The following is a 230686-nucleotide window of genomic DNA, read 5'->3' as shown; positions in this document are numbered from 1 at the left end:
GATACTCTATTTAACACGATACAGTTAGCTTACAATACCAGACTTTATAAGCGAGAATCTCTTATAATACTTGATGAAATACAATTATTCCCACAAGCGCGGCAAGCAATAAAAACTCTACTTGAAGACGCTCGCTATGATTACATTGAAACAGGATCGCTTGCTTCTATTACAAAGAAGAGCAAGGATATTCTAATACCTTCAGAAGAGTACACATTAGAAGTACTGCCACTTGATTATGAAGAATACTTATCAGCGAACGGCAACGACCTGATTTTCCCCACTATCAAAAATCACTTTGAATCACTCAAACCTATGGGCAGTATGCACCAGAGCATAATGAAGTCTTTCAGAGAATACATGCTGGTTGGTGGAATGCCACAAGCTGTTCAAGCATACGTTGATACAAAAGATTTTGCGAAGGTTGATTTTGCTAAACAGCAAATAATCAATCTTTATAAGCAAGATATGCAAGATCAGGAAGAAGAGAACCCTAGTTACGTAACTAATTTTTTCGATAGAATTCCTGCAGAGCTTTCCAAACACGACAAGCGTTACGTGCTATCCCACGTAGACTCCAACGCGCGTATTAAAGAGTATAGGAATCCAATACGTTGGCTAGAAGAAGCAATGATAATAAATATTGCAAACAGCGTTGAAGACCCAAGTGTAGCTTTGAATCTATCTACTATCAACCCTTCCTTCAAATGTTACATGATGGACACAGGACTTTTAACTTCATTAGCATACAAAGATAGACCTTACTTAGAAAATGAACTTTATAAGGCAATCCTGCTAGACAAATTACACATTAATGAAGGAATGATAATAGAAAATATTGTCTCACAGTGTTTAAAAGCAAATGGACACAACGCGTATTTTTACAAAAAAACAAGTACCGATACCAAAAAAACAGTAATGGAAATAGATTTTCTCTTACGAAAAAATAACAAGATTATTCCAGTAGAAGTTAAATCTGGCAGTAGCAAAAGTGTAAAGTCAATTACAAACTTTATGGAGACTTTTAGTAAAACCAGTAGAGAAGGAATCGTGCTTCACCACGGAGAAATTAAACGAGAAGGCAAACTGCTTTACCTACCGTACTACATAGCTTCTGTGTTGTAAAAACAAAGCGTCGCATGCAGAATAACAACGCATGTGACGCTTTTTACATAATTGACATTTTAAATTTTATATATGCACTTTTACATGCACTAATCTTGCTTTACTTCTGGGCGATTAGGCTCTGCCCACAAAGTGTGGAATACGCCTGGCTCGTCAATACGACCGTAAGTGTGAGCGCCAAAGAAATCGCGCTGAGCTTGAATAAGCGATGCTGGCAAACGCTTAGAACGCAAGCCATCGTAGTATGCAAGCAAGCTGGAGAACGCTGGAACAGGAACACCGTGCTCCACTGCGCGCGCAATAACACGACGCCAAGCAGCCTGAGACTTTTCAATAGCATCCTTAAAGTAAGGAGCAAAAAGCAGAGAAACGCTTGCCTCACCGGACTCAAAAGCCTCAGAAACGCGGTTCAAGAACTGAGCGCGAATAATGCAACCACCACGCCAAATGCGAGCAACAGCAGCCTGGTCAATCTTCCAATCATGTTCAATAGCCGCGGCTGCAATCTCATCGAAGCCCTGAGCATAAGAAACAATCTTAGAAGCGTACAAAGCTTGGCGAATATCCTCAATAAATGCCTCGCGCTCAGCATCGTTCAAATCAAAATGCATATCTGGACCAGTCAAACCTTGGTTTTCTGCAGCTTCTCGCAAAGCAACCTGGCTTGAAAGTCCGCGAGCAAACACAGCTTCCGCAATACCAGTTACAGGGATTCCAAGCGAAAGCGCAGATTGCACAGTCCAAGTACCAGTGCCCTTCATACCAGCGTGATCCACCATCATTTCAACCAAAGGCTTACCAGTCTTAGCGTCTTTCTGACGCAAAACATCAGCCGTAATCTCAATCAAATAAGAATCAAGCTCACCCTTGTTCCACTCGCTGAACACGTCCGCAATTTCGTCGGACTTCATTCCCAAACCGCGAAGCATTAAATCATAGCTTTCTGCAATAAGCTGCATATCCGAGTACTCGATGCCATTGTGAACCATCTTCACAAAGTGGCCAGCACCATCGGTGCCGATATGAGTTACGCAAGGCTCACCTTCTGCAACAGCCGCAATCGACTTTAAGATAGGACCAAGAGTCTTCCAAGATTCCTCCGTGCCACCTGGCATCATCGAAGGGCCGCGCAAAGCTCCTTCTTCGCCACCAGAAACACCGCAACCAACATAATGAAGTCCACGCGCGCGAATGTCACGCTCTCGGCGAATCGTGTCTTCAAAGTAGGAGTTTCCGCCGTCAACGATAATATCTCCCGGTTCCATAGCGTTTGCAAGTTCTTCAATAACAGCATCTGTAGGAGCACCAGCTTTTACCATAATGATTGCTGTGCGTGGACGCTTAAGCGAAGCCACAAATTCTTCAACGGTTTTTGCAGGCACAAAAGCACCTTCACTGCCATGCTCATTCATCAAAGTTTCAGTGCGCGAATAATGACGATTATAAACAGCAACTGTATTGCCGTGATGCGCAAGATTTCGCGCTAAATTCGATCCCATTGCAGCCAAGCCAACAACGCCAATATTTGCTCTAGCTTGAGTTTCCGCCATTTTGCACCTCTATCTTTTAATATTTATAACAGTAATATTTATAACCGTTTTATTATTTTATGATTGTTTTATCTTTTAACACTTAACAAATCAAAACACACTTTTTTAAGTTTATCGACCTATATGCACAAGATAAAGCACATATTTAAAGATCACACAAGAATCGCGATTTTGTGATAAAGATTACATTTTTACTTTTATTCAAACCTATTTAAAAAGTCTTAGATGCCGCTTAAATCTTATAGACACGCGTGCTGGCTCAAATTTGGAGACACTAGATATAGTGATTAGCTATACAACACGCCACTACAAATAGTGTTAAGTGGTAGTAGACTGTTAAATCGTGCCAAAAAGCACGAAATAAAGCAAAAAACTTAAACACCACATAACGAAGGGAGACGAACCGTGACTATTACAGTTTTCACCAAGCCACATTGCCCACAGTGCGATGCCACAAAGCGTCAATTCACTAAGCTCGGCGTGAATTTTGAAACAGTAGACTTAACTCAAAGCCCTTCTACTTTAGACCAGTTGCGCGCAGCAGGATACCGTCAGGCGCCAGTTGTGATTACACCAGATTCATCTTGGAGCGGATACCGTCCAGACCTGATTGCGCAAATCGCAAGTCAACTAGAAGACGAAAATCTAAACGAAAACAATTAAAGCAATCAACAATCAAAATAATCAAAGCAATTAAAGCAATTAAGAAGCATAAAATGTGTGATCAAGAAAATATGTCACAAACAAGCGAGCCAGAAGCGCGCGCGCAAGGCGAATCAATCGGAGCTGTAGTCTATTTTTCTTCCGTCTCCGAAAACACACTACGATTCGTGAAAAATTGCGACTTTCCAAGCAATAATGTGAACGTTTATCGCATACCGCTTCGACCAAAAGAGCCAGAACTAAACGTACGCGAACCATATGTTTTGATTGTTCCAACTTACGGCGGTGGAAACATTAAGAAAGCGATACCGATTCAAGTGCGCAAATTCTTAAACAATCGCGAAAATCGTTCGTTTATTCGCGGCGTAATATCTTCTGGAAATACGAATTTTGGTGACGCATATTGCGCTGCAGGCGGTCAAATTGCAGGAAAATGCGCAATTCCAAATATGTACTCGTTTGAGCTCACGGGAACTGCGGAAGATATTGAAAAAGTAGCGCAGGGAATACCAAGATTTTTAAGGCAATTAAAAGAAGCAGATAAATAAAGATAAACAAACAAAGACAAACAAAATCAACCAGCGTTTGAAAAGCAAAACTAACGCACAAAGAAAGGAATAAAACCCATGAATAGCACGGATCCGATGAGCGAATCTACTTCGCTTAATCTTGATCACACTGACGACGCCAGCATTGCTAGCAGCACAGCCGATCGCATTCGCAACAGCCGCGACTACCACGTTCTTAACGCTATGCTCGGTCTTTTCGACCCAGAAAAAGGCATTCAGTTTGATAAAGATCAGGAAGCAGAGAAGCTTTACGTTTCGGGTTACGTGCAAGAGCACAGCATGAAGTTTGCTTCCACTCGCGAGCGCTTGAATTATTTAATTGACAACTATTACTACAACGGCAACGTTTTCCACAAATATAGCGACGAGTTTCTAGATAAGTTCTATGAGCACGCAGAAGCCGCTCACCACACTTTCGGCACATTCTTGGGCGCTTTTAAGTTCTACACTTCTTACGCTTTGAAGACTTTTGATGGCAAGCAGTATTTGGAAAACTTCGCTCAGCGCGCAGCTGCTGTTGCTTTGGAGCTTGCAGATGGCAGCGAAAAAGCAGCACTCAACTATTTGGACGAGATGCTTGCAGGCCGTTTCCAGCCAGCCACCCCAACGTTCTTGAATCTTGGCAAAGCTCAGCGCGGTGAAGCTGTGAGCTGCTTCCTTGTGCGTTTGGAAGACAATATGGAATCTATTGCGCGCGGAATTAATTCTGCTTTGCAGCTTTCTAAGCGAGGCGGCGGCGTAGCTCTTCTGCTTACGAATTTGCGCGAACTTGGTGCTCCTATTAAGCGCATCGAGAATCAGTCGAGTGGCGTTGTGCCTGTTATGAAGCTTTTGGAAGATTCGTTCTCATACGCTAATCAGCTTGGCGCGCGTCAGGGTGCTGGTGCTGTGTATATTAGCGCTCACCACCCAGATATTATGCGTTTCCTCGATACTAAGCGAGAGAACGCGGATGAGAAGATTCGTATTAAGTCGCTTTCTTTGGGCGTTGTGATTCCAGATATTACTTTTGAGCTTGCTAAGCGTAAGGAAAAAATGGCTTTGTTTAGCCCTTACGACGTTGAGCGAGAATATGGCAAGCCTTTTGCAGATATCTCCGTTACCGAACATTATGATGAGATGGTTGCAAATCCTCGTATTCACAAGAAGTACATCGACGCTCGCGAATTCTTTATGACACTTGCAGAGATTCAGTTTGAGTCTGGATACCCTTACATTTTGTTTGAGGATACTGTAAATCGCACGAATCCTATTGAGGGTCGCATTACTATGAGCAACTTGTGCTCAGAGATTTTGCAAACTCAGGAAGCAAGTACGTATAACGCCGACTTGTCTTATAGTCACGTTGGCCGCGATATTTCTTGCAATCTTGGCTCTCTTAATATCGCTAAGGCTATGGATGGTGACTTAGGTGCAAGCGTTGATTTGGCTGTGCGCGCGCTCACGTCTGTTTCGGAGCATACTTCGATTGATTCCGTGCCTTCGATTCGTCGCGGAAACGCGGAAGGCCACGCTATTGGCTTGGGTCAAATGAATTTGCATGGTTTCCTTGCTCGCGAGCACATGCAGTACGGAAGCGAAGAAGCTCTTGACTTTACAGACATGTACTTTATGACGGTTGCCTACCACGCCTATAAGGCTTCTCACGCTTTGGCTGTGGAGCGCGGCCACGCTTTTGCAAGCTTTAAGACGAGCGCTTACGCTAAGCCTGCAGGCAAAGGAAACTACTTCGATAAGTACACCGATGGCAGCCGTTCTCTTGAGCCTAGAACTCAAAAGGTTCGCGATTTGTTTGCCCGTTTTAACGTTGCAATTCCAACCGCAAACGACTGGGCGACTTTGCGCGATGAGATTTTGCGCGACGGCATTTACAACGAGTATTTGCAAGCTGTTCCTCCAACTGGCTCAATCTCGTACATCAACCATTCCACAAGTTCAATCCACCCGATTGCTTCTCGCATTGAGATTCGCAAAGAGGGCAAAGTTGGCCGCGTCTACTACCCTGCTGCATACATGACGAACGACAATATGCAGTACTTTAAGGATGCATACGAGATTGGCTGGAAGGCAATTATTGATACTTACGCTGAAGCAACTCAGCATGTGGATCAAGGATTGTCGCTTACTTTGTTCTTCCCAGACACTACGACTACTCGCGATTTGAACAAAGCTCAGATTTACGCGTGGCGTAAGGGCATTAAGACTCTTTACTACATTCGTATTCGCCAGAAGGCTTTGGAAGGTACGGAAATCGAGGGTTGCGTAAGCTGCACGCTGTAAACCTTATGGTTGTAAATCTTTCGCAAATTAAATCAAAAACTTAAAAATTTTATAAAACGTAAACACAGAATCAGGAGTAATTATGACAGAACTCAGCCCAACCGAGCTTAGAAGTAGCCTCGATAAGCCTTTCGGCACGAACCGCGTAATCGCAGATGACGCTATGATGGCAGCTTCCATCACTCCAGCTCAGTATCGCTATCATCACGGTTCGCGCGTGCGCCCAGTTAATTGGAACAATATTGTTGACGACAAGGATTTGGACGTTTGGAATCGTCTTATTGCTAACTTCTGGCTTCCAGAAAAAGTTCCGCTGAGCAATGATATTCCTTCTTGGCGCTCCCTCACCGATCTTGAGCGCAAGACCACTACTCGCGTTTTTACAGGCTTGACTTTACTTGATACCAGCCAAGCAACTATTGGTGAGCTTTGCCAGATTGAGCACGCTCGCACGGAGCACGAGCAGGCTATTTACACGAATATTGCTTTTATGCAGTCGATTCACGCTCGCTCCTACTCCTCTATTTTCTCTACTCTTTGCTCTAGCGAAGAGATTGACGAAGCTTACCGTTGGGCTGTTGGCAACGACGTTTTGCAGCAGCGTGTTACAACCGTGCTTTGCGAGTACGAGAGCGAAGATCCGCTTAAGCGCAAGATTGCAGCGACTATGCTTTCTTCGTTGCTTCTTTACGCGGGATTCTATCTTCCACTTTACTTTGCTTCTCGCGGCAAGATGATGAACACTGCAGATATGATTCGCTTGATTTTACGCGATAAAGCGATTCACGGCTACTATTCTGGCTACAAATTCCAGCGCGGATTGGAGCTTAGAAGCGAGAACGATAAGAAGAATCTTGAAAAGTTCACTATGAACTTGCTTGATACTTTGTACGATTTGGAAGTTGAGTATTCTGGTCAGATTTACGAAGGATTTGACTTCCACGATGACGTTTTTGATTTCGTGCGTTATAACGCTAACAAAGCTTTGATGAACCTTGGCTACCCTGCTAAGTACAGCGAAGAAGAAACCCACGTAAGCCCAGAAATTCTCGCAGCTCTTTCTCCTGCAGCCGACGAAAATCATGACTTCTTCTCTGGCTCTGGTTCCAGCTACATTATGGGCAAGTCTGTTGAAACCGATGACGACGATTGGGACTTCTAATCGCTAGTCGCTAACCACTAGTCGCTTTACTAATTAATTAGGTTGCTTATGTACTTTCATAAGCAACCTTTTTTATTTAATTATTTAAGAATATTTCCGTTTTGGAACTATTTTTAAATATCCGCGTACTTACTGAGTTATCGTGGCAGTTTTTGCTAATTTTGCAATTTTTGCCATGATAACTTGTTAAAAAATATGACGTCTGCAATTCTTGTTGCTTTTACACTACAAAAAAGATAAAATATTAGTATGAAAGCAACAGAAGTGAGGCTATTATGTCAAACAAAGAGATGCTCCTTGACTATTTAGATAACCATCATGGAATAATTACATACAAAGATTGTAAAACATTAAATATTCCAACTATATATTTAACTCGTTTGAAAAACGAAGGTGTTCTTAATCGAATTGAAAGGGGAATTTTTCTCTCTTCCAATGGTGATTATGACGAATATTACTTCTTTCAATATCGTTATCCACAAGCTGTATTCTCTTATGTTTCAGCTCTTTATCTTCAAGGTTTTACAGATGAAATTCCACAACATTTTGAAGTAAGCGTTCCTAGAGGATATCGTTTTAATAATCCACCATCAAATTTAACTATTCATTGGGTCTCAAAATTGTATAGCAAATTAGGCATTACTACAACGATTACCACAATGGGGAATAAAGTACGTGTTTATGATTTTGAACGCATTATTTGTGATTTTATAATAAACAGAAACAGTATTGATTCTGAACTCTTTGTTAAAACTCTTCAAGCTTACAGTAGGTATAACGGGAAAGATCTTATAAAGCTTCATGAGTATGCAACAAAAATGAATACATCCAATAAAGTCAAGCAAACACTGGAAGTGCTACTGTGAATAAGGCAAAATTAACAGCATTGTGTCATAAAATGTCCGCAAAGACTGGTTTAACATTTAATTCTGTTATGATTTATTATTTTCTTGAAGTTATTTTGAAAAAATTAAGTCAAAGTAATTATTCAGATCACTATGTTTTCAAAGGTGGATTCCTTCTGTCAAACATAATAGGTATCAATTCGCGCAGTACGGTAGATATTGACTTTCAGTTTCATAAAATGGAGCTTTCAAAAGAAAAAGTTAAAAAACAACTAACAGAAGTTTTTGCAAATTCAAAAGATGATATAAGTTTTTCCATTCAGTCTATTACAGCCATTAAAGAAAGCGATGATTATGGAGGATATCGCGCAACAATTTTGTGCGAGTTGGAAAATATTAAACAAGTTGTTCATTTGGATATTGCTACTGGCGATGTTGTTACACCACAGCCAATAAATTACTACTATAAAGCTATTTTTACCGATGAAACATTCCCAATTATTGCATATAACGTTGAAAGCATATTAGCAGAAAAGCTTCAGACTATTTATTCACGCAATTTTTTAAATAGTCGTAGTAAAGATTTTTATGATATTTTCATTCTTTTAAAATTAAAAAAGGATGATATTGATTTTTCGCAATTAGAGATAGCTTGCCAGAGAACTTTCTTATATCGTGAAACAGAACTAGATTTTAATAAGATAATTAAGCTTCTAGAATCCTTCAAAACTGATTATACGCAAAATCAACAGTGGCAAAATTATTCGAAAAAATATAGTTATACAAAAGGAATAACATTTTCAAACGTACTTGATGAGACTATAAACTTACTGAACATTCTTAGTGCTAAGCAAAATGACTAAATTTGTATACATTGGCGACAAGACGGCAATTTTGGCGACATAAAAATGTCGCTTTGTGCCATATCTCTCATGTTTGTTCTTGACAAACCCATACAGCAACTTTAATATTTTTAATAAAAGTTTAATTTAATTAAAGTTTTATAGGTTGAAGAAAGGGGGGATATGGATCATATTCCAAGATGGATGGCTAATCTCACAGACGAAGACATGTCGTTTATAAAGAACTTTGTATTATCGTCTGGATCGTTAAAAGAAATGTCGCAAATGTATCAAGTCTCTTACCCAACGATGAGAATCAGGCTTAACAGGCTCATTGAAAAACTGCGTATAAGCGACAATGAACCAGAAGACCCGTTCGTTCTTTTAGTAAAGAGTCTTGCTATTGACGATAAATACGATGTTGACACAGCTCGAACACTCATAAACGAATATAGAAAAAGAAAGGATGAATCATGAGCTATGCATTATTTGGTCCGATAATTGACATTCTTATCGCACTTGCTATATGTGCTTTGGTGTTCTTTATTGCAAGAAGTCTTATTCGATATGCGCATTCTCTTAAGAAGGACGATAAGTCATCTAAGCAGTCTGCAGAAGATAAAAGAATTGCGTTACAGGACTTATAAAACACAAAACCGAGTTATCGTGGCAATTTTTGCGAATTTTGCAATTTCTGCCATGATAACCCGAAATTTAACGAAGAGAAGAGAAGCAATGCAACTACCGAGCTAGCGCCTCAATATGCAACACACGATCACATCGCTGAGCAATCAAAGGATCATGTGTCACTACAAGCAATGTCTTGTTATATTCTTTATTCATCGCTTGCAATTGCGCAAACACTTTATCAGCAAGATCTCTATCAAGTGAACCCGTCGGTTCATCTGCCAAAATCAACGAGCCAGGTTTCAGCATTGCGCGAGCAATCGCAACTCGCTGCTGTTCACCACCAGAAAGTACAGCAATACGGTCATTTTTAGCATACTCAATATTGAGTTCAGCAAGAACTGCATCAATCATTTGGTGTTTAACAGACTTTGACTCTTTATTATATGCCATCGCAATCCACAAATTATCAAATACGGTTCGATTATTGAGCAATGCAAACGATTGAAATAAATAGCTAATATGATAACGACGTAACTTAGTAGCAGCAACAGAATTAATGGCTGGAAGTTCTTTGCCAGCAATCTTTATTTCACCTTTATCATAGGTTTCAAGCATGCCGAGAATGTTTAGAATAGTGGATTTTCCAGAGCCGGAAGCCCCCATGATTGCTAACGATTCTCCTTGTTGCACACTAAAACTAAGATTATGTAAAACCGGTCGATTCCCATATGATTTATAAAGATTGCGTACACTTATTAAAGGTTCAATACCATTGTTTTGCATTATCAACTACTCCTTTACCATAGAAGTAATGTGTTTATTACTCAAATAATATGTTTGTATCGTTAATAATATGAGTTCAATAATTGCCGAAATCAGCACATATATCATGCCAGAACGAGTCCGTTCAATCGAAGCAATAATAAAAAGTACTCCTTGAACGAGTCCCACAAGCAAGAATGGCATAGAGAATATGCGTAATAGCGAAAAACCAAGCAATCGTTTCACTGCAATACTTTCTTGATAGCATGCTGCAAACATAGCAATAATCGCTATAAGCAATATCAACATAAGCAGGGTAATAAGCAGAATTACGCTACCGAACAATTGCAACGTCTGCATAATCGTCTTTTGGTAGCCTGCAATGCATTCTCCTACTTGTAAGAATTGAAGATGATTATCATCAAGATGATACCGTGCAGTATAAGCGTCGCTCAGATATCGAGCTGCTGCTTGATCATTCAATTTAATGTAGCTATTGTCAAGGCCGCCAGCAAGTAATGATTCACTTTCAGATGCATTTAAATTATCGCTCGTCGCATAAAAAATAATAGGATCTTTTACCATAACTTTATGATGAATATCCGTAGACCAGTTAAACCACTCGCGAGAAGGATGATACGTGCGGAATGCGAATTGTGGATGCGCAGTAAACTTGGTCGAAACATCAGTAGACGTTAGGTTGTCTGACTCTTGAAGCCACCGCCTCATCGAAGTCTGCTCTTGAGGATTATACGTGTCGGGAATGAAGTAAATGCGCACACCCTGACGAGCAAGGTTTTTGACCTCGTTATCTACAGTAAACCCTTGATCTTGCAAGTACTTAGGAGATGCCACAAACGACCAGAATGGCTTAGAAGGCACATGCTTGTATACGCTACCATTGCGCCAATCTTGTAGTATATCTGTATCAAAGAAGCTTGTGTAAATAAGCCTTACTCCTGGCTTATCCTCAATAGAACGATACCATGCAAAAGCATCTTTGGAATACTGCGTCGATTGACCAGATACCGAAGCACCGTCTTGCCCTACGAGGTGGTGATACATAATTCTCTGGTTTAATACAGGATGCCACATACGAGCAACTTCCACACTTTTCGCCAACTCGCCTATTGGCCCATCTATGCTATGCACGCCTTCTAATACGCATGTTGATGCAATAGCATAAACGAGTGCAAGAGCAATAAGCATACCGCGTTTGGTGATACGATTACGAATTGCATCTACTGGTTTCACAGAAATAATCATCAAAATAACTAATGCACTGAGAAGCAACACAACTGCAATAACTGGCAACGCTATAATCAGCGCCTGCATTAACAATTGAATATTCCATATAAATCCGTGAGTAAATAAACTCATCACGATACAAACAAGAGGATATACGGCGAGTGCTGAAACAAGTATCGGCATAAGATGACGCAAAGCAAACGATGAACGCGACCAACCCAGCAACAAGTAGCTTCCCAATGTTCTATACGAAAGATACCCATCAGCGATTATCGTAATGCCAAGAAGCAACACTGTTACAATGCAGACAATAATAAAAGTAAGTTGATTAAAACTATTGGATCGTGCTATTCCAGATTTTCCACGTTGAAAATCTTGGTAGGTTGTACCAGCGATGCGAGCAGCTTGAGTAACTAATGCATGGTAGTCTCGATTGGAAAGTCCCACAATCCTGTAATCACCAAGCTTTGTTTTACTATTGTTGACGAGGGCATCTAATTGACGAACAACTAAACGCGAACCCTCAATGGAAATAGTGGGCAGATCAGCAAGCATATCTGCTTTTGCCATATCAAGTCCAAGCGTTTTGCTACTTTCGCTGTGCAATAATTGCGTAAAGGCATGCGATGTCAGAATCGGCGTTCCGAGATATGACAAGGTAATAAGGTCTTCTTTACCTCGAGGATTGCCAAATATGCCAAGCTCAAAACCATCTACACCGGCGTCACTCGCTGCCAAGCGCATATCATTACGAACCACAAAAGCATTATGCTGAGCAACAGTATTCTTGAGTAATGCATAAATTTGATCAGCTTTGTCTTCTGTCACACCGCGTAATGAAAAAAGGCGACTCGTTTGTGGATATATAGCAATACAATCACCCAAGGAGTCGTTCATTTTTGTCAAACCTAACAGCGATGCAAATAATGCAAGCAGAAGAACAAGTGCGCATGACAATGAACGCAACAATCGAGACATCGCATCCCCTATGATAAGTTATTCATACATACAGATTATTTGCAATCCCAATATGCAGTAGCACATGGCACCAATGCCATGGAAACTGCTAGTACTACTGTCGATGCAATACGTGAAATTTTCTTCATCGTAAACCTCCAACTTATTTGTCGGGGGGGGGGCAATGTGCCTCCCACCAACATGATAGATTTACTTGTTTGTTGTGTCAACAAGAAATGTTAAGGATGCGTTTTAATCGAGTATTTGGACGAAGCTTTGCACAGCAAACGCAAATAAGAAGTTAATCTGCGATGCAGAATGGTGTTTCGTTGCTATTTTATAAGAGTTATCGTGGCAAAAATTGCAAATCTAGCAAAATCTGCCACGATAACGCGTGATTTCGGCTGCGCGATATGGTCGTAACTATTGTCGCGTAATCAGTTAAAAAACATTGTTTGTGCGTCAACAAAGTTGATGCTTGTTTTAGCATGACGAGGATTGTAAGAAGTTGGATACTTTGTAAACAGCATAAATATTTTCTTATAATCGCTATTTTTTGCATTCTCAACTAAAGTTGCGCGCTGCAACAACTTGCTCACCGATTCGGCTTCGTTAAGATTATTACGCCACTTACATTCTGCAATAAGAAGCTGCTTGTTAATATCGTCTTCTGCAACAATATCAATATCGGTTTGCTCACGAGCAATAGGATCAGAACCCCACCATTTACCTAACTTAGTTGGTAAAAAGTCCATTCCTCCAACTTTGCATTGGCGCACAATCCACTGTTCGCACATTTTCTCAAACTGTTGACCTACAAAAGTACTAAACGCTTCATGCTCGCCGCCAAGAATGCTACTTGCGGCAGCGTGTGAAAGTCCGCGTTCGATCAATCCTTTATTAGGCGCTACAAACCTATACCAATACGCAAAAAATGGGTCACAAATCTGCCATAATCCTTTTTTGCAATGAAGTGGATTCATACCGAATGGAATATTTCTTTCAATTAACCCAAGGCCTTCTAATGTTTTCAAATACACGTTCACTGATGTAGCTGGCAATCCAATACGATCCGATATCAAAGTCGGAGTATGGCATCCCGTTGCAAGAGCATTTAGCACACTATTGTATGTTGACGGATCGCGCAATTCCTGACGCATAAGCATGTCTGGTTCAGCGTACAAAATTCCCGAAATGTTAAAACATAATTGCTCAAGATTTTCCGCAAACGAAGACTTATTATCTAACTGTTCAATATAGTATGGCGTTCCTCCAAGAGATGCAAAATAGTTGATTTTATCTTCCCAAGTAGCATTATTTGGCATAAGCTCAGATGCTTCAAAAAGATTAAATGGTTGTAAGCGAATCTGTGCGGTACGTCTTCCGTAAAGTGGACTCTTTTTGCCAAGCACTTCACTTTCCATGAATCCTTCGTTACTGCCGCACAAAATAAGAGTCATGTTTGTGTTCTTAAATTTATGATCTATTGCGACTTGGAATGTTGACGCTAAGGATTTATCTGCTTGAGCTGCGTATGGAAATTCGTCGAAAACTAGAATAAGTGGAGATTGAGAAGCGCTTTGATTTGCGTTGTTAGATTGTTGTGCAACAAAATCTAAAGCGTTGTTCCAATTATTAAACGATCCTGTAGTTGATGGAAGATTGAAGAAATCATACACAACGCGCGAGAAATCACGTAAATTCTCAATATTAGTTTGTTCGCGAGCAGTAAAAAGTATTGCGCGCTTATTTTTACAAAATTGTGAAATAAGCGAAGTTTTTCCTATTCGTCTTCGGCCATAAACTATTGCCATCTGGAACGAGTGTTTGCTGTTTTCATACAGTTTTTCCAGTACTTGTAACTCGTCTTGTCTGCCAACAAAAACCATATTCCACCTGCCGATACGCCAATAATTGCAATATTTTTCAGCGCATCTTATGGCTGCTGAATCTGCGCTCAAGTTATTATAATCGCGATTATTATAATCATAATTATAATAATCTAAATTATATTATTTTGCAATATATTCAACGCAACCGCACGTTATCGTGGCAAAAATTGCAAAAATCACAAAAACTGCCACGATAACTCCATAAGTACGCCTCTATTTAAAAATAGCTTCAAAATGTAAATGTTCTTAAATATTGATTGTTGAGAACATGCAAACTGCTAATAGTAAAAGTTTTCTAAAAGCACTATCGTTAAAAATAGGTACGCCTATTTGTGTAGATAAAATCTACACGTTAGTATGTTGATAATTTACAAAACAAGAATCACAAGGAGGTGCTTATTATGACTAATCCTTTGCGCGGTATACGAGAAGAAGATATCGTCAAGTATTTTAAAGATCACAATCTTTCAGTTGATAAGACGTATGTATTTACAATGAAATACGACCCTTGGTGGAAAGATTTAATCAAACTATTTTTGTTACCTAAATTATTCTATGTAGCGCAAGGCGTTAATGCGCGTATTGTTGCTGCCACTAATAATGAGTTTATTGTTGTTAATCCGAATGCCATTTTAGGCTCGGGTAATCTAGCTAAATTAGACGATAAGCATCTTCGTTGCATTCCGTGGAATCAACTCACTAATTTTGAAGTTATAAATAAGCCAACAACTCAAATAATTCGCTTTACTGCGAATGGTAAAACCGAAGAATGGAGTGTGCCAACGGAAAGTGCTAGCGTATGGCACTTTAATGTGTACAATCTTGATAATTTGAGAAAAACAATACAATCGCACATCTCTTGATAAGTGGATTCCAAAACAAGATACCATATATTGTATGAACACTACTTACGCAATTGTTGATAATGACACGCTTGTATTGCGATATATGCAACTTCTTCTGAAAAGTCGTTTGCCTGAAAACTTTGTTTGTGCATGGATGTGTTCTTCTGCAAAACAAGCTATTCATCGTTGCGTTACAGAAAATACTCCTGACGTACTTTTAGTAGATATGTCAATGAGAGAAATGAGTGGTGTTGATGTAATTAAAGCAATTCGCGAGCGCAATAGCAATATTGTTTTAATTGGCATTACTTCCTACATGCTAGATGAATACGTATTGCAAGTTGCTAAGTCTGGTGGTCAAGCGCTAGTGCATAAAGACAATTTAGCAGACGTAGTTGCAGCCATCCAATCGCGCGCAACAAGCTACGGTTGCCCAGAATTGCCACAATATATTGACTATTTTCACACTCCGCAAGAATCATTTAATATGATTTCTCAACTTCCGAAGACTTCAGTTTTATCTCCTCAAGAATCGGAAATTATGCGCTTGTGCAAACAGGGATCTTCTACGAAAGAGATTGCAGATCAGCTTAATGTGAAAGTTTCAACAGTAAACACGCATTTACGGCGTATTTATGGAAAACTTCAAGTCCGAAGTCGTATGCAGGCGCTTGCTGCGCTCGCAAAATATTCGCATGACATATAACGTGTAAGAAATTAACGTGTAAAAGTAGGTAGTTATGAAATTATTAACGCGTATGATCAATTTTTTGCCGCATGATGCCTGGCAGAAAATTGGAATTGGTGTAATCATAAGTTGTACTTTGATTCTTGAAATTTGTTCCTATAATAATCTTCATTACTACGCTAATTGGCATGCCATTACGGTTGAAATAGTATGGATTGTAATCTGCTTATGTATTGCAATCTGGCCTCGTAAAGCATCTTTTATTGTGCTTATTTGGATGCCGTTGGTAATTATTGCACCAAATATCAACTATTCATCTATGATGCTTACCATATTGATTTGTTTGGCAATTGCTGTAATTACTCAACCTTGGTACACCGTGCTTTCTTCTTGCGGAGTATCTTCATGGTTCTTTATTATCTGCGATTTTCAAAACGCTTATGTGTTAGCGTGGTGGCTTCTTATCACTCTTATTTCTAGCGCAATCGTAAAATACTATATTTCTACTATTCACCAACAACAGGAACAGTTATTTTCGCAGCGTTACAACGTTTTTCAAAAATATGCCACTATTGCCGCAATTCGCATGCACGATGAAGTAACTAATGAGCTTTCCAGCATTATGATGATGGCTCAACAATCTATTGAACCTCAAACGACTCATGACCAAGAGCATGAAAATTCGCGAGAGATTCTTCAACGTGCTACTACAGCTGTTCATAGAGCACGTAATATCATTTCTCTTCTTGACAATGCTACAACTGCAAGCACTGGCGATGTTATGCAATCGACTACATGTTATAAAGATTTTTGTACAGGATTACGCGTTTTATTTGATGGTGAGCAAAAGTCATTTGAGAAGCTTGGCTATATTGGTTCCATTGACTTTAGTAGTGATTTAGCTGCTGAAGATTCGAGATCAGCGCATTTGCCTTTTGAAGAATGTGCTCAAATTGAGTATATTTGCCGAGAACTGCTTGCGAACGTAAAAAAGCATGCTGCAAAGCCTAAAGAATACGCCATGAATGTAATGCTTAATGACCATGAATGTCATATTACGTGTATAAATAGTGCGCAACGAGGTATTCTTGCTAACTTGCAATTAGGATATGGACTGCGTTTTCATAAGATACTTGCGGAACGAGTTGGCGGAACTTTTAAAGTTATTGAAGATGGCGATTCGTGGATTATTAATGTACACGTTCCGCTTCATGTAGAGAAATAGCCATTGTGCAAGATACTTATTGTGCTTTCTCTTACGCGTTAATCGAGTATTTGGACGCTTTTTAATCGAGTATTTGGACATATTTCAATCGAGTATTTGGACGTGTCTGCTGCATGGCAGATGCAAGTAGGCGGTTAATTCGCAATGCAGAATGCTGTTTCGTTGCTATGTTATACACGTTATCGTGGCAGAAATTGCAAAAATCACAAAAACTGCCACGATAGCGCATGATTTGAGTGATGCTAGTTTAGCGGAATAACAACATTGACCAGCCAAGTGTCGTCATCTTTTTGCGCGCTTAAAGATCCACCTAAACGTTCCACAGATTTTTTATGAAACAGTAGCCCTTTGCCAAAAACAAGTCTTTCGCCAAACTTATTCAACGTCGAAATCGAATTCATGCACATTATTTTGCATTCGCGCTCATCAACAGTAACGTTCATAGAAAAATCAACGCTAGTATTGCAATGCTTACGAATATTAGTAAGCAACTCGCTGCACATGCGAATAGCACATTGAGCTTTTTCAGTACTAACAGTTGCAGATGCAGTAAAATCACCACTCCCCGAACTTTTATCAACCACTGTTATCGAGCCATAATACCCAAGCTGCTCGCAAATCTTACGTTCAGCCTGTAAGCGCGCGCGAATATTGCATAAAAAATCAGCCAAAGTCATGCAATTATTACCATTAGAACCATAAATAAACTGCGTGCCAGCAATACTAGCAATATTTGAATCTAAAGAATCATCATACTTATGCTCAGCTTGCTCAAGTAGATTAATAACAAGTCGCGTTTTAGAAAGCGCATTACGAGAATGCTCAACAATCTGCTCTAATGACTCTTTTGTATGCTCACCGCTCTCGGCATACAAAGCATCAGTCGCAAGCAATGTAATATCCGTAATCTCATTGTTCACATCGTCATGCAATTGCAACGCAACAGACGCAATATAAGACTGGAACTCACTGCGCACAATATCCATTTTTGCGCGATTATTTTCTTCCAACATGTTCAAATACTTGCGCAAAGCGTAACCGCAAATCATGGAAATAAGAATAAAACAAGGAAAAGTAAGCGGAATGTACGCCATTTTTGCAAAGTACATAATATTCAGCGAAACTATGTACGCACAAAGCAAATACTTCCACGAATCGTAAAAGCCTGCAACAAACATGCTAGCGATCAATGAAAAAAGAAAGCAAGTTGCATTTACGCCTGGTACTGCTAACGTTACGCAATATAAAATCGGAGTTACGAGGGATATTTGACGCGAAAAAGCAATCAAAAGAAATATTACGAACATCCAAACGTATTGGCACACAGATTGCTGCGGGTTATGCCACAAACCAGCTGTATTGCAAGATTGCACATCCATTGACACTACAAGAATCGCCAATATTATGAATAAAGTTCGCTGAATTTTCCAGCTTTTAACCAACTCAATAACGCGCGAAAATGTTTTCATTAACATGCGCTATCCGTTTCTTGCAAAAGATTCGGATGATTCTGCGGCGAATCATTAAAATATTGCATATTGCTAGCTTGCTCACGATTTTGCATTGCAGCAAATGCGGATATTGCTTGCACGCGGTTAGAAACGTGCAATTTTTTGTAAATCCTATGAATATGCGTGTTAATAGTGTTTGGCATAAGACCAAGTTGAGCCGCAATCTGATTTGTTGTGTAGCCTTTAGCAAGCAGATCCATGATTTTTAGTTCTTGAGGCGGCAAAACGCTACGCGACCTTGATTTAGAAAGCCTAATAAAAGATTCTTGCGGAGTAGCAAAATCGTAAGCAGCGTCTTTAATGCAACGGCAGCCATACACGTGCTGATTATCGCAATATTGCAAAGCTTCTGCTAGTCCTTTGAAATTGTCTTTAGCAACCATTGCTTGCCCACCAACTTGCGCAACCATAGAAGCGTAGGACCTACAATCGTACGAAGTCATGCCAATTAAAACAATATTGCTGTTTTGTTCACGAATTGCGCGTATTACCTCTACTCCAGACATGTCTTTCATTGACATATCTATCAAAATATAATCCGGAGTTGTTTTTGTTACTTGGCAATATTTCAAAGCTTGCACGCCTGATTTTACGCACCATTTGCACACGTACTCGCTTGGCAAAAGCTTGCTGAGCACGTTTCGCATAACCGCTAAAACTAATGGGTCGTTATCTACTATTGCATACGTTTTTGGCATAATGGCTTTCTTGCAATCACACGCTACTTTTCTTATATTCTACTTTATAAACGCGCGCAAAGTAGGGCAAATTGTGTAGTAATAAATGATTACAAGTAATGCATGTAAATCAAATTTGGTTATAATAAGTAACAATATGTGACTTTTGGTTGCGTTGAAATTCATATTCAATAATGATTGCAGCAGGATTATATGACAAAACGATTAGTAGTATTGCACTCCGCAGAAGTAGCTGCGATGGCGCTCGCCTCAACAGCTGCTTTTATGCGTAGCTTTGACTTTTTCGTTTTGTGGCTTGTACCAGGACTTCTTTCTGTTGCATTGTATTCTTATGCATATTTTTTCTTGCGAAAAAGCGTTATTAAAGAAAAAAATGCGTATATCGCAAATAATATATCTAAGATTGATGGCGCAGGCGCTAACAGAACAAGTAATGATGTTGAGAATATAGAAAACAACAAAGATTACATAATTACTCTTGAGCAAGAACGCAAAAAAGTCGAATCACAAAATAAGCAAATACGTAGCAATTATCTAAATAATTTAACAAATATTATTACATGCTTTATTTGTGGGCTTATTCACGTTCCTTGGATTTATTACTACGGAATTGCAAATGGCGTTGTAACATTGGTGATTCTGTGGCGAGTAATAAAGCGCCCACAAGGTCACCCTATTGATGAAAGCGATTTTTAAAGATTTAAGACTTTAAGGATTTAGACTTTAAGGATTTAAGCTTATTGTTGATCTTCCATTGAAAGATTTAATCCTTTTGCGGCATTGCGAAAATCTTCTATATGATCGCCATAGCCGTCTGCAATAATAGCATCCTCTTTTACAACAAAAGAGCCATTTTCTAGCACAATATATTTTGTAAAGAATTCTTCTAATTGCTTAGCTAATTCATCAATTTCATATTGTGAAAGCTCTTCGCTACTATTTTCCGCAAGGTTATCTTCCTGCTTTTGAATTTGATTAATGCTATTTTCGCAAACTTTTCCTATTTTGTTTACGTTATCTTCTGGCTGCCAAGAGTTTATGCCAAAATCACTCATGCTTACACTACCCATATCTGCGCTACTCATGTTTGTATCTCCTTGTATCTGTAACGTATTTGCGCAACATATTTGTGCGTTGCTTTAAGTCTAATTACAAACATTTTCCGCGCAATATTGAGTACTGAGTTTTGAGTACATCATATTGCTCGAGGGATTGCAATATTTATACTAGAAATACAAAACGCATACGAACGATAAGAAATGTGCGCGAATTAGCTACAATGCTCACAAATAAAACAGCAAATTAGAAAGAAGGCAACTCATGAGCAAGGACTCTATAAAACTTATTAAAAAAACGCTTATTTGGATTCTTAAGTGGGCAATATTTACAGCAGTCGAATTCATTCTTTTGTACGTTGCGATTATTTCTTATGATCATGATTTTGCACAGTTCATGCACGAATACAGTGATGCCATTATTCCACTTATGGCAGGAATCGGAGCTATGGCAGCAACGATGATTCGCAACGAAGGCACTATTCTTGAAGTCATGGAGTAAGGTGATTATGGCGCTAAAACGCAATATTGCAAACAATAAACAATTTATGATATAATCTTACTACGCCGTGACTGCGCCATATTGTAGGTTTGAGGTTAATCTTCAACACGGCGTCTATTTTTATTATTTCAATTTTCAATAATACGGCTGCCACTAGGTACAGCCACTACTCCAAATCCTTCCGCTTTACCTTGACTATTTCTACGAACGTTATTTCTTATCATATTATAAAAAGTTGAATCTCTTTTAGAACATTTTCTATAAACTGCTCCTGCAACTAAATCTGCAAACTGCACACCTACACTGTGATGAGAAGCTGCTATAAATAATCCTTCAATTAGATTGTTATAATCAGCTCGATGTGAGTCATGATTATTGAGTAGATCAAAATGGAAATCATCAAGTTGCTTATTTTGTTTACTATTACGAGCATCAATAACTATCATTCCATAAACTTTTGTACCAGCATTTTTACTTAAATCTTGAAGATAATACTGAAAACGTTCACATATTTTTTCAAACGCAGTGTGATACATATTTTCAGCATTGCCATCTTTATATTTATCGTAATACTCCTTAGTGTTCACTACAGCAGCAATAATTTTAAAATCTTCATTTTCCGAAATCAGCTTAAACAGATTCTCACGCAATTCATTCAATTCATTAACACTCAAATTAGAAAGAGGCGTGGTCTTGTTGCTTAATGGATGATTAATGAAATAACGCCACTTAACTTCCCCCTCAATCCCATATTTCTTTTTTAATCCATGCAGATTACTTTGTAATGATTTCCATTGCGATTCTGGAATGACTAATCCGCCCAAAACAAAATAAGGATTTTGCTCTACAGCATCACGTTTAGGAGCGGTTCCACTCTCGTCCAAAAAAAGAATTTGCATGAGAATATTTTATATGAAATATTCAACATTCTACAGTTATAAACACAGCACAGCTACTATTGCACTATTAATTAGATTATGCAAATATTTATAAACTATTGTATTTAATACAAATACGAGTATACTTTTACCTTCTACAGGTATAGTGTAGAAACTGTATTAATACGATGCATTAACTAGCGCCCAACTTCAGCGGACAATATGGAGCTAACAATGAGAAGAAATAATAAATATAAAGGCATGCGCATACTTACTGCTTCAACTATCATTGCAGCAATGTCGCTACTTTCTGTATATCCAATAAGTGCATTAGCTATTACCCCCCCCCATCAACAGAAGTGACCGTAACTAACCCAGCTCCAAAAACACAACTTGTTGTAGATGGCACAAACGGATCAGACACAAACGATGGATCTGAAAGTAAGCCATTAAAAACTATTCAAAAAGCTCTTGAAAAAACTGCACAAAAACCTGCAAATATTACCATTAAAGGCAATTTTTCACTTAATACACCTGTAGAAATTCCACAAGACATTACACTTTCTATCGATAAATCCGGCGCCACAATAACAGGCTCAAATAATACCAACGATGGAATCACGCTGAAATCTGGTTCCACACTTCGCGGTGACGGCGAATTGAAAATGACTGCATTTAAGGTAGCTCTTACAGCGGAAAAAGGCTCTCTTATTACAGATGGCACATACACTTTCAAAGATAACGCAGTAGAAGACAGTCACGGAATTTACCTTGCGGGAACAGTAAAAGGCACAAGCAAAGATAAATTAAAAATTACTGCTGATGACAAATGTAATACAGGTTTTTATGCTGATGGTATTACTTTCGAAAATGCTACTATTAACGTTAAATCACAAATTCGCACATGGTTTGACGCATATGATTTAACTTTGAAAAATTCTTCACTTACTGTAGCAGGCTTCGGAATGTCATACTATGTAAACAAATTAAACATGGACAATTCGGAGTTTGTGATTAATAAAATTGGTTGGAGACACTCAACTGGTTTAACAATTCAAGGCGACTCAACTGTTACCAATAATTCACGAATTGTTGCTAATGCAGGATCTACTGCAGGCATTTCCGTTGGAATATCAAATGGAAAATTAGCCGTTACCAACTCTACTCTTGAATTTAATAATGGTGGCGCTGGCGGGTTAAATGTAAATAGCGGAAAAGTAATTCTCACCAATTCTACAATCAAAGGTGATGGAAAAAATAGTGGAGCGCTTTTTGGAGCTCAAAACAGTGGATCTATTGAACTTAAGGGAGACTGCTTAATAGATAGTCCAGCAAGTAAAAATGCAGACGGTGGAGCTGGAACAGGAAATAACTATGTTGTGACTGGAGGCTCACACATGGTTACATATGCTCCTGGATATCACAGCAACAAGGGAAGCACTGTTCCTGTAAACGGTGAAGAAAACGGTAACGAAAAGCTAAGTCTCTTTACTCTTGCTGATAGTTCTGTGAATGAGATAAAACCAATTAACAAAAAAGGAAATACCTACATATACTCAGTTAATAAAGCTTCTAAAGATAACGAAAAGCACGTATGGGTTCCAGCAGCAAAAGTGACATTTGAGCTCAATGATACAAAAGCTGAGGATTCTAAAAAAGCTAAAGGAGCTATATTCTCTGACTCTTCAACTAAAGCAAAAGAATCCCTTGCTATACGCGGTTACGCATTAAACTTTGCAAAAACAGTGGCAGGAGGAAGTACTGAAGTACCAGCAAATCCAATTGCTCCTGGATATAAGTTCCTCGGGTGGTTCTGCAAAAACGCTCAGCATAGCGAGCAAAAATTTACTGAAAAAATGATAATTAAAAGCGACACAACAGTGTACGCAAAGTGGGAAAAAGATTCCTCATCTTATGCTGTTCGCTACCATAATTGTGCTCAAGATGATGCAACATACCTTGTTAGTGAAACTAATTCAAAACGCACTAGCAAAGTTCTTTCATTCGGAGAAGTTATTAAGAATAATGCAAAATTTGCCCGCAAAGGAATGGTCTTCAAGGGTTGGACCACAGAGAAAAACGGTAAAGGAAAGACCGTAAAAGAAGGTAGCAATATTTCTATATTAAAGGGTAAAAACTTAATTGACTTATATGCGAATTGGGAAGAAAAAGAATTTACAGTAAAATTCTCTGCAAATGGCGGAACTTTCTCCGATAGCAGTATCTTTAAGACAAATAAAAAAGTATTTGAGATTAAAAAAGATAAGCGCGGCGGAGAAGTTGCCGTTGTGAAGAAAACAGCAAAATTTAGTGAAAACAAGACGCTAATCAATCTTATGAAAAGCTTGGATGATAATGTCAATATAGACACTCCTGGCATTAGCGGCAAAGCAGCTTCTGATTCAGACACAAATTATACGAAACTTGCTACGCGCAAATACTATAATTTAATAAATGAGAAAAAAGAAAACTCATTCTTTGGGTATGTGTATAGCACAGATTATTACTACTGGTTCAAAGACAAGAATGGAACTGAAAAAGCTAGTATTGATGACAATTTACGAGTGAACGATGATCTTACCTTCTACCTTAAGTGGAAGATTAATCCAAACGTTGAACAAATACAACAGGAGGATATTAATCTTCCTGCAGATTTATTAACTGGCGATAACACAGCAACTACAGCGTATAAAGTTACTCCAGGACAAACTATTGATTTCACTGGCACAATCACAGCTTCAGTAGTAAAAGAACAAATGAAGACGATAGAAAATACTTTTAAAACAGTGAAAAAGGAGAATTATAGCAATATTACTCTCAGCGATATGACATCTTCGTTCATGGCAACATTTACCATTCCAGACGGTTTAACGCTGCCTGACAATATCACAAAAGATACACTTAAGCTCGATGGGTTCTCAGATACTTTTGCTATCCAGGATGTGCAAGTTAAAGACAAGACTGTAACAGTCACTATTAATTTGAAATCTGGCATTACGACGTATGCAGCATTGCAGACAGCAGTACAAACAAATCTTGGCGACGCAATGAAAATCACTATTACAGGAATAAAGATAAACCAAGATTTCTCCGGAAAAGCTACAATTGTTGGAACAGTGACAGGCTACTTCCACGCAGCTGCAACGTTTAATGGAAAAACGAAATTATTTGACTTTACTTGGAATGGCTCACAGACAAACGACGGGAAGAACTCTGACGCAACAGCAAGTGCTAATGATATTTCTCTCACCGTAGAATATGATCCACAAACTCCTCCAACGCCACCTACGCCACCTACACCACCAACGCCTGTTCCTGAACCAACGCCTGTTCCTGAACCAACGCCTGTTCCTGAACCAACACCTGTTCCAGAACCGACACCGTGGCCAAAGCATAAGCCGACTCCAGAAAAAACACAAAACCCTACGACACTACCAAAAGAAAATCCAAATAATAAAATCGTAGAAAAACGCAAAAATGGGAATAACCAACTTCCAAAAACAGGAAGCTCGATATTACTAACTGCTTTTTCTGCAATTTTAACGTTTGGACTTGCTGGAGTCATAGCACAATTAAAGCGCATAAAAATAAATAAGTAATAATTTCATAAGAAAAACAAACAAAATAGGGGCTAGTATTGCAAATAACTGCACTACTAGCCCCTATTAATTACATGCAAATATTCAACAATATAATCACGATTATTATAATCACGATTATATTAATAAAGTAAGGTGGTTCAAGATTATTGCGCGGATGCGATTGAAGCCTCTTGGCGAGCAACGTCAAGCGCTTTGTTGAAGGCATCACTAGTCCAACTTGCTCCAGCAACAACCGAAATATGCAAATCTTTTAACGGTTTTCCAACGATTTTTCCTGGAATAGCCTCACTAAAAGCGCTCATGTGTTTTTTGGAGATTGGCGTAAACGGATGAGACGTTATTTGCACACTGCTAATATTTCCATTTGTAACGCTTAAATTCACATCAATGCTATCTTCTGCAACTGGCCCATACTTAGCTTTGATTTTGTAATCGCCATCTTTGTAATTGCCAGTGTCTGTTTTAGGAGAATTTTGCTGATTCTGCTGATTTTGCTGATTCTGCGAATCCTCACTTTGCGCGGAAGCATGCGATTGTTTAGCGCCAGAATCATAAGATTTCGAAGCATTGCCACTATCGTTTTCGCTTTGACCAGAGTTTCCTGCAAACTCATCGTTCATCGGCACAGCACTCGGCTCGCCGCAAGATGCAAGAAGCGCACTTGAGCTAGCTAAAACCGCAATCGCAGCAACCGTTTTTGCAATTTTTTTAGACTTCAAATCATCACGCAAATTGTTGCAGTGTGAAACATTGTGAAACATATTGTCTAAAATCATAAGTCATCGCCTTTAAATCTTAAATTAAAACTATACGCAACTAATCATTTAAATTCGCTAATTTAGGCGACTTAGTAGGCTCATGATTTTGCAAAGATTGCGCAACGCTTTCATCAACATGTGCACTCGTAAACGCAGGCTTGCCACCAATCGCCTCGTACTCTTTGCGCGCAACCTCATTATTCCAACGCTCCCCAACAAGCACACCGTGGTTGAGCATAATTTCACGATCCGCGCATTGAGCAACCAAAGAATCGTGCGTTACAACAATAATCGTAGTGCCCTGGGAATGAAGCTGCTTAAACAAGTCGAGTACAATCTGCTCATTCTTTTCGTCCAAATTACCAGTCGGCTCGTCCGCAAGAAGTAACTTCGGGCAGTTAATAAGAGCACGCGCAACGCACACGCGCTGCTGCTCACCGCCAGAAAGCTGGCTTGGTAAATGATGCGCACGGTCCTTTAATCCCACGCGTTCCAAGGCTTCCATTGCTTGCGATTCATCTACAACTGAATGATAGTATTGCGCAACCATCACGTTTTCTACGGCTGTTAAATGTGGCACAAGATAAAACTTTTGAAACACAAGACCGATTACGTTTTTGCGAACGTCTGCAAGCTGGCCCGCGTTCAAATCCTCGAGTTTGCGGCCTTGCAAAGCAACAGAGCCTTTAGACGGCGAATCCATGCACCCAATAATGTTCATTAGCGTAGTTTTGCCAGAGCCGCTCGAGCCAACAATCGAAAGCCACTCGCCTTGCGGCACAGTAAGCGACAAATCGTCAACAGCGCGAAGAGAGCCGTAAATCTTGGAAACGTGGTCCAAAGTCAACAGCATTTCTGGCTTGGAATCTGTATTTTCCTGCCTATTTTCTACATTCTCTGCCATATTAAATCCTTAAAAATCCTTAACTAAACATTCTAAAAACATTCTAAAATCACTCCAAAAACACTATAAAAGCTATTCTTCTCGAAGCACAATCGCAGGGTCGATTTTTGAAGCGCGCAAAACAGGCGGCAACGCAGCAACGCAAGACGCTGCAACGCTAAACACAATAGAAAACGCCACCAGCCACCAATTCACGCTCAAATCTCTAGAAAACACCATTGACGCAAGCAAGCGCGCAAAACCATACCCTACTGCTGTACCAGCGATTCCGCCAATAAAGCCATAAAGCCCAGATTCCGCAGTGAATTCAATGCCAATGCTCTTAGCACTCGCACCCAAAGCTTTGCGCAAGCCAATCTCATTTCGGCGCTGCTGCACAATCGAAGAAATCGTAGTACTTACGCCAACCATCATCAACGCAAGAACAACCAGCGAAACAATCCAAAATAGGCTGCGAAGCATAGCAATAATTCCAGTATCTGCCGCTGTAACTTTAGTAACTTGTTGCGCACGAACACGCATAGAAGTCATATCGTTAATGCTGCGCACAACAGCATCTACGCTCGGCGCAGAAGACGAGTAAGCAATCACGTCCGCACCGCGCTTAACGCCTGTAAGCGCGCGCAAATCCGCGTTAGTTGCGTAAAGCATGGAATCTTCGGCGTCTCCCGTGTCTAGAATGCCGCAAACGCGGAAAGTTGTGCCGTGAGTATCCATAATATCTGTGGAAACTCTGCCTTCAACAAGCTTATTTTGAGAGGACTTTTCCGTTTGATTATCTGCTTGATTATCTTGCGACTTATCTTGCGACTTTTGCGCAGGCTTATGCGAATCCGAGGAATTATCGCCAGCGCGATACGCGATTGCAATGCGCGAACCAATCTTCAAGCCCATAGCAAGAGACACATCTCGCCCAACCATAACGTTTCCACTGCTAGGCCAAGCGCCGTCCACATTCCAATGCTTGTTAAGCGACTTAACAGCAGAAACATCTACTCCAGCAAGCACGTACGGAGCTGCATTAATGCGCACATTTTCGTAACGGTACGTAGCAGATCGCATAGCGCCTTTTGCAAGAACCATGTCGTTAGTGTGCAAAACCATTGCGCGATCAATGCCATTTTTCCACTCGCCTGCAATAGGCGTCACAATAATATTCGCTCCATATGCGCGCATTTCGTCACTCATTTGTTGAGGAACAACAATGCAAATTGCAGCCAAACAAAACAGCGTAGCAGCACCAACAAGAGTGGCAACTACTGCCATAAGCGCACGCGACTTTCGGCGAAAAACCGCGCCAAAAAGCATAGTTGCAAACATTGCGCTATTAGAAGTCATACCCGAACCAGATTTAACGCCCATGAAGCACCTCCGCAGGACGCACATGCAAAATAGAGCGAATAGAAGAGCCAGCGGCAGCAAGAACAGTAATCGCAAGAAGCACAAACACCAGCACAAACACCATTGGTCGAAGCGAAATCGCAGAACCAAACACGCCAAATCCAATCACTTGCGCAACTCCAAAGCCTGCAATCATGCCAATAAGCGCACCAACGCACGCAATAACCGCTGTTTCCATAAGCATTAGCCTCGCAACAGCGCCATCGCGCGCACCCAGCGCCTTGAGCAGCGCAAGCTCCCCCGAGCGCTCCGAAATCGCAGCCGCCATAAGATTTGCAACCGCAACAGCCGCCGCAACCAAGCTAAGCGCCGTCATAAGCACCATCACAGCGCGCGTCTTGTTAAGCACGCTGCCTTGCATAGCCGAAACTTGCCGCACTTGCTTTGCAACAGCTCCTGGAATCACTTCTTCAATCTGGTAAGTAATCGAGCTTGGGTAAGCCGTGCAATACCAAGTCTCCCACTCTTCTTGGCTAAGAGCCGCTGGATTCTTAGCTGCTTTACGCGCTAAATCGTTTTCTGGCGTAGTCAATGCTTTAACTTCAATCGCCTCAACCATATTTGGCTTATTTGCAAGGCTTTGAGCTTCGCTAGAATCCGCGTAAATCGCGTTATTGTCGCTATCTCCAGAATCGTAGATGCCAACAATTTTAAGTGACATTTGTCTGCCAGAGCGTGTTAGTTTTATTCGCTGACCAACTTTTAGATTATGACTTTTAGCAAGATTTGTGCCAACAGCGGCTTCACGCTTAAAATCTCGTGGGAATCTGCCTTCAATCATCTTCCACCAAGACCGCATTCCTTGCACACCAACAACTGTTGTCTCTCCAGAAGCGAGCGCAAGCTTGCGATTAAACCAAGTGCCAACAATCGGAACTACTGAATTAGCAGATTTATTGGAATTAGCGGAATTAGTAGATTCAGAAGAATTAGTAGATTCAGCGGAAGAATTTGCTTTAAGATTTGCGTAAATCGTTAGTTTTGGCGCAAAATTTGTTATGTTAAAAGCCCAAAAAATCATTTTGATTTTTGCAGCATCCGATTCCTTCAAAAAAGCGGTAGATTCTTGACTTTCCGCATCAGCCAAAGTTTGCGAAGATTGAGAAGATTGCGAATTACTATAAGCCGACTTTGTGCGAGAAGCATACAAGTCGTTCACAACAGCATTCGACTTAGGCTGAACAATAATATTGGATCCGTAAGAGCTAAGCTCCGCGTTAATTTTGTCTCCAACGTCGTAAACAACACTAAGCATTGCCACGCTTACACACGCACTCAAGCACACAACAATCGCTATAAGAACTCGCTTTTTAATCTGCCTTGCAAGAGATCGCGCAACCATTCGAATCATAAACATTTGCAAGCACTCCTACTTAAAGTGCGAGCTAAGCACATCTAAATCGGCTGTGTGAATGGTAATTTTGCCGCCACCAGCCTTGTACGGGAATGGAATCGGGTTGCATCCGCCCTTAAACCCAATAGTCGCCAAGTTTATTGCAACATCGCATTTTCGGCATATTATCTTGCCATCTTTTTCGTAGTAACCTGCATCGCCGCAATTTTCGCAAGCATCCAAGCCCACGCCATACGCTCCACCATTTTTCTTGATGATTATAAAGCGCATAACAGTGCCATCTTTAGCTTTGTATTGGAATCGATGCAAGTGGCCATCGCTAATTTGAACAAAGTTGATTGTTGCTACGCCATCGTGCAACTCATACGGTTCTGGAGGCGTAAGAGTTGGTTTAATATTCATAAGAGATACGCCAGCAGTAAGAGTAAGTATCACTACGATTGCAGCCAAAAGAGCTGCAAGCGCGGACCTTCTAGACTTGCGCTTAAACGCTCGCTTTGCGCGGATTTGTGCAGGATTTTCTCCAACTACAGGCGTCTTAAAACCAATTACAATAGACACAAATGCAGGAATCAAAAACACGCAGATTTGCGCCATAATCATAAGCGGAGCATTGTTTATAAGCCAAACAAGAATGCTGAACGAAAAATCGTCTATATACAGCAAAATACTTCCTTGCATAATTTGCAACAAAGACGTTAAATGCTGAATTAGCAAGATTATCATGCTTAGAATAATTGCGATTTTAAAGGCGATTTTACTGGAGGTTGTGCGCAAAGACCTAACCATAAGACTTATGCAAATCGCAGCAGCCGCGCCAAGAATAAATCCTAGTGCGCGAAGAAGCATATCGGAAGTAAACGGAGGCGTGCTGGAGTCAACGAAAATCGTAAGCTGCAAAATCACGTCTGGGAGCGCGTAAAACACTGTAAACGCTAGGCATAGCGCACTAATTGCATTGCTTATGTGCAAGGGCCGCGGATTTTTGCGCCATTTTGCAACCGTTTTTCCGGATGCAGCAACACAAGCGATTGTTGCAATATCTAACGGAACGGCAATGCAAAGCGCTGGAAGATTCACAAAATTGCGCTGATTAATCACCACGCTTGCGCGCAAGAATGCAAAAACAAGCGCCGCAACTGTTCCAAAAATCAAGCCGAAAAGTCGCCAGCGGGAGCTGATTGGCTTATCTCGCCCCTCGCCAACGCTTAGAGTTGCGCTTAATCCCATTGTAAGCAGCGCAAGAGGGAGCAGCCCTGGAAGTACCGTAACGAACAGCCTGAGCATGTCTCCCTCCTTTACTGTTTACATATTATTTTTGTTTTTTTATTTACTTATTTTTGTTTTTTGATTATGCATTATGCATTATTTATTTGTTGTTTTTATTCACAAACTACCACTGGCAAAACTACCACTGACGTGGAGTGTACTTCCAATCGTCGAATGTAGCAGTAATTGGCTCAGTCCAGAATCGGCCAGTCACGCCCGTAGCAGGATCTACGTGAAGCATCCAGCCCTTCTTTTCTGGCGATTCAACAGAAAGCACCAACTTGTAGTTTCCAGCCTTATCGAGCTTAACATTTGCGCCGTAGTGTGGGCCATCGGAAGCGTTCATTTGCATAAACGTACCCTTTACAACAGCGTCGCCGCTAGCTTTATCAATAATTTGATAATTTACAGTCAAATCTGGAATAAACTCGCCCTTACCGTAGCCAAGCTTTGTGCCTTCCTTGTTTGCGTGAATATCAGCCTCAAGGTGGAAGCTTGCCTCGCTTGCCTTTAAGCCCATGCCTGCTGGAACCATATCGACTGGCTGGAAGTACACGGCGCCAATCGTAAGTGGGCCAATGTTCTGGTCTTGGTTAGGTCCAACTGGAACCTCTTCAAAGCCCTTGTCTCCGCCCTTGTCGTCAGCCTTCTGCTCGGATGCTTGTGGCTTTGACGCAGACTTTGCTGCGTTTCCATTTGCACCGCAACCCGTAAGAGTTAGCATTCCTGCGAGCGCCAAGGCTGCGATTGCAATCATCTTTTTGTTCTTCATATCTAACCTTTTCTGTTAGTTAATTATTTGTTTATTATTGCTTGATTTTTAGTTTTGATTTTTAGTTTTGACTTATCCGCGAACGGTTGCTGGCGACTTGTGTGTGCGCAAAATAGACACGCATAGCAGTGCAATAACCACGATTGCAGCTACAACTTGTGCTGAAATCGTTTCAACGTACGGATAGAATCCAAGCCAATCGTTAGTTGGCAAGCCTTGAATATAAACTCCAGCGATTGCGTCACCCTCTATAAGCGCGTGTACGCCGCCGCCAGCAAAAATCACCACTAGGATGCACATTAGAGCGCTGGTTCCTGTAAAGAATGGGCGAATTGGTATGCGAACGGATGCAAAGCGAATTAGCAGGAAGATTACAACCAAAACAGCGGCTGCAGCCACAAATCCGCCCCAGATCATGGAGTCTGCTCCACTTGATACGGCAAAAATCGCTTGGTAGAAGATTACAGTTTCTGCACCTTCACGAAACACTGCTAGGAAGCTTAACAGTGCTAGAGAAATCAGGCTTCCTTTAGAAACTGCTGCCGTCGTTTGGTTGCGAATATACTCGTTCCAAGCTTGCACAGAAGACCTTGAAATCATCCAATTGCTTGTATACAGCAGCATAAGCATTGCAAACAGTGCTACAACGCCTTCAGTGATTTCTTGCTGCGGGCCAGAGCCGTTAAACAACAATCCAAATAGCGCAGCAACAATAAGCGAAGCTATGATTCCAGCAACAAGCCCCATGTAAATGTACTTAACCATGTGCTTGTGCCCAGATTTAATCAAATATGCAATTATTGCGGCGACAACCAGCAGCGCTTCTAATCCTTCACGTAGCAAAATTATAAAAGCCTGTCCAAAGGAGCTCGTTATAAATTGCATGAACGGATTGGAGTTAGACGTCGCTCCTCCGTCTAGTTTTGCCGCATCTTCAACAAGCATTGATTTAAGATCGGTCACGAACTTTTTTGTTTGCTCAAATGTTTTGCCATTGTTCATAGCCTGTCTGCACTCTTTGAACTGGTATTCAACAGTGCTTACTCTGCTTCCGCTTATTGCGTTCATCACATTCTTCTCAAAACCGAGCTTTTCGTAATATTGGTAATAGGCTTCGTTCACTAAATCAACAGCTTTGGCAACTTCTTGCTTGTTTCCTTTTGCTGCTTTGTACGTTGATGCAGATTTATCTAGTATAACGTTCATTTCTCGCGCTACTTGGCTCCAAGTTCTGCCGTTTCGCCCAAGATTTTTCTTTTTTGCTGCGTCGAGCTTTTTACGCTCTTTTGCGATTTGCGCGCGCAACTTGGCTGCATAAACATTCGGCTTATCTAGACTTGCGTTTGCGTCTAATTGAGATGCACTTTGCGCAACGTCTGCTTCTAGCGCAGATGCCACTTCACTAATCCGTGCGCTTTGATTTTGTTGATATACCAAAGTTTGCAGTTGCTGGAACTGGTCACTTTGCGACTGCACTTTATCTTGCCCAATTGTGTCTCGAACAACGGTTATGAAATTGGATGCTACGTATACTGAGTTGTATGCAGCTTGGAATCTGGTTGCAGCTCCTGCCATATTTGCACTATTGTATTCGTTTTTACCTTGTTCTATTTGGCTTGTAACTGCTGAAGAAACATCTGACCAACTGTTGTAGGTTTTGTCAGCGTCAGTTGCGTAGGCTATGGTTGGCTCGCCAACTAATCCTACTAATCCGACTACTCCCATTGCGCAACTTATTAAAATGCATATTGACAACAAAAATGCCGATGCGCTCGCAACTTTCTGGCGCGCTTTTGCACACTCGCGCATAATGTCTCCATATCTCCTTTGGCTCTATCCCCCCATTGAGCGCACACAATTTTTTCTATTTTCGTTTAGTTTTAATCGTTCAAATTTTTTGGCGGCTTTTGCACGGTTTTTATTCCCGTTTTTATTCTGTTTAAAGTCGCTTCGCAAGTAACCCCATGAACATAATATCGATATATCAGGTAGATTGATATAGTTCGGCGCAAAAAAACTCGCAAATATTACAAAATGATATTGATAATGATAATTATCTTTGAGCAATCAGCATTAGTCAGCAAAAAAGCGCGCTGGGAAGGCGGCCGTTTTGCGAAGCACATGATTTGGCTGCATTACAGCAAACTCAGCGCCAACATTTTGCACGATTTTTTGCAAATAGTTTTCTTGCGATACAAACAACGCACTTGCAATCGCGTCGGCATAAGCCGTTGGAAAATCGCAAGTTTTGCTAGGCGCATACGCCCAACTTGCACATAAATCGCAAGCAGGAATGCCGTCAAGCGCATTAATTAAGTGAGTCGCAATTAAATTAGACTCAAAGCCATTTGCGTCTTTTACTTTCCAACGCCTTCTTGCACTAGACGAAGCACACAGCGCCCCGCTTGCGATTGACGCCACTCCAACTGCTTTAGTTGTGTCAAAAGGATTTTCCAGAGCCACTTTTATTTGACTATTCTCTTTGCTAAAGCAAGCGCGCATATCGCCACCAGCGTTTACCAAAAAATCAAAATCCGCATGAAGCTCCTCACCAAGCTCCTCTTTAATAATCTGCGTTACAAGATCCACAAAATAGCCTTTTCCAGCTGCACCAAAATCAAGCTGCACTGGCTGATTTGTGCAAAGCGTTGTGCCGCCGCTATCTCGCGAAATATCTGCCCACGTAACTGGCAAAGCGCTGCGGTAATCAGCCCAGCTGTCACTATCATCACTCGCGCTAGCTGCCGACTCTGGAACGAATTGCACAGAATTATCGTATCCAAGTGCAAGCAAATCCGCGCCAATACAAGCGTCGAAAGCTCCGCGAGTGGCAGCGTAAAACTCGCTATAAAGAGCAAAAAGCGGCTGCACCCACGTTGGAAACTCAAACTCGCCGCCATGCTCCACACGAGCCATGCGCGAAACAAGCGAATCTGCACGAAAGCGCGAAAGCACCGATTCGTACTCGTCAACAAAAGCGCGAATCCGCTGCTCAACTCGCTGCGCAATCGGCACGCTGCTAGAGATAATAGTCCCCGTTCCAAGCGCGCGCTCAATCGCCATTACATTCCTAAACATCGCTTTCCTCACTCCCAATACCAAACACTCTATCAATCATCAAAAACCGCAACAATATCCCCCCAAAAGCCACAAAATAGCAAAATGTCGTCATAGTTTACAGAAAGCCATGTTCTATACCGACATTTTGGCAAAATGAAGGTATAGCGTGCAAAAAATACTCATCTATACCTACATTTTTGCAAAAACGCGCTATAGAAACATAGGCAGCATCTGCAACATCACACCGCTTGTTTCGGCGTAGACAACGCAGCAGTGGCATGCACGCATAAAGAAAAGGGTCTTCGAGATTAAAGCGTAGCGCGAGAAGTCACCTAGATTCGCTGAGCCGCTCAAACGTAAAGTCCAGTGGACTTTACGTGCAGCGAAGACGTGAGCGCGCTGTAACGCGCGAGCGATTTCCCCGCGTTTGTTTACGTATTTGACGATCTTGGGAACAAACGCAGGATAAAAGAAACAAAAGCATGAACACTTTCCCGAGATTGTTCCCTTTTTGACACATTTGGTAAACAAAAGCAGGAACACTTTCCCGCGTTTGTTTACGTATTTGGCGATTTTGGGAACAAATGCGGGATAAAAGAAACGAAAATACTACATAAAACACACAAAACATAAAAAGGGTTTGTTAGAAGTAATCTAACAAACCCTTAAAACCAGAAGGAAGAATCCCGTCCCTAGCGGGAAACAACCAACCAGCAACAAGCATCAAGCACAATCAAACAGCAACCCAAACTCCATATGGTAAGAAAAGGAAATTTTCGGCAAACCACACGAAACCCAAGCCACTATTTGAAAGCTTGTGATACGCGTGAAGAAAAAACAACACGCGTATCACACGCTCAACGCAAACCTTTTAACTTAGTGACGCATCTTGCGAACAGCAGCACCCATACCAGCAAGCATAGAAGCAGCCAAAGCAGTCAAAGCAACACCAACACCAGCATTACCAAGCTTCTCGCCAGCCTTACCATGACCATTGCCACCCTTGGCGCCCATACCAGCAAGCTCACCCTTAGCAGCAGCGGCCTTATTACCAGCGGCAGCAGCAGGAGCAGCCTGAGCCTTAGCCTCAGCCTTAGCTTCAACCTTCTTAGCCTCAGCCTTAGCAGCAGCAGGAGCAGCAGGGAAATCAGTAGAAACTGGGTTCAAAGTGTTAGGATCAGCAAAGCCCTTAACAGCAGAAGCCTCAACCTCAACAGCCTTATTATAAGCAGAACGATAATTCACAAGAGCAGCATTATAAGCAGCAGCAGCAAGCAAAGCCTTACCACTCTTCTCGCCGAAATCCTTCTCAGCATTGGCATACTCATGAGTCCTATAAGCATTAGCCTTAGACTGAGCAGCCTTCAAATCAATAACAGCAGCCTTGTAAGCATCAGTATCAGTCTTACCAGCCACACGAAGAGCCTCTTCACGATCAGCAGCAGACTTCACCTGAGCATCAAAAGCAGCCATCTGAGTCTTAGCAGCCTCAAAACCAGCCTTAGACTTAACAAACTTCTCCTGAGCATCCTTATTAGTAGCATCAGCCTCAGCCAACACAACCTGAGTACGCATCAACTCAGCAGAAGCAGCAGACTTAGTTGGATCAGCAGTCTGAACAGGTGGATTGACAGGAGTATTCTTATCATCCTTCTTAGGAGTTACTTTCTTGCCCTCAAGCTTAGCTAAAGCAGCTTTAGCCTCAGTCAAGGTTGCTTTAGCTTCTTCTAAAGTAACCTTGACACTAAAGACAGCAGACTTAATACCACTAACTTTAGTGTTAACGGCGTCATAATCCGCAAAATCTGTACTACTGTTAAGGTCTTCTTTTGCCTTTTTCAAAGCTTCTTGCAAAGCCTTATCAGCAGCATCCTTAGCCTCATCAATCTTCTTTTTTTGATTTGCGGAATAATTATCCTTTGTATCAGCTGCAGTAGTCTTATCCTGCTCAGCCTTAGCCTTGTCAGCATCATCCTTAGCAGCCTTAACATTAGCTAAAACGACTTCAGCATTATTAGCAGCTTCTTGAGCTTCTTCAAGAGCGACAGTATCTTTAGTTACCTCACGCTCAGCCTTTACTACCTTATCCTTTGCTTCCTTGAGTTTAGCAGGATCAACCTTAGTATCAGCAGTTTTAGCATCAGTACCCTCAGCAGCGAATGCTGGGGTTGCCATTGCGAAGCCGGCAAGCAAAGTAGCGCCAGCAGCGAAAGCGGCGATAGCCTTCTTATTCATCATTTTAATTTCCTTTCTTCTTCTCCTCTGCGTTAGTGGCGCAGAGAAAAATTTGCTCCACAATCCACAACACGTGAATAGTGGTTTAAACACCAGCCAAAACTAGGAGCAGCTGGCGTTTGCTTATTAACATACCCCCCCCCCGTTTAAAAAAGTCAAGAGGCAACCACACAAAACAAACAGAAAAAAATAATGTTACACACAAACTAATCCACGATAAAAACTATTTTCACAATAATATTTGTGGATTAACACTAATAAAACCGTAAAAACACATTGTTTCAAGGTTTTTAAAGAATTTTCCCAGACTTTTCTCAGGAAACTACTCAGGCAAGAACACTAACACTATAAAACCATTGAAAAATCAACATTCCACACAACCCACACACGCAACACGCCGACACCACACCAACAACCACACCCAATTAACTTCCCGCGTTTGTTCCCTTTTTGACCCATTTGGTAAACAAAAGCAGGAACACTTCCACGCGTTTGTTTACGTATTTGGCAATTTTGGAAACAAAAGCGGGATAAAAGAAACAAAAGCGGGAACACTTGCCCGAGATTGTTTACGTATTTCGCGATTTTGGGAACAAACGCGGGATAAAAGAAACAAAAACAGGATAAAAGAAACAAAAAAGCAGGAGCCGCGATAAATAATCGCAAACTCCTGCTTATCGAGCGTACCTTATTACAAAAGTCAGCCTTAGATTAACTTAGATCACATTAAATCACTTTAGCGTTAGGCAACACATTGCCGTCTTTATCAACGTTACAACTGTGCTCAACAGCAATAGTAATATTGTCTGAGTCAACAGAAAAGAATCCGTCAGTCACCTTAAAAACATGACGAACGCCCTTCAAATCGTCAACCTTCACAAAACCGTGATCAATCAACGCAAGCACAGCCTCATGCCCAGGAAGAACACCCATTGTGCCATTCACAGAAGGAATAACCACAAACTTGGCATCGCCTTCCCAAACAGGATGCCTGGCTGCAACCACACTAACGTGCAGCGTTTTCACTTGCTTTTCTGCCATAATCACGCACCAAACTCTTGCTTCATATCGTGCCAACGACGCTCAAGATCGTCGATACCACCAATGCCAGAGAACGCCTGCTCAGGAATCTCATCGTAAGTACCATTGCAAATTCGCGTAAACGCCTCAATGGTCTCATCAGCTGGAACATAAGAACCTGGACGACCAGTGAACTTTTCAGCCACATAGAAGTTCTGACCAAGGAACTGTTCAATCTTACGAGCACGGCTCACAGTGGTCTTATCTTCCTCACCAAGCTCATCAATACCAATCAAAGCAATGATGTCCTGAAGCTCCTTATTACGCTGCAAAATAGCCTTCACACGATTAGCACAATCATAGTGAGCCTGACCAACATAACGCGGATCAAGAATTCGCGAAGTAGAAGTCAAAGGATCCACAGCTGGGTAAATACCCTTAGCCGCAATATCACGCGAAAGCTCAGTAGTAGCGTCCAAGTGCGTAAATGTTGTTGCAGGTGCAGGATCGGTGTAATCATCTGCAGGCACGTAAATAGCCTGAAGCGACGTAATAGAATGACCGCGCGTAGAAGTAATACGCTCCTGCAACGCACCCATTTCATCCGCCAAGTTTGGCTGATAACCAACTGCAGAAGGCATACGACCAAGCAAAGTGGAAACCTCAGAACCTGCCTGAGTAAAGCGGAAGATGTTGTCGATAAACAGCAACACGTCCTGATTCTGAACATCACGGAAATACTCAGCCATAGTCAAAGCAGTAAGAGGCACGCGAAGACGAGTCCCAGGAGGCTCATCCATCTGACCAAAGACAAGCGCTGTTTTCTCCAAAACGCCAGCCTCAGCCATTTCGCCAATCAAATCGTTACCCTCACGAGTACGTTCGCCAACGCCAGCAAACACAGACACACCACCGTGATTCTGTGCAACGCGCTGAATCATCTCCTGAATCAACACGGTTTTACCAACGCCTGCGCCGCCGAACAGACCAATCTTTCCGCCCTGAACATAAGGCGTAAGCAAATCGATAACCTTAATACCAGTTTCAAACATTTGAGTCTTGGACTCAAGCTGATCGAAAGCAGGTGGGTTGCGGTGAATTGGCCACCTTTCAGTAACCTCAATGTTCTCGCCTGGCTTAGCGTTCAAAATGTTACCAGTTACGTCAAAAACATGACCCTTAGTAATATCGCCAACAGGCACAGAAATTGGTCCACCAGTGTCTCTAACTAAAGCGCCACGGACCAAGCCGTCCGTAGGCTTTAAAGCCACTGCACGCACAGTGGAATCACCAAGATGCTGCTCAACTTCCAATGTGATCTCGTGAACAGTATCTCCCTCCGTATTTCCAACGGTGTTGATATCCACTTTGAGAGCATTGTAAATATCTGGCAGATAGCCGACTGGGAATTCAACGTCAATCACGGAACCCTGAACACGGGTTACGCGACCAGCCGTTGGATCGGCTTCCTTTGCATCTTCTGGAGGTGCTGTGGTCTGATCTTCAGCCATATGCTCCTATTCCTCCTCATTATTCAGCGCATCAGCGCTGCCGATAATCTCGGTAAGTTCTTGTGTGATGGAAGCCTGGCGAGAAGCATTAAGCTTTCTTGTCAAATCCTCCACCAAATTGCGGGCGTTATCTGTAGCCGTATGCATAGCATTCTGTCTACTAGCTGTTTCGGAAGCAGCAGAAGTAAGCAAACATTCGTGTATACGCGATTGAATATACTTTGGCAAAACCGCATCCAACACTTCACCTGGACTTGGCTCAAAGCAATATTCCACAGCGTCCGGATTGCTGCGGCTAACAGCTTCTTCTCGAGCCGAAACCGCACCCGTAGACGAAAGCGAAGCCGAAGGGCCAGAAGCTGCCTCGTAATCTGGACGATGCATAGCAAACTCTTCGCCGTCCTTTAAAGGAACCAGCTCAACTGGAAGCATGCGCAGCGTACGAACCTTCTGCCTCACCATGTTTATAAACTCGGTGAATACAATGTAAAGCTCCGAAACTCCTCCATCTTCTTCTGGAGTCATATACGCATCCATTAAAGTATCGGAAATTCGCTCCGCAATAGTCACATCAGGATGATCAGTAGACCCTTCCCAAGTGCCTGCAACATCGCGATTACGATACTTGTAATAGGTTGCGCCACGGCGACCATACACGTACAGCTCAGCGTGCTTTCCTTCCGCATCCAACTTTGCGAGCAACGCCTCGGTTTCTCGAATAATCGAAGACGTAAACGCGCCAGCCATGCCACGGTCTGAAGTTAACGCCAACACGGCTACGCGATTACCCGAACGCTCTTTACCAAAAATAGGATGCTTAATATTCGCTTCATGATGAGCTACCAACGCCTGCACGGCATCGAAAATTGCGTCGCTATAAGGCTTAGCATTTAGAGCGATATCACGCGCTTTTGCTATATGAGAAGACGCAATCATTTCCTGAGCCTTAAAGATTTTACCTAAAGACTGTGTGGAAATAATTCTCGATTTCAATGCAAGTTGGGAGGACATACGCTACTTCCCCTCAGATTCACGATTATCCGACTTCGGCTTTGCAACAAGCTGCTCTTTTTCAACTGGAGCAGGGTTTTCAGCTGGAGGCAGAGAATCCTTAACAATCAAAGGCTTACCTGCAGAAGTCTTAAACATCCTACGGAAGTCCTCAATTGCAGCATCAAGCTTCGATTCTGTTTCTTTAGTGAAATCTTCAGTATCGCGAATCACTTGCAAAATGTCGGTTCCCTTATCGAGATAATCCAACATCTCACGTTCAAAGCGAAGCACGTCTTTTACAGGAATATCGTCTAGCTTTCCATGAGTGCCTGCCCACACAGAAACAACTTCTTGCTCCATAGAATGAGGCGAGAACTGCTTCTGCTTAAGTAACTCGGTTAAACGAGCGCCACGAGTGAGCTGAGCCTTGGAAGCTGCATCCAAATCGGAAGCGAACATTGCAAAGGATTCCAAAGACTTGTATCGAGCCAAAGAAATCTTAAGCATGCCAGAGACCTTCTTCAAAGCCTTAGCCTGAGCAGCACCACCAACACGAGACACGGAAATACCAACATCGACTGCTGGACGCTGGCCTGCGTTGAACAAATCGGACTGCAAGAAGATCTGACCATCAGTGATAGAAATCACGTTAGTTGGAATGTATGCAGAAACGTCATTTGCCTTGGTTTCAATGATTGGCAAGCCAGTCATTGAGCCGCCGCCCATATCGTCAGAAAGTTTTGCGCATCTTTCTAGCAGACGAGAGTGAAGATAGAACACATCGCCTGGATACGCTTCACGCCCAGGTGGGCGACGAAGAAGCAAAGAAATCGAACGATATGCTTCTGCTTGCTTAGACAAGTCGTCGAAAACAATCAAAACGTGCTTGCCGTTGTACATCCAATGCTGACCGATTGCAGAACCAGTATAAGGTGCAATGTACTTAAAACCTGCAGAATCCGAAGCTGGGCTTGCAACGATTGTTGTGTACTTCATAGCGCCTGCTTCTTCGAGGCTTTGACGTACAGATGCGATTGTTGAACCCTTTTGTCCGATTGCTACGTAAATGCAACGGACTTGCTTCTTTGGATCTCCACTTTCCCAGTTTGTGCGCTGGTTAATAATCGTATCGATTGCGATTGCTGTTTTACCAGTTTGACGGTCGCCAATAATCAACTGACGCTGACCGCGGCCAATTGGCGTCATTGCGTCAATTGCCTTTAAACCAGTAGACAAAGGCTCGTCCACAGGGTGACGATGGATCACGTCTGGAGCCTGGGCTTCAAGAATACGACGCTCCTTGCACTCGATTGCACCTAGACCGTCGATTGGATTACCCAATGGGTCTACAGTACGACCAAGATAGGCGTCTCCCACTGGCACCGATAACACTTCGCCAGTGCGGTAAACTTCCTGCCCTTCTTCAATGCCCGTAAAATCGCCTAGAATAACCACGCCGATTTCGTGAGCATCAAGGTTAAACGCTAAGCCAAGGGTGTCGTTTTCGAAGGTGAGCAGCTCGTTTGCCATGCAGCCAGATAATCCAGCTACGTGTGCAATGCCGTCACCAGCCGTAACAACATAACCAACTTCTTGCGTTGGCATGTCTGCCGGCTTATACGAGTCAACGAACCCGTCAAGTGCCTTGCGTATAAGGGCGGGATCAATAGATAGTTCCGCCATAATTCTCCTTATTTAACTTATTTCACTGCCTGTGTCCAAGCACCATTTCGCGCAGAACGCTGCAACTGCTTAAGCTGCATCAACATTGTGCGGTCTGTTACTTGATCGCCAATACGTATACGCATTCCACCAAGCACGTTTGGATCCACAATTGGGTTTATGTAGGCACGATGACCCAACTTGTTGCTGTAAATCTCAATCAAACGCTTGATTTGCTTATCCGTAAGAGGCTGAGCGGTTGTAACCGTAACCAAAGTTTCGCCTGCTTCGCGCTCAAAACCAGACCATGCGCCTCCAAAGCTGCCCGTTTTACCGCTTTCGGCGCCGCCATGCCAAGTACCTACAAGATAGTGCATAATGCGCAGCACAACAGGATGCGCCTTACCTCCAATAAGCTCGTCAATCAGTCGTGACTTATCTTCCGAAGACCTATTTGGATCGGTAATAGCGTCAGAAAGCTCTGGATACTTTTCCAATGTATCCATCATTGTCGAAAGCTCATCAGATATGCGCTGAGCTTCGTCATGAGCATCTGAAATGGCTTGCGCAAGCGAAGAGCGTGATAAGTTTTCGCTTACTCGCGATGCCTTTTCTGGCATCCTTACCTCCTCATTCATGCAAAACTTAAGTAGTAATTAAGCAATACTAAAAAATCGTTTTAGCTACTCTTTTAACTACTTGTTTTGACCCGAACTCTTAACGTCTCCCACTTCATCAATAACATGATCAATGATTTTGGAGCCTACGGTATCGTCATCTAGCTTAGACGCAAGAATCTTTCCAGCTAATGCTGCAGCGAGTACCGATACCTCTCCTTGGAGGCTAGTCATGGCGTGCTTATGCTGAGCCTCAATGGAATGCTGAGCTTCGCTAATGATTTTCGCAGCGTCCTTTTCGGCACGCTGTCTTGCTTCATCAACAATCTTGGAAGCTTGTGCGCGAGCCTGTTCGCGAGTTTTTGCGGCATCTGCTTGAGCTTGTGCAAGTTCTTCTTCCATCTGGCTCTTTAACTCATCAGCTTCACGCTGCGCGTTTGCTGCTTTAGCCATTCCGCCTTCGATTTTTTCTGCACGCTCATCGAGAATTGCCTGGAATTTAGGCATAACGAACTTGTAGAAAAACACTGCAAGAATTACCAAAACAACTAACGACCACACTACGTCGTAAGGCTCAGGCAAGAACAATGCCAAACCATTACTCTCAGATGAATGTGCCATGGCTTGTCCTTTCTATTCTTTCAACACTTTTATATTTGTGCTGGAACGAGTTGTTTCGTTCGGTTCATTTTCCCATAATGTAGGCAACGAATCCGAGCAAGCCCAGAACCTCGATGAATGCCAAGCCAACGAACATGAACAGCTGAATACGGTTTCCGACTTCTGGCTGACGTGCAGTGGACTCCATAGCTTTAGCAACAACGATTGCCATGCCAAGTGCAGGAGAGATTGTTGCCACAGCAAAGCCAAGAATGCTCAGGTTACCGATCAGTCCTGCTAGAGCGATGATGTTATTCATTGGTTTCCTTTCTGTTAAAACAGTAACCAGTATAAACCCATAAGATGTGTAAAATCTGAGAGTTAAGCTAATGCACTATGCAACAGCAACAGCAGATTTTTCTTCTTCCTCTGGGTAACTTTCCGAAATGTAGACGGATGCAAGCACGGTAAAGATAAATGCCTGCAATCCTGCTACCATAATTTCGAATAGGGTAAACAGAATGCCACCAAGCAGCCATAATGCACCGCCGAAGGCAAGGAGTTTATTGCTGGAATCCACCACAAAGAAGTTGGTGAATACTAAGCAAGTGGCCACCAGCAAATGGCCAGCAATCATATTCGCAAACAAACGGATTGTAAGCGAAAGTGGTCGCACAATTATTAATTCTATGAGCTGCAATGGCGAAAGAATAAAGTAAATCGGCCATGGCACGCCCGCTGGGAATAATGCTTCACGGAAGAATCGCAAAAAACCTTTTTCGCGTATGCCAGCAATAAGATATTGGCATACAACCCATAAAGCAAATACAAGCGGACCAGTAATGGTTGCGGTTGCAGCCATATTCAATCCTGGAATCACAGAACAAAGATTAAAGAAGAAAATTGTTATGAACAATGTAGACATCATTGGCACGTAACGCTTGCCACGTTCTTCGCCAATCATCTCGTACACAATGTTGTATCGTACAAAGTCCATTAGGATTTCTAGCACGCTTTGGAATCTACCTGGAACAACCTTTGCACGAGCAGCACCAATTCCAAAAACGATCATAACGATCACTGCCATAAGCACACGCACTAAAATAATGCGGTTCATTGCAAATGGTGTGCCTTGGAACAAAATCTCCGGAGGTAAAAACTCATCAATCTTAGGCAACTCTGGACTTTCTGAAGCTAGCAATACTGCCGAATTCACAGTGCCAGCTAAGACTCCGATAGCTCCACTCATCAGCTCCTCCTTATAAGGCGTCGTTTATATCGCTACTCACGTCTGGTTAATACCAATCCATCAAAAGCTAAGTTGTATAAACAGCAAATCCTGAAAATCTATTCGTTGGCGTGCGTACGAAACGAAAATACATCTCTAAAAAGCTGATTCTACTCTTGGTTCGTACATTTAAGTCATATCGTTGATTAATAACGAGTTTTGCACTTATAACAGAATTAGCAAGTCTATAGCCAATTGTTTATTGTACTCCACTTCTGTTTAGAATTAAACTATTTTTAGATTTATTTGTTGTATTTATTTTGCACAAAAATTACACAAATCTTCGGTTGCTGGCGACTAACAACACAAAAAGCAAATAGAAACACGCCGAGAACTTGACAAATCACAATTTGCACCTATCGTAGATAGAGCTGCTAAAAGTAGCCGACGCGGGGTGGAGCAGCTCGGTAGCTCGCTGGGCTCATAACCCAGAGGTCCATGGTTCAAATCCATGCCCCGCTACTAGAAAGCCAAGAATCGCATATTTCTCACGAATGCGAATCTTGGCTTTTCTTTTACTTTTTATCCATCAGGTGCAATCATCCATAATCAATAAAGGAGAATTGCTAAGCGACGACGCGCACGGTTCAAACGCTCATCTCCAGCTGGAAGCATCGCAAAATACTCAAGCATACGTTCTTTGATCACATCTGCACTATCACGATGACCAGCAAGAAAATCAAGAAGCCTACTAAAAGCATCTTCAATATGACCATCAATCATATCTACATCTGCTACAGCAAGCTGAGCGGAAGCATCACTAGGATTATCACCAGCAGCCTTACGAACTGCATCAACATTTGTATTAGTATTCCTGCCAAGAAGCAATGCTTTAGCGCGTTCGCGAGATGCCAAAGAATCATTCGGGTTAGCCTGCAATACTTTTTCATACTCACTTGCTGCTAAAGCATAATCGCCATTCATAGCCGCCTCATGAGCAATTTTATGTTCTGGCGGAACGTCAGAAGAGTCGCCAGCAACCGCAGAATCATCACCTACACCAACACCTGACGCATCCATAGAATCACCTGCAGAATCACCTGAATCAACATAAGGAGCCATCCCAGCTACACCAGATTTTTCCGCAACTTTAACCAGCTGAGGCAGAATATCATTACAAATCTGCTGCAACTCATCTGCACTAGGCAATCCCTGACAAATAGGCATTGGCCTGCCTCCAACCAATCCATATACAGCTGGAAGCTGCTGTGCACGTAAAGCTTGAGCAATTGATGGGCTTTCATCCGCATCAATACGAGCAAGTTGCATTCTGCCATCTAACGCAGTAATAGAATCCGCAAGTTTTTGTGCTAAATCGTAAGAAGTTTCATCGCTTTTTTGCCATACAAGCAAAATAATTGGAAAACTTACAGAGGTCTGAACCATCGCCTGAAAAGTTTGTTCATTAACATCAATCACATATCCCCCAGCAGGCGGCATCTTAGACTGAGGTTTTCCTGACTTTTCAGCCGCTTCTCGTTTTGCAAGAGCTTCTGCTTTGCGCTTTACACCTTCCAAGTCCACTGCTCCAGCCAGAGAGAATCCGCCTGGGTTCATACCCATCGATTGTGAATCAACCATAATTTCCTCTTTTGCTTATACTGCTTACATTTCTTATATTGCTTATACAACTGCTTACAGGGCTTCTACCTTTATAGGCTGACGCTCCGCTCCCACAGGAACAATCTGCGCATTAGAGCCAGCTGGTGGAACAACCATTGCTACGACATTTACGTAAGTTACACGCATTGTAGAAGTAGCTTTAGCATTTCCAAACAGAGCTTTCTCCTCGTCAGACGCTGGTCTTGATTCTCGACCTTCTCCAGCTCTCCTAGTCCACACGGAGTCAATACGCGCAACCACTAAATCACTACCATCGCTCGCGCGCATAACGCTAATCTGATTTGGAACTGAAGCAAAAACCTGTTCCTGAGAACCTTTGTTTCGCTCCATTCCTGCTTGAACAGTCTTAGATAATTCTGCTAATTTTGCGCGCAAATAATCACTAGCAAAACTCTTTGCAAATTTACTAGATTCTCCTTGCTGCAGAACATCAGCATAAGCCGCTGCTGCCGCATGAGGAGTCATAACAAGACCAGAATCATTTGCTTTACCCATTGAAGCGCCGATTGAAGAAACAGGGAATTTTGGCAGACGCACACCAGGGAACAGTCTTGCAACTGCCCACAATTTGTAGTTTGAGCGTGCCCTATCCTGACGGATCACCAACAATCGCTTAGACTGCTGGTCTTTTGTTGTAGTAGTAATCGTCATCAAATCACGAGGCCAGTTTGCATTCGTAGGCACAATAGTCTGAGCAACTTCACGAGGAATTGTTGTTTTTGGATCCAATTTTCCTGTTTTAGCCGCAATAGCAAGCTCACTAGTTCGCACAAGCATTGCAGGACCACTCATATAGCCATCAAGATTACTAGAATTCTTCTCTTCATTCGCGCGCTCTAGAGACCTCAAAACTCTTAAACGTATATCTTTTTCTCTAATAGACGTTACGTTTGGAAGCTCCTTTGTGCTATGCCCCTCAGCGGCTTTAGGAACTTGACCATCGCAAGCGCTAAGAGCAAAACACATAATTAGCGTCATTATTGTAGCGAATGTAAATCTTACATAATATTTGATTTTATGCGCATAAAACATAGTCATACTTACTTTCCACACTCACTTTTGCTCATTTCCACGCGCATTATTTTTACGCTTACGATTCTGGTTATAGTTTGAATTCGTGTTGCCACCAGCGTTTCTGTTATTTGCATTATTTTCGCCGCTATTTCTATTACGATTATCTAATTCGCTAGATCGACGATTTTTGCCATATTTTTGCCCGCGCTGATTATTCTGACCATTCTTGCGCTGGTCGCGATGATTATTTGAATCACGATGATTTCCTTGATCTCGCGACTTGCTGCGATTATTTGACTTTTCATTGCTTGAGTCGCCAGCAACCGCGGATTTACTACGATTATCTCTATATTTGCGATTCTCTACATCTCTGCTACTAGAAGGATTATCTTGATTGTCATGCGAATCGCGATTTCTTCTACCATATCTACTATTGCGATTGCCGCAATTGTTATGACTCGACTTTCTAGAATTATTATTGCTACTATTTCCAGAATGTTCCTTTGAAGATTGCTTTTTATTAGAATCATCATTCAAAGAATCTTTGGAATCACGGATAGCATCATCGTCATCTTTAAAAGAATCAGAGGAAGATTTATCATAAGAAACATCAGAAACTTCTAAAACAGTAGACGAATCGCTATTATCTTTGGAAACATCCGAGAATGATTCGCTAGCAAAACGAGCAAAATAAGACTGCAAATCTTCTTTAGAAATCACAGCAGTTTCATCCAAAGATGGAGTTGGAGAAGAATTTAAACCAGACTTTACGTTTACAGACAAATCCACGGTTGCTTGCGACTTTGCAACACGAGTTTTTGAATGAGCACCATGACGAGCATGAGAAGCTGAAGAACCTTTATGCCTTGACTTTTTATCTTTAGCAAAACTGCCAAAAATACTAGCCATTGTGCCAGCAAAAGCATCTGAGAATTTAACTTCTTCGTCTCTGGAGACACTTTCTACAGTAATAAGACCACTTCTACTAGCCACCAAACGCTTATTACGCCTACGATGTGGAGCCATAGCGAACACAGAAGCAGAAAGGACACAAAGCAGAGCAAACAGTGCTCCAACAAAATACAAAGGAGTTGCAAAATCTGGAAGATTGTGTCTACGCCAACGAAACTCTACGAATGCTTCAGGAGAATTTTTACCTAAGTCAATAATCAGCACGCGTCGAGAAATCCTTGCACGCAATGCGGATGAAACTTTTTGATGATTCGACTGGCTATTTTCTTGATTTTCTTGATTTGCTTGATTTACAGCATTGCCACTGCTCAAATCTCCAGGAACAATGTTCTCAGATTGTTCAAAATCTTCCGCGTTAACAAACAATTTAGCCAAACCCATTTGGCAAGTCGCATTAGTCCACAAATCTGAATCTTTAAAATCTACATCTTTAGAAGCCTTAGAATCAGAGTTATTCGCGGAATCTACAGAATTTTTGTTATTCAGATCTGACTTTGCAGAATCATCCGCCTTCATAGGGACAGTAGAAAGATTCTCCCAATCTTGCAAACCAGTTATTCTCTGTACAGAGTAGCCACGAGTCCACCCACGAACATCTTTAGCCAAACCAACTGCTACACAAATCGGCTTACGAGTATTAAGAGCCGCAACACTAATTTTTACGCGGTAATCCACAAGATTTAAAACACCTGGATCCGTAACAATGTATCTTGAACCATACACGTTTGTATGAGCCGAAACAATAGAGTTTGGCTTCCAAACTGTGGCATTAAGAACACCAAGAACAATACTAAGCACAGCAAGCAACCCAAAAATAGGTGCCACGATTCCTCGCATAAACTTAGCTCGTTTTGTAGGTCGTTGCATCAAACCTCTTTCTGCATCCTAATCAGCAATAAATCATGCATTATGCTTGTAATCAGAGCATGAATTCTTTTTGATATTCGCCTTAATAATCGTCATATCGTATTTGCTCCTATCTATTCTACAATCTTTCATAATCTTTTATAATTAATTGATTGTTATATTTATTAATCTTTTACAATTCTTCGTAATATTTAAATATATTTTGCTACTGAATAATTAAAATCAGACTCAAGCGATAGTCTTAAACCTATGAGAAAAACCAGATTATACACAATCAAATCTTTTGCAATACGCGCAATTAGCACAATTAGCGCTGCAGCCTTGTGTTTTACAATGGCATCTTGCAGCGGGAATAGCACGAATGATAACGGAATGGCAGACCCAGCCGCAAATGCTGCTGGAATGCAAGTTTTAGGCGGCGTTAAGGCTAGTGGAACTTTAGGCAAACAACCAAAGGTCGATATAACTACTCCTATAGACGTAAAGCCAAATTCTTACGCCATTTTGCAAAACGGAAACGGTGCTAAAATCCAAGAAAATAGTCGCGTATGCGCTAATGGCATCGTGTACAATGCTAAAAACGGCAAAGAGCTTATGAACACATGGAAGCAAGGCAAACCAGATTGCTCAATCGTTGTTAAAAAAGGCGTTACGAGTAAACCTTATTATGCACTGTTTAAGGGAAGAAAAATTAATTCCACGATTGCATTTGGTGTGCCTGCAAATCCGCAAACTAAGCAAGATGCGTACGTAATGGTGTTAACTCTTGTTTCTTCAATGAAATCTCTTGAACGCGCAACAGGCAATAAAGTTAAGGATATCCCTGAAAATCTGCCGAAAGTAACTCTGAGTAAATCTGGAGAACCATCGTTAGATAAGAATAACTACGTACCAGATGGAAAGTTGGTTTCTCAAACTTTGATTGAAGGAACTGGCAAAGAGGTGACCAAAGAAAGCACTGTAACCGCTCATTACACTGGATGGACTACCGATAAAGACGGCAAATTGCATCAATTTGATTCGTCATGGAAGCGCGGCACGCCTGCAGACTTCTCTCTTGCAGGTCAAGTGATTCCAGGATGGACTAAAGGCTTAGCTGGAAAGAAAGTCGGATCTCAAGTTCTTTTGGTAATTCCTCCAGAAGATGGATATGGCAAAGAAGATAAGAAGGATGCACAAGGAAATGTAACAATTCCTGCAAATTCAACGCTTTACTTTGTTGTAGATATTCTCTATGCTTCCTGATCTATTAATCTCTTAATGATTAATTCTCTTGGTGATTAATTCTCTTAGTGATTAATTACCAATCAAATCATGCCGCGCTTGAATAAATCTTGCGCGGCATTTTTATACGTAAATTTACGTAAATTTCGTAATAAATTACAGATAAAGCAAAAAATCGCTAAGCTAAAACAGGCGAAGATCGTTAGACTCAACACCGCGCATTTCATCGTAATCGAGGATTAAGCAAGTAAAGCCACGATCCTCAGCCAAAACTCGCGCTTGCGGGCTAATAGTCTGCGCAGCAAAAATACCTCGAACTGGTTTAAGCAACGGGTCTCGATTCAACAACTCACAGTAACGAGTAAGCTGCTCAACACCATCAATACCACCGTGTCGCTTAATCTCAATAGCAACATGAACACCGTTTGAGTCCTGCGCCATAATATCCACGGGGCCAATAGCAGTAGGATATTCTCGGCGAACCAATGTGGCACCATCGCCAATACGCTCAATTTGCTCAGCCAAGTAGCGCTGCAAATGATCTTCTACGCCATCTTTAACAAGACCTGGGTCTGTGCCTAAATCGTACGAAGAATCGCTATAGACGTGTTGCAGAACAATGCGAAGCAGATCATTACCCTTTTTTGCAGCAATTTTTAAAACAGTTCCGTCGCTAAAAACGCGCGAAAAGTCGAAAGCATCCGCGCTACAAGCGCCGACAGCACCATCTGAAGAAACAGAACTCGAATCGTCGTCTTCACAAGAACAATCGTTATCCTTAGAAACATTTCCATCAATAACGCGCATAGTACAAGGAGCAACCATCCAATTAAGTGGCTTATAGGACCCTAACTCTGAAAAAATCAGTACACTACCATCAGCCTTAATAAGCAACACGCGCTTAGCCGATGGAAGACTTGCATTAAGCCTACCCGTATATTCTGCACTACAATCCGCAACAATAATTCGCACACAAAAAGCGTAACATAAATAGTGTAGCTATCTACCCAGAGCTACCTACCCAGAGCCGCCGCTAAATCGCGATTCTGCCAGCGCTGGTGCAGCGCGCAATAGCCTCCAAAAAGCAAGAGCCAAATAATGCCGCCAATTGCCGATCCGCGAGTGTCTTCGCTAATAAACAGCGTTATGTACACAAACACAAAGAATGCAATCGTTAGCGAATTAAGCAGCTTATAATGCGGCATAACAAAACCATCTGGCATAAAATCAGCAGAAGCGCGGTACTTTCTGTGCGTAACCATAATCAAAATGTAAATCATGATTATTACTGCCGAAGACGCAGAAGCAAACACAATAAACGCGCCATGCACTCCAGGAATTGAGTTAATAATCGGAGAGAACAGGATTAGTGCAGCAGAAAAAATGATTGCTCGTGCAGGAACTTTAGTGCGCGAAACTTTGCGCAAATGTGAAAGAACAGGAGAGTTAGATTCTAGCGCAATTTGATACATATGCCTTCCTGCAGAATAAAGCAGCGAATTAAGCGCAGAAGATGCTGCCGTAATAACCACAAAGAACACAAGCGCTGAAGCCCAATGAAGCCCCGCATATTGGAAAACCATTATAAACGGAGACATATAAACGCCTTTAGAATCGGTAGCTTTAAATTGTTGCCAAGGAACAATTAGCATGATTGAAGCAAGCGCTCCAACGTAGAAAATCAAGATTCGCATAATAATCTCGTTGATTGCCTTTGGCAAAACTTGGCGAGGATTCTTAGTTTCCGAAACTGTAACGCCTACAAACTCAATAAGCTGGTAAGCATAAAACACCATCTGGAAACTCATTAAGAAAGCCAACCAACCATTTGGCATAAGCGAGAAGTTGTTGAAAATATTGTCAAAGCCTGCGTGGCCTGCAGGATTTGCAACGCCGCTAATCTGTGTTGCAGGGTAATGGTAGCCAATAATAACCATAACTGCAGCAGTTGCGATAAGAGCCACAATCAACGTGATTTTAATCATTGAGAACCAAAACTCTGTTTCGCCAAATAGCTTAACAGCAACCAGATTTATGCACACTAAAGCAGCCAAAAACGCTATTTCTATAAGCCATTTCCAACTACTTACGTCTATGCCAAAAGTTTGGAAAAATGTAACGCAATACGTGCTTACAGCCGTAATCTCACTCATGCCAATAAGCACAAGCACTATCCAATACGACCATCCTGCAAAATTGCCCCAGCCTTTGCCCAAGTATTTAGTAATGAAACTAATAAATGTATGCTGGTTTGGATCCTTGTACATAAGTTCGCCAATGCCGCGCATAAGCAAAAACATGATTAAGCCAACAATTATGTACACAAGCATAATGCTTGGACCCGTAAGACTAATGGATTTGCCAGAACCTAAGAATAGTCCCGTGCCGATTGTTCCGCCTATAGCAATGAATTGCACGTGTCTTTTTGTAAGGCTGCGCTCCATCTTGTTAGTGTGACCATTGTTAGTTTGGCCAATATCACTCATTGCTATAACTCCATTCTTTTAGGCGTGAGCTTTCAATTTTATAAGAACCCGTAAATATTTGAATTTCATTATTCAACTTTATTCAACACTTTTAAGCGAACTAACAGGGTCAATGCGGTCCAACGCGGGATTAGTTGACCATTGAACAATTAAAGCAAAGATCAGCGTTGCAAAGCCAGCAATGGCATAGCTTAATGGAGATACTTCAACCTCAAAATACAGAGAAGGCATGCGCAAAGCATTTGTTAACAAGCCTGCAACCAATCTTCCAAGAGGCAAACCAACAAGAATACCAATTACAGTAAGAGTAAGCATCTCCTTATGCACGTAAGCATGAACTTCTCTACGATAAAAGCCAAGAACCTTTAAAGTTGCCATCTCTCGCGCACGTTCCGAAATATTAGTGCTTGCCAATGTAAACAGCACAGCTAACGCCAAACCTGCTGCAAGAGTTACTATAAGCGCAACCACAGCATTCATTAAATCAAAGCTAAACGAATGTTTCATGCGCGTAATGTTCATAACAGCTAACACGCCATCCCTATCTGCCACATGGTCTGCGTAACGCATTCTTGCATCATCGTCTCCACGAAGACGCATAATTAGCGCATTATTCTTAACATTTTTCCCATTTTTAAAACCGAATATTCTTTCATAGCAGCTAGAAGTCATATAGATATTTGAACCAATAAGATTACGCACGATTGCACGCAACTTCACTTTTGCGCGCTTAAAACTGGAGTTTGTTATTGTAATATAGTTTCCGCTCGCAATTCCCAACGACGATGCTGCACTCTGTGAAAGAAGCGGACCATCATCATTAAGTGAAATATTTTGCAAATTATTGTTAACATCTTGTAGACGAACCATATTAGACAAAGCTGCGGCATCTTTAACAACTACGATTTGTACACTTTCAGAATCTTCAACGGTTTTATTATGCGAATTGTTATTGGAATTGCTATTAGATTTACCATTATCTGCATCGCTTTTTGCGATTTCTCCAGAGCTAATGTAGGCAGGCAAAATGGTATCAACAAGATTGCTGGATTTATCTTTTTGCACGCTTTTCTTCATATTTTGAAATGCATCTGGAGTGGAAATAGAAATCATATCGTAGCGGTAAATGCCGTCATATTGGCGGATTCCAAGAGTTGCTACAGTATCGTTTAATGCTAAAGCACACACGATTAATGCAGTGCAACCAGCTACACCGCCAATTGTCATAAATAGTCTGCCTTTAAAACGAGCCAGATTCCTTATAGATACTTTGTTGAGGAAACTTAGACGATTCCAGATAAAGGGTAAATGTTCAAGAAGCACGCGAGCGCCAGCTTTTGGAGATTTTGGACGCAATAATGCCGATGGTACTTGCCTTGTCTCCCTCCAGCTTACGATTATTGTGCATATTGCAACTGGTATTACAAACGCGAGTACACAAATCGAACCATAAAGCCAATCGTATCGTAAAACAACTCCTGGAACTGTGTACAATCCGCGCAAAATCTTAAGTAGTAAAGATGGAATTGCTAAGAATCCTAGAATATCGCCGATTCCGCCGCCTACTAGACAGGCGAAAATCGCAAAGAAAGCGTGCCTTGTTATTGCTGCGCAACGTCCATAACCTAAGCTTAAGTACGTTCCAATTAGTCCTCGTTCTTCTTCTACCATTCTTGCCATGGCTGTTAGGCTCATCATCATTGCCACTACAAGAAAAAGCACTGGGAAAGCGTATCCAAGAGATTGAATCGATGCAACATCAGAACGCAAGCGAGTATAGCTTCCGTTTGATATGCGAGCAAAAATATGCCATCTTGCTTGAGGAACATGCTTTTGCACTTCTGGCTTAATTTTTGCGTAAATTTGTGCGCGAGCCTTAGCTAAAACCGAGTCGGGAGCGTTTTTAAGCATTGGCATATTGGCTATAGTTTGATCTACTTGTTGATTAGTCTGGTCTTTTATAACTTGATTTGTGCGCGCCTCTTGACAATCACTCTGCACACTGTCTTTAATCTGGTTTGAAGCATTTGCCACAATTGCGCGATACTTTTGCGAAAAATCGTTAACGCGTCGAGCCTCATTTAGGCGCACATATATAGCTGTGTATGGAAGATTATTTGTGCTTTCGCTAATCGCATAGGTAAAAATAGGGTAGCGTGATATTACGGAATTGCGGAAAGCTTTTGATTGATACCCGTTTGGATTATCCAAATCGTTTACGTCTAACACACTTCCTGTGATTAGAAGCTTATATTTTTGATTTTGAATCGGTTGATTAGACGAATTAGGCTGATTAGTGACTTGTTGCATACTCAAAAACAGTGTGCTACCAATTCGCAATCCGCTATCGTGCAAAAATCGTTCAGTTACCACAGCTTGACGATTGTTTGTTGGCATATTGCCACGCATCAAATGCAGACGATTCAGTTTTTTAACATTGTGATTATATTGCACAACGTTCATTGCATAAGACAAATTAGCATTATTCGAAGGATGAGCAGTAGCTTTAAACGACTTTCCCGCCTCTGCTTCACTAACAAATGGCAATTTTTTGATTGCTTTAACATCTTTGTCAGTCAAACCAAGCGTAGAAACAATTTGTAGGTCGTAAGCTTTGAGTTTAGAGTAAGTGTCATCTGCCCCAAGGAGCATATCGTTGCATCCTGCATAAATGCCAGTCATAACAGCAACGCCAAGCATTGCTATAACTGCTAGTATGCAAAAACGACGCCATTCGTGAAACCACATTCTAATAGCACTAATAAAAACCATTGGCAAAATAGAGCGTGAGTGCTTATTACGAATCGCATATTTACGCTTGATTTTCTTAGATTTTACAGTTTCGCTACTCACTACAAACCACCACTCTACAAATCACCATTCAATATCTGCAATTGCCGTAGGATTTTCTTGTACTGTTTCGCTCACGACTTTTCCAGAATGGAATCTCACAACTTTATGAGCCATAGGAGCAATAGCAGCATTATGAGTAATAATAAGAACCGTCATTCCTTCTTTTTGGCAAATATCTTGCAATAATTGCAAAACAGATTTTCCAGTTTCATAATCTAGCGCACCCGTAGGCTCATCGCATAAAAGCAACTTAGGCTTTTTAGCAAGTGCGCGCGCAATAGAAACTCGCTGCTGTTCGCCTCCAGAAAGTTGCGCTGGGAAATTATTAAGTCTTTTTTCCAAACCTACGTCAATAAGTGTTTGAGCTGGATCAAAATGATCTGAGCAAATTTGTGAAGCAAGCTCCACGTTTTCTAACGCCGTCAAGTTTGGAACAAGATTATAGAATTGAAAAACAAAACCAATATCTTCTCTTCGATACTTTACAAGCCCACGACCATTTAGCTTTGTAATATTTAAATCACCAACAGTTACGCTACCGCTTGTTGCCGTATCCATACCGCCTAAAATATTCAATGCTGTAGTTTTACCTGCACCCGAAGCCCCTAGTATTACGGTAAGCTTACCGCGTTCGGCTGTAAAACTAGCATCATCTAAAGCGCGCACAACACTTGATCCAGATGGATACTCTTTTACAACATGATCAAAAGTTATGTATGCCACAATACACCTTGCTTACTTACTACCTAATGACGCTTTTTCTATTAACTTCTTAATTTATTAGATTAATATTTAATACTCTTCATTGGAATAGAGATACACCACGACGTGCTGTACAATACGCGTTGCCAAGCCAAGTATGCCTTGAATTTGGCCATACAGCTCCAAGACGAGGAGCACCTTGACTCATCCAAATACTCGGCACTCTTCCATCGGAACTTTTAGACCCAAGAAGATTAAAACCATTTTTTATTTCAAGCCAATCTGGATGCTGAGTAACAACCGCCAATCCTTCTTCTAAAGTCAAAGGAAGACGCTCGTCTGAATCTATAAGTTTTCTGGCAACATCTGGCTCACGATTCAAATACGATGTACCTGTATGAGGGTCTAATGCCAAGTAAAACGGACCTTCTGGAGGCTCAAAACCATCTTGTGGCAGGAAACTAGCTATATCTCTAGGCGGCATTGTTGTAAAACCAGCCATACGATCAATACTCGTCCTAGAAATTAAGGATTCTGGCGAAACTAGCTCACGAGTAGGCACAAGAAGAATATTAGTACCCAAATCGCTTTGATCAAGAGCGCGAATAAGCGGCAAAGCTAAAGCACGAAACGATGCAGCACTCATATCTGCAACATCTGGGTAGCCAAGAGCAACAATACGATCAAGCTGCTTTTGTATTTCTTGCGAAGCTATAGACATAATTACATTTTACGTAAAATTTTTTATAATAGCGAATTCGCGCAGGTCTAATCAATCTACAAAGTGTCGTTTTTTAGCTACGATTTCCGCCAATTGCACAGCATTAAGAGCAGCACCCTTACGAAGATTGTCATTTGTAATAAACATTGCCAATCCACGCTTTCCATCAACCGCTTGATCTTGGCGAATACGCCCAACATAGCTCGCGGATTTTCCTGCAGCAAGCTGAGGAGTAGGAATATCATCTAACGCAACGCCAGCGGCCGATTTTAGCACTTCGCGAGCCATATCTGGAGTTACATCGCACTCAAATTCGGCATTAATGCTCATTCCGTGACCTGTAAAAACGCCTACGCGCACGCATGTGCAACTTGCTGCGAGCTTTGGCAGATGCAGAATCTTACGACTTTCGTTGCGAAGCTTTTGCTCCTCGTCTGTTTCTTGCGACCCATCCTCAACAATCGCACCAATAAATGGCACAACGTTGAATGCGATTGTGCGCGCAACTTTTGTTGGTTGCGGAAAATCAATAGCATCTCCATCAAACACAAGCTTATCCGCGCCCTGATCTAAGGCAGCTTGCGCTTCGTTCATAAGCTGCAACGCTCCGGCTCTGCCAGCTCCAGAAACCGCTTGATAAGAAGATACAATAAGTCGCTTTAAGCAAAAAGCATCAGAAAGCGGCTTTAAAACAGGCATGCACGCCATTGTTGTGCAATTAGGGTTGGCAACAATCCCACGCGGAATATCATTTAAATCTTCTGGATTTACTTCTGCAACTACAAGAGGCACATCGTTATGCATACGCCATTGAGAAGAATTATCTATTACTATTGCACCCGCATCCGCAAATCGCGGTGCCCACACTTTGGACGTTCCGCCGCCTGCGGAGAAAATCGCAATGTCAATTCCACTTAAATCTGCTTTTTCTACATCTTCTACAACAACATCTTTGCTGCGATATTTCAAAGCAGTTCCAGCGGAGTGTGCGGAAGCCAAAAATCGCAAGTTTTTAATTGGAAAATCACGCTCGTCTAATACGCGGCGCATAACCATTCCAACTTGGCCAGTGGCGCCTAAAACCGCAAGGTTTACGCCTTTGTTGCTTATAATTGCCATTTTGTCTCCCTTATTTTGCGTGTTTTTGCGATTTTCTTTGATTTTTGCGATTATTTAAGCGTGATTTTTGCGTAATTTTTTCGCGCGATTAGCGTCCGCTTCCTCCATAAACAACAGCTTCGACTTTGCTTGCGTCTAATCCGTAGGCTGTGTGAAGCGCACGAACCGCTTCGTCAAGCTGTTTTACTGGGACAATCGCTGCAATACGAATTTCTGATGTAGAAATCATAAGAATATTAATACCGTGATCGCTTAGCGCTGTAAAGAAGGTTGCTGCGAGACCAGAATAGGTTTTCATTCCAACGCCAACAACTGCGACTTTGCCAACAGAAGGGTCCACATCCATAGACGTAAATTGCAATTCGCCGCGCGCGCTCTGCAATACCTTGCACACAGCGTCTAGGGACGAGCTTGGTGCCGTAAGCGATATGTCAGCCGTTTCGGTGGATGCGCTTGCCTGAGCAATCATGTCTATGTTAACGTCTGCAGCAGCAAGAGTTGTAAACACTTTTGCGGCATTTCCAGGCTTATCGGGAACGCCTCGAAGAGTAATCATAGATTCGCTTCTATCGTGTGCAACGCCAGAAATCACAGGGGTCTCTGGGCCTAAGTCTGGGAATAAATCGCCCATTGTGGAGCGAATGTCTACATTTGCTATTTTATTTGCCATTTTTGCCGCCTTATGTCTATTGCTTATGCGTTCTGTCTGTTGTTATGCTTGTGTCTTCTTTAATAAATAATTAGCTTAAATTCGGCAAGCTCTTTGGATTTACTCCACTCGGCACAATTAAGGTTCCGTTTCTGTGCGAAAACGAGCTGCGAACATGAAGAGGCATACTGAATCTTTGTGCGTATTCAACGCATCTCAAAGCTAACACTCGAGATCCGCAAGATGACATCTCAAGCATTGAATCATAATCGATAACAGGAATTCGCTTTGCGGTTGGAACAATTCGAGGATCTGCCGTAAATACGCCATCAACATCTGTGTAAATCTCGCAAACATCTGCTCCAAGAGCAACAGCAAGCGCCACTGCCGAAGTGTCTGATCCGCCTCTACCAAGCGTTGTGTCGTCACCAATCTCGCTGATTCCTTGGAATCCTGCAACAATAGCAACACTGCCTTTTTTAAGCGCATGCTGAACACGATCTGGCTTAACAGCGCGAATATGAGCTGCTCCAAATTGCGCGTCTGTCATAAATCCAGCTTGAGAACCAGTAAAAGAGTATGCGTGCGAGCCTTGAGCATGAATAGCCATTGCTAGAAGACTCATGGAAATACGCTCTCCTGCAGTCATAAGCATATCCATCTCTCTAGCAGGAGGATGCGCATTTACACTCATTGCTTGGTCAATCAAGTCGTCTGTGGTATCTCCCATAGCGGAAACGACAACAGCAACATCGTTACCAGCAGCTTTTGTATCAAGAATCCTTTTGGCTACACGCTGAATTGCGTCCGTATCTTCTACGGACGATCCACCGTATTTCTGCACTATAAGAGCCACTGTAACCCCTTATGTTCAGCCGTCACTATTATCTAAAGCACGCTAATGCAATAAGAATTAATCCAAATAAGACTAATCTAAAATTAGACTACCAACTGTGCTCTATTTATTTTTAGTTTTAGAGATATTATGAGTGGCGTATATACAACAAGCGGTTGCTTGCGACTTATCAAACGCGTTTGCTTATGAATTCACAAATCTTCTATACTTCTTGTCTTCCTGCAAATGCGCGACCAAGAGTTATCTCGTCTGCATACTCTAAGTCTCCACCAACTGGCAATCCGCTTGCAAGTCGCGTAATACTTATGTCAAGCGGCTCAAGCAAACGTGCTAAATAAGTTACTGTAGCTTCTCCTTCAATATTTGGGTCAAGCGCTAAAATGACTTCTTTTACTTGCGCGTCTTTTAAGCGCTCAAGTAGTTGCGTTATTTTTAAGTCTGCAGGTCCAATGTTTGCCATTGGATTAATGGCACCGCCCAAAACGTGGTAAACGCCAGCATATTCGTGAGTTCTCTCAATGCTCATAATGTCTTTTGGCTCTTCTACAACGCATATTTTTGTGTGATCTCTTCGCGGATCTTGGCAAATAACACAAGGACTTTGCTCGCAAACATTTCCGCAAATTTCACAAAATCGCACATTCTCGCGCAAGTCACTGATTGCGTCAATTAAATCCTGCGTTTGTACATCAGATGATGAAAGTATGTAGAATGCAATTCGCTGCGCGCCTTTTGGTCCTATTCCTGGAAGCTTAGAGAACGCATCAATAACTCTGCCTATTGCACCGTCATACGATGACACGTTATGCACTTTTACTTACTCCTCTTGCTTTCGCTTATGCAATCCTGCATTTTTAGGATTTTTTGGATCACTTGCAGCGAATTCTTTTACAGATTTCACCTCAAACATCTTCTCTAAATCATCTATGCTCAAATTGGTTGCAGACTCTAACGATTCGTCCTGCATTGAACATTCGTCTTCTTGAGCGCCGTTTACACCATCAGAGATTCGTGCTTTTGACTCATTATCTACCTGTGATTCTGAATTTGCGCGCTGAAGATTTTGCTGGCTTATCTTCGACTTTTGACCCCATTGCTGCGCGTTAGATGCAGCGTTATTTGCGTTTTCTGAATCGTTTACTACTTCAGCATTAAAATCTGCATTCTGTAATGCAGCAATCGCATCTCCCATTGGAGCAGATCCCATACCTGCCCATGCGTCATCTTTCTCAATATCTAAATCTAAAGCACTTTCTGAAATTGCAGAACCAGATAAGTCGCTAGCCTCCGCACCAGCACTTGAATCGTCACTAGAGCCAGCATCATCGCTACTGGAATTAGAATTATTTGAATTTGAATCAGAACTTTTCTCGATTATTTTTCCGAATCCTTTTACGATTCCAGCCTTTCGCATAAGCAAGTCTCGCTTAACTTGTGCTAGTCGTTGCGGAGTCATTCTTGCAACAGACTCCACTTTTTCGCCGTTTGCAGCTACTAAATCTGGCGCTATTGCAACGTTTTTTCCAAATGCGTCTTTTACTTTGTTCATAATCACAACTGGCACTTTTTTACCATCGTAAGGTTCTGTTGTGCAAATCGCGAGCGCAAAAGCATGTTGGCTTATAGGCTGGTCAAAAGTTAATACAAGCCTTCTTTTTGCTGCATTTCCATCGTCTAATCTAACTTTTGGAACGCGATCTCTCTCTACGTATTCACGAACATCGTCTGGCAGATTTTTAACCAGATTATCCCAAGTTTCGTCCACGTCAAGCTCTTGTGTTGTCTGTTTTTCAACAGTTGCAGTTGACCAATTCGCTTGCGTGTTATTGTTGATTTCAGATTTATCATCAAGAATTACCGAAGGATTTTCAGCAATTTTTACTGGATTAACAGGATTAACAGGATTAACTGGATTTACAGCAGAATTTGAACCAATAAAATGCCTTGCAGAAGATGCGGGATGCGAGGAGGACTTTGAAAGAGATTGATTATTGGCTTTAGAAAATGGTTCCTGCGCAGTAGTACCAGATTGCATATCAGCAAGAAGTCTAGCCATAAGAATCTCAAGATTCATTCTAGGAGAAACCGCATTTGCCATTCCAGCAAAAGCATTATTGACGATTTCTGCCATTTTGGACAAGCTTCGCAAAGTTAGCTGACTTGATTGCCGCTGCAAATCTTGCATGTCTTCTGGCGATAAATCGCCTAACAAGTTTTTAGCACAATTTGGACCAGCAGAAACCAAAAGCAACAAATCACGCAATCGTCCGAGAAGATCTTCCACAAACTTACGAGTGTCAAATCCTCCGACTACCACTTTTTGTACAACTTCATATAATTTTGCACCGTCTTTTTCAATAAGAGCATCAATAACATCTGCAATAAGATTAGAAGGCGTAAAACCAAGCAAAGCAACTGCTGAATCTAACGAGATAACACCATTATCTGAACCAATCATAAGCTGATCTAAAACAGATAATGTGTCTCGCATGGATCCGCCGCCAGCGCGCATAGCAAGCCGCAAAACGCCCTTTTGCGCTTGAATACCTTCCTTTTTGCAAATGTCTTGCAAATACGGTCCCATTACTTCTGGAGGAACAAGTCTAAACGGATAATGGTGGGTTCTAGAACGTATAGTTCCAATCACCTTATCTGGTTCAGTAGTGGCAAAAATAAACATAACATGCTCAGGTGGCTCTTCCACAATCTTCAGCAAAGCATTGAATCCTTGCGGAGTTACCATGTGCGCTTCATCAAGAATAAAAATCTTATATCGATCGCGCGCTGGAGCGAAACCTGCACGTTCGCGTAATTCTCTAGCATCGTCAACACCATTGTGGCTTGCAGCATCTATTTCTACAACGTCTATTGAACCTGATCCGCCTGTTGCAAGATCTTTACAGCTTTGGCATTTTCCGCATGGTTTAGAAGTAGGACCTTCTTTGCAGTTAATACAACGAGCAAGAATACGCGCAGAGCTTGTTTTTCCACAACCGCGTGGACCCGAAAATAGGTAGGCGTGCGTTATTTTGCCTTGATCTAGCGCTCTCATAAGAGGAACGGTAACTTGATTCTGTCCTATCACTCCTTCAAACGTGTCTGGACGATACCTTCGATACAATGCAAGTGCCATAACTATAACCTACCGTCACCTGAATATTAGCTCAACTCTACTTGAGCAAAGTTTCTGTTCTATTCTAAACATTTAGACATTAACATGCTAATCGCCTATTAACATGCTACATTATGACCAATCGCACGAATATTTGATATTTTCCATACACTTATTAGTCACAATCTATTAAACCAGCTCTAGCCGTTACATTTATCTTATTAACCATAGGAAGTCGTAAAGGCACACTTAGACTGATTAATACATCATCATCTTTTTCAACACAAGATTCTATTTTCCCATTATTTGCCTTTGCTGTGCGCTCTGCAACTTGACATGCATCATCTTGCATATTTCTCATAGCAACTGCACCTGATATAGCCGATGCGTTTGCAAGAGCGTAAGCTCGGTGTTTTTGCACCAAAATTGACCCTAAAGTTGCACAAACAACAAGCATAGAGCAGATTGCTATTACCAATCCTATGCCTAACATAGTTCCAGAACCACAATCTGCTCTACGCAAATGTTTAAAACTGTAATATTGCGTATTTAAAATGCTTAATCGCTTACATAGTTTTTGACTCATATTAAAACCTGGCTAATGCGAGCTTCCACAGACAATGGCAATACTTTTAAAGGGTCTGGCACAACTGGGCAGCTTACAACAATATCTGCCATATTCCCAACATATTTGACTTTTACAGAACTATTAACTCCAGATACTTTAGATACTATATTTTGCGCATCTTTAGAATTGTGGTGCGAAGCAACATAGTATGCTACTTGACCTGCTGCATCATGGCAATTCATTGTATTTACTACTGATTTACCAACAAAAAATAACGTTAAAGCAAGTACCACAACTGCAGGAAGAATAATCGCAAATTCTGCGGTAACAGCCCCAGAATCTTTTGAATTATTTATCTTATGACAATTATTCTTAGTCGTTCTCTTATCTAAAATGTTCAAAAATACATGATTCTCCATTTTGTCTCGTTTCTTTTCGCATTAGTTAAAATCCCACAACAAATCACATAAACATCACGGTCAAAAAACTTTATAAATATTTCATATCACGTTTTTTAAAGTATGTTTTAAGTTTCACGCAATGTTTCACAGTTTTACAAATGATTATTTACTTAAAGCTAACTAACATGTAGAGCTTTTGTAACAAGATCACTGATAGCTGTACGAACAGCATCTGATTTGGCAATAGCAATAAGCGCTGTAGCAAAAGCCGTGGCAGCTATAAGAACAACAGCATATTCTGCCGTAACAGCCCCATCATCACACTGCTTTAAATCTTTGCTCAAACGATTCTGCACGCTATTACATGCTTGTTCAGCTTTAATTAATCCTTCATTCATTCGCATTGAACACATGCAATACCATGTTGACAATGCAGCAGTAATTGATCTCATAATCACTCACCGTTACCTTTCTTTTTGTTATTTTTATTGTTATTTTTCTTTTATTTATGTACCCAATATTGGGATACAAATTTTTTATTTTTTAGATTGCGATTAATACATAAATGCAGATACTGTCGGCAAAATTCCTACGAAAATAAACGCTGGCAGAAAACATAACCCAACAGGCAGAAGCAGACGAACAGAAAGCCTAGAGCTTTCTTTCCTTGCCACGTTTCGCATAGATTGCTCATAATTTTGTAAAATCGCTATGAGTACAGGAACTGGAGAACTTCCACAACTCCATGACTCTCTAAGTGACTTTCTAAGCCACATACTTAACACAAAAGATGCAGATGGATTTTTATCTTTTTTATCGAAGCACACATAAGGAGCACTCCAAGCTTCTATCCAAGTATCTCCAGAAAGTAGTGCTTTAGAAACATTCCTTAGCCAAATCCCTTTTCCTCCAGGAATAGATGATCCCACAGCGTCAAGTGCTCTAGTAATTGCGACTCCGCTTTTTAAAGCAACTATCATCATTTGCAAACCCAAAATTGGATCTATATCTTCAACTTTGTTACACCTAAAATCGTAATTGTTTCTCATAGAAATCGCAGGTTTACAAGCGCGCTCATAGCACGGATTAAGAATCATCTGTCTAGTAAAAAATTTGCATAACGTAACTATATAAGCTACTAAAATAATCCAAACGATAATTGCCTTAAACATTTTCCACGATCCTTAATAACCATTAACTCATTAATCGACATTAGAAACAGCACTCAGCATTGCTTTTTTAGATGACTTCATGATCCATGTAACCCATAAAAGACCGATTACATAAAACAATAAGCCAATACCTAAGAGTGCGTATCCTCTAGAACTTGTAAAAATCATCAATATTGGATTTACACCCAACAATTGTCCAGTAAGAAGAGCCAAAAATGGTAGAGCAGTTAGCAATCTAATAGTTGCTTTAGGCATTGCAAAAACTTCTGAGCTTAAATCATTAACCCTCTTATTGGAATGATAAGAGTCAGAAACAGCTTGAACGCAATCAGTCATAGAGCATCCTATAGAACTGCTCAATTCGTATACAGACATAAGCGATTGCGCAACCTTGCGCATGTCTTTTCTAACTTTACTTCTTTGGCGAGCGCTAAGATTTTTAATCCTATTAGAACAGCGAGAATCAATCCATTTAAACACCGATTCAATGTTTATAACTTGGAAATAGCTTTCGCTGTTATTGCTGTTGTAATTGTTATTGCCATTATCGGTCTCTTCAATAAGTCCATTGCGATTCTCATTATTGCTGTCTCCTCTTATAATCGATTCAAAAGAAGCACCAGAACGCAAAGAAGCCACAAGAGCAGCTAGTGATTCTTCAATACCCATTTTCAAAATCCTTTACTGTCTTTATCAATTACAGAAACAACCCTGTATCCAACGGTAAATGCCATTTAATGGCAAAATTTTTCCAAGCAGACGTTGCCTCTATCTGAGCAGAAAAATTACTATCCTTAGAATTAACGCAATTTTTCAATCTTAAAATTGGCACACCTTCTAACGCGCCAGAATCCGTAGAACGCAATACTCCAAGTTCTTTTACGATTCGCATACCATTTACTCTTTCTACATGTATAACAACATCAAAAGCATCAGCGGCAAGAGCACATAGTGCGGAAGGCTCCAGTCCTGCAAGAAGCCCTAAAGACATTAATCTGGCTGGCACCTTTTGGACTTTATCAGCATGCAAAGTTGTCATTCCACCTTTATGACCACATGTAAAAACGCGTAATAAATCAGCTATTTCTTGACCTCTGCACTCACCTAAAATAATTCTGTCTGGTCTCATCCTCAAAGTTGCCTTTACAAGATCTGACAAGCCAACGCTGCCTACTCCTTCAACGTTTGCTTCTCTTGTCGCTAAAGACACATGATCCTTAGATAATGAACCTAATTCTCTTGTTTCTTCAACAGTCACTATTCTGTCTTTTTCATCACAAGAAGCTAAAAGAGACTTCATTAACGTTGTTTTACCAGAGCCAGTGCTTCCCGTAATCAAAATATTCGCACGTTGAGTTACCAATAAATAAAGTATTCTAGATAATTCAATAGGAAACATTCCTCTACTACTTAACTCTGTTAAACAATAGCGTTTTAAAGCGGGAAAACGAATCGAAATAGCAGCACCACTTAAAACTATTGGAGCAATAAGAGCGTGTATTCGCACTCCTACTGGGCTAGAAGCATCTGCAATCGGGCATGAATCATCTAATCTTTTGCCTAATTGTGCACAAAGCCAAACTGCATATTCTCGCAAAATCATAGGATTATCAAATGGAATTCTTGGATTGTACTCTTGCAACCCAAAACCTTTATCTACCCAAACGTGACCTGTGTCTGTAACAACAATATCTGTTGTTTGAGGATCATCTGCAAGCTCTTGCAGAATGCCAAAATCAATATCTTCTAAAACCATGCTTACCCCTTGATATTTTTGAGAATCTTTCAGATTCATATGATTGTGAATTTGATTGTTTATATTGTTGTTCAGATTGTTTTCCAGATATTTTCAAAGAGGAATTAGAGGAGTCTCCAAGCAACCATGTTGTTATTTTTTCTATTGGAATTTTGGCGGATTTTGGAATATCTCTTATACCGTAACCAGATATTATGTCTTCGTACATTTTAGGATCGTGACCAATTGGGCCTTCTACATCGCAAAGCAAATAATCACAAGCTTCATTAACATTTACAGGGCAAAACCTTTTAGAAAGACCACGCGGATTTAATCCTGCGACAATAGAAGTTTGTTTTCTAGAGTAATCTTTATGGTCAGATTCTAGGCTTCGCCAATATGCACGCAATCTGGCAAGACCAAGAACACTAAGCTCTGCAGCAAATATGGTTGGAACTTGCGCCAAAGTTGGAAGATTCTTTAAAAGCCTTCTTGCTGAAAAACCAGATCCAATATCAACAATTACTACATCACAAGCGTTGGAAAGACCTCTAATAGCAGCTTCAATAACCCATGGCTTAGGCTCTTCACCTTTCCAAGGAGCGTAAGCCAAAATATCAACGTTATTCCAGTGCAGAAGTTCACAACGCAGTACATATCCGTCTAATCGTCCTAAAGGAGCTTGAACCTCTTGCAATCTTCTACCCTCGTCCTGCTCCAATCCCAACAAAACATCTAATCCGCCGTTAGAAATATCTGCGTCGATTAGTGCAACAACATATTTTTTACTAGATATATGACTTGCCAGAAGAGCAAGAGTAGTGCTTAAACCAACTCCATCATTTGCCGATGAACCGATTACAACATTTTTTGGAAAAGGCTTTAGCGAATAGTTCAAGCTACCAATATTTTCTTGAACACTATGATTATCTAATGCATCAAAATCGCTATGAACTGAAGTAGAAGATACACCAGTCGCGTAATCTACATGATTTGCGTAATCTGCATTATCCACATGATTCGCATGATTCAAAGATGCGATAACAGTCGAATCTTCCAACTTATTACTATCAGATGTACTTTTGCGCATACTTTTTATCGCACTCGCCTGAGGCGGGTACGTTTCTATAATGCGCGGAACGCAAGAAGGAGCATCGTAATTATCAATAGTCATATTGTCCATGTGGCTATTGAATCGCATACTAAACCATTAGGCAATACTATTTAAACAATGTGGTTAAAGGATCAATAAACGTTGCAATTCCGCCAAAAAGTTATCCACATTGCTGTTTTTGTTGGCTGTTTTTGGTGTACTAACGTACGAGTTTTGGATTGGAAGCCATATATCTTTCAAGAAGTTCGCCATAGATTGGTTTAGTGCGCAAAATATCGGATACAAGAAGCGCAATAAAAGCAGACGCAGCAACTGGAAGAGTGTGAATCATTGTTCCTGACATTTCTACAGTGAGCAAAATCGAAGTTAGAGGAGCTTTTACAGAAGCCGAAAGCGTGCCAGCCATAACGCACACTGTAAAAATAGGCATTAGCTTTGCGTCAATGCCAAGAAATGGAACGCTTATTATTGCGCGAGAAGCAACGCCGCCTGCAAGAGCGCCAACAGCAAGAATTGGCATAAAAATTCCGCCAGGCGCGCCACATCCAAAGCTCGTAGAAGTAAATAGCATTTTTGCAATAAACAGAAGGCACAAAAGCGCTATGCTTACTTTGCCATATTCAGATAGCTTAACAAGATTAGAGCCTCCACCTAGAACATCCGGCAAATACAAGCCAACAGGGATTGCGATTAAACATGCTACAGATACAGGAGCCCATTTTGGCAAATACTTATACAATGTTTGCAATCCAAGTAAGGATCTGTTCATTAGAGAGCCAATAAGTCCTGCAAAAATGCCAAGTGGAATCAACCAAAAATGAAGCGCCATTGGCAAGTCTGGAATTCTTCCAAAGTCTAAAACAGGTCGAAGCCCAAAGCATGTTTGAGACACAAAATCAGCGCAAATAGATGCAGCAGCAGCTCCCATAAGAACCGTAGAAGACAATCCGTGTTGAACTTCTTCCATAGCAAACATAAGTCCAGAAAGTGGAGCGCTAAATGCTGCGGATAAGCCAGCTGCAGCTCCAGCAGTTACAACATAATGCTCTTGAGTATCGTTCTTATCGCCTTTTCTAAAAATACGAGACATCATTTGAGCGCCGCAAGCTCCGATTTGAATCGAAGGACCCTCTCTACCAAGAGACAAGCCAAATAACGACCCCAACAATCCACCTACAAATCGAACAGGCAAAATAGTATTCCAACACATTTTTAGCCCGCGCTGAACATATCCAACAACTTGTGGAATGCCGCTTCCAGACGCCATACTTTCTTTGCGACTCATCCAGCCAATAAAAAGCCCAGCAGCAATTGCAAAAACCACGCAAGGCACAATCCAAAGCATGTTTTGCAATATTTGCGCATACATCCATCGCGCAAAATCAGTTCCATACTCAATTCCAAGTCTATAAGTTGCTACAAGCGCGCCAGAGACAAGACCAACAACTACTCCAGCAAGAACCATCTTCCATCTAAGATGCTTAAGCGTTTTAAGAACGCGATCAGAAAAGTCGCGCAAAAAATCGCGTATAAAACCGCCTACGTTCTTTAAAGTCACAATAAACCTATTCTTAAATCAAATCGCAAACAAATACATCAAGCATTTTAACATTTTTAATAACACAATAAATATAAATTAATAAAATACGTCAATTAATAAAATTCAAAACTTAAGACTTTAGAAGCATAAATATTACAAATGACGGTCCAGCGTATGCAATAAATGCGCACAAGAATGGCACTATTAGTTCGCTAATAAAAAGCCATAGTCCAAGCTTGATTTTCTTTAGCTTAAACAGGCTTACGACTTCTAAGATTGCTGTTGAAAACGTTGAAAATCCGCCTAAAAATCCCAATGCGCACGTGTAAATAATAGTCGAAGCAAAAGTTAAATCGTATATAATCGAAGAACTTAAAAATACAACTAAGCCCATTATAAAAGACGCAAAAGCGTTGATTAGCAAAGTCGCGATTGGAAAATCATGGTTATAAACGCGCCCGATTGCGTCAGATATTGCACAACGAAGAACAGCACCAAGTCCAGCGAAAACAACAGGCAGCCAAAAAAGAACATATGCGTAAGACATCATTTTGCACCGCCCCTGTTAGCGTCTATTTTATTGATGATGTTTGCATCACCAGCATTTTTTACGCTGCCATTGCCTTTAAAAGCAAAAATTTTATCTCCAATTAGACTCCCAACAAGCACTGCTAAAACGCCAAGAACCATAGACAACGCCATAATGGCAATTACTTCTACAATGTTCATTGCAGTAAATGCGGAATGCGCGCCCTCAAAAGCAAAAGTAGACATTGTTGAAAGTCCACCGCAAAATCCCGTGCAAAAACCGTATTTTATTAAGTCTTTGTTCTTGCTGCGCAATCTTTGTGCAACAAGCGAACTCACTAAAGCAAGAATAAAACATGCCAAGATGTTAGACAAAAGAGTTGCAAAAGTAAAGCGGCTAAAAAGCATAGAATATCCCGAGTCCCAATGCATGCCGTACGTAAAACCACCTATTTCACTACGCACAAAAGCGCCAAGCAATCCACCAATAAACACAACAAAATATGTTTTTGCACCAAGTGATTTATGCTTGCGCGCGTTATGTGAATTAGGGAGATTACTGCTTGGAATACTCATAGTTTTTAGCCGCCTTAAATCGCTATTTAAATAGCCACTAGTCAATCAGCGAATGAACGCCAATAATGTGGTCGCGCTGAGGACCAGTACCAATTGCCGAAATACGGCACTTGGAAAGTTCTTCTAAGCGCTTTACGTAGCTTTGAGTATTTGCTGGCAATTCTTCAAACTTGTGAATTTGAGAAATATCCTCACTCCAACCTGGAAGCATCTCGTAAACTGGCTTAGCGCTAGCAAACAGAGACTGATCTACTGGCATTTCGTTCACTCTCTCAACGCTTCCGTCAGCCAAAGTTACATCGTAAGCTACGCAAACTGGAATTTCTTTTAAGCCAGTCAAAACATCTAACTTGGTAAGAACAATATCAGTTAAGCCATTTACGCGAGTAGCATAGCGACTTACAACGGAATCAAACCATCCGCATCTGCGAGGGCGGCCAGTAGTTACACCATATTCGTGACCCTGCTCGCGCAGCCAATCGCCACTTTCATCCAAAAGTTCCGTAGGGAATGGACCTTCACCAACACGAGTGATATAGGCTTTAGCAACTCCAATTACTCGCGTAATACGAGTTGGACCAACGCCAGTTCCCGTGCAAGCGCCTCCTGCAGTAGGATTTGAGGATGTTACAAATGGGTAAGTTCCATGATCGACATCCAGCATAGTTGCCTGACCGCCTTCAAAAAGCACGGTTTTGCCATTTTCCATAGCCTGATTCAGTATAAGCGAAGTATCTGCAACATAAGGCTTCAAACGCTTTCCAAGCTCCACAAGCTGTGCTGTAACATCATCAATATCTATTGGATGCTGGTTGTAAAGTTTAACTAACATTTGATTCTTTTGATGCAAGCTAGCTTCAACCTTATCCCTCAAATGTTCTGCATTAAACAAGTCATGAACACGAATACCAACGCGATTAATCTTATCTGCATAAGTCGGGCCAATTCCGCGACCTGTTGTACCAATCTTGTGCTTGCCTAGGAACCTCTCCGTAACCTTGTCAATTACGCGATGATAAGGCGTAATCACATGCGCAGACTCACTCACTTTCAAACGAGAGCAATCAACACCTCTAGACTCGAGTGCGTCAATCTCCTCAAACAGAACCTCTGGGTCTACAACAACACCATTACCAATAACAGGAGTTACATTAGGGCTGATTATACCGCTAGGAAGCAAATGCAAAGCGTAAGACTCGTTTCCAACCACAACAGTATGTCCAGCGTTATTACCGCCATTAAATCTTGCGACAATATCTACCTTAGAACCAATTAAATCAGTCGCTTTGCCTTTACCTTCGTCACCCCATTGAGCGCCAATAAGCACAATTCCAGGCATGCAACACCTCCATTTTTTGGGCTAACGCTGCCCAAACAAGCACAATTTCTACTTGTCCAGACTAGCGCGACGCCAATACCGAATTTAAATTTGCGACTTGATGAACTTATAAGGCTTTACCAGCAGAGCCAAGCTGCACACAGGCTTCAACAACACGCTGAGCCATTGCTTTTTCTGCCTCTTTGCCCCAAGATCGTGGATCATAAAGCTTCTTTGCTCCCACTTCTCCATCGATTTTCAGAACAGAATCATAGTTTCGGAACATGTGATCTGCTATTGCTCGAGTAAACGCATATTGCGTGTCTGTATCAATGTTCATTTTCACTACACCATAGCTTACAGCTTGCGCAATTTCTTCGGGAGTAGATCCAGAACCTCCATGGAACACAAGCAAGAATGGTTTTGTTGGCACACCAAACTTGCGATTACATAAATCAAGCTTGTACTTGTTGTATACAGCGCTTTGAATGTTGTCTAGCAACTGTGGTCGCAGTTTAACAACACCAGGCTTGTACGAACCATGCACATTACCGAACGTAAAAGCAGCCATATATCTTCCGCGCTCCGCCAAACCTAATCGCTCAACTACTCGCATAGCGTCCTGCGGCGTTGAGTATAGTTTTTCATCAATGTCTGCTCTATGACCGTCTTCTTCGCCTCCCACAGCCCCAATTTCAATCTCTAACACCGTATGAGCCTTCGCCGACGCCTCAAGCAATTCTTCCGCAACGTCTAAATTGTGTTCAAGCTTAACTGTGGATCCATCCCACATATGCGATTGAAATATCGGCTCTTTGCCGTGCGCAACTTGATCTGCCTCATAAGCTAAAAGTGGCTTAATCCAATCATCTAAATAGCTTTCTGCACAATGATCCGTATGTAAGGCAACGGTAATATTTGGATATTGCGCTGCTACTTGATGCGCGAATTGAGCAAACGCTAGCGAACCGACAACGCGATTATTTACGCACTGTCCCGAAAAATACGCGGAGCCACCAACGGATACTTGAATAATTCCGTCGCTTTGCGCTTCTGCAAATCCTTGAAGTGCAGCGTTTAAGGTCTGCGTGCTAGTAACATTAATTGCAGGATATGCGTATCCGCCTTTGCTTGCAGAATCAAGCATTTGCGCGTAACGTTCAACAGTTGCGATAGTCATATTTTTATTATGACTCTAAGCGCGCATATTTTTTAGATTTTATTAGATTTAACTATACTTGTGTCTATTTTTGACTATTTCTGGCTATTTTTGATTTCTTGATGGCGCTTTTTTGCGGCAGCTACAACAAAATGTAAATATTCGAGCGCAATTTCTTCTTTTAATCCAGATTTTTCAGCAATTTTTTTAAGTCGATCTGCTTGGCGATTTTCTCTAGATTTATCTTCCGCAGCAAGATTTGCGCGCGCTTTTATTTCTCCGACTTTTTCTGTGACTTTAAAGCGCTCTGCTAGAAGTGAAACAACTGCATTGTCAATATTGTCGATCGATTGACGCAACGCAAAAATCTCGTTCATTGAATCGTTGCGATCATTGCAACTAGGTTCAATCGAATGATTGCGCGCGTCAACCGATTCTTTAGGAAATTCACACATATTACTTCTAGTCGAAATAAGTCTGCAAAACCATAGTTGTTTCTGTGCTAACTGGCACAATTCTGTGAATTGTGTTAATTAGCTCTTCTAGCTTGCTAGGAGTTGCAACGCGAACTACGAGCATAAAACTTGGGCTTCCAGTAATCGAATAGCAGGCTTCAATACCTTCAATATCTTTCAACTTGGCTGGAACAGATGCTTCTTGCTCAAAGTCAAGAGGTGTTACAGCAACAAATGCGCTTACTGGCAAGCCTCTGCGCTCATAGTCAATCAATGCACGGTAACCAGTGATAATTCCTCTTCGCTCAAGCTTTTGTACTCTAGATTGCACGGCAGAAACCGATAATCCAGATGCTTTAGCCAGTCTGGTTAATGTTGCACGACCATCGTGTTCAAGAATATCTACGATAATCGCATCTGTAGAATCTATAGGAGCAACTGTGCTCACATTGGCGTTCAAGCCAGAAGGAATATTATTTTCAATCTTATGAGAGTTTCCTGTCATACGACCTCCATCCTCATATAGCGCATCTTTCTGAATACTTTCGTGGATTTCAGATTGCGCTACCCTGCAGTCTATTCAATCGTATCGTATTTTTTAACGAAAAAGAACAAAATTATATAAAAAATCACGGTTTTTCACATTAAATATCAAATGTTTATGAGAATAAACTTTTGACAATTAATTATAATTATTTAATTTTTATTATTTGCATACGCATTATCAATAGTAAAAATTACCAAGAATAGTGTATTTTATAGGAAATTAATTATATATAAACGTATATTTTTTTTGTTTTAAAACACAAAATAAGTTTGTAATAAAAACAGTATTAAAAAATAAACAATAAAAATTACCCCTCGATTGATCAAACCAAGGGGTAATTTAAAGTGTATTTTTTAAAGTTATATTTATAAAATTACACGAGCATAACCTACTTAAGCAGCGGTTGCTGGCGACCCGCCATTTGTAGAATTATTCGCTTGCTGCACAATCGCCGCGAGAAAATCGCGATTTGACGCAGTTTTCTTTAAGCGTGGCACCAAAGTCTGATAAGCCTGCTCTGGCTCAAGACCGCCAAATAGTCGCCTCAAGCGATAAATAATAGGCAATTCTTGAGCAGGAGTAATCAACTCTTCGCGGCGCGTGCCAGAAGAATTAATATCCACGGCTGGGAACAAACGCTTATCTGCCAAATCACGACTCAAGCGAAGCTCCATGTTTCCAGTGCCCTTAAACTCTTCGAAAATAACTTCATCCATCTTTGAACCAGTTTCCACCAAAGCGGAAGAAATAATAGTCAAAGAACCGCCATTTTCAATGTTTCGCGCGGCACCAAAGAACTTCTTAGGTGGGTAAAGCGCCTGAGCATCTACACCACCCGAAAGAATACGACCAGATGCAGGAGCAGCAATATTGTATGCGCGAGCAAGACGAGTCATAGAATCAAGAAGAACAACAACGTCTTGACCAAGCTCTACAAGTCTCTTAGCACGCTCAATCGCAAGCTCCGCAACAGTAGTGTGGTCTGATGCTGGACGGTCAAATGTAGAAGAAATAACCTCACCCTGAACAGTGCGCTCCATGTCGGTAACTTCTTCTGGACGCTCGTCTACAAGAACAACCATCAAATGCACTTCTGGATTATTAACAGCAATCGCGTTAGCAATATTTTGCAAAGTGATTGTTTTACCAGCCTTAGGAGGCGAAACAATCAAACCACGCTGACCCTTACCAATAGGAGCCACAAGGTCAATGATTCTGCCAAGCATACGATTTGGCGTAGTCTCCTGCTTTAAGCGCTCTTGCGGATACAAAGGCGTGAGCTTAGCGAATTGCGGACGATTCTGAGCATCTTCTACGCTCATGCCATTAATGCTGTCAACGCTTTGCAAAGGAACAAACTTTTGGCGCTGATTCCTACGATCACCTTCACGAGGAGCACGAATAGAGCCTTGAACCGCGTCTCCCTTGCGCAAACCATACTTTTTGATTTGGCTCATAGAAACGTAAACATCATTTGGACCAGGCAAATATCCAGAAGTGCGCACAAACGCATAAGATTCAAGCACATCTACAATACCAGCAACTGGAACAAGCTCTTCTTTTGGTTCCTCTCTACGAGAAACTGATTCACGAGACTCGTGGTCTTCACGAATATCATTGCGATCAGAACGATCATTCCTCGTAGGACGATCTTCACGCTCTAAATGATCAGAGCGATCCGAGCGGGAATCGTAATCATCCCTATCGCGTCCACGACCACGCATGCGGCGTTGATATCTATCATTCCTATCTGAATGCGTATCATAATCGTCATCGCCATTAGAACGCGAAGCTCCGCGTTGCCTGCGAGATTCAGAATCACGATTTGCGTTAGAATCAGAAGACTTTTCACTTGGCAAAGTAGCAAGAATCTGATCTAAATCATCTTCCGCATCATTTGCATCATCCGAATCATTTCCGCGATAATTATCTTTAAAATCAGACTGACGACGACGCTGAGATTGATTATCACGCGTAAACTCACGACGACGCCTAGACTTACCGCTTCTATTTGAATCTTCGGATTCATCAGATTCAGAAGATTCAACAGAATCAGGCAAGCCGAGATTTTCTAACAAATCCTCATCGGCAGACTTGCGAGCAGACTCACCACTATCGTCACCAAAATTGCGACGCGACCTAAAAGATGAAGATGAATCGTATTTAGAATCATCCCCATCATTAAGCGACGAACGACTATCCCTAACAATGCTTTTAGGAACATGTACGCTAACTCCTGCTGGCGCATCCCCACCATTTCGCGCAGCGGTAAGCGTAGCAATCAAATCTGGCTTGCGCATTGTAGACGTACCGCGCAGACCCATTTGCTTCGCAAGATCCTTAAGCTCAGAAAGCTTCATATCATCAAGATTTTGGCTTGTTGCCACAGTTATACCTTTCCCTGACCCCAAGAAACAAACTACTTGGAGCTTTACATGGAAGATTTCGGAAAAATCCGTTGTGAATACAACGATAAGCACATAACAATGTGACTTAATCGCTGATAAATGTATGCTACTACACTCATGCGACTCACAACAACACGGCGTGGCAAAAAGAAAAAGCGTTACTTCTTTTCGTGATATGACTTTTCTGTATTAACAGACCAAACATTATCTTTAGACTGTTTTCCACTGTTAATATTAGACACTGCTTCAATAGCAGTAGCCATAGAATGATCCTGATTATTGTAACGATGCTGACCATTTCTACCAACACAATACAAATTACCAAAACCATCCAAATACTTAACAAGCTCAGGCATCTGAGCATAAGTATCGAAGTAAGCCGGATAAGCCTTTGGAACACGCTCACGATGAGCATCCAAAACATCATCTTCGCCATCAATAACCTGCATGCGAGTAAGCTCATCAATCGCAGATTTACGAGCCTCTTCGTCGCTCATATTCCAGAAATCATCGCCCTCATTGCAGAAGTATTCAAGACCAATCCACACAGTGTTGTCAACATCCTTAACAAGATATGGGCTCCAGTTGTTAAAGATTTGCAAACGACCAACTTTGTATCCTGGATCCTGCACATAAATCCAGCAGTCAGGCACAATAGGAGGATTACCTAACGTTGGAATATCAGTCGTATTACGCAAACGCATACGCTTAACAAGAAGTCCCACGGTTACAAAATCACGGTAAGGCAAGCCTTTAGCAACTCGTTGTAATTCGGATGGAACCTGCACGGACTCATTTCCTTCAGCGCCATGCTCAATAGCTGCAACCAAATCTTTTATTGGCATAGAAGAAATAAACTGATCCGCATGAAGCTCTTGCTGCAAACCATCTTGATTTTCAACGACAACACTAGAAATTTTACCGTCGCACTGTTTAATCGCCACAACTTTTGCATCTGTTAAAACAGTAGCGCCATTTTCGCGGCAACGGCGTTCAACAGTCTCCCAAAGCTGACCAGGGCCAAGCTTAGGGTACCAGAATTCTTCAATCAGCGAAGTTTCAACTTCCTTCTGATCCGCCTTACTCTTAGGCATAAGTTTTGAAACAGCGTTCTTCAAAACTTCAACAATGCTCAAACCCTTAACTCGCTGAGCACCCCAATCTGCAGAAATCTGACTTGGATGCCTACCCCAAAGCTTCTCGGTATAGCCCTCGAAGAACATTGAATAAAGCTTCTTACCGAAACGGTTAATATAAAAGTTCTCAAGATTAGTTTCTGGCAACTTGTGAATCATAGACCAAAGGTAGCTAAAACCAACCTTCATAGTAAGAACAAAGCCCATAGAGCGCAAAGTAGACGCAGAAAGAGAGATAGGGTAGTCGAAGAAATGATGATTCCAGAAGATTCTAGAAACGCGATGACGCTTAAGCATAACCTCATCTTCGACTTCAGGATCCGGACCGCCATCCTCTAAATCATGATGTCTGCCCAGTTTTTTGTCGTCGTAAGAAGGAGCGCCTTGGAGCGGCAGCATATCTCGCCACCATTGCATAATGCGATCATCTTTAGAGAAGAATCGGTGACCACCAATATCCATACGGTTTCCGTTGTATTTTACAGTGCGAGAAATTCCGCCAAACTCTTTAGATGCCTCAAGAACAGTTACATCGTAACGATTACTTCCACCATCTTTTACAAGCTCCCACGCAGCCGTCAACCCTGCCGGACCGCCACCAATAATCACTACAGATTGTTTCTGGGATTGTGTATCAGTCAATTTTCCTCCATACCTAAAAGACGCTTTATAAAGTCAAAATCGCAAAATTGCAAGCACGTATCTATATTAAAATCTAAACATAAGCTTTACTAGCATACTCTTATCATGCGATAGATTCTGGAATATCGATATCTGTTTTCTGCACTTCTTCCACATTTACGTCTTTAAACGTAACAATACGAACGTTTTTCACAAACCGCGAAGGGCGATACACGTCCCACACCCAAGCGTCTGTTAACTGCACGTCAAAATACACATCTTGACCTGCAGAACGCACGTTAAAATCCACCTTGTTTGCCAAATAGAATCGTCGCTCAGTTTCTACAACGTACGTAAAAAGCTTAATAACGTCACGATACTCCTTGTACAACGCAAGCTCGGCGTCAGTTTCGTAATTGTCGAGATCTTCAGCGCTCATCGCTTCCCTTCCGCATTATTGCCATTAGTGTTACGCTTACGACCGCGTCCTATAATACGCCACCATGCACGTTTAGAAGAATCTTCTTTGACTGTAGCCGCATTATACGGCCATGATTCGTCGGAATTATCTTTGCTAACAGGTATTGCAATTGAATGCTCATGTGCACTTAACGCTTCACAAACACCAGGATTATCTTCAATAACGTGCAGACCAAAAGCGTCTAGAGAACGAATGGCATCATACTCATCCCCGAGAGTGTCCATAACAACAAAATCTTGATATTTTTGATTTTGCGAATCCCACAAAGCATCTCTAGCTGTTCCAGTTTTTACAAAGCCAAGAGACTGATAAACAGAAAGAGAACGCGTATTCGCTGCTGGAACACCAACCCAAATCCTATGCAATGCTAAACCAACTGTGTCTGGAGCAAAACCATACGTCATAACTCTAGGCATTGCATCTCTGGAATACCCGCGTCCCCTATAGTCGCGTCCTAGAATCACCTGAATTCTAGCGGATTTAGACCAACCATCAATGTCAATCAAGAAAATCATTCCAATAATATCGCCATTGGTATTTTTAGCGTCATCAATAAAATCTGGCACAATCGACCATGCGATTGTCGGGCGCGATTGCGCATCTCCAATAGCTCCAGCATAATCAGACATACTTTTATCATTATTGCCCAAAGACCACTGCACAGAACGCTCAACCCACGCATGAACCATAGCACGTTCAGATTGTGAATCCTTGCCAGTTATAACAGCCGCACCATCAAAAGCATGTAATGAATCCATCCTCGCTAAATCTTCGATGGTTGCTTGCCTAAGACGAGCCATCTCGCCACGTATTGACGGAATTACAATACTTTCTGGTAGCTCTCGAGAGTTTGTAGAGTCAGCATTGACTTCCTGCATATTCACCTGTTTCCTGTACCTAATTGACCTTGCGTTACAAAAAGTTCTACAAAAAGCATAAGCAAAATACAAATGCGTAAGCAACTACAATATAAGATTACACTTTTTGCACTCTACACAATGCTATAAAACACAAGGTTAAAACGCAAAGCATAAAATGCAAAAAGTGCATCTATAAACTATTCTTTTCTAGCTAAATTTTAATCTAACTAAAATTTAAATCAGCCTTTAATCTTTGCCATCACAATCTTAGTAACAGCCTTAGCATCAGCCTGACCTTTAGTCGCACGCATAACAGCGCCAATAATTGCACCCATCGGCTTCATATTTCCAGCCTTAAGCTTTTCTGCAACTTCAGGATCAGCAGCAAGAGCAGCGTCAACAGCAGCTTCCAAAGCGCCGTCGTCGTTCATAACCTTGAATCCATGCTTCTTAACAACTTCATCAGGCTTACCCTCGCCAGCCAAAACGCATGCAACAGTTTGCTTAGCGAGCTTATCGTTAAGATTGCCGTCTGCAATTAGCTTTTCAACTTGCGCCACATCTTGCGGAGTAATAGGCAATTCTTCCAAAGTCACGCCACGAGTGTTTGCTTCGCGAGCAAGCTCACCAAGCCACCACTTCTTAGCACCTGCCGCACTTGCGCCAGCCTTAACGGTTTCTTCAACCAAATCAAGAGCATCCGCGTTCAAAATATCACGCATTTCAAGATCGCTAATACCCCATTCGCTTTGCAAACGGTTACGGCGCTCGCGAGGCATTTCCGGCATTTCTGCCTTCATGCGCTCAATATGCTCTTTAGTGATGTGAAGCATAACCAAATCAGGATCTGGGAAGTAGCGATAATCGTCAGCGTCGGACTTTACGCGGCCGCCAGCAGTAGTCTGAGTTGCCTCATCCCAGTGACGAGTTTCCTGCAAAATCTCGCCGCCTTCGCTCAAAATAGCAGCCTGACGACGAATCTCATATTGGAGCGTCTTTTCAATACCGCGGAATGTGTTCACATTCTTAGTCTCGGAACGCGTACCAAATGGATCGGTTGGCTTTCTGCGGAGCGAAACGTTCACGTCAGCACGCATATTGCCCTGCTCCATACGAGCATGGGAAATGTTAAGCGCGCGAACAATATCGCGAATAGCGCGCATGTATGCGCCAGCAATTTCTGGAGCGCGGCTGCCAGCACCTTCGATCGGCTTAGTTACAATCTCGATTAAAGGCACGCCTGCGCGATTGTAATCAACCAAAGAATGATTTGCGCCTTCAATACGACCGTCAGCGCCGCCAACGTGAGTATTCTTACCAGCATCATCCTCAATGTGAGCACGCTCAATCGGAACGCGGAATACAGTGCCATCTTCAAGCTCAACATCCAAGTAGCCATTGCCATTAGTAGGCTTATCGTACTGGGAAATCTGATAATCGCGAGGCATATCTGGATAGAAGTAGTTCTTACGAGCGAACTGGCTCCACTCAGCAATCTCGCAATGCAACGCCAAACCGAGCTTAATAGCGTAATCAACTGCAGTCTTGTTTACAACTGGCAAAGAGCCTGGCAAACCAAGGCTTACAGGAGTTAGCTGAGTATTTGGCTCGCCACCAAAAGATACTTCTGCTGGGCAGAACAGCTTTGTGCGCGTGCTCAACTCAACGTGAGTTTCCAAGCCGAAAACTGGGTCAAACTGCTCCACAGCATCGGCATATTTCATAAGTTTTTCAGCCATGAGAATCCTTCTTATTTAAGCTTTATTTCACTTTACTTAGCCAATGAATCGAGCCAGCCAGCTTTAAGCGACTTCCAGATTGGGCCGCTCCACTTTTCTTCGAGCGCTGCTTCCAACGCTGCTGCAGGCTTGTACATCTTTTCATCATGGCATTGCGGAGCAATAATCTGAATACCAACAGGCAAACCATCGTCACTTAAGCCAGCTGGGAGGCTCAAAGCTGGAACGCCAGCCATGTTTGCAGGAATCGTAGCAATATCGTTCATGTACATAGAAAGTGGATCGTTCATCTTCTCGCCAAACTTAAATGCCGTTGTAGGGCTTGTTGGGGAAACAAGAACATCTACCTTATTAAACGCTTCTTCAAAATCGCGAATAATAAGCGTACGAACCTTTTGTGCAGAACCATACCACGCATCGTAGTAGCCAGCGGAAAGTGCGTAAGTGCCGAGAATAATACGACGCTTTACTTCGTCACCAAAGCCAGCTTCGCGAGTTGCGGCCATCATGTTTGCTGCAGTTTGAGGCTTGTCTGCTGGTGGCATTACGCGCAAACCGTAGCGCATGCCGTCGTAGCGAGCCAAATTAGAGCTAACTTCAGAAGGCATAATAATGTAGTAAGCAGCCAAAGAATAAGGGAAATGAGGGCAGGAAACTTCTGTTACTTCTGCGCCCATATCCTTAAGCAATTGCACAGCTTCATTAAAGCGTGCTTCAACGCCTGGCTGGAATCCGTCGCCACTAAGCTCCTTAACTAAACCAACCTTCAAGCCCTTCAAATCGCGGCGAGCGCCCTCGCGCGCAGCCTGAGCCATTGGAGGAACAGGAGCTGGAATAGAAGTAGAATCGCGCCTATCGTTGCCGCCAATAATTTCCTGCAAAAGCGCAGAGTCAAGAACGGTACGAGAAACAGGTCCAATCTGATCCAAGGAGCTTGCCATAGCGATTGCACCAAAACGGCTAACACCGCCATAAGTTGGCTTTGCGCCGACTGTACCAGTTAAAGCGCCTGGCTGACGAATGGAGCCGCCAGTATCTGTACCCAAAGCAATAGGAGCCTCGAATGCAGCAACTGCAGCTGCAGAACCGCCGCCAGAACCACCAGGAACGCGCTCAGTATCCCAAGGATTGCAAGTAGTTTGATAGGCAGAATGCTCGGTAGATGAACCTTGAGCAAACTCATCTAGATTAGTCTTGCCAAGAATTGGCATGCCAGCTGCCTTGAGCTTTTCAATAACAGTAGCATCGTAAGGTGGAACCCAGCCTTCGAGAATCTTAGAAGCTGCAGTAGTTGGAATGCCCTTAGTAACAATCATGTCTTTAATGGCAATTGGAACGCCTGCGAGTTCAGGCAATCCTTCAGTCTCACCCTTAGCGTTCTTAGCATCAAAAGCATCTGCCTGCTCAAGAGCAATATCTGCAGAAACGTGCAAGAATGCTTTAATTTCTGGTTCGACTGCTTCGATTACTGCCAAGTGAGCTTCAACAAGCTCGCGGCTAGAAACTTCTTTAGCTTTTACAGCCTTTGCCATATCGGCAGCAGAAAGCTTTACTAAATCTTGAGTATTAGTCATGTTTTATTCCTCCCCCAAAATTCGAGGCGCTACAAACATGCCAGACTCACTTCTAGGAGCACCAGAAAGAGCTTCTTCTTGAGTCAATGGCGTAGCAGGCTCGTCTGGTCGCAAATACGCTTCAAGAGGTACTGGATTTGCAGTAGGTGGCACATCTTCGCCAGCAACTTCCTGCACTTTATTAATAGATTCTGCAATGACGTTTAATTCGCCTTGCAAGCGACTGATTTCTTCGTCGCTTAAAGCAATCTGGGATAGAACGCCCAGATGCTCAATTTCTTCGCGTGTGAATGTAGGCATAACCTCAACTATATGTGTGATGCGTGACCTTCTTATAGAAGAAAAAAGCAATATTGATAAAAGATTTACACACGTTACTGTAGAAATATTTTCCCAATTTTAGAACATGATTGTCGATCCATATTTTCTAGGGAAAATTATGTGTAATATTAAAAAAATTTTATTAGTGAGACAATAAGCGAAATAACAATTATTATCACATACAGTTTTCATAAAATTAACGAGTATAAAATATGTGAAAACGAGGGTCTATGCATGTCAACACGCCATGAAATGGAAATAATTCAATAAAAGAATGTTGGCATTCCAACCTTCTTCATACGTTTATTTGCAGAATAAAAAAATTTGTTTTATTTCACTATCCCAGAAATAAAAAAGCATGTAATAATTAAATGCTATGAGATATTAAGCTAATGCAGCGAAGCATTCCATGCATAGAAGCAAATAAGTTACGGTATCTCATAAAAAATAACATAAAATATAAAATTGAAGGACACATATGAATAACACAAAGTTCTACCGTAATGCAGCAATGTTGTTGCTTGCAGGCGCAACTATTATTCCACAATGCTTAGCAGCACCAGCAATGGCCGCTCCTGCAGCTAAGGATTCTGAGCCAACCGCATCTTGCGCAGCCAAGAAGGATTCTCTGAATAATTATTTGTGGGATTTGCAATACGATAAAACAAACATTCTCGCCCGTCATGGCGAAACCATTGACAACAAGTTCTCCAGCGACAGCTTCGACAAAGGCGGCGAATTCGTCGTCGTCGAGCACCAAAAGAAGAACATCACCAATACAACTTCAAATTTGTCGGTTACTTCCGCCAATAATGACCGCGTATACCCAGGTGCGCTGTTCCGCGCTGACCAGAATTTGATGGACAATATGCCAAGCCTGATTTCCGCGAACCGCGCTCCAATCACATTGAGCGTTGATTTGCCAGGCTTCCACGGCGGTGAAAGTGCTGTAACTGTTCAGCGCCCAACTAAGAGCTCTGTAACTTCCGCAGTGAATAGCTTAGTTTCTAAGTGGAATGCACAGTATGCTGCAAGCCATCATGTGGCAGCTCGCATGCAGTACGATTCTGCAAGCGCACAAAGCATGAACCAGCTTAAGGCTAAGTTCGGTGCTGATTTCGCCAAGATTGGCGTACCACTGAAGATTGATTTCGATGCTGTGCACAAGGGCGAAAAGCAAACGCAGATTGTAAACTTCAAGCAAACTTACTACACCGTAAGTGTTGATGCACCAGACAGCCCAGCTGACTTCTTCGCACCATGCACTACACCAGAAAACTTGAAGAACCGCGGAGTAGACAGCAAGCGTCCACCAGTATATGTGTCCAATGTGGCCTACGGCCGTTCAATGTACGTAAAGTTCGACACCCGCAGCAAGAGCACCGATTTCCAGGCTGCTGTTGAAGCTGCAATCAAGGGTGTTGAAATCAAGCCAAACACCGAGTTCCATCGCATTTTGCAGAACACTTCTGTAACTGCTGTGATTCTCGGCGGCAGCGCTAACGGTGCAGCCAAGGTTGTTACCGGCAACATCGATACGTTGAAGGCTTTGATTCAGGAAGGCGCCAACTTAAGCACCTCCAGCCCAGCAGTTCCAATTGCTTACACCACTTCCTTCGTCAAGGATAACGAAGTAGCAACTTTGCAAACCAATAGCGATTACGTTGAAACCAAGGTTTCTTCTTACCGCAACGGCTACTTGACTTTGGATCACCGTGGAGCTTACGTAGCTCGTTACTACATCTACTGGGATGAGTATGGCACCGAAATTGACGGCACCCCTTACGTGCGTTCTCGCGCTTGGGAAGGCAACGGCAAGTATCGCACCGCTCACTTCAACACAACTATTCAGTTCAAGGGCAATGTGCGCAATCTCCGCATCAAGCTTGTTGAGAAGACCGGCTTGGCTTGGGAACCATGGCGTACAGTGTATGACCGTTCCGATTTGCCACTGGTTCGCCAGCGCACAATCAAGAACTGGGGTACAACCTTGTGGCCACGAGTTGCTGAGACTGTGAAGAACGACTGATACTTATCACAATTTCAAAAAATAACTTAATAAAGATAATTTAATAAATAATAAATTAAATATAAGTGAATACAAAAAGGGCTTTATCTTGTAGTCAAATCTTATGAGTCTACAGAGTAAAGCCCTTATTGTTTTTGCAAAATTATTTGCAGAATATTATTTGCAAAATATTTTAATATTTTAGATATCGCGCTAAATATCGCGATGCTTTTCAACAACGTGGCCAATTGCATACATGACTACGCCCCAAGCGAGAACCACCAAGCCTGATTGCCACCATGTGAAAATATATGCATTTGGTGGAAGCTGTGCACCCGAGTTAGGGGAGCTGCCCAAGAATTTCTCCACCGCTGCGGCTGGCAAAATCTGAATAAGTATTGAATTCCACTTCGCGAAATTGCTCGCAAACATAATAATGCTAACAACACTAGGCAAAATCATCACGGCTCCAATAACGCACATAATTCCGCCAGCAGTTGACTTGCAAATCATGCCAAAACCGTACGCCATTGCTGCTACAACAACCATAATTGCAGGAGAGCCAAGGAACAGCGTAAGAGGCAATTTCCACGCGTTGCTTCCAGATAATCCAGAAGTGCTATCTCCTATAAAGGCTAATTCTGCAGCGCCTAGCGAAACTGCCATTGCAATAAGTTGGGCTACAAAAACGTAGATTGCAACCGAAATAAACTTAGTCGTAAAGAACATACCCCTTCGAGGTACGGCAGTAAGAGAAGCCTGAATTGAAGTCGTAGAATGTTCCGCGGTTACAGCGAGCACTGCAAAAATCGACAAAACAATCAAAGATACAGAAGCAAAACTAATAACTAAGTGGAAAATGCTATCTTGAGATGCAATAAGGCTGCCTTTATTGCTCGGCCCAACAGTAATTGCAGCGCTTGATCTACCTTGATTTGCTCCATTCTTAATGTCAACTTTAGACATTGCTTTTTGCACAATCGCGATAATAAAGCTAAAGATTACTGGCAAAACAATAGCTAATGCCATGCACCACCAGGTGGATGAAAGTCCGCGCAACTTAACAATCTCAGATTTAAGCGTGTGCATGAATGTAAGGCGTAAGTGCTGAGCGTTCATGCTGCGGCCTGTTTTGTACGCGTTGGATTGGCGTGCGTTGGACTCAGAAGATTGCACTTGTTGATTTGCTACTTGCTCACTCATTTTGCACTCTCCTTATTGTTAGATTGCTCTGCATGCTGCTTGCTGTCTGGCTTTAAATCGCTGCTAGGAACAGTCTTAGTAACGTACTGCTCCTGGCCATGCGTAAGAGCCAAATATGCTTCCTCAAGTGATGCGTGCTCTTGATTTAGCTGATATACCAAAATTTGATTATCCGCAATTTCGCGAGCAAGCTGATTAAGCTCACATCCTGTTATTCTAAAAAGCTCGCCTTCTTGAACGTCTTGAGGAGTGCGAGTATCTTGCAAAATCTTGCATTCAGGATTGTTTTGAGCAAGCACAGACTTTAGTTTTTCGCCTTCTGGAGTTACAAGTCGCACAGCGTGCTGAGAATGTGCGTCAACAAAATCTTGTACTGTTGTGCGCTCCAAAATTTCGCCATGAGCAATAATCACAAGGTTATCTGCAGTAAGCGCAACTTCGCTCATTAAGTGCGAACTAAGTAGTATTGCTCGGCCTTCGCTCGCGTAATACTTGCATAATTCGCGAACCCACTTAACGCCTTCTGGATCCAAACCGTTAATTGGCTCATCCAAAATAAGATTGTGCGGATCCGCTAAAAGTGCTGCAGCAATCGAAAGACGCTGACTCATACCGAGCGAGAAAGATCCTGCTTTGCGGGTTTTAACACTTGATAATCCAGTAATATCAATCACTTCGTCAACGCGCTTTTTTGATATTCCGTGAGTTAAAGCCAGCGAATACAAGTGATTGTATGCCGTTCGGCCTCTGTGAGCAGACTTTGCGTCAAGAACTGCGCCAACTTCTGTCATTGGGGATGCGATTTTTGTGTATTCTTTTCCGTCAATAAGAGAAGTGCCGCTATTGGCATGAATAAGATTTAATGCGCAACGCATAGTAGTAGATTTACCAGCGCCATTAGGTCCTAAAAAGCCAGTGACTTTGCCGTCTTCTGCGACGAAAGAAACGTCGTTAAGCGCTGTTTTTGCGCCAAAACGCTTTGTAATATGTTGGAATTCTAACATAAATTAACAATATCACAAATAAAAAAAAATACACATTAAATGTAAGCGTTTATGAGTACAGGCTGCTGCGTTTTGTAATGCGATTGTTTATTTGTGATTGTTTGTTTATATTCGCTTGTTTGTAGCTTGTATCAGCAATTTGGTGATGCATGTTGCGCAATCCACGCGTGCATGGAAACAGCCGCAGCAGCTCCTGCGTTTAGCGAGCGAACAGAGCCGAATTGCGAAATATAAACAACGTCATCCGCCATCTCTAGTGCTTTTTTAGAAAGACCTGGACCTTCCGCACCAAAAAGCATAAGGCAACGTTTAGGGAACTTGTAGTTTTCCATAGCAACAGCGCCTGGAATAATATCAAGCGCTATAACGCGCGCGTTTTTAGCGTCTTGTTCCTTAATATTTGCGATTTTTTCGGCCTTTATATTGCCTTCTGCTTGTGATTTAAGCAAAAGTTGATGCGCTTCTTCTGCTTCCTGTGCTATATTTTCGCGCCAATTAGTTACTAGAGTTTCAATAGTTGGGCAGCACTCAACGTATTGGTAAAGCTCAGTCATTAACGAGCCTTTACGATTCCATTTATGAGGCCCTACGATATACACTTTTTTCGCAGTAAACGCGTTTGCAGTGCGGACCATAGAGCCTATGTTGAAATCGTGAGTCCAATTTTCTACAGCTACTTCAAACTCATGACGGCCTTTAGAATCGAGATCCGCTTTTATGGCTTCTACTTTCCAGTACCGGTAACGGTCTAAAACGTTGCGCTGGTCGCCTTCGTCTAGTAATTCAGTGCTAAACCGCGCATCGTAATTTGGCGATTCTGGATTATCTGGACGAGGCTCACCTGGATGCTCGTCTTCCCATGGGCCAACTCCTATAGGTCGGAATTCTGGCTCATCGGAAGCTTTTGCAGCCAAAGTAATTGGATTCGGTTCGTGCATGTGTGAGTTTTGCTCCGTTTAATACTTTTGCTTAGTATTGGTAGCTAGTAATTGCAACTAATCTTGGCAGCCGTCAGTTGCGCAATCGCCTGTGCAACCTGACTTGCAATGACCACCGCAGCAGTTATCTTCACAGCATGGCTCAGTGCAACCATCGTTAGCACAATCACCCGTGCACTCTACTTTGCAATGGCCACCGCAGCAGTTGTCCTCGCAGCATGGCTCAGTGCAACCATCGTTAGCACAATCTCCCGTGCATTTAACCTCGCAATGACCGCCACAGCAGTTGTCGTTGCAGCAATCTTCGTGTTCTGCATCTGCGCGTAATTCTTCTTCACCGAAAGCTTGAACAAATGCCATTTTAGTACTCTCCTCACTTATTGGATTTACTAATTGAAGATGCCTTGTGCCTTGTTCGTCGGCGTCAACACCACCAATTAATGCAACTATAGCAAGAATTTGCGCGCCTTGCTGATTAACAATGCCAAAATCAAGACTTAATTCATTTCCGTGTCGTAAAGTCACAAGCGAAGAAGTTTGAACATACGATTTTTCAGAAAGCCAAGAATCAAGCAACAATACTCGCTTGCCTTTAACTGACGGACCTTTTGTTGCAGGAAAAACAAAATCCATAACAAAGCCGTCAAGCGCAATTCCTTTACGTTCTGCAGCATGAATAAGCGCAAAAACCATTGGCACTGCAGCAGCAGTTAACGCACCAACTGCGTCAACATCGCGTTCTAACGAATACCCAGCTTTCTCAATTGCGTCAAAAAGAATATCGCCAACTAGCTTAGAGCCGCGCTGAGCAAATGTAACAGAAAACAGTTCGCTAAATGGTTTCGCACTCATATCTGCACAAAGCATGCGTTTAAGCTCAGCGCGTTCCTCTTGTAATTCTGCCATTTTTGCACTCCTTAGCGTTTAGAGTTGTTCAATTTTTGATGCTTTAATGTTTTTATGCTTAACGATCTTCTACTGATACTTCCGGAGCGCTCAGCTCTTTAACATCAGCTTTATCAGAATCTATAAGATCTATTGAAGCAATAACTTTACTTTGATCTAACTTCTGAAGTTTACGCGCTGTTACCAACACTCGCGACTCAAGCGAGGAAGCAAACTTATTGTAAGCTGCAACTGTTCTTGCCAAAGATACGCCAAGTTTTGAAGCATTTTCTCCAAGTACCGCAAAGCGATCGTACAATTCTCTAGATAAATCGAAAAGTTCTTTCGCATCATCTGTAAGACTTTGCTGCTGCCATGCGTACGCAACAGACTTAAGCACAGCCCACAAAGTAACTGGGGAAGTGAGTGCTACTTTTTGCGCAAAGGCATCATCCATAAGCGTTGGATCCGCTTCAAGAGCCGCCTGAAGCAACGCTTCGTTTGGAATAAATGCAACTACAAAGTCTGGTGCTGTTTCAAAAGCCTGCCAATACGCTTTAGCTCCTAATACTCTAACATGCTCTCGCAAAGCCTTAGCGTGCGCTTTTAGGAGCTCGCTCCTTCTAGCTAATTCTTCGTCACTTGCGTTATCTGGGATTTCGCAAGCACGCTGATAATCCGCATATGGAACTTTTGCATCAACTGGAATTGTTTTGCCTCCTGGCAGATGCACAACCATATCTGGCCTCTGCTGTTCGCCATTTACTCCAGTTACAACAACCTGCGTATCAAAATCAACGTGCTCAAGCAAACCTGCAGATTCCACAATATTCTTTAGCTGAGCCTCGCCCCAAGCTCCGCGAACCTTGTTATTTCGCAATGCTGCAGAAAGCGAACTTGTTTCGCGGTCAAGCCTTGTTTGCTGCTCGCTTAAGCCTTTAAGCTGAGTGCTCAGCACACCCATTTCTTGCTTGCGTCCTTCTTCAATCTGCGAAACTTTATTCTTCAATGCTTCAAGATTGTCTTTTACAGGAGCAAGCGCTTCCAAGACTTTACCTTGCTCTTTCAAAGTTTTTTCACGATTTAACCGTTCGCGTTCTTCTCGCTCTGCGCGCAATTGTTCTTCGCGATTCACTCGCAATTGCTCTGCTTGCTGCGCTTTTAACAACTCAGACTCAACAAATTTCAATCGCTCAGCAAGCTGCTCTGATTGTGTGCGATATCGTATAGCCTGATTGCCATTTTCTTGCGCTTGAGCGCGCGCTTGTTCATACTGCGAGCGCAATTCGTTAAATTCGCGTTGACTTATGCCATTAGCGCCTTGCGTTCCAGAGTTGTGCTTAACAATAGCCAGCACAACAATGGCGGTTATTACAACAGCAACCACCATTAAAACAAACATCACAATATTATCGAACATACGTTCTATTAAACACTATTGATTCGACTTTTGAAACATAATTAAACACGTCTTTTAAGCACGTTCAAAATAAAGCAATCCACGTCCACACGTGCCACTCCACAGGCAAACTGCAATTACAGTAAGCACAACAACGACATATAACAATATGGATTGTCCAGGAATTACAGGCAAAGTTCCAGAAGGATACCATCGCAAAATCAATCCAATTTTACTTTGCAAACCTTGTGTGGCAATGTTCATCACCGCTAAAAAGACACCAAATGCAAGGCCGTAAAACCTTCCAAAACAGGCTAATCCAATCATTATGAGCACAATATCAATCCAAGCATTACCTAAAATCATCTGCAATGTACTCAATAACTGCAAGTCAATTATACGAACAATTAACACTGAAGCGCCGAATGAAACAAACAAACACAATAAAGCAGCACTCAATGCATATATTCGCAGCCTTTTCATCACGAAACGTTCCCACGATACCATAATCGGAGCAAGGCAAACGAATGCCGCGGTAATAAGCCCAACTACAATAACTTCATACAGAGGAACAACAAAATTAACAACACTACTACCAGATTGACATTGGAACGTTATACCTTCTACCGCATTATGCACATTAGCAGAATCTGGCAAACAAATATAACCAACATAAACTGGCAACTGCGTTACAAATGATCTGAATATAACAAGCATTAAAGAGGGAAGGACTACGGACAATAAAATTGCAACGATTGCAACAATATAATGCCTACCTTCAAGCCAAGCGCGAAAATTATTTTTCATGCTTATCACCAAGTTCCGATAAGACTTGTTGTGGTGTTATGAGGCATTGATTAAGTTCTTTAACATGATTTTTTACAAATTGTTTCAGCTTAGCATCATCAGCATTATTAATACTCATAGCCACTTTATCGTTTGCTTCACCTGGAATAAATCCATATGACCCATACACATCATTACTTATACGAGAAGGAAGCTGAGCAAGCAAAAATGCTGTAACAGAAGCGTTTGAATCAAGATTCTTTTTTACATATACTTCTTTCATAGCACTTGATGCACATTTTGCAGGCACAAATCTTTGTAACACTTCTTGAGCGATACCAGTCATATCACCATATTTCTCAGAACGCCTAACAAATGTATCTGTTTGTTGTTGAATAACAGTAGCTTTAAGATTACGTAACTTTATTAAACCACTATTAGTAAGATTCCAAGATTTTTCAGTATTTGTTGGAGTAAACGCATTCCCCAGTACAAGCACAATTCCTTTGCCTTGCGAATCTCTCTGATTCTTAGGAAACCAAGAAGCAACAGTTTTCAAATGTTTAACAGCACGAAGTTTACGAATATAAGCTTCTTCAGGATGTACACAAACAGAAAAAGCAGTATCTTTAAACGTCGTACACTGAGGCACAAAAGGTCCAGAGCGAATCCAAGGTTTTGGACCCCACATAGCTATACAACAAGCACATACTATTGGCATAATTAAAGAAATACTTATTGCTTTTATGCACCAATAAGATCCCTTTTGCCAAAAATATCTAATATGCGCGCAACAAAGAATGCATGAAACGATAACAACACACACAAAGAATATGCGCAAAGTCACCAACCATGGGTTCATACGCAAACCAGGCTCAGCACCAATACCAGCATCCGACACTGGAAGTATTGCGTATAAACTACTACCCCAATATCTAGGAAAAATATCTCCTTGAGGTATGGTGCCATTACGCATTATAATGACGCCATAAATACAGCACCAAATTATTGCAAAAGATAATAAAGCTGAGAATACAATTGCCCAACGATTGCCAATAATTACTCCTAAAGTAAAACCAATTGCAAAAAATGCACTTGGCGTCACGCCTCCACATAATAGTGGAAAATACGGAAAATTTGTAATATTTACATCACTCTGAATTACTGTTGGCAATATACTTACGCAATATAACAAACTGCACAGTATAGCGCCTTTTAGTATAGGAATAGCGTAACGACTGGCTGATTTTCCTGCACACCACGCAGAATTGACCAAACATCTAGGCGAGCAAGCTTTACATGAACACCATGCGCCAAAAATGCAAGCAACAATATCAGACAAACAATGCATCCACGTGACATCAATTCTTAACCAAAGCGCATAATTATTATTATGCGCTAAAAAATTTGCCACACCCAAAAAAATAGGATATGCAATCAAAAATAAGCTAAAAATACAACTGCTTATTAGAGATAATGGGGACATAATATGTGAAACAATTGTGCACTTCTTATGACTTTTTGCAAAAAATCCGAATTCAGTTAAAAAGTTAGAATATTGACGCATATTTAATCACATCCCTACTCACTACCACATTAACAAAATAAGAAACTATACATATCCAGTTACTGCTATTACTAATTTTTATGAAATTTAGATAGCAAATGTCTATACCCTGATTCCCATGGAGTTACCATAAGATCTTCACGATTAGCATATTGAAGAAGATTATCCATTTTCCCATCAAGCAATATAATTCCTTCATTAAGAACTATAACCCGATCCGCCATTACTGCTAAATCTTCTACTAAATGTGTACTGACAATAACAGTATGCTTTTGCGAATAAGACTTAAGAAAATTACGAATATCAATACGCTGCTCAGGATCTAAACCAACAGTAGGCTCATCAAGTATTAGTACTGCAGGCTGACTAGCAATCACACAAGCAATACCAGCACGCTGACGCTGACCTCCTGATATTTTAGCAACGATGCGATGTGCTTGTTTTTCCAAGCCAACCTGTTTGAGAGCATTCCAAGCAGCTTGATACGCAGCGCTCCACGATAGACCTCGCGCCCATGCGGCATATTGGACATTTTTTAACACACTCGATGCATTCATAAGTTCAAATGATTGTGGCAAATAACCAATATTTGACCGAGCTTTAGCCCTTTCCGCACGATCAGTTACGTCAAAACCATGAACAAAAAGTTTTCCACTAGAGGGAGCATAAATCGTCGCTATAACGTTAAGCAGAGTAGTTTTCCCAGCACCATTTGGCCCCAAAAGACCACATATGCCAAAAGATAAATCTATAGAAAGATTATGCAAAATTTGTTTTTTCCCATACGAAAAATTCACATTAACAAGTTGCACATCTAATCCCGTATATGATTCTTGCATATCTCACCACTTAATAACTAGACTACTTACCTACAACTTCGTATATTTTCTCTGTCTATTCCAACTACAGAACCACTCATCTGAGCATAAGCTGACATTGGAATAGCATAAGCAATAGTAGCAAGCGCAACTATTGCAAATCCTTTCTTTGCGAACATATTCGTATCTCCATTTTCAATCTGCTTCATAACGTATTCAGCCTTGAATAAGTACATATATTTTATGATAATTCAATAAAAAAAAAAAATAGATTTTTATAAAAACCAATTAAAATTTTAAAAGATACGCATATCCGATAATGCCAATTATCAGCAATAACTCGAAAAATTAAGTGGGAATTCCACCTTTTTATTACAAGTTAATTCTACAAATATTTTTTATTCAGATACAAAAATAGCGCGCTGTCTACTGGAAAATAATCCAATAAACAGCACGCTTTGTTCGATTTGACTACATTATTTGACTACATTAAAGAATGCAGGCACTACGCAATCTTTAGGGTCACATGGTCGCTAGTATTCTCACAATCCGCAACTAGGCGAGCACCATCATGCACCTTTCCAGAAAGCAGCAATCGCGCAAGCTGATCGCCAATTTCTGTCTGAACCAATCTGCGCAACGGACGAGCACCATAAACTGGATCGTAGCCATGCTCTGCAAGCCAAGCGCGAGCAGAGTCACTCACATCCAAGCTAATACGGCGATCACTCAAGCGTGCAGCCACTTGACGAACTTGAATATCCACAATTACACCAAGCTCTTCGCGGCTCAACGGATGGAACATAACAAGCTCATCCAAACGGTTAATGAACTCTGGCTTAAACTCAGCGTGAACAGCATTCATAACAGCTTTACGCTTAGCAGCATCGTCCAAGCCTTCTTGCACAAGGAATTGCGAACCCAAGTTTGATGTCATAATCAAAATCGTATTCGTAAAATCAACCGTTCTACCCTGTCCGTCAGTCAAACGACCATCATCCAAAACCTGCAACAAAACGTCGAATACTTCTGGATGCGCCTTCTCAACTTCGTCAAAAAGCACTACAGAATACGGACGCCTACGCACAGCTTCAGTAAGCTGACCGCCTTCCTCATAGCCAATGTAACCAGGAGCAGCACCGATTAGACGCGAAACGGAAGCCTTTTCCATGTACTCGCTCATATCAATGCGAACCATTGCACGCTCATCGTCAAACAAAAAGTCAGCAAGAGCCTTCGCAAGCTCCGTCTTGCCAACGCCAGTCGGCCCCAAGAATAGGAACGAACCTGTCGGGCGATTCGGATCTGCAATTCCAGCGCGGCTTCTGCGCACAGCATCCGCTATAGCCTGAATTGCTTCGCTTTGACCAACCACGCGCTTAGAAAGCTCCTTTTCCATGTTGAGCAGCTTCTCATTTTCGCCTTGCATCAAGCGACCAACAGGAATGCCCGTCCATTCGCTAACGACTCCAGCAATAGAATCAGCATCAACCTGGTCTGGAACCATCGGCTCTTTCGCTTCACTCTTAGCATTAGCAGCCTCGGATTCTGCTTCTTCCAAAGCTTTTTGAATGCTTGGGATTTCGCCATACAAAATACGGCTTGCTTGCTCCAAATTGCCTTCACGCGTGAATTTGTCGGCTTCTACGCGCTTAGCATCGAGTTGCGCTCGCAAATCACCAACCTTGTTGTGGCCAGCCTTTTCCGCATCCCAACGCGCCTTCAAACCAGCAAGCTTTTCGCGCGAGTTAGCTAATTCTTCTTGCAACTTTTCTAAGCGTTCTTTAGCAGCAGCATCTTCCGCTTTCTTTAATTGCATTTCTTCCATTTCAAGACGCGTAACTTTGCGCTGCAATTCGTCGATCTCTTCTGGCTGAGAATCAAGCTCCATACGCAAGTGAGCTGCCGCTTCATCCACCAAATCAATCGCCTTATCTGGAAGCTGTCTGCCAGTAATATAGCGGTTTGAAAGCGTTGCTGCAGCTACGATTGCATCGTCACTAATCGTCACCTTGTGGTGCGCTTCGTAACGTTGCTTAAGTCCGCGCAAAATCGTCACCGTATCTTCAACAGATGGCTCGCCAACGAATACTTGCTGGAATCTGCGCTCAAGAGCGGAATCCTTTTCAATATGCTCACGATACTCGTTAAGCGTAGTTGCGCCAACCAAGCGCAGCTCACCTCGCGCAAGCATTGGCTTAAGCATATTGCCAGCATCCATTGAACCTTCTGCAGATCCTGCGCCAACAACAGTGTGAATTTCGTCAATAAACGTAATAATTTGACCGTCCGATTGCTGGATTTCCTTCAACACTGCCTTTAAGCGTTCCTCAAATTCGCCGCGATACTTCGAACCTGCAACCATCGAAGCCAAATCGAGACTGATAAGACGCTTGTTTTGCAATGTCGTAGGCACATCCCCTGCAACAATTCGTTGAGCCAATCCTTCTACAACTGCCGTTTTACCAACGCCCGGCTCGCCAATTAGCACAGGATTGTTCTTCGTGCGTCGAGAAAGAATTTGAATCACGCGACGAATTTCCTGATCGCGCCCAATCACAGGGTCAAGCTTTCCCTCGCGAGCGCGCGCAGTCATATCAACCGAATATTTTTCAAGCGCTTTGTAGTTGCCTTCTGCATCTGGGCTGGTAACTTTCGCACCTCCACGCACAGTTGGCACAGCTTTTCGCAACGCATCTGCAGAAACATTGTGCTTTTTGAAAATATCCGCGACAGCATTCGGCGCGCTTGCAACTATGCCGATAAGCATGTGCTCCGTGGAAACGTATTCGTCTCCCATTGAGCGCATTTCTTTTTCTGACTGGCTTAGCGCGGCCAAAAGTTGACGACTTGCGTCTGGCTTAGTCGTAGTAGAGCCAGTAGATGAAGGCAATGCCACTAATGCATTGCGAATTTCAGAACCGATTTGTTGTGCGTCCGCCCCCGCCTGAGCAATAAGCGCACGCACAACGCCTTGTTCTTGGCGAAGTAAAGCATCTGCCAAATGTAACGTATCTACTTGCGCATTGCCAGCTGCCGCCGCGCTTTGCACAGCATCACTTAATGCATCTTGCGCTAAGGTCGTAAATTTTTGTTCCATATTTACCCCCATTTGCACCGCTATCTAGCGGATTTTAGGTGATTTGCGTGCACTTTTTGCGATTGCACTCAAACCACATTCTGTCAATTTCTAAAACTTGAGTCTACTACACTCAAGTTTTGTTTTCAAGATGTTTGTGGCGTTTTCTTATACAACGGTTGCTTGCGACTTTTCCATATCAAATTCATCAATTGCAAAGTCGTCAGTCAAATATCAAAAAATAAATAAATATCAAAAATAAATAAGTATTAAATATGTCGTAATCTTAAAAATATGAGAATTGCACGTTTTTCCTATAATGAAGTTCCTCAATATGCGTTTGTTCAAAAAGACGAAGCAGACGGCAAGGATTATTTAGTAGCGCTGGAAGGTCATCCATTAAGCCCTCAGGGAGTTAAGCCAACAGGCAAGCGCTACGAGTTAGATGCCGATGGCGTGCGCCTGCTTGCGCCAGTGATTCCTTCAAAAGTCTACGGATTGGCAAAAAACTACGATACGCGTTCTGCTGAAGAGCGCGCATCTTCTGCTGCGGCCGCGTCGCATACTGCTGCAGATATGGTGATTTTTACAAAGCCGAGCACATCTGTAATTGGCCCAGACGATCCGATTGTTATTCCTGCTTTTTCGAACGATATGAATTTTGAGCCAGAAGTGGCTGTTGTTATGGGCAAAATCGCCAAAAATGTATCGGTAGATAAGGCAATGGACTATGTTTTTGGCTTTACTTGCGTAAATGACGTAACTTTGCGCGATTGCGCAGGTAGCGACCCAATGTTTACGCGCGCAAAGGGCTTTGACACTTCTTGCCCACTAGGCCCATGGATTACAACTGAGCTAAATTGGCGAGATGCGCATATCTCATTTACGCTTAATGGAAAAGATGTGCCAGAGGCGAGCGGCACCACAGCGCGATTGATCCACAGTATTCCAGAGCAAATCGCTGCGATTTCAAGCTTCTCAACACTTCTTCCAGGAGATGTGATTTTGACAGGAACGCCGTATCCAGCAGGAACTTTGCACGCTGGCGACGAAGCGATTGTACATGTAGATGGTATTGGTTCGCTGCGCAATGTGATTATGCATGCGTAACGGCAATAAAAGTAAAAGATAAAAATCAGAAGCTAGACAAAACTTAATACTACACAAATGCGCGCGGGCCAAAGATTGCCGAACCGATTCGAACCATCGTAGAACCTTCGGCAATCGCCCACGCAAAATCGCCAGACATTCCCATCGAAAGCTCTAATTTTGCAGAGTTTCCATCATGATCTTGCGCGAGTTGTTCACTTACGCAATCTCTAATTTCTCGCAATTTTGCGAAACCACTTCTCACTATTTTTTCATCATCCACGCGCGCTCCAAGCGTCATGAACCCGCACAAATTAAGTGATGACAAGCTAGATATAGCGAGTGCTTCGTCAATCGCACGTTCTGGCACGCACCCAGATTTCGTAGCTTCTCCCGAAACGTTCACTTCCAACATAACGTCTGTGCAAAGTCCCAAATTTTGCGCGCGAGCAGATATTTTTTGCGCAAGATCAATGCCGTCAACCGACTGAATACCATTTGCAAGCGGCAAGACTTTGTTTATTTTATTGCTTTGCAGCTGACCTATTAAGTATAGCGGGATTTCGCCGTTTACACCAACGCTTAAGCCTTCTTTAGCAGCCTCCACGCGTAAAATTTCTGCTTTTGCAACAATTTCTTGCGGACGATTTTCCCCAATTACTCGCACTCCAGCTTTAAGCGCTGCCATGATTTCGCCAACATCTCGCGTTTTAGTTGCGGCAAGTAGTGTAACAGATCCAGCTTTGCGACCATAATGCGATTCGGCTTGAGCAATGGCATCTTGCACGCTGTGCACGCCGTCGGCAATTTGACACGCACGAACACAATCGACCTCAGTATTCGCTAAATCTTTTTGCGTCATATATGCCATTTATTGCCCCAATCTATCATTCTAAATACATAGTTTAGTCGAGGAAGGGCACGGATTTGTCTGCTAGGTTTGTGCGAACAGAATCCCACGGCGTTTCGTCGCTTTTAAATAACGCGAGCGCATCGTTTGCACTCATATCTGCTGGGCGAGTTTGCTCAGGATTCTTGTATCCCAAAAGATACATGCAGTAACCAATCATGCGCTCAGCGCTCCAACCAGATTCACGAAGCGCACCAACATCTAGCGAGTGCTTACTTTTTGCGAGTCGCTCGCCTTGAGCGTTATCAATTAGCGGCAAGTGCGCAAATTGCGGACGCACGTAATGCACACCGTGATCCGCAAAGAATCCCGACTTTTCCAGCAGCTCACCAATCCAAATTTGAAGCGCTGCCGAACGCAGCAAATCGCGTCCGCGCACAATATCATTTACTCCCGAAAGCACATCGTCAACAACAACCGCAAGCTGGTAGGAAAAGACGCCATCCGCGCGGCGAATCACCATATCTCCCAAATCGCGATTAATGTTAAAAGATTGCTCGCCAAAAATCGCATCTTCAAAATCAATATTTGCTTGCGGCGAATCAGCCGACGGTACCGCAAGTCGCAAAGAATGTTGCTGATTATTTTGCAAACGCTTTTCGATTTGCGCCAATCCTTCCGCGTTTTTGCGAAGATTTCTGCACGTACCCGGGTAGCGTATGAAACCATCTCCTTCTTGCGGAGCTGCAATTGCGCGAATATCGGAACGCGAGCAAAAACAAGGGTAGATTAATGAATTTCCGTCACTATCTTGCAAAGATTCTAGCGTCTCAAGAGCTTCTTGGTAGATAGCATTGCGATTATGCTGATAAGTCGGCTCACCAATCCAATCAAGACCAGCCCAATGCAAATCGTCAATCACTCGCGCGCTGGCATCCTTCGGCATTCGCGCAATATCGAGATCTTCCAAACGCAAAAGCATGTTGCCGCCTTGCGATTTTGCAGAAAGCCAAGCAGCCAACATTGCTACCATATTGCCAATATGCATACGCCCAGAAGGAGTCGGTGCGAAACGTCCAATAGCAATAGTTGACTTCGAAAACATTATTCCGTCTTTCTTAATACCTTTTTTAATAAGCACAAGCTTGCAAAATAAAAAGCGCGTAACGCATTCATACTAGCATCACGCGCTTCTTACAACCGTAATCAACCGCAATCAATAACAGTTAAAAGCAAATGTTTTACGCAAATAACGACTTAAACATAAGTACGCCCAAAATTGCGCCAGCAGTAGGAGCAACCACTGGAATCCACGCCTCACCCCAGCGAGAAGAACCCTTGTGTGGAATTGGCAAAATGGCGTGTAGCAAACGTGGCATAAGGTCTCGAGCAGGATTCAAAGCAGGACCAGTCGGACCACCCATAGAAGTCACCAATCCCCAAACAACAAAGCCGACTACGATTGAAGCGCCAGCCAAATTCTTCTCTCCCCAAGGAGAAGTAAGGCAGCAAAGCGCAGCCAAAACAAGCACGAGCGTACCAAAGAATTCATTTAGGAAGTAGTTAAGCTTGTTATTGTAAGCGTCCGTAGTGCAGAACGTACCAAGAATAGCCTCTGGCTCTTCGGTTTCGTTGTAATGTGGCAAATAAGTTACGTACACAATAAGCTGACCGACCAATGCGCCCAAAAGCTGAGCCACAATATAAGGTGCAACATTTTGCCAAGGGAACATTCCGCAAACAGCTTGTGCAATTGTCATAGCAGGATTTATGTGCGCACCAGAAATTCCGCCAAACATGAGCACTGGGAACATAACGCCAAAACCATAGCCCATAGCAATATTTAGCCAACCTGCGTGATGACCTTTAGTGTTTTTAAGTTCAACATTGGCAACAGCTCCATTGCCAAAAATCATAAGAATGGCAGTTCCAATAAACTCGGCTGCCAACATTACTGTAAATGAATGTTGCATGGTCCTTCGATCCTTCTTAATTGTTTTGCTGCTTTTGCTTTTGTACTACATCTCATTTTCAAAGAAGCTAAGAAAATGAATCCAGCAATTATTATTCCAACAATTATTCTTTGATAGTTTCCCCTATGAACACGACACTGCGAGTAAATATCAAATAGCCATATATCAAAAGAGGCCCGCCACACTGGCGAGCCTCTTACTTACAAAAACAATCTTCAGCGGTTCTATCTGCACAACATCCTCGTTGCAACGGTAAAGTCTCAAATATCCGTCCAACGTAAATTGGAATCTAACATCCATACATTTTCTGTGGTCTACCGCTCTTTTAATTTGTTCTTGTGATTCTTATTATTACTGTTTTTTGTTCTTTAGTAAAGTACAAAACCATCTTTGTTCACATATTGTAATTAGTGTTCATTCGCACACAAAAAATAGATAGTTTTGCATCATTTTGTGAATATGCAATGGTTGTCATGTTCAGATGCGTTCACATATTGCAATCATCGGCGTGTCGAGCCGCATAGCTGCCGACACTCAGTCGCGCACTTCCCTTACAACGCATACAATTACAGAGTATGGTACAAATTTTTGACGCTCCCTCAAAGGCGATTCTGCGCGGTCAAATTGCAGAGCACATCGCCGAAGACGAAAAGGCAGAAAAGCGTGAAGCTCGTGAGGGCGAGCTACCGTTGCCAAAAGATCGCTTCTTTGACCGAGAATTAAGCTGGTTAAAGTTCAATCGTCGCGTGCTTGAGTTAGCGCAAAATACTGATTTACCACTTCTCGAACGTGCTAATTTTGCAGCTATTTTTGCCTCCAACCTAGACGAGTTCTTTATGGTTCGAGTTGCAGGCTTAAAGCGCCGAATTGACTCAGGAATCGCAGTAACCGCGGCAAGTGGGCTAAGCCCACGTCAACAATTGCGCGCAATTAGCGAGGTTACACATCGTCGTCAAGATGAGCATGCGCATTACGTAATCGACCATATTTTGCCAGAGCTTGCTAAGCAGCGCATTGTTATGCTCAGTTGGGACAAGCTTACGCAATCCGAAAAAGATAGACTTTCGGACTATTATCGCAAGCAGGTTTTCCCAGTATTAACGCCACTTGCAGTGGATCCTGCACACCCGTTCCCATATATTTCTGGCAAGTCTATTAACTTGGCTGTTATTGTAGAAAATCCGAATTCTGGAAAGTCGCATTTTGCTCGCGTAAAGATTCCAGATAATTTGAATCGTCTTGTTCCAGTTGATGATTTAACAGATGAAGAAGGTCGCGAAGAGCGCTACGGATTCATTACTATGGAAAAGTTGATTGCAGCACATTTGGAATCGCTTTTCCCAGGCATGATTATTAAGGAAGCTCGCTCATTCCGCGTTACACGTAACGAGGATATTGACGTTGAGGAAGACGATGCAGAAAACTTGCTTAACGCTATGGAAAAGGAGCTTTTGCGTCGTCGTTTTGGGCCGCCTATTCGTCTTGAGATTTCCGACGAAGCTAGCCCATTCCTTTCGCAGCTTCTCGCTAATCAATTGCGCGTAAACCCTGAGGAAGTCTATCGTTTGCCTTCGCCACTAGATATGACGGTTCTTTTTGAATTACAGGCACTCGATCGTCCAGATTTGAAGTATCGTCCGTTTATTCCTACTACGAATCGTCAGATTGCAGAAGTTGAAACTAGCCATGCGCAGGATATTTTCGCGTCGATTCGCGAGCACGATATTTTGTTGCATCACCCTTACGATTCGTTCTCTACGTCTGTTCAGGCGTTCTTGGCGCAGGCGGCGGCAGATCCAAAGGTGCTTGCAATTAAGCAAACTTTGTATCGCACGTCTAGCAATTCGCCAATTATCGACGCTCTTGTAGATGCGGCACATGCAGGTAAGCAGGTACTTGCGTTGGTTGAGATTAAAGCGCGATTCGACGAAGACGCCAACATTGCTTGGGCGCGCAAGCTTGAGCGCGCAGGCGTTCACGTTGTTTACGGCATTGTTGGATTGAAGACGCATTGCAAGCTTTCGCTTGTGGTTCGCCAAGAAGCCGAGGGATTGCGCCGCTATTGCCACGTTGGAACTGGCAACTACAATCCTAAGACGGCTCGACTTTATACAGATTTGGGATTGCTTACTTGCGATCCTGTAGTTGGTCAAGATTTGACTCGCTTGTTCAATCAGCTTTCAGGTTATGCTCCAAAGTCAAGCTTCCATCGCTTGCTTGTGGCTCCTCGCACAGTTCGAACTGGCATTATTGAGCGAATTCGCAGGGAAGAGGCAGCGGCTCTTGCTGGTAAAGAAGCGTGGATTAAGATTAAAGTCAATTCTGTTGTTGACGAAAAGACGATTGACGCTTTGTACCGCGCTGCTCAAGCTGGCGTAAAGATTGACATTGTTGAGCGTGGAATTTGCTCGTTAAAGCCTGGCATTGAAGGATTGAGCGAGAATATTCGCGTTCGTTCTATTCTTGGCAGATTCCTTGAGCACAGCCGAATCTACGCTTTTGCTAATTCTTGCGGGCCGCAAATTGGCGATGGTCCTGCAAGCGGACCTGAAGTTTGGATTGGCTCTGCAGATTTGATGCACCGCAATCTTGATAGACGCGTTGAAACACTGGTTCGCATAAGTGCTCCAGACCAAGTTGAAGCGTTGATTCAATACATTGACTTGCAAATGGCTGATTCAACAGTTTCTTGGTGGATGGATGGAGACGGCACATACACGCTACATTCTCGCGATTCCGAAGGTCGTCCTCTAGTCGATAGTCAGGAATATCTAATTCACACTCACACACGCAAACCTCGAGGTGTGAACTGATTGCGAGTAACTAATAAACGATAGGCAAAGAGCCAGATTCAGCAATATGATTCTGGCTCTTGTTGTATTTATTGCTCCTTTTAATCTGACTAAATCTCAAGCATTCCAGCAGCCAAATCGTCATAGCACTTTGCCAGTTTTAGTAGTTCTTGGGATTGTACAGCAAAAATATATGACTTACTCAAAACACGTGCATCACAATTATTACTGTGCACAAAATATAAAACATTATGGAACAACTAAAAGTTGCGGAAGAAAACCGCTAAAATAATGAATATGAGTGTAGTAACGACGCGATACGTTGAGGCTGCTGGCGGAATTATTTATCGCAAGCGAAATACAATAGACAGCTCAAACACAAGTGACTTGAAAAAGACAAGCAATCAAGCGAGCATGATAAGCGATGACGACTTTGAGCTTTGCCTTGTTTACCGACCAAAATATGACGATTGGAGCTGGCCAAAAGGCAAGAATGAAGACAATGAGTCGCATCGCCATACAGCTGTGCGCGAAGTTGGGGAAGAAACAGGCTACGCAGTCACACTCGGACCTCACATTGCCCAAATAGAATATCCGCTTGAAAACGAAGGCAAAAAATCAATCTCAAAAAGCGGTGCGAAAAACAGTTCACAAAACAACAATAAAACAGAAGTAGTTAAGCGAATTCACTACTGGATGATGCGCAAAATAGACGAAAATTCTGCAATGAGGCGACTACCAGCATTTGGCCCAATAAAACCAGCAAAACCTACTGAAATTGGCAATGTTATATGGCTTACTCCTTCTAAAGCTCGCAAAAAACTCACACACGATAGCGATAGAAAAGTTTTAGATGCTTTTCTTGAAAAGCTACACGCTGGTCAAACTGAATATAAAACATTAATACTAGTACGACATGGAAAAGCTGAATCCCGTAAATCATGGCAAGGCAGCGAAGCAACTCGTCCAATCACTCCTCTTGGATCTGCAGCATCCTACGCTCTAGGTCGTGAGCTTGCTTGCTATGCTCCAAATCGAATTGTTTCGTCACCTTGGAAACGTTGCGTAGAAACTGTTGCAACTTTTGCACACGATTCTTCTCTTCCTATAGAACAGATTGCGGAACTTACTGAAGATCATCATGAGAATAAACCAAAATCTACATTATCTGTTCTTATAAGTGAAATACAAAATCTTGATTGCAACGTAAAAAACACACAAAACGCACAAAATACAGAAGAAAACATTAACAATTCAACAGTTATGTGTTTGCACCGCCCTATTATCGGCACTTTCTTTGACTATTTGCGAGGAATCACAAAACCGCGGGCGCATAAACGTATACTTAGCCAAAAATCTCCATACATGCCTACTGGTAGCGCAATAGTTTTGCATATTAGCAATACTTCTAAAGGCGCTCGCATTATTGATATTGAAAAGGTGTTACCAATTGTCTACTAGCCTTAATTCACAATCGAGTTCTATTCATTCGAGCAGATCTGCTTTTATGCCAAGTCCAATAGGCGCAAGTCGCCCAAGCCGACCTGCACAAATGGATCCTGCAATGCTCGCACAAATTGAAGGCGGCACAGATCCACAAATTGTAAACGAAATCAGCCACACTTCAGCAGCAGTTCTGCTTAACCGCGTGCATAAAACACAATCTCCAGAGATTGTGGAACGCGTACTGAATTTGGTTGAGAATGAGGGCATTGAGGTCATCGCAGACTTGTGGAGTCAAGCGCAACCTGATTCGCTTCCTGGAATGCTTTTTAGGCTATATTTGCTTCGGGAGTCTTTGCGTAAACAGCGAGAAGCATATGCGGAGTATTGGAATCTTGGAGAACCTTCTACAACTAGCGCTTCCGCAATTACTGGAATTGACGAAGCTCCTACAGGAGAAGATATTGCGCGACTCGCGGATTCTATTCTTTCTGGTGCTTTTACTGGCGATTTTGCTGTTGCTCTATATCGAGCTTCTGCGTTTACTGCGATTATTTCGCGCGGAATGCGTTCTTATGCGAAAAAATTAACACAGAAGATGAACGATTCCAAAAGAGATGATTCACAGCTTCTTGCTCGCATTTTGCACAAATCTGCAAACGTGCATGCACTTTCCTTATGCTTCGCTAATGGAGCTAAATTGTGGAGACTTGGAAAACTCGATTAGTTTGTTTGTTATCACACTGCGTTTATTTGTTATACAATAATGCGGCGCGCTGAAATCTAAAAGCATGTATACTCAGGAAGTGACGCTGGCTTGTGTTTAAGCCCCGGGCTCCATTTTTTGCCGCTGCGAGCGGCGTTTGCGCCGACAGGCGCTTTCGCAAGTCAGCGTTTTTAAGAATGTTTTATATTCTCCAGCAATTCACAAAATTCAACCTTCATTAACACTTGTTTATATTTTTTCTAAATAGTCACGGCACGCCGATAGCTTAACATGCCGCGCTTGCACTAATCTAGAAGGTATGGATCTTCATGTTTTACATCATCCGCTGGTGGACCACAAGCTCACCGTTTTGCGTGATAAGAATACACCTTCTAACATTTTCCGCGAGTTAGTTTCCGAATTGGTAACTCTCGAAGCATATGAAGCAACCCGCAATTTGGAAGTTAGCGATCGCGAGATTGAGACTCCTATTTGCAAGATGACCGGCAAGCATTTGAACCGTCCACGCCCAATGGTTGTGCCAGTTTTGCGCGCAGGCTTGGGTATGCTTGACGGCATGACTCGCCTTCTTCCAACCGCTGAGGTTGGATTCCTTGGTATGAAGCGCGACGAGCAGACGCTCGATATTGTCACTTATGCCAACCGTTTGCCAGAAGATTTGACTGGCCGTCAGTGCTTCTTGCTGGACCCAATGCTTGCTACTGGTGGCACTCTTATTGCCGCTACGCACTACTTGGCAGAGCGCGGCGCTAAAGATGTTACTGCTATTAACATTTTGGCAGCGCCAGAAGGCTTGGAGCGCATTGAGAAGGAGATTGATCCTTCTATTGACTTTAAGGTTGTTGTTTGCGCTGTTGATGAGCATTTGAACGACAAAGCTTATATCGTTCCTGGTCTTGGCGACGCTGGCGATCGCTTGTATGGTTTAATTGACTAATAGTTACTAACCAAATAAAACGAAAACTAGAATATAGAAGCTAGAATCAAAAACTACAAAATAGCCTGCTGATTTGCAACACTTTGCAAGTTCAGCAGGCTTTTGTATTCAGGCTTTGTATTTAGATCTGACAAGTTTTAGAATTTGCAAGTTTTACCGCGGACGAGTTACAGCAACTTCGCGAGCGCGATCTGCTAATTCGTCTAATTTCGCAAGCTCCGCGCGCTGAGCATCAGTTTGTTTTGGCTCAAATTCTCCATAACGATTCTGCGCAGCTGTACGAATTAAAAAGTCAGCCAAACGCGGATTTTTCGGCAAAACTGAGCCGTGCATATAAGTGCCGATAACGTTGTATTTGCGCGCGCCTTCAGTGTGGTCTTCACCATTATTACCACAATTTTCACCATCAACCGAGCCGAGTGGCTGCGTGCCACTCTCCAAGCTTGTGCGTCCAGAATGGTTCTCGTAGCCCACAATATCGCCAAAATCGCGGCTATGCTCAACAAGGTTTCCAATCATGCGCACGTCTTGACCAACCGTATGCTCGCCGAGTATGCCAATGCCTTTAAGCTTTTGACCTTCAACAGTCTCAAAGTATTCTCCAAAAAGCTGGTATAGTCCACAAATCATTAACATTGGAACACCATCTTTTGCAAGCTCACGAATTGCGTCTGCGCGCGCAAATAAATCATCCGTAACCCTACTTTGACCATGATCTTGACCGCCGCCACCAAGAATCATATCTACTTGCTTTGGCCAATCATCGCCAACGTTGTACTCGTGCAACACGGGCTTGTAACCATACAATTCCGCTCTGCGCATAATCGTAAGCACATTGCCATAGTCACCGTAAATATTCATGTCTTTCGGGTACAGCGACACAATATCTAATACACGATTTTCGGCTTTATTAGTAGCATTCGCTTGACTAATATAATTAACATCACTCATATCATTCATGATGACTACTTTCTTGCTACTTTCCAACTCCAACGTCTTTAACACTTGCGATTTGCCCCAACGTAGATCGCACGCGAAGCATAGCAGTGTATGTGCAATATATGCGCTTAGCATTTTTAGCATCACTACTAAAATCACCATTTACAAAGGTTTTAACATCTTCTTCTAAATCAGTGTTCACATTTCTAGAGGCAACTTTGTCGTATTGTAAACGCAAAGCCATATCCCACGCGCGCGTGCCAGAAACACAAGTGACTCCAGTGCCACTAAAGCATGTAAAATCAACGTCCCACAGCCAGCTCATGTCTCGCCCATCCGCGTATTCGTCACAAATCGCAATCATTGTGTCATGATTTGCAGGCTTATCCGAAGCGAGCGCAAGTCTAAATCCAATAGGATTTTTCACTAGAACAAGCTCCACAGGAGCACCGTTAACTTCGATTACTTCGCCTCGACCAAATGCTGGCGTTACGCGAGAAATAGCTTCCATAAGCGCATCGTCGTCGAATTTTGCGAGTGTTGCATCTTTTTTAGCAGCATCTGCCAAAATAGCGCGCACAATCGTAGACGCAGCAGCTGCGTTAAAAACGTTATACACGCCTCGCAACTTAACGCTAGTAGTTTTTCTATGCCCATCAATCAAAAAATCGGCTTTATTATCTGCAACTTTTGCCAAAACAACATCTGCATGCGGAAGGTTACGCGAATCGCCATTAAAATCGCCGCCCAAATCACTATGCAAATCACTATGCAAATCGTCGTCAGTTGGAAACATGCTTCTTAGCGATTCATCCAAACCGAAATATTTTACCTTACAAGACGGCAAAACATCTTTAGAAAGCGCAGAAATTCGCGGATCTTCGCGATTTAACACAACTACTCGCTTAGTTGCGTGCGCAACATTGCTCAACAATTTAGCTGTAGTGTCAATCTCACCAAATCTATCTAACTGATCTCGCATAACGTTTAAAAGCAGAGAATATTGCGGCTTTATTTGATTTACAAAATGCACCGCGTAAGCTTCATCAAGCTCTAAAACAGCTATATCCGCATCTAACTTTGTGCCAAAAACAGGCATTTCTTGCACCAATGCTGCTACAACTCCGCGTGTGAAATTCGATCCCGTAGGATTTGTAAACACGCGCAATCCAGCATCTCTAAGCATAGACGCAACCATGCGAGTTGTAGTTGTTTTACCGTTAGTTCCAGAAATTAACACAACTCCGTAAGGCAAACTCCCCAGCGTTCTAGCCAAAAACCCAGGGTCTAGTGTTTCTACAACTTTGCCTGGTAAAGCACTTCCTCCGTGGTTTGTCGCGCGCGAAATCATCCTAACCAGTTTTCCTACAGCTGGCATTATGAATCCAAAACAACAGCGTTTTACCACTTTATTTTTGGCGATCATCAATCCCCCTATTAACTTCTACTGCTGATATGCCTGAGACTGATGCGAATCATAACCTTGAGCATCATTGCCTTGCGAATATGATTGCGGCTGGTATCCTTGCGGCATATCTTTAAACTTAGATGTTGCTCCAAGAAAAGCTAGATTAAACGTTTCTGTAGGACCATTACGATGCTTTGCCATAATAATGTCTGCTTCTCCTGGGCGATCTTCTTTGTTGTAAAAATCAGGTCTATGCACAAGAAACACAACGTCAGCATCCTGTTCAATAGATCCCGATTCACGCAAATCCGAAAGCTGAGGCTTTTTATCGTTTCGCATTTCTGGTCCGCGGTTTAGCTGGCTTAGAGCAACAACTGGCACTTCTAGCTCTTTTGCGAGCAGCTTTAATGCACGCGAAAACTCCGAGACCTCTTGCTGTCTAGATTCAACTTTCTTTCCAGAAGTCATAAGTTGCAAATAGTCGATTACAACTAGCTTTAGATCGTTCGTTTGCTTTAGTCGTCTGCATTTTGCGCGAATTTCCATAAGACTCATATTTGGGCTATCGTCTATAAAAAGCGGAGCGTCTTTCATCTTTGACCAAAACGCATTTAGCTTAGTCCACCTATCTGTTGTAATGTCTTCCGAAGTTCCGCGATGCATTGCAGTCATTGGAATATCTGTTTCGGCTGCGATTATTCTTTGAGCAAGCTCCAACTTGTTCATTTCTAGCGAGAACACGATTGTTGTCATATTGTGATGCAACGCTGCAGAACGCGCAAAGTCGATTCCAAGAGTTGACTTTCCCATTGCAGGCCTACCAGCTACGACTACCATTTGCCCTGGTTGCAAGCCTTGCGTCATATCGTCAATATCTCTAAATCCTGTTGGAACGCCTTTTTCAATCTCGTTACTTTGCAACTTGTCTAACTGCTCTAGAGCATCTTGCACAACAGGACCAATAGCGGAATAATCCTGGTGAACTTTGCCAGAACTCATCTCATAAACTTCGGATTGTGCAAGATTTACAACGTCTTCCGCTTGATCTCCCGTAGCAGAATACCCCATTTGCGCAATCTTTGTTCCAGCGGCAATCACGTTTCGCAAAATTGCATTTTTGTGCACAATATCCGCATAATATAGCGCGTTTGCGGCTGTAGGAACGCATGCTACAAGGCTATGCAAGTAGTCTGCTCCACCAATTTTCTCCAAGTTTTCGTCTTTTAGAAGCTCGTTTGCGACTAAAACAACGTCTACTGGTTGTGAGCCAGAAAACAGGCTTATAATCGCGTCGTAAATCGTTTGATGCTTTGGAACGTAAAAGTCTGCTGTTTCTAGGATTTGCGAGACTTCGCCAATAGCATCCTTGCTCATTAGCATTCCGCCTAAAACAGCCATTTCCGCATCTTCATCGTGAGGCGGAACCTTGTCAAACAAGCTAACATTAGCGTTAGCGTTGTTTAATCGGTTTGAGTCATTTCGATTTGACTGCCACATATCATTATCTGCCATAAAATCGAGTATAAACGTCTGCACGGAGCACACCAACAAAAGTTGATATAAATCAACACAAGTAGCAAGTTGCATATTTTACATATTTGTATACCTCACATATTTGTATACCTCACATATTCACATACTTACATACTTGCAGACTTCATCCAATCATCTGTTTTAACCCTATGCGAATTTCCTAAAGCTCTTCCACCAATGTATACAAGGTTTAGCGCCACCCACAATGACACAGTTCTAATTATGTCAGTAGAGCAGAAAGCTATATTTACTAAGCACATTGCACTAATCGCAACAAGGTACACAATAGCTGTAATCGAGCACGATTTGGCCAAATACTTGTGATCTCCAGCTCCTATTAGCACTCCGTCTAAAGCCCACATAAATCCAGATAGAGGCAAGAAAATTCCAAGAATCGTCATTCCTATTGAAACTAAAAGTTGTATTTCTACGTTTGGGCTAAACAGTGGGGATAGTAGCCATCCTGCAAGCATCATTAATAATCCAACAACTACACTACTCAATGCGCCTACTTGTGCGCATATCTTTGTGATTACATTAGCGCGATTTAATAATCCAGCTCCAAGCGCGGAAGCGACTATTGTTTGAGCTGCAATTCCTATAGCATCTAATATGTTCATAACAAAATTCCAGCAAGAATTTGCAACTTGGTATGCGGCTAAAGTGTTTGTTCCAAGTCGCGCAGCCGCTGCAACAGTTGCCACCATGCATGCACGCAACGCCAATGTGCGTATAAACAGTGGAATTCCACTTCCAGCGCTTTTAAGTATGCTATGCGCTTGCGGCATAAGTCTTGCTTTTTCGCGCGCTGCCCAAAAAATCGCTGGCAACGTTAAAACAATTCCCATATACCATTGCGCTATCATTGTTGCTATTCCAGAACCAAAAATTCCAAGGTTCATTCCGAACACAAATAGAATATCTAAAATAGCGTTTAGCACAGCTCCACTTACTGCAGCAAAAAGTGTGATTTTTACTTTGCTAAGTCCTCTGAATATGCCATTTGCCGCGTAAATTAGCAGCATTGCAGGCAATCCTGGCATAACAGTTTGAGTGTAAATAATCGCATTTTTTAGCGTTTCGCCGCTTGCTCCAAAACTTTGACATAATGGATGAGCAAACACCATTAAAACAAGAGTTAAAATAACACCTAGCCCAAGAGCCAGCCATAGACCGTCCATTCCAACGCTTAGCCCTTGACGATTTTTCCCAGCACCCAATAGTCTCGCGACTTGGCTTGTGGTGTTGTACGCCAAAAACAGGCATAGTCCCGTTGTTGTTAAAAGCACAGTTGATCCTATTGAAAGCCCTGCTAGCTGCGTTTTACCTAAATGACCTACTATTGCGGTGTCTATTAAAACAAACGCTGGCTCTGCGATAAGCTGGCCAAATGTAGGAATAGCTAGAGAAAATATATGCTTCAGTAAATCTTTTTTGTTTATAGTAGATTCTTTATCTTCTTGACTATTGGTAACTGTGTTGCTCTTAGCTATTGTCATAATGCACTATTGTACTGTCGAAAAAATTTATACGATTAAGTATTTAATAAAACTATTATTTTTATTACTTTTATTATTTTTTATTACTTATTACATTACTTTTCTAAATCTGATGTTCGGAAGCTTGCGACTTTTCCTTTTCCATTTCGCTATCATAAATATTTGCCAATTGCAAATCAAAATTATTTTTGGAAAAGTTATCCGCAGGATATCCACAATGTTATCCCCCATTTGTGTATAACTTTTTGATATACGCACAGCAACACGCCTAAAATGTGGATAACTCAAAGTTTTTATCCACATCGCTTAGCTCGTGTGTGTCATAATCTTGAGATATTCACACCAATGTGGGATTACTTTACACAAACTTTGATATTTTATTGCTTTTTTTGAGATTTCTTAGAATTACTTCTAGATTTATCCGACTTATTTTCCACAGAACTAGAATCAGCTTCTTCTGAATTTTCTGACTCTTCTCCATCTTTTTCAGTTTCAATCTTCTCTTCGCCCAATTCAACTTCGTCTTGCGATTGAGCAGAAACATTGTCATCAGAATGAGCTGAATTGTCGCCAGCAACCGCTGAATCACTATCTGAATCTACAGAATCACCATCTGCATCTACAACTGATTCATCAACAGAAATAGCTACTGGAGTAAGAACTGCAACTTGGGTTTTCCCTTCTTCAGAATCAGCAACTTCTACAACAGCTCCAGCTCTAGCTTGAGCAATACTCGAAAAGTCGTATGCGCGCTCACCCTGATCTGCCAAATCAACACCCTTACGCTCCTTAGCTTCCGATATTCTCCAACCAAAAAGCTTCTCTAAACCAAATGCAACTAAAGCAGTAACTGCACCGGAATAAAGCACGGTGATTACAAGTAGACAAATCTGAGCTATAAGCTGATGCCAGTCACCAACGCAAAACAGTCCGCTACCATCAGCAAACAATCCCACTGCAAAAATACCAATAAGAGCAGCAATGCCGTTCACACTCACAACGTGAAGCGCTCCATCATAACGCGCAAAAGTCTTAGAATGCGTTGCAAGGCATGTAGCAACACCAACAATAACACCTAATACCATTGCCCATAAAGGCGCAATCACATCTGCAGCGGCAGCGCTAGCAGCCAAACCCGCCATAATTCCAGACGCGGCACCAACAGCAGTAAAACAGCCTGAACGCAAGCGCTCTGTAACACCCCAAGCAAGCATAGAAGCAGATGCTGTAATAGTGGACGAAACCCAAGCATATCCAGCAACTCCAGGAAGACCTACAGAAGATCCAATCATTAAGCCAAGCCAGCCAAACCAAATAATAAAAATTCCTAGAACAACAAACGGAACATTATGCGGATGGCGTTTTAGAACATTTACAGAATTATCCGCAACATCACTAACAGCTTCAACAGAACCACTAGAATCTTCTGCCTTAGAAGATGACGAACCCGTATTAGTTTCTAATTTACTAAATCTCGCAACGTCAGCCCACAATGCACGAACCAAATTCCCCTTATGCTCAGAATTGTTACTACTGTTACTACTCTTATCTTGAACAGCAGAGGATTTGGTATGAAGCACAAATCGCTTTAATGGGAAGTGCGCATGGCCACCAATAATTAGCACGATTGCAAGCGCAGAAACTGCTGCAGTCAGGTGCAGCAACGATCCTCCAGCAAAATCATGTACTTGAATTCCTAGAGCTTGTGATATTGCGCCATTAGGAGAAAGCAATCCTCCTCCGCAAACCATATGCGCTAGAGGAGCAAATACTAAAGTGACCCACACCGCCACAAATATAAGCCAAATTGCGTATTTTACGCGCCCAGCCAACGCGCCAGTAATAAGAGCAACTGCTACAACAGCGCACGCTAATCTAAAAGCCGCTGGAATACCTCCGCCAGACAAGCCTGTGTTCGCGTCCATAGAAGTAAAAATTCCATGATCTGCAACCATTGAATCACGTAGTAGCAAACCACTCACAGGATCGCCCACAACGCCGCCAATCATGTCTTTTCCAGCGAAAGCCATTGACCATCCCCATAGCGTCCAAACTATGGTTGTTACCGCAATCGCTCCAGCGGAAAGCATCATCATGTTGACCATAGATGTTGCTCGTTCGCGACCGCCATAAAATAGAGCAATCCCTGGCGTAATTATAAACACTAAAGCAGCGGCCAATAATGCCCATTGCGGATCCATTGCGGTCATCTTTCACCTCACAATACACAACCCTCGGCGGTTATGCTTTCAATATTCTATTTTATATGTTCTTTTATATTCTACTCAACTGGCGCTGCGTGATTAATAACTAATTACTATAGATTAATCCAATATTCCATCCACAAAACTTTCTGGATCGAATGGAGCTAGATCGTCTGGACCTTCTCCCAATCCGACAAGTTTTACAGGAACACCTAGCTCTTTTTGAACAGAAACCACGATGCCGCCTTTCGCAGAACCGTCTAGCTTAGTTAAAACCACACCTGTAATTCCAATTGCCTCAGCAAAAACTTTTGCCTGAACCATGCCATTTTGACCAGTTGTAGCATCAAGAACCAAAAGGACTTCATCTACAGGAACAGTTTTTTCAATAACTCGGCGAATTTTGCCAAGCTCGTCCATAAGATTTGCCTTATTTTGCAGCCTTCCAGCCGTATCTACGATCAAAACATCTGAATTGGATTCCATTGCTTTGGTAGCACCGTCAAACGCTACAGAAGCTGGATCTGCACCGTCTTTTTCGGATCGAACGATTTTAACACCTACAGCATTTGCCCAAGTTTCAAGCTGATCGGCAGCTGCAGCGCGGAAAGTATCTGCTGCAGCTAATATTACCGAGCGATTTTTCGAAACCATCAATCTAGCAAGTTTCCCAGCAGTGGTGGTTTTTCCAGTGCCATTTACACCAACCATCATGATTACACTTGGCTTATGTGCTTTAGAAGAATCCGCATTTAGGCTTCTATCTGTTTTGGCACCAACAATATCCAGCAATTTTGCACGAAGTATTTCACGTACATCTTGTGCACTTGCTGTTCCAGAAATCCTAGCATCTTTTCTAAGTGATTCAACCAATTCATCACTTGCCTGTGCTCCAACATCTGCCATTAAAAGCGTATCTTCTACATCTTGCCAATCTTCTTCTGAAAGATTATCTTTGCTCAATATGCTGAACAGAGCACGACCAAAAGGATTCGCACTATTAGCAAGTTTAGAGCGCAATCTTGTAACTCGAGAGGCAACGTTTTCAGGCGCAGATGGTTCAACATTGCTATCACTTTTTACCACGCTAGGCAGTGGATTATCTTTGCTAGTAGGTATTAAAGGACCTCGCGACTTGCCGATAATTCTCAGCACAACTGCCGCAGCCACTAAAAGCACTGCTAAAATAACTGTGCCAACAGCGGACCATATAATCAAATCTAAATCCATAACTATATTCATATAATAAAGACTATGAAATTAAAGGGACAGTTGATTAGATTGCAACAAAGACTGTTGCTAAAGTAAGCAAAAATCACGTAAATATTAGCATTTTAATACAATACTTTTGTAAGTTAATTTTGTAATCAAAAATTGAATTGGGGTATTACGTATGGAAAACTCGCCATTGATTGATGTTTATGGAGCAGATTGGTGCGGCGATTGCATCAGAGCTAAAGCTGCGCTTAATAAGTTTAATGTTGCTTTTACTTGGCATAACATTGAATCTGAAGAAGGCGCCGAACAAAAGGCTATTGATATTAGTGGGCAGAAGCATATTCCTGTCGTTACTTTTAGCGATGGAAGTTTTATGGTTGAGCCGACTGCAACTCAGATTAAAGAAAAACTTGAAGAATTAGGACAGATCAATTTGTGATTTTTGCCTGCAATTTTGCAGCAACTTGCCACAAAACACACGCTACATGTAGCCATAAGTTGGATTAGTCTACAAAATGTAGTATACTTGGCATTTGTTGCCCCTTTAGCTCAATTGGCAGAGCAGAGTCCTTTTAAGTCTTGGGTTGTGGGTTCGAGTCCCACAGGGGGCACTGTAGCATATCAGAATGGCTTTATTTCAACGTTTTCAGCAAGTCGCAAACAGTGACGACACACCAAGCGACACACCTGAACTACTATGTTTAAGCGTATTTAAGCGATTAAACTGCTCTTAAAACCGTGTGCAACACGCTAAAAAGAACCTACTTCTATTATACCATTTTCACAATTTGAAAAATAGTTATAAAAAATTACCCCCCGCATGGAGCGAGGGGTAATTACTAATTTTCAACTTGTATTCTCAATCAGAGAATACTTTGAGTATACTGCACGCTACTTATTTTCGGTAGGCGTGACGTCTGTTGGCTTGCCGCGTCCATCCAACTCAGCAATAGCCTCGGCTGCCGCGTTCGCCGCATGTTTGCCATTATTTATAGCATCATCTTCCTGCCCACCAAGGTAAGTTTTTATACAATCAACCACAGATAAGATAACTCTCACGATTCGTGAGTTAGCAATCTGCAAGTTGAACGCGGAAACGTTCTCAACGAAGCTAACGATATCTGTAATGACAATGTAGCAGCACGCAATCAGCACAAGTGGAACATGTGTGCCGAGATTGACTTTGGCTTGCGCGTAATCAAGCAGAATACAAAGCGCGACAATTAGCACATATGCGAACTTATGGAACAATCCATCACGCATCTTACTGCTAGCCACGCTATGAGTATAGACTGCTTTCGTAAATCCGCTGATAAAATCGAGCAGAACTACTGCACCTGCGAGTTCTAGGAAAAAGAGTTCAACATCATTCATATTTTTTCTCCTTATTGTCTTTTTATTCTGGTTGGTTGTCTTTTGTCACCCATGTGCCGCTAAGGTGTGTGGTACAGTCGCGCGCATCTCCGTCGTAATAGATTGAGCCGTCTGGTTGTACTAGCAATGCTGCGCGTCCTCCAGTGAGTGTGATCGCTGCAAGTGAGGTAGGTCTGAAGCCTTCTGGTATATACTCGTTCGCCTTTGCCCATTGCGCGTCTCCAGCGCTCATGCCTCCGCAACCATTTACGGTCACAATATTCCCGACTCGCACAACAGTCATTCTGATATCCTGCTGCACGCTCCATGGAATGTGCACGTAAACAGTGCTAATGTCTTCGTCGTGTGTGATTTCAGATATGGCTGGCATTGGCTGCTCTTCTTGTGACTGCTGCCTATCGCTTTTTGCGTATGATTCCCATGCGGCGCGGTCTCCGTAGAACTTATCAAGGTCAAGATTGCCACCGTAGTTTGGCAATGCTCCAGCACTAGAGTATTGGCGTATTGCGCAACTATAAGCGTCTTCATTCCAAGGCGAATCTTGGTATCCAGTGTGATTATTATTCGCGTATTGTGCTATCCACAAGCCGCAATTTGTTGCTTTGCTAACGACTGCGAGTCTCTCATAGTCTCGCTGACCACCGTAAAGAAGAGTTCTCACGCCTGTAAGGTTGTAGACTGTTTGAGCGCACTGTTGCAAGTATGCCGTATCACCATAAGCACTATTGTTGCCGCTTTCAAAATCTAGTGCGAGCACGGCGCGACCAACATAGTCTTTTACAGTATTTACAAAGTATTCTGCTTCGGCTTGCCAGTTGCCGCCACTAATATAGTGGTAGATTCCCAACAGTTTGCCGCTGTTTAGCGTCGCGTCGGCTTGTTCGCGGAAACACGGATTTGTATACCATGTGCCTTCCGTGGCTTTAACGATGACAAAATCAGCTGGTACTGCGGCAATATTAATGCCGCGCTGATACCACGATATGTCAATGCCGTTTAATGCCATATTCTTCCTCCTTATATTAAAAAAGCCACGCTGTCTGCGTGGCTAAAAAATTGAGTTGTTCGGAATTCCCGAACATCTAATCGTGAGTTAATCGTGCGAAAAATTTTATTAAACGTTGATTTTCCGCGGTTTCTACTTTGATTAATCGTGAGCTAATCGTGCGTATCATACTTTTTGCGTTTTAACCTTATTGGACTCTTACCGTACTTTTACTGAACTTTCTGAAATTAGTACCTTAATTAGTACCCAAAGTACCCAAAACACTATTGAAAGTACCTTTTTGTTTTCCTATTTATCCTATGCTGTCCTAAAGTGTCTTATTTTTCGCTTTGAGCTGCTTATAATAAGCGTCCATGCTTTGAATTGTTCTCCAAGCGTTATAGTGCTTAAGAGTGCCGCGCCAAGAGTGATACATTGCGCTGATTTGCTTCCAGCTGATTTCACCACGGTCTGCAAGCCGCGTCAATGCACGCAAATGCCGTCTCATGCGCTTAATCGTCTTTGGTATCGGACGCGTTATTATCCGTCCAGTTTCTGTGTAATACCATTTTTTCTTAAGCCACGTAAAGCCATGGTGTAGTGACGTAATATATGTTTTTATCGGATTAAGTGTTAAGCCTAGTTCTGTGCTCATTTTTTTAATCTGTTCGAGCGTTGAGCGTAGCTTAAGCAGATCCGAGTCAATAACATATAAGTCGTCCATGTATCTTCCAGTTGCTTCGCAACCTGAGCATTCTTCTATCCAATGGTCTATGCGTGACACGTATCCCACTGCTAATTGCTGGTTTGTTTCCGCGCCTAAACCTAAGCCACTATCACATTCCGCGTCCATGAGCTGCTCTAGCCATGGCATTATGCGCTTATCTTGTATGCGCTCAGAGGCTTGCTGTAAGACTTTCTCACGAGGAATTGACGCAAAATAATTCGAGTAATCACACAACAGTATCCAGCCTTGCGAGCCGTGCTTCCTGTAGTGTCGTGCCAACTGTTTGCGTAGTAGTTTTATCGCATACATTTCACCTCTACCGCGCTGATTTGCGCTATTGCCGTGAGTATACGAGCGCGTATAGCAAGGTATTAAAACGTTTCTTGCAATACTTTTCTGTATTACTTTCTCCCAGAAAGCGCTAGATTGAATATGCCGCACTTTACCGCGCTCCATTATCGTGAAACACTTGCGCCGCCCTGTTATTTTACCGTCATTGGTCATAAGCTTGTGAGCGCGCAAAGTATTAAGCATCGCACTGTTCATATACTGTTGCACACTATTCTTCCATTTGATTGTTTTGCACGCCTCATAAGCCGCGTCAGTGAGCGACTGCAAACTGCTAGTATTTTCAAACGTTGCCGTCCTGGTTTGTGCTGCACGATTGCGTTGCCTTTTAATTTGCCTGCGCTTGTATCGTGCTTCAACGCGCTTAATACTCATGTGTGATCCTTTATATAAAAGTAGAGTTGGTGTCTGATGCTGCTTCTAAAGCCCAACGCGATACGCTATCGGGGTGCAAGACGACTTCCATAGCAGCTTGAGATAACAGCATGAAACGCGCACGGAAAGCGAGTCTGCGCGCCATGCACTTTTTGGCGTCCGATGCACCTCATCAGGCACTTTTTTACGCCTAGAGGCGATGGGAATTAAACCCCTTCTGCATTGCATTGCGTTCGCACTTGGTGTGTTACTAGGTCTAGCGTTATGCGGAATCACGGGAGCGCGCCGCCCGAATTGTTGTAATTGTAGTAGTTGTTCGAGCCGTCATTGTTGACCACAGGCACGTTCGACGAGTCGTCAGCGTACGTAACAGTGGATTAATTCCCAAAGAATTTTATTTTTGTTTTACTATTTTAGCGTGGCTTAATTGTGATGCTAGCATTGTGCGCTCTTTCTCTAGTAAGTCGAGCAGCGGTTGTAACGCTGCCATACCGCGCTTAACTGTTCCTAGTTGTAAAAGCATCTGCAAGTCGTGCACTAGGTCAACGCACGATGCGCCTGCTTCTATTAAATGCTTTTTACGCTCCATTAATCGCATTTCATCGGATGGATACCATGCGTAAGCGTGCTCAGCCTCACGCTCCAAACTTTCAGCGTGACCTGTTATATCTTTCCCGAATAGAAAGCGTAGCGACTTTGGCAGCACGGTTTCGCGTTTGATTAGTTTTAGTGTTTCGATGCGGATCTTGCTGGCGGTTACTACATACCCTGTGAGGGTTTCTGTTCTTTGTCTTGCATAGACTTGACTCATCTTAAAATCTTTCTGTAGATATGGTTTGAGGCCGCACAGAGGCGGCCTCAAGATTAATAGATGCGCATAGCTTTCATCTATGCGATGCAGAAGCACGGGAGCGCGCCGCCCGAACCGTAGTAATTGTAGTAGTTGTCCGAGCCGTCATTGCTGACCACAGGCACGTACGGCGAGTCGTCAGCGTACGTGCTGCGCAACCAATACCATTGATTAGAACGTATACGACTACTATTATCTGAGAAGCATGCCCACTTCGAATAATAGCTAGAAGACTCTTTAGAATAGTGTTTTTCTCCGAATGCTTCAATCTCAGACGGTGGAAAAACATGCTCATTAACAAAGCTTCGTCCTCCGTCAGAATTCGTACAAGGCAAGCTCATATTAAGCACGTAAGACTTCAATGACGACGGCATAGCATTATAAAAATCGTTAAGCTTACTCTCTAAATCAGAGTGTGGATATCTATTACTATAATTCGTCGAAAACTTCAGAGTGCCTGGCAATAGCTTATCAGGCACAAGCAAAGCCTCGTTTCGCCCGTAGTGATTAAACTCGGAAACGGTCCAACGGTAAGTCGTGCCATTTACCGTTTCGTCAAAGTAGTCGCCAGCGTTTACCATGTAGCGCTTACCGTCACGGATAGCGCGCGCGATAATCTCCGCGCCCGACGAATAATCCTCAAACGGTTTCCAGCCAGGGAGCGGCTCAAAGCTAGGAGAAAGCTGCTTCGGCGACGTATGCGCGCTAAACCACTCACGCGCCTCGCTAGGATTCAAGCCAGCTTGCAAAGTAAGAGGCACATCCAAACTCACGCCACTATCATCAGTCGCACGAAAATGAATAACCGTTTTAGTAGTCTTAGCAAACTTCTCATCAGGCGTTATAACACGCAAACCGTGATTAGGCTGTTTCTCAAGCCTCACGCGCGAATCATCACAAGACACGTCGTAAAGCTCCACACGGCTCAAATCCATTATTGGCGTAATACGCAAGTCCACACTTTGATTTTTTGCAAGAGTTAGCGAGCTAGCAGACGCTGTAAGAGACTTAAGCTTAATATCACCATTACCGCCGCTGCCGCCGTAGAAAATAGGTTGTATCACCGTCATTGCTTGACCTCCTGCTCGAGAACAGTAAACTTCAAATCGATTGGCTTCTTAACAATTATTCTCAAATCTCCTTTAATGCTTGGATCGTCATCAGAATCCAAGAAAATAGGAGATGCTTCAGCATACAATTTCACTTCATTCTGAGATTTTGGTTTTAAAGAGATAGTCCGCACGCGATGCGTACCAACGATTGAGTCAGAAATTGGAATATTTGCTATGTTCTCTTTAAACTCATCAGCTGTAACAGTAAGAGTATAAATCTGTGATTTTGTAGAAATAGTAATACCGTCCATTGGATTGTTTTGACTAATAAATTCAACACCAGCGCCCGCGCGCAAGTATTTACCTTCACGGCACGCTGTTAACGCATTATCCATTGACGCTATCTTATTTCTATTATTGTCAGCTTGCTCAACAGCAGAGTTAGCTGTACTCTGAGCCTGTTGTGCCGCATTAGCAGCATCATTCGCCTTACTCTGAGCCGCTTCAGCCGTATTCTTAACTGTCGTTACACTAGGCACACTAATACTCACGCCGTCCATCGGATTCTGCGTCATCTGCGTGATTTGCACATTCTCACCAGCACGCATATACAAGCCTTTACGCGACGCTGCTAAGATATCATATATTGACACTATTTTGTTTCTATTAGCGTCGATTTGCTCAATGGCGCTGTTAGCTGTGCTTTGAGCGCGCTCAGCCGCGTTGGCTGCATCGTTGGCTTTACTCGTAGCTTGCTCAGCAGTAGTGCGCGCCGCATCAGCCGTAGAGTTAGCCGTACCAGCCACGCTTTTAGCATCAGCTGCCGTCTGTTCAACAGCCTTCAAACGCGTTTCACTCTCTTGCAAAGCCTGCTGTACTTTGCCAGCCGCCTCAGTAGCCTGTTGTGCCGCACTATTAGCCGCGCCAGTCGCACTATTAGCCTTGCCAGCCGCCTCACCAGCAGCAGACGCTTGCGCATTAGCCGTACGAGTCGCCTCCAATGCAGCCTCTTTAGTCTGCTTCAACTCATCAACCGCGCCAACCACTCGCTTAGCAGTCTCACCAGCATCCTTCACTTGGTCAAGCACGCTCTGAGCTTGAGCAACAGCCGTAGCAGACTCCTGAGCAGTATGCAACGCCTGATTAGCCGCTTCTACAGCTTGTTCGCTAGTCTGCTTTGCCTGCGCAACCTCACCACTAACATTCCTATAAGCCTGTGCTGCCTCATTACATTTTTGAGCAGCACTATTCGCGTCAAACCCAGCACGCTGAGCCTTAACAACTTCTTCTTTCAGTGCTGCTAAGTCTGTCTCGGTTTGCTTGTTGGCAGCCTCAGTTTTCTCACGAACCAAATCCGCCGCTTGCGCCGCACTATTAGCTTTACCAGTCGCTTCACCAGCTGCTTGGATAGCCTGTTGTGCCGTCTGTATTGCGCTATTCGTTTTGCCTGCCGCCTCGGTAGCCGCCTGAGCCGCACTATTAGCGGTTTGTGCCGCGTCAGACGCTTGTTGCGCGTTCGACTTTAGATCCGCGATAGTACGCTCAGCTGCTTGTGCAGTGTCCGTAGCCTGTTGTGCCGCCTGAGATGCTTTACTCTTAGCCTCGTCTACGCTTTGAGCTGCCTCAGTAGCCTGTTGTGCCGCACTATTCGCTTTACTCGTAGCCTCACTTACACTACTAGCAGCCTCAGTAGCCTTACCAGCCGCCGTATTAGCGTCAGCAGCCGCCTGCTCACACTTATGAATCACGCCATCAAACGTGGTCTTAGCATTGTTAGCAGCATCAACAGCCGCCGACACTCTACCAGCAACCGCATTAGCATTATCAGCAGCCTGTTGAGCCTTACCAGCAGCGTCAGTAGCAGCTTGCGTCGCCGTATTAGTGCCACTCACAGCCTGTTCAGCACGCTGCACAGCCTCATCAGCCTTGTGAGCTGTCGCCTCACTCTTCGACACAAGTTGAGAAAACTCGGTCGTCAACGCCGCAACTTTAGCAGTCTGTTCACGAGCCGCATTAGCAGCATCAACCAAATCCGCGTGCGTCAACACCGACTCTGGGCTACCGTAATCAACAACAGGACGCTCCACAATAGCAGTAAAGTTGCGAGAACACACAATACTATCGCCACGCTTTACTTCAAAGCCAAGCGTCACAGTACCCGAGTGAGCACAAGCAGCAACAGGAACAGCAACCTGCCATACGCGTCCATCAGGACTATCCGTCGCCGCCATTTTTACGCGACCACCAATCAGAACGCCAATCTGCCAATTGTACGTGAGATAAACCTCAAGATTTGAATCATTATCAGGCACGCCATTATCCAACAATTGCACGCGAATAATACGACCGTTTGCGTCACCACCATGCAATCGCACATCAGGGATAAAAGCGTTCGCATAATCAAGTTGGATAACGCTCCGCGTAGCATTCTGAAAATCACTCATGTTTTTCACCCTTACTATTAGCAGCCGCCTCAAGCTCCTGCACTCTTTGAGCAAGAACCCTAGTACGCGCTTGCAAACGCGCATTATCTAAACTCAGATTCGCAATCATCAATTGCAAATTCTCAATAGTGATATCATTCTCGGATTGCATAAAGCACCCCTCCTAATAAAAAAGCCGAGCATTATGCTCAGCAAACAATAAAACAAAAACTTCAAATACTATGCCCAAGAATCGTCAACCACAAAACCCTGCGCAAAACCAAAGCGAACAGGAACAACGCCCCCGACTGTTCCAGTATTCTGATCCCAACTCGTTGGCAGATAATAAGTCTGCACAGCCATATTCACTCCACCGCCGCTAATCATGCAAGATTTATCGATGACGGCTTCAGTGAGACTTCGATGAGATAGGCTTAAATTACCAAGAATTGTGAACCCTGGCGCGTGCGCTACGCCTGTTCCGTCATTACTGAGAATCATACGTGCTTGCCCACCACACCACCAGCTAAGAGTCGTATGCCAGTCGTCAGCCTCAAAAGCCATAGTTGGCTCACCCCAGTAGCCAGCGCGATAGCCAATATGACCAAAACTGTTACCTGCAGACGTGGAAAAATGAATGCCATCAGTCATCAAAGCCATGTGCTCGTTGTAAATCATGCCATTATTAATCGTCATGCCACCAATTTCACCACGTGCCACGTGAATATTTGAATTTGTTAAATCCCACCAGTTAGAGTTCGCGTAATCCTGAATGCGCCCAGCACGAATAAGATTCGCATCCAAATTACCAGTCTTAATCATGTCCGCACTAAGATAGCCAGTGCGCATATAAGATGCGTTTAAATAAACGTGTCCGCCGCTCAAATAAATACCCTGCGTTTCACCGCCGTTCGTGAGTTTGTTGAAAATCGACTCTTGAGTCAACGACGCATTCATTTTTGAAATCACGCCGCCCGCACTATCGTCAACAATCTGCTTAACAGTTTTGCCGCCAATCCTAGCTGTTGATTGCAAGCTGAACTCACCAGTGTCGAGATTCCAAAAATTCTTACCAACGGCATCACTTAGAACGCCAGTGTAGATACGGTTCGCGTAAATACCAGACCCATCAGCAAGATTTTTCCAATCCCAATCACCATTAGGTTTCAAAGAATCAGCAACACGCCAGAATCCGCCACCAAGCTGAATAGCCTTAGTTGGATGCTCATCTTCTGGCTTATCGTAAATAAGAATACCTTCGTCAGGTGTAAGATAAGTATATCCTCCACGAGCATTGAGCAGCTCGTTCATACGATTAATTAAATCGTGAACATAAATATTTCCACAGTCTGCAGCCGTATTCCAGTCAGACGACCTCGCAATAAGCTCATCAAGTTTTTGCTGTTGTGCCGCCCTACGCTGCGTATAGGTTTCTTGGATCGTACCAAGAGTTATTCGAGTAGAATCCACAGACTCTAATAAATCTTCCTCGATTTTCAGCACACGACCTTCAACGCGAATAGGAGGCGTGAACGTAGTATCAACAATTTGAACTACATCTCCAACTCCAACAGCGTCTGGGCTAAATCCTGCTCTACCAAGAGAAACAACATCAGCTTCATAAGATATTTGCGGTTTGCTCAGCTTCTCTAAGCGTTTTTTACCAAGCGACAATAATGTGTTTGGGTCTTCAATATCGTCAAATACGACTTCTGACTCTAGAGGCAAGATACCACCAAGCCCATCAGGGATTCCCCAATTGCTGGTTGCTGCTTCATCTTCCACATACGGCAAATCATTGTTTATTTCAGCAATGCCTATACGTGCTTCAGAATCCCCCGCTCCCATTGTTTTTTTGCGCAACTCAGCGAGCGCCTTATCTGCAGCTTTACGAGCCTTTTCTTCTTTTCGCGCCTGTTCTCTCGCTAATTTGCGGTCAAGCGCGAGCGCGCGTTTTTGTTCTCTAGCTAAGCGCCTTTCTTCAGCTTCACGCTGCCGTTCTGCTTTTTTGAGTGCGACGAGTCTTTTATGTTCTGCTATTCGTTTTTGTCTAGCAGCGCGTTTTGCTAGTCTTTGTTCTCGTTTTTTTTGTGCAATAAGTTTTCTTGCTGCTTTGCGTGCGGCAGCTTGTTGTCTTCTTGCTTCGGCTGCTGCTTTGCGTGCGGCGGCGTTTGTTGTTTTTTGTTTGTGTACACGCGTTCTTGTTCTTTTATTAGTTTCAGGCGATGGCGTGTATGGTGTGTATGGCGTTACACCCCCCCAGCCGACATATTCATCACTCATTGTTCACCTCGCTTTGATTTAAGGTTATGTTGGTGCCAACTGTTTTTATGGTGCTTGCTGCATCATTAGATCCGTCTGCTGCTTTATCAGGGGTTGAATGGGAAATTGTTTTCCCCCATACATATAGGCGTGTTACTACTTGAGCGGCGTCGATTGTTCTTTTAATGCTTTTTAAGTCGCGCGCATACTCGAATCTTTTACTTGGGTCTTTTGCGCCGCGATGTTCTATAAGGTTTACGCATCGACTGACGACGTGATTGTCGTCAAGGGTTACGCTGGTTTCTAGTTCAAGCCCGCATTTTTTGCATAGTGCTTGAATGGCTTTGAGTACTGTTGTGTGGTAGAAAGCGTAGTCAGAGCGTTGTTCTAGAGTGCCGTTTTCTACTCGCCCAGTATTCCATCTAGTAGTTTCTAGTAAAGCTGATAGGCGCCCTTGTGCGTTAGTGTCCACTCCTCGTAGATCTTCAATATAAACATCGTTTAGCTCAGCTATGCTGTTTACGCATTGAAAAGTCGTGAAAGGCACTTCGTCTGCTCTAGATGCTTGAACGGCTTGGACTAAATATTCGGCGCCTAATCCTTGAGAATCTGTGAATACGATTCTATCGCCTTTGTTAATACCGTCATCGCTACAAGTTATGTCTAGTGTGTCTACGCCGTCTACTCCTCTAGTTCTTTTAGCGTGAGTGACGCATTTTAATATTCCTAGTAAAGAATCGTCGTGTCCTACATGAAAAAATCTCATTTTCATTCTCCATACATGTATAAAGGTGTAAAAGACATTGTTCCCGTAGCTCCTGTGACGCTAACGTGATTTAAGCCTGTGGAAAGTGGGAAAAAATCGCTTTGTAATGAGGGAACTATAATGTTCCCGTTTAGTTTGACGACTCGTGTTTGTGGAGCCATGTCTATAATTAGATGACCTCCGTCAACTAAACCTGTGAAAGAAAGCATCTTAATAGATTCTGTTGTTGCAATAAGGACACTTGTGTCAGATACTCGTAAATCGAATTTTGCCCAGCATGGTCTATCCCCTTCCACAGTAAAGTCTGTTTCCCCGCCAACAGCAATAACTTTTGTATCCCCATAGGCTAGAGGCGCTGCGATCATCACAAGGTCAAAACTGTATTTTGCCGTATTGCCATAAACGTAGATTGGTTTCCAGTTTTTGAATTGGATAAATCCCTGCCAGCAAGGTTCGTACGCAAACTGTACTGTAGAAATGCTCCCAGTAAGCGCTGCAAGCTTGCGTTGTAGGCTAGAGATATCCTCTACATACCCTATGGTGCATAAAGATATTGTGACTGTACGCTCTTTCAAAGGAGCATTACCGTCTTCATCTCTAAGAGTCGTATCAACAAGCATTGTGCTGCCTGGCACTCGTTGGAATTTGGTGATTGCTTCAGGAGCACTAACCCTCATACCAGGGTGAGTCATTAGAATACCTAATTCGTCGATAGGAATACCATTGATTTTTAAAATATTTTCATAACTCATTTTTCACCTTCCAAGCTCACTAAGCCTGTTAAGCTCTCGAGAAATCGGAGACGCGAGCATTCCTGCCATAGTTTCGCGCCCATTTGCGTCCAACTTGAGTTTTATGCCGTCGTCAAAAACACCTCGAATCGCATTAGCGACCGTCTGAGAATCCCCGCTATTACCAATATGCTCATTAAGCACACGAATATCAGAACGCAAACCCTCAACTGTTTTAACAAGCATCACGTCGCCACTACTAGAACTCATCGGTTGCATCGATTGCGCGCCACTATAATTGAGCCTGTCAAGCATACTTACGCCTAGACGCTGCACAGCTGCCGCTGTCATAACATACTCGCCGTTAGAAAGCATCGCTGGGATACTGTCAGATGTGCCTGTGCCAGCACCGTATACGACGCCACCGTGCGCACGATGCACTCGAGCGTTAATGTTCACGCTTGCGCGATTAATAGCATTGATCGCACTCCAAACGCTTGACGCGTCAGCATAAAAATGCACAGTCTTATTACTTACTCTAGCGGACTGAACCTCATTATATTTTTGCTGAAAAGCATTTTTATTGCCTTTAATAACGACCGTCTTATCTGGGATTTTAGACGTGTTAACATCACTAATAGCCTTCTTCGCAAAGCGAGGATTACCTTTAATGACGACTGTCTTATCTGGGATTTTAGACGTGTTAACATCACTAATAGCCTTCTTCGCAAAGCGAGGATTACCTTTAATGACGACTGTCTTATCTGGGATTTTAGCAGCTTTCGCACCAGCAATCATAGTGTCAAAATTGCGTTTATCTCCTTTAATGACGACTGTTTTATCTGGGATTTTAATTTTTTTAACCCCATTAATGCCTGTTTGAATCTGTTTAAGATCAGGCTTTACTCTAGCTTTAATATCAGGTAGTTTCATTTTTTTAACAGCCGCGTATACAGTTTGTAACTGTTTCTTATCGACTACAATCTGCATTTTTTTACTATCAAGCTTCGTCTTAGTTATTTGCTTAATAGCTTCTAACGCTTGCTTATTGTCGCCACTAATTTGGAATTTGCCGCCCTTAAGCTCTTTAACGGCAAGATTTTGCTTCTTAAACACTTCACTAAAATCATCTTTAGCTGTGATTTTAGATTCAACATTAGAGGATTTGACTTCGTCAATTAAGCTCTTAAGAGAATCCCTTGTGAGTCCCCAACTTTTAGCTAATTTTTCCGCCTGCTCTTTACTAAGCCCCATTTTTGAAGCAATATCAATAAAAGCTGAGCTGCCCTTTTCAAACAAGCCTGTAATAGTGTTAAGACTGTCTCCGTTCGATGCCATAGCTTCAGCGGTTGTAAAGCACTGTTTTGCCAATCTGGACAACGCGTCCATATTTTTATCAGCTGCTTCAGTATTATCCATCCAATGTCTTCCCGATTCAGCTGCTGCCTTGCCCGCATCGCGAATAGCTTTATCCAAATCGGTAATACTGTGTTGAGCGTTCATAGTGAAGCCATAATACTTCTCAATCGCTTCAACATTATTATTTAACGCTTGTGCTTGAGCATTAATAGCATCTTTGCTGGCTCCGAATTTTGCAGCAAGAATATCCTCAACTTTAGCGACTTTAAGGACTTCACCACTGTTTTTTGCAGCAGCGTCCGCGCCCCTCATAAGCGCATCAGTGTGTTGAGATGCTGCAATCACATTAGCTTTACGCTGAGCCTGTTCCTCCTTAAGAGCAGCATCAGCGTCCTTAATGCTTTTCTTAGCCTGCTCATACCCCTCTTTAAGCACACTGATAGAGTTTCTAGCTACAATATGATCCGCCGCTGCGTTTTGCCAAGTTTTATTCAAAGCCTTATTAAATGATGCGATGGACGTCTTGCCGCCTCTAACAGCGCCAATGAACGTATCCATACTCACGCCGCAATTTTTAAGCGCATCAGTAAAGCTCATGGTGCCTTTTGTAAACCAGCTGACACCATCATTACCTTTTCTTAATTCGTCAGCAAGCCTACGATACACGTCGCCACTATCACGTGCTGTATCTTTTAGAGCATCAGTCTGTCTTTTTGCCGCGTCCGCCTTAGCTTGCCATGAAGCAAACCCAATAGCAGCTACAGCCAACGATGCTGCCAGCACACCTGTTGCTACAGCACTTAAACCCAGCACACTTGCCCTAAATTCACTAATCCCTGCTTTAGTGCCAACTATTCTGTACCAAATATTAGAGAATGCTTCAGTTGCTGTTTTAGACAAATTCCTAAAAGCCAACTCAAGCCCCATGCCAAGCTTTGTAGTTCTTAGCATTGTGAACAATGTTTTGATTTTGCCGCCAATAAAATCAAAGCTTTTAGCAATAAGCCCATTGTAACGTTTGCTTTTAAGATACAAGTCATATATTCCTGCACCTAAGCCAGTTAATGCCGTAATAGCAACAATTGCTTGCTGCACTCCAGACGGTAGTGACGCAAAAGCATTTACTAAGTCTGTAACAGCACCAACCATGCTGCTAATAATGCCTTTCCCGCCGCTACCAATCTTAATAAGCATCGCGTCCCACGCGTTGCCAAGACGTGTTACTTGTCCTTTAAGGTTATCCATTTGAGTTGCAGCGACGCGCCCTGCGAACCCCTGCTGGTTAACCATCTTCGTGTACTTTTCAACAGCTTTTGCCCCTCCCTCATATAAGGTGTTAGCTGTTGTTAATGCTGCGTTAGAAAAAATACGACCCATAGCAGCATTACGTTCTGCTTGTGTCATTTTGCCGAGTTTATCGTGCAATTGTTGAGCAACGCTGGCAAGCCCAACAAATTTTCCATTAGAATCATAAATCTGCAAGCCCAAGGCTTTCACCGCGCCCTGCGCTCTTATAGACGGTGCAACAAGATTCTGAAGCATAGCATTAAACTTCGTACCAGCATCAGAACCAACCAAGCCCTTAGATGCAAACAGTGTGAGCGCACCAACAGTCTCCTCAACACTCATTCCGAGAATATGAGCGTTAACACCAACGTTCTTCAACGCCTCGCCCATATCTTGTACGCCGCCCTGTGCCATGTTCGCGCCAGCCGCAAGTAAATCGGCAACATGAGAAGCTTTTTCTCCACTCAGCCCAAACTGATTCAAGGCAGACGCTGTAAGTTCGGCTGCGTTAGCCGCGTCCATCTCACCTGCGGCAGCCAAGTCAAGAGCGCCCTTCAAGCCGCCGCCAATAATATCTTTAACACTGACGCCAGCTTTACCAAGCTCGTTAATAGCGTTTGCAGCTTGAGTTGCAGAAAACATTCCACTACGACCAGCTTCAAGAGCAGCTGTTTCAAGTTTCTTTAACTCGCCAGCATTCTCAGTAACGTTCGCTCGAACAGCTGCCATTGATTGGTCAAACTCAGCAAAACGCCGCACAGCGTCTACTCCAATTGCTGTCGCAACAGCCCCAGCACCAATAGCAAGAGCATTCAAAACGCGCTTAGTTTTCTGCCCAGCAGAGCCAGCGCTTTTTATAAAACTGTCAAATTTGCCAGTTAAATGCGATGCCGTCTGAAGCTTTGCTGAGTAGTCAGCAATATCAGCGGTCATGCGAATAGTAATATTTTCGTTTTGCGCCATTTACTCCTCCTCAACCCCATATGGCACCAACTTTGCTGTCTGAGAACGCGTGGTACCTGGACGGTCATCTTTCAAATACTTTTCCATCGCTTGCTCACGCATCGCGCTTATAAAACATGTTTCGATTTTCGCGCGTGCAAACGTGTCATTTACTTTCAAATAGTCATGGCAGAAACTAGATGGCATGCCACACAATGGGCAAAGAGTTGCGTTCTCATATTCTTCTAACGCAATCATCCACGCGCGCTCTGTTTCGTCCCATTCGATTGGATCTTCATCTGTTGGCCGCCAGCCACAAAATCGCTTATAAGAAATCCCCAGCCTGCGTGCTATTTTCAGCTGTTCTACCAAGCTGGGGAAATATTCTAAATAAGCTGCGTTAATTCTTTTGGGAACGCGGTAGTAGGCTCGTTGAGATTTTGAATTGTTGTAATAATGTCTGTAATTTGCGAGTCTGCAAGCTCTGGCAGTAATTGTTTTACATCATCATTGCTTACGCTTCGTTTGCTCATCTTGTATTGTGCTTTAACGATCATTGCGGGAAAAGCATCTAAAGCCGCTTCTTTGACGTTAGTTGTTGGGGCATCTTCGCCTTCCTTAGTTTCTGTATTCTTGAGAACGAATTCGCTCCACTTAGAGTGGTTTAAACCTTGCAAAGTTATAGTGATTACGCTACGGTCTGCGACTTCTTTTGTCTTGTGAATTTCTTCTAGTACTTCATCTGCTGAGCGTCCGTCGCGAATGGCATTCGTCTCATCTTGTTGCATGAGAACGAGTTCTTGTGTGAGCATGAGTGTTTTCTGCAATGCTACAAGGTCGGTTACGATATCAACAGTTAATTGTGGTCGAGTGTATTTAATAGGCATAATAAAACTCCAAATAATAGGGGGAAGGGGTATGTTGTGGCGTTAAAGAGTAAAGGCGTGTGCGAGGAAAGGAACAAAAGCTCGCACACGCTTCCCCTATATTTCTCACCAGCCGCCACAAGACTAGCAAGAAAGAATCATTACTGTTGTGGAGAACTCGACACTACAGCAGAAGATGTAGTAGTCACACCAGCAGCCGCTACGACAACGCTTTCCTCATCAGAAGAAGAAGGATCAGCAGCAAAATTAATCAAACTCATCTGTCGATTATCTTTAAACGCTGTCTTCAAACCAATAGTCGCTGGGAATACGCTAACAACATCACCAGCAGCAAACTCTTCAGACGCCTTCTTGCCGCGCCTGCGCACAAAGAAACCACGAGCACCTTTGGTTAGCGCTTTAATAGCTTCGTTGTACTGTGTTGCGTCTTTAGTGTTCGTATTATCGATGACGTGCAGTTTACCGTTCTCGTACTTTTCCATGCCGTTAATCTTTCCTGCTACCGCATAGGCTTCGCGTTCATCGTTAAAAGTCTCCTGCGAGTGGTCAAGATTAAAAGCGTCGTGAGAACCTAAGTAAATACTTAAATCGATGTTTCCATCTTTTTCCAATTCAGCCACGGTCGGCTTGTGAATATCCGCAATGCCGTTTGTTGCTGGCACCCAAATAGTACGATGCAAGCCAGCCGCGAGATGTGTTGGGACTTTAGCAATTTCAACTGTCATAATGTCTCCTAAATATTAAATGCGAACCGCCATTCGACGACTCGCACAACATAATTCATGTTTTGTTTGAGATTCTTCATATCTCCTGGGTATGAGCCAGAATCCCTATAGACGCTCATGCCTTCAATGTTTTGCAATTTTGCCGTTTCAACCATATCTATGAGTTTTTCAGCGAGTAGATCGACGCTTAGTTGTGACGCGTTGACAATGCGAGCCTGTATGAGTGCGTATCGCAATCGTGTTTCGCCAGCCTCACAATGGAACCTGTTTTGTGGTTTTACTGTGAAAATAACCCATGGAGGGAGCGTTGTTTTAGAGAGCGGTGCTTGCCCATCTTCGTAACGTTTCCACCCATCAGGTAGTTTTATGATGTTTAAAGCCTCTTTTCGAGCTTCGAGGAAAGTTGTCATATCTCAATACCAACCTTTCTCATTTCTTCAAGCATCGTGTCAAACTCAGGCTGTGCATACTCGTAGAATTTGTGAGTGCCGCCACCATACATAGATCCAAAAAAAGCAAAGTTAATAATGCTACCTGGACTACCTTTTAGAGGCGCTACAGTAGCTGTAACTGTGTGAAACTTTTTCTCAATCTCATATGCGATAGGTGTTCTGCGAAAATACCAGTAGTGCGACTTTGCTAAATCAGCTTTAACAGCTTTTTTAACATTAAGAGCCGCGTGAGTAACGATTTTTTCAACCTGCTCATCTTTCATACGAGCTGTTTCATTTAGCGTGTTTAAAAACCGTGTAAGCTCAGAAGATTCAAGACGAAACATTAGCTTCCCCTGTCTCCACTGTCTCAATATTCGCGTTTAATACCCAGCGTTGCGCCGAGGTAAACGTTTTAGAGCTAGTATTTAACGCCAGCTTAAACACGCGATTCTCGAGATTTTTGTTAACACTGTGAAGAACCTCTACAATGTCGCCTGGCTCAAGCCCTTTGGTGCGCATAGGGAAATGAACCCCCAATGTGGAGGAAAGCAAAGGAGAACCATAGCTTACCTTATCGCTTAGTCTCACACCGTTTGCAGTATTAGCACTATTTGCACCGTTAGAATCGTAAGCCTGCAACTTGCATTTGCCTTCATATATTTTCATATATGACGGTTTTTGCAATGCAGTTTGCTCATCTAGCGTGTAGCCTGTTATCCGCTTCACCAGAACCGTGTCAACCATAAGCTGTTCTGCTGCCTGTTGAGCGCGACGAACAATATTAAAAATACTCATATTATCCTCACCGCCAACCCAGTAGAACCAAACCGCGAGCGCAACATTTTGCATGTTGCTTCAGGTAGTTGCATGACGTCTATAAGAGCGTTTTCACCTTGCGTGTAACCGACTTGATAGTCGTCAATTCGCTCGTAAGATATGCCAGCGTGCGTTTGAAGCCCACCGTTTTCTGTTTGCGCTAATCCTGCCGCAACCATTGAACAGCAAAGACGCTTAATGTCTTCTGGAACGTTCGTGAACCCAGCTGTGAATGTTATTTGCACGGTAGTTGGCTCATTAGGAGACGCCCAATCTTTGTCACGATATAAAGCATCTCCAATTAGTTTCCAACTATTGTCAAGTACTCCATCAACTAGAACAGATTCAACGCTAATGACGGGGCGAAACGGTAAAGGCTGGCGCTTACGATCTACACCTTGCAAAACCACCGTATGTGTGCCTCGTATGATAGGGGAACCAGCAGCTGCTGTAATGCTGCTGCTGGCAACCTCTAATAGTGCTTCAGCTTCCGCCTCACGCCCGTCAACCTGCACTTTGAAACGGCGGCAATCATCTATCGTCGCCAAGCTCATAATCAGGCAGTCCTAGAAACAGAACCAGTAGTAGTGAGTTCGCATGTTGCAAGAGCTTCAGGACGAATCACCTTAGAGCCGTATACAAGCAAGCCCTTAACAATGTCGCTAAAGCCTTCCTCTTTACGCGCTGGCTCAATCTTAGAGAGTTGCTGCGCGAAAGTAGTAGCAATAGTAGAACCTGCGAGCATAGTATGCTTCGTATCAGTATTGCCTGGCATAAGATTAGTTTGATACACGGTGAAACCGTTCACATTACCAACGAAACCATTATGCAATGTTGCCGACTCAACAGCAGTATTCTTAACGAAACGGTCGTCCAAAAGCAGCATTCCGTAAACATCTGGGTCAACCACAAGGAACCTACCTGTGGTTGGAATATTCTGCTTACTCAAACGTACACCGAGAGAAACAATGCTTTCATACACGTCCTCAGGCTTAGTGTAAGTCTTCTTCAAAGCCTTACCAGCGGCGGCGGTAACCATAAGTCCGCCAACATACTTATCGACTTCGGCTGCAAGATTATAGGCGGCGCGCTCCTGGAATTTACCTCGCAAATCTTTACGAGATTGAACAGTATCCAAGTCGTCTACTTCAAAAGCAAACGCCTTAGATTGGTCAATCTTCAACACGCCAGCGTCAATATCAGTAACAGGCTGAATCGTTAGCTTGCCGTACTTTGTATAATCCTGAATCTGAATATCACCAATACCTGTGATATGTACAGTATCGCCATATGCGCGAATTTCTCCCTCGTAATCATGATTTGCAAGGTTTGCAAACACGAGAGAGTTTTTAAGAGTGTCAAGAATATTGGCACTCCATATTTCTGGGATAAAATTAGTAATAGCCATATTTTCTCCTTAAGTAATTATTTGCCTTCTAGAATGTTGTTGAGCCTGCCTTCCGCGTCGGCTTTTGCAATCTCGCTTGATGTCATGCCTTTAAGCTGCTCGCGCGTAAGTTGCTGAACAGTCTGATTGCGAGCGCCGCTAGGAGGCGTGCTTACGACACCAGTGTTTTGTTGGCGTTTCGCCAAATATGGACGCTCTTTAACAAGCGCGCCCAAAGCGTTGTTGATTTCCTCAGAATTGGTTTCGCCATCGTCGGAAACGGTGAATTTCGATAGGTCAAGGAAAATTGTTGCATCAGATGGATTCTCTAATACGCTGGCGGCAGCTGCGCGAATCTCGCTTTTAAGAACACGCTGATTAGCATTAGCGATAGCTTGTTGTTGGATTTTTGCGAGTTCTTCAGCTTTCTGGTATTCAGCCTCACGCCCCTGCAATTTCGCATACTCTTCTTCCATGCTTTTGTATTTATCGTTTTGCTTCAGCGCCTCTTTGAGCTTGCGCTCAAGATCACGATTCACATGCTGCTGTGCTCTGTATTTCTCATTAGCTTCTTCTTGAGAAAGCAACTGTGGTGCTTGCTGTAAATCCTCATCTTGTTGAGAATTGTTATCATTATTGTTTACACCATCTTGCATGGTTTTCTCCTTTCGTTGACTTTTCGTCACCTATAACCCATGCCGTTTGACATGGAATCAGAAATCTTTCCATACGCTTTACGTAAACCTTTTTCAGCTTGTGCAACGCGCGCTAAATCTTCGCTTTTAACAGCTTCTTGATAAATCTGCTCAGCACGCCTAACGGCTGGGTTTAATGACCACAAGCCGCCGACGTTCTTCCTATGCTCATACCTAAACTCACGAGGCAGAATATAACCGTTATCCTTAAGCCGTTGCACAGCCTCTTTACGACTCCCAGACGCCCAACACTCATCAACAGTTAGTCTCCTAAAAGGCTTGCGCGACTTGTCTTTAGCAGACGGCAAAGTGAACCCTTTATCTTTCAGCTGTAATGCAAAATAAGAACGGCTAGACTTGGTAATGCGCGTGCTATCAAGCCTGCTATTCACAATCTGACCAATATCAGCACCAGCACGAATGCTTCTTGCGCCAACTATTCCAAAAGTTTTATTCTGCTCAGACTCGCTCATTCTGTTAAACAGTTCAATCGGAGATGGAGCAATATCCATAACAGATCCAACGTCGTCCAGATTGACAGGCAAGTGGTAACAGTGACAATTCATATGACGCTCAAAACCAGTGTTATAACGGTAGATTTTTCCGCTCAGCACTATGCACCATTTACAAGCATCAGCATTACAGCAACGAATAAACCCCATATGCTTGCGTGTGGCAATATCAGCTTGCTGCGCTTGTCTAATCACATCTGCTAGATTCGTAGCAACACTAGAGCTAAACAATCCGCCAACACGGTCTAACGCTTCGTCTGCACTAATCCCCTCTTTTATAAATTCAAGAGCACGAATAGCGGGACGGTCAATCCACTCATCTAACGCCACGCCGCCCGCACTGTATCCCGAAAAACTGCGCGCATTAATAAGCCCATCAGGTGCTGAATATTGCCCAATTTCAGCCATAACGTCAACATTTGCGTCCAATCCAGCGTTAACAGCTTGCTCTTGAACATCGCTTAATATGTCGGTTAGAGGTTGTTTAATGTGCGCCCATGAGCCACGAATGTTGTTCTTATCCACACGACTCCATGCGTGACGCGCTGCACGTACTGCAACAGTCTCACGAGCAGCCACGCGTCTATGGAACGTGTCCACTGCTTGAAGATTACGCGTCATGCTTCAACTGCCCTGCAATCTTCTCAAGAGTCGGATCACTCATCTCCTTCTCGCGCATAGCAAGAACACGCTCAATATCACGAGGACTCAAGCCAGCATATTCAGCAACATATTCAAACGGGAATCCAGCTTGACGCATCTTAATAAGCCCGTCCATCATTTGAGCTTCACTGCGATACTGAGGATTAGCAAACTTCACCGTACTATTACGCACAAGCAAAGCAGCACTACTATCACCTTCAGTAAGCATCGCAAGCCAACACAGCTGCTTCACGCCAGCGCGCAAATAAGAGATACGATCAAGAATCTTATTCACTAAGCCAGCCTCGGCAACCTCATAGCCAGTCGCTGGCACTTCAGTAGACGTAAGCAAATAGTGTGACGGTGTGCGAGTCTCAGCTGCAATATGCTCAACAGCCTTCTTGATAACAGGCAAAAATGCGTCCAATTTTGCTGGCTGCCACTCTGCAATCTTCACATCGCTACCAGTAATCTGATAGATTCTTTCAGTCGCCTGCTTGTCGAGATTGGCTGGCTGAGTGCCCACAAGATTGCCATTAGTGTCGTAAACATTTTCTTCAAGCCGCTCCCCGCCAAGGATTACACGAGCTGGCAGAGAAGCAAAATCAAGAGCATTAAGTAGGTAAGCCCAAAGAACGTTCACAGTGTCCTGCATGGCTTCAACCTGCTCAATATCAGATATTGGAGAACGGTCAAGCATGCACTGATTGCGAAACTCAACCATCGGAACTGCGCCAAGCGGATTAGGTTGAATCGTAGACTCATCTATCGCCCAATTTTCCACACCAGTAGAACCAAACGATTTGTCAGCATTCTTCCGAACAAGCACATAACAGTCAGGAAAATACAGTACGCCAGTGTCAGAGCCTTCACCGCCAAGAGTTAAGCCAACAGTAGGCGCGCCTGTGCGTGGGTCAAACTCCATGGCGCAAGAATCAGGATTCTCAAAAGTAATACGCGCGTGACCGTCAGGCATTTGAGTAACCAACCCATATGATCGGCGCGCAACCATCATCATAAGAGCAGCCTCACTAAGCCCCCTATCAGCATCAGAATCCTGCCACACACGATGCAAAGAATCAGGCGCAACACTACTATCAGGCGTAATAAAACCCTGAAAATGGATTCTTTCTACAGGCGCTTGAGCCACAGTAGAACACCAATTATCAGAAAACGAGCTAAAGCGATTCTCCATATACTTCTTAAACTCTTTGCTAGTAAATGGCAGCTTTCCGCGTCGCCCTCGAAAATACTCAACATGCTTCGTAATATCCGCTTGACGTCCAATAACCTGCATTAACAGCCTACGAAGCACCACGTTCGCATCATCAACACTAATCATCACCTAAGCCTCCTCGCGTTCGATGGAGAATAAATAAGATTCCTCTTTTCTTCACCCCAACCGTCCATACGCGCATCACATGCCGCCTCATGCGCAAGAATCGTAGCCACAGCCGCATCAATCTTTCTATCCTGCTGAGGCTTGCCAAGACCGTATCTTTCAGCCGTCTTAGGAATACGCCGCGCGTTCACAATATGCGCGTTAGTAATAGGGCAACCATCATGCGTAATACGATGCGTACTCAAATCTTCCTCAAAACGACGCAACGCCTTATAAACAGCCGTAATACGGTTGCTGCCGTTCATAACCCACGGCACAAAAACACGCTCACCATATGCGCGCGCCCAAGCGTCAATCTGCGACTCCCAGCTCATCTCATCTTTAAAACCCGGGTCACAGTAAATACGCACAAACTTATACTTGTGCGCAAGTTCGTCCATAGCGGCAATAACCTCACCTCGAGGAATACGACCACCCCACTCTTTAGGATTCCAAATCGTAGGACGCTGATCGTACCCATAGCGAGGCGTGAAAATAAAACCACTCAAAGTCTCGAGCTTAAAACACGTAAAATCATCATTTTCTGAACCATCAAAGCCGCCACACACGCTAGTGCCAGCTGGCGGATTCTCAAGCCATAACTCATGTTTTTTACTCAATCTTGATACCCTCCATAAGCCTCAGCCCACTGCGATTCTTCAATCCAAGCTCCAGCACCCTGCACAAGACGATTACCAAAAAAGCGTTCAGCCTGCGAAGGGTCTGTTTTAAGCAAGCTAGCCGCCTCAGCCTCGATACTATCCAAATCAACCCAAGGCGACCCCTTATACACGTACTCAAGAATCTTGCGTCGTTCGCTACGCTTCAAAAAAGACATTAAAGAACCATCTTCACGCCTCAACTCAGGCGCTAAATCAGGATTACGGTAAAACACAAAAACGTCAGGGTCGCCGCTTTCCACAATCTGCTGAGCATAACTATTCTCAGTAGGGTCATAAGCGTTAGTCCACGCATGAGTCCTGCCTCCCATACCAGCAGCACCACGACGCTGAGTCTGAGCAACCTGCACCATGCCATTAGAAGACGTATACAAGCCAGCCTCGTCTTGCTCTGCATCAGTAATAGGGTTACCCAAACGGCTGCGAGCAGAAGACGTCACAATATCGATACGGTCGAGGTCGGCAGCATCGCTCACATCGCTATCGCCGTTAAGCACGCGAATAAAACCCTCACGAACTCTTAAACGCTCTTTTAAAGATCCAAGCAAAACCATAGCTTTCAAAGGACGATACATGTTAAGTACCTGGTCTTCGCTGTTTGCGGTCAGCTGAATAAGCGGCGACGGCTGAGGTCTACCCATAGGTTCCCCTGGCAAATACGCATACTCAAATCCACAAGAGCAGCCCCAATCAGAGCAACGGTAAACATCGCCTTTTTTTGCCCAACCATTAAAAACAGTAGGTCCTACAGCTTCAGCAGCAACAAACGCCGCCGCACACGGTCCTTTGCCAGTCTTCTGAGGCGCCACACACAATGTTTGACGATATGTAAACGCCTGATTTAAAACCATAGGATTATCAGTCGTAACCTCTTCAGGAGGCACAAACTTAGCATCCTCACGAATGCGCCAACGGTTAGCAGCAAGCCAAAACTGCCAGTCAGCAAGCACAAACGGCTTGCCACGATTAAAACCATCAGGTTGCTTACAATGCGCTTGAATCCACGCATCAATAACATCGGCAAGAGTCGGAAAGTCAACATGCCAATTATCAGAACTAAGCATCATCACCACCACGCATACGTCGAGGCAAAACACGAACACCGTCAATCACGCTCAAATCGCGAGCAGAATCAACAACAGTATCGCGGCGAATACTCCAACCAAAACCAGCCATAGCAGCCTCGCTCAAACCAATACGATCAGCAAAACGAGGCAACAAGCCACGGTCAGCTGCCGACGCTCCAGCCTGCTCACAAATCACAAGCTGCCGAGCATACAAAGCAATCTCAAAAAACATGTAAGAATACTCAGGCATACTCCAAGCCTCAGCCTGCGGCAAACTCCATAAATGCCGCCAAACAGTCTTCTCACGGCTAGCAAAACGCTTTTCGCCATTAGAATCCCTAACCCCCTCAGTATCAACAACACGAAACGGAGGCAAAGGGAACTTAGGTATTTCACCAGCAAACCCATCAGCCGAAAGTACTAAAGCTTTAACACCTTTTCGCAAACTATTGCGCGAATGCGGATCAGGCGCGGGACCACTACGAACCCTAGCTCCACCACGTCCAGAACCCATAAAACCTCCAAAAATGCTAACGTTTTCAATGTTTTTAGCGCATTCGCGACACTCGCGGATTTTTCAAAAAATAGATAGGCTCAATTATTTGCAAAAAATCCAAAATCGTTGGTATTTCGCCGTTTTCCCCAAATCTTTTGAACCCAGCGCAACAAAAAGAGAGTTAGGCAGCGCCTCCGTAAGTCGATACCATATACCCCTATCCCCCATGCTTTTTTCAGGGTCTTTAGGGCTGTTTTTTGCAAACGTTTGCAGGGGTTATATCCGCCGCATTTTTAGAGTGCTTACTGATGCTGCTGTAGGATGGCGCCAGCAGGGCGCGTGCGTGCGGTTTTGATGTCGTGGCATCTTTTGCATAAAGCACGCATAAAACGCGTGTCATTGGGATTTTTGCCTTCAGCGATAAGCTCGAAACGCTCAAGCGGATAATGATCTGCAATTGTGGCTTTTTGCGTGCATAATCCTTTATGTGCTTTGCATCCTTCGCACTGACAGTAAGGATGGAGTGCTAGGAGCTTAGCTCTTGCTTTCCTGTGTGCGATGCTTTTATATGGGGTGCGGTCGGTGGTGTGCCTGATGCGCTTGAGACACTCTTTGCACGCACGGTCTTTGGCGGGTATGAGGGTGGGACAGCCTGGGGTGGGACACGGCTTGAGCATGAGGGGGGCTTTCTATATATACGTATATATATGGTGCGCGCTATGCGCTTGTGGTGCGTACGCTTTTGCTTTTATGCGCGCGCGGTTTTGCTTTTTGCATACGCTTTTATATGTGGAGGTGCTGCACTGGGTGGAGTCATGGGGGGTTCTATAGGTATATGAAAAGGGGGCGGCTTTGGCTGCCGTCCCCTTTTGTTAAGTCTTTTTTGTCTTTATATATACTTATCGCTTTGCTCTATGCTATCATGTGGCGGTTTTAAGCCCGACACGCCGAGGTTGACAAAGGTGCGGCACGTGGTAGTATAGAAAATGTCAAAAAAACGAGCGAAAGCTCAAACAAGGAGTTAAAAATGGTTTTAATGATTCAGGCGCAAGATTTCTGCGCAATTCTTTTCGCAATGAACATTGCTTATTTTGTATCTGATGTTTTCAAGGTGGATTGGAGCGATTGGCGTAAGGCTTTGCGTGGCGTTGTTTCTCTTTTCTGCGCGCGTTATTTGCCGATGATGGTGCTTCTGGCTGTGGCTTTTGTCAACTGCCCTGTTGTGTGCTAGGAGGCGCGAGATGAAAAGCATTGAAGAATATTGCTACGATTTAGAAGACCTTTTGGGAGGCGGTTTTAAGCCCGACGAGGATAGCTTAAAATGGGTGGCTATTAGCGTGAGTGCATACACGGAAAGGCTAGCGACCGCTCTTAAGCTTTCAAAAAATTCAGACAATCCGCAAATTCGCACGATTTGGCAAAAACTGCTGTTTCTTTCTCAATGGGTCGAACGTCGCCCCGAGCGTGCAGCCGATGATAAAACTAGAAGTGCGATCCTTTATACGGTTGCGCAAGTGTATCAGGCGATGGAATGGGGGCTTATATAAAAAGAAAGACCGTGACGCGTCATTGTCAAGAAGGACGACAAGGATAACTCGCCCTTTGCGCCACGGCTTTACTAGCCTATCATGCGACACGCCGAGGTTGACAAAGGTGCGGCACGTGGTAGTATAGAAAATGTCAAGAAAACGAGCGAAAGCTCAAACAAGGAGTTAAAAATGAATAGATACGAATACGCTTATATTATGAAAGACCGTCTTGCAAGGACTTTATGGCTTGGCGCCCCTCCAATGAAAACGTGCCTACCTCTTGCGTGGAGTGATGAGCATAACGGCTTTGGCTATAAGATGCTAGGCGAGGCGCGCAGAGTCACGGATTGGCTGCCTGTAGATGTTCCGCCTGAGTATATCAGGTGTAGTGGCGGTGAGCATTGGCTCGCTACTGAGGACAACGTTAGTTTTAATGGTTATCACCAATTACTCAGAGAGCAAGTGTGCAACGCGTGGGCTGCTATCATGCCTCAGCTTGCGCTAGCGACATGCGCAGAATTACGCGACACAATCGCAGCACATGGCTTATATCGTCGCAGCTTTTTTGTAAAGCCTGGCTGCCTTACTTTAGATAATGGCGTTGTTTTACAAAAAGGCGAAAGATTAGACGAAGAAAAAGCAGCGCTCGCAGCTGTAGAGGCTTTTTATAAGAAGCTGCAAGATAAAGGCGATAGTCTTTTTTCCAATGAAGAAGAAGACGAGGAAGAGCTGGCAGCGGAAGCTAAGGCGCTTTTCTAGCATAAAAGTAAAGTAAAAAGGAGCATAAAATGAACGCAAAAATGGTTACTTTGGATGACCTAAGGGATTTAGAAACCGCCGCCGACGAAAAGGCTTTCTATAAGATTATCGATGACACTATCGCACGCCGCGGCACGACGCTTTACAATGAAAGCGACGGACTTTATATTGAATATATTGACTACACTGCACCGTGGCTAAGTAATGAAGATTTAGCCGAGTTTTTAAGCATCGATATTAGCGAGTACTCCAGCAGCGAGGATTGCGACGCTTTGCAAGATATGCTATCTCACGCATACCAGATGCACGAGGACGAAGTGGACGCGCGCATTCTCTGGCTTGCTCGCGATGAGATTATCGACGCGGCGCGTGAAGTTTTTGAAGAGTCCCACTCTTACACAACCGAAGACGACACGGAGCATTTACACTATATCAAGCCTTCTACTAAAGAGGAGATGGAGGCGAATGGCGTTAACACTAGCAAGCCGGCGCGCATTAAGCTTAGCGAAGCGATTAAAAGCTTAGCAGTGCAGCGCGTAGGCGTTGATAGCTTTAATACCCCTACGGAGGCTTTAGACGCTATAAGGCTAGTAGGCAAGTATACGGAAGAAGAAGTGTACAACGCGGCGCAGCGTACTAGAGATGAGGAAGCCATTGGGTTTATGGAGTATATAGACGCGCACGCGCTCAATCTTTACACTACAGACTGGGGCGATGAATTGCGGCGGATCGTATTTGAATTACTTGAATCTTTCGAGTGCACGTGTGATTTTGAGGACATACACCGCGGTAAAGAAAAGCTAAGCGACCTTATAAAGCTACTGAAAAGTGATGATTTTGAGCGCATATATAGCAAAGATGACCTCGCTACAGATTACATCGATATAAACGCGGCAATTGTACTAGGTGGCGCAATTGATAGTTTTATTGATTGGATGCAAGAGCAAGAGCAAGACGATAGCGGCTTGCAAAGTCTTAAAACACGCCTTGATGAAAATAGCGCGCTCGCATTTGATAAGACTTTCCGCACAAGCTTAGCTGAAGAGCTACAAAAACTTTTAAAATAGCAAAAATAGCATAAATGCCGCATGTGTAGACGTGTGGCATTTTAGCGTATCAAAAGAAAGGGCAAAAATGCGGATTAATGCGGCCTATAAGGAAGCTTTGAAAAAGATTTTAGAGACGGGCGACATGTCGCGCGTAAGACAAGAAGAAAGAGAGTATTACAACGACACAAAAGAGATTGCTTTTTGGATACTGCCTATAGGTAAAGAGCGCACCGATACCGTCGTAAAGGGGGTATATGAGGACGACTTCTCATGCTTTGCGAAAAAAGCAGAAAAAAAGCATGAGCTAGTAGTGCAAGTGACCGACGCTATCAAAGAGTTTTTATCTCTTGCTGAGGAGACTCAAGAGTATGACGAAGTGTCGGGCGATGCTATGCTTGCGCTCGTAGAGTGGCAAAAAGCATACAAAGAGTGTGCAGACGCGCAAAGAGAGTGTAGCGTTCTTGCCGGTAGTGATAAGGATTTTCAAGCCGCGCGCAAAATCGCGCAAAGCAGCGTAGCAGATGATGGCGTGCGGCGGTCTGCTAGGGCAAAAATGAGGATCATTAAAAAGCGCATCGTAGAAGAGAATCGCAAGGTTTTTGAGCGCTGCTATAAGGCACAAGAGGAGCTAGAGAAAGCACGCAAGGAGATACAAGCACGAGTAGAGACGGACCCACTAGAGTACCAGGAGCCAATGAAAGATGATGAGTGATTACGATTTTAGAGCTAAGAAGGATGCGCCAATGTATCTGATGGCGCGCGACGTGGCTATTTTGCTGGATTTGAAAAAAAGCGCGGTATTACGGTATTTGACGACGGCGCGGCGGCATTATAAGGACGGGTGCGTTAAGCCTTTTGACCTGCCGCTCCCTGACGCTCTGGCTGGGTTTAATCTTCGCGCGCCGCTCTGGCGTTACGATACTATCCGCGATTGGGCGGCGCGCCGTCCATATGCGCCCGTATTCTTGCCAGTGTCTGAGGCTGAAGGCTTGGCGCTGCTCCGTGAGTATAGCGAAGATGCGAAGGATTAGGGGGCTTTATGGCTTGCCTCAATGTTGTTGTTAGTGAGAATCTTCTCGATAAGCGTATGTTTTTGCAAACGTTTTCAGTTATTGATAATGATTCTCATTAACAATAGGGCGGATGTGGGTTTTCGCAATCGTTTCATAATTTATTAAAAAATTTTTAAAATTTTCCCCCAAAATTTTTTAAAATTTTGCAAATTTTTAAATTTTTCCCGATTTTCGCCGAGGCTTACGCTAAGCTATCCTTCTTCTCTGTTCTTATGGTTTAAGACTGTTCACGCTCCCTTGATGAGAATAGTTTATTACAAGCCTTGAAAGCGTTTATAATAAATGGCTTCACTTGTTTCGCATGAAGATTATGTGATACTAACCCAAACAACAACAGTCAATCGCTTTACAGTAAGAGTTGTTGGCAAAACTGTTTGCGCTCGCGGATACCGTGAGTATTAATTGTGTGCGTATGGGATTATTGCAAAAATAGGTTTAGCATGTCGGCGATGTCGGTGACGTGCTGTCACAAGCATAAAATCCAATAATAACAACGTGTCGGCGCGTCGGCGGCGTCGGTTTACATATTAGAGTGTTAGGCTCTGTTGAAAGTATTCGAGGATTCCTCGGATAGTTTCGGACGATTTCGGACGATTTCGGACGGATTAATAATTTACTCTTGGACCGTTTTTGTTGGACTGTTCTAATTAATATTATGCTGTGCCTTGTTTTATGATCCTATAACACATGTATGTTTGTGTAACAATGTTGCGCGCGAATATGCTAAATGCGTGAAGGCTTGTATATATGACCGGGGTTTTTTTCAACTTTTTTCGGACTCGTTTCCAGACCCCCCCTATTGTTTTTAAGCCTGTTTTTAGCGTCCGCTACCATATCCGCTACGATACTACTGCAACCACACTTGCTGCACGTGTAGGTCTTATCCCACGTGTGCGCTGATGCTGGCGCATTACATTTCGGACATACCCCTATAGGGTGTTTGATTTCGTCGGGGGTAGTGAGCGTATCATAATCACGTTCTATCGCCTGCCATTCTCGCAAGTCGATTACTGCGGCTGGCAGCTGCGGAACACGCTTCACATTCTCTCCTAGTATGCGCAATGCTGGCACAAGAGGTAAGCTCGCGTAACGCGCATTAATCTGCCCTAAAACTACACAACATTGTGCATGAATACGGTCAATCAATTTTAACGCGCGAGTATTCAATGGCATTGGCGGCACACCACGTGACGGCGTGTGCCCTAGGTGCGTGAGCCTCACCTGCTTGTAAGCAATTTGACGCACGATAGTAACCTGCGCTGGTAGTGCACGGATTATTTTCGCATAAGTGTGGCGGCATTCACGGCATAACCTGCGTTCGCTACTATCGTGCATTCTTTTCCTTTACTATTTTTTCTTGTCTTCGATTGGATTATTGTTTTCGTCGAGGCGTAGGATACGTTGTCCCAGTTCACTGTGTGGCTTGCAATGGAGCAAGTCGTAGATCCAAGCAACAAATCCAAATATCACCATTGCGATGAATAGTATTATGCTGATTACCATTATTGTGCCCATCATGAGTTGTTCCTTTCTCTTGGCATATTCTCGCTCTTCTTATTGTACTCTTTCGGCTGGTTTGCGGTGCATGTCTGCCATCTGCTTTAGCGCGTGCGATGTTCTGCACCATGGATTATCGAGTGCTTTCTCGTAGTTATTGCCGTAGATTAAGCACGGTGGAATGCTTATGTATTCGTCTGTTGTTTCATTGTGCAGGACGGTTGGATTGCCTTGGTCTATTTGGTTGGCTTCCATAAAGGCTTTTAACCCAGCTTCATACGGTTTCATTCTGCAGCATCAATCATATTTTCAAGTTCGGCGATAACTTCATGCACGTATCCGTTTCGGATAAACCAGTGCCAGAATTCACACGCGCGCGCATGGTTTTTATTTTCTAATAAAAATAATCTGCGGCTAATAGCATCTCGAGTTCTGGGATCGTCCACCATTATCTTGCATTCAATGCCGTTGTAGTATGCGTCTTTTGCGCACACTAACGCTTTCTTTAAATCGTCAACGCCGCCTTTTTTCTGCCAGCGGAAAACGTACTGTATGACTTGTGCCCAGTCTCCTGAGTAGTAGCGGCTAATGTCGAAACATTCAAAGTGCGTTTCGCCATCATCGTATTTGTAGTAGTCTGGTGTGCTCATGATTTTCCCCTATTTCGTGTGGTTTGGTTCTTCCAGTGGCATTCGCGCCGTGCAATACCCGTAGTCGTCTGTCAAGTATTTGCGGATCAGCTCATCGTAAGCATCTAAGTATTGGATTGCGTCGTCTGGTACGTGTGGCGATATTTCACAGTATGCTTGGCTCATGCGTTCTCGCACGCGCTCAATCGTCTTATCTTTCTGACTCACATTTACTGCCATTATTTCTCCAAAATGTTGATTGTCTTCCACTTGCTGTCTAACACGGTTCGCCATGCGCTTGTGGTGCGTACGCTTTCCATGATGCGCTCCCCCGAGTCTTGCAACCGCCATGTGACCACTTGCGCGTGCGTATTGGTTACGCCTTGCAAGTAGTCGTGTACGATTTCGCCGTTGGCGCGTATTGCGATTACGCTTGCGCCGTCTAAATCGTTTGGGTGTGTGTATCCTAGCGCACGCAAGACTCGTGTTAGATCTACTTGTGGTTGCTGAATATTTGTCTTTTCCATTCTTCTGATACTGTCGTGTTTTTAATTATTGCTTTTATATGCTGCTCTGTTAGCCCTGTTTGCTTACATATGTAGCTGATTGGTATGTTGTCCGCATACCATTTGCGGATTAGATCTATTGCTTTTTTATTTACCATGGTTGTACCGCTTTTGGTTGTTTGCAGCCTGTTAGAGTGTTCATGTATTGGGCTAGGTTGTGGTGGGGTGGGATTTTTTTGACGTTGATTTTTTGATTTGTGTAAATTGTGATTGACTTGTAGTGTGGTGATAGGGAGAATCCGTATGAGATTATTGTGAGGTATGCGGTATCAAAGTGTTTTCCTTTGATTATGGATCCTGTGTATTGGGTTTTTCTCATTTCTTGTTCTCCTTGTTTTCGTGTGCTTCTTCATACCAACGGTTTGCGTCGTAAATCATGCTTTTGAGCACGTATAAGGGCATTGTCACGTATTGCTGCCCGACGGTTTGGAGTGTGCTAATTCCTGTGCCGTGTTTTTTGTGTATTACTGCGTAGTAGAAAGCATTATCGTTGTGTGCTTCAGCTTCCGCCTCACGCATGTATTCTGCTAGTCGCATACGCGCCTCATTTTTGCATTCGAGTACCATGCGATGTCCGCAAAACGTGACGCCGCTGATGTCTCCACGGTCGCACGTACCGTTCAAGGCGCGGCGTTCGATAGTGTCATCGCATAGCTTGTCTTTTAAGTATTCGACGATTGCGCTTTCAAACGCCGTGCCTTTCTGTTTTTGCCTGCTCATTGTTTAGTCCTTGAGTTTAATCACAATGCGTTTTTCGCCGTCCTTCAGTGGCGTATCGTCTGGGGGTATTCTTATTTCTTTTAGTGTTTGGAACTCGCAAATTTTTCGTAGTATTTCTGCCATTTCATTCTCATCTTCTTTATTGTTTTCAGTATTGGGTTCGTCGCTTGGCGCTTCTTTATTTTCTGCGGCGGGTGGGTTTGTTGCGAGTGATGCTAGCTTAAGGTATGCGTCGGTTGACACTGTTAAAGAAAGCTTAATGTTGCTACCGTCTGGTGCAGCGTCTACTTGGTATATGAGGTTTTCTGGGTCGCCTTTGTGCGCGTCTTCCTCGAGTATTTCTAACGCTTTCTCAGTAAATATTTTGTCCAGGGAAAGTTTTTCTGGGATTGGTCGTTCTTGAATTGTAGCGCCGTCATTGCTTTTTGCGATTGCTTTTATACGCTTGTAGTCTTCTTTTGAAACGTAAGCGGTGTAGTCAATTTTGTATGCGACGTTGTATGGTGAGCGAATTTTTGTTAGGGTGAGTCGTGGATTGTCTGCTGGCTCTAGGCTGGTTTTTAGTACGTCCAGTACTTTGTCAGCGTTAATGGCATCGATGTAGCATTCGTTTACTTTCATTTTGTGTTCTCCTTTTTGTTTGGCATGAATTTTGCTTCGACTAGGTATTCGCTCATGCATGGTGTTAATCGTGCGTCGTAATGTCCTCCGCGTGGTTTGCGGAAGGCTACGAGTCCTCCGTGTCGGATTTTTGATGCGAGGGGTGCGGCTGTTGAGCGTGGCACTGTTGCGATCTGTATCCACTTGTTTGGGGTTTTGCGGCATTGTTTTGCTAATGTCACATAGTTGTCGTGGGAGCGTTTGGTGCGCGGGCTGTCTATGACCGGGTCGTATGGTCTCAGTACGCCTGTGCCTAACGTAAATGCGGTTGTATCTACTGCCATGAGTGGCTCTGGTAGTTTTCCTGTGAAGAGCGCGATTATGCGCTGTCTGAGTGTGAGTTTCATTTTGCGTCTCCTAGAATTCTGGGTCGGGTTCAGCGTCTGGGTTCCCCCACTCGTCGGCTTGTGGCTGAGTATTCCATGGGTCGGATTGCGCGGCAGCCTGTGGTTGCGCGTATGATGTGAATCCTTGTTGTGGCGCTTGCGTGGGTTGCACTGACGCCATTTGAGGGGTGGCGCCTACAAAGCCTGTGCTTGTGCTGATTTTTGTGACTTGGCATGTGGCATATTTGAGGCTTGCTCCGATTTCATCAACGTCCATTTCCACTACTGTGTGTTTTACGCCAGCTTGGTCTTCGTAAGAGCGTTGTCTTAGTGTTCCTGTTGCGATTACTCTCATGCCTTTTGCGAGGCTTGAGGCGACGTGCGCGGCGAGGTCTCGCCATGCTTGGCATCGCATAAATAACGCGGCGCCGTCTACCCACTGATTCTGGTTTTTGTTATATACGCGTGGCGTTGATGCGATTGCAAAGTTAGCGACTTGTGCGCCCGACTGCAGCGTGCGTAATTCTGGGTCGTCTGTTAGGTTGCCCACGATTGTGATGGTTGTTTCTCCAGCCATTATTGTTCCTTTACTTGTTGTTGTGCTGCTTCTTGGGTACGTTTTGTGCTTTGTTCGCGTATCCAATCGCGCGCTTGGTTCATTAATGTTTGCGGATTGTTGAGGATTGCTTCAGCGAGAGCATAAGTCATTCTTGGTTCTGATGCTGGCAGAACTCGTTCATGTATGAAAAGTTTTATTAATTCTTTGGTTACTATTCCAGCGTTTTTCAAGATTTTTTTAATTTCATCTCTCTGCTCTGTTGTCGCCGAACGCGACAATGGCGGCTGCGATTGTGGCTCGTTGACTACTTCCGCTTCGATGATTTCGACGTTTTGCTTAGGCTTTACGGTTTTTGTAGAGTCTACTGTTTTGTTTTGTGTAGATTCTACGGTTTCTTCTACTTTTGCCTCTACGTCGTCAAAGTCGCTCATTTCGTCTGGCGTGTAGTCGATGCCGCATAATGCTTCGCTGCAAGCGTCGCGCGCGCAATCTGTGATAGCGCGCTTTTTTAGCATTGTTGCTGGCTGCTTAATATAGTTACTGTTGTTTAACAGTCCCATGCGCTGTGCCCACGCTCTGTCGCGTTTTGATACAAACGGGCGGTCTGGGTCGTCGCGCCTAATGATTGTGCATGTAGCAGATTCTTTGCCAGGGGTTTCGTTTACTTCGATTCGTAGCTTGTGCCCTGCTTTGCGTACTTGTGCGGCTATAAGGCTTGCGCTCATTGTTGGCTTGCCTTTTATTACGTTGATTTCGCTTAGGCTTTGTATAGGCGAGATCCCCACACTTTGCCCTAGTGTTACTGCTACGAAGATGTCGGCGGGCTTATTGCGATAGGCTTCTGGCACTAGCGTAGATTCTGCGTATAGGTTTGCTATATCTTTTTGTTCGCTGATGGTTAGTTCACCACTCATCTTCTTCGCTGCTTTCTTCGATTTGTGAGTTTACATTGTCTGCTATTTGTTTAAGCGTCATGCTGTTGTTGGCAAAGTCTGAGTTGAGTTTGACTGTAACACTATCTTCCTTACCTCCGCTGAGTGTGACACAATCTGGCACGTCTCCATGATGCGCTTCTATTAGCGCGTCGATAAACTTTGTGTCGCACGCTTCAATGCGTGGCTTTATTGTGTCTTCCCATGCTGGCGCCCCGTTAGGGAGCAGCCACTCTTCTTCTTGAAGGCATCTTGCGTATGCTTCTTGGTCTTTGACTTTCCACTTTGCCGCATAGCCTTTAGTTATGCTTATGTTGCCGACTGTTTGACCGTTTGCTGTTACGGTTTCTCTTGCGAGTGGAGAATCGTTTCTCTTTCTCCACATTTTTTTAGCGTATTCTAGAGCCTGTTTTCCTACGGCTTGCATTTTGGTTACGTTTATTATGTATTGCGCTAGTTCGCGGTCATTGAGATTGCTTATTTGTTCTTCAAGTTTTGTGATTTCTTTTTTACCACTCATCAGGTTCTCCTTTTTGTTTGCTGATTATTCCTGCGATAAGTTTTTCTACTTCACAGCGGTAACGCCATGCGTCGTCTACGGATTCAAGAAGCTGTTCGTGCTCGCTGTTGAATTCGCTATTGAGTTCTTGCCATGCGTCGTTTGCGTCGCTATATTTTGAGTAAAGTTTTTTTGCATCTTTTTCAGCTTGTATGAGCGCGCTATCTTTGTTTTTTGCATTCAAGAGTTCGCGTTCAAGACGTACTTCTTCTTCTATTGCTTGCTTATACTCTGCTAGTGCTTCTGCTAGTTTGTCTTCGTCCATTTTTCCCTCCTTAGTCGAGTAGTATGCCGAGTAGTTCGTTGTAGGCTTTCTGGTATTTTTGCGAGTAGTATTCAGCTACGCCGACTTCGTGGATTCTGTTTTGTCGCTGTTTTTTTAACGCTTTGCGCATTTTCTTCGCCGCGCTGAGAATCTGTTTCTTCCGTCGCATATTCCCACACTTAGCTATTAAGGCAAGCGGCAATTGCGTAAAGAATCACGCTAATTAGCGCAATGAAAGACGCGAATGCCATGTATATTCCGCATGGGAGAATCCACTTATCTAAAGCGTGAGTGAACGCGGTACTAATGCACACTACAGCGCAAAAAGTAGTAGGGGCAAGCACGAAAATTATGCGTGCTAAAACTTTGCCAAATGTTGGGTTGTTCATTTTTTCCTCTCAGATTGTTTATGGGATTTGTTTCTTATTTTTCGTTTGGATCACTTTCACTGATGAAAAGTAGCATTTTCATCGTTTTGAAGAGGTCTTTTATTTCCTGTAAGGTTTCAGCTCTTTTGACTGTTTCGTCTAGTGGTAGATTCACGAATTTGACAAAGAGCCTGCCTTGCTCTACAGCGTAAAAGCTTATTAGCGTATCGATTTTTTCTATTTGTGAGGCGTTGTTGAGCGCGTAATCGCATGATAGGGGGTAGCGTATTGTTGCTTCTAATGTTTTGTACGCGTTTATCATTTCGTCGAGTGTCGCGGTTTTCCTATCGCATGTCTCGACGAATGCTTTTAACGCTTCGTCCGTTGTCATGCGATGCCTCGTATTGTTGATGGGATTTGAATATTGTGTGCTTCGAGTAGGCGCTTCATGGCTAGGAGCGCGCCGCCTAGCGTGCTGATTGTGCGCTCGCATTCGTCTAACAGTTGGTCCGTTTCTTCTAGGTCGTAGCCTAGTCCAAACGCGCATGTGCTTAGTTCAGCTTCTCGTACTTGTTTTGGTGTGAGTAGCATGATGGTTCCTTTCATTTTTTTAAAGGGGGGCACGGTTAAGCGTGTGTTTAAGGGTTTGTTTTTTTAATTGGCGCGTCCCCATAACCGTGCCCTTTGTGCGCGTGCGAAGAGTCGAACTTCGCGCCTCTAGCTTTTTGCTTGAGTACATGACGAGTGAAACAATTTCAAGAGATTCCGTCTCAGATTTTTGTTTCGCTAGAGTGCCGTTTTACGCGCTTAAATTTTGTTAGTTTATTTTTTTGCCGAGTTGTTTATTCCACCAGGTTTCTGCGCTTTTTGCGTCTATGAGTAGTGTGCTGCCGCGCTTACTGTCGCTTGTGGCGGCTTTTAACTTGCCGCGTGCGATTAGCTGTTTTACCATTGGTATGCTTAGCGAGTACATGGTGGCGAATTCTTTCACACTGTAGGCTTTTTTTACTTGCTTATTGGTGTAGATCCGTTCGATTCGGTCGAGTTGTTCGTCGATTCTGTCGAGTCGTTGGTTGAATCGTTTGATGACGTCTTGGCTTGTGTATTCTGTATCCATTCGATGCTTTCTCGTGTTGCTCTTTCTTGTTTGCTGGCTAGTGCGCCAATTATTGAGAAGATTATTAGTAGTAATCCTGCTGGTAAACACAGGTATGCTGGTGGTTGTGTGAATGCTGTGAAGACTAGGATTATGCCTGCTACTGCTAGTATTGCGGATATTGTTAGGCAGAATGTGTATTGTTTTTTGCTCATTGGTTTTCTCCTATGTGTGGTTCTGCGGTTAGTGTGCCAAGGACTCCTAGTGTGGCTAGGAGGATTCCGAGAAAGTTGAGTCCGTTAAAGTATGCGATGTTGTGGATTGCTAGCCACATGCCTGTAGCGAAGGCTGTTAGGCTGATGATTATTGTGAGGTATGGGTATTTTTTAGCGAACATTTCGTGGTTTCCTTTCTGTGTGTTCGAGTTCGTCTTCTAAGTGGATTTTTTGTTTGTATACGGTCATTACTGCCGCGTCTGCGGTTTGGTATGTTTGGGTTGCTTGTTTGAGTTTTTCTTTCACGGTTTTGAGGTTTGTTTTTGTTTCTTTTGTTACGTTTGCTGCGAGTTCTCTTTCGGCTTGTTCGCGGTCGAGTATGGCTTGTAGTCGATTGTTTTCAGCATTGTGACGGTTTTCTAATACTTGTGCGAAGGTGGTTTTTATGTGTGCGAGCTTTTGTTTTAGTTCTTTGATTGTTTGTGATTCCATGATTGTTACTCGTTTTTGAAGATTGTGGTGATCATGTATACGAAAATGCCTGTGGTAATGCCTATGATGCCTAACGCGCTAACGAGTGCGGTTATTGCGTCGATTAGGTGGTTAATGTTTTGCGGTGTCATTTTTCTGCTTCTTTTGCGATTAGTTGCCACATGCGGTTTTGCGCGCCTCTTCGCTGGTCTCGTGCTCCTATGAGGTGCCAGTGCGCCATTTTGTAATCCCAGTTGTTTTCTAAGGTGTCTAGGATTTTGCGCGCTTTTCGCTGTTCGATGCCTATTTGTTCAATGAGCTTGTGCTCTTCTGTTTTGAGTTTCTTGCGTTGTTCTCTGAGTTTGTTTATGTTTTGTTGTGTTTTAGCGTAGTCTAGGGTTTCGTTGATGAATTGATCTTTTATGTCCGTGTAGCCTTGTTCGGCTTCGTTGTATTTGCGCGCGGCTGTTATCCAGTCTTGTGCGGCTTCTTCAATTTCTGGTGTCATTGTTGGCTTCTTCTTTTTTGGCTTGTTCTAGTTGTTCGTCTATTTTGGCGAAGGTTTCTAATTTTTCGCGGTAGTCTGCTGCGGCGTTTTGTTTAACGAAGAGGGCTTTATACATTTCAGCTATTGCCGCGTCGCGTTTTTCGCTTAGTTCTTTGATTTTGTCGCTCATTGTCATTCCTTTGCTGGTATTTTGAGAAAGCTAAAAGTAGAGCGTTTAGTGAGATCGGCAAGCTTGTCAAGCTCTCGGACATTAAAGGAGCTTATTTCTGGGGATTGTAGCCGTCTACTCAATGTTGATTTAGCAATACCCGTTTGCCTTGATGCTTCAGCAATGGTGTAGCCAGCTCTCTCTAATGCTTTTTGCACATTAAGTGCAACATATCGGTTTGATTCGTTTTTTGTCATACCTTCATAATACGCCCAAATGGGCGTATGTCAAGACACAACACGCCCGAATGGGCACAATAAAACAAAGATGTAAGAATTTTATATATATAATAAAGCGTTGATATTCCGCCATTATTGGCGTTTTCTTAAAAAATACGAACCCAAATGGGCGTCACAAGAACCGTACATTGATGTAACATATAAAGCATGAACAGAATAAATATTATGATTGCGCGAGTGCTTTCAGAAGAGCGCTTAAAAAAGGGAATGACTCTTAAAAAGCTTTCCGAAAAATCTGAGATTCCGCGCCGAACACTCGATAGAGTCATGCAAGGAGAACGAGATATAAACGTTTCCCAACTGTATCAACTCGCTACAGCGTTAGACACTACAATCAACGATATTGCAGATAAAGCTGAGCTTTATCTCACTGAAGACGCATTGGAAAATATCGATGAGAAAAATTAAAAATGCGCGAAAGCGCGTTATGAAAGTGTTATGTAATATGTTATGTATGTTATGTAAGGTGTAACATCAATATTACACCAAAGATGTAATATCAATGTTACATAGAACGTGACATCAATGTTACATAGAACGTGACATCAATGTACGGAAAAAATGAAAATTTTACTAATGTATGTAACATTAATGTACTTATAATTTAATAAAGAAAAGCCCTATCGCAAAGTGTGGTACTTGTGAACGATAGGGCGCGGAAACACGACAAGAGTCTCCGCCTATAGTGTATCACATTAGGCGGAGGCGGAAAGGTAAAGCAATGGGGTTCAGAAACGCTCAAGCCGTCTCCACCTTAGCAAGCCAAGGTAAATTAAACAATACAAGAGGACTTATTAGGTCTTTTAGCTCTGATGAGTATGCAATATTGATAACGCTAGCATTATGTACAGCGGACTATCCTCTCGATATTGATGCACAGCGCAAAAATTTATTACCACGTACATATATGCACGGTTGGCGAGAATTATCTAAAATGCTAGGAATGACACTGCCTGATGACTTATCTAATATATCCGTAGTTGGCAACGAGCCGCATGATTTTAAGAAAGAAGAAACCGCACGCATTCGCGTTGGTAGGATCATGAAAAAATTGCAAAGCAAAGGGCTTGTTAAGTGTCTCAAAGATGGTAGGTACACTAAGCGCAATAGCGCTGTATGGTTTTTAACCATAGGCACACCGAGCGAGAATGCAGCGTGTGAAAGATATATAAAAATGCATTTATCGCTTGCTGCGCCTAAGCCAGAATCTACGCCGTCTATAACGCAAACCGTGAATCAAACCGCGAGCGCTGCTAGTCTCTTGCCGCGCCCACCTGCAATCATTACGGCTGATGACTCCCCAACACCCCCAACCGTTGAAGATGAGCGGCAAGACGATACGCCTAAAGAAAAGCCACAAGCGCCAGTAAGGCACTTTATTGGCTTTAGAAGCCAAACGTGATAGAATAGTAAGCATATTAAACCTCTCTTTCTCTCTGATAATTGAATAGGTTTCTCAAACCGAACAAAGCGCGCTAGTAGTTTTTATCCCATTTTCTGCTAGCGCGCTTTACTTATATAAAAAAATAGGATACGGGTTTTAACACCGTATCCTAGAGTCTCCACTTACACATGGCAAGCGAGTTAACAAACGCCGCCGCAACGACGTAGGAAACTCCTTCTACAAACAGTAGACGAGCTACATTCAATATTACTCGCCAAACAGCCTGCCGCCAAGCGCCTCAGCCTGCTCACGGCGTCGTTCGTCCGCCGCATGCTGATACACCATAGCAATTTTCGGATCTGAGTGCCCTGCCATATCCATCAGCTCTTTAACAGTCGCGCCACTCTGCGCAAGCCACGTCAAACAAGTGTGGCGTAAAGCGTGAAAGTTAAGACTCATGCGCACACCAGCACTCTTCTTAGCGTTAGTGTAATACTTTCTAATCATGCTTGTTCTAATAGGCTCACCGTGATTCAGTGTTGCAGGGAAAAGCCAATCAGACTCGGTAAGATTAAACGTTTTAATATGTTCTCGAATCATTGGCACAAGTTCGGACGGTATAGGCTCTGTACGCGTCGAACGCTCTGTCTTTGGACTCGTAGTAGGTTCAAGCGCGTTCGGCGTCGTGGTGCGCGTTCTTTCCACTCTCAGCTTATGCGAGCGCAACTCGATGTCACTAACTTTCAGTGCGCATACTTCGCCAATACGCAATCCAACGAGCGCCGCAAGATAGATACTAAGCGCATACTGAGGGGGCATCGCCTCATAGATCAGTTTGATTTCGTTTTCTGTTCCTGGCTCAATCTCTTTCTTGCGAGTCACGTTAGGTTCTGATTCTATCAGCGGATTTGTGGATAGTAGTGGCGGCGTGCCGTCTAATCCAGGTTTCATCGCCGAGTGAATCATAGCGCGCAACACTTTCATTGTGCAACGCACCATGTCTGGCTGCGACGGGTCTAGGCTTTCTCTAAAATCGTGCACGTCTTGAGCCGTGATTTCACTAATAGGTTTGTCTCCAAGAACGGGACTAATGTGATTGCGATAGTAGCCTTCATTATGATATTTTGTGCTAGCTTTTAGTGGCTTGCCTCTAAAGCGTCTTTGCTCAAGCCAGTCGGGAAAGTATGCGTCGAAAGTAATAGTTTTTGCCGCCTCGCGTCGTTTAACCTCTTGAGGCGGCACCCAAATGCGCTCTTCTATCTCATACTCTGCTTTTCTAAGCCAGTCTTCGGCGGCACGCTGCTGCATGATAGGGAAACTCTTAGACTGCACTTTAGGTAAGTTCTGCCATAGGCTAAACGCATACATTGGCGTGTGATACCTTGCGACTATCCTAGTTGGACTCTCCTTGTTCGGACGATAGCTTAACGTCCCAAAATCTTTTATCATTTCTGCTCCTTGTACTCAAGCGCTGATATGCCAAACGACACACCAAACGACACACTTAGTATACCCATTTCGGGCGTGTTTAAGAGGGGTAAAAAGCATGTAACACGCCGTAAGAATGGCGGAATATCAACGATAATCGTTGAAAAATCAAGGAAAACTCAAAACGGCTTTATTTCAATAAGTTCGAATCCCACAGGGGGCACTTTTTTATACTCATTTGCATTTCGAAGCACTGCCTGTACAACAGCGATGCTCTCACCACGTAAAACTATGTCACTACCGCAAGAACATTGCTGTACACGAATAGAATGGTTTTGTAATGTTGAGGCGGCTTCGGCATTAATTGCATATTCCGTTGCACCTAAAAATATATCGTCAACAATATCTTTTGAACCGTATACAAAAATATCATCTAAATCAAGTAAGCTAATCGACGGAGCAAGTACATGCCCAAGCGAACGACCTGCTTCCTGTAGTATTGTCGTTCTGTCTAAAGGATTCTCATTAATTCTTCTTCGTAAGTTTGCTGCAGATATAAAAGTCTCTAAACAACCACGCTTACCACATGTGCATTGTGGACCATCTGGATCAACAACTACGTGACCGATTTCACCTGCAGCATGATGAATACCCAAAACGAGCGAATCATCGATTAACAATGCTGCGCCTACGCCAACAGCGATTTGAACAAAAATGCCAGTTGCTCTGCCAGTCCCACAAAAACGTTCACCGATCAAAGCACTATTCGCGTCATTATCTACTGCACAAAACTTACCAAAATGTTGTTGAAACATCTTACGTAAAGGTACATTCTTCCACCCAAAATTCGCAGTTTCAACTACTACACCATCTTCATCAACAATGCCTGGGACAGCAACACCAAAACCAAGTATGTGCGAGGCACCATCAAGTAGTGACTCAGCTAAAGCAATTACAGTTTCAGGCGTAACAGCAGTAATTTTATCAAAGGATTTTTCAACCCTAGTTACAATTTCACCGCGTAAATTCATAACAGCAGCTTGCAACAAAAATGGCATTGATAAGTCCAGAACAATCACATTCCAATATTGATCATCTACACTTACTAAAGTACCTTTTTTACCAGGTCGCGTTGGTTGTTCATATCCATTTTCCATCAGAAAGTGTTTATCTAACATGTCAGACACGACTTCGCATGCAGCAACTCGCGATAATCCGGTTTTCCTTCCAATTTGTGCTCTAGACATAGGACATGATGAAAAAATTTGTCCAAAAACCATCATGCGATTATTGATTCGCACATCAGCGGGTTCATGTTTTTTAGTAACTGTCATAGAAGGTGATAGAAAGCAAGACAGGGCATTATCATCAGTTGTTCCAAACATGACACTCCTCAAATATAGGGCTGTTGCAGCATACTGAAAGTAAGTACTACATCGTACCATCCCACCAATAGGCCAAATCATCAGGAAAATTGTTGTCAGCGCATGCACTCACAACAAAATTTCACAATACACTATATTGTACTCTCTCAACCATTGTAGCCAGCCACAACGCATACGCGCTAGGCATAACTACCATAATTACCATAATTCTTAACAATGATTTCATCCCAATATACACACAAGTGTTTGTATATTTCTTGGCCTTTACAACAAATAAATAATTTGTTAAGATAGTTAACATTGAATGTTCCAACGACATAGATGCCGCCGGCAATCAATACACAACTCGTCAAAGTCGACAAGTAAAGCTTCAAAGAAAGGAAGCGCCATGCATAGTGGAAAGAAAATTATTGGCATCATTGCAGCAGCGAGCGCCGCTCTACTATCGCTTGCTGGATGCGGTAACACCAATAACTCGAGTTCATCAGCGCAAGTTGATACTAAAACACCTGTTAACCTCACTGTGTGGACTGGTAATACAACACCAACAAAAGCAGCAGCAGCAATATTTGAAAAGAAATATCCAAACGTAAAAATTAAAGTAGAAACTGTAACAGACGCTTATCAGGCTTTGGATACAGCCATTCAAGCTGGATCTGGAATTCCAGACGTTATGGAATTTGAGTACTTGACAGTTCCTTATTTCGCAATTCAAAACAAACTTGTAGATTTAAGCACTCTTGGCGCAAATAATGATAAAGGCACATTTGTGAAAGGCGCATGGCAGGACATCAGCTTCAACAATAAGCCATACGCAATTCCAATGGATTACGGCCCAAGCGTTATGTTCTACAATAAGGCCATATTAGAAAAAGCAGGAGTAAACAAAGTACCAGAAACTTGGGAAGAATATTACCAAGCAGCTAAGAAAGTAAAAGCTCTCGGAGACAAGTACTACATAACAAATGACGCAAGCGATATCTTCACATTGCTATCTCTTGTATGGCAAGCTGGAGGGCATCCATTTAAGGTGAACGGAACCACTGCTCATATTAACGTAAAAGATCCAAAGATGCAGGAAGCTGTATCTTACTATCAGAAGATGATTCAAGAAGGATTGATTGCAACTAATATCAAAACTTGGTCCGATGATTGGAACAGAGCTTTAAACGATGGAACTATTGCCACACAAATCATAGGAGGATGGTTCACCTCTAGCATTAAAGACCGCGCTCCAAAACAAGCTGGAAACTTCCGTGTTGCTCCTATGCCTCAATGGAAAGCAGGCGAACAGTTGAGCGCAGAAAACGGCGGCTCTGGCTTTGCTATTCCAGCGAAAGCAAAGAATCATCAATGGGCTTGGAAATTCTTGCACTTCCTTGCCTACGATAAGGAAGGCGTGAAAGCACGCGTTGATGCTGGAGTATTCCCTCCAAATGTTTCCGTACTTAAGAATAGCGAGTTCCTCTCTTCTACTGACCCTTACTTCGGAGACCAGAAGTACCGTGAGCCTATTGCTGATTCAGCTCAAAAAGTAGGAGAAGGATGGCAGTACCTTCCGTTCATGGAAAAAGTGCGTGATCTATATGGCGACAATATGGATTATGCAAAGGTTGCCAAAGGCGAATCACTTCAAACGCAGCTAGAAAACTGGGCTAAGCTGTGCATTGACTATGGAAACAAGCAGGGCTTCACAGTAAGCAAATAATGTTTACTCATAGTAGCAAATAAACTCATTACCATTTTAAGGTGCTGTTGGTGCTACAACACCAGCAGCACCTATTTAACTGAAAAATTTTTACATTGGGGGAAAGCAATGATATTGAACACTTCTGAAAATAAACGAGCGAATTTAACACGGCAACGCAATGGCATTAAACGCGAAGGAGCTGCTGGTTGGATGTTCGTGCTTCCATTTTTGCTTCTCTTTACCTTCGTGTTTATTATTCCACTTGTATACTCGATGTACATTAGTTTCTTTGGACACCAATTAATTGGCGGAACTGTGTTTGTCGGCGCAAAAAACTATCTCGAACTCTTGAAGGATCCATTATTGTGGCAGGGTATTGCACGCGTTCTCATATTTACAGCAATCCAAGTCCCTCTAATGTTAATAATTTCGATTTGTCTAGCGCTTGCTATCGACTCGAAACGTCTATATGGCACAAACTGGTGCAGAATCTCAATATTCATTCCATACGCCGTTCCTGGTGTTATCTCCACATTAATGTGGGGGTTCATCCTAGGAACCAGATATGGTCTGTTTAAGAATTTTAATGAAATATCTCATACTGATATAAATCCATTTTCTCCTTCATTTATCATGATTTCTATTGGAGTAATGATTAGCTGGGCTGCTATTGGATATAACATGCTCATCTTCTATTCTTCATTAAAGGCTATTTCACCAGATCTTTACGAAGCTGCTGTAATTGACGGTGCAAGCTATCGCCAAATAGATCGTTATATCAAGCTTCCAGAGATTAGAGGCTCATTGGCTATCACTACTATCTTCTCAATAATAGGTAGTGTACAGCTTTTCAACGAGCCGCAAATTTTGTCTAAAATGGTTGGAGGAACTGGCATTACAACCAGTTGGACACCAAACTTATACATTTACAATCTAGCTTTTGGTGATTCTTCACAGGGATATGCTGCAGCAGCAGCATTGATTATGGCAATCATTGTTATTGTTGTTACATTTACAATTCAAATTCGCAATATGCGCAAAAATGTCACTGCTGATTAACACTAAACAAACATGCAATGAAGCATCCAAAGGAAGAACAAATGATTAATACAACAAAATCATCAAACAATCAGGCAGCGATGCCTCCACGCACGAGGTTCTACACTGTTGAACATCCAAAGAAGAGCCCAATGATGACATTCTGGGTGTATCTATATCTCTTATATGCCCTCGTTCCATTTGTTTGGCTATTCATAAATGCTACAAAAACTAAGGCTGATTTTGCTTCTACATTCGGCCTATCATTTGGATCCTCATTCGCGCTATGGGACAATATAATAGAGGTATTTACATATAACAATGGCATTTTCGCGCGATGGATTCTGAATACGGTCCTATACACAATAATTGGCACTATTATTTCTGTATTGTTTGCAACTATGGGAGGATATGCTCTAGCAAAACTCAATTTTAAAGGTAAACACTTTATTTTGCTAACCATCTTAGGATCTATGGCAATTCCAGGAGTACTGCTGGTAGTTCCACAGTTCTTGATTTTCTCACAACTTGGTTTAACGAACACTCCTTGGGCTGTAATAATCCCATCGCTCCTAAACCCATTTGGTCTATATTTAATGTGGACATTCTCAGGGCAAAGTGTTCCAACTTCTCTTATAGAAGCAGCACGTATTGATGGCGCTGGTGAAGGACGCATTTTCTTCCAAGTGGCATTACCACTTATGAAGCCATCATTGGTAACAGTGTCATTGTTTGCATTTGTTTCTATTTGGTACAATTACTTCCTTCCATTGATAATGCTTAAAGACTCTAAATGGTATCCATTGGCATTAGGACTTGCACAGTGGAATGCTCAAGGAAATGAAGGCGGCAATATGCCGATTATTCCAAACCTAGTCATTACTGCATCTTTGCTGGTCGTATTCCCGCTGATCCTGTTGTTCTTAGCATTGCAACGCTACTGGCAATCAGGCTTAGCAATTGGAGCAACAAAAGGATAACCTACTAAATCTGCTTTTATTGCTTCTGACAGTTTTATGCTGTCAGAAGCATAATTAATCTATACGTATTCTTAACTTTTACTAACACAATTTGGAGCATGTAATGGCTAGGCCATCTATTTATAATGACAATACTTGTTGGGATGAGCCAACATATACTTGCATATCTTCTAATAATGCAAAAACTGATTGGATAACGAATCCTCAGGTTTTTGCCGTTAACACTATTCCAGCGCATTCACATCATCATTACACAATCAACGGTACCACACCAATACAGTCACTTAATGGAACGTGGGAAGTAAAGCTACTTTCTTCCCGCATATTCAACCCTGAAAACTTAGATGAGAATATTAAAAATTACAAAGATTCTTCATATAAAACAATCTCAGTTCCATCACACTTACAGATGAATGGTCTATTAAAACCGCAATACGTTAACGTTCAGTACCCTTGGGATGGCCATGAGGACGTTCAAGCACCAAATGTTCCTTCCTTAAATCACGTGGCAATTTATAAGAAACATTTTGTTTTACAAAATAATCTTAAACAGATTTTGAACGAAGAAGGTAAAGCTACTATTACCTTCCATGGAGCACAAACAGCTATTTACGTATGGATTAACGGAAAGTTTGTTGGATATGGTGAAGACTCTTTTACGCCGAGCGAATTTGATATTACTCAATTTTTGGAAGATTCTGAAAATAGTATTGTTGTAGCATGCTACGAATTTTCTAGCGCATCATGGTTAGAGGATCAAGATTATTGGAGACTACACGGCATTTTCCGTTCCGTTGAACTGCGTGTACAGCCTTCCAACCATATATCAAATCTTCATGTTGATGCAGATTATATTAATGATACAAATACTGGGAAACTCGCATTTAGAGCAAACATAGAAGGAGACAATTTAACAGATATTACACTGCACGCTTATCTTACAAATCATAAATACAGCAACGATAAATTCACAAATAATAATGAGATCTTGTGGGACTGCACGCTACCTGCACAAACAATTACTGAACTAAAACCGACTACTATTCCTAACGCACTACCTTGGAGTGCCGAATATCCTGCGCTATACGACTTACATATTGATGTTGTAAGCAAACAATCAAATATTATTGAACATGTAGTGCAGCCGATTGGTTTTAGACATTTTGATATTGAAAACGGCATAATGAGATTAAACGGAAAACGCATTATTTTCAAAGGCGTGAACCGTCATGAATTTAATTGCGACAGAGGCCGAGCAATCACATATGATGACATGGTTTCCGATGTGCGTTTTTGTAAGCAACACAATATAAACGCTGTACGAACTTCTCACTATCCTAATCAAGATGTTTGGTACGATTTATGCGACGAATATGGGTTATATCTTATTGACGAAACTAATCTAGAAACACATGGAACGTGGTCAGATGGGCGCGGAAACATAACTCCAGAATGCGCTATTCCTGGAAGTAGAGACGAATGGCGTGCCGCGTGCGTAAATCGCGTCGATAGCATGATTCAACGCGATTACAATCACCCGTGTGTGCTGATTTGGTCTCTCGGAAACGAATCCTTTGGTGGAGACGTATTTCGTTCTATGTATCATCATGCTCATGCACTAGATGCACATCGTCCAGTGCATTATGAAGGTCAGACTATGGATAAGTCTTGGCGCGATACTAGCGACATTGAAACGCGCATGTATGCTCACGCAGATGAAATAGAAAAATACGTATCAAACAACCCAGATAAACCTTATATATCTTGCGAATACATGCATGCTATGGGGAATTCATTGGGAAACATGAACGAGTATGTTGCTCTTGAAAAGTATCCACATTACCAAGGTGGTTTTATTTGGGATTTCATCGATCAGGCGATAAAACAAACTCTACCGGATGGAAGCACGCGTTTGACATATGGTGGAGACTTTGATGATCGACCTACCGATTATGAATTCTGTGGCAACGGTCTATTATTCGCAGATAGAAAACCAAGTCCTAAGGCCATTGAAGCTAAACAACAATATGCAAATATAAGACTATTTCCAAACGAAAATGGTGTTCGCATAGAAAATCATCAGCTTTTCACAAATACTGAAAATTACGTATTTTTGGCAAAATTACGCGTTGACGGCAAAATTATGTGGTCTCAACCATATACGTGTAATGTGGAACCTGAAAATGATTTTGAAATGCCTATAGAGTGGCCGTTGGAACAGTATCAAAGCAGTGGGGAAGAAATTACTTTTGAAGTTTCGTGCACGCTTGCAAAATCTACATGTTGGGCACAAAAAGGATACGAATTATCGTTCGGACAATACACAATACTCACTAAAAATTCAGAATCACAAGCTAAGCAAATATCAGATGCACGATTACATAAAGATGGCACCGTTACTATTGGACGCTGGAACGCAGGAACACGTAACTCTTCAATAGAAACGCTTTTTTCATATTCACAATGTGGGCTTATTTCATACCGCCTTGGCGAACGAGAATTTGTGATTAAACGCCCTTTGATCACTACATTCCGAGCACTAACAGACAATGACCGCGGTTGCAAACATGGTTTTGAGCGTGCTCAATGGTCCGTAGCAGGTAAATATGCTAAATGCGTAGATCAAACAGCTGAGAAGCTCGACGACAATACGCTACAAATTGTATACAAATATGAGCTTGCTAACGCAGACCATACAACAGTGAATTTAACATATGTGTCTAAAACATCAGGAGATTTACACATTGAACTAAATTATGTTCCTTCTGGAGAAGATTTACCTTCCATTCCAGCATTTGGATTGGAATGGATGCTACCGATAGAATACAGAAACCTTGAATTCTATGGTATTGGTCCTGTTGAAACATATGCAGACCGTATCAGTGCGGGACGTTTAGGAATTTGGAAAACAAATGCTTTTGACGATTTTATGCCATATCTTGTTCCACAAGAAACTGGTAATCATGAAAAAGTAAGATGGGCAAACATAACAGACGATTCTGGGCATGGCATGCGTATTCAGCGACATAATAGTACCAGCAACTTCTGCATAAGTTTACTTCCATACAGCAGCACCATGATAGAGGAAGCACAACATATAAGTGATTTAGGTGACTCAAAACATATGTTCTTGCGAATTCTTGCAGCACAAATGGGAGTCGGCGGCGATGATTCGTGGGGCTCACCTGTGCATCCCGAATATCATTTGCCTGCAAATAAACCATATTCTCTAAATGTGGATTTGCAATTATTCTAACCCTCCCTCCTATAGCCAATACCGCTGATATAGTTACAAAAAAATTTCTATGTCAGCGGTATTTTATTGCTATTAAAATAAATTTATATCAGAGTTTTCTTTTCTACTACTCGTCTTGTGCAACTAGTGGATAGCATGATTGAAGAGCTACATATTGACGAATACTAGTTATTTTCACAGTTAACGATACTGCACGAATCGTGTCAAAACGTAGAATTTTGCGATATCCTATGGCATGAACATCTGAAACATGATGATTTACTCCACTTTCATCAACAATGTGAATTTCAGCTGTTTCAACGTGTTGTCCTTTACTAATATCTTCTTCAATAACTAAGCCATCAATATAAGTAGGCTCAGTAAATACCATACGAAAATCAATCGGCTTAGAAGATGACAATGCCGTACCCTGTTTTCTGTCAATCAAGTACTTTGGATTTCCCTCATATGCATTAGTACTTAAAACTTGTATTGATAATGCTTCAGGATCTCGTAATTCACGCTCATGGAATTTACGAATTTTATCGCCCAATTCTTTTAAAATTTTAACATCAGAATCTGCTAACAAACCATGACGCGTTGGCGGCACATTCAACAAAAGTGTTGAGTTACCCCCTACAGATTTACACCATATATCAAATAATTCATCAGAACTGCGAACATTATTATCCTCATTATCGTGATGGAACCAACCTTTGCGAATAGAGGTATCAACTTCTGCTGGATACCAGGCAAAATCGCCTTCGTAGTGTGCAAGCGCCTTACGAGACCCTAAATCTTCATCAGTAGACGCAAATTTGCGAGAGAACTTACCATCATCTGATTGTTGTGATTTTGAAGAGGTTAATTCAGCACTACGTAATTCTGTAGGTAATACGCTCCACTCGTTAGAGCGCGTATGACCAGCTTCATTGCCACACCAACGCACATCTGGACCGCAAACACTGATAACAGCATCTGGCTGCAGCGCACGGACTGTATTATAGATTCGTTGCCAGTCATAAGTTTGCGTTTTACCATTCTCACCCTCGCCGCAAGCACCATCAAGCCATACGGAAAAAATAGGACCATAGTGCGTTAGCAATTCAACAAGTTGATTAATATAAAAATCGTTGTAAACTTTGCCAGTGCCATATGATGATTCGGTACGATCCCATGGTGAAAGATATACGCCAAATTTCATATTATGTCGATAAGCTGATTCACTAACTTCGCGCACAATATCTCCTTTGCCATTTTTGTATGGAGAGAACGCAATGGTATGCTTGGTGTACTTTGAAGGCCACAAGCAAAAACCATCATGATGCTTGCAAGTTAGAATCACGCCGGTCATACCTGCCGATTGTAGAGCATCAAGCCACTGGTCAACATCTAAATTATCTGGATTGAATAGCTTCGGATCTTCATGCCCAAGCCCCCATTCACGATCTGTCATAGTATTCATTCCAAAATGAATAAAACCATACATTTCCATGCGCTGCCAAGAAATTTGACGTGCTGTAGGCCTTACATTTGCGAGATAATCCTCATTCATACTGCCACCCTGCTTTAGTAATCAATGCAACTTCACACCGAACAATTAATTGTTTACTATATTAACAAAAAACAAGGATGTGTGCCAGTTAAATCATTATCAATACAAAACTAAAAACACTGCAGCGCAAAATAAGAAATTACAAAAATCTTATTTACAACGATGCAGTGTTAAAAATACTCTAACCAAAATCTCTGGTAGGGTTTATTTGTTTAAGAGTTATTTATTCTCCAGCGAAAACCACACCTTTTCGAAGCATAATATTCGCATATTGAGCGCGTTCACCAGTAGCAACCACACAATATGCATTCTTAGCTTCATCATAAAATGCAAAACGCTCTAAGGTTCCTATGGCATTAGCGCCGCGCTTATCAAAACCAGAGATAATATCTTCATAGTCGTTCCAAATTGGAGTTTCACAAGAATCCCCTGGAACAACTTCCATAAGAGTAACTGGCTTAGATGTGTACTGGTCAAGAGGCATAAGCTTCAATATAGCTTTTAACAATTCTGAAGTACCATGTCCATCGCAACGAACAACAATTGCATCTTTTCCTACCGATTCGGTTGGAAAATTTCCATCTGCCAAAACCAAAACATCTCCATGTCCCATTTCGCAAAGTACTTTCAATAATTCTGGCGGTATAATGGGATCAATGCCCTTTAACATAGAAATCTCCTTTGATTTACATAATAACTATTTCCGTTAGTTGACAATCATTGGCAACTAACAGGTTGAATAATATCACACGATATTAATAAAAAATTCCATAATTATAGCAAAATATTCTTTGCTAACTAAAGAAAAATATGCACTAACGAGTGAATTCAACTAGCCCAAACGCTAGCGTCTTGGTCATCTTCATCAATATCGCGAGTCATAGGAGACGAAGTAGAATACGTGTATTCATCGTCTACCACACCAGAATCAGCATCTGCATTAATCGCGGCCAAAACACGCTTGTCCATCTTATATTGCGGCAAAACGTTCTTAATATAGCTTGTTACAGCATCTTGCATAGAAACATCATGCCCAACGCGTTCCGCCATAAACCAACGATGATCTAATACTTCATGGAAGAACTGTGCAGGTTGGATTTGCGATCTAAACTCAGCAGGAATCATGCGTACCGTAGGCTCAAACACCTCACGCATCCAATCAGTAGCAACAATCTCCAACTCTTCACCCTGGCGCCACGTAGACGTACGATAAGCGTCTAAATCATTAAGAAGCCTACGAGCCTGGTTCTCCTGAACATCAAGACCAGTCAAACGAAGTAGCTTACGTGAAGCATAACCAGCATCCACAACTCGTGGACGAACCAACACTCTTCGCCCATCCACAGAAGTTTTCATTTCCAACTCGTCAACATAAAAACCAAGCTCATTAAGCCTATTGACTCGTCTTTCAATACGCCACATTTCGTCTGGACTAAATTTGTCCACATCTGTAAGCGTGCTCCAAAGAGAATGATAACGGTCAACGAGCCTATCTCCAATGCTAATCTCATCAACCTCACCAGGCAAAAGTTGACCAGAACTTAAATCCATTAGTTCGCCAATTATGTTTGTGCGAGCTAAATCAATATCGTATTCACGCTGACCTTCTGTAAGGCTTCCATGCAAATCACCTGTTTCAGCATCAACTAGAAATGCTGTAAAAGCATCCGCGTCTCTTAAAAATAGAACGTTAGAAAGAGAAACATCTCCCCAATAGAATCCCGAAAGATGCAGACGAACCATAAGCACAGCAAGCGCATCAATCAAACGCTCTGCAGTATCAGGTCTTAAGGTACGAGCAAACAGAGCGCGATATGGAAGAGAGAATTTAAGATGACGAGTTACCAGCATTGCCTCAAGCGGTTCACCGTTCTTATCTTTTCTACCAGCTACAACAGCTATAGGAGTAACAGTTGGAAGCTCCAATTTGCGCAAACGCCTTAAAAGCTCATATTCGCGTTCAGCAACTTGACGAGTAATTTCCTTCATTGCATACACTTCGTCGCCTACGTGCACAAATCGCACAACGTGCCTAGAGATACCGCGCGGCAAGTTTACAAAAAGATTTGTAGGCCATTGAGATAATGGAAGCTCCCACGGAAGCATAAACATTTGAGGATTAGAGCTTGCAGCAGTAATCTTCAAAGCTTGAGGCTCTGCAGAAGATACAGTTTCATCCTGCGCAGATACTGATGTTGCTTGCATAGCACGTGGATCCAATAAAGGAGTATCGTTCCATTCCATAAAGTTTAATCTACCCGTTAAGTTCGAACGCCAATAATCGAATAATAAATCGCAATCAAATTATAACTAATCGTAAATAATTCAAACGATGCGAAAACGGGGCTCGCGTAGCGAACCCCGCCATACCCTTATACAGAAATCTTGGGCACTTTAAACAAAGCACCCAAGAAAACAGCAATTAGTTCAAACGCAGCTCTGTAGAAGGTGCAAACAGGTGCATCTTGGATGGATCAATCTTAATCTTTACAGTGTCACCGACCTTTGGAAGCGCACGTGGGTTCACGCGAATCGTTGTGAGCTTGTTCTGGTCGCTCATCATTGTAGATGCCTCTTCTGGAGAGCCATCAGTGATGATGTTGCCGTAAATATAACCGTCAGAGCCAAGATCTTCCACATTCACAACCTTCAAGGAGAAGGCATTTGGATCATCAGAAGTTGCCAAGCTTGCATCTTCTGGACGGAAGCCGACAATAATCTGACCCTTATCTTCTTCAGTAAGCTTATCAACAGCTTCTGCTGGAAGAGTGATGGAATCTTCGCCAATCTGAGCCTTGCCGTCAACAACTGGATGCTGGTTGATGTTCATAGATGGGGAACCAATGAAGCCTGCAACGAACACGTTCGCTGGACGATCATAAAGCTCGGTAGGAGCACCAACCTGCTGCAAAACACCAAGCTTGATTACAGCAATACGGTCACCCATTGTCAAAGCTTCAGTCTGATCGTGGGTCACGTAAAGGGTAGTGACGCCAAGCTGACGCTGCAATGCTGCAATCTGTGTACGAGTCTGTACACGAAGCTTTGCATCAAGGTTGGAAAGAGGCTCATCCATGAGGAAGACTTTTGGTTCACGAACAATTGCACGACCCATTGCCACGCGCTGACGCTGACCACCAGACAAAGCCTTTGGCTTACGATCCAAGTACTCAGTCAAATCCAAAACCTCAGCAGCCTTTTCAACACGCTTGCGGATTTCTTCCTTACTTACGCCTGCAATCTTAAGAGCAAATCCCATATTGTCTGCAACAGTCATATGCGGATACAATGCGTAGTTCTGGAATACCATTGCAATATCGCGATCTTTTGGCTGCATAGTAGTAACATCTTGACCACCAATAAGAATGCGACCTTTGTTAACCTCTTCCAAACCAGCCAACATTCTCAATGTCGTTGACTTACCGCAACCAGATGGACCAACGAGTACAAGGAACTCGCCATCCTTAATAGTCATGTTCAAATCATCAACCGATGGCTTGTCATTGCCTGGGTAGATACGGGTGACATGATCAAATACAACTTCTGCCATGATATTTTCCTTTCATCGGCAGGTACGTGCCGAACGATCCGTTGTGAAGGGTGTGCACTCAAGACCCCAAGTCCTACATCGGCGGCGTCAATCGTCCACATTTACTTACATGGTTCATTGAAGGTTCTCTTCGTTGAGCCATGCTCCAATATATCATGTTTATTTAGTAAAAACAGCAAAATTACAGTATTTTCTGGCATTTCGGCGTGTCGAACAGATAAATCACATATAAACAATGTTTAATAAACACGCATTAATATGTGTTAAATATCTAAACATTTGTTTATAAAATTTTGTATAAATTTTCCTCTGAAACGCATAATTGGCATACTCTCCCATTACCATAATGCATTATGGAAGATGTGAGCATATTTGATTTGCGTTCTGGCCAAAACATTGGCGGATACACGCTAATTGAACGCTTAGGCGGAGGAGCTATGGGCTCTGTCTGGCGCGTCCACGATGACGGTGGCCAATTTTACGCAATGAAAATTCTGCGTGCATCTATGTTAGAAGATCAAAGTGAAGATTTAGATTCATTAGAAAACACTAATCCTCAAGAACAAGCAAGACTTAGACTTAGACGAGAAGCTCTAGCTTTACAAAAAATTCATCACGAAGGCGTGTGCTCAATAGTAGATATGGAACTTGACGCTTCCATAGCATTTATAGTTACAGAGCTAATTGATGGTCACAATCTTAAAGAAGATGTAGCTATTAACGGTCCATATGTAGCAGACGATTTAGAACGACTAGCTCACAAGCTAATCGATGCAGTAAAAGCGGTTCACAACGCTGGAATAATACACAGAGACATTAAGCCTACAAACGTTATGATTTCTACAACAGGACCAGTTTTGGTTGATTTTGGTATATCTATGGGTCAGGGCGAATCGCATGTTACACGCACTGGTTTAGTTATGGGCACCCCTGGTTTTATTGCTCCAGAAATCATTGAAGGATCAGATTCTGACGAGATTACAGATTGGTGGAGCGTCGCTGCAGTTCTTGCTTTTGCCGCAACAGGAAAGCCTGTTTTTGGAACAAAACCAATAATGGCGGTTTTGGAAAGGGCAGCTTCAGGAAACGCTAATCTTAATGGACTCCCTATAAATACTATGCGTGCATTTAAGTCTGCATTAAGCCCTAAAAGAAGCGAACGCTGTACTCCCGAACAACTTGAACAAGCTATTTGCCAAGATGCATTAAATCCTATGGCTTTACAGGAATCTAATTACCCTTTTGACCATACGTCTGATGGGTTAACTGTACCTAATCAGCTAACACAAACTCGCATTATGCCAGAAAATCCTAGAAAACTGTGGGTTGCTGAAGATCCTAAAAGCAGTGATTTTACAACACCTGTTGATACGACACTTTTTAATACAACACGTTTTAATACAGATTCTGATGACTCTACAAAAATTGTTGATAGACAAAATTTTGATCAACAAGATGTTGATGAACAGAATAATGTTTATCAAGATGAACAAGAATACGCGAATGAACAAGAATACGCGAAAAATTCTGAACAGGGTAATATACATCCTAAAACAAGTAAATATATGTTTCGCGGAACATTTTCTTTAATAATATTTGCAATACTTTCCTCATCTATTTCAGTATTCTCTATTATTGACGCACTATCTGCAAACATTATTCTTATGCTTGTTACAGCCACAATAGGATACAATGTTTGCGCACAATTACGCAGACAATCCGCAAACGATTCGACTGGTGGGAAAGATTGGTTGATAAGAATCGGTAGTATACCTTGGCATTTTGTACGAGCGTCTATTTACACGATTCCTAGATTAGTCACAATGATAATTACAGGTGTTATTGGCGCATATATCTACCCACTTATGATTCATGCGACTCCACAATTAATTAAATTCAAAATATGGTTTATTACCATACAATTTCCAACTTACTCTCCAGATGTTTTCTCTCAAACATCAATTGGATATCTTATTGGTTTTATAGCAGGATGGATTATTGCTTTTATTTTAGGGAAAACTAAGATTTTCAGAATCGGAGCAGGAGCAATTCTCGGAGCGGGAAAAATCTCAAACGAGCAAGAAATATAGACAGTTGATACCGTCAACTAGACTATTCTGCAGATATTTTTATTCCACGAGAACATCACCAAATTTGCTTGTACAGAAACCTGTGCAGAAAGGAATAACATGCCAGATATTAATCAAAACAGCATGCAGAATCACAATGGTAAAGATCTTAAAGATAAAAAGGCTAAAGAGTTACGCCAGCAAACTATTGTTGGAATCGTTGTTGTGGTTATTTTAATTGGCATGATTGCTGCAATTGGCATTACGGCTCTTAACGCAAGCAATATGGAAAATCAAAAGAAAATTGAGCAAGCTCAACAAGCAAAGAAAGCGGTTAAAAATCTTACAGGTGACCAAAAGCCTAAATACGCTAACAACGAGGGCGGAATTTTAATCAGCAAAAACGGATATGGAACAACAGTTGAGAATGCTCCAACCATTGCAGTTTATGCCGATCCACTATGCCCTGGGTGCGGTAATTTTAATCGCGAATCGGATCAAATGCTTATTGCCATGATGAAGGCTGCTCAGATTAATCTTGAAATTCACCCAATGTCATTCTTAGATCGAATTTCTAGCGACCACTATTCAACACGTGTAACTGGCGCAATCGCATACATTTCGTCTAACGACGACAATCCTTTGCATTTACTTCAATTTATTAACAACATTTTTGCTGAAGATTTCCAGCCAGAAGAAGGCGATGATTACAAGCCTGTAAGCAATGAAAAGCTTATTGAACAGGCAATTAAGGCTGGAGTTAGCAAAGAGGTAGCAAGTAAAGCGTTTGATAGGAATTATCTCGCTTGGCAAGATGCTATTAATTCCGATACTCCAAATCGTAAAGCTTTGTGGAATGTTAGCGGACAAAATAAGGGCGCTATGACCACTCCAACAACTACTATCAACGGAAAACTGCTTGATATGGTTGTGGTTGGTAAGAAAAATCTCAGTACACCGGATGCTATTCTTAAGTCTATTGGATTAGACAAGTCTAAGGTTGGCGTTTCTGGCGTTATGCCAAAAATAACTGACAAAGATCAGCCAAATCCTATTGACTAGTTCTTGTTGATTAGTGTTTCAGCGCGAACAAGTTGCATTTTGGCATTGGGTGCTGGTACACTAATCAATGTTTTGCGCGCACGCTAGTTATTGCACGCAGGAACGCGCCTCCTTAGCTCAGATGGCCAGAGCGGCCGCCTTGTAAGCGGCAGGTCGCCGGTTCGATCCCGGCAGGAGGCTCTGTTTTATTCTTCTACTTGTTAAAATATGATTGTTGATAGTGTTAAGTTGAAGGCTTTTGGCAATTTTAGTAAAATTTGCGTTAAAGGGTTAGAATTAAAGCAAATAAGTTTATAGATTTATCGTATGATAATTTATAAAAAGTAAGACTTGTATTCATCATAAAATATAAAATAAAAACTTACAAAAGATTTGCATTGTAGACTTTGCTTGAGTAAGTTCTCGGAAATCTTCCCCCAACTCAGGATTTCCGAGTAAGAGGGTGGAGCGTCCCCCAACCAGCTCCTCCTCTATGGGGGCGGGAACAATCCCCTTCTCTCCCGCCCCCACTTTTATGATAGATTTCATCAACATTTATAAGCTTTCAGCTCAGTTGCGAGCATTATATATAATTAAAGTTCAGTTTTACTTTGGAAGTGAGGTTGAATGGCACGCAGATGGACGCCTCAAAGGTTTGTTGTAATGAGAAGAATACGCATCCTTGTATGCGTTTTGGCTCTTATTATTTCAAGCACTGGAATTTTTACTCTTTCTGCGCGCAAATCTGTAGCTCTAATTGTCAATGGTAAAACAAGAATTGTTACAACCTATGCGTCTACTGCACAAAGACTTCTGCAGGAACAAAAAATACCTGTTAAAACGCATGATCAAGTTATTAGCACTTCGGGAGAAATTCTTGCAGATCACACAACTGTAACTGTTAGGAGCGCTTACCAAACTTCTGTAACAGTAGATGGCATAACAATACCATTTTGGACTGTTGCAACCAGCGTAGATCAACTAATTGGATTCTTCCAAGCAAATGCAGATCATGCTGCAAAAATCACAGTAAATTTGCAAAATATTTACGACAAACTCACTGGAGGATTGTCTATTAACAAAAAAGGACCTGTAGAGGTTATTTGCGATGGCAAATCTAGGATAGCGCCAGATGGGACACTTCCAGCAAGTTCTATTCTCGATTCTCTAGGAATCGTTTTGGGAAAAGAAGATAGAGTTACCGTAAGCGAAAATGGATCACAAACCGTATTACGCATTCTTCGCGTAACGCATGGAAAAGAATCTAGAAATGTCATCATTCCTTTTGACACTAGAACGATAAATGATCCAAATTTGCCATCTGGAGTGAGAGTTGTTAGACAATCTGGCATAAATGGCGAACGCACAGACTTATACAATGTGACTTATGTTGACGGTAAAGCAGAAAGCTCTGTATTAATAAAACAAAACGTGATTACTCCTGCAACAGATCAGATTGTTGCTGTAGGTAGCAAACCTAATCCTCAAACCCCTAAGCAGAATAAGCAAAGTAGTAACAACACTAACGGAAAGACTTCACAAAAACCTTCTAGTAATACTAATTTGAATAAAACTAACACTAAACAAGAAACAAAACCACAAGAATCTAAAAAACCTTCTCAAAATAGTCAATCCCAACAAAGTGTGCAAAATTCTCAAAACCAGAACAATAGTAATTCACAAAATCAGCTTCAACCTAATGCGAATAATCAGCAAAATCCTTCTTCCTCTTCTCAAACACAAGCACCTGCAGCATCACAGCCAGCACCACAAACACCAGCTCCCGCTCCTTCAGCACCACCGGCACCTGCTCCACCAGCCAACAATCCCAATGGCATGGTTCACGCCAGTCCTGAGCAAGCAAAACTATATGCTCAAGCTGCATGTGCTCAAATTGGTTGGACTGGCGCAATGTGGGAAGATCTTGTTAAATTGTGGACAAGAGAATCTCACTGGCGTTGGAACGCAGAAAATAAAAGCTCTGGCGCATACGGAATACCACAATCTCTTCCAGCAAACAAAATGGCGAGCGCAGGAGCAAATTGGCACGAAGATGCATCAATACAAATAACGTGGGGAATTAATTACATTAAAAGCAAATACGGGAATCCTAGCGAAGCATGGAAGCATTCAGAAAAGTTTAGATGGTATTAAAGTTTGGATGGTATTAAATTGACAGAAAATAATATTAGTGAGCAAGAAGGCTCTCTTCTTGGAGCCGCTGACATTCGTAGGATTGCAGCAGAAGAGGGTATTACTCCTACTAAAAAATTCGGTCAAAATTTCGTTATTGACCCTGGTACGGTTAAGAAAATCGTTGCTGCATCAAAAATTAATTCATGTGATTACGTTATGGAAGTAGGTCCAGGTCTTGGATCTTTAACACTTGCTATTTTGCAAACTGGAGCAAATCTTACGGCTGTAGAAATAGATCCTCCGCTTGCTAAACGTTTGCCTAGTACCGTTAGAGAATTTATGCCTAACGCCTTGGAACGATTTAATGTGATTCTTAAAGACGCGCTCGAATTAAACGCTCAAGACGTTCCAAATTTAGCAAATGCACAACACTTTACTCTTGTTGCTAATCTTCCTTATAATGTTGCAACCCCTATTATTCTTACTCTTCTTGAAAAGTTTAATAATCTTACGAGTTTCCTTGTAATGGTTCAAAAAGAGGTGGCAGATCGCCTCTGCGCTCAACCAGGCACAAAAACATATGGAACTCCAAGCGTAAAGTTGGCTTGGTATGGCGAATCTCAAAAAGCTGGTTTAATTGGTAGAAATGTATTCTGGCCTGCTCCAAATGTTGATTCTGCTCTCGTTTATTTTGAAAGAAACAACGCGATAAGAGAAGATGATCAAGAGCGAGAAAAAGTGTTTAAAATTATTGATGCAGCGTTCCAACAAAGAAGAAAAACACTGCATTCCGCTCTTAAAGGCATTATTTCTAATGAATCGTACGATATTGCTGGAATAGACCCAACTAGGCGTGGAGAGACCCTTACATGCGCAGAATTCTTGGCTCTTTATAAGGCTTCACAGATATGAATTATTTTTAAAAACACAGTCATACATAGTAAGTAAAATTGCTAGTATTGTTTTGTGCATAAAACATTATGATTTTATGCACAATTGCAAGTCTCGTACAATAAGATACGCAACAGAAACATAGTACAGATCGGAAGTTAGCATGACGCAATTTTACGACGAGCGACTGGCGCGCAGAGAGTTCATGTACCAAAAGAAACGATTTGTACTTACTACTGTTGGAATTTGTGTTGGAGCAGCGTTTCTTCTTGCTGTTCTAGTGCAATGCCATGTATTTGGTATTGCTGCCCCTAAAACTCCAGAAATCGACCCAAATTATGGAGTTCAAGCGCCTTGCCCTACAAAAAATAAAGATGAGAATAAGGCTACTTATATCGATAATCGTGCTGTTCCTATTCGAGTACTAAACGGAACAAAATTCCGTGGATTCGCAAGAGCAGTAGGAGAAGGACTAAGAAACCGCGGTTTTAACCTGATCGAAGTTGGAAATAGCGAAAAAAGTGTAAAACGCACAACAATCTACTTTGGTAAGCAATCAATTAATGAAGCTTATACTTTAGCTGCTAACTTTAAAGACGCTATTTTGCGAATGGACGATAGACAAGATAAGCTAATTGACGTGGTTTTAGGTGCAACATTCAACAATCTTAAACCTAAGACTGATGTTCCTGCAGCAGGTGCAACAATAGCGGAAATAAAAGGATGCGCTGATTTTAACTCTATGAAAAATCTTCCAAAATCCGCAAATCATAATCCAGTTCAATAAGTTTTATTCAACTACATGATGTTAAATCAAGGATGTTAAATAAAGCAAAATAAAGTTTGAATGATAAAACTTTACTTATTTAAGCTATTTATTTAAGCTGGAATACCACTTCTTTAATTCTTCAACAGCAATATCGTGATCTACTGGACCGTTATCAAGGCGATAATCCAACATATGCTTATATGCTTTACCAACAATAGGACCAGGTTTCAAATCAAGCAATTGCATAATCTCATTGCCATCTAGGTCTGGGCGAATCGCGTTAAAATCTTCCTGCTTTTTAAGCTCTTTAACTCGCTCTTCCATCTCATCCATAGCCTGCTCAAACATGAGCGATTTACGCTTGTTCTGTGTAGTTGCATCCGCGCGTGTTAGGCGATTTAATCTCTCATACAAGTGTCCTGAATCCTTAACATATCTGCGTACAGCAGAATCAGTCCAAGGCTCGTCAACATATCCATGGAATCGCAAATGCAGATTCACAAGCTCGCTTACATCATCAATAATATGGTGATCAAAATGAAGAGCTTTCATGCGTTTGCGAGTCATTTTAGCTCCAACAACATCATGATGATGGAAACTTACTTTTCCGCCTTCTTCAAATTTTCTAGTGCGAGGCTTGCCAATATCATGCAAAAGAGCAGCAAGTCTCAAAGTCAAATCAGGTCTAGGAACCGCGCCTTCGTCATCTGTTTCCAAAGCTATTGCTCGTTCAAGAACCATCATTGTATGCTCAAAAACATCCTTATGCCTGTGATGTTCGTCAATTTCTAAGCGCAATGCAGGAATCTCTGGCAAAACCCTATCTGCAATACCAGACTCGACCATAGCTTCAATACCAGCACGAGGATTAGCAGAAAGCAGCATTTTTGTTATTTCATCGCGAACGCGCTCCGCAGAAACAATATCCAACCTAGAAACCATATCTAAAATAGCTTCTGCAGTATTTGCTTCAATAGTGAAACCAAGTTGAGCAACAAAACGAACAGCACGCATCATTCTTAAAGGATCATCGTCAAAAGATTGACGCGGATCTACCGGAGTACGCAGAATACCCTTTGCTAAATCATTCGCTCCACCGAATGGATCTACAAATTCCAAATCTGGAACACGCAAAGCCATTGCGTTCACAGTAAAATCACGCCTAGAAAGATCACCTTCCAAAGTATCGCCATATTTTACTTCTGGTTTCCTAGAATCTGGCTCATAATCATCACATCTGTATGTTGTTATCTCGACTTTTACTTCTGTTCCGTCTTTTCTGCGACGCACAGCTCCAAGCGTGCCAAATTTTCGACCCATATCCCAAAAGCCATCATGCCCCCAACTCCTAAGAATATGCTCAAATTCTTCTGGTTTGGCAGAAGTGCAAAAATCAAGATCGTGCGACGTTCTATGCAACAACATGTCTCGTACAGGACCGCCTACAAGAGCCAGCTCATAATTATGTTTAGCGAATAATCTACCCAACTCCATGGCTTCAGGCCAAACTTCAAAGTTCACAGACACGCTTGGAAACACCCTTTCAACAAAAATCAAACTATATTCCAGCATACCGTTACCCCAATGCACAGCGGATTGAGTAAGGTGGAGTGTATGGTTACCCCAGCAGACTTAAGACGCATGCTCGCCAGAGCCTCGGATAATCATGCCCAAAATACGCCAGATATTCGAGTTACACCACTTGATATCGCTAGGATGAAAAGCAAAATACAGCCTCAACAGGCAGAAGAAGACGAGTCAATTTTCGTTGATATTTCAAGCTTTTCGAGCGATTATCACGTTGAAAATATTCATGTTGATATAACGGAATCTCGCCAACAAATAACATCATTAGAAGCACCTTCTCCGGCTTTAATGCCTCAGAGAAGAGTTAACGACGGTCCTAAAACTTTTGCATCTTTAGATGCTCAAGACTTACCTATTGTGAGAGAATATTCCGCTGGAGGACTAGTTTTTGACACCCTCGGGCGTGTCGCGATTATAGCTCGTCATTCAAGAAGTGGACATATGGAATGGTGCTTGCCGAAGGGTCATATAGAAAAAGGCGAAACTCCTCAGCAAACAGCTGTTAGGGAAATTCATGAGGAAACTGGAATTCTTGGAGAAGTAGTGGATTCTATTGCTACTATTGACTACTGGTTTACTGGAACAAGTCAACGTGTGCATAAGCTAGTTCATCATTTTGCTTTGAAATATGTTAGTGGAGAACTATCTGTTCTTGGAGATCCAGACCATGAGGCAGAAGATGCAATTTGGGTGGACTTCAAAGAGCTTAACGATGTGTTAAGTTATCCTAATGAGCGCAAGATAGCGTGGATGTACGCTAAAAAGGCAAACAGGCGGTCTAATCGTGATTAATGTGATTGATTTTGCAAACAACCAATTACGGGGGTTACAAAAAGTCACTAATAAAATCGCCCGTAAAATGTTTTATTTTAAAAATCCTATTCAATTTTGTTTTAAATTTAGTATTACTTTAATTCTAGTAGTGCTTTCGCTTGTTATTACACCGCTTTATTGTGTTTCAAATACAGCTTTTGCTTACGAAGCATCGCAGAATACAAGCCATTCATCTAATGTAAATCAAGCTTCTGTAAAATATTACGAATCTTATAATTCCAAAGCTAAGGGCATTTCTTTACAAATAGTTAAATCAACTTCAATTCTTACAGACAAAAGCGGATACCATATAACTATTTTGCTTAAAAATACTGGTTCGCAAGATTTTCCAGATGGAAAAATTCAGGTTGCATTTAACCCTTGGTACACGTTTATGTCTAGGACTGATTTGCAAAAATGGAGTCAAGCCGAGTCCAGAATCCCTACTCCTCAGCTAATTGGCGAAGTTAGCGTTCCAGCGCTTGCTCGTGGCAAATCTTATAACGCGCAAATTGATGTTGATTCAAGCAGCCCTAATCTTTCTAACATTCTTTATTGGGGACCAAAGCCTCTTTCTGTAACGTATTCTTCATCGGATTTTAAACATTATTCTTCTGTAAAATCGTTTGTAACACGAGCGAATATTGGCGTTAGAAACATACAAACACCTCCGATTAATGTCACATTGCTTATTCCTATAGTCGCTAAAGCGTCTGACTGGCGTTATGAAATTAACAAGCAGAATATTTCTCCTTCGATGAATATTCCACCTAGCGAATCTAATATTGCTTCTAAAGAGGAATCTAAAGTAGATACTAAAAAAGAAAATTCGGGCAAAACTAACACAAAAACGGTTGCTGGCGACTCTTCCCAAGTAAACAAAGATTTAAACCAATTTAAAGACAATAGAAAAATAAGGTTAAGTAAAAAGAGCATAAAGCATATTGCTTCTTTGATATCTCTTGCACAAAAGCATCCTCGATTACAGACTATAGCAGATTTAAATACTCTTAAATCTTCTGGAATTAGCTTCACTCCTTCTGCATTTATGCAAAATAACGGTTTTGACATAAGTAAATATGCTGAAACAAGTAATTCTTCTTACTACCAATCATCTGGTATTGACGCTGAGTCTTGGAGTGAAGAATCGTCAATTCCAAAAGATCATACAGGTAAAGCGCAAAAATTCGAGTCATACGCTTTTCAAACAGGCGGAAAATGGACCTTAAAGGCACTAGAACAGGCTAAAAGCAATGGTTATAAGACCGTTGTGGCAACAAACGGATTTGATGCTTTAGCACACCGTTTTGCGGTTAAGAATGGCGTGTATGACGTTCAGACTTCTTTTGGAAACGTAAAAGTGCTTTCCTCGCAAGAAACTCTTAGTGATTTGGCAAACGAAAAACCAACAAGTAGTAAGTCAACTGGCGAAAACACTAATGCCGGCAAACTAAACAGGATTGTTGCTCAAAGCGCGTTTTATCAGATGGAACAACCGTATTCTTCAAGACACTTGCTTATAACATTCCACCAAGATACTCCATCTTCTTATATCGATTCTGTTATAAGCAATTTGGAAAAATCTCCGTGGATTTCCCTGCTAGATTTAAGATCTTTATCTAACGCAAAATCTTTTTCTAAAGAATATCTTGGGTACAATCCAGTTCCTAAAGATAGTGCGATATCAAACGAATCTATAATCAATAGAAAGTCAATTCTAAATCAACTATCTTCAGATAGAGAAAATATTAAACAGTTCATAAGTAATATTCTTGACCACGGTGAATTAAATAATCATCACGTTAATGAGTCAGATGTTCAATCTCTTGCAAAACAAAATGCAAAACTGAAAATTAACCAGAACAGTAATATTTGGAGTAAGAATCTTCTTAAACTTTTTGATGCTATGGCTCAACGAGAAGTAAACGATAGTAGACCAAATAATGTTGATTCTAAAGGCACTCATAATCTATCCAAAATTTTGATTTCTGGAATACATATTATTCCTCCAAAAGATGTAACGCTTGTAAGCGAAACGGCAACAATGCCGATTACGATCAGCAATACTAATCCGTACCCTGTTAGCGTATATCTTACTTCTTACACTAATTCGATGGAGATAGTAACTCCTAGAAAAACTCCAGTTAAAATTGCTGCAAATAGTGAAACACAAATTATTTTGCCACTTAGATCTACAACTTCTAGTAAAGTTAGAGCAATTTTCGGGCTAGAAGATAGAAGCCATCGCGCTTTCTACAATCATAAAGAAACAATGATTACAAGCACGCTGCAAATCAGCGATAAAAGCGGTACGATTATTATAATATTTGCCTTCGCGCTTGGAATTTTGGGGCTTTGGAGGCAGTTCCACCGTAAAAAGGATCCAGACGAATGAATTCAGTAGGCCGCAACTCAATCATAATGGCAAGCGGCACGGCAGCTTCAAGAATAACTGGTCAGGTTAGAACTATATTACTTGCTGCAGCCCTCGGCACTACAGGTCTAGCAGCTAATGCATATCAGGCTGGGTCTATGATCCCTCAGCTTATTTATACTCTTGTGTCTGGTGGAATTTTCAATGCTGTTTTAGTTCCACAAATCGTTAAAACTCTGGAAAAACAAGATGCAAAAGATAGGTTAAATAAGCTTATAACCTTTGCGATTATTCTGCTTTTAGGTGTAACAGCTTTAATGGCAATTGCCACACCTGTTTTAACATGGCTTTATGTTGGCTCAAACCAATCCATGATTGCTCTTACTAACGCTTTTACGTTATGGTGCATGCCTCAAATATTTTTCTATGGACTTTACACCGTGCTCGGTCAAGTTTTAGCCGCAAAAGGCAAGTTTGCAATGTACGCTTGGAGTTCCGTTGCAGCAAATATCGTCAGTTGCGTGGGCTTCGGCGTTTTTATTGCAATTTTTGGCAGAGCAAGCAGGCAACCAGTGGGTTTTTGGAACAACACTACGATGCTTCTTACCGCAGGATTTTGGACTTTGGGTGTTGCAGCTCAGGCGCTTGTTTTATTTATTCCTCTTAGAAAAATCGGACTAAGATACAAACCAAGTTTCGGCATTAGCGGCATTGGCTTGCGTTCAATGGGCCCTGTTGCAGCATGGAGTTTTGCAATAGTGGCCGTTAGCCAGCTTTCTACAATGGCAACTACTCACATAACTACAAGTGCTCCTTCTGTAGCAGAAAAAACGTTGGGGTTAAGTCAATTTGATGTTGCTGGAAATGCTACTTTTCAAAATGCATACACAATGTTTATTCTTCCTTATTCGCTTATCGCCGTATCGGTTGCTACCGCTGTTTTTCCTAAAATTTCTAGATCAATAGCAAATCATGACTTATCAACAGTTCGTGTAGATTTAAGCTCTTGTCTTAGAAATGTAAGCATTTTAATGTGCTTCTTTAGTGTTGCTTTTATTGTGATTCCAATGCCTATATCTTTGGCTCTTTTACCTTCAATCAGCATAAAAGAAGCGTATCTTATGGCAAATCCACTTATGATGCTTTCGCTTGGATTGCCTTTATCTAGCGCGTATTTGATTATTCAACGCACATTCTACGCTTTTGAAGACGGTAAACATCCGTTTATGTTTTGTGCAGCACAATTATTTGTGGAACTTATTATTGTATTTTCTTGCATACAATTCCTTCCGCCAAATTATTGGGTTACCGCTTTGGCTGCAGCCGCATCTTTTAGTTATATTCTCACTTTTCCTTCGCTTGTTAAAATGATTAGATCTCGTTTTAACAACGATTTAGACGATAAGCAGCTTGTTATTACGCATCTAAAGGTGCTTGCAGCTTCTATAGTGTCTATTCTTGTTGGAATTTTGTTTAGAGAATTTATTTACAGATGGATTTCTTTAGATTCACCAAACCTTCATGGTGTTAGTCGTTGGTTGCTTGCGATTTTTGTTTGTGCAATTATCACCATTATTTTGGCGATTATTTACATATCTATTTTGTTACTTTTAAGAACAAGTGAACTGGCAGGTCTTATTAATCCAATTCTTAGAAGAATAGGCGTAAAACTGCCATTTTTGTTGAATCTTGAAAACCTCAATAAAAACAATTTAAATAATAAACAGACTAATCATAGTGAAAATAATAAGAATGCACATACTAGGATTATTAGATCGAAAATAAATCAACACAGTGAGCGATAATTAAATCAAGATAATTAAATGCAGTAACTCAGGGCGTTTCACTAGATTCTACAGTTACAATAATTTGTGGGATTTATTATGTAACGCATTATTATTCATTACTCATGTAGGAAGACGGGGAGTAGATGAAACCTCAGTTGGGAGATATTATACTTGATCGCTACGCTTTAGTATCACCTTTGCGCGAAGAAGCGGGTCTTCAAGCATGGCACGCTAGCGATCGTATACTTGCTCGCGATTGTCAACTTTTTATAGTACGCGATTCTCGTTTTCTTCCAGAAGTCAACACTATATCTTCTACTCTTGCTTTGTCTAGAATACGCAAATTTACGCCAGTTTTGAAGCTTCATCATATAGATGATGTCGCGATTATTATAACCGAGCTGGATTCTGGAGTAACTTTAAGCGATTATATGAAGCTACATAGTTCAACACTTAGCTATGAAGCAATACGTTCCATAGTTGCAGAAACAGCTAATGCGCTTAGTAAACTGTTAGCAGACGGAATAACACACTATGCTATTTCTACGAATACTGTAAGGCTTACTGATTCTGGAGTAGAACTGGCAGATGCTCCGATAAGCCCTCTTTTAAAAGATGTGACTATTAAAGATGAAGAGCCAAAAAAGTCAGCAGAAGATGGGGAGTCTGCTGTAGAGTCTACCGACGAAGGTTCAGGTAATGACTTTAACTCTCCTAAAGCTCAAAATAAGAGCATAGAAAATATTGCTACGCATCAGCTTTCGGCATTGCTATATGCTCTACTAACTAGAACAAATTACACTCAGAATAATTCTGTATTTAATCTTTCTAGGCTTACAGATGGAGTGCCTAGTGAATTTTCTATGATTTGTAGAAGAGGACTTTCTTCTACAGAAGATTCCAATATTATACCTATGGCATCAATAGGAGAGCTATTAGCATTACTTGGGTCTTATACTCCTGTTAGAAAACTTTCTGATAAAGATATTATTTTTGATAAAACTACAAGTAAAGCCTCCGTTCAAAATGCATTATTGCTTCCAGAAGACGATAAAAATCTTCTTGATTTTCCAGAAGGATTAGCCCAAAGTGAGGACTTGCTAGAAAATCAATTATCAGAACAGGAATCCAATAACAGTCTTGACTCTGTTGAGAAACTAAATGATAGTAAACAGGGTGAATCCAATAAAAATGTTGGTTTTACAGGCGGACTTTCTGCAGCAGGATCTGGTTTAAAAAATGCTGGAAGGACTATAGGAGCATTAAGTGCTCTTCTTAAAAGAAACAATAAGAACGATTTAGATAATAATTCAGATTCTTCTACAGAAACTGACTCCACTGGAACAGATTATGATTTCCATGATATTGCTGCCGCAGAAATGGCTAATATTTTAGCACCTACGGAACTTGATGCAGATGATTCTATATTCCACAACCTATCTTCCACATACACAAGTTTTCCTAGTTATTCAGAAAACAAGTCTTCTGATGCGCTAAATAATGAAGAAGCAGAAAAATATAACAATATAGAAAACGAATCAGATTCTAAAAACGATTATTCACAAAAAGATAATTTAGCTTCTCCGTTAATGCCTAGAAGATTTGATTTTGAAGACCTTCTCACAGATAACACTAAACACACTGAGCTGATGTCTAGACCACAAAGTTTACCTTTGGAAGCAGAATCAACAGGTAGGGTACCAGTTGTAGATAGTAATGGGCGTTTTATTGCTCCGGGAGAAGAATCTGCACGCGCTTTGCGCGAAGAAGAGTTGGAAAATGGCGACTATGAAGATTATGATGGCAGTTCTTTAAAGTCATCTTATTCTTCAATGCCTCCTAGTTTCCAGCCTCATGAGCGTCAGGAATCTCTGGAGTCCAAGAAGAATTCTGGGCAGAATGGCGTGGATATAGCAGACGCAAAAATTTTTGGCGGTATTTCAACGAAGGTTCTTGCAATCAGTGTTGTTGCAATATTAGTTGTAGTAGTATTCGCATTATCTTTGCATAGTCTTTTTAATTCTCATGATGCTCCTTCTAGTTTTACAAGATCCAACTCGTGGGATTCTCAAAGCGTAGAAAATGTTCCTTTTGGAAGTCAAGGTGTTCTTCCAGAAGATAAAAGTGATTCGCCTAAGAATAAGGCAAAATCTGACTCCAATTCTGTTTCTAAGGCTGATACAAACGCAAAGAAAACCAAATCAAATAAAGAAACCAAATCAAATAAAACTAAGCATAAAAAACTTAATAAGAATAAGAAGGTAAAGCAGGTTCCAAAACCTAAAATGCCTACTAACACTACGCCTTATCCTATAGATGTACAACAATTCTTGGATTACACGGCTAACCAGAGAGGTTATGGCTATTATATGCATTTGGCTCAACCTCAAGAAGCATATCGTTTTGTTGTTTCAATTCGTTCTTCTGGAGGACATGGTTATTTGATCGCGAATTCTAAAAATGATCCTAGTGTTGGAGATAAAGTTGCTGATTTTACCTTTGATGCCAGTGGTGTAACAGATGTAAAGTTCAAAAAACCTATTACGGCACAAGACTTTATTTTGTGGGTTCCAGAGGACTCTATGCCTCAAAACAGCCTATACATTAATTACGTAAAAATTTACTAAATTTTATTAAAATTATTGGGAATATTAGGAATATTTTATGGAAAAACTAAACAAAAAAGTAATAATTATTGGCTCTGGTCCTGCGGGTTATACTGCAGCTTTGTATTTAGCGCGCGCAGGCTACACTCCTTTGGTCATTGCTGGAGCATTAACTCCTGGCGGACAACTCATGAACACTACAGAGGTTGAAAATTATCCAGGATTTGCAGATGGAATACTTGGACCAGATTTAATGGAAGCTATGCAAAAGCAAGCAGAAAAATTTGGAGCACAAATTATATTAAACGATGTCGTGTCTGTAGATTTTAAGGACGATTTGAAGACAGTTACGACAGACGACGGAGAAACTTATACAGCAAATGCAGTAATCATTTCTACCGGCTCTCAAGTGCGAAAATTGGGAGTTCCTGGAGAGCAAGAATACTCTGGACGAGGTGTTTCCTATTGTGCAACTTGTGATGGATTCTTCTTTAGAGGAAAACCAATCGTTGTAGTTGGCGGAGGCGATTCAGCTTTTGAAGAGGCATTGTTCCTAACTAGATTTGGTTCTTCTGTAACATTGATTCATAGGCGCGATTCATTCCGCGCTTCTAAAATCATGATTGATAGAGCTCGCAAAAATGAGAAGATTAAATTTGTTTTGAACTCTGTTGTTCAATCAATAAATGGTTCCAACGAAGACGCTCAGTCTGTAACGGTAAAAAATGTTGTAACAGGAGAAACTCAAGATATTGAAGCATCTGGTATTTTCGTTGCTATTGGTCATCTACCATCAACCTCATTCTTAAATAACTCTATAGCTCTTAACGCAGATGGAACTATTTCAGTACAGGGTGCGTCTACTAAAACGTCTATTCCTGGTGTTTTTGCCGCAGGAGATGTGGTAGACAGCGTTTATAGACAGGCAATATCTGCAGCGGGAATGGGCTGCCGCGCTGCTCTTGATGCTCAAGCTTATTTAAATGATTTAAGCGAATAATAAATTATGTTCCACGTGAAACAAGAAGCCCAGAATTACTTTTAAAGTAATTCTGGGCTTTTCAGTTTATATCGCTAATCTTATATCGCTAATCTTTTTTGTTTACTAAAATGTCAAAAATCCTCTGCATTTCTTCTGGAGATGAAAATACAATTTCGATTCTTCCATGGTTTTCTGTGCCCTTAATTGCAACTTTTGTAGAGAATATATTCTCAAGTTGTTTTCGAATAGGCGAATGAGCCCACTTATTGTTTCTTTGAACCCTATTTCTCTTAGAAGACTCATCACTATTGTCCACTTTAATAGACACAATCTCTTCAGTACTTCTAACAGATAAGCCTTCTGCAATTATTCGTTTTGCCAATGATTCCATTTCTTCAGGTGTAGGCAAAGCAAGAAGTGCGCGAGCATGACCTGCAGAAAGCACACCAGATGCAACATGTTTTTGCACGCTAGCTGGAAGATTTAACAGACGTAAAGTATTTGCTATTTGTGGACGAGATTTAGACACAGATTTTGAAAGTTGAACCTGTGTTAATCCAAAATCATCAATCATCTGAGCATACGCTGCAGCTTCTTCTAAAGGATTTAAAGCAACTCTGTGCAAATTCTCCAAAAGAGCATCTCTAAGCATATTCTCATCAGAAGTTGTTCTAACAATTGCTGGGACTTTTTTAAGACCAGCTAATTGAGTTGCTCTCCATCTGCGCTCACCCATTATTAATTCGTAATGAGCATTATGCGTATCATCTTGATCTACGTTATTAATTTTTCGCACAACAATAGGCTGCAAAACTCCAACTTCTTTGATTGATGCAGCTAATTCTTGAAGCTCTTCTTCATCAAAAATCGTACGCGGTTGGTGAGCATTTGGAACAATATCAGTTGGATCTAAATATGCTAAATAACCACCTTCAACTGGTTTTAATTCTTTATTTTCTGCGTTGTGTTCTTCGTCAATTGTTTTATTAGAAATTTTCTTTTCTTCAATTTTTTGTTTTGAAGACACAAACGTTTTAGATGCAGAATCACCAAAGAAAAAGTCAATTGGTCTAGTTACATCGTCAATTGATGGCATAGAAGATCGCTTTGACGAATGCTTGTTTTTATTAGCAATCGGAGGCACTGTTTCACGTGAAACGGTGGCTTTTTGAACATTATTTTGACCTTCATGTGGAGAAATTGCTTTATCAATACTAGGAACTTTAGTTTCACGTGAAACATCGTTAAAAACATCTTTTTGTATTAATGTTTCATGTGAAACATTTTCATTATTTTTTGCCTCAGCATTAACAAGAGCATTTTCCCCAGGTAGTACAGGAAATAGCGCCCCTAATCCTTTGCCTAAACGAGATTTAGTTGTACTCATTATGCATTACCCTCTCTTTTAGCGTCAATCACAGCTAAAATAGCATCAGACTTATTTGCTATCTCTAACGCAGCTTCTCTATACGACACTGCTCCAGTTCCGTGTGGATCATAAGTTATAACACTTTGATTAAAACTTGGTGCTTCTGGTATTTTGACAGTTCTTGGAATAGTAGTATTTAAAACAATATTTGGATAATGGTTTTTAACTTCTTGGAATACTTCTCTACCAAGAAGAGTTCGTTTATCAAACATCGTTACTAACATTGTTGAAACAACCAACGTAGGATTGTAATGTTGTTGCACTAAGCCAATTGTCCTAATGAGTTGTCCTAATCCTTCTAGTGCATAATATTCCGCTTGGATTGGTATTAGCATTTCATGAGCAGCGCACATTGCATTAATTACTAAAAGACCTAGAGATGGTGGACAATCAATAAACACATAATCGTAATGCTCATTATTATTATCGAGAAACTCATTAACTGCATTTTTAAGAAGATTATTTCTATCTTCCATCTGCGCAACTTCTAGTTCTGCTCCACTTAAATCAATAGAAGCAGGAACAACATCAAGTCCTTCAATATCTGGGCAAGTTTTCTTTACTTCAGAAATAGTTTTTCTTCCCTCGATAACATCATAAACAGAAGGATCTGCTGATGAATGAGGTATATTCATAGCTGTGGAAGCATTACCTTGAGGGTCCATGTCAATCAACAAAACTTTTGAACCACCAATAGCCATAGCTGCAGATAAATTTACAGCCGAACTGGTTTTGCCAACACCACCCTTTTGATTAGCAACAGCAATAAATCGCGTTTCTTTAGGCTTAGGAAAAACTACCCCATCAATGGCATGAAATCGGCTTGATATATTAGCCAATTCACTACCTAAGGAAGATCCAGAATCTCCAAAAATACGCTTAATTGTATCTTCAGCTGACTCCACCATAACTTCATCCACCCCCGACCACCTATGGGAAAATTACCATAATTCAACTAATTTAAACCTTAGTATTTTCAAGTTTCGTTTCTTCTATGGACATAAAACACAGCAAAAAGAGCACAAGTTTCACGTGAAACACGTGCTAAATATAAAAGAAAATAACGAAAAATAGAAAATAAAGTAAACGATTTTATATGTATTTTATACAAATATTTTTACATAAAAATATTTGTTTCACGTAAAACATTTGAAGATTAAAGTTTCACGTGAAACGAATTATTTTATATGTAATTAATAATATGAATTATGCTTTGTCAACTAATACAACGGTTGTAGATTGAAGACCATTTGCAACAGGAGCATCAACAACCCTAGGATTTACACCCTTAGCCTTTTTGATCATTTTTGCGGCTTTCTCAATTTCAGCCTGTGCAGATTTCCCCTTTAACGCAATCAGTTGACCATGTGTATTTAATAGAGGGATAGTCCACCCTGCTAGTTTTGTCATAGGCGCTACAGCTCTACAAGTTACAACGTCAAACGGTGATATATCATGAGATTTTATTTTTTCAATAATTTCATCTGATCTTCCGTGAAAAATAGTGACATTGTCTAATCCCATGAGTTCTACACATTCTTTCAACCAAAGAACGCGTCTTTCCATAGGTTCAATTAATGTTACATCACAATCAGGCAAACATGCTGCTATAACAATACCAGGAAATCCGCCACCACTTCCTACATCTGCTATAGATTTTTTCTTAGAATTTTTAATAGCATCCTTAATAAAAGGGACAACAGCTGCGGAATTTAGTATATGCCTTTCCCAGAGAATACTCATATCTCTAGGTCCAACTAATCCTCTCAGCAAGCCCTCTTTTTGAAGTTTCACGTGAAACATCTTACATTTATCAAGAGCATCACCTAGAACTTCGCTTAGCAATGGCGAATTTTCTAATTCATCAATTGTTTCTTGAGTATTATCTTTATTATCTATATTTAAATTTTCTTCCATACTTCCCCGCACTTATCAAATAAAAAGTAACACAATAAAACATTTTTTGTTTTATTGTGTTACTTTTATAGTGTTTCAACAGCCTCATGCAATCATAAAAATTGCAAAACCTTAAATCAGCCTTCTATATACTCTTCATCAACATCAGCAGCTATATCATCAAGATCTTCATCTTCAACTGCACTTACAGGCATATAAACAGTTACATAACGATGTGGTTCTTCTCCATGAGACCTAGAACGCAGGCCCTCGTCTCGCACAGTGTCATGAATGACTTTACGTTCAAATGAATTCATCGGCTTCAATTCAACTGGATCCCCAGTCTCACGAACCTCATCAACAGCATCCAAAGCAATATCACGCAAATGCTGACGCTTACGCTTAAGGAATCCATCAACATCAACAATTAAATGAGATCTCTCACCAGTTTTTTGTTGAATAGCTAATCGGCTAAGCTGCTGCAATGCGTCAACAACTTCTCCATCCCTACCAATCAAATGCTTAATATCGGAATCATCATCCGCAACAATCTGAATCATCGGTCTATTGTTACGAACACCCATTTCAATATCGCCCTCGTAATCAGCAATATCTAGAAGTCCTTCTAAGTAATCGGCAGCTATATCAGCTTCCTCATTGAGCTGGTCAATGCTTCTAGTTTCGTCTTGCGCCATTTACATACTCCTTAATTGCAATAAATGTCAAGAATCACAATTCTGTCTACAAGTGTAACTGAAGATAAATCCAAAATTACATACTTGCTTATTCACATATTTTTATCTATTTATTTTTTCGCTTACGTGTAGGCTGCTTGCGCTGGAACCCTTCGGCTTCTCTGCGCTTAGCCTCTTCACGAGCTTGTTGAAGCTTTTCTTCTTCAATAGATGGCAATCCTTCACGTTTACGGCGTTCGGATTCATTCTTATAATCTCGCTTTTCTTTTTCCTCAGCTGCAGGAGAGCCAGGAGTTGGGAAGGCGTACACCTGCCAAATAGAGCGAAGCATATTCATAATGTTGTTTACAAGCCAATAAACAAGCATTGCAAATGGAAGAGCAAATGCAGAGAAAACGTAGATTAATGGGAATCCCCACATCATAAGTTTTTGCATAGTATACTGGGGACCCTGCTTCGATTCTGGCGGAAGATTCTTACGAATATTGTTAAATTGCATGTACCACATTGCAGCACACATCAATATAACAAAGATTACAATAACAACTTTTCCGCCCGCTTGAACCGTCATAAACGTGTCGGAAACACCAACGCCAAACACATGAGTTTTAACAAATTGCTGTGCTGTAGCAATATCAAAAGCGCCAAGAGGAGCATGCTTGCCTCTAGCAATAAATGGTATAACGGAAAGCGTGTACCAAATACTCATAAACGCTGGACCTTGAATCATCATTGGCAGGCAGCTTCCTGCAGGATTTGCGTTGTTTTCTTGATACAGCTTCATCATTTCTCGCTGCATGGCTTCTTTGCTAGCAGGATCGCTTTTACCCTTATACTTTTGCTGAATTTTCTTCATCTTAGGAGCGATTGCTTGCATATTGCGCATACCTTTAATGCTTTTTATAAAAGCAGGGAATATGCACGCATGCACAACAAGCACAAGGAAAACGATTGAAAGTACCCAAGAGAATCCAATTTCATTCATCCCAATAAGAACAAATAGCTTGTGGAAAAGTGACATTACTTGAGTCATAAGCCATTCAACTGGCGTAAGGATTTTATAAAACCATCCCCAAATTCCGTTATCAAGTAAGAAATGATCTTGATTAAACATTAGTTATCCTTGTCTTCGTCAGCCAAGGGAGTTAACCGTGGCTCTTCATGCGCTTTAGACCAGGCGCAACGATAAAAAATTGAATATTTTCGTGGTACGTCGTCAATACTGCAGCTAGTCCATGGTCTACAGCGCAACAGACGTAAAACGGCTAGAATACCACCCTTAAACGCCCCATAGCGGCCAACGGCTTCTATAGCGTATCTTGAGCACGTTGGATAATAACGACAGCAAGCAGGTCTTTTGGCAGAAATCACGCGTTGATACCAGCGAATCGCTTTTATAATCAAATTCGCTACAACACTATTTCTACCGCTCATGACTTATCACTGATCCTGCGAGCCTGCTTTACTATCACTATCTTCGCTAGTTTTTAGGCACATAGTTTGCATGAATTGATTTTGATCTTGAAGATTTTTGGCTATTTTGCCGAAAATCTTTTTGATTTGCTCATTCAACGAATCAAACGAAGATTGTGCAGCAGTAGGTTTTGCACGCAATACTACATCGCAACCATATGGAAGCAACGACTCGTGCTCTTTTGCTATTACCCTAAAACGTCGTTTTACCTTATTTCGAATAACAGCTTTTCCAACTGATTTAGATACAGCAAGACCCAACCTTAAAGCAACATCATTTTTTTGAGGTTGCTTTAAGGTATCACAAAATGCCGCGGGAGTGTTTTCAAAACCCGTGGCAATATCATCTGGACTTACTTTCCTGTCTTCGTTAAGCGCGTCTAACACGGTCACGCATCCACGCATATCATAATGCGCGACGATATCCCGTGAACACACTTTGCGTCGTTTTTTGAGCACCGCAACAAAATCGCGATGGCTTTTCAGCCTATCCATGCTTTACGACGCGTCCCAGCTCAGGCAGAAAGTGTCTTGCGGCCCTTGGCACGACGACGGTTAATCACTGCGCGACCAGCACGCGTACGCATGCGAACGCGGAAGCCGTGCTTCATGTGACGACGACGGTTGTTAGGCTGGAATGTCCTCTTCATAACTAACGCTCCTGTATTTAGCCATGCAAAAGCATGGCTCCGTATGAGTCAAGCTATACCAAATTACTATCACCCCTCACCAAGAGCTAAAATTTTATTAATTATCGTGTTTTAAATAAGTCTTTTAGAATAATTCTTATTCTCTAAATAACTTTATAAATCTATTAAAAAACGTAAATAATTCGTCTTAAAATCGTTGGAAAATGTGGATTACTAAGTTTTACATTATCCACAAATTACACACATGTTATTAACATACAAGTATTTTCAACACGCTAGGCTGTGGATAACTTCTTAGGGTCGGAGTAAACATATTCTACTAGCACTCTTTTCACACATAAACGTGTATTAAAAAATACACTGAGTTGCTAATGTGAAAAGAAAATTACTTTTGATTGGGGGTGTAACATGTCTGAAGCCTTTGAGGATCCTAATGCTCAAGCTGCCATAGTATGGTCTAATACTCTCGCCGTGTTGCGCCATAATGCACTTCTAAGCAATCGGGATAAAAGTTGGTTTGAGAGTGTAAAACCTGAAGCTATTTTTGGAACAACAATTGTTTTATGCGTTTCTAATATTGAAACTCAGCAAGCTCTGCAAAACGAGCTTAGTTCTGCTTTGCTAACTTCTTTGAAAATTTGTACTGGAAAAGACATGTTTCCAGCATTTAAAATTATCCAAAATAGTGAAAAAGAAAATAACAATACTTTACAAAATGTAAGTAATACTTCAAAAACTTCTCAATCGCTAGATAATACTACAAATAATAATTCTAATTCGTCAGATTCTAATGATTCTTCTGATTCTAAAAAAGTTGAATCTTTTTTGGACGATTCTTATGATTCAATTCCTGTGCAGAAAGATTTTGATTACGCAACTGGTTTGAAAACCATGCAAAATACAAATCTCAATGTGCAATCTATTAATCAAAAGCAGACAAATATACCTGCATCAGTTAATAGAGATCCAACAACTCATTTGAATACTTATGCCACTTTTGACACATTTGTTCCTGGCGATTCCAATCGTTTTGCTCGCACAGTAGCATTAGCAGTTGCAGAAGGATCAGGACGTGATTTTAATCCTTTGTGTATTTACGGTGGATCTGGTCTTGGTAAAACCCATTTGCTTAATGCAATTGGAAATTATGCACTTGTTAAAGATTCTTCACTTAAAGTTCGATATATTACAAGCGAAGAGTTTACTAATGAATTTATTGAGGCTTTACAAAATACAAGTCAAAATCAAGGTCAGATTGCTAACTTTAATAGAAAATACCGCGAAGTTGACGTTCTACTAATTGATGATATTCAATTTTTAGGTGGTAAAGAAGCAACGCTTGAACAATTCTTCCACACTTTTAACGCTTTATATCAGGCTAATAAAAGAATAGTAATAGCTTCTGATGTTGCTCCTAAAAATCTTAGGGGATTTGAATCTAGACTTATTTCTAGGTTTGAATCTGGTTTAACAGTAGATATTAAACCTCCTGATTTAGAAACTCGTATTGCTATTTTAAGAATGATGGCTTCTATGAATGGGTCCAATGTTCCTAGTGATGTTTTGGATCTTATTGCGGAACGTTTTACTGAAAATATTCGCGAACTTGAAGGTGCTTTAACTCGTGTTACGGCTGTTGCTTCTCTTAGTAACCAACCAGTTAGTAAGGCTTTAGCTGAGCAAGCCTTACAGGACTTTTTTGCATCCGATATTGAAGTTAGACCAACAGATATCATTGGTCAGGTTGCTCAATATTTCCATATGACTTTTGATGAGATGGTTGGAAGATCAAGAACTAAAAATGTTGCTTTAGCTCGTCAAATTGCAATGTATTTAGCTAGAGAAATGACTAGCATGAGCTTGGTTGATATTGGAGAAGTTTTTGGCGGTAGAGATCATACCACCGTAATGCATGCTTATACCAGAATTAGTGGCGAAATGCAGGAAAAGCAAGAAATTTATAACTATGTAATGGAATTGACTGTTCGTTTGAAACAAAATCCTTCTAAAAAATAGATTTTTGCACAACTTTATTCATAGTTTGTTTATTAAAATAAATAAAGTTATCCACATAGTTAGTAACAAATGTGGGTAAAAGCTGCGGATAACTGGTGGAAAACGCCGTTTAAAAAGTGATTAAATTGTTTTTAACTGCGATAAAAATGTAAATAAGTTAAAAATTAGAAAATCCTGTGGATAACTCCAGCACTTATGCACATACTTCTATTTATGTTATCAACATTTTTAGAATGTGGATAACGGCTTCAAATCAGCAGTCCTTCAACTTTATCCACATGTTAACAACCTTTATTACGTTTACTATTTTATTTTTATCTAATATTCATACTTAATTACTTACTCAACTAACTTTCATAAAATATGATTTTTTAATTGGCAGCATGATATAGAATAAAACACAGATTTAAACAGAAATGAGGAAAAATGAAAGTTGAAGTTAATTCCGCTTCTTTTGCTGATGCAGTAGCTTGGACGACTAGAGTCATAGATTCTAGACCAGCTAATCCTATTCTTGCAGGATTAAAACTAGAAGCAAAAGATGGAATTCTGCAACTTTCTGCTTTTAACTATCAACTATCTAGCAGGCATCATGTTGAAGCTGGAATAGATGAGCAGGGTAGTGTACTCGTATTAGGTAAATTGATGGCAGATATAACTAAATCTTTGCCATCAGAAAAAACCTATTTATCCTCTAATGAAACTACTCTTACTATTTCTTCTGGAAAATCAACTTTTACACTTCAACTAATGCCTGAAGGAGAATATCCTGATTTACCACAAATTCCTGAAAAACTTGGTCAGGTAGATGCTCCTACTTTTGTTCAGGCAGTAGTACAAGCTTCTGTGGCTGTTTCAAGAGAAGAAGATAGACCTGTTTTGACTGGAATTCATGCTCATTTTGAAGATGATTCTGTTACTTTCACTGCTACAGATAGATATCGCCTTGCAAGATCAACTTTTAAGTGGACACCAGAACATTCTGACATAAATACTTCTACTCTAATCAAAGGAAGCATTCTTAGAGATATTTCTCGCTCAATAGATGAACATCAAAATGTTATTGTAAATCTAAACGATAAAGAACCATCTATTCTTGGTTTTGAAAATTCTGGTAGAGTAAGTACTTCTCAACTAATTGATGGAGAATTTCCTTCTGTAGATCGACTTTTTGTTGATGAATATCCTATTCATGCAATTATTAATCGAACAATGCTTATTAATGCTATTAAGCGAGTTGCACTTGTTGCAGAAAAAGATGCTCCTATTTACATGTCTTTCTCTGGAGATGAGTTAACTTTAAGTGCTGGAAATGATTCAGAATCTCAAGCAAAAGAACTTATCGATGTAGACATGGACGGTCAAGATATTATAGTTGCTTTTAATCCTAATTATTTAATTGAAGGTTTGAGCGCTATAAGTGAGCCATTTGTTCATGCAAAAATCACATCTGCAGTTAAGCCTGTTGAATTTAATGGTCAGCAGGAAGCTGATGGCGATGAGTCTATGAATTACAGATATCTTGTTGTTCCAATGCATCCTTAAAGATAAATAAATGTATGTTTCAAGACTTGTACTAGATCATTTTCGTTCTTGGAGTAATTGTGTATTAGACTTTTCTCCAAAAATTAATGTTCTATTTGGCTCAAATGGCTTAGGCAAAACCAATATTGTTGAAGCTATAGAAGTTATTTCTACTGGAACAAGTCATAGAATATCATCTTTGATGCCACTGATAGAGTGCAATAACAGTTGTGCTACTATACGACTTAATGCTAAATATTTTGATAATAATGATTTAGATGAAACTACATATGAGCTTACGATTAATTCAAAAGGAGCTAACAGAGCAAGAATTAATAGTGGAAAATCATTATATATGAAGGACATAGTTGGATTAGTTAAATCAATTTCTTTCACTCCAAGAGATCAAAATTTGATTTTTTCAGATCCTAATATTCGTAGGACTTTTATAGATCAAGCTGGAGCGTTATTAATACCAAATTATTTACAAGTTCTACAAGAATATAATCACATTGCAAAACAACGTGCATATCTTCTTAAAAGTCTATCTAATAATAATTTAGCTAGTTCAACAAATGGATATAATCCTATATCTGATTTGGAAATATGGACGGGTAAATTCATTGAATCAGGAATAATTCTTACAAAAAATCGAAAAAAAATAATAAATTTGTTAAATGAAATTTTTCCTAAAATAGTGGATAAACTTTCACGATCTTCTAATTTTGCTTCGATACAATATAATCCGTCTTTTGAAGAGTTAGAAGTTGAATCAAAAGAAGATTATTTTCCGCAAAAGGCTATAAGCGAGCATTTTCAACGAATTTATGCTGGGGAAGTTGCTAGAGGATACAACCTAATAGGTCCTCATAGAGATGATTTTACAATATTAATAAATAATCATCCTGCAAAAGAATTTGCTTCTAATGGTGAATCATGGACTCTAGCATTAGCTTTAAAAATGGCTTTATTCAAGACTTTGGAAGAAAAAACTAATCAAAAACCAATAGTTATTTTGGATGATGTTTTTTCACAATTAGATGAATCTAGAAGAAAACAGATTTTAGAGTTTGCAAAAGAACAAGAACAAGTTTTTATTACAGTTGCATCCTTAAGCGATATACCAAAAGATGAGAATCTTTCAGAAGAATCATTTATTGATATATCTAAAATAGTAGAAAAAAATAATACTCAAGATGAAGATTTCTTTAATAATAATCTTGACTCTAATCACAAAGATCTATTAAAAGATATTATTAATAATCGAAAAAATAATATCGAAAATAATTCTAATAGTTAAGGGGAAAATAATGAAAATTCCCGTAAATAAATTATTAAAATTAGACACTAGAAAGCTTCCTGAGATTGTTTTTTCTCCTATAGAAAAAAGGGGAGAAAAGAAAACAATAAACGAGCAAAATGCTTATAAAGCTTGGGAAAGTTTTGGAAAACCTGGTAGGGACCCACAAAATCTGTATTCGTTGCTAGGTAATTTTGCTAATCAAAAACATTGGAATGAGCCGCTTGCTATAGCAAGAATGCGAGAAGATTGGTGGAAAATAGTTGGCAGAAGTGCATCTTTAAATTGTTATATTGATCAAATAAAAGACGGTATTTTAATAGTTAGAACAAAATCAAACGTTTGGTATACACAACTTAGCTATTGCAAGCCTATGCTTGAGAAAAAAATATTTGAATATTCAAAAAATATTAATATTAAAGAAGTCAAAATAGTAGGTCCAACATCATTTGATTTAAGTAAAAAATCAAATAATAATAGGTTTATTATTAAGAATCATTAATAAAGCCTCTTACTAAAGAGCGGTCATTATGTGTGTGTAGAATGTCATGTAATGTAGTTAAATCGCTAGAAACCCCTTTTTTGTGCTTTCTAGCGTGTATCGACCTCGTAAATGCCTCATGGCATGAGGTAATGCGGGAAGGGATCTAAAGTGTTAAACACTGAAGATAATTCAATGGAAAATTCTGTTGAAGAACATAAACTCGATGACGCTCAGCTTGATGATTCACTTTCTCCTGAACATTATGATGCTAGCGATCTTCGCGTTCTCGAAGGATTAGAAGCAGTTCGAATCAGACCAGGTATGTACATTGGTTCAACTGGTCCAAGAGGCTTACACCACCTTGTATACGAGATTGTAGATAATTCGGTTGATGAGGCTTTGGCTGGTTATGCTTCTCACATTGAAGTGACAATATTGCCAGACAATGCAATAAAAGTTGTGGATGACGGTAGAGGAATTCCAGTTGACGAAGTACCAGGAGAAGGCGTTTCTGGTGTTGAAACAGTTATGACTAAGCTTCATGCTGGTGGAAAGTTTGGAGGCGGCGGATACGCCGTTTCTGGTGGTTTGCATGGCGTTGGTATTTCTGTTGTTAACGCACTTTCTACACGCGTAGAAATTGAAGTTCGTCGTCAAGGATTCCACTGGACTCAAACTTATGTAGATCAGCATCCTACAGCACCATTGGAAAAAGGAAAGCCAATTGAAGAAGGTGAATCTACTGGTACATCCGTAACATTCTGGCCAGATGGTGCTATTTTTGAAACAACTACATACGATTTTGAAACATTAAGATCTAGATTCCAGCAGATGGCTTTCTTAAACAAGGGATTGAAGATCTCTTTGACTGATTTGCGTAAGCCTGATGAAGCAGGTGACGAAGTCACAGGAGAAAATGAATCAGATAGCGAAGAGAAGCATCAAAGCGTTAGCTACAAGTATGATCACGGAATTAAAGATTACGTTGACTACTTGGTTAAATCTCGAAAAGCTGTTCCAGTAGAGCCAGATGTTATTGATTTTGAGGCTGAAGACCTTGAGATTGGTATTTCTGCAGAAATTGCTATGCAATGGACTGTTGCCTATTCGGAAGCGGTTCACACTTTTGCAAACACGATTTCTACTACAGAAGGTGGTACTCACGAAGAAGGCTTCCGTGCAGCGCTTACATCTCTTGTAAATCGTTATGCTCGAGAAAAGAATATCTTAAAGGAAAAAGATACTAATCTTTCTGGTGATGACGTTCGCGAAGGATTAACAGCGGTTGTTTCAGTAAAGCTTACAACTCCACAGTTTGAAGGTCAGACTAAAACCAAGCTTGGTAATTCAGAGGCTAAAACCTTTGTTCAGCGAGTAATGACTGAAAAGCTTGGAGATTGGTTTGACGCTCATCCAAGTGAAGCAAAGAACATTATTCAAAAAGCAATTGAAGCTTCTCGTGCGCGTATTGCAGCTAAGAAAGCTCGCGAAAATACTCGTAGAAAGTCAATCTTTGAAACAGCTGGAATGCCAGATAAATTGAAGGATTGCCAGTCTAATAATCCAGAAGAATGCGAGCTGTTTATAGTGGAGGGTGATTCCGCAGGTGGCTCCGCAATTCAAGGACGAGATCCTATTACGCAAGCAATTTTGCCTTTGCGCGGTAAGATTTTGAATACTGAGCGCGCTTCAATTGATCGAATGATGAAGTCAGAAACTATTGAATCTTTAATAACTGCTGTTGGTGGCGGTTATGGTGAAGACTTTGATTTAAGTAAGGTTCGATATCACAAAGTCATTATTATGGCTGATGCTGATGTTGATGGTGCTCATATTGCTACATTGAATTTAACACTGTTCTTCCGTTATATGCGTCCAATGATTACAGCAGGATATGTCTATGTTGCTATGCCACCTCTTTACCGTTTGAAGTGGAGCAAGGGAGCACATGACTTTGTTTATACCGATGCTGAGCGTGATCGAGTTCTTGCAGAAGGTAAAGCTGCAGGCAGACAACTTCCTAAAGGCGAAGGTATTCAGCGATACAAGGGCTTGGGTGAGATGAGTTATCAGGAGCTGTGGGAAACAACTATGGACCCTGAACACAGAATCTTAAAGCAAATTCATATTGAAGATGCTGCTAGAGCTGATGAGACATTCTCAATGCTTATGGGAGACGAAGTGGAACCTCGTAGGCTCTTTATTCAGCGAAATGCTCATGATGCAAGATTTATTGATGCTTAAAAATAGTTAATAAATCAACGTAAAAATAAAGCAAAATAAACTTTAAAAGCTAAATAAGAAGGAATAGCAGTGGTAGACGAAATAAACGCCGCTAATGATGGTGAATATAGAGATCAGTTGCCTGATGGGTCTATGGAACCACAAAGTCCGCAAGAATCAGATAGTACTGATTATGGCTTAATGAAAGGTGCTCGCGTAAAGCACATGGATTTGCAGCAGGAAATGCGCGAATCATATCTTGCTTATGCACTTTCTGTTATTGTTGAACGCGCTTTGCCAGATGTTCGTGATGGTTTGAAGCCTGTTCATCGCCGCGTTATTTATGCTATGTATGACGGTGGCTATAGGCCTGATCGCGGATATAACAAGTGCTCTCGTGTTGTTGGTGATGTTATGGGTAAGTATCACCCTCATGGTGATTCTGCTATTTACGATACTTTGGTGCGTATGGCTCAGTCTTGGTCAATGCGCTATATGCTTGTTGATGGTCAAGGAAACTTTGGTTCTCCAGGTGATGATCCTGCAGCAGCAATGCGTTATACGGAATGCCGAATGGCGCCTCTTGCTATGGAAATGGTTCGAGATATTGACAAAGATACTGTTGATTTCTTACCAAACTACGATGGTAAAACTCAAGAGCCTACTGTTTTGCCATCTCGTTTTCCGAATCTTTTAGTTAATGGTTCTGCTGGTATTGCTGTTGGTATGGCAACCAATATTCCACCTCATAATATGCGTGAGGTTGCCGATGGCGTACATTGGGCTTTGGATCACCCAGATGCTAGTAATTCCGAGCTTCTTGAAGCTTTAATTCAGAGGATTAAAGGTCCAGATTTTCCTACCGGAGCTACAATCTTAGGTCACAAGGGAATTGAGCAAGCGTACCGTACGGGCCGCGGCTTAATTACAATGCGCGCTGTTGTTAATACAGAGGAAATTAAGGGACGTATGTGCTTGGTTGTTACTGAGCTTCCGTACCAAGTTAATCCTGATCGTTTAGCTGCTTCTATTCGTGAAGCTGTGCGAGATGGCAAGATTCAAGGCATTGCAGATATGCGCGATGAAACGTCTGGTCGTACTGGTCAGCGTTTGGTGCTTGTTCTTAAGCGAGATGCTGTTCCAAAAGTTGTTTTGAACAACTTGTATAAGCATTCGCAATTGCAGCAAACTTTCGGCGCAAATATGCTTGCGCTTGTTGATGGTGTGCCGCGCACTTTGAGTTTGGATGCGTTTATTCGTCATTGGGTAAGTCATCAGCTTGAAGTAATTGATAGGCGTACACGCTACTTAAAGCGAGAGGCTGAAGAGCGAGATCATATTTTGCAAGGCTACTTAAAAGCTTTGGATATGATCGATGAAGTTGTTGCTTTAATTCGTTCATCTAAAGATGTTGATACTGCTCGCACTGGTTTGATGAATTTGCTTGATGTTGATGATGTTCAAGCAGATGCTATTCTTGCAATGCAGCTTCGTAGACTTGCAGCTTTGGAACGTCAGAAGATTCTCGACGAACATGAAGAATTAATGCGCAAGATTGAAGATTACAATGATATTCTTGCAAGCCCAGAACGTCAGCGCAAAATTGTTGGCGATGAGCTTGATGAAATTGTTGCTAAATATGGCGATGAGCGCAGAACTAGAATTCTTCCATTCTCGGGTGAAATGAATGTTGAAGATCTTATTGCCGAAGAAAACGTTGTTGTAACAGTTACTCGCGCAGGCTATATTAAGCGTACTAAGGCAGACGAGTATCGTGCTCAGCATCGTGGTGGTAAAGGAATTAAAGGCGCTAAATTGCGTGAAGATGATGTAGTTGATCACTTCTTCTTAACTTCTACACACAATTGGTTGTTGTTCTTTACTAATCGCGGACGCGTTTACAGGATTAAAGCGTATGAACTTCCAGAAGGATCTCGCGATTCTAAAGGTCAGCATGTTGCTAATTTGCTTCAATTTGCTCCTGGAGAAACAATTCAAGCAGTATTATCAATTCCAAATTATGATGTAGCAAAGTATTTGGTTTTGGCAACTCGTTCTGGAAAAGTTAAGAAAACTGCTTTACAAGAATATGATTCTCCGCGTCAAGGCGGTTTGATTGCTGTTCGACTAATGACAAACGAAGAAACAGGCGAACCTGCTGATGAGTTGATTGGTGCAGCTTTGTGCAATCCAGAAGACGACATTATTCTTGTTTCTAAGCTTGGAATGAGCCTTAAATTTAGGGCAGATGATGAGCAACTTCGACCAATGGGTCGCCAAACTGCAGGCGTTCAAGGTATGCGATTTAGAGAAGGCGATGAATTACTTGATATGGATGTTGTATCTGTAGAAACAAGTAAAGATCTTCTCGTTGTTACAAACGAAGGATTTGCTAAGCGAACTGCTATTGAAGAGTATCGTTTGCAAGGAAGAAACGGATACGGTGTTAAAGCTGTTCAACTTGCAGAAGGTCGCGGTTCTTTGGTTGGTGCCTTGATTGTTGAAGAAACAGATCAAGTAATGGCAATTATGAAGTCTGGTAAGGTAATTCGCTCTGATGTTAACGAGGTTAAGCGTACTGGTAGAACAACTCAAGGCGTGACTTTAGCTAAGCCAGATAAGGGTGACGAAATCATCTCTATAGCTCGTAATGAGGAAAGAGACGATGAAAGTGACAATAAGAATGAAGAAGTAGAAGAAAATACTAGCAGAAGGAACTTAGATGAGTGAGGATTTTGAAACATCCAATAGCAAAGTTAATGGCGAATCTAACACTAATTCTCCAAGAACAATTGGTGGAACAGCTAGTTTTGAATCTAATGGTTATGCCAAGAGAAAAACTAGTCAGCCGCGTGCTAGAAGAATGAGTCTTTCCTTAGTTAGGGTAGATGCGTGGTCTGTTGCAAAAGTTACTTTTCTTCTTAGCGTAGCTGGAGGAATAATTCAAGTAATTGCAGCAGGATTAGTTTGGCTATTTCTAAACATGGTTGGTGTCTTTGATCAAGTAACTCAGATCGTTTCATCAACAGGTTTGGATAGCAACGGTTTTAATCTTGCTGACGTATTCTCTCTTCCAACAATTTTAAGTGCTGTAACAATTCTTTCTGTTGTGGAAATAGTTATTTTAACACTACTTTCTGCAATTGGTGCTTTGCTATATAACGTTGTTGGTTCATTAGTTGGTGGAATCCATCTAACTCTTGGCGATGATTAAAATAAGTGATTTAAAATAAAATAATCAAAAATTCCCCCGCTAATCTTATTTAGATTAGCAGGGGAATTTTTAAATTAAAATCAAAGCATTTTTACTTAGAAACAGAATCTCTAATATCTTCCAATACTTTAATCATTTTTTCTTCACGTTCTTTGCGTTTTTCTTCATCTGTTTTTTCTTTTTCAATATTTAAGAAATTAACACCCATTTCTCTCAATTTGTTAATAGGCAAAACAATGAAAAAGTAAACAGCTACAGCAATAATAAGGAAATTTAATACAGATCCAATAACAGCACCAAACGAAATAGTTGCACCATTTATTGTTATTGTTAGAACACCATCTAAATCTGGTTTTCCACAAATTATTGCTATAAGAGGATTAATAATATTTTTAACTATTGAATTAACAACTGCTGTAACAGCACCGCCCATAACAACACCGACTGCCATGTCGATAACGCTGCCACGAGAAATAAATTTTTTAAAACCATTAAACATTGTTTATTTACCTTTATCTTTTTAATATTTTTCTATTAATAAAACTACTGTTTTTAAAGAAATCAAGATTATACATAACTAATATTGGATACATTATTGCAGAAGTTATAACGTCAGTAGGGAAGTGAGCTGCAACAACAAGCCTAGAAAGAGCCACTATTACAACAACAACAATGCTTATTATCAAGCCAAGTTTTAACAATGATTTATTAGATACATAAAGAATCATAAGAATCATAGCGCAAATTGCAACAGCTGCTGCAGTATGACCACTTGGGAAACTTGGATCTGGTGGAAGTTTAACCTTTACTCCAATAAAAGGCCTAGGTCTATGAACTATGAATTTAATTGCAAAAATATAAACCATAGGCAAAAGAGAAATAACAAGTTGTGTAAGAGTTAGACGCCAATTTCTTTTAATAAAGTAAGAAATAATAGATAAAACAAGAAGTATGACTATGCAACATTTTGTAGAAAAAATTATTGCAAGAATCTTTGAAATAGACATTATGAAAGATGGGGAATAATTATGGAAAAATGCAACGATGCCTGTTTCTAAAGATCTTTCCTCACTCATAACAAGCAGCCCTTTACCAATGCAAGGGATTAGAATGGCAAGAAGTAAAATAATAGAAGACTTCTTATTGTTTACTATTTTTTGCCAAAAGTCATAAAATTGATTTTTTTGATTCATAGTTAAAGATTACACTTAGAAATATATATGATAAATATGTATTATGAGAGTATGTGTTAATTCATTTAAATGGATGATTTGATGGATGATTTTGTAATATAAAAGAATATTGATTAAAACAAGTATTAATATACGAATGTAATAAGTTGAACACCGTACGAGGTGACGAGTAGTATGAAGAAAAGATAGAAAGGGTTTACAATGAGCATGCTTGACCGACTTGAGAAGAGCGTTGAAGGTGCAATGAACGGGGTCTTCGCAAAATTCGGCTCTAAAGACTTGCAGCCTGTTGATCTTTCCAGTGCATTAGAGCGAGAGATTGATAATCAATCTATGCCAATTGATCGCGATCGTACAGTTGCTCCGAATGAATATCACTTTAAACTTAGTACGCCAGATTTTGATCAGCTTGGTAGTGAAGCGTTAGCTAACGAGCTTGCAGATAATCTTACACAATATGCAAAAAGCCAGCATTATGCATTTGTTGGACCTGTTGCAGTTATTTTTGAAGAAGACACAGATCTTGCTAAAGGTAATTTCAATTTGATTTCTGACTCTGTTCCAGGAAATGCTGTTCCTGTAACAACTCAAGAGCAGTCAGAAAATCATCCAATGCTTGAAATTAATGGAAATAGATATTTGTTAACAAAAGATCGCACGATATTAGGCAGAGGATCTGGCTGCGATATTGTTATTGACGATCCTGGTATTTCTCGTCGTCATCTTGGAATAGATATTACGCCTGATGGTGTTATTGCTAGAGATCTTGGTTCTACTAATGGAACTTATGTTGAAGGACATCAAACTCCAGCAGCAACACTTTTAGATGGAAATACTATAACTATCGGACGTACTCGTATTTTCTATTGGGCTTCATCGCAGGATCAGGAGTAATAGACGAATACATAAAGAGATACGAGTACGCGCATGATATTAACCGAGTTAACTTTTGCTATACTTAAGTACAGTTTCTTAGTACTTTTGTGGGTATTCGTGTGGTTTGCTGTTCGTTCTCTTCGTAGAGATATTGAGATTTTTAGTCCTAAAAAGTCTCGTTCTTTTAAGAATAAGTATCGTCGTAAGCCAAGTAATTCAAGTAGTGAAAATAATCAAAATAATATAGTTTCTAGGAATGAAGAATCTAATAAACTTTCAGAAAATCCTACTTTACTTGTTATTATTGATGGTCCTTTGGCTGGTTCATCCTTCCCTCTTGAACCATCTGGTGTAACTCTTGGAAGATCGGCAAACAATACTGTAGTTTTAAATGACGAATTTGTGTCGTCTCATCATGCTCGCGTTTATTTTAATCAATCTGTAAAATCTTGGGTACTCGAAGATTTGGGCAGTACTAATGGAACTATGATTGGTCATAATAGAGTTAATGAACCAGTCGTTTTGCAACCACGCACTTCTGTACGAATTGGCGCAACAATGTTTGAATTGAGGTGATTATATGACACAATTAAATTCAGACATTGATAGTAGAAATTCCGATACTATAAATAATTCTTTAAATAATAAAAACACTAATCGAGATGAAGAAAATAATTTTAATAAAGCTTCATTTATTGATAAAGCGTTGTTTATGTATTCAACTGCTGTTAGTGATGTTGGTACAGTTCGTAGTAATAATCAAGACTCAGCGTTCGCAGGAGAGCGTTTAGCATCTATTTGTGACGGTATGGGTGGTCATGCTGGTGGAGATACAGCGTCTACTATTGCAATAAGATCTTTAGCTCATATTGAGCAGGATTCAAGACCAAATGATGTAAAAGCTGTTTCTTCTATGATGGAAACATCAATTATGGCAGCTCACGACGCGATTGTTGGAAAAGCAAAGCGTGAAAGACGACTTGCTGGAATGGGAACGACAGTAACAGCTGTTTCTTTAGTAAACGGATACTGGGTTCTTGCACATTTAGGTGATTCTAGAGCATACTTGTTGCGAGATAATCATCTTATAAGAATGACTTGTGACCATAGTTATGTTCAACATTTAATTGATACTGGTCATATTACTCCAGAAGAAGCAAGAAATCATCCACAGCGCAATGTTGTTATGCGAGTATTAGGTGATTTTGATATTGATCCACGCCCAGATATGGCAATTCGATTAGCTCATCCTTCAGATCGCTGGTTGCTTTGTTCAGATGGAGTATGTGGAGTATTAGAAGATTCCACTATTCAAGAAGTTATGAGCAGCGTATCTAATCAAGAAGAATGTGCTCAAAAACTTGTTTCAATGGCTCTTAAAGCTGGAAGTACCGATAATGCCACAGCTGTTATTGCGGATGCAACTTTGGCACTAGACGCAGATGCGTTTGATTTGCCTCACCAAACACCATTGATTGGCGGTGCTGCAAGTAAGGATTTGGAATCAATAGCAGATATTGTTAATAAGGCAGTATCTTCTACACCAGTGTTGCGAGAAGGTAAAAATTCGCCTGCTCAAAGAGCCGCTGCTCTTATACAAGATGGTGAAAAGTCGAGTGAAAAAGATGTTGAAAAAGTTGAGACAACTCGTTTAGTTCAGCCTTCTCACTTAAGAAATGAAGAAGAACTTAGGTCTACAGATACAAATGAGATTCCTATTGTAAAAAAGAAGAATGGAAGAATCTCAACTGATCCTAGAGACCCAGATGTTGCTAGAGCTGTAAAAAGAGAACAAGCTGAAGCACACAAAGCAAATAAGATTAGAAAAAGATGGATGAGAATAGGAGTTGCTTTCGCAATACTTGTAGTATGCGCTATTGTTGCTTCTGGAGCATATTTTGTATATTCGTGGACTCAAAAGCAGTATTACATTGGTAAAGGTAACGATAGAGTAGTTATTTACCAGGGTGTTCCTACAAATATTTTTGGTTTAGAACTTTCGCATCAGATCGAAGAAACAGATATAAGAGTAAAAAACCTAGATAAATCTTGGCAAGATCAGCTCGATGAAGGAATAAGTTTTAGCAGTCTTAAAGAAGCTAGAGGACACGCAAAATTAATAAGACGTGAAATGCGTGCCAGAGAGATTGAAAAACGCACTAATAAACAAAAAAGTGCTAAATCTAGTTTAGACGATAAAGATGGCAATAATAGTGGAGTTGTAAATTCAGACTCTGATTCAGGGGGTAAAACCTCATGAATATGTTGAGTATTAGGATTAAACAAATTTCTCTACTTCTGTTTTCCATAATTATATCTTCATTAGCATTTTTGCAGATGTTTTTGAGGATTAACGGATATATTCCAGCAGATTATATTGGAATGCTTACTTTTACAACAGCCTTATACTTGGTTCTATGGGGAGTTTTAATAGTAAAAAAACCTTATTGTAGTCAAGTTATATTGCCATGTATGCTTCTGCTTACAACTATCGGCACAGTACTGATTGCTAGGATAGATAAACAGCACAATACAGATATTGCTATGAAACAGCTTATATGGGTTTGTGTTGCTCTTGTTTTGTCAATAATTTTTGTGCTTGTTCTTGAAGATTACAGAATACTTAGACGCTTCTCGTACGTAAGCATGATAATAGGTCTTATATTGTTACTATCTCCAATGCTTCCTATAGTTGGTAAGGAAATTGGCGGAGCAAGAATATGGATCGGTTTTGGTAATCACACTCTTCAACCTGGAGAATTTGCAAAGTTATTCTTAGCATTCTTCTTTGCAGCATATTTGTTTGACCATAGAGACAGGCTTGCTGTTGGCGGAAAAAAGATTTTAGGCGTGCATCTTCCGCGATTTAAAGACATGGGTCCTATCGCACTTGTTTGGGCTGCATCAATGTGCGTTCTTGTTGTACAACACGATTTAGGAACATCTTTAATGTTCTTCGCAATGTTTGTTTCTATGTTGTATGTTGCCACAGGTAGAAAAGGTTGGCTTGCAATTGGATTTATAGCATTCATGATTGGATGCTTTGTAGCTGTTAAATTATTTGCTCACGTGCAATATAGAGTAGATGCTTGGCTTAACCCGTATGACCCAGTTGTTTACAATAGATTCCCAGGTGGTTCTGCTCAGATTGTTACAGGATTATTTGGATTGGCAGCTGGTGGTGTTACAGGAACCGGATTAGGGCAAGGTCACCCATCTTTGACACCTCTTGCTAATTCTGATTTTATTTACGCTTCAGTTGGTGAAGAATTAGGATTGACGGGTTTGTTCATAGTATTAATGCTTTACTTGATTATTATTGCTTCGGGTATGATAACGGCAATGAAAATCAAGGATGGTTTTGGAAAACTCCTTGCATCTGGTTTAGTTTTTACAATGGCTTTCCAAGTTTTTACTGTTGTTGGGGGTATTACTCTTGTAATTCCTTTAACTGGTTTAACAATGCCATATATGGCTGCTGGAGGATCCTCATTAGTGGCAAATTATTTGCTTGCTGCTATTTTGATTGTTATCTCTAATGCTGCAAATAAGCCTGAAACTGCTGTTATGTCTGATACTTTCCAATACGAAGCTTTAGCTGCCTTAAGAGAACGAGAACTTAGGGAGAGAGAAAATAAAGCCTCTGATCTTAAAGAAGATGGAGGTGAAAGTTATGAATAAATGTTTAAAAGAGCTTTTTACTGCAGTAATAATATTATTCGTAATACTTTGTGTTTCTAGTACCTACATAACTTCTATAAAAGCAAACGAGTTAAATTCGGATCCTAGAAATAGACGAGCACTATACCATGAATTTGGGTCTCCTAGAGGAGCAATACTTGCGTCTGATGGAACAGTATTAGCGAAATCTGATCCATCTAAAGATGCTTTTGTTTATCAGCGTTCATATTTCAATGGTGAAGTTTATGCTTCGATTACAGGATATTATTCAATAAGTCAAAGAGCTGATAGAGGAATAGAAGCGTCAAGGAATGAGCTTTTAAGTGGACAGTCAGATGCTTTATTCCTTCAAAAGTTTAAGTCATTGTTTACTGGAGCAGAAAATAGGGGTGCTTCAATAGAAACATCTATTAACACTAAGCTTCAGACTCTTGCATATAATCTACTAAAAAATAAAGAAGGTGCTTTAGTTGCTATAGAGCCAAAAACTGGACGAATACTAGCAATGGTTAGCACTCCAAGTTACAATCCTTCACTTCTTGCTTCTCACAATGTTTCTTCTGTAAATAGGTCTTACAAGGATCTTATATCTAATATTTATAATCCGATGCTTAATCGTTCCATTTCTGAACTGTATGCACCAGGATCTACTTTAAAAACACTTATTGCTGCTGCAGCATTAGAATCTGGAAAATATGATTTAAATACTCAGATTCCGGCTGGTTCAAGCTACACTCTTCCTGGAACTCGAACACATTTAACAAATGTTGTTGTTCCCGCAAATGGAGTTAACGGACAAATATCATTTGAAGATGCTTTAGCTTATTCTTCAAATACTGCTTTTGCACAGTTAGGAATATCGTTAGGGTCTGACGCAATAATAAAGCAAGCTAAGAAATTTGGATTCTTTAGCTCATTTACTTTAGATGGATCAGATTCAACTGGTTTCCCTATGAGAGTAGTAACATCATTACTTTCTACTAAACCATCTCAAGATAAATTAGCTCTAGAATCTATAGGTCAAGGAGATGCAAAGATTACTACGCTTCAAAATGCTATGATTGCGTCGGCTATAGCTAATAACGGAACTCTTATGAAACCAACTTTGGTTGATTGCGTAAGATCTAGTGATTTGTCTGTTATATCGCAAACAAATCCTACTGTTATGAGCCAAGCTATTAGTGCACAGACAGCTGCAAAACTTAATAGTATGATGCAAAGTGTAGTAGTTAAAGAAAATTCAAATCTTTCTCTACCAAATATTCATGTTGCAGCAAAAACTGGAACAGCGCAGATTGGTGTAAAAAATCAGTCTGCAAATGGGTGGGTAATTGGATTTGCCCCAGCAGAAGACCCTAAAATAGCTATAGCAGTAGTAGTTCATAATGCGAACACATATGGAACTTATACTGCAGGACCTATTATGAAACAGGTGATGAAGGAGGCTCTTAAGCAATGAAACTTGTTGAAGGACAATTAGTTCATCATCGATATAGGTTAGATAGACGTCTTGCACAAGGCGGTATGGGCGAGGTATGGAAAGGTTTTGACATACAGCTCGGCAGGATTGTAGCAATTAAAGCTCTTAGAACAGATACCAACAACGTTGAAGCTAAATTGCGTAGACTTCGTGCAGAAGCACATAATTCAGCCAATTTAGCGCATCCTAATATTGCGGCATTATTTGATTATTATGAGCATGATGGTATTGGCTTCCTGATTATGGAGTATGTGCCTAGTAAATCTTTAGCAGACTTGTATCATAAAGAAAAAACTGTGGAACCAACTCGTTTGCTTCCTATTCTTATTCAAACAGCTAGAGGTCTTTTTGTAGCTCATTCTCATGGTGTTATACACAGAGACGTTAAACCAGCAAACATTATGGTTTCTGACACTGGAAGCGTAAAAATAACAGATTTTGGTGTTTCTTATTCTAGTGATCAAGAACAAATAACCCAAGATGGAATGGTAGTAGGAACGGCTCAATATATTTCTCCAGAACAAGCTCAAGGAGAACAAGCTACTGCTCAATCTGACATATATTCTCTCGGAGTCGTTGCTTACGAAGGACTTTGTGGACACAGACCATTTACTGGAGCTACGCCTGTAGATATTGCAGCAGCTCATGTTAACGATCCTGTTCCACCTCTTCCAGATAGTGTTGATATCCAATTAAGACAATTTGTAATGTCAATGCTTTCTAAGAATCCAAAAGACAGACCTAAAGATGCTCTAGTAGTGTCAAAAGTTCTTTCAAAAATAGAAAGAAGACTTTTAGATCAGCAAACAGAATTTAATAATAAAAACTCAATACCTTCTTCCGCTGTTCAGCGTCCTGCTCGTAGCGTGAGAAGTGTTCCAAAAACTCAAGTGAATATTATTAACATTTTAAACAATAACAACCGCAAGGAGCAGCAATGAGTAACACAATGCCTACCTCATTAGCGAATGGACGGTACCAATTAGGTGAATTAATTGGTCGTGGCGGAATGGCCGAGGTGAGAATCGCAGAAGATAAACGTCTTGGTCGTACTGTTGCGGTTAAAATTATGCGTTCTGATCTGGCAAATGATGAGATTTTCTTATCGAGATTCCGCAGAGAAGCACATTCAATTGCTCAGATGAACAATCCTAACATAGTTAATATTTATGATTCTGGAGAAGAATCTGTAGAAGATGACAATGGTGTAGAAGAGCATCTGCCATATCTTGTTATGGAATATGTTAAGGGTAAAACTTTACGCGATATTCTTAAAATGAATGGTGCTTTGAGTCAAAGAGACTCTGAGCAGGTTATGCTCGGAGTTCTTAATGCTCTTGAGTATTCGCACAGAATGGGTGTAATTCATAGGGATATTAAGCCTGGAAATATTATGATTTCCGAGCAGGGCATTGTCAAAGTTATGGATTTTGGAATCGCTAGGGCATTGGACGATTCTGCAACAACAATGACACAATCACAGGGTGTGGTTGGAACTGCTCAATACTTGTCTCCTGAACAGGCTCGTGGAGAACAAGTAGATATGAGATCTGACTTATATTCTGCTGGCTGTGTTTTATATGAGATGCTAACTGGTAGACCTCCTTTTACGGGTGATTCAGCTGTTGCAATTGCGTATCAGCATGTGTCTGAGGTTGCAACGCCATTAAGTACGCTTGTTCCTGGTCTTCCTGTTATGTGGGATAAAATTTGTGCCAAAGCAATGGCGAAGGATCGTCAGAATAGGTATGCAACTGCAGCAGAATTTAAAAATGACATATTGGCTTTTATGAATGGTGGTGTTCCTGTTGCTGCAGCATTTAATCCTCTGACGGATTTGGCTAATATGCGTGCTAGAAAGCAGGCTGAGCAGAATGCTGCAACACAAGCAATGAACAATGCTGATACTGCATCAACACAAAGCTTTGGTGCTATTACAGGTCAATTTGAGCCTTATACTCAAAATACTGGTTATAACACTAGAGCAGCGCAGCTTGCAGCTAATAGAGCAAAAAGAAGTAAGAGAATTGTTATTACTTCCGTTATATCTGCTGTAGTTTGTGCAATTGTTGTTGCTGGAATTTTATTGGTTTTGAATCGCAGTAAACTTGCTGGAGAAGTTGTAGTTCCTACATTTACAGAAACAACAACGCAGGATGCTGCTCGCGAAAAGTTGCGAGCTCTTGGTCTTATCCCAGATATTTTGGAAGATGATAAATCTTCTCAACCAGAAGGAACTTTTACCAAGCAGCTTCCTAAAGGTGGAGCTAAGGTTTCTTCAGGATCTAGAGTAAGCGTATGGTTCTCTGTAGGTCCACAGTCTACTAAGGTTCCAGATGTTACTGGTAAATCGCAAGATGTAGCACGTAAAGCTCTTGAACGTGCTGGATTTAAGATATCTAATGTTCGTGTAGAAGATAGCACGGAAGTTAAGAAGAATCACGTTACTCGTACAGATCCTTCTGCAGATTCGTTTGCAGATAAGGGATCTATGGTTACCTTATACATTTCTTCTGGTCTTACAAAGATTCCTGATGGTTTAGTTGGACAATCTAAGGATGTTGTAACAAGCGAATTGCAAAATCTTGGTTTTACTGTAAATGTTGTTGAGGAAGAATCTGATACTGCATCTGAAGGAACTGTGACTAAGATGAACCCGTCTTCTGGAGCTGCAGTAAAGCCTCATAGCTCTGTAACAGTATATGTTTCTAAAGGAAAGCCTAAGGTTGAAGTTCCTCGTTTGGCTGTTGGCACTGTAACTTTCAAGCAGGCTAAACAAGTATTGGAAGCAAAAGGTTTTAAGGTTGTCGCATCTGATGCATCAGCTAAAGATGATGACATAGTTACTGGAATGTCTGAAAAAGAAGGATCAAAGATTGACAAAGGTTCAACAATCACTTTGACTGTGAAATCTTCTACTCCTCCGTCAGATACTACAAAGCCAGGTACTGGATTAGACTTGAATAAACCTTCTACTGAAGACCCGTCTACATCTACTACAACAACAGATACAGGTTTGTAAAAAACATAAAGCCAGTAAGTTTAATAAGCTTACTGGCTTTTTTATATTCTTCTTTATATTCTTTTTTATATTAATTAAGTGCATGTTTAGTATCTACGTGTTTTAGTTAGTTTGCATATAAACTACATATAAACTAAGAGTAGATTGTTTAATCTTATACAAATTGTTTAATCTTATACAACAAAAATCAGGGTTAAGAAATTATCCTAACCCTGATTTTTATTATCTATTAATCTTATCTACTTACTTCTTATCTACTTACCATTTAGTAAGGCGTTGCCGTATATGCTGACATCTCTCTTAAGAATGGTATATTTGCCGAAACAAACGGGTATACCCATTGCATAAGTATCATCATTAATATTAGGTAGATAATCAAGGAGAGAATTAATCTCACTGGAAGAATTCCAGGCTGTAGCCTCATAAGTCCGCCAAAGATGCTGAATTCAGGCTTTGGCTTTAGACCTGCTTTAATCTCGCGTCTTAAAGGCCACTGCCATGCAATAGCTCCAGCAGCAAAAATAATCAGATATACTACCAGTGCGCCGATCATAAGCGGAACAAGTGAATCGAGGTGAGAAATCAAAGATTGTTTCTCGTTATTAACAAACTTAACTTTTCCGTTTTCGTCTAAAGTAGAAAGCTCTTTTGGAATACCGTCAGAAACTTTAGCCCAATAGTCAAGCTCTCCAAAGCTAACAAAGCGGAACTTAGGTGTAGAGAACTTAGGTTCGCATGTAATAATGGTAATCATGCGTTTCTTTGGCTCTTTACTATGGTTTATTGGATCTGGGTCAAGAACTTCAACCTGTTCTGGTCTGACAATCTTGTGAGTAATGTATTTGTAAACGAACCAATAATCTTTAGTTCGAAGAATAATAGGATCTCCCTTTTGGAACCTATCAACATCTGCAAGAGGTTGACCATAACCATTGCGGTGACCAATAATTGTAATGTTTCCAATTTCTCCAGGCAACTCAGTTTTAGGATAATGACCTAATCCTCGACGATTAAGTATCTCCATATCTACGCCTTCAATAACATTACGCTCCCATTGATCACCGAAGCGCGGAATATAGATTCGCGCTAGAAGATCTCCGTGTTTGACGCCCTGTAATTTAGGAGGATTGTCTACTTGAGGAAGAGCAATTTTTGTTTTAGGACCAGCAGCAGGGTTTGTCCAAGAAACAGATTGACGTGTTTCAACTTGTATATGTTCAGCTTGTGCGCCCGTCCACCACATTTGCCAGACAATATACAGTGCACAAATAACAGCGAAAGAAATAAGAAGTTCTCCTACAACACCAACTGCTTGCCAGATAATACTGGTTTTGCCGTGTTTAGTTTCGCTACGTTCGTGCATATTGTTAGAACGCTTCATGTTACTCCTTTATTGCCTGTTGGAATGGTGTTGTGGCGAAATGTTACTACTAATAAAATCGGCATCTTTTGGAACCGAAGCATATCGTAGTGGCTGTAAAAGTGCAGAAGATTCTGCGAATTTTAGATTAGTCTTTTTTTCCACTTTCCATCCCAACCCAAAACCGCTGACATAGTCTTTATATGTTCGAATTGCTGGAGAATCATCCAGCGCATCTACCATGTCTTCGATTGAGCCAATAGCAGATATTCTATACGGTGGCGAGTACTGATGACCTTGTAACATAAGCACATTTCCGATGCAAACAACAGCAGAATTGAATAGTATGCGTTGGTCTTGGATTGTTATTGCCTCTGCTCCGCCTCTCCAAAGGGCATTTACCACCGCTTCTATGTCTTGTTGGTGAATTACATAGTCATTTATGTTTGCTGAGCTTCCAGACCCGTTTACGGCCGTTTTCCACAGTGGTGAATCGTTCAGTGTAACACTAATTCCAGGTCCCTGTATTGCTGGGAGTATTGTGCTAGCGCCAGTATCGTCGGAAGAATCTGCATCATTTGTATTATTTGTTAAAGTTTTGTTTAGAAGATTTACTTGTGAATCTAGTTCTTTAACATCTTCTCTTAAACTTTTTGCTCTTTGAGAATTTCTTTCTACCATCTGACCAGTGTCTGATGTAACAAACGCTGTACGATTAATACGCAAGTTGGTAATAAATAAATATCCTGTAAAAGAGATAGCTAATGCCACAGCAATGCTTCCCAACAGCGATTTTTTAGCGCTGTGTTTACCTGTTTGTCTAGCCATAGCATCCAGTCTTCTTATTGCGTTCGAGTGTAACTATTATTATAGCGTGTAGCCGATTGATTGGAGAGTTACTGTTATGGCTGACGAAGAATTAAACACATTGAATGCTGCTTCATCTGCCGATGCTGGCGAAGCAAAAGAATCTTCTAAAGAAGATTTGTATGGCGTGCCTATGGAGCAGGTTGAAGCTGTGCTGAATGCGACTGCGGACAAAGATTCTTTGTCTCCGCAGATACAGCGAATGATGAAGCGTCAAGAAGAAAATACTCGTCGAGTTGAAGAGTCAATTAAAGGAACAAAGGCTAATGCTGGTTGGTTTGTTCCGCTTTTCTGCACGCTTATGATTGTTGGTTTGTTCTGGGCGGTTGTTTACTACCTGAATCCTTCTCTACCAATTCCTGGAATTGGAGCATTTAACCTTTTGATTGCAGCATGCTTGGTTATGGCTGGATTCTTAATGACAATGTGCTGGAGATAAAAAGTTAATAGAACTTTTTAAATTTGATTAATGGCTGTGTGCATGAGTGCGCAGCCATTAATTTATTTATTGCATATTATCTGTTTATCTGTTACTTGACTTGCCCTAATAATTACGTGCCGTTTTTTACTATCCGTAGTAGCCAAAATCCTAGTTGTACCACCATCTTTTAATTTAAGTTTTTTCTTCAAATCATTAACACTCATTGGAAAATTGTACGTGGCTATATTCGCGTACTCTAAGTCTGAAATAATTTGCTTGATTTCTTTTTTATTCATGCTGCAGACTCCTTCTATTTTCCAAATTTTTCCAGGAAAATCAGAGTTGCAATTTTCTGAAATAAAAATGTGGCTGTTGCTCGCGATTTGATAAACACCATATTTTTGTATTAAAAGATTGAAGCATCCTGCTTTCATAATAGATGCGTTTGGCTCATAAACATATTTAGCTAAATTTCTCCAATTTTCCATAACATTTGTGGCATTATTTAAAATCTCGTAAGATTCTTCAACCTTGTGTAAAGACGAATCATATTTTGCGCAAAAAACAGTAATATTTTCATTGTTAACGCAATGAATCTCAACAATGTTATGTAAATTTGCGTCCAGTACTAAAAGTAATTCTTTGCATTCATTGTTATGAGAAATTATGTGTACCTGACTAACGTTTCCGTTAAAATCACAGACAGCTTTTCTCCAATCAAGCATTGGGGATAGTTTTATAATCACAAATTTTGAAACATCTAGCATTTGTGATTTTAGGTTTATAACATTCGGAGTGCAATCTTCTATGGCGTATGTTCTAGATCCTTTTTGGTCACGTCTTGCAGGATCAATGTAAATAAGTGTAGATGAGTTTATGTTATTTAATACTTCAGAGCTTGTGCAATTTACGCAATGAACATTTTTTAATCCCATTACAATCATATTGTGCTGGCTGATAGCAGATAATTCTTCTTGTTTTTCTACGCAAATAGATTCATTGAATTCTTTGCTCATTATTGCGCAATCTACGCCAAATCCGCCGGTTAAATCAATTAGTGTAGTTTTAGACTTGTTTAAGTTATTGTCTTTTATAAGATTATGAACTATCTGTGCTTTATATTGTGCGGTTGCTTGCGATGAACATTGTTCCATCGAAATGTGAGCTGGGTATATTACTTGTTTATTCATATACCAATTAGGCAGTTTTGTTTTTGCAATCTGTTTTCCGCTTATTTGATTAACGGCAAATAAAACATTGATTTTTGGATTATTAGATGCTTTTAAAGCAGCATCTTTAGGATTGGCATCTTGATTTTCCTTAATAAAATCAAGTGTTTCTTGGTTTTGGGGATCTAGATGTTTTGAATTATTGAATTTAGATTGCATAATTTTATTTCTTATTAAGATTGGAGAAAATCACAATTTACAAAAAATGTGGATAACTTTTATGCACTTGTTAACAGGTTTTAAAAGACTGAGTTATCAACGTTTGTGTACAACATTGTGGATAACTTGAGTAGATATTCCCATGTTATACCCAAGTTATCCACTTGTGTGTCCACAATTGTGGAGAACTACATATGTGTAATTTAAAGTTGATTAGCATATGCAGAACATGCAAATAGCTAGGAGCACAATAAGAATCAGTAAAGAATATATAGCAAAACGTTCATTGAAAGATGCTTTTTTAAGAATAGGATTATTTACTCCAAGCAAAGTAGCCAAAATTGTTCCAGTGATAAGACCGCCAACATGAGCCTGCCAAGCAATATTTGGAATAATAATAGGCATAGCTAGAGTTAAAGCAATCCATATTAAAGTTCCTCGAGTATTTTCACCGAGTCTCCATTGAGCTACAAGAAGTGCCCCTATAAGTCCCATAATTGCACCTGATGCGCCATAAGCCGACAAGAACCAGTTTCCTGTAATTCTGCAGTAAAGTAGGGTTGCAACGCATCCTCCTAGTCCTGAAATGGCATATAGGAAGAAGAACTTCCACCTGCCAAAGAATTTCTCTAATTCTATTCCGAGAGAATATAAGCAGAGCATGTTGAAAAATATGTGGCTAAATCCAGGAGAATGAACAAACATAGATGTAAACCAAGTCCAAATAGATTTTTTAATCAAAAATGGAGAAAATGCTGTATTCTCAATAAGTACTTGATACAAGTTTGGCGAAAAAGTATGAAGAATAATTTCAACAAGCCAAACAAACACACAAATATAAATGAGTGAATATGTAGCGCTTTTGCAATTAATCTTAAAACGCCTAATAATATTTTTTACATCAAAATTGTTCATAAAATAACATTATCTAATCGCATACACAAAGTTTAAATATTTGTAACCAATCTATATGATAAAAAAGATGCGAGTATTGAAAAAAATCACTATGATAGTGAGTACGCGAGTAAAACTCGATATAAATTGTTGACTTGGACGAGCAGGTCAGCTTGACGAAAGGAGCCATCATGGAGAACAGGTCCTCTGGCGGTTGGAAGTTCTTTGCACTGCTCTTTGGAGCACTGCTCGCAGGTATTGCAGCATTGTATGTGTACAAGCAGCATAATCCTGATTATGATCCATGGGAGCAGCCATGGGAGAACAGCTCTTCACCAATCGATTTAGGTGCTGAAAAGACAGATAAGGAAGAATCTGAAGTATCTAATCCAGTAGAAGCTTAATAGTTTAACTGTTTATAAAAACGAGTGGCGGTAGATTTCTCTGAGAACCTGCCGCCACTCGTTTTTTATTTTGTGTTTTATCTAAATATTTTTTAGAACCACGAAGAACGAGGACGAGTGTTCTGCTCGATTCCTCTTGTATTGTCTGCAATCTCTCTAGTGTTGTTAGCAATTGCGCTTGTATTGTTAGCAATTGCGCTTGTGTTGTTAGCAATTGCGCTTGTGTTGCCTGCAATAATAAAGCTATTAACGCATGTCATAGTTTGAAGAACGTTAGAAATCTTCTGTAGCTTAATCATCTCTTCTTGATTCTCAAGCATTGTCTTCTGATTATCGACCATGGCATTTAGCTTTTGCCTCATATCCATTTGATTATTAAGAACTTGGTTATGATATTGATCTCGCTTGTATGCAGTAATCATCTCTTTGATTGTATCTGCCTCGTGATTCTTAACTAGAGAAATAAAATATTCAACAGAATCTAAAACATAGTAATCATTTGGATACCACGAAGAAGTTTCTGCAAGCATATGCTCTTTAATGTCATTCATTTCTTTGTATAATGCACTACGACGTTCGTCAACCATGTTATTGTGTTGAACAATCTGATCATTCTTTTCTTTAATTTGTGCATTTAATGCAGAAACACGTTTTTCTTCTTTATTGTTATCGCGATTAATTTTTTTATTATATTTTTTAACAATAATCGCAGCCACAATAGCTGCAACAATAAATGCAATAACATTAATAGCAGCATAAATTACAAACGATCCAATATTGTTGTATTTAACCGAAAAAGTATAAGTATTCCACAATCCATTAAGCCAAGCTAATATAAGCAGAATAAGTAAGACTCTTCCTATATTTAACATTGTTTTGCTATTTTTTGCTTTTCCAACAGCAAATACAGCTGTTATAACTACGCAAAAAATAAGTCCGTTAATATTGCCGCTTAGTGCAGTAATAACTCCGAATACGATGCTAAAGGCTATACCAGCCATAAAAAGACCATAATCAGATTTTTCTTTAGTACTGTCTGTTTTGATAAGTTTTTTAAGAATAAGTTGCTGTTCAGATAGTAATTGTCGTTTTTCTTTTTCTGCTTGCATAAACAAGCTAAGTTTTTCATTAAAATTTTGTATATAATCCCTTACAGAATATAATCCGTTTAATAATTCGGCACCTTCTGGGAGTAAATTATGCTGCATATTTTCTTCTACAGACATATTTTTTCCTTAATCTTAGATTAATTAAAACGTATATTTACCGCGTTATATTGTATGACTTTAAGATTACAAGTAACACGTTTTATAAAATATTGAAGAACGCATAAAACGCATAAAACATATAAAAAGAGCAGCGGAAAAATGTTTCCACTGCTCTTTTATCTATTTAATGGCTATTACAGTCATTAGCGCCTTTTGCTTATTCAGCAACTGGAAGTGGACCAGTGTGCCAAATGCGATCGAGGTAGTCCTGAATAGAACGATCGGAAGAGAAGTAACCGGAGTTGGCTACGTTCAACACAGCCATACGTGCCCACTTCATTGGATCGCGGTAAGTTTCCTCAATCTGAGCCTGAATATCCATGTAAGAGCTGAAGTCAGCCATTGCCATGAAGTAATCGTGGGTAAGCCAATCATGAACGAGTGGCTCATACACGCTCTTGTCGCCGTTGGAGAAGGTGCCGTCAGCAACCATATCCACAGCGGTCTTCAAGCGAGGATCAGACTCGTAGTACTTGTAGGAGCCGCCGTGATCGTAGCCTTCAGCGTAGAGCTTCTCAACCTCGTCAACAGTCATGCCGAAGAGGAAGAAGTTCTCAGCGCCAACGCGCTCGCGAATCTCAACGTTTGCACCATCGAGAGTACCAACAGTCAAAGCACCATTCAAAGCGAACTTCATGTTACCAGTGCCAGACGCTTCCTTACCGGCTTGAGAAATCTGCTCATCCAAATCGGTGGCAGGAATCAAGTTCATAGCAAGTTCAATGTTGTAGTTCTCTGGGAAGAACACTGCGAGCTTGCCCTTGCATGCTGGATCGTTGTTTACAACGCGAGCAACATTGTTAATGAGCTGAATCGTAAGCTTTGCCATAGCATAGCCTGGAGCGGACTTAGCGCCGAAGAACACGGTGCGTGGAAGCATCTTGTCTACGTCGATTGTGCCATTCTTGATTCCAGCGTATGTGGAGATAACCTGGAGGATCTTCATGGACTGGCGCTTGTACTCGTGCAAACGCTTAACAATGGTGTTAAACATAGTGTCTGGGTTGATTTCAAAGCCATACTTGTGCTTTGCAAAATCAACAAAGGCAAGCTTGTTCTGCTTCTTAACTTCAGCAAACTTCTTAACGAATGCTGGATCGTCAGCCAATGGCTTCAAACCTTCAAGAAGCTCCAAATCACCCTGCCATGCGTCAGTGCCCAAGCCCTCAGTAATAAGAGCAGACATGCGTGGGTTGCTCAAGCGCACGAAGCGACGAGGAGTTACGCCGTTAGTAACGTTCTTGAACTTATCTGGGTAAACGTTGGAGAAGTCCTTCAAAGTGACATCCTTCAACAACTCAGAGTGAAGCTCAGCAACACCGTTAACATAAGAACCACCGTAGGTAGCCAAGTAAGCCATGCGAACTGCAGCACCTTCGCCATTTTCGTCGGCGTCGGTAGCGATACGCATGCGCTCAACCTGATCCTCAGCAACACCTTTACCGCGAAGCTCATTGCGGAACTGCTCGCTAATGCCTTGAATAATCTCAAGGTGGCGTGGCAAAAGTTCGCCAATAAGCTTGGCTGGCCAAACTTCCAAAGCTTCTGGAAGCAAGGTGTGGCAAGTGTAGTTGAAGGTCTTGGTGGTGATACCCCAAGCGGTGTTCCAATCGTAGCCGTACTCGTCCATAAGAACGCGCATAAGCTCTGGAATGCCGATAACTGGGTGAGTATCGTTCAACTGGAAGTTGATCTTGCTTGGGAAGGTGGTGAGATCCGGCTTATCCTGACCTGGATAGAACACGCGGATAGCATCATGAATAGAAGCAGCTACGAAGAAGTACTGCTGCTCAAGACGCAAAGCCTTACCTTCTGGAGTGGAATCTTCTGGGTAAAGAATCTTAGAAATGTTTTCTGCAGCAACCTGTGGCTTCACAGCATCCAAGTATTCAGACTTGTTGAATGTGAGCAAATCAAATTCGTCGTAAGACTTAGAAGTCCACAAGCGAAGAGTGTTTACGCGACCAGAGTTGTAGCCTGGAACCATGTAGTCAACTGGTACAGCGCGAACAGACCAAGCTGGTTTCCAAACGCGCTTACCGTTTTCTTCAACAACTTCGCCGCCGAAGTTAACGCGCTGATCTCGACCGTAATCGATGTGGCCCCATGGCTCTTCGTTGCTAAGCCAGTAATCAGGGGTTTCTACCTGCTTACCATCTTCGTCGAAGCGCTGCTTAAAAATTCCGTAACGATACTGGATGCCGTAGCCAAATGCTGGCACGCCGATAGAGGCGAGCGAATCGATGAAGCAGGCTGCGAGACGACCCAAACCGCCGTTACCTAAACCTGGCTCATACTCAGCATCGATAACAGCTTTTGGATCGAAACCAAGCTTAGTTACAGCCTTGTTGAACTGGTCGGTAAGACCAGCGTTAAGCAAAGCGTTCTCAAGCTGCTTGCCCATCAAGAACTCTGCGCTCAAATAGCCCACAGCCTTGGTGTTGCCGTTAATCATGTCATGCTGGGTCTGCATCCAAGAGTCCATCAAGTGGCGACGGACAGCGGTAGCAGCGGCAACATACACATCAGCCGTAGTGGCCTGTTCTGGCGTGACACCTTGAGTGTACTTCAGATGTTCTTGAAGTTCTTTGGCAAATGTCGCCGCAGTTGTCTTGGCTTTCGGCGCGACGTGTTTAGTCATATTTGACTCCTTGTGCCGTTTGTTATATTTACTGAAATGTGCGAATCTCAACCCTTGATTGTTTTGGTTGGAGTCACGCCAAATTGTGTTGTGCACAAGAAGGTTCGTGACAATGCACACGTTTTCATTGTTGATGATATCACAACCCCAAACACTTATTAAGAATTATTCACAATATGACTTTTATTAAACTTTTATCAGACTTTGATAAAACGCTACTAAAAATACAGATAATAGTCATGTAATTCATGAGATAATTCAAATATGACGGTTATAAGAGAAAAAGATATAAATCGCGCTAAAGAATCATTTAAATTATGGGAAAATAAGGCTAAGACGTATGTGAAATCTTTGCAAAATAAGGAAAATTTCACGTGTATTAACAGCAAAACTCTTGAAGTTAGTAAAGATGATGAAGCAATGGCTGTTAGATATTCTCTTTATGTCTTGGAATCAATAGCGCCTGGATTTGCTGTAGAAGTAAGAGTAGCGCCCTGGGGAGCTGTAAAAATCCTAGAAGGTCCACAATCAGATCCACACAATCTAACGCCGCCTGATGTTATAGAACTAGACCCAGATGTTTGGTTGCGGCTTTCCTGCGGAATAACAAAATGGGATTACGAGCAGCAAATTGGCAATATAAGTGCAATTGGAGAGCGAGATAACCTAAGCAATCTGCTGCCCGAACTCACAAAATCTCTTGCATGAGAATAATTTAATTCAATAATTTAATTCAACAATTACTTGTTTTACTTGTTTATTATTTTTTTAAATTACTTCTTATGCATGAAATTCGGCATAGGCATAGGAATATGGTGGTGAACCGTGCCAGAATTGCCAGACGATTTATCTTTATTGGCTGCAGACGCAGCTGCTTCAGCAGCCCACTTAGCATAATCGTCTAAATCGTCATCGTTGCAAGGAACAGAATCGCCCGAGTCTTGCTCTTCATTAGCGTTTTTAGAATCGCTATCATCAGCAAAATCAGACGAATCTTCTTCCTTATCAAGATAATCTTCAGATTCATCATAACTATCAGATTCAAACGGATCGAAGGATCCTTGACCAGGCTCGTGAGTATTAAGCTCCTTAGCAAGCTCGTCATAATCCGTATCGGTCGTCAGGTATTTGAGCTTACGGGCAATTTTCTGTTGCTTTGCCTTCTGTCGTCCGCGGCCCATCTGACCCCCTCTAATTTACCGAAACAATCAATTCATCACACAAGAGCGTACCACTGTGCCGCAACCGAGTATATTGTCTGAGTGGACTTTTACGATAAAAGCCATATTTTTAGGCTTAAAAATCGCAAGAAAAATCGCGTGCGTAAGGAGTTAGAAATGTCAGAAGAAGCACAAGTTACGGCGGCTGGAAATGAAATAAGTGCAAGCTTTGTAGCAGCCCAAAAACGTTCAGACGCAACGCTTGAGAAGCTAAAAGCAAATCCTAGCTCCTTTACTATGCTTACAGGAGATAGACCAACAGGAAGACTTCATTTAGGACACTACTTTGGTTCGATACGTGAGCGTGTCGCAATGCAAAATCTTGGCGTAAACACAAACGTGATTATTGCAGACTATCAGGTGATTACAGATAGAGACACTGTTGAACACGTAGAAGATAATGTACTAAATCTTGTTCTTGATTATATGGCTGCTGGAATTGATCCTAAGAAAACCATGATTTTTACACACTCCGCTGTTCCTGCAGAAAATCAGCTTATGCTGCCATTCTTGTCTTTAGTTACAGAAGCCGAATTGCATAGAAATCCTACTGTCAAAGCCGAAATGGAGGCTTCGGGTCACGCTTTAACAGGACTTTTGCTTACATACCCAGTGCATCAGGCTTGCGATATTTTGTTCTGCAAAGCAAATGTTGTGCCAATTGGAAAAGATAATTTGCCACACATTGAAATTACTCGCACAATTGCGCGCAGATTTAATGAGCGATATGCAAAAAAGAATCCTGTTTTCCCAGAGCCAGCTGCGATTCTTTCGGATACGCCAGAAATCCCAGGATTAGACGGACGCAAAATGAGTAAGTCTTACGGAAACTCGATTATGTTGGGCGCAACAGCAGAAGAAACAGCGAAGCTGATTAAGAAAAGCCCGACTGATTCGGAGCGTCGAATTACATTCGACCCAGTGGCTCGCCCACAGGTTTCTGCGCTTTTGACTACTGCTGGTTTGGTTACTGGCAGAGATCCAAAAGATATTGCGCAAGAAATTGGTGACGCAGGTGCAGGAGCACTAAAAGCGTATGTTATTGAATCTGTAAACAACTTCCTTGCTCCACACCGCGAGCGTCGTGCGGAATTGGCAAAAGATATGGATTCTGTGCGAGATATTTTGCACGATGGAAATGCAAGAGCTGCTGCGATTGCGCAAGAAACACTTGAGCAAGTACGCGAAGCAATGAACATGAAGTACTGATTAATTCTTTTTTGATTGCATATAAATAAAATGCGCATAAATAAAACGCCCAGCGATTACTGGGCGTTTTTGTTTAGGTTTACACTATTTTGCTTATGTTTATTAGCGATATGGCTAAATGTCGTATCGCCAGCTTTTATCTGTTATAACTCGCGCAACAGCAAGACCCAATGGCAAGCAAATAATCACCATAAAAGCACGGAAAGTCCAATCTAAAGCAGGAAGAGTATTAAACTGCCCAAGATAAAACATTGCACGATACATATAAAGTCCAGGAACCATAATCACAATAGATGGAACAGTAAGACCAATACGCGGATAACCCAAATATTGAGGCGCCCAACCCCTATGAACCACAGCTCTCCAAGCAGAAGCCAAAAGACCAGCAAGTAAAGCGCCAGTAAACGCTGCGATTTCTGCAGCAACACCAAAATCAGCCATAGTTAAGCGCAAAGTATCGGTAATAGCGCCAATTATTCCAGCAACAAAACACATTCTTTGAGGAGAATTAAACAAAACAGAGAATCCCCACACGCCTGCAAACGCTGTAATCATTCTAAGAACAGCATTAAGCCAAGGATTTAAGCCCAGTGGAGTAAAGCCTTGAGGATTAAGTTGAACAAGGCTTGCTACCATCCAGCCTGCAAGAGTGCCCATTAGAATAATCGCCATCGTGTAGCAAAGTCGTTGAATGCCAGAAGGAAAATCAATCTTAGCAATATCTAAGCCGCCTGTAATAAGAGGAAAACCTGGAATTACAAACAAAACAGAACCAATATAAGCCGTATTGTGATGCAAAGCAGCAGGATCAAAACATCCAACAAGGCGAAGAGAAGCAATACAACTTAAAGCGCCAACAGCAACAGCAATAAACGTTACAACAAATTGGTTTAGATGATGCATAAACATGCGTCTTCTAACATAATGACCAATGCCAGCTCCAATAAAAGCACCAAGCATATCGTAAGCGCCGCCGCCGAGCAAAAATGCGAAGGACGCGCATGCCACGGCAGATGCAAGACCCGCAAACCAAGGCTTATAAAGAGGCTTACGATTCTTAATTAAATCGAGCCGGTCGTGAACTTGACGAACAGTTAGCGGCGCGGAAAAGTCGCCAGCATTATTTGGATTGTTGGAATTATGCGAATTGTTTTTAAGCCCTGAATTTAAATCATTTTTACTATTTTGATTGTTGTAATTATTCTGAACATTTTGAACATTTTGAACATGAGCAAAATGTTCTGCATAAGTTTTTTCTGGCTGAAGCGCAAAAATACCGCGAGGTTTTTCTTTGCGAATCGCCTCTTGAAGAGCAATTTTCTCTTCGACTTTTGCAGCATGCGCCTCCGACTGTTTAGCGGTTTGAACAATAGCGTTCTCGTTGCTACCAGCCTGAAGAGTGTCCACCAACTCCTTAGAAACAGCTGCCTTTGAATGGTATAAGGAATCGTTTCCAAGTTTAACGTTAAACCAGTCTGCAAAATGTTCGAGCAGCCAGATTCTTTCCGTATTTACGCCCGTAGTAGGAAGGTCAACAACTTCTGTAATGCGCTCATGCTTATCTGTGCAAGTAGCCTCAATGTCTGTTAAATTAACGTCTGCGCGCACATTAACACCCATAGGTTCGCCAATCCTATGCATAAGCTCACGGACTCGGTAGCTTCCAGTACCAGCGCCCAAACCAAGAGCACCAACGCGAATAATAATACTGGATTTCGCTGCTATCCCAGCTTCCGTAACTGGCTTATCCCAATCACGCTCAACATCATCCATATCCAAAGGAATCGCGTGCGTTTGGAATCTTCCAGAAGGTTTTCCTACTATATGACCAGTCGGAAGTATTTGTGGAGTGTTGTCATTACTGTTTGAATTACTATCAGCGTTGTTCTCTTCTATGCTCACAATTTTTAGTATACGCAGCGCGTAGCCTATAAGAAATTTATAGAAAAAATCAGTCCTAAGGTCGGTTCACAATTATTTTGGAATCTCGCTGGAAACAAAGGCTGTGGGCTTGCAACTTTTGACCTAAATAACCGCGGAGGAGCCGTGGAAGTCAAACGACCAAGCAACCTTATGACTAGCACAAGGAGGTCTGATGACAACTCAAAATCAACAGGTAACTCCAGCAGACGCAACAATAGTTACGTCTGGACTAGGACGAAAAGGACCTGAAGAGCGCGAACTGCCAGCATCGCTTAAGCAAGACATGGATTTATGCTTACATATTCTGCGCGATGTATTAGGCGAATTTGATGAAAAACTGTTAACCGTATTCGACGAAGTGCGATTAAACGCAGTAGACGCAAGCGCAGCTCACTTTGCGCAAATGCTTGATGCGCAAGAAACAGAAGACGATGGCTTAAGCAAGGCTGTAGAAAAAATCAACGGCATGGACCTTCCAGACATGCAGCTTCTAGCACGCGCATTCGCAACATACTTCCACTTAGCAAACTTGTGCGAAGAAAACTACAGGGTCTCCGTGCTGCACCAACGCGAATGCGAAGTAGAAGAATCTAATCCCGTAGACCCAGTTAACGAGCTAACATGCGCATACCACAAGTTGCTTACGGAAATGAGCCCTGCGCAAGCTAAGGAACTGCTAAATAAGCTTGAATTCCATCCAGTTTTCACAGCACATCCAACCGAAGCAAGACGAAAAGCTGTAGCTGGTAAAATCCGCAGAATATCAAAGCTTCTAAGCAAACACAATAGGCTAGGAGGATCAGACAAGCGCGAAAATTACAGGCGTCTATACAACGAGATAGACGCATTGCTCCGCACCTCGCCTATTGCTCTTAAAAAGCCAACACCAGTTGAAGAAGCAGACACAATACTCGATATATTCGACGCAACTTTATTCAACACAATTCCGTTGGTTTATCGCAGATTTGACGATTGGCTTTTGGGCAAAAAAGCTGGATTGGTGCCACCGCGTTGCCCAGCATTCTTCCACCCAGGAAGCTGGATTGGATCCGATAGAGACGGAAATCCAAACGTTACAGCAAAGGTAAGTAGGCAGGTTGCAAGCAAGTTTAGCAACCACGTTTTGAAAGCGCTGGAAGAACGCACGCGCGAAGTGGGCAAATGCTTGACTATGGAAACACGCACAACGCCTCCAAGCGTTGAGCTGCTGGAGCTTTGGAACCGCCAGAGGGAAATGAGCGAGCAGCTGACTGAAAACGCGTCCGACGTATCTAACAGCGAGCCGCATAGAGCCGTTATGCTTGTGATGGCAGACCGACTACACCACACAATCAGCCGCAATACAGATTTGATGTATCATTCTTGCGAAGAGTTCATTGAAGATTTGCAGATAGTACAGCGTTCGCTTGCGGAAGCTGGAGATGCTAGAGCAGCATATGGTCCATTGCAGGATCTGATTTGGCAGGCTCAAACATTTGGAT

The 230686-nt window shown here is 41.7% G+C and carries 212 protein-coding genes and 3 tRNA genes (2 of these 215 only partly in view); 69 read left to right on the top strand and 146 right to left on the bottom strand.

Annotated elements, in window-relative coordinates; all coding sequences use genetic code 11:
* A protein-coding gene (locus ACJV45_RS01315) for an ATP-binding protein (RefSeq protein WP_419397482.1) crosses the window boundary here: on the top strand, positions 1-1125 show its 3' portion. It extends 213 nt beyond the left edge of the window; the window shows 1125 of its 1338 coding nt (coding positions 214-1338); its start codon lies off the left edge, out of view; the stop codon is at positions 1123-1125.
* 89 nt (positions 1126-1214) lie between these two features.
* Here the strand turns inward: ACJV45_RS01315 and gndA are convergent, their stop codons facing one another.
* The gene (gene gndA, locus ACJV45_RS01310; protein WP_419397481.1) at positions 1215-2675 is read right to left on the bottom strand and encodes an NADP-dependent phosphogluconate dehydrogenase; all 1461 of its coding nucleotides are present in this window, start codon (positions 2673-2675) and stop codon (positions 1215-1217) included.
* A 405-nt stretch (positions 2676-3080) separates the two neighbouring features.
* Here gndA and ACJV45_RS01305 point away from each other — a divergent pair, with 405 nt between their 5' ends.
* From ACJV45_RS01305 to ACJV45_RS01270, 8 genes are all read left to right on the top strand, one after another.
* A complete protein-coding gene (locus tag ACJV45_RS01305) occupies positions 3081-3338 on the top strand; it encodes a glutaredoxin family protein (RefSeq protein ID WP_016812069.1) in 258 nt (85 codons plus the stop codon).
* 53 nt (positions 3339-3391) lie between these two features.
* Positions 3392-3886 (top strand): class Ib ribonucleoside-diphosphate reductase assembly flavoprotein NrdI, encoded by a 495-nt coding sequence (gene nrdI, locus ACJV45_RS01300; RefSeq protein WP_285067712.1) that lies wholly within the window; start codon positions 3392-3394, stop codon positions 3884-3886.
* A gap of 78 nt (positions 3887-3964) precedes the next feature.
* Positions 3965-6187, top strand: coding sequence for a class 1b ribonucleoside-diphosphate reductase subunit alpha (nrdE, locus tag ACJV45_RS01295; RefSeq protein WP_419397480.1), 2223 nt, complete (start codon positions 3965-3967; stop codon positions 6185-6187).
* Positions 6188-6269: 82 nt separating this feature from the next.
* Positions 6270-7349, top strand: coding sequence for a class 1b ribonucleoside-diphosphate reductase subunit beta (nrdF, locus tag ACJV45_RS01290; RefSeq protein WP_016635885.1), 1080 nt, complete (start codon positions 6270-6272; stop codon positions 7347-7349).
* Positions 7350-7624: 275 nt separating this feature from the next.
* Positions 7625-8215 (top strand): type IV toxin-antitoxin system AbiEi family antitoxin domain-containing protein, encoded by a 591-nt coding sequence (locus ACJV45_RS01285; RefSeq protein WP_020761744.1) that lies wholly within the window; start codon positions 7625-7627, stop codon positions 8213-8215.
* On the top strand, positions 8212-9057 hold the full coding sequence (locus ACJV45_RS01280) for a nucleotidyl transferase AbiEii/AbiGii toxin family protein (protein WP_004124363.1): 846 nt from the start codon (positions 8212-8214) through the stop codon (positions 9055-9057). The genes ACJV45_RS01285 and ACJV45_RS01280 overlap by 4 nt, the downstream gene beginning before the upstream one ends.
* Before the next feature lie 162 nt (positions 9058-9219).
* Positions 9220-9513, top strand: a complete 294-nt coding sequence (locus ACJV45_RS01275; protein ID WP_004114263.1) for a DUF2089 family protein — start codon at positions 9220-9222, stop codon at positions 9511-9513.
* Positions 9510-9683 carry a hypothetical protein gene (locus tag ACJV45_RS01270; RefSeq protein ID WP_004110365.1) on the top strand — a complete coding sequence of 58 codons (174 nt, stop codon included), beginning with the start codon at positions 9510-9512 and terminating at the stop codon, positions 9681-9683. Before ACJV45_RS01275 ends, ACJV45_RS01270 begins: the two co-directional genes overlap by 4 nt.
* Positions 9684-9777: 94 nt before the next feature.
* Here ACJV45_RS01270 and ACJV45_RS01265 read toward each other — a convergent pair whose 3' ends face one another.
* The 3 genes from ACJV45_RS01265 to ACJV45_RS01255 form a co-directional block, all read right to left on the bottom strand.
* The gene (locus ACJV45_RS01265) at positions 9778-10449 is read right to left on the bottom strand and encodes an ABC transporter ATP-binding protein (RefSeq protein ID WP_415695509.1); all 672 of its coding nucleotides are present in this window, start codon (positions 10447-10449) and stop codon (positions 9778-9780) included.
* A 6-nt stretch (positions 10450-10455) separates the two neighbouring features.
* Positions 10456-12654 carry a hypothetical protein gene (locus ACJV45_RS01260; RefSeq protein ID WP_419397479.1) on the bottom strand — a complete coding sequence of 733 codons (2199 nt, stop codon included), beginning with the start codon at positions 12652-12654 and terminating at the stop codon, positions 10456-10458.
* A gap of 416 nt (positions 12655-13070) precedes the next feature.
* Positions 13071-14522 (bottom strand): ATP-binding protein, encoded by a 1452-nt coding sequence (locus tag ACJV45_RS01255; RefSeq protein WP_419397478.1) that lies wholly within the window; start codon positions 14520-14522, stop codon positions 13071-13073.
* 404 nt (positions 14523-14926) lie between these two features.
* Between ACJV45_RS01255 and ACJV45_RS01250 the strand changes: the two genes are divergently transcribed.
* The 3 genes from ACJV45_RS01250 to ACJV45_RS01240 are packed head-to-tail and all read left to right on the top strand — an operon-like array spanning position 14927 to position 17283.
* The gene (locus tag ACJV45_RS01250) at positions 14927-15388 is read left to right on the top strand and encodes a hypothetical protein (protein ID WP_419397477.1); all 462 of its coding nucleotides are present in this window, start codon (positions 14927-14929) and stop codon (positions 15386-15388) included.
* A 34-nt stretch (positions 15389-15422) separates the two neighbouring features.
* Positions 15423-16076 carry a LuxR C-terminal-related transcriptional regulator gene (locus ACJV45_RS01245; RefSeq protein ID WP_419397476.1) on the top strand — a complete coding sequence of 218 codons (654 nt, stop codon included), beginning with the start codon at positions 15423-15425 and terminating at the stop codon, positions 16074-16076.
* Between the two features lie 34 nt (positions 16077-16110).
* The gene (locus ACJV45_RS01240; RefSeq protein ID WP_419397475.1) at positions 16111-17283 is read left to right on the top strand and encodes a sensor histidine kinase; all 1173 of its coding nucleotides are present in this window, start codon (positions 16111-16113) and stop codon (positions 17281-17283) included.
* 242 nt (positions 17284-17525) lie between these two features.
* Here ACJV45_RS01240 and ACJV45_RS01235 read toward each other — a convergent pair whose 3' ends face one another.
* Positions 17526-18758 carry a histidine kinase gene (locus ACJV45_RS01235; RefSeq protein ID WP_419397474.1) on the bottom strand — a complete coding sequence of 411 codons (1233 nt, stop codon included), beginning with the start codon at positions 18756-18758 and terminating at the stop codon, positions 17526-17528.
* The gene (locus tag ACJV45_RS01230; RefSeq protein ID WP_419397473.1) at positions 18752-19492 is read right to left on the bottom strand and encodes a LuxR C-terminal-related transcriptional regulator; all 741 of its coding nucleotides are present in this window, start codon (positions 19490-19492) and stop codon (positions 18752-18754) included. The genes ACJV45_RS01235 and ACJV45_RS01230 overlap by 7 nt, the downstream gene beginning before the upstream one ends.
* A 192-nt stretch (positions 19493-19684) precedes the next feature.
* Between ACJV45_RS01230 and ACJV45_RS01225 the strand changes: the two genes are divergently transcribed.
* Positions 19685-20188 carry a hypothetical protein gene (locus ACJV45_RS01225; RefSeq protein ID WP_004122765.1) on the top strand — a complete coding sequence of 168 codons (504 nt, stop codon included), beginning with the start codon at positions 19685-19687 and terminating at the stop codon, positions 20186-20188.
* A 41-nt stretch (positions 20189-20229) separates the two neighbouring features.
* On the opposite strand, the gene ACJV45_RS01220 is transcribed toward ACJV45_RS01225, so the two are convergent.
* On the bottom strand, positions 20230-20577 hold the full coding sequence (locus ACJV45_RS01220; protein WP_004122763.1) for a hypothetical protein: 348 nt from the start codon (positions 20575-20577) through the stop codon (positions 20230-20232).
* Between the two features lie 235 nt (positions 20578-20812).
* Here ACJV45_RS01220 and ACJV45_RS01215 point away from each other — a divergent pair, with 235 nt between their 5' ends.
* Positions 20813-21049, top strand: coding sequence for a hypothetical protein (locus ACJV45_RS01215; protein ID WP_419397472.1), 237 nt, complete (start codon positions 20813-20815; stop codon positions 21047-21049).
* A 128-nt stretch (positions 21050-21177) separates the two neighbouring features.
* On the opposite strand, the gene ACJV45_RS01210 is transcribed toward ACJV45_RS01215, so the two are convergent.
* A complete protein-coding gene (locus ACJV45_RS01210) occupies positions 21178-21948 on the bottom strand; it encodes a DUF3800 domain-containing protein (protein WP_016812092.1) in 771 nt (256 codons plus the stop codon).
* 338 nt (positions 21949-22286) lie between these two features.
* Between ACJV45_RS01210 and ACJV45_RS01205 the strand changes: the two genes are divergently transcribed.
* Positions 22287-25526 carry an InlB B-repeat-containing protein gene (locus tag ACJV45_RS01205; protein WP_419397471.1) on the top strand — a complete coding sequence of 1080 codons (3240 nt, stop codon included), beginning with the start codon at positions 22287-22289 and terminating at the stop codon, positions 25524-25526.
* Positions 25527-25672: 146 nt separating this feature from the next.
* On the opposite strand, the gene ACJV45_RS01200 is transcribed toward ACJV45_RS01205, so the two are convergent.
* The 17 genes from ACJV45_RS01200 to atpB all read right to left on the bottom strand — a co-directional run bounded on the left by ACJV45_RS01200 (position 25673) and on the right by atpB (position 44934).
* Positions 25673-26305 carry an FMN-binding protein gene (locus ACJV45_RS01200; RefSeq protein ID WP_419397470.1) on the bottom strand — a complete coding sequence of 211 codons (633 nt, stop codon included), beginning with the start codon at positions 26303-26305 and terminating at the stop codon, positions 25673-25675.
* 40 nt (positions 26306-26345) lie between these two features.
* Positions 26346-27191 carry an ABC transporter ATP-binding protein gene (locus ACJV45_RS01195; RefSeq protein WP_419397469.1) on the bottom strand — a complete coding sequence of 282 codons (846 nt, stop codon included), beginning with the start codon at positions 27189-27191 and terminating at the stop codon, positions 26346-26348.
* Between the two features lie 72 nt (positions 27192-27263).
* Positions 27264-28553: an ABC transporter permease gene (locus tag ACJV45_RS01190; protein ID WP_419397468.1), complete on the bottom strand. Its 1290-nt coding sequence runs from the start codon at positions 28551-28553 to the stop codon at positions 27264-27266.
* Entirely contained in the window at positions 28543-29949 is a 1407-nt protein-coding gene (locus tag ACJV45_RS01185; protein WP_004122750.1) for an ABC transporter permease, read from the bottom strand. The genes ACJV45_RS01190 and ACJV45_RS01185 overlap by 11 nt, the downstream gene beginning before the upstream one ends.
* Positions 29950-29961: 12 nt before the next feature.
* The gene (locus ACJV45_RS01180) at positions 29962-31233 is read right to left on the bottom strand and encodes a Fe-S-containing protein (RefSeq protein WP_419397467.1); all 1272 of its coding nucleotides are present in this window, start codon (positions 31231-31233) and stop codon (positions 29962-29964) included.
* A 121-nt stretch (positions 31234-31354) separates the two neighbouring features.
* Positions 31355-31987: an iron transporter gene (locus ACJV45_RS01175; RefSeq protein ID WP_004124412.1), complete on the bottom strand. Its 633-nt coding sequence runs from the start codon at positions 31985-31987 to the stop codon at positions 31355-31357.
* A gap of 72 nt (positions 31988-32059) precedes the next feature.
* The gene (locus ACJV45_RS01170; RefSeq protein WP_415690492.1) at positions 32060-33796 is read right to left on the bottom strand and encodes an FTR1 family iron permease; all 1737 of its coding nucleotides are present in this window, start codon (positions 33794-33796) and stop codon (positions 32060-32062) included.
* A gap of 264 nt (positions 33797-34060) precedes the next feature.
* On the bottom strand, positions 34061-35065 hold the full coding sequence (locus ACJV45_RS01165; protein ID WP_415690493.1) for an FAD:protein FMN transferase: 1005 nt from the start codon (positions 35063-35065) through the stop codon (positions 34061-34063).
* A gap of 858 nt (positions 35066-35923) precedes the next feature.
* Positions 35924-37285 carry a hypothetical protein gene (locus tag ACJV45_RS01160; protein ID WP_419397466.1) on the bottom strand — a complete coding sequence of 454 codons (1362 nt, stop codon included), beginning with the start codon at positions 37283-37285 and terminating at the stop codon, positions 35924-35926.
* Between the two features lie 723 nt (positions 37286-38008).
* Entirely contained in the window at positions 38009-38323 is a 315-nt protein-coding gene (locus ACJV45_RS01155) for a F0F1 ATP synthase subunit epsilon (protein WP_004120485.1), read from the bottom strand.
* Between the two features lie 2 nt (positions 38324-38325).
* Positions 38326-39813 (bottom strand): F0F1 ATP synthase subunit beta, encoded by a 1488-nt coding sequence (atpD, locus tag ACJV45_RS01150; protein ID WP_004120484.1) that lies wholly within the window; start codon positions 39811-39813, stop codon positions 38326-38328.
* A gap of 6 nt (positions 39814-39819) precedes the next feature.
* The gene (locus tag ACJV45_RS01145; RefSeq protein WP_009993535.1) at positions 39820-40824 is read right to left on the bottom strand and encodes a F0F1 ATP synthase subunit gamma; all 1005 of its coding nucleotides are present in this window, start codon (positions 40822-40824) and stop codon (positions 39820-39822) included.
* A gap of 3 nt (positions 40825-40827) precedes the next feature.
* Complete coding sequence (gene atpA / locus ACJV45_RS01140) at positions 40828-42489, bottom strand: F0F1 ATP synthase subunit alpha (protein WP_004120483.1); 1662 nt, start codon at positions 42487-42489, stop codon at positions 40828-40830.
* Between the two features lie 17 nt (positions 42490-42506).
* On the bottom strand, positions 42507-43088 hold the full coding sequence (locus ACJV45_RS01135) for a F0F1 ATP synthase subunit delta (RefSeq protein WP_004114200.1): 582 nt from the start codon (positions 43086-43088) through the stop codon (positions 42507-42509).
* Between the two features lie 75 nt (positions 43089-43163).
* Positions 43164-43706 carry a F0F1 ATP synthase subunit B gene (locus ACJV45_RS01130; RefSeq protein ID WP_004114198.1) on the bottom strand — a complete coding sequence of 181 codons (543 nt, stop codon included), beginning with the start codon at positions 43704-43706 and terminating at the stop codon, positions 43164-43166.
* Between the two features lie 64 nt (positions 43707-43770).
* On the bottom strand, positions 43771-44004 hold the full coding sequence (atpE, locus tag ACJV45_RS01125; protein ID WP_004114197.1) for an ATP synthase F0 subunit C: 234 nt from the start codon (positions 44002-44004) through the stop codon (positions 43771-43773).
* 75 nt (positions 44005-44079) lie between these two features.
* On the bottom strand, positions 44080-44934 hold the full coding sequence (gene atpB / locus ACJV45_RS01120) for a F0F1 ATP synthase subunit A (RefSeq protein ID WP_004574496.1): 855 nt from the start codon (positions 44932-44934) through the stop codon (positions 44080-44082).
* Positions 44935-45361: 427 nt separating this feature from the next.
* Here atpB and ACJV45_RS01115 point away from each other — a divergent pair.
* A tRNA-Met gene (locus ACJV45_RS01115) sits at positions 45362-45435 on the top strand.
* 87 nt (positions 45436-45522) lie between these two features.
* On the opposite strand, the gene ACJV45_RS01110 is transcribed toward ACJV45_RS01115, so the two are convergent.
* The 3 genes from ACJV45_RS01110 to ACJV45_RS01100 are packed head-to-tail and all read right to left on the bottom strand — an operon-like array spanning position 45523 to position 49449.
* A complete protein-coding gene (locus ACJV45_RS01110; protein WP_419397465.1) occupies positions 45523-46554 on the bottom strand; it encodes a tetratricopeptide repeat protein in 1032 nt (343 codons plus the stop codon).
* A gap of 54 nt (positions 46555-46608) precedes the next feature.
* On the bottom strand, positions 46609-47634 hold the full coding sequence (locus tag ACJV45_RS01105) for a DUF8094 domain-containing protein (protein ID WP_032834126.1): 1026 nt from the start codon (positions 47632-47634) through the stop codon (positions 46609-46611).
* A 15-nt stretch (positions 47635-47649) separates the two neighbouring features.
* Complete coding sequence (locus ACJV45_RS01100) at positions 47650-49449, bottom strand: hypothetical protein (RefSeq protein WP_419397464.1); 1800 nt, start codon at positions 49447-49449, stop codon at positions 47650-47652.
* Positions 49450-49698: 249 nt separating this feature from the next.
* Between ACJV45_RS01100 and ACJV45_RS01095 the strand changes: the two genes are divergently transcribed.
* The gene (locus ACJV45_RS01095; protein WP_064623347.1) at positions 49699-50694 is read left to right on the top strand and encodes an FKBP-type peptidyl-prolyl cis-trans isomerase; all 996 of its coding nucleotides are present in this window, start codon (positions 49699-49701) and stop codon (positions 50692-50694) included.
* A 162-nt stretch (positions 50695-50856) separates the two neighbouring features.
* On the opposite strand, the gene nucS is transcribed toward ACJV45_RS01095, so the two are convergent.
* The 31 genes from nucS to gatC all read right to left on the bottom strand — a co-directional run bounded on the left by nucS (position 50857) and on the right by gatC (position 83403).
* Complete coding sequence (gene nucS / locus ACJV45_RS01090; RefSeq protein WP_419397463.1) at positions 50857-51645, bottom strand: endonuclease NucS; 789 nt, start codon at positions 51643-51645, stop codon at positions 50857-50859.
* 41 nt (positions 51646-51686) lie between these two features.
* The gene (locus tag ACJV45_RS01085; protein ID WP_415681447.1) at positions 51687-53159 is read right to left on the bottom strand and encodes an amino acid permease; all 1473 of its coding nucleotides are present in this window, start codon (positions 53157-53159) and stop codon (positions 51687-51689) included.
* A 78-nt stretch (positions 53160-53237) separates the two neighbouring features.
* Entirely contained in the window at positions 53238-56012 is a 2775-nt protein-coding gene (locus tag ACJV45_RS01080) for an ABC transporter permease (RefSeq protein WP_419397462.1), read from the bottom strand.
* 21 nt (positions 56013-56033) lie between these two features.
* On the bottom strand, positions 56034-56735 hold the full coding sequence (locus tag ACJV45_RS01075; RefSeq protein WP_415685467.1) for an ABC transporter ATP-binding protein: 702 nt from the start codon (positions 56733-56735) through the stop codon (positions 56034-56036).
* Positions 56736-56814: 79 nt separating this feature from the next.
* Positions 56815-57435 (bottom strand): DUF5701 family protein, encoded by a 621-nt coding sequence (locus ACJV45_RS01070; protein ID WP_004114180.1) that lies wholly within the window; start codon positions 57433-57435, stop codon positions 56815-56817.
* Between the two features lie 51 nt (positions 57436-57486).
* On the bottom strand, positions 57487-58554 hold the full coding sequence (locus ACJV45_RS01065; protein WP_419397461.1) for an aspartate-semialdehyde dehydrogenase: 1068 nt from the start codon (positions 58552-58554) through the stop codon (positions 57487-57489).
* 88 nt (positions 58555-58642) lie between these two features.
* A complete protein-coding gene (locus ACJV45_RS01060) occupies positions 58643-59224 on the bottom strand; it encodes an ACT domain-containing protein (RefSeq protein WP_419397460.1) in 582 nt (193 codons plus the stop codon).
* A 70-nt stretch (positions 59225-59294) separates the two neighbouring features.
* A complete protein-coding gene (locus ACJV45_RS01055) occupies positions 59295-60059 on the bottom strand; it encodes an aspartate kinase (RefSeq protein WP_004116323.1) in 765 nt (254 codons plus the stop codon).
* 202 nt (positions 60060-60261) lie between these two features.
* A complete protein-coding gene (recR, locus tag ACJV45_RS01050; protein WP_004114171.1) occupies positions 60262-60870 on the bottom strand; it encodes a recombination mediator RecR in 609 nt (202 codons plus the stop codon).
* Between the two features lie 6 nt (positions 60871-60876).
* Positions 60877-63192, bottom strand: a complete 2316-nt coding sequence (gene dnaX / locus ACJV45_RS01045) for a DNA polymerase III subunit gamma/tau (RefSeq protein WP_419397459.1) — start codon at positions 63190-63192, stop codon at positions 60877-60879.
* Positions 63193-63346: 154 nt separating this feature from the next.
* The gene (locus ACJV45_RS01040) at positions 63347-63757 is read right to left on the bottom strand and encodes an Rv3654c family TadE-like protein (RefSeq protein ID WP_419397458.1); all 411 of its coding nucleotides are present in this window, start codon (positions 63755-63757) and stop codon (positions 63347-63349) included.
* Entirely contained in the window at positions 63754-64158 is a 405-nt protein-coding gene (locus ACJV45_RS01035) for a TadE/TadG family type IV pilus assembly protein (RefSeq protein ID WP_004573653.1), read from the bottom strand. The genes ACJV45_RS01040 and ACJV45_RS01035 overlap by 4 nt, the downstream gene beginning before the upstream one ends.
* Positions 64159-64316: 158 nt before the next feature.
* Positions 64317-64592 carry a DUF4244 domain-containing protein gene (locus tag ACJV45_RS01030; protein ID WP_032836975.1) on the bottom strand — a complete coding sequence of 92 codons (276 nt, stop codon included), beginning with the start codon at positions 64590-64592 and terminating at the stop codon, positions 64317-64319.
* A 102-nt stretch (positions 64593-64694) separates the two neighbouring features.
* Positions 64695-65312: a type II secretion system F family protein gene (locus tag ACJV45_RS01025; protein ID WP_419397457.1), complete on the bottom strand. Its 618-nt coding sequence runs from the start codon at positions 65310-65312 to the stop codon at positions 64695-64697.
* 30 nt (positions 65313-65342) lie between these two features.
* Positions 65343-65981 carry a type II secretion system F family protein gene (locus ACJV45_RS01020; RefSeq protein WP_419397456.1) on the bottom strand — a complete coding sequence of 213 codons (639 nt, stop codon included), beginning with the start codon at positions 65979-65981 and terminating at the stop codon, positions 65343-65345.
* 28 nt (positions 65982-66009) lie between these two features.
* Entirely contained in the window at positions 66010-67068 is a 1059-nt protein-coding gene (locus tag ACJV45_RS01015) for a CpaF family protein (RefSeq protein ID WP_032836967.1), read from the bottom strand.
* Positions 67049-68230, bottom strand: coding sequence for a CpaE/TadZ family protein (locus ACJV45_RS01010; RefSeq protein WP_419397455.1), 1182 nt, complete (start codon positions 68228-68230; stop codon positions 67049-67051). Before ACJV45_RS01010 ends, ACJV45_RS01015 begins: the two co-directional genes overlap by 20 nt.
* A 130-nt stretch (positions 68231-68360) precedes the next feature.
* The gene (locus tag ACJV45_RS01005) at positions 68361-69719 is read right to left on the bottom strand and encodes a ClC family H(+)/Cl(-) exchange transporter (protein WP_116436990.1); all 1359 of its coding nucleotides are present in this window, start codon (positions 69717-69719) and stop codon (positions 68361-68363) included.
* A gap of 112 nt (positions 69720-69831) precedes the next feature.
* Positions 69832-70251 (bottom strand): fluoride efflux transporter FluC, encoded by a 420-nt coding sequence (locus tag ACJV45_RS01000; RefSeq protein WP_020760131.1) that lies wholly within the window; start codon positions 70249-70251, stop codon positions 69832-69834.
* Positions 70248-70805 carry a fluoride efflux transporter FluC gene (locus ACJV45_RS00995; RefSeq protein WP_419397454.1) on the bottom strand — a complete coding sequence of 186 codons (558 nt, stop codon included), beginning with the start codon at positions 70803-70805 and terminating at the stop codon, positions 70248-70250. The genes ACJV45_RS01000 and ACJV45_RS00995 overlap by 4 nt, the downstream gene beginning before the upstream one ends.
* Positions 70806-70842: 37 nt before the next feature.
* Positions 70843-72144: an adenylosuccinate synthase gene (locus ACJV45_RS00990; protein WP_415703389.1), complete on the bottom strand. Its 1302-nt coding sequence runs from the start codon at positions 72142-72144 to the stop codon at positions 70843-70845.
* Between the two features lie 106 nt (positions 72145-72250).
* On the bottom strand, positions 72251-73303 hold the full coding sequence (gene fbaA, locus ACJV45_RS00985) for a class II fructose-bisphosphate aldolase (RefSeq protein WP_004574472.1): 1053 nt from the start codon (positions 73301-73303) through the stop codon (positions 72251-72253).
* Positions 73304-73377: 74 nt separating this feature from the next.
* Complete coding sequence (locus ACJV45_RS00980) at positions 73378-73737, bottom strand: chorismate mutase (RefSeq protein ID WP_419397453.1); 360 nt, start codon at positions 73735-73737, stop codon at positions 73378-73380.
* A gap of 7 nt (positions 73738-73744) precedes the next feature.
* On the bottom strand, positions 73745-74242 hold the full coding sequence (locus ACJV45_RS00975) for an Lrp/AsnC family transcriptional regulator (protein WP_004114142.1): 498 nt from the start codon (positions 74240-74242) through the stop codon (positions 73745-73747).
* A gap of 434 nt (positions 74243-74676) precedes the next feature.
* Complete coding sequence (rho, locus tag ACJV45_RS00970) at positions 74677-76671, bottom strand: transcription termination factor Rho (protein ID WP_019261707.1); 1995 nt, start codon at positions 76669-76671, stop codon at positions 74677-74679.
* Between the two features lie 179 nt (positions 76672-76850).
* Positions 76851-78470, bottom strand: coding sequence for an NAD(P)/FAD-dependent oxidoreductase (locus ACJV45_RS00965; protein ID WP_004120384.1), 1620 nt, complete (start codon positions 78468-78470; stop codon positions 76851-76853).
* 103 nt (positions 78471-78573) lie between these two features.
* The gene (locus ACJV45_RS00960; protein ID WP_004105898.1) at positions 78574-78888 is read right to left on the bottom strand and encodes a DUF2469 domain-containing protein; all 315 of its coding nucleotides are present in this window, start codon (positions 78886-78888) and stop codon (positions 78574-78576) included.
* On the bottom strand, positions 78885-79808 hold the full coding sequence (locus tag ACJV45_RS00955; protein WP_116692374.1) for a GNAT family N-acetyltransferase: 924 nt from the start codon (positions 79806-79808) through the stop codon (positions 78885-78887). Before ACJV45_RS00955 ends, ACJV45_RS00960 begins: the two co-directional genes overlap by 4 nt.
* 221 nt (positions 79809-80029) lie before the next feature.
* Entirely contained in the window at positions 80030-81529 is a 1500-nt protein-coding gene (gene gatB, locus ACJV45_RS00950; RefSeq protein WP_004120380.1) for an Asp-tRNA(Asn)/Glu-tRNA(Gln) amidotransferase subunit GatB, read from the bottom strand.
* A gap of 32 nt (positions 81530-81561) precedes the next feature.
* Positions 81562-83103, bottom strand: coding sequence for an Asp-tRNA(Asn)/Glu-tRNA(Gln) amidotransferase subunit GatA (gatA, locus tag ACJV45_RS00945; RefSeq protein WP_419397452.1), 1542 nt, complete (start codon positions 83101-83103; stop codon positions 81562-81564).
* Between the two features lie 3 nt (positions 83104-83106).
* Complete coding sequence (gene gatC, locus ACJV45_RS00940) at positions 83107-83403, bottom strand: Asp-tRNA(Asn)/Glu-tRNA(Gln) amidotransferase subunit GatC (protein ID WP_004114131.1); 297 nt, start codon at positions 83401-83403, stop codon at positions 83107-83109.
* Positions 83404-83902: 499 nt separating this feature from the next.
* Between gatC and vly the strand changes: the two genes are divergently transcribed.
* A complete protein-coding gene (gene vly / locus ACJV45_RS00935) occupies positions 83903-85453 on the top strand; it encodes a cholesterol-dependent cytolysin vaginolysin (protein WP_004120373.1) in 1551 nt (516 codons plus the stop codon).
* Between the two features lie 192 nt (positions 85454-85645).
* On the opposite strand, the gene ACJV45_RS00930 is transcribed toward vly, so the two are convergent.
* The 10 genes from ACJV45_RS00930 to clpB form a co-directional block, all read right to left on the bottom strand.
* Positions 85646-86635 (bottom strand): ABC transporter permease subunit, encoded by a 990-nt coding sequence (locus ACJV45_RS00930; protein WP_419397451.1) that lies wholly within the window; start codon positions 86633-86635, stop codon positions 85646-85648.
* Positions 86632-87639, bottom strand: a complete 1008-nt coding sequence (locus ACJV45_RS00925; RefSeq protein ID WP_016812447.1) for an ATP-binding cassette domain-containing protein — start codon at positions 87637-87639, stop codon at positions 86632-86634. Before ACJV45_RS00925 ends, ACJV45_RS00930 begins: the two co-directional genes overlap by 4 nt.
* A 131-nt stretch (positions 87640-87770) precedes the next feature.
* The gene (locus ACJV45_RS00920) at positions 87771-88577 is read right to left on the bottom strand and encodes a TrmH family RNA methyltransferase (protein WP_419397450.1); all 807 of its coding nucleotides are present in this window, start codon (positions 88575-88577) and stop codon (positions 87771-87773) included.
* 57 nt (positions 88578-88634) lie between these two features.
* Entirely contained in the window at positions 88635-89483 is an 849-nt protein-coding gene (locus ACJV45_RS00915) for a type I phosphoribosyltransferase (RefSeq protein WP_419397449.1), read from the bottom strand.
* Between the two features lie 58 nt (positions 89484-89541).
* The gene (locus ACJV45_RS00910; protein ID WP_101889977.1) at positions 89542-90882 is read right to left on the bottom strand and encodes a DNA recombination protein RmuC; all 1341 of its coding nucleotides are present in this window, start codon (positions 90880-90882) and stop codon (positions 89542-89544) included.
* Positions 90883-90936: 54 nt separating this feature from the next.
* Positions 90937-91668 (bottom strand): hypothetical protein, encoded by a 732-nt coding sequence (locus ACJV45_RS00905; protein WP_419397448.1) that lies wholly within the window; start codon positions 91666-91668, stop codon positions 90937-90939.
* Positions 91658-93214, bottom strand: a complete 1557-nt coding sequence (locus tag ACJV45_RS00900; protein ID WP_419397447.1) for a hypothetical protein — start codon at positions 93212-93214, stop codon at positions 91658-91660. The genes ACJV45_RS00905 and ACJV45_RS00900 overlap by 11 nt, the downstream gene beginning before the upstream one ends.
* A 71-nt stretch (positions 93215-93285) precedes the next feature.
* Positions 93286-94053, bottom strand: coding sequence for an ABC transporter ATP-binding protein (locus ACJV45_RS00895; protein WP_019261718.1), 768 nt, complete (start codon positions 94051-94053; stop codon positions 93286-93288).
* A gap of 26 nt (positions 94054-94079) precedes the next feature.
* Positions 94080-94241, bottom strand: coding sequence for a hypothetical protein (locus ACJV45_RS00890; RefSeq protein WP_419397446.1), 162 nt, complete (start codon positions 94239-94241; stop codon positions 94080-94082).
* Positions 94242-94537: 296 nt separating this feature from the next.
* Positions 94538-97132 (bottom strand): ATP-dependent chaperone ClpB, encoded by a 2595-nt coding sequence (clpB, locus tag ACJV45_RS00885; RefSeq protein ID WP_419397445.1) that lies wholly within the window; start codon positions 97130-97132, stop codon positions 94538-94540.
* 273 nt (positions 97133-97405) lie between these two features.
* Here clpB and ACJV45_RS00880 point away from each other — a divergent pair, with 273 nt between their 5' ends.
* Positions 97406-98221: a fumarylacetoacetate hydrolase family protein gene (locus tag ACJV45_RS00880; protein ID WP_020759573.1), complete on the top strand. Its 816-nt coding sequence runs from the start codon at positions 97406-97408 to the stop codon at positions 98219-98221.
* Between the two features lie 49 nt (positions 98222-98270).
* On the opposite strand, the gene ACJV45_RS00875 is transcribed toward ACJV45_RS00880, so the two are convergent.
* From ACJV45_RS00875 to ACJV45_RS00865, 3 genes are all read right to left on the bottom strand, one after another.
* A complete protein-coding gene (locus tag ACJV45_RS00875) occupies positions 98271-99071 on the bottom strand; it encodes a YggS family pyridoxal phosphate-dependent enzyme (protein ID WP_419397444.1) in 801 nt (266 codons plus the stop codon).
* 34 nt (positions 99072-99105) lie between these two features.
* Entirely contained in the window at positions 99106-100155 is a 1050-nt protein-coding gene (locus ACJV45_RS00870; RefSeq protein ID WP_419397443.1) for a glutamyl-Q tRNA(Asp) synthetase, read from the bottom strand.
* A gap of 136 nt (positions 100156-100291) precedes the next feature.
* Entirely contained in the window at positions 100292-101023 is a 732-nt protein-coding gene (locus ACJV45_RS00865) for an MIP/aquaporin family protein (protein WP_004120315.1), read from the bottom strand.
* A gap of 575 nt (positions 101024-101598) precedes the next feature.
* Between ACJV45_RS00865 and ACJV45_RS00860 the strand changes: the two genes are divergently transcribed.
* From ACJV45_RS00860 to upp, 5 genes are all read left to right on the top strand, one after another.
* Positions 101599-103836, top strand: coding sequence for an RNA degradosome polyphosphate kinase (locus ACJV45_RS00860; RefSeq protein WP_004120313.1), 2238 nt, complete (start codon positions 101599-101601; stop codon positions 103834-103836).
* Between the two features lie 46 nt (positions 103837-103882).
* The gene (locus ACJV45_RS00855) at positions 103883-104107 is read left to right on the top strand and encodes a hypothetical protein (RefSeq protein WP_004120311.1); all 225 of its coding nucleotides are present in this window, start codon (positions 103883-103885) and stop codon (positions 104105-104107) included.
* A 5-nt stretch (positions 104108-104112) separates the two neighbouring features.
* Positions 104113-105276, top strand: coding sequence for an NUDIX hydrolase (locus ACJV45_RS00850; RefSeq protein ID WP_419397442.1), 1164 nt, complete (start codon positions 104113-104115; stop codon positions 105274-105276).
* 46 nt (positions 105277-105322) lie between these two features.
* Complete coding sequence (locus ACJV45_RS00845) at positions 105323-105985, top strand: hypothetical protein (protein ID WP_020761430.1); 663 nt, start codon at positions 105323-105325, stop codon at positions 105983-105985.
* A 298-nt stretch (positions 105986-106283) separates the two neighbouring features.
* Positions 106284-106922: a uracil phosphoribosyltransferase gene (gene upp / locus ACJV45_RS00840; protein WP_004120306.1), complete on the top strand. Its 639-nt coding sequence runs from the start codon at positions 106284-106286 to the stop codon at positions 106920-106922.
* A 153-nt stretch (positions 106923-107075) separates the two neighbouring features.
* Here the strand turns inward: upp and ACJV45_RS00835 are convergent, their stop codons facing one another.
* The 6 genes from ACJV45_RS00835 to ftsY all read right to left on the bottom strand — a co-directional run bounded on the left by ACJV45_RS00835 (position 107076) and on the right by ftsY (position 115747).
* On the bottom strand, positions 107076-107882 hold the full coding sequence (locus ACJV45_RS00835) for a type 1 glutamine amidotransferase (RefSeq protein WP_419397441.1): 807 nt from the start codon (positions 107880-107882) through the stop codon (positions 107076-107078).
* Positions 107883-107898: 16 nt separating this feature from the next.
* Positions 107899-109239, bottom strand: coding sequence for a MurT ligase domain-containing protein (locus ACJV45_RS00830; protein WP_415690554.1), 1341 nt, complete (start codon positions 109237-109239; stop codon positions 107899-107901).
* Between the two features lie 66 nt (positions 109240-109305).
* Positions 109306-110781 carry a replicative DNA helicase gene (gene dnaB / locus ACJV45_RS00825; RefSeq protein ID WP_019261729.1) on the bottom strand — a complete coding sequence of 492 codons (1476 nt, stop codon included), beginning with the start codon at positions 110779-110781 and terminating at the stop codon, positions 109306-109308.
* Positions 110782-110909: 128 nt separating this feature from the next.
* Positions 110910-112301, bottom strand: coding sequence for an MATE family efflux transporter (locus tag ACJV45_RS00820; RefSeq protein WP_004120297.1), 1392 nt, complete (start codon positions 112299-112301; stop codon positions 110910-110912).
* Positions 112302-112678: 377 nt separating this feature from the next.
* Positions 112679-114511 (bottom strand): ammonium transporter, encoded by a 1833-nt coding sequence (locus ACJV45_RS00815; protein WP_419397440.1) that lies wholly within the window; start codon positions 114509-114511, stop codon positions 112679-112681.
* Positions 114512-114625: 114 nt separating this feature from the next.
* Positions 114626-115747, bottom strand: coding sequence for a signal recognition particle-docking protein FtsY (gene ftsY, locus ACJV45_RS00810; protein ID WP_419397439.1), 1122 nt, complete (start codon positions 115745-115747; stop codon positions 114626-114628).
* A gap of 151 nt (positions 115748-115898) precedes the next feature.
* On the opposite strand from ftsY, the gene ACJV45_RS00805 reads away from it, so the two are divergent.
* Both ACJV45_RS00805 and ACJV45_RS00800 read left to right on the top strand, forming a co-directional pair.
* A complete protein-coding gene (locus tag ACJV45_RS00805) occupies positions 115899-116162 on the top strand; it encodes a glutaredoxin domain-containing protein (protein ID WP_004120292.1) in 264 nt (87 codons plus the stop codon).
* 99 nt (positions 116163-116261) lie between these two features.
* Positions 116262-116334 (top strand) — tRNA-Lys (locus ACJV45_RS00800).
* Between the two features lie 280 nt (positions 116335-116614).
* Here ACJV45_RS00800 and ACJV45_RS00795 read toward each other — a convergent pair.
* The 25 genes from ACJV45_RS00795 to ACJV45_RS00675 all read right to left on the bottom strand — a co-directional run bounded on the left by ACJV45_RS00795 (position 116615) and on the right by ACJV45_RS00675 (position 140944).
* Positions 116615-117097, bottom strand: coding sequence for a phage holin family protein (locus ACJV45_RS00795; protein ID WP_419397438.1), 483 nt, complete (start codon positions 117095-117097; stop codon positions 116615-116617).
* Positions 117098-117119: 22 nt separating this feature from the next.
* The gene (locus ACJV45_RS00790) at positions 117120-118103 is read right to left on the bottom strand and encodes a GH25 family lysozyme (protein WP_419397437.1); all 984 of its coding nucleotides are present in this window, start codon (positions 118101-118103) and stop codon (positions 117120-117122) included.
* 307 nt (positions 118104-118410) lie between these two features.
* Positions 118411-119532, bottom strand: coding sequence for an RNA-directed DNA polymerase (locus tag ACJV45_RS00785; RefSeq protein WP_419397436.1), 1122 nt, complete (start codon positions 119530-119532; stop codon positions 118411-118413).
* A gap of 394 nt (positions 119533-119926) precedes the next feature.
* Entirely contained in the window at positions 119927-120343 is a 417-nt protein-coding gene (locus ACJV45_RS00780; protein ID WP_419397435.1) for a hypothetical protein, read from the bottom strand.
* Positions 120344-120420: 77 nt separating this feature from the next.
* A complete protein-coding gene (locus tag ACJV45_RS00775; protein ID WP_419397434.1) occupies positions 120421-121452 on the bottom strand; it encodes a DUF6273 domain-containing protein in 1032 nt (343 codons plus the stop codon).
* Complete coding sequence (locus tag ACJV45_RS00770) at positions 121449-123878, bottom strand: alanine-zipper protein (protein WP_419397433.1); 2430 nt, start codon at positions 123876-123878, stop codon at positions 121449-121451. The genes ACJV45_RS00775 and ACJV45_RS00770 overlap by 4 nt, the downstream gene beginning before the upstream one ends.
* A complete protein-coding gene (locus ACJV45_RS00765; protein ID WP_419397432.1) occupies positions 123871-124029 on the bottom strand; it encodes a hypothetical protein in 159 nt (52 codons plus the stop codon). The genes ACJV45_RS00770 and ACJV45_RS00765 overlap by 8 nt, the downstream gene beginning before the upstream one ends.
* Before the next feature lie 68 nt (positions 124030-124097).
* Complete coding sequence (locus tag ACJV45_RS00760) at positions 124098-126140, bottom strand: phage tail spike protein (RefSeq protein WP_419397431.1); 2043 nt, start codon at positions 126138-126140, stop codon at positions 124098-124100.
* Positions 126133-126885: a phage tail spike protein gene (locus ACJV45_RS00755; protein WP_419397430.1), complete on the bottom strand. Its 753-nt coding sequence runs from the start codon at positions 126883-126885 to the stop codon at positions 126133-126135. The genes ACJV45_RS00760 and ACJV45_RS00755 overlap by 8 nt, the downstream gene beginning before the upstream one ends.
* A gap of 2 nt (positions 126886-126887) precedes the next feature.
* Complete coding sequence (locus tag ACJV45_RS00750) at positions 126888-127637, bottom strand: phage distal tail protein (RefSeq protein ID WP_419397429.1); 750 nt, start codon at positions 127635-127637, stop codon at positions 126888-126890.
* Positions 127638-127640: 3 nt separating this feature from the next.
* Positions 127641-131225: a phage tail tape measure protein gene (locus ACJV45_RS00745; protein WP_419397428.1), complete on the bottom strand. Its 3585-nt coding sequence runs from the start codon at positions 131223-131225 to the stop codon at positions 127641-127643.
* Complete coding sequence (locus tag ACJV45_RS00740) at positions 131226-131576, bottom strand: hypothetical protein (RefSeq protein WP_419397427.1); 351 nt, start codon at positions 131574-131576, stop codon at positions 131226-131228.
* A 14-nt stretch (positions 131577-131590) separates the two neighbouring features.
* A complete protein-coding gene (locus tag ACJV45_RS00735; RefSeq protein ID WP_415702727.1) occupies positions 131591-132091 on the bottom strand; it encodes a hypothetical protein in 501 nt (166 codons plus the stop codon).
* A gap of 140 nt (positions 132092-132231) precedes the next feature.
* Positions 132232-132816 (bottom strand): phage tail tube protein, encoded by a 585-nt coding sequence (locus tag ACJV45_RS00730; protein ID WP_419397426.1) that lies wholly within the window; start codon positions 132814-132816, stop codon positions 132232-132234.
* 8 nt (positions 132817-132824) lie between these two features.
* Positions 132825-133226 carry a hypothetical protein gene (locus tag ACJV45_RS00725; RefSeq protein WP_415702723.1) on the bottom strand — a complete coding sequence of 134 codons (402 nt, stop codon included), beginning with the start codon at positions 133224-133226 and terminating at the stop codon, positions 132825-132827.
* Positions 133223-133594 carry a hypothetical protein gene (locus ACJV45_RS00720; protein ID WP_415702721.1) on the bottom strand — a complete coding sequence of 124 codons (372 nt, stop codon included), beginning with the start codon at positions 133592-133594 and terminating at the stop codon, positions 133223-133225. Before ACJV45_RS00720 ends, ACJV45_RS00725 begins: the two co-directional genes overlap by 4 nt.
* Positions 133581-134045, bottom strand: a complete 465-nt coding sequence (locus ACJV45_RS00715; RefSeq protein ID WP_415702720.1) for a DUF6093 family protein — start codon at positions 134043-134045, stop codon at positions 133581-133583. The genes ACJV45_RS00720 and ACJV45_RS00715 overlap by 14 nt, the downstream gene beginning before the upstream one ends.
* Complete coding sequence (locus tag ACJV45_RS00710; RefSeq protein WP_419397425.1) at positions 134042-134620, bottom strand: hypothetical protein; 579 nt, start codon at positions 134618-134620, stop codon at positions 134042-134044. Before ACJV45_RS00710 ends, ACJV45_RS00715 begins: the two co-directional genes overlap by 4 nt.
* Positions 134621-134622: 2 nt before the next feature.
* Positions 134623-135474, bottom strand: coding sequence for a phage major capsid protein (locus ACJV45_RS00705; protein WP_419397424.1), 852 nt, complete (start codon positions 135472-135474; stop codon positions 134623-134625).
* A gap of 17 nt (positions 135475-135491) precedes the next feature.
* The gene (locus ACJV45_RS00700; RefSeq protein WP_419397423.1) at positions 135492-136109 is read right to left on the bottom strand and encodes a hypothetical protein; all 618 of its coding nucleotides are present in this window, start codon (positions 136107-136109) and stop codon (positions 135492-135494) included.
* Between the two features lie 26 nt (positions 136110-136135).
* Complete coding sequence (locus ACJV45_RS00695) at positions 136136-137281, bottom strand: VG15 protein (RefSeq protein WP_419397422.1); 1146 nt, start codon at positions 137279-137281, stop codon at positions 136136-136138.
* On the bottom strand, positions 137271-138644 hold the full coding sequence (locus ACJV45_RS00690; RefSeq protein ID WP_419397537.1) for a phage portal protein: 1374 nt from the start codon (positions 138642-138644) through the stop codon (positions 137271-137273). Before ACJV45_RS00690 ends, ACJV45_RS00695 begins: the two co-directional genes overlap by 11 nt.
* On the bottom strand, positions 138644-139303 hold the full coding sequence (locus ACJV45_RS00685; protein ID WP_415681813.1) for a terminase: 660 nt from the start codon (positions 139301-139303) through the stop codon (positions 138644-138646). The genes ACJV45_RS00690 and ACJV45_RS00685 overlap by 1 nt, the downstream gene beginning before the upstream one ends.
* A complete protein-coding gene (locus ACJV45_RS00680; RefSeq protein ID WP_415681812.1) occupies positions 139300-140427 on the bottom strand; it encodes a terminase in 1128 nt (375 codons plus the stop codon). The genes ACJV45_RS00685 and ACJV45_RS00680 overlap by 4 nt, the downstream gene beginning before the upstream one ends.
* On the bottom strand, positions 140420-140944 hold the full coding sequence (locus ACJV45_RS00675; RefSeq protein ID WP_415702707.1) for a hypothetical protein: 525 nt from the start codon (positions 140942-140944) through the stop codon (positions 140420-140422). Before ACJV45_RS00675 ends, ACJV45_RS00680 begins: the two co-directional genes overlap by 8 nt.
* A gap of 1009 nt (positions 140945-141953) precedes the next feature.
* Here ACJV45_RS00675 and ACJV45_RS00670 point away from each other — a divergent pair.
* The 6 genes from ACJV45_RS00670 to ACJV45_RS00645 all read left to right on the top strand — a co-directional run bounded on the left by ACJV45_RS00670 (position 141954) and on the right by ACJV45_RS00645 (position 145294).
* Entirely contained in the window at positions 141954-142157 is a 204-nt protein-coding gene (locus ACJV45_RS00670; protein WP_419397421.1) for a hypothetical protein, read from the top strand.
* 10 nt (positions 142158-142167) lie between these two features.
* A complete protein-coding gene (locus tag ACJV45_RS00665) occupies positions 142168-142473 on the top strand; it encodes a hypothetical protein (protein WP_419397420.1) in 306 nt (101 codons plus the stop codon).
* 171 nt (positions 142474-142644) lie between these two features.
* A complete protein-coding gene (locus tag ACJV45_RS00660; protein WP_415681973.1) occupies positions 142645-143214 on the top strand; it encodes a hypothetical protein in 570 nt (189 codons plus the stop codon).
* 29 nt (positions 143215-143243) lie between these two features.
* Positions 143244-144281 (top strand): hypothetical protein, encoded by a 1038-nt coding sequence (locus tag ACJV45_RS00655; protein WP_419397419.1) that lies wholly within the window; start codon positions 143244-143246, stop codon positions 144279-144281.
* Between the two features lie 67 nt (positions 144282-144348).
* Positions 144349-144975, top strand: a complete 627-nt coding sequence (locus tag ACJV45_RS00650; RefSeq protein ID WP_419397418.1) for a hypothetical protein — start codon at positions 144349-144351, stop codon at positions 144973-144975.
* The gene (locus ACJV45_RS00645; RefSeq protein ID WP_419397417.1) at positions 144968-145294 is read left to right on the top strand and encodes a hypothetical protein; all 327 of its coding nucleotides are present in this window, start codon (positions 144968-144970) and stop codon (positions 145292-145294) included. Before ACJV45_RS00650 ends, ACJV45_RS00645 begins: the two co-directional genes overlap by 8 nt.
* A 765-nt stretch (positions 145295-146059) precedes the next feature.
* Here ACJV45_RS00645 and ACJV45_RS00640 read toward each other — a convergent pair.
* The 14 genes from ACJV45_RS00640 to ACJV45_RS00575 form a co-directional block, all read right to left on the bottom strand.
* Positions 146060-146509, bottom strand: a complete 450-nt coding sequence (locus ACJV45_RS00640; protein WP_419397416.1) for a hypothetical protein — start codon at positions 146507-146509, stop codon at positions 146060-146062.
* A gap of 381 nt (positions 146510-146890) precedes the next feature.
* Positions 146891-147121, bottom strand: coding sequence for a hypothetical protein (locus tag ACJV45_RS00635; protein ID WP_419397415.1), 231 nt, complete (start codon positions 147119-147121; stop codon positions 146891-146893).
* Positions 147118-147483, bottom strand: a complete 366-nt coding sequence (locus ACJV45_RS00630) for a hypothetical protein (protein WP_419397414.1) — start codon at positions 147481-147483, stop codon at positions 147118-147120. The genes ACJV45_RS00635 and ACJV45_RS00630 overlap by 4 nt, the downstream gene beginning before the upstream one ends.
* 9 nt (positions 147484-147492) lie before the next feature.
* Entirely contained in the window at positions 147493-147702 is a 210-nt protein-coding gene (locus ACJV45_RS00625) for a hypothetical protein (RefSeq protein ID WP_419397413.1), read from the bottom strand.
* Positions 147702-147989: a hypothetical protein gene (locus ACJV45_RS00620; protein WP_419397412.1), complete on the bottom strand. Its 288-nt coding sequence runs from the start codon at positions 147987-147989 to the stop codon at positions 147702-147704. Before ACJV45_RS00620 ends, ACJV45_RS00625 begins: the two co-directional genes overlap by 1 nt.
* Positions 147990-148343: 354 nt before the next feature.
* Complete coding sequence (locus ACJV45_RS00615) at positions 148344-148748, bottom strand: hypothetical protein (RefSeq protein ID WP_419397411.1); 405 nt, start codon at positions 148746-148748, stop codon at positions 148344-148346.
* 3 nt (positions 148749-148751) lie between these two features.
* Positions 148752-149369: a hypothetical protein gene (locus ACJV45_RS00610; RefSeq protein ID WP_419397410.1), complete on the bottom strand. Its 618-nt coding sequence runs from the start codon at positions 149367-149369 to the stop codon at positions 148752-148754.
* A 396-nt stretch (positions 149370-149765) separates the two neighbouring features.
* The gene (locus ACJV45_RS00605; protein ID WP_419397409.1) at positions 149766-150311 is read right to left on the bottom strand and encodes a single-stranded DNA-binding protein; all 546 of its coding nucleotides are present in this window, start codon (positions 150309-150311) and stop codon (positions 149766-149768) included.
* Entirely contained in the window at positions 150311-151207 is an 897-nt protein-coding gene (locus ACJV45_RS00600) for a recombinase family protein (protein WP_419397408.1), read from the bottom strand. Before ACJV45_RS00600 ends, ACJV45_RS00605 begins: the two co-directional genes overlap by 1 nt.
* Positions 151197-151745 (bottom strand): hypothetical protein, encoded by a 549-nt coding sequence (locus ACJV45_RS00595; RefSeq protein ID WP_419397407.1) that lies wholly within the window; start codon positions 151743-151745, stop codon positions 151197-151199. The genes ACJV45_RS00600 and ACJV45_RS00595 overlap by 11 nt, the downstream gene beginning before the upstream one ends.
* Entirely contained in the window at positions 151735-152049 is a 315-nt protein-coding gene (locus ACJV45_RS00590; protein WP_419397406.1) for a hypothetical protein, read from the bottom strand. Before ACJV45_RS00590 ends, ACJV45_RS00595 begins: the two co-directional genes overlap by 11 nt.
* Before the next feature lie 423 nt (positions 152050-152472).
* Positions 152473-152808, bottom strand: coding sequence for a hypothetical protein (locus ACJV45_RS00585; RefSeq protein WP_419397405.1), 336 nt, complete (start codon positions 152806-152808; stop codon positions 152473-152475).
* Positions 152805-153008, bottom strand: a complete 204-nt coding sequence (locus ACJV45_RS00580; protein ID WP_419397404.1) for a DivIVA domain-containing protein — start codon at positions 153006-153008, stop codon at positions 152805-152807. Before ACJV45_RS00580 ends, ACJV45_RS00585 begins: the two co-directional genes overlap by 4 nt.
* A 226-nt stretch (positions 153009-153234) precedes the next feature.
* Positions 153235-153534, bottom strand: a complete 300-nt coding sequence (locus tag ACJV45_RS00575) for a hypothetical protein (protein WP_419397403.1) — start codon at positions 153532-153534, stop codon at positions 153235-153237.
* Between the two features lie 3 nt (positions 153535-153537).
* Between ACJV45_RS00575 and ACJV45_RS00570 the strand changes: the two genes are divergently transcribed.
* Positions 153538-153807 (top strand): hypothetical protein, encoded by a 270-nt coding sequence (locus ACJV45_RS00570; protein ID WP_419397402.1) that lies wholly within the window; start codon positions 153538-153540, stop codon positions 153805-153807.
* 92 nt (positions 153808-153899) lie between these two features.
* Here the strand turns inward: ACJV45_RS00570 and ACJV45_RS00565 are convergent, their stop codons facing one another.
* From ACJV45_RS00565 to ACJV45_RS00550, 4 genes are all read right to left on the bottom strand, one after another.
* Positions 153900-154220 carry a hypothetical protein gene (locus tag ACJV45_RS00565; protein WP_419397401.1) on the bottom strand — a complete coding sequence of 107 codons (321 nt, stop codon included), beginning with the start codon at positions 154218-154220 and terminating at the stop codon, positions 153900-153902.
* Between the two features lie 127 nt (positions 154221-154347).
* Positions 154348-154707 (bottom strand): hypothetical protein, encoded by a 360-nt coding sequence (locus tag ACJV45_RS00560; RefSeq protein ID WP_419397400.1) that lies wholly within the window; start codon positions 154705-154707, stop codon positions 154348-154350.
* Positions 154691-154876 (bottom strand): hypothetical protein, encoded by a 186-nt coding sequence (locus tag ACJV45_RS00555; RefSeq protein ID WP_419397399.1) that lies wholly within the window; start codon positions 154874-154876, stop codon positions 154691-154693. Before ACJV45_RS00555 ends, ACJV45_RS00560 begins: the two co-directional genes overlap by 17 nt.
* Positions 154877-154878: 2 nt before the next feature.
* Entirely contained in the window at positions 154879-155112 is a 234-nt protein-coding gene (locus ACJV45_RS00550) for a helix-turn-helix domain-containing protein (RefSeq protein WP_419397398.1), read from the bottom strand.
* A gap of 189 nt (positions 155113-155301) precedes the next feature.
* Here ACJV45_RS00550 and ACJV45_RS00545 point away from each other — a divergent pair, with 189 nt between their 5' ends.
* Together ACJV45_RS00545 and ACJV45_RS00540 are read left to right on the top strand one after the other, a co-directional pair.
* Positions 155302-155562, top strand: a complete 261-nt coding sequence (locus tag ACJV45_RS00545) for a helix-turn-helix domain-containing protein (protein ID WP_419397397.1) — start codon at positions 155302-155304, stop codon at positions 155560-155562.
* A 313-nt stretch (positions 155563-155875) separates the two neighbouring features.
* Positions 155876-156556: a hypothetical protein gene (locus tag ACJV45_RS00540; protein WP_419397396.1), complete on the top strand. Its 681-nt coding sequence runs from the start codon at positions 155876-155878 to the stop codon at positions 156554-156556.
* 249 nt (positions 156557-156805) lie between these two features.
* Here ACJV45_RS00540 and ACJV45_RS00535 read toward each other — a convergent pair whose 3' ends face one another.
* Both ACJV45_RS00535 and ACJV45_RS00530 read right to left on the bottom strand, forming a co-directional pair.
* Complete coding sequence (locus ACJV45_RS00535) at positions 156806-157987, bottom strand: tyrosine-type recombinase/integrase (RefSeq protein ID WP_419397395.1); 1182 nt, start codon at positions 157985-157987, stop codon at positions 156806-156808.
* A 158-nt stretch (positions 157988-158145) separates the two neighbouring features.
* The gene (locus ACJV45_RS00530; protein ID WP_419397394.1) at positions 158146-159351 is read right to left on the bottom strand and encodes an ROK family protein; all 1206 of its coding nucleotides are present in this window, start codon (positions 159349-159351) and stop codon (positions 158146-158148) included.
* 388 nt (positions 159352-159739) lie between these two features.
* On the opposite strand from ACJV45_RS00530, the gene ACJV45_RS00525 reads away from it, so the two are divergent.
* The 4 genes from ACJV45_RS00525 (at position 159740) to lacZ (ending at position 166315) form a co-directional block, all read left to right on the top strand.
* The gene (locus ACJV45_RS00525) at positions 159740-161059 is read left to right on the top strand and encodes an ABC transporter substrate-binding protein (protein ID WP_016828742.1); all 1320 of its coding nucleotides are present in this window, start codon (positions 159740-159742) and stop codon (positions 161057-161059) included.
* A 108-nt stretch (positions 161060-161167) separates the two neighbouring features.
* Complete coding sequence (locus tag ACJV45_RS00520; RefSeq protein ID WP_419397393.1) at positions 161168-162100, top strand: carbohydrate ABC transporter permease; 933 nt, start codon at positions 161168-161170, stop codon at positions 162098-162100.
* 41 nt (positions 162101-162141) lie between these two features.
* Complete coding sequence (locus ACJV45_RS00515) at positions 162142-163059, top strand: carbohydrate ABC transporter permease (protein WP_004120280.1); 918 nt, start codon at positions 162142-162144, stop codon at positions 163057-163059.
* A gap of 103 nt (positions 163060-163162) precedes the next feature.
* Positions 163163-166315 (top strand): beta-galactosidase, LacZ type, encoded by a 3153-nt coding sequence (lacZ, locus tag ACJV45_RS00510; protein ID WP_419397392.1) that lies wholly within the window; start codon positions 163163-163165, stop codon positions 166313-166315.
* A 106-nt stretch (positions 166316-166421) separates the two neighbouring features.
* Here the strand turns inward: lacZ and ACJV45_RS00505 are convergent, their stop codons facing one another.
* The 4 genes from ACJV45_RS00505 to ACJV45_RS00490 all read right to left on the bottom strand — a co-directional run bounded on the left by ACJV45_RS00505 (position 166422) and on the right by ACJV45_RS00490 (position 171399).
* Entirely contained in the window at positions 166422-167849 is a 1428-nt protein-coding gene (locus ACJV45_RS00505) for an alpha-L-fucosidase (RefSeq protein ID WP_419397391.1), read from the bottom strand.
* 223 nt (positions 167850-168072) lie between these two features.
* Positions 168073-168519 carry an RbsD/FucU family protein gene (locus ACJV45_RS00500; protein ID WP_415685845.1) on the bottom strand — a complete coding sequence of 149 codons (447 nt, stop codon included), beginning with the start codon at positions 168517-168519 and terminating at the stop codon, positions 168073-168075.
* Between the two features lie 158 nt (positions 168520-168677).
* Complete coding sequence (locus tag ACJV45_RS00495) at positions 168678-170093, bottom strand: DUF4032 domain-containing protein (RefSeq protein WP_004114068.1); 1416 nt, start codon at positions 170091-170093, stop codon at positions 168678-168680.
* Positions 170094-170271: 178 nt separating this feature from the next.
* Entirely contained in the window at positions 170272-171399 is a 1128-nt protein-coding gene (locus ACJV45_RS00490) for an ABC transporter ATP-binding protein (RefSeq protein WP_004114066.1), read from the bottom strand.
* 353 nt (positions 171400-171752) lie between these two features.
* Here ACJV45_RS00490 and ACJV45_RS00485 point away from each other — a divergent pair, with 353 nt between their 5' ends.
* The 6 genes from ACJV45_RS00485 (at position 171753) to ACJV45_RS00460 (ending at position 178323) form a co-directional block, all read left to right on the top strand.
* Positions 171753-173489, top strand: a complete 1737-nt coding sequence (locus ACJV45_RS00485; protein ID WP_004574426.1) for a serine/threonine-protein kinase — start codon at positions 171753-171755, stop codon at positions 173487-173489.
* Positions 173490-173588: 99 nt separating this feature from the next.
* Positions 173589-174530 carry a DsbA family protein gene (locus ACJV45_RS00480; RefSeq protein ID WP_419397390.1) on the top strand — a complete coding sequence of 314 codons (942 nt, stop codon included), beginning with the start codon at positions 173589-173591 and terminating at the stop codon, positions 174528-174530.
* Between the two features lie 106 nt (positions 174531-174636).
* Positions 174637-174710, top strand: a tRNA-Thr gene (locus tag ACJV45_RS00475).
* A gap of 426 nt (positions 174711-175136) precedes the next feature.
* Positions 175137-176663 carry an aggregation-promoting factor C-terminal-like domain-containing protein gene (locus tag ACJV45_RS00470; protein ID WP_419397389.1) on the top strand — a complete coding sequence of 509 codons (1527 nt, stop codon included), beginning with the start codon at positions 175137-175139 and terminating at the stop codon, positions 176661-176663.
* 3 nt (positions 176664-176666) lie between these two features.
* Positions 176667-177557, top strand: a complete 891-nt coding sequence (gene rsmA, locus ACJV45_RS00465) for a 16S rRNA (adenine(1518)-N(6)/adenine(1519)-N(6))-dimethyltransferase RsmA (protein WP_016822568.1) — start codon at positions 176667-176669, stop codon at positions 177555-177557.
* Positions 177558-177699: 142 nt separating this feature from the next.
* Positions 177700-178323 carry a LytR C-terminal domain-containing protein gene (locus ACJV45_RS00460; protein ID WP_004120244.1) on the top strand — a complete coding sequence of 208 codons (624 nt, stop codon included), beginning with the start codon at positions 177700-177702 and terminating at the stop codon, positions 178321-178323.
* 84 nt (positions 178324-178407) lie between these two features.
* Here ACJV45_RS00460 and ACJV45_RS00455 read toward each other — a convergent pair whose 3' ends face one another.
* Positions 178408-179877, bottom strand: coding sequence for a CCA tRNA nucleotidyltransferase (locus tag ACJV45_RS00455; protein WP_004120242.1), 1470 nt, complete (start codon positions 179875-179877; stop codon positions 178408-178410).
* A 42-nt stretch (positions 179878-179919) separates the two neighbouring features.
* Here ACJV45_RS00455 and ACJV45_RS00450 point away from each other — a divergent pair, with 42 nt between their 5' ends.
* The 5 genes from ACJV45_RS00450 (at position 179920) to trxB (ending at position 188472) form a co-directional block, all read left to right on the top strand.
* Entirely contained in the window at positions 179920-180684 is a 765-nt protein-coding gene (locus tag ACJV45_RS00450) for an NUDIX domain-containing protein (protein WP_004114048.1), read from the top strand.
* On the top strand, positions 180677-183100 hold the full coding sequence (locus tag ACJV45_RS00445; protein ID WP_419397388.1) for a DUF6049 family protein: 2424 nt from the start codon (positions 180677-180679) through the stop codon (positions 183098-183100). The genes ACJV45_RS00450 and ACJV45_RS00445 overlap by 8 nt, the downstream gene beginning before the upstream one ends.
* Complete coding sequence (gene murJ / locus ACJV45_RS00440; RefSeq protein ID WP_019261741.1) at positions 183097-184884, top strand: murein biosynthesis integral membrane protein MurJ; 1788 nt, start codon at positions 183097-183099, stop codon at positions 184882-184884. The genes ACJV45_RS00445 and murJ overlap by 4 nt, the downstream gene beginning before the upstream one ends.
* A gap of 125 nt (positions 184885-185009) precedes the next feature.
* The gene (locus ACJV45_RS00435; RefSeq protein WP_419397387.1) at positions 185010-187493 is read left to right on the top strand and encodes a protein kinase family protein; all 2484 of its coding nucleotides are present in this window, start codon (positions 185010-185012) and stop codon (positions 187491-187493) included.
* Between the two features lie 37 nt (positions 187494-187530).
* Entirely contained in the window at positions 187531-188472 is a 942-nt protein-coding gene (trxB, locus tag ACJV45_RS00430) for a thioredoxin-disulfide reductase (RefSeq protein WP_004574416.1), read from the top strand.
* A gap of 88 nt (positions 188473-188560) precedes the next feature.
* On the opposite strand, the gene ACJV45_RS00425 is transcribed toward trxB, so the two are convergent.
* The 8 genes from ACJV45_RS00425 to rpmH all read right to left on the bottom strand — a co-directional run bounded on the left by ACJV45_RS00425 (position 188561) and on the right by rpmH (position 194597).
* Positions 188561-189841, bottom strand: coding sequence for a ParB/RepB/Spo0J family partition protein (locus tag ACJV45_RS00425; RefSeq protein WP_116692403.1), 1281 nt, complete (start codon positions 189839-189841; stop codon positions 188561-188563).
* The gene (locus ACJV45_RS00420) at positions 189841-190791 is read right to left on the bottom strand and encodes a ParA family protein (protein WP_176605149.1); all 951 of its coding nucleotides are present in this window, start codon (positions 190789-190791) and stop codon (positions 189841-189843) included. Before ACJV45_RS00420 ends, ACJV45_RS00425 begins: the two co-directional genes overlap by 1 nt.
* A gap of 298 nt (positions 190792-191089) precedes the next feature.
* The gene (gene rsmG / locus ACJV45_RS00415; RefSeq protein ID WP_004574413.1) at positions 191090-191800 is read right to left on the bottom strand and encodes a 16S rRNA (guanine(527)-N(7))-methyltransferase RsmG; all 711 of its coding nucleotides are present in this window, start codon (positions 191798-191800) and stop codon (positions 191090-191092) included.
* Positions 191801-191916: 116 nt separating this feature from the next.
* Positions 191917-192474: a Jag family protein gene (locus ACJV45_RS00410; protein WP_419397386.1), complete on the bottom strand. Its 558-nt coding sequence runs from the start codon at positions 192472-192474 to the stop codon at positions 191917-191919.
* 106 nt (positions 192475-192580) lie between these two features.
* Positions 192581-193588 carry a membrane protein insertase YidC gene (gene yidC, locus ACJV45_RS00405; protein ID WP_116692404.1) on the bottom strand — a complete coding sequence of 336 codons (1008 nt, stop codon included), beginning with the start codon at positions 193586-193588 and terminating at the stop codon, positions 192581-192583.
* Entirely contained in the window at positions 193588-193908 is a 321-nt protein-coding gene (yidD, locus tag ACJV45_RS00400; protein ID WP_419397385.1) for a membrane protein insertion efficiency factor YidD, read from the bottom strand. The genes yidC and yidD overlap by 1 nt, the downstream gene beginning before the upstream one ends.
* A gap of 6 nt (positions 193909-193914) precedes the next feature.
* Positions 193915-194442, bottom strand: a complete 528-nt coding sequence (gene rnpA / locus ACJV45_RS00395) for a ribonuclease P protein component (protein WP_020761195.1) — start codon at positions 194440-194442, stop codon at positions 193915-193917.
* 20 nt (positions 194443-194462) lie between these two features.
* Positions 194463-194597: a 50S ribosomal protein L34 gene (gene rpmH / locus ACJV45_RS00390; protein WP_004114029.1), complete on the bottom strand. Its 135-nt coding sequence runs from the start codon at positions 194595-194597 to the stop codon at positions 194463-194465.
* Between the two features lie 408 nt (positions 194598-195005).
* On the opposite strand from rpmH, the gene dnaA reads away from it, so the two are divergent.
* The 7 genes from dnaA (at position 195006) to ACJV45_RS00355 (ending at position 205358) form a co-directional block, all read left to right on the top strand.
* On the top strand, positions 195006-196613 hold the full coding sequence (gene dnaA, locus ACJV45_RS00385; protein ID WP_419397384.1) for a chromosomal replication initiator protein DnaA: 1608 nt from the start codon (positions 195006-195008) through the stop codon (positions 196611-196613).
* A gap of 426 nt (positions 196614-197039) precedes the next feature.
* Complete coding sequence (dnaN, locus tag ACJV45_RS00380) at positions 197040-198158, top strand: DNA polymerase III subunit beta (RefSeq protein WP_004574408.1); 1119 nt, start codon at positions 197040-197042, stop codon at positions 198156-198158.
* A gap of 10 nt (positions 198159-198168) precedes the next feature.
* Entirely contained in the window at positions 198169-199437 is a 1269-nt protein-coding gene (gene recF, locus ACJV45_RS00375) for a DNA replication/repair protein RecF (RefSeq protein ID WP_019261522.1), read from the top strand.
* Positions 199438-199447: 10 nt separating this feature from the next.
* Complete coding sequence (locus ACJV45_RS00370; protein ID WP_004120205.1) at positions 199448-199939, top strand: DciA family protein; 492 nt, start codon at positions 199448-199450, stop codon at positions 199937-199939.
* A gap of 150 nt (positions 199940-200089) precedes the next feature.
* The gene (gene gyrB, locus ACJV45_RS00365) at positions 200090-202165 is read left to right on the top strand and encodes a DNA topoisomerase (ATP-hydrolyzing) subunit B (protein WP_419397383.1); all 2076 of its coding nucleotides are present in this window, start codon (positions 200090-200092) and stop codon (positions 202163-202165) included.
* A 69-nt stretch (positions 202166-202234) separates the two neighbouring features.
* Positions 202235-204874, top strand: coding sequence for a DNA gyrase subunit A (gyrA, locus tag ACJV45_RS00360; RefSeq protein WP_419397382.1), 2640 nt, complete (start codon positions 202235-202237; stop codon positions 204872-204874).
* Positions 204867-205358, top strand: coding sequence for a DUF3566 domain-containing protein (locus ACJV45_RS00355; protein WP_004120190.1), 492 nt, complete (start codon positions 204867-204869; stop codon positions 205356-205358). The genes gyrA and ACJV45_RS00355 overlap by 8 nt, the downstream gene beginning before the upstream one ends.
* Positions 205359-205449: 91 nt before the next feature.
* On the opposite strand, the gene mscL is transcribed toward ACJV45_RS00355, so the two are convergent.
* Both mscL and ACJV45_RS00345 read right to left on the bottom strand, forming a co-directional pair.
* Positions 205450-205857, bottom strand: a complete 408-nt coding sequence (mscL, locus tag ACJV45_RS00350; RefSeq protein ID WP_004120188.1) for a large conductance mechanosensitive channel protein MscL — start codon at positions 205855-205857, stop codon at positions 205450-205452.
* A gap of 13 nt (positions 205858-205870) precedes the next feature.
* On the bottom strand, positions 205871-206551 hold the full coding sequence (locus tag ACJV45_RS00345) for a phosphatase PAP2 family protein (protein ID WP_419397381.1): 681 nt from the start codon (positions 206549-206551) through the stop codon (positions 205871-205873).
* A 201-nt stretch (positions 206552-206752) separates the two neighbouring features.
* On the opposite strand from ACJV45_RS00345, the gene ACJV45_RS00340 reads away from it, so the two are divergent.
* From ACJV45_RS00340 to pknB, 7 genes are read left to right on the top strand one after another with little or no spacing between them, the layout of a single operon-like run.
* Entirely contained in the window at positions 206753-207445 is a 693-nt protein-coding gene (locus tag ACJV45_RS00340; RefSeq protein ID WP_004114015.1) for an FhaA domain-containing protein, read from the top strand.
* Between the two features lie 33 nt (positions 207446-207478).
* Positions 207479-208003 carry an FHA domain-containing protein FhaB/FipA gene (locus ACJV45_RS00335; RefSeq protein ID WP_004114013.1) on the top strand — a complete coding sequence of 175 codons (525 nt, stop codon included), beginning with the start codon at positions 207479-207481 and terminating at the stop codon, positions 208001-208003.
* Between the two features lie 4 nt (positions 208004-208007).
* On the top strand, positions 208008-209687 hold the full coding sequence (locus tag ACJV45_RS00330; RefSeq protein ID WP_419397380.1) for a PP2C family protein-serine/threonine phosphatase: 1680 nt from the start codon (positions 208008-208010) through the stop codon (positions 209685-209687).
* Positions 209684-211108, top strand: a complete 1425-nt coding sequence (locus ACJV45_RS00325) for an FtsW/RodA/SpoVE family cell cycle protein (RefSeq protein ID WP_004120179.1) — start codon at positions 209684-209686, stop codon at positions 211106-211108. The genes ACJV45_RS00330 and ACJV45_RS00325 overlap by 4 nt, the downstream gene beginning before the upstream one ends.
* On the top strand, positions 211101-212567 hold the full coding sequence (locus ACJV45_RS00320; RefSeq protein WP_419397379.1) for a peptidoglycan D,D-transpeptidase FtsI family protein: 1467 nt from the start codon (positions 211101-211103) through the stop codon (positions 212565-212567). Before ACJV45_RS00325 ends, ACJV45_RS00320 begins: the two co-directional genes overlap by 8 nt.
* Positions 212564-213529: a serine/threonine-protein kinase gene (locus ACJV45_RS00315; protein WP_004574398.1), complete on the top strand. Its 966-nt coding sequence runs from the start codon at positions 212564-212566 to the stop codon at positions 213527-213529. The genes ACJV45_RS00320 and ACJV45_RS00315 overlap by 4 nt, the downstream gene beginning before the upstream one ends.
* Positions 213526-215610, top strand: coding sequence for a Stk1 family PASTA domain-containing Ser/Thr kinase (pknB, locus tag ACJV45_RS00310; protein ID WP_419397378.1), 2085 nt, complete (start codon positions 213526-213528; stop codon positions 215608-215610). Before ACJV45_RS00315 ends, pknB begins: the two co-directional genes overlap by 4 nt.
* Before the next feature lie 265 nt (positions 215611-215875).
* Here pknB and ACJV45_RS00305 read toward each other — a convergent pair whose 3' ends face one another.
* Complete coding sequence (locus tag ACJV45_RS00305; protein WP_116692407.1) at positions 215876-216991, bottom strand: class E sortase; 1116 nt, start codon at positions 216989-216991, stop codon at positions 215876-215878.
* Between the two features lie 9 nt (positions 216992-217000).
* On the bottom strand, positions 217001-217798 hold the full coding sequence (locus tag ACJV45_RS00300; RefSeq protein ID WP_004574394.1) for a DUF881 domain-containing protein: 798 nt from the start codon (positions 217796-217798) through the stop codon (positions 217001-217003).
* Positions 217799-217874: 76 nt separating this feature from the next.
* Between ACJV45_RS00300 and crgA the strand changes: the two genes are divergently transcribed.
* Positions 217875-218276 (top strand): cell division protein CrgA, encoded by a 402-nt coding sequence (gene crgA, locus ACJV45_RS00295; protein WP_004113997.1) that lies wholly within the window; start codon positions 217875-217877, stop codon positions 218274-218276.
* Positions 218277-218338: 62 nt separating this feature from the next.
* Here crgA and ACJV45_RS00290 read toward each other — a convergent pair whose 3' ends face one another.
* Positions 218339-219646 (bottom strand): THUMP-like domain-containing protein, encoded by a 1308-nt coding sequence (locus ACJV45_RS00290; protein WP_419397377.1) that lies wholly within the window; start codon positions 219644-219646, stop codon positions 218339-218341.
* Between the two features lie 213 nt (positions 219647-219859).
* Positions 219860-220561, bottom strand: coding sequence for a rhomboid family intramembrane serine protease (locus ACJV45_RS00285; protein ID WP_004120162.1), 702 nt, complete (start codon positions 220559-220561; stop codon positions 219860-219862).
* A 170-nt stretch (positions 220562-220731) separates the two neighbouring features.
* Between ACJV45_RS00285 and ACJV45_RS00280 the strand changes: the two genes are divergently transcribed.
* Complete coding sequence (locus tag ACJV45_RS00280) at positions 220732-220944, top strand: hypothetical protein (RefSeq protein WP_004120159.1); 213 nt, start codon at positions 220732-220734, stop codon at positions 220942-220944.
* 92 nt (positions 220945-221036) lie between these two features.
* On the opposite strand, the gene ACJV45_RS00275 is transcribed toward ACJV45_RS00280, so the two are convergent.
* Together ACJV45_RS00275 and ACJV45_RS00270 are read right to left on the bottom strand one after the other, a co-directional pair.
* The gene (locus ACJV45_RS00275; RefSeq protein WP_419397376.1) at positions 221037-222170 is read right to left on the bottom strand and encodes a coiled-coil domain-containing protein; all 1134 of its coding nucleotides are present in this window, start codon (positions 222168-222170) and stop codon (positions 221037-221039) included.
* A gap of 199 nt (positions 222171-222369) precedes the next feature.
* A complete protein-coding gene (locus tag ACJV45_RS00270) occupies positions 222370-224853 on the bottom strand; it encodes a glycogen/starch/alpha-glucan phosphorylase (RefSeq protein ID WP_419397375.1) in 2484 nt (827 codons plus the stop codon).
* A 264-nt stretch (positions 224854-225117) separates the two neighbouring features.
* Between ACJV45_RS00270 and ACJV45_RS00265 the strand changes: the two genes are divergently transcribed.
* A complete protein-coding gene (locus ACJV45_RS00265; protein ID WP_004120150.1) occupies positions 225118-225561 on the top strand; it encodes a sterol carrier family protein in 444 nt (147 codons plus the stop codon).
* Positions 225562-225626: 65 nt separating this feature from the next.
* Here ACJV45_RS00265 and ACJV45_RS00260 read toward each other — a convergent pair whose 3' ends face one another.
* Complete coding sequence (locus ACJV45_RS00260; protein ID WP_004574391.1) at positions 225627-226034, bottom strand: DUF3073 domain-containing protein; 408 nt, start codon at positions 226032-226034, stop codon at positions 225627-225629.
* A gap of 156 nt (positions 226035-226190) precedes the next feature.
* On the opposite strand from ACJV45_RS00260, the gene trpS reads away from it, so the two are divergent.
* Positions 226191-227282 carry a tryptophan--tRNA ligase gene (gene trpS, locus ACJV45_RS00255; protein WP_004574390.1) on the top strand — a complete coding sequence of 364 codons (1092 nt, stop codon included), beginning with the start codon at positions 226191-226193 and terminating at the stop codon, positions 227280-227282.
* Positions 227283-227396: 114 nt separating this feature from the next.
* On the opposite strand, the gene ACJV45_RS00250 is transcribed toward trpS, so the two are convergent.
* The gene (locus ACJV45_RS00250; RefSeq protein ID WP_019261499.1) at positions 227397-229184 is read right to left on the bottom strand and encodes a threonine/serine exporter family protein; all 1788 of its coding nucleotides are present in this window, start codon (positions 229182-229184) and stop codon (positions 227397-227399) included.
* 193 nt (positions 229185-229377) lie between these two features.
* Between ACJV45_RS00250 and ACJV45_RS00245 the strand changes: the two genes are divergently transcribed.
* Positions 229378-230686, top strand: partial view of a phosphoenolpyruvate carboxylase gene (locus tag ACJV45_RS00245; RefSeq protein WP_419397374.1) — the start only. The gene runs 1448 nt beyond the window's last position; only the first 1309 of its 2757 coding nucleotides appear in the window; its start codon is at positions 229378-229380; its stop codon lies beyond the right edge, outside the window.

The organism is Gardnerella lacydonensis (assembly GCF_048545055.1).
In the GTDB taxonomy this organism is placed as follows: Bacteria; Actinomycetota; Actinomycetes; order Actinomycetales; family Bifidobacteriaceae; genus Bifidobacterium; species Bifidobacterium vaginale_C.
Note: the sequence above shows the minus strand (reverse complement) of the source record. Positions and strands in the feature narration are given on the sequence as shown.

Bases quoted from the DNA above. Each gene is read 5' to 3' on its own strand.
- gndA (WP_419397481.1), bottom strand. From the start codon at position 2,675: ATGGCGGAAACTCAAGCTAGAGCAAATATTGGCGTTGTTGGCTTGGCT.
- nrdI (WP_285067712.1), top strand. From the start codon at position 3,392: ATGTGTGATCAAGAAAATATGTCACAAACAAGCGAGCCAGAAGCGCGC.
- nrdE (WP_419397480.1), top strand. From the start codon at position 3,965: ATGAATAGCACGGATCCGATGAGCGAATCTACTTCGCTTAATCTTGAT.
- nrdF (WP_016635885.1), top strand. From the start codon at position 6,270: ATGACAGAACTCAGCCCAACCGAGCTTAGAAGTAGCCTCGATAAGCCT.
- ACJV45_RS01285 (WP_020761744.1), top strand. From the start codon at position 7,625: ATGTCAAACAAAGAGATGCTCCTTGACTATTTAGATAACCATCATGGA.
- ACJV45_RS01275 (WP_004114263.1), top strand. From the start codon at position 9,220: ATGGATCATATTCCAAGATGGATGGCTAATCTCACAGACGAAGACATG.
- ACJV45_RS01270 (WP_004110365.1), top strand. From the start codon at position 9,510: ATGAGCTATGCATTATTTGGTCCGATAATTGACATTCTTATCGCACTT.
- ACJV45_RS01265 (WP_415695509.1), bottom strand. From the start codon at position 10,449: ATGCAAAACAATGGTATTGAACCTTTAATAAGTGTACGCAATCTTTAT.
- ACJV45_RS01260 (WP_419397479.1), bottom strand. From the start codon at position 12,654: ATGTCTCGATTGTTGCGTTCATTGTCATGCGCACTTGTTCTTCTGCTT.
- ACJV45_RS01255 (WP_419397478.1), bottom strand. From the start codon at position 14,522: ATGGTTTTTGTTGGCAGACAAGACGAGTTACAAGTACTGGAAAAACTG.
- ACJV45_RS01250 (WP_419397477.1), top strand. From the start codon at position 14,927: ATGACTAATCCTTTGCGCGGTATACGAGAAGAAGATATCGTCAAGTAT.
- ACJV45_RS01245 (WP_419397476.1), top strand. From the start codon at position 15,423: ATGAACACTACTTACGCAATTGTTGATAATGACACGCTTGTATTGCGA.
- ACJV45_RS01240 (WP_419397475.1), top strand. From the start codon at position 16,111: ATGAAATTATTAACGCGTATGATCAATTTTTTGCCGCATGATGCCTGG.
- ACJV45_RS01235 (WP_419397474.1), bottom strand. From the start codon at position 18,758: ATGTTAATGAAAACATTTTCGCGCGTTATTGAGTTGGTTAAAAGCTGG.
- ACJV45_RS01230 (WP_419397473.1), bottom strand. From the start codon at position 19,492: ATGCCAAAAACGTATGCAATAGTAGATAACGACCCATTAGTTTTAGCG.
- ACJV45_RS01225 (WP_004122765.1), top strand. From the start codon at position 19,685: ATGACAAAACGATTAGTAGTATTGCACTCCGCAGAAGTAGCTGCGATG.
- ACJV45_RS01220 (WP_004122763.1), bottom strand. From the start codon at position 20,577: ATGAGTAGCGCAGATATGGGTAGTGTAAGCATGAGTGATTTTGGCATA.
- ACJV45_RS01215 (WP_419397472.1), top strand. From the start codon at position 20,813: ATGAGCAAGGACTCTATAAAACTTATTAAAAAAACGCTTATTTGGATT.
- ACJV45_RS01210 (WP_016812092.1), bottom strand. From the start codon at position 21,948: ATGCAAATTCTTTTTTTGGACGAGAGTGGAACCGCTCCTAAACGTGAT.
- ACJV45_RS01200 (WP_419397470.1), bottom strand. From the start codon at position 26,305: ATGATTTTAGACAATATGTTTCACAATGTTTCACACTGCAACAATTTG.
- ACJV45_RS01195 (WP_419397469.1), bottom strand. From the start codon at position 27,191: ATGGCAGAGAATGTAGAAAATAGGCAGGAAAATACAGATTCCAAGCCA.
- ACJV45_RS01190 (WP_419397468.1), bottom strand. From the start codon at position 28,553: ATGGGCGTTAAATCTGGTTCGGGTATGACTTCTAATAGCGCAATGTTT.
- ACJV45_RS01185 (WP_004122750.1), bottom strand. From the start codon at position 29,949: ATGTTTATGATTCGAATGGTTGCGCGATCTCTTGCAAGGCAGATTAAA.
- ACJV45_RS01180 (WP_419397467.1), bottom strand. From the start codon at position 31,233: ATGCTCAGGCTGTTCGTTACGGTACTTCCAGGGCTGCTCCCTCTTGCG.
- ACJV45_RS01175 (WP_004124412.1), bottom strand. From the start codon at position 31,987: ATGAAGAACAAAAAGATGATTGCAATCGCAGCCTTGGCGCTCGCAGGA.
- ACJV45_RS01170 (WP_415690492.1), bottom strand. From the start codon at position 33,796: ATGCGCGAGTGTGCAAAAGCGCGCCAGAAAGTTGCGAGCGCATCGGCA.
- ACJV45_RS01165 (WP_415690493.1), bottom strand. From the start codon at position 35,065: ATGTTTAGGAATGTAATGGCGATTGAGCGCGCGCTTGGAACGGGGACT.
- ACJV45_RS01160 (WP_419397466.1), bottom strand. From the start codon at position 37,285: ATGATGAATAAGAAGGCTATCGCCGCTTTCGCTGCTGGCGCTACTTTG.
- ACJV45_RS01155 (WP_004120485.1), bottom strand. From the start codon at position 38,323: ATGGCAGAAAAGCAAGTGAAAACGCTGCACGTTAGTGTGGTTGCAGCC.
- atpD (WP_004120484.1), bottom strand. From the start codon at position 39,813: ATGGCTGAAGATCAGACCACAGCACCTCCAGAAGATGCAAAGGAAGCC.
- ACJV45_RS01145 (WP_009993535.1), bottom strand. From the start codon at position 40,824: ATGTCCTCCCAACTTGCATTGAAATCGAGAATTATTTCCACACAGTCT.
- atpA (WP_004120483.1), bottom strand. From the start codon at position 42,489: ATGGCGGAACTATCTATTGATCCCGCCCTTATACGCAAGGCACTTGAC.
- ACJV45_RS01135 (WP_004114200.1), bottom strand. From the start codon at position 43,088: ATGCCAGAAAAGGCATCGCGAGTAAGCGAAAACTTATCACGCTCTTCG.
- ACJV45_RS01130 (WP_004114198.1), bottom strand. From the start codon at position 43,706: ATGGCACATTCATCTGAGAGTAATGGTTTGGCATTGTTCTTGCCTGAG.
- atpE (WP_004114197.1), bottom strand. From the start codon at position 44,004: ATGAATAACATCATCGCTCTAGCAGGACTGATCGGTAACCTGAGCATT.
- atpB (WP_004574496.1), bottom strand. From the start codon at position 44,934: ATGAGTGGAGCTATCGGAGTCTTAGCTGGCACTGTGAATTCGGCAGTA.
- ACJV45_RS01110 (WP_419397465.1), bottom strand. From the start codon at position 46,554: ATGGTTGATTCACAATCGATGGGTATGAACCCAGGCGGATTCTCTCTG.
- ACJV45_RS01105 (WP_032834126.1), bottom strand. From the start codon at position 47,634: ATGACTATGTTTTATGCGCATAAAATCAAATATTATGTAAGATTTACA.
- ACJV45_RS01100 (WP_419397464.1), bottom strand. From the start codon at position 49,449: ATGCAACGACCTACAAAACGAGCTAAGTTTATGCGAGGAATCGTGGCA.
- ACJV45_RS01095 (WP_064623347.1), top strand. From the start codon at position 49,699: ATGAGAAAAACCAGATTATACACAATCAAATCTTTTGCAATACGCGCA.
- ACJV45_RS01085 (WP_415681447.1), bottom strand. From the start codon at position 53,159: ATGAGTGATATTGGCCAAACTAACAATGGTCACACTAACAAGATGGAG.
- ACJV45_RS01070 (WP_004114180.1), bottom strand. From the start codon at position 57,435: ATGTCTATAGCTTCGCAAGAAATACAAAAGCAGCTTGATCGTATTGTT.
- ACJV45_RS01065 (WP_419397461.1), bottom strand. From the start codon at position 58,554: ATGGCAATTATAAGCAACAAAGGCGTAAACCTTGCGGTTTTAGGCGCC.
- ACJV45_RS01060 (WP_419397460.1), bottom strand. From the start codon at position 59,224: ATGGCAAATAAAATAGCAAATGTAGACATTCGCTCCACAATGGGCGAT.
- dnaX (WP_419397459.1), bottom strand. From the start codon at position 63,192: ATGGCACTTGCATTGTATCGAAGGTATCGTCCAGACACGTTTGAAGGA.
- ACJV45_RS01040 (WP_419397458.1), bottom strand. From the start codon at position 63,757: ATGAGTCAAAAACTATGTAAGCGATTAAGCATTTTAAATACGCAATAT.
- ACJV45_RS01035 (WP_004573653.1), bottom strand. From the start codon at position 64,158: ATGGAGAATCATGTATTTTTGAACATTTTAGATAAGAGAACGACTAAG.
- ACJV45_RS01030 (WP_032836975.1), bottom strand. From the start codon at position 64,592: ATGAGATCAATTACTGCTGCATTGTCAACATGGTATTGCATGTGTTCA.
- ACJV45_RS01025 (WP_419397457.1), bottom strand. From the start codon at position 65,312: ATGTTTAAGGCAATTATCGTTTGGATTATTTTAGTAGCTTATATAGTT.
- ACJV45_RS01020 (WP_419397456.1), bottom strand. From the start codon at position 65,981: ATGGGTATTGAAGAATCACTAGCTGCTCTTGTGGCTTCTTTGCGTTCT.
- ACJV45_RS01015 (WP_032836967.1), bottom strand. From the start codon at position 67,068: ATGGTTTTAGAAGATATTGATTTTGGCATTCTGCAAGAGCTTGCAGAT.
- ACJV45_RS01010 (WP_419397455.1), bottom strand. From the start codon at position 68,230: ATGGACAATATGACTATTGATAATTACGATGCTCCTTCTTGCGTTCCG.
- ACJV45_RS01000 (WP_020760131.1), bottom strand. From the start codon at position 70,251: ATGATGTCTTACGCATATGTTCTTTTTTGGCTGCCTGTTGTTTTCGCT.
- ACJV45_RS00995 (WP_419397454.1), bottom strand. From the start codon at position 70,805: ATGAGTATTCCAAGCAGTAATCTCCCTAATTCACATAACGCGCGCAAG.
- ACJV45_RS00990 (WP_415703389.1), bottom strand. From the start codon at position 72,144: ATGCCTGGAATTGTGCTTATTGGCGCTCAATGGGGTGACGAAGGTAAA.
- fbaA (WP_004574472.1), bottom strand. From the start codon at position 73,303: ATGACTATCGCAACTGTTGAACGTTACGCGCAAATGCTTGATTCTGCA.
- ACJV45_RS00980 (WP_419397453.1), bottom strand. From the start codon at position 73,737: ATGTGTGAATTTCCTAAAGAATCGGTTGACGCGCGCAATCATTCGATT.
- ACJV45_RS00975 (WP_004114142.1), bottom strand. From the start codon at position 74,242: ATGACAGGAAACTCTCATAAGATTGAAAATAATATTCCTTCTGGCTTG.
- ACJV45_RS00960 (WP_004105898.1), bottom strand. From the start codon at position 78,888: ATGAGCGCTGAAGATCTCGACAATTACGAAACTGACGCCGAGCTTGCG.
- ACJV45_RS00955 (WP_116692374.1), bottom strand. From the start codon at position 79,808: ATGCAGGAAGTCAATGCTGACTCTACAAACTCTCGAGAGCTACCAGAA.
- gatB (WP_004120380.1), bottom strand. From the start codon at position 81,529: ATGGCTGAAAAACTTATGAAATATGCCGATGCTGTGGAGCAGTTTGAC.
- gatA (WP_419397452.1), bottom strand. From the start codon at position 83,103: ATGACTAATACTCAAGATTTAGTAAAGCTTTCTGCTGCCGATATGGCA.
- gatC (WP_004114131.1), bottom strand. From the start codon at position 83,403: ATGCCTACATTCACACGCGAAGAAATTGAGCATCTGGGCGTTCTATCC.
- vly (WP_004120373.1), top strand. From the start codon at position 83,903: ATGAATAACACAAAGTTCTACCGTAATGCAGCAATGTTGTTGCTTGCA.
- ACJV45_RS00930 (WP_419397451.1), bottom strand. From the start codon at position 86,635: ATGAGTGAGCAAGTAGCAAATCAACAAGTGCAATCTTCTGAGTCCAAC.
- ACJV45_RS00925 (WP_016812447.1), bottom strand. From the start codon at position 87,639: ATGTTAGAATTCCAACATATTACAAAGCGTTTTGGCGCAAAAACAGCG.
- ACJV45_RS00920 (WP_419397450.1), bottom strand. From the start codon at position 88,577: ATGCACGAACCGAATCCAATTACTTTGGCTGCAAAAGCTTCCGATGAG.
- ACJV45_RS00915 (WP_419397449.1), bottom strand. From the start codon at position 89,483: ATGGCAGAATTACAAGAGGAACGCGCTGAGCTTAAACGCATGCTTTGT.
- ACJV45_RS00910 (WP_101889977.1), bottom strand. From the start codon at position 90,882: ATGTTCGATAATATTGTGATGTTTGTTTTAATGGTGGTTGCTGTTGTA.
- ACJV45_RS00905 (WP_419397448.1), bottom strand. From the start codon at position 91,668: ATGAAAAATAATTTTCGCGCTTGGCTTGAAGGTAGGCATTATATTGTT.
- ACJV45_RS00900 (WP_419397447.1), bottom strand. From the start codon at position 93,214: ATGCGTCAATATTCTAACTTTTTAACTGAATTCGGATTTTTTGCAAAA.
- ACJV45_RS00895 (WP_019261718.1), bottom strand. From the start codon at position 94,053: ATGCAAGAATCATATACGGGATTAGATGTGCAACTTGTTAATGTGAAT.
- ACJV45_RS00890 (WP_419397446.1), bottom strand. From the start codon at position 94,241: ATGAAGCAGATTGAAAATGGAGATACGAATATGTTCGCAAAGAAAGGA.
- clpB (WP_419397445.1), bottom strand. From the start codon at position 97,132: ATGGAACAAAAATTTACGACCTTAGCGCAAGATGCATTAAGTGATGCT.
- ACJV45_RS00880 (WP_020759573.1), top strand. From the start codon at position 97,406: ATGAGAATTGCACGTTTTTCCTATAATGAAGTTCCTCAATATGCGTTT.
- ACJV45_RS00875 (WP_419397444.1), bottom strand. From the start codon at position 99,071: ATGGCATATATGACGCAAAAAGATTTAGCGAATACTGAGGTCGATTGT.
- ACJV45_RS00870 (WP_419397443.1), bottom strand. From the start codon at position 100,155: ATGTTTTCGAAGTCAACTATTGCTATTGGACGTTTCGCACCGACTCCT.
- ACJV45_RS00865 (WP_004120315.1), bottom strand. From the start codon at position 101,023: ATGCAACATTCATTTACAGTAATGTTGGCAGCCGAGTTTATTGGAACT.
- ACJV45_RS00860 (WP_004120313.1), top strand. From the start codon at position 101,599: ATGGTACAAATTTTTGACGCTCCCTCAAAGGCGATTCTGCGCGGTCAA.
- ACJV45_RS00855 (WP_004120311.1), top strand. From the start codon at position 103,883: ATGATTCTGGCTCTTGTTGTATTTATTGCTCCTTTTAATCTGACTAAA.
- ACJV45_RS00850 (WP_419397442.1), top strand. From the start codon at position 104,113: ATGAGTGTAGTAACGACGCGATACGTTGAGGCTGCTGGCGGAATTATT.
- ACJV45_RS00845 (WP_020761430.1), top strand. From the start codon at position 105,323: ATGCCAAGTCCAATAGGCGCAAGTCGCCCAAGCCGACCTGCACAAATG.
- upp (WP_004120306.1), top strand. From the start codon at position 106,284: ATGGATCTTCATGTTTTACATCATCCGCTGGTGGACCACAAGCTCACC.
- ACJV45_RS00835 (WP_419397441.1), bottom strand. From the start codon at position 107,882: ATGAATGATATGAGTGATGTTAATTATATTAGTCAAGCGAATGCTACT.
- ACJV45_RS00830 (WP_415690554.1), bottom strand. From the start codon at position 109,239: ATGCCAGCTGTAGGAAAACTGGTTAGGATGATTTCGCGCGCGACAAAC.
- dnaB (WP_019261729.1), bottom strand. From the start codon at position 110,781: ATGGCAGATAATGATATGTGGCAGTCAAATCGAAATGACTCAAACCGA.
- ACJV45_RS00820 (WP_004120297.1), bottom strand. From the start codon at position 112,301: ATGACAATAGCTAAGAGCAACACAGTTACCAATAGTCAAGAAGATAAA.
- ACJV45_RS00815 (WP_419397440.1), bottom strand. From the start codon at position 114,511: ATGACCGCAATGGATCCGCAATGGGCATTATTGGCCGCTGCTTTAGTG.
- ftsY (WP_419397439.1), bottom strand. From the start codon at position 115,747: ATGAATATAGTTATGGATTTAGATTTGATTATATGGTCCGCTGTTGGC.
- ACJV45_RS00805 (WP_004120292.1), top strand. From the start codon at position 115,899: ATGGAAAACTCGCCATTGATTGATGTTTATGGAGCAGATTGGTGCGGC.
- ACJV45_RS00795 (WP_419397438.1), bottom strand. From the start codon at position 117,097: ATGAATGATGTTGAACTCTTTTTCCTAGAACTCGCAGGTGCAGTAGTT.
- ACJV45_RS00790 (WP_419397437.1), bottom strand. From the start codon at position 118,103: ATGGCATTAAACGGCATTGACATATCGTGGTATCAGCGCGGCATTAAT.
- ACJV45_RS00785 (WP_419397436.1), bottom strand. From the start codon at position 119,532: ATGAGTATTAAGCGCGTTGAAGCACGATACAAGCGCAGGCAAATTAAA.
- ACJV45_RS00780 (WP_419397435.1), bottom strand. From the start codon at position 120,343: ATGAGTCAAGTCTATGCAAGACAAAGAACAGAAACCCTCACAGGGTAT.
- ACJV45_RS00775 (WP_419397434.1), bottom strand. From the start codon at position 121,452: ATGACGGTGATACAACCTATTTTCTACGGCGGCAGCGGCGGTAATGGT.
- ACJV45_RS00770 (WP_419397433.1), bottom strand. From the start codon at position 123,878: ATGAGTGATTTTCAGAATGCTACGCGGAGCGTTATCCAACTTGATTAT.
- ACJV45_RS00765 (WP_419397432.1), bottom strand. From the start codon at position 124,029: ATGCAATCCGAGAATGATATCACTATTGAGAATTTGCAATTGATGATT.
- ACJV45_RS00760 (WP_419397431.1), bottom strand. From the start codon at position 126,140: ATGAGTGATGAATATGTCGGCTGGGGGGGTGTAACGCCATACACACCA.
- ACJV45_RS00755 (WP_419397430.1), bottom strand. From the start codon at position 126,885: ATGAGATTTTTTCATGTAGGACACGACGATTCTTTACTAGGAATATTA.
- ACJV45_RS00750 (WP_419397429.1), bottom strand. From the start codon at position 127,637: ATGAGTTATGAAAATATTTTAAAAATCAATGGTATTCCTATCGACGAA.
- ACJV45_RS00745 (WP_419397428.1), bottom strand. From the start codon at position 131,225: ATGGCGCAAAACGAAAATATTACTATTCGCATGACCGCTGATATTGCT.
- ACJV45_RS00735 (WP_415702727.1), bottom strand. From the start codon at position 132,091: ATGCCTATTAAATACACTCGACCACAATTAACTGTTGATATCGTAACC.
- ACJV45_RS00730 (WP_419397426.1), bottom strand. From the start codon at position 132,816: ATGACAGTTGAAATTGCTAAAGTCCCAACACATCTCGCGGCTGGCTTG.
- ACJV45_RS00725 (WP_415702723.1), bottom strand. From the start codon at position 133,226: ATGACAACTTTCCTCGAAGCTCGAAAAGAGGCTTTAAACATCATAAAA.
- ACJV45_RS00720 (WP_415702721.1), bottom strand. From the start codon at position 133,594: ATGTTTCGTCTTGAATCTTCTGAGCTTACACGGTTTTTAAACACGCTA.
- ACJV45_RS00715 (WP_415702720.1), bottom strand. From the start codon at position 134,045: ATGAGTATTTTTAATATTGTTCGTCGCGCTCAACAGGCAGCAGAACAG.
- ACJV45_RS00710 (WP_419397425.1), bottom strand. From the start codon at position 134,620: ATGAGCTTGGCGACGATAGATGATTGCCGCCGTTTCAAAGTGCAGGTT.
- ACJV45_RS00705 (WP_419397424.1), bottom strand. From the start codon at position 135,474: ATGGCTATTACTAATTTTATCCCAGAAATATGGAGTGCCAATATTCTT.
- ACJV45_RS00700 (WP_419397423.1), bottom strand. From the start codon at position 136,109: ATGCAAGATGGTGTAAACAATAATGATAACAATTCTCAACAAGATGAG.
- ACJV45_RS00695 (WP_419397422.1), bottom strand. From the start codon at position 137,281: ATGACGCGTAATCTTCAAGCAGTGGACACGTTCCATAGACGCGTGGCT.
- ACJV45_RS00690 (WP_419397537.1), bottom strand. From the start codon at position 138,644: ATGATTAGTGTTGATGATGCGAACGTGGTGCTTCGTAGGCTGTTAATG.
- ACJV45_RS00680 (WP_415681812.1), bottom strand. From the start codon at position 140,427: ATGCTTAGTTCTGATAATTGGCATGTTGACTTTCCGACTCTTGCCGAT.
- ACJV45_RS00675 (WP_415702707.1), bottom strand. From the start codon at position 140,944: ATGGGTTCTGGACGTGGTGGAGCTAGGGTTCGTAGTGGTCCCGCGCCT.
- ACJV45_RS00670 (WP_419397421.1), top strand. From the start codon at position 141,954: ATGGTTTTAATGATTCAGGCGCAAGATTTCTGCGCAATTCTTTTCGCA.
- ACJV45_RS00665 (WP_419397420.1), top strand. From the start codon at position 142,168: ATGAAAAGCATTGAAGAATATTGCTACGATTTAGAAGACCTTTTGGGA.
- ACJV45_RS00660 (WP_415681973.1), top strand. From the start codon at position 142,645: ATGAATAGATACGAATACGCTTATATTATGAAAGACCGTCTTGCAAGG.
- ACJV45_RS00655 (WP_419397419.1), top strand. From the start codon at position 143,244: ATGAACGCAAAAATGGTTACTTTGGATGACCTAAGGGATTTAGAAACC.
- ACJV45_RS00650 (WP_419397418.1), top strand. From the start codon at position 144,349: ATGCGGATTAATGCGGCCTATAAGGAAGCTTTGAAAAAGATTTTAGAG.
- ACJV45_RS00645 (WP_419397417.1), top strand. From the start codon at position 144,968: ATGAGTGATTACGATTTTAGAGCTAAGAAGGATGCGCCAATGTATCTG.
- ACJV45_RS00640 (WP_419397416.1), bottom strand. From the start codon at position 146,509: ATGCCATTGAATACTCGCGCGTTAAAATTGATTGACCGTATTCATGCA.
- ACJV45_RS00635 (WP_419397415.1), bottom strand. From the start codon at position 147,121: ATGAAACCGTATGAAGCTGGGTTAAAAGCCTTTATGGAAGCCAACCAA.
- ACJV45_RS00630 (WP_419397414.1), bottom strand. From the start codon at position 147,483: ATGAGCACACCAGACTACTACAAATACGATGATGGCGAAACGCACTTT.
- ACJV45_RS00625 (WP_419397413.1), bottom strand. From the start codon at position 147,702: ATGGCAGTAAATGTGAGTCAGAAAGATAAGACGATTGAGCGCGTGCGA.
- ACJV45_RS00620 (WP_419397412.1), bottom strand. From the start codon at position 147,989: ATGGAAAAGACAAATATTCAGCAACCACAAGTAGATCTAACACGAGTC.
- ACJV45_RS00615 (WP_419397411.1), bottom strand. From the start codon at position 148,748: ATGAGCAGGCAAAAACAGAAAGGCACGGCGTTTGAAAGCGCAATCGTC.
- ACJV45_RS00610 (WP_419397410.1), bottom strand. From the start codon at position 149,369: ATGAAAGTAAACGAATGCTACATCGATGCCATTAACGCTGACAAAGTA.
- ACJV45_RS00605 (WP_419397409.1), bottom strand. From the start codon at position 150,311: ATGGCTGGAGAAACAACCATCACAATCGTGGGCAACCTAACAGACGAC.
- ACJV45_RS00600 (WP_419397408.1), bottom strand. From the start codon at position 151,207: ATGAGTGGTGAACTAACCATCAGCGAACAAAAAGATATAGCAAACCTA.
- ACJV45_RS00595 (WP_419397407.1), bottom strand. From the start codon at position 151,745: ATGAGTGGTAAAAAAGAAATCACAAAACTTGAAGAACAAATAAGCAAT.
- ACJV45_RS00590 (WP_419397406.1), bottom strand. From the start codon at position 152,049: ATGGACGAAGACAAACTAGCAGAAGCACTAGCAGAGTATAAGCAAGCA.
- ACJV45_RS00585 (WP_419397405.1), bottom strand. From the start codon at position 152,808: ATGACAACGGACGAAGCGTTAAAAGCATTCGTCGAGACATGCGATAGG.
- ACJV45_RS00580 (WP_419397404.1), bottom strand. From the start codon at position 153,008: ATGCTACTCACACCAAAACAAGTACGAGAAGCTGAACTAAGCACATGC.
- ACJV45_RS00575 (WP_419397403.1), bottom strand. From the start codon at position 153,534: ATGGATACAGAATACACAAGCCAAGACGTCATCAAACGATTCAACCAA.
- ACJV45_RS00570 (WP_419397402.1), top strand. From the start codon at position 153,538: ATGCTTTCTCGTGTTGCTCTTTCTTGTTTGCTGGCTAGTGCGCCAATT.
- ACJV45_RS00565 (WP_419397401.1), bottom strand. From the start codon at position 154,220: ATGGAATCACAAACAATCAAAGAACTAAAACAAAAGCTCGCACACATA.
- ACJV45_RS00560 (WP_419397400.1), bottom strand. From the start codon at position 154,707: ATGACACCAGAAATTGAAGAAGCCGCACAAGACTGGATAACAGCCGCG.
- ACJV45_RS00555 (WP_419397399.1), bottom strand. From the start codon at position 154,876: ATGAGCGACAAAATCAAAGAACTAAGCGAAAAACGCGACGCGGCAATA.
- ACJV45_RS00550 (WP_419397398.1), bottom strand. From the start codon at position 155,112: ATGACAAAAAACGAATCAAACCGATATGTTGCACTTAATGTGCAAAAA.
- ACJV45_RS00545 (WP_419397397.1), top strand. From the start codon at position 155,302: ATGAACAGAATAAATATTATGATTGCGCGAGTGCTTTCAGAAGAGCGC.
- ACJV45_RS00540 (WP_419397396.1), top strand. From the start codon at position 155,876: ATGGGGTTCAGAAACGCTCAAGCCGTCTCCACCTTAGCAAGCCAAGGT.
- ACJV45_RS00535 (WP_419397395.1), bottom strand. From the start codon at position 157,987: ATGATAAAAGATTTTGGGACGTTAAGCTATCGTCCGAACAAGGAGAGT.
- ACJV45_RS00530 (WP_419397394.1), bottom strand. From the start codon at position 159,351: ATGTTTGGAACAACTGATGATAATGCCCTGTCTTGCTTTCTATCACCT.
- ACJV45_RS00525 (WP_016828742.1), top strand. From the start codon at position 159,740: ATGCATAGTGGAAAGAAAATTATTGGCATCATTGCAGCAGCGAGCGCC.
- ACJV45_RS00520 (WP_419397393.1), top strand. From the start codon at position 161,168: ATGATATTGAACACTTCTGAAAATAAACGAGCGAATTTAACACGGCAA.
- ACJV45_RS00515 (WP_004120280.1), top strand. From the start codon at position 162,142: ATGATTAATACAACAAAATCATCAAACAATCAGGCAGCGATGCCTCCA.
- lacZ (WP_419397392.1), top strand. From the start codon at position 163,163: ATGGCTAGGCCATCTATTTATAATGACAATACTTGTTGGGATGAGCCA.
- ACJV45_RS00505 (WP_419397391.1), bottom strand. From the start codon at position 167,849: ATGAATGAGGATTATCTCGCAAATGTAAGGCCTACAGCACGTCAAATT.
- ACJV45_RS00500 (WP_415685845.1), bottom strand. From the start codon at position 168,519: ATGTTAAAGGGCATTGATCCCATTATACCGCCAGAATTATTGAAAGTA.
- ACJV45_RS00495 (WP_004114068.1), bottom strand. From the start codon at position 170,093: ATGGAATGGAACGATACTCCTTTATTGGATCCACGTGCTATGCAAGCA.
- ACJV45_RS00490 (WP_004114066.1), bottom strand. From the start codon at position 171,399: ATGGCAGAAGTTGTATTTGATCATGTCACCCGTATCTACCCAGGCAAT.
- ACJV45_RS00485 (WP_004574426.1), top strand. From the start codon at position 171,753: ATGGAAGATGTGAGCATATTTGATTTGCGTTCTGGCCAAAACATTGGC.
- ACJV45_RS00480 (WP_419397390.1), top strand. From the start codon at position 173,589: ATGCCAGATATTAATCAAAACAGCATGCAGAATCACAATGGTAAAGAT.
- ACJV45_RS00470 (WP_419397389.1), top strand. From the start codon at position 175,137: ATGGCACGCAGATGGACGCCTCAAAGGTTTGTTGTAATGAGAAGAATA.
- ACJV45_RS00460 (WP_004120244.1), top strand. From the start codon at position 177,700: ATGACGCAATTTTACGACGAGCGACTGGCGCGCAGAGAGTTCATGTAC.
- ACJV45_RS00455 (WP_004120242.1), bottom strand. From the start codon at position 179,877: ATGCTGGAATATAGTTTGATTTTTGTTGAAAGGGTGTTTCCAAGCGTG.
- ACJV45_RS00450 (WP_004114048.1), top strand. From the start codon at position 179,920: ATGGTTACCCCAGCAGACTTAAGACGCATGCTCGCCAGAGCCTCGGAT.
- murJ (WP_019261741.1), top strand. From the start codon at position 183,097: ATGAATTCAGTAGGCCGCAACTCAATCATAATGGCAAGCGGCACGGCA.
- ACJV45_RS00435 (WP_419397387.1), top strand. From the start codon at position 185,010: ATGAAACCTCAGTTGGGAGATATTATACTTGATCGCTACGCTTTAGTA.
- trxB (WP_004574416.1), top strand. From the start codon at position 187,531: ATGGAAAAACTAAACAAAAAAGTAATAATTATTGGCTCTGGTCCTGCG.
- ACJV45_RS00425 (WP_116692403.1), bottom strand. From the start codon at position 189,841: ATGAGTACAACTAAATCTCGTTTAGGCAAAGGATTAGGGGCGCTATTT.
- ACJV45_RS00420 (WP_176605149.1), bottom strand. From the start codon at position 190,791: ATGGTGGAGTCAGCTGAAGATACAATTAAGCGTATTTTTGGAGATTCT.
- rsmG (WP_004574413.1), bottom strand. From the start codon at position 191,800: ATGGAAGAAAATTTAAATATAGATAATAAAGATAATACTCAAGAAACA.
- ACJV45_RS00410 (WP_419397386.1), bottom strand. From the start codon at position 192,474: ATGGCGCAAGACGAAACTAGAAGCATTGACCAGCTCAATGAGGAAGCT.
- yidC (WP_116692404.1), bottom strand. From the start codon at position 193,588: ATGTTTAATCAAGATCATTTCTTACTTGATAACGGAATTTGGGGATGG.
- yidD (WP_419397385.1), bottom strand. From the start codon at position 193,908: ATGAGCGGTAGAAATAGTGTTGTAGCGAATTTGATTATAAAAGCGATT.
- rnpA (WP_020761195.1), bottom strand. From the start codon at position 194,442: ATGGATAGGCTGAAAAGCCATCGCGATTTTGTTGCGGTGCTCAAAAAA.
- rpmH (WP_004114029.1), bottom strand. From the start codon at position 194,597: ATGAAGAGGACATTCCAGCCTAACAACCGTCGTCGTCACATGAAGCAC.
- dnaA (WP_419397384.1), top strand. From the start codon at position 195,006: ATGTCTGAAGCCTTTGAGGATCCTAATGCTCAAGCTGCCATAGTATGG.
- dnaN (WP_004574408.1), top strand. From the start codon at position 197,040: ATGAAAGTTGAAGTTAATTCCGCTTCTTTTGCTGATGCAGTAGCTTGG.
- recF (WP_019261522.1), top strand. From the start codon at position 198,169: ATGTATGTTTCAAGACTTGTACTAGATCATTTTCGTTCTTGGAGTAAT.
- ACJV45_RS00370 (WP_004120205.1), top strand. From the start codon at position 199,448: ATGAAAATTCCCGTAAATAAATTATTAAAATTAGACACTAGAAAGCTT.
- ACJV45_RS00355 (WP_004120190.1), top strand. From the start codon at position 204,867: ATGAGTGAGGATTTTGAAACATCCAATAGCAAAGTTAATGGCGAATCT.
- mscL (WP_004120188.1), bottom strand. From the start codon at position 205,857: ATGTTTAATGGTTTTAAAAAATTTATTTCTCGTGGCAGCGTTATCGAC.
- ACJV45_RS00345 (WP_419397381.1), bottom strand. From the start codon at position 206,551: ATGAATCAAAAAAATCAATTTTATGACTTTTGGCAAAAAATAGTAAAC.
- ACJV45_RS00340 (WP_004114015.1), top strand. From the start codon at position 206,753: ATGAGCATGCTTGACCGACTTGAGAAGAGCGTTGAAGGTGCAATGAAC.
- ACJV45_RS00335 (WP_004114013.1), top strand. From the start codon at position 207,479: ATGATATTAACCGAGTTAACTTTTGCTATACTTAAGTACAGTTTCTTA.
- ACJV45_RS00330 (WP_419397380.1), top strand. From the start codon at position 208,008: ATGACACAATTAAATTCAGACATTGATAGTAGAAATTCCGATACTATA.
- ACJV45_RS00325 (WP_004120179.1), top strand. From the start codon at position 209,684: ATGAATATGTTGAGTATTAGGATTAAACAAATTTCTCTACTTCTGTTT.
- ACJV45_RS00320 (WP_419397379.1), top strand. From the start codon at position 211,101: ATGAATAAATGTTTAAAAGAGCTTTTTACTGCAGTAATAATATTATTC.
- ACJV45_RS00315 (WP_004574398.1), top strand. From the start codon at position 212,564: ATGAAACTTGTTGAAGGACAATTAGTTCATCATCGATATAGGTTAGAT.
- pknB (WP_419397378.1), top strand. From the start codon at position 213,526: ATGAGTAACACAATGCCTACCTCATTAGCGAATGGACGGTACCAATTA.
- ACJV45_RS00305 (WP_116692407.1), bottom strand. From the start codon at position 216,991: ATGAAGCGTTCTAACAATATGCACGAACGTAGCGAAACTAAACACGGC.
- ACJV45_RS00300 (WP_004574394.1), bottom strand. From the start codon at position 217,798: ATGGCTAGACAAACAGGTAAACACAGCGCTAAAAAATCGCTGTTGGGA.
- crgA (WP_004113997.1), top strand. From the start codon at position 217,875: ATGGCTGACGAAGAATTAAACACATTGAATGCTGCTTCATCTGCCGAT.
- ACJV45_RS00290 (WP_419397377.1), bottom strand. From the start codon at position 219,646: ATGCAATCTAAATTCAATAATTCAAAACATCTAGATCCCCAAAACCAA.
- ACJV45_RS00285 (WP_004120162.1), bottom strand. From the start codon at position 220,561: ATGAACAATTTTGATGTAAAAAATATTATTAGGCGTTTTAAGATTAAT.
- ACJV45_RS00280 (WP_004120159.1), top strand. From the start codon at position 220,732: ATGGAGAACAGGTCCTCTGGCGGTTGGAAGTTCTTTGCACTGCTCTTT.
- ACJV45_RS00275 (WP_419397376.1), bottom strand. From the start codon at position 222,170: ATGTCTGTAGAAGAAAATATGCAGCATAATTTACTCCCAGAAGGTGCC.
- ACJV45_RS00270 (WP_419397375.1), bottom strand. From the start codon at position 224,853: ATGACTAAACACGTCGCGCCGAAAGCCAAGACAACTGCGGCGACATTT.
- ACJV45_RS00265 (WP_004120150.1), top strand. From the start codon at position 225,118: ATGACGGTTATAAGAGAAAAAGATATAAATCGCGCTAAAGAATCATTT.
- ACJV45_RS00260 (WP_004574391.1), bottom strand. From the start codon at position 226,034: ATGGGCCGCGGACGACAGAAGGCAAAGCAACAGAAAATTGCCCGTAAG.
- trpS (WP_004574390.1), top strand. From the start codon at position 226,191: ATGTCAGAAGAAGCACAAGTTACGGCGGCTGGAAATGAAATAAGTGCA.